The organism is Pseudomonas sp. TZ252, from assembly GCF_056110345.1.
Genome location: NZ_CM148566.1, coordinates 4,570,123 through 4,789,259 on the forward strand (window position 1 = coordinate 4,570,123; position 219,137 = coordinate 4,789,259).

General features: G+C 67.1%; 214 protein-coding genes, 4 tRNA genes and 5 riboswitches (2 of these 223 only partly in view). Of the genes, 126 read left to right on the forward strand and 92 right to left on the reverse strand.

Going from position 1 to position 219,137, the window contains the following annotated elements:
• Window positions 1-270: the 5' end (the start) of a lytic transglycosylase Slt gene (gene slt / locus ACYAF3_RS21175; RefSeq protein WP_003119793.1), read on the reverse strand. 1,659 nt of this gene lie to the left of the window's left edge; 270 of the gene's 1,929 nt are visible here — the first part of the coding sequence; the start codon lies at window positions 268-270; its stop codon lies beyond the left edge, outside the window.
• A gap of 225 nt (window positions 271-495) precedes the next feature.
• Between slt and ACYAF3_RS21180 the strand changes: the two genes are divergently transcribed.
• Both ACYAF3_RS21180 and ACYAF3_RS21185 read left to right on the forward strand, forming a co-directional pair.
• The gene (locus ACYAF3_RS21180) at window positions 496-2,418 is read left to right on the forward strand and encodes an ATP-binding cassette domain-containing protein (protein WP_003091215.1); all 1,923 of its coding nucleotides are present in this window, start codon (window positions 496-498) and stop codon (window positions 2,416-2,418) included.
• 149 nt (window positions 2,419-2,567) lie between these two features.
• Window positions 2,568-3,254, forward strand: coding sequence for a DUF6901 family protein (locus ACYAF3_RS21185; protein WP_003091213.1), 687 nt, complete (start codon window positions 2,568-2,570; stop codon window positions 3,252-3,254).
• A gap of 29 nt (window positions 3,255-3,283) precedes the next feature.
• Here the strand turns inward: ACYAF3_RS21185 and ACYAF3_RS21190 are convergent, their stop codons facing one another.
• A complete protein-coding gene (locus tag ACYAF3_RS21190) occupies window positions 3,284-3,721 on the reverse strand; it encodes a universal stress protein (protein WP_003091210.1) in 438 nt (145 codons plus the stop codon).
• Window positions 3,722-3,928: 207 nt separating this feature from the next.
• Between ACYAF3_RS21190 and ACYAF3_RS21195 the strand changes: the two genes are divergently transcribed.
• Complete coding sequence (locus ACYAF3_RS21195; RefSeq protein ID WP_003119794.1) at window positions 3,929-4,363, forward strand: hypothetical protein; 435 nt, start codon at window positions 3,929-3,931, stop codon at window positions 4,361-4,363.
• Between the two features lie 16 nt (window positions 4,364-4,379).
• Here the strand turns inward: ACYAF3_RS21195 and ACYAF3_RS21200 are convergent, their stop codons facing one another.
• Entirely contained in the window at window positions 4,380-5,198 is an 819-nt protein-coding gene (locus ACYAF3_RS21200) for a hypothetical protein (RefSeq protein WP_003119795.1), read from the reverse strand.
• A 427-nt stretch (window positions 5,199-5,625) separates the two neighbouring features.
• Here ACYAF3_RS21200 and fadB point away from each other — a divergent pair, with 427 nt between their 5' ends.
• From fadB to ACYAF3_RS21230, 6 genes are all read left to right on the forward strand, one after another.
• Entirely contained in the window at window positions 5,626-7,773 is a 2,148-nt protein-coding gene (gene fadB / locus ACYAF3_RS21205; protein WP_003118095.1) for a fatty acid oxidation complex subunit alpha FadB, read from the forward strand.
• Window positions 7,774-7,803: 30 nt separating this feature from the next.
• Window positions 7,804-8,979, forward strand: a complete 1,176-nt coding sequence (fadA, locus tag ACYAF3_RS21210; protein WP_003113978.1) for an acetyl-CoA C-acyltransferase FadA — start codon at window positions 7,804-7,806, stop codon at window positions 8,977-8,979.
• Between the two features lie 193 nt (window positions 8,980-9,172).
• Window positions 9,173-9,436, forward strand: coding sequence for a DUF1653 domain-containing protein (locus ACYAF3_RS21215; protein ID WP_003109484.1), 264 nt, complete (start codon window positions 9,173-9,175; stop codon window positions 9,434-9,436).
• A 90-nt stretch (window positions 9,437-9,526) separates the two neighbouring features.
• Entirely contained in the window at window positions 9,527-12,133 is a 2,607-nt protein-coding gene (topA, locus tag ACYAF3_RS21220; RefSeq protein WP_003091201.1) for a type I DNA topoisomerase, read from the forward strand.
• Window positions 12,134-12,239: 106 nt separating this feature from the next.
• Window positions 12,240-12,758 (forward strand): DUF6586 family protein, encoded by a 519-nt coding sequence (locus ACYAF3_RS21225; protein WP_003113979.1) that lies wholly within the window; start codon window positions 12,240-12,242, stop codon window positions 12,756-12,758.
• Window positions 12,759-12,963: 205 nt separating this feature from the next.
• Complete coding sequence (locus ACYAF3_RS21230; RefSeq protein WP_003109483.1) at window positions 12,964-13,197, forward strand: hypothetical protein; 234 nt, start codon at window positions 12,964-12,966, stop codon at window positions 13,195-13,197.
• A gap of 21 nt (window positions 13,198-13,218) precedes the next feature.
• Here the strand turns inward: ACYAF3_RS21230 and sulA are convergent, their stop codons facing one another.
• Window positions 13,219-13,704 carry an SOS-induced cell division inhibitor SulA gene (sulA, locus tag ACYAF3_RS21235; protein ID WP_003091197.1) on the reverse strand — a complete coding sequence of 162 codons (486 nt, stop codon included), beginning with the start codon at window positions 13,702-13,704 and terminating at the stop codon, window positions 13,219-13,221.
• Between the two features lie 11 nt (window positions 13,705-13,715).
• Window positions 13,716-14,330: a transcriptional repressor LexA gene (gene lexA, locus ACYAF3_RS21240; RefSeq protein ID WP_003091196.1), complete on the reverse strand. Its 615-nt coding sequence runs from the start codon at window positions 14,328-14,330 to the stop codon at window positions 13,716-13,718.
• A gap of 231 nt (window positions 14,331-14,561) precedes the next feature.
• On the opposite strand from lexA, the gene psrA reads away from it, so the two are divergent.
• The 3 genes from psrA (at window position 14,562) to ACYAF3_RS21255 (ending at window position 17,212) form a co-directional block, all read left to right on the forward strand.
• On the forward strand, window positions 14,562-15,263 hold the full coding sequence (gene psrA / locus ACYAF3_RS21245; protein ID WP_003091195.1) for a transcriptional regulator PsrA: 702 nt from the start codon (window positions 14,562-14,564) through the stop codon (window positions 15,261-15,263).
• A gap of 201 nt (window positions 15,264-15,464) precedes the next feature.
• Complete coding sequence (gene nagZ, locus ACYAF3_RS21250; protein WP_003118092.1) at window positions 15,465-16,463, forward strand: beta-N-acetylhexosaminidase; 999 nt, start codon at window positions 15,465-15,467, stop codon at window positions 16,461-16,463.
• Window positions 16,464-16,474: 11 nt separating this feature from the next.
• A complete protein-coding gene (locus tag ACYAF3_RS21255) occupies window positions 16,475-17,212 on the forward strand; it encodes an S-methyl-5'-thioinosine phosphorylase (protein ID WP_003091193.1) in 738 nt (245 codons plus the stop codon).
• A gap of 45 nt (window positions 17,213-17,257) precedes the next feature.
• Here the strand turns inward: ACYAF3_RS21255 and ACYAF3_RS21260 are convergent, their stop codons facing one another.
• Both ACYAF3_RS21260 and mfd read right to left on the reverse strand, forming a co-directional pair.
• A complete protein-coding gene (locus ACYAF3_RS21260; RefSeq protein WP_015649141.1) occupies window positions 17,258-17,887 on the reverse strand; it encodes a CsiV family protein in 630 nt (209 codons plus the stop codon).
• 10 nt (window positions 17,888-17,897) lie between these two features.
• Complete coding sequence (mfd, locus tag ACYAF3_RS21265; protein WP_474727915.1) at window positions 17,898-21,344, reverse strand: transcription-repair coupling factor; 3,447 nt, start codon at window positions 21,342-21,344, stop codon at window positions 17,898-17,900.
• A 139-nt stretch (window positions 21,345-21,483) separates the two neighbouring features.
• On the opposite strand from mfd, the gene ACYAF3_RS21270 reads away from it, so the two are divergent.
• The 11 genes from ACYAF3_RS21270 (at window position 21,484) to sthA (ending at window position 33,381) form a co-directional block, all read left to right on the forward strand.
• Window positions 21,484-22,950 carry a glyceraldehyde-3-phosphate dehydrogenase gene (locus ACYAF3_RS21270; RefSeq protein WP_023115225.1) on the forward strand — a complete coding sequence of 489 codons (1,467 nt, stop codon included), beginning with the start codon at window positions 21,484-21,486 and terminating at the stop codon, window positions 22,948-22,950.
• A gap of 101 nt (window positions 22,951-23,051) precedes the next feature.
• Window positions 23,052-24,461: an amino acid permease gene (locus tag ACYAF3_RS21275; protein ID WP_003113982.1), complete on the forward strand. Its 1,410-nt coding sequence runs from the start codon at window positions 23,052-23,054 to the stop codon at window positions 24,459-24,461.
• 258 nt (window positions 24,462-24,719) lie between these two features.
• Window positions 24,720-26,057, forward strand: coding sequence for a Na(+)-translocating NADH-quinone reductase subunit A (locus ACYAF3_RS21280; RefSeq protein ID WP_003113983.1), 1,338 nt, complete (start codon window positions 24,720-24,722; stop codon window positions 26,055-26,057).
• Between the two features lie 3 nt (window positions 26,058-26,060).
• Entirely contained in the window at window positions 26,061-27,272 is a 1,212-nt protein-coding gene (locus ACYAF3_RS21285; RefSeq protein ID WP_003109478.1) for an NADH:ubiquinone reductase (Na(+)-transporting) subunit B, read from the forward strand.
• A complete protein-coding gene (locus tag ACYAF3_RS21290) occupies window positions 27,265-28,050 on the forward strand; it encodes a Na(+)-translocating NADH-quinone reductase subunit C (protein WP_003105182.1) in 786 nt (261 codons plus the stop codon). Before ACYAF3_RS21285 ends, ACYAF3_RS21290 begins: the two co-directional genes overlap by 8 nt.
• On the forward strand, window positions 28,047-28,721 hold the full coding sequence (gene nqrD, locus ACYAF3_RS21295; RefSeq protein WP_003119802.1) for an NADH:ubiquinone reductase (Na(+)-transporting) subunit D: 675 nt from the start codon (window positions 28,047-28,049) through the stop codon (window positions 28,719-28,721). Before ACYAF3_RS21290 ends, nqrD begins: the two co-directional genes overlap by 4 nt.
• The gene (nqrE, locus tag ACYAF3_RS21300) at window positions 28,721-29,329 is read left to right on the forward strand and encodes an NADH:ubiquinone reductase (Na(+)-transporting) subunit E (RefSeq protein ID WP_003091182.1); all 609 of its coding nucleotides are present in this window, start codon (window positions 28,721-28,723) and stop codon (window positions 29,327-29,329) included. Before nqrD ends, nqrE begins: the two co-directional genes overlap by 1 nt.
• A gap of 10 nt (window positions 29,330-29,339) precedes the next feature.
• Window positions 29,340-30,563: an NADH:ubiquinone reductase (Na(+)-transporting) subunit F gene (nqrF, locus tag ACYAF3_RS21305; RefSeq protein WP_003143659.1), complete on the forward strand. Its 1,224-nt coding sequence runs from the start codon at window positions 29,340-29,342 to the stop codon at window positions 30,561-30,563.
• Window positions 30,556-31,584 (forward strand): FAD:protein FMN transferase, encoded by a 1,029-nt coding sequence (locus ACYAF3_RS21310; RefSeq protein WP_003105187.1) that lies wholly within the window; start codon window positions 30,556-30,558, stop codon window positions 31,582-31,584. Before nqrF ends, ACYAF3_RS21310 begins: the two co-directional genes overlap by 8 nt.
• On the forward strand, window positions 31,581-31,808 hold the full coding sequence (nqrM, locus tag ACYAF3_RS21315; RefSeq protein WP_003091178.1) for a (Na+)-NQR maturation NqrM: 228 nt from the start codon (window positions 31,581-31,583) through the stop codon (window positions 31,806-31,808). The genes ACYAF3_RS21310 and nqrM overlap by 4 nt, the downstream gene beginning before the upstream one ends.
• A 178-nt stretch (window positions 31,809-31,986) precedes the next feature.
• Window positions 31,987-33,381 carry a Si-specific NAD(P)(+) transhydrogenase gene (gene sthA, locus ACYAF3_RS21320; RefSeq protein WP_003091177.1) on the forward strand — a complete coding sequence of 465 codons (1,395 nt, stop codon included), beginning with the start codon at window positions 31,987-31,989 and terminating at the stop codon, window positions 33,379-33,381.
• A gap of 42 nt (window positions 33,382-33,423) precedes the next feature.
• On the opposite strand, the gene ACYAF3_RS21325 is transcribed toward sthA, so the two are convergent.
• From ACYAF3_RS21325 to ACYAF3_RS21335, 3 genes are read right to left on the reverse strand one after another with little or no spacing between them, the layout of a single operon-like run.
• A complete protein-coding gene (locus ACYAF3_RS21325; protein ID WP_003105190.1) occupies window positions 33,424-34,146 on the reverse strand; it encodes a glycerophosphodiester phosphodiesterase in 723 nt (240 codons plus the stop codon).
• On the reverse strand, window positions 34,143-34,451 hold the full coding sequence (locus ACYAF3_RS21330) for a hypothetical protein (RefSeq protein ID WP_031756489.1): 309 nt from the start codon (window positions 34,449-34,451) through the stop codon (window positions 34,143-34,145). Before ACYAF3_RS21330 ends, ACYAF3_RS21325 begins: the two co-directional genes overlap by 4 nt.
• A gap of 26 nt (window positions 34,452-34,477) precedes the next feature.
• Complete coding sequence (locus ACYAF3_RS21335; protein ID WP_003118087.1) at window positions 34,478-35,077, reverse strand: PilZ domain-containing protein; 600 nt, start codon at window positions 35,075-35,077, stop codon at window positions 34,478-34,480.
• A gap of 102 nt (window positions 35,078-35,179) precedes the next feature.
• On the opposite strand from ACYAF3_RS21335, the gene ACYAF3_RS21340 reads away from it, so the two are divergent.
• The 3 genes from ACYAF3_RS21340 (at window position 35,180) to ACYAF3_RS21350 (ending at window position 38,420) form a co-directional block, all read left to right on the forward strand.
• Entirely contained in the window at window positions 35,180-36,430 is a 1,251-nt protein-coding gene (locus tag ACYAF3_RS21340) for a lipoprotein-releasing ABC transporter permease subunit (RefSeq protein WP_003091170.1), read from the forward strand.
• Window positions 36,423-37,106, forward strand: a complete 684-nt coding sequence (gene lolD / locus ACYAF3_RS21345; RefSeq protein WP_003091168.1) for a lipoprotein-releasing ABC transporter ATP-binding protein LolD — start codon at window positions 36,423-36,425, stop codon at window positions 37,104-37,106. The genes ACYAF3_RS21340 and lolD overlap by 8 nt, the downstream gene beginning before the upstream one ends.
• 69 nt (window positions 37,107-37,175) lie before the next feature.
• Entirely contained in the window at window positions 37,176-38,420 is a 1,245-nt protein-coding gene (locus ACYAF3_RS21350) for a lipoprotein-releasing ABC transporter permease subunit (RefSeq protein ID WP_003105198.1), read from the forward strand.
• Between the two features lie 87 nt (window positions 38,421-38,507).
• On the opposite strand, the gene ACYAF3_RS21355 is transcribed toward ACYAF3_RS21350, so the two are convergent.
• On the reverse strand, window positions 38,508-39,041 hold the full coding sequence (locus ACYAF3_RS21355; protein WP_003091165.1) for a DUF2062 domain-containing protein: 534 nt from the start codon (window positions 39,039-39,041) through the stop codon (window positions 38,508-38,510).
• A 130-nt stretch (window positions 39,042-39,171) separates the two neighbouring features.
• Between ACYAF3_RS21355 and ACYAF3_RS21360 the strand changes: the two genes are divergently transcribed.
• From ACYAF3_RS21360 to murB, 8 genes are all read left to right on the forward strand, one after another.
• Window positions 39,172-41,397: a DNA internalization-related competence protein ComEC/Rec2 gene (locus ACYAF3_RS21360; protein ID WP_474726175.1), complete on the forward strand. Its 2,226-nt coding sequence runs from the start codon at window positions 39,172-39,174 to the stop codon at window positions 41,395-41,397.
• A 72-nt stretch (window positions 41,398-41,469) separates the two neighbouring features.
• Window positions 41,470-42,105 carry a MotA/TolQ/ExbB proton channel family protein gene (locus tag ACYAF3_RS21365; RefSeq protein ID WP_003091163.1) on the forward strand — a complete coding sequence of 212 codons (636 nt, stop codon included), beginning with the start codon at window positions 41,470-41,472 and terminating at the stop codon, window positions 42,103-42,105.
• Entirely contained in the window at window positions 42,102-42,542 is a 441-nt protein-coding gene (locus tag ACYAF3_RS21370; RefSeq protein ID WP_003091161.1) for an ExbD/TolR family protein, read from the forward strand. The genes ACYAF3_RS21365 and ACYAF3_RS21370 overlap by 4 nt, the downstream gene beginning before the upstream one ends.
• The gene (lpxK, locus tag ACYAF3_RS21375; RefSeq protein ID WP_003091159.1) at window positions 42,542-43,540 is read left to right on the forward strand and encodes a tetraacyldisaccharide 4'-kinase; all 999 of its coding nucleotides are present in this window, start codon (window positions 42,542-42,544) and stop codon (window positions 43,538-43,540) included. The genes ACYAF3_RS21370 and lpxK overlap by 1 nt, the downstream gene beginning before the upstream one ends.
• A 37-nt stretch (window positions 43,541-43,577) precedes the next feature.
• Window positions 43,578-43,763 (forward strand): Trm112 family protein, encoded by a 186-nt coding sequence (locus tag ACYAF3_RS21380; protein WP_003091157.1) that lies wholly within the window; start codon window positions 43,578-43,580, stop codon window positions 43,761-43,763.
• The gene (gene kdsB, locus ACYAF3_RS21385) at window positions 43,763-44,527 is read left to right on the forward strand and encodes a 3-deoxy-manno-octulosonate cytidylyltransferase (protein WP_016852666.1); all 765 of its coding nucleotides are present in this window, start codon (window positions 43,763-43,765) and stop codon (window positions 44,525-44,527) included. The genes ACYAF3_RS21380 and kdsB overlap by 1 nt, the downstream gene beginning before the upstream one ends.
• Entirely contained in the window at window positions 44,527-44,991 is a 465-nt protein-coding gene (locus ACYAF3_RS21390) for a low molecular weight protein-tyrosine-phosphatase (protein ID WP_003106924.1), read from the forward strand. Before kdsB ends, ACYAF3_RS21390 begins: the two co-directional genes overlap by 1 nt.
• The gene (murB, locus tag ACYAF3_RS21395) at window positions 44,988-46,007 is read left to right on the forward strand and encodes a UDP-N-acetylmuramate dehydrogenase (RefSeq protein WP_003091153.1); all 1,020 of its coding nucleotides are present in this window, start codon (window positions 44,988-44,990) and stop codon (window positions 46,005-46,007) included. Before ACYAF3_RS21390 ends, murB begins: the two co-directional genes overlap by 4 nt.
• Window positions 46,008-46,164: 157 nt before the next feature.
• On the opposite strand, the gene rne is transcribed toward murB, so the two are convergent.
• A complete protein-coding gene (gene rne / locus ACYAF3_RS21400; RefSeq protein ID WP_016852668.1) occupies window positions 46,165-49,338 on the reverse strand; it encodes a ribonuclease E in 3,174 nt (1,057 codons plus the stop codon).
• Between the two features lie 576 nt (window positions 49,339-49,914).
• On the opposite strand from rne, the gene rluC reads away from it, so the two are divergent.
• Genes rluC through sppA form a run of 3 tightly spaced genes read left to right on the forward strand, consistent with a single transcriptional unit; the run spans window position 49,915 to window position 52,529 of the window.
• On the forward strand, window positions 49,915-50,871 hold the full coding sequence (rluC, locus tag ACYAF3_RS21405) for a 23S rRNA pseudouridine(955/2504/2580) synthase RluC (RefSeq protein WP_003104143.1): 957 nt from the start codon (window positions 49,915-49,917) through the stop codon (window positions 50,869-50,871).
• Entirely contained in the window at window positions 50,864-51,556 is a 693-nt protein-coding gene (locus ACYAF3_RS21410; protein WP_003104140.1) for an HAD-IA family hydrolase, read from the forward strand. The genes rluC and ACYAF3_RS21410 overlap by 8 nt, the downstream gene beginning before the upstream one ends.
• Window positions 51,549-52,529, forward strand: coding sequence for a signal peptide peptidase SppA (gene sppA / locus ACYAF3_RS21415; protein WP_003091146.1), 981 nt, complete (start codon window positions 51,549-51,551; stop codon window positions 52,527-52,529). The genes ACYAF3_RS21410 and sppA overlap by 8 nt, the downstream gene beginning before the upstream one ends.
• Window positions 52,530-52,595: 66 nt before the next feature.
• Here the strand turns inward: sppA and ACYAF3_RS21420 are convergent, their stop codons facing one another.
• A complete protein-coding gene (locus ACYAF3_RS21420; RefSeq protein WP_003113992.1) occupies window positions 52,596-53,174 on the reverse strand; it encodes a Maf family protein in 579 nt (192 codons plus the stop codon).
• Between the two features lie 109 nt (window positions 53,175-53,283).
• On the opposite strand from ACYAF3_RS21420, the gene ACYAF3_RS21425 reads away from it, so the two are divergent.
• The 13 genes from ACYAF3_RS21425 to ACYAF3_RS21485 all read left to right on the forward strand — a co-directional run bounded on the left by ACYAF3_RS21425 (window position 53,284) and on the right by ACYAF3_RS21485 (window position 63,336).
• Complete coding sequence (locus ACYAF3_RS21425; RefSeq protein ID WP_128669467.1) at window positions 53,284-53,820, forward strand: YceD family protein; 537 nt, start codon at window positions 53,284-53,286, stop codon at window positions 53,818-53,820.
• 13 nt (window positions 53,821-53,833) lie between these two features.
• The gene (gene rpmF / locus ACYAF3_RS21430) at window positions 53,834-54,016 is read left to right on the forward strand and encodes a 50S ribosomal protein L32 (RefSeq protein WP_003091143.1); all 183 of its coding nucleotides are present in this window, start codon (window positions 53,834-53,836) and stop codon (window positions 54,014-54,016) included.
• Between the two features lie 3 nt (window positions 54,017-54,019).
• Window positions 54,020-55,030: a phosphate acyltransferase PlsX gene (gene plsX / locus ACYAF3_RS21435; protein ID WP_128669469.1), complete on the forward strand. Its 1,011-nt coding sequence runs from the start codon at window positions 54,020-54,022 to the stop codon at window positions 55,028-55,030.
• Window positions 55,031-55,135: 105 nt separating this feature from the next.
• Complete coding sequence (fabD, locus tag ACYAF3_RS21440) at window positions 55,136-56,074, forward strand: ACP S-malonyltransferase (RefSeq protein WP_003091139.1); 939 nt, start codon at window positions 55,136-55,138, stop codon at window positions 56,072-56,074.
• A 22-nt stretch (window positions 56,075-56,096) separates the two neighbouring features.
• Window positions 56,097-56,840 carry a 3-oxoacyl-ACP reductase FabG gene (gene fabG / locus ACYAF3_RS21445; RefSeq protein ID WP_003091137.1) on the forward strand — a complete coding sequence of 248 codons (744 nt, stop codon included), beginning with the start codon at window positions 56,097-56,099 and terminating at the stop codon, window positions 56,838-56,840.
• Window positions 56,841-57,035: 195 nt separating this feature from the next.
• The gene (gene acpP / locus ACYAF3_RS21450; RefSeq protein WP_003091135.1) at window positions 57,036-57,272 is read left to right on the forward strand and encodes an acyl carrier protein; all 237 of its coding nucleotides are present in this window, start codon (window positions 57,036-57,038) and stop codon (window positions 57,270-57,272) included.
• Window positions 57,273-57,400: 128 nt separating this feature from the next.
• Window positions 57,401-58,645 carry a beta-ketoacyl-ACP synthase II gene (gene fabF, locus ACYAF3_RS21455; protein WP_003104132.1) on the forward strand — a complete coding sequence of 415 codons (1,245 nt, stop codon included), beginning with the start codon at window positions 57,401-57,403 and terminating at the stop codon, window positions 58,643-58,645.
• Window positions 58,645-59,460, forward strand: coding sequence for an aminodeoxychorismate lyase (pabC, locus tag ACYAF3_RS21460; RefSeq protein ID WP_003113994.1), 816 nt, complete (start codon window positions 58,645-58,647; stop codon window positions 59,458-59,460). Before fabF ends, pabC begins: the two co-directional genes overlap by 1 nt.
• 5 nt (window positions 59,461-59,465) lie before the next feature.
• Entirely contained in the window at window positions 59,466-60,515 is a 1,050-nt protein-coding gene (mltG, locus tag ACYAF3_RS21465) for an endolytic transglycosylase MltG (protein ID WP_034085912.1), read from the forward strand.
• Between the two features lie 28 nt (window positions 60,516-60,543).
• Entirely contained in the window at window positions 60,544-61,176 is a 633-nt protein-coding gene (tmk, locus tag ACYAF3_RS21470; RefSeq protein WP_003091125.1) for a dTMP kinase, read from the forward strand.
• A complete protein-coding gene (locus ACYAF3_RS21475; RefSeq protein WP_016852671.1) occupies window positions 61,169-62,155 on the forward strand; it encodes a DNA polymerase III subunit delta' in 987 nt (328 codons plus the stop codon). Before tmk ends, ACYAF3_RS21475 begins: the two co-directional genes overlap by 8 nt.
• Window positions 62,156-62,188: 33 nt before the next feature.
• On the forward strand, window positions 62,189-62,545 hold the full coding sequence (locus ACYAF3_RS21480; RefSeq protein WP_003091119.1) for a PilZ domain-containing protein: 357 nt from the start codon (window positions 62,189-62,191) through the stop codon (window positions 62,543-62,545).
• Between the two features lie 14 nt (window positions 62,546-62,559).
• The gene (locus ACYAF3_RS21485; protein WP_003091117.1) at window positions 62,560-63,336 is read left to right on the forward strand and encodes a TatD family hydrolase; all 777 of its coding nucleotides are present in this window, start codon (window positions 62,560-62,562) and stop codon (window positions 63,334-63,336) included.
• 226 nt (window positions 63,337-63,562) lie between these two features.
• On the opposite strand, the gene ACYAF3_RS21490 is transcribed toward ACYAF3_RS21485, so the two are convergent.
• Window positions 63,563-64,696 carry an aminotransferase class V-fold PLP-dependent enzyme gene (locus ACYAF3_RS21490; RefSeq protein ID WP_073658332.1) on the reverse strand — a complete coding sequence of 378 codons (1,134 nt, stop codon included), beginning with the start codon at window positions 64,694-64,696 and terminating at the stop codon, window positions 63,563-63,565.
• Between the two features lie 85 nt (window positions 64,697-64,781).
• Between ACYAF3_RS21490 and ACYAF3_RS21495 the strand changes: the two genes are divergently transcribed.
• From ACYAF3_RS21495 to ACYAF3_RS21510, 4 genes are all read left to right on the forward strand, one after another.
• Window positions 64,782-65,420, forward strand: coding sequence for a TetR/AcrR family transcriptional regulator (locus ACYAF3_RS21495; RefSeq protein WP_003091114.1), 639 nt, complete (start codon window positions 64,782-64,784; stop codon window positions 65,418-65,420).
• Between the two features lie 149 nt (window positions 65,421-65,569).
• The gene (locus ACYAF3_RS21500) at window positions 65,570-66,466 is read left to right on the forward strand and encodes a radical SAM protein (RefSeq protein ID WP_023116994.1); all 897 of its coding nucleotides are present in this window, start codon (window positions 65,570-65,572) and stop codon (window positions 66,464-66,466) included.
• 64 nt (window positions 66,467-66,530) lie between these two features.
• A complete protein-coding gene (locus ACYAF3_RS21505) occupies window positions 66,531-67,163 on the forward strand; it encodes a DUF4823 domain-containing protein (protein WP_003091112.1) in 633 nt (210 codons plus the stop codon).
• Window positions 67,156-67,725 carry a DUF1285 domain-containing protein gene (locus ACYAF3_RS21510; protein WP_003113996.1) on the forward strand — a complete coding sequence of 190 codons (570 nt, stop codon included), beginning with the start codon at window positions 67,156-67,158 and terminating at the stop codon, window positions 67,723-67,725. The genes ACYAF3_RS21505 and ACYAF3_RS21510 overlap by 8 nt, the downstream gene beginning before the upstream one ends.
• Window positions 67,726-67,773: 48 nt before the next feature.
• On the opposite strand, the gene ACYAF3_RS21515 is transcribed toward ACYAF3_RS21510, so the two are convergent.
• Window positions 67,774-69,429 (reverse strand): electron transfer flavoprotein-ubiquinone oxidoreductase, encoded by a 1,656-nt coding sequence (locus tag ACYAF3_RS21515; RefSeq protein ID WP_003102932.1) that lies wholly within the window; start codon window positions 69,427-69,429, stop codon window positions 67,774-67,776.
• A gap of 320 nt (window positions 69,430-69,749) precedes the next feature.
• On the opposite strand from ACYAF3_RS21515, the gene ACYAF3_RS21520 reads away from it, so the two are divergent.
• From ACYAF3_RS21520 to fabV, 3 genes are all read left to right on the forward strand, one after another.
• Window positions 69,750-70,499, forward strand: a complete 750-nt coding sequence (locus tag ACYAF3_RS21520) for an electron transfer flavoprotein subunit beta/FixA family protein (RefSeq protein ID WP_003091107.1) — start codon at window positions 69,750-69,752, stop codon at window positions 70,497-70,499.
• Window positions 70,499-71,428 carry an electron transfer flavoprotein subunit alpha/FixB family protein gene (locus ACYAF3_RS21525; RefSeq protein WP_003091099.1) on the forward strand — a complete coding sequence of 310 codons (930 nt, stop codon included), beginning with the start codon at window positions 70,499-70,501 and terminating at the stop codon, window positions 71,426-71,428. Before ACYAF3_RS21520 ends, ACYAF3_RS21525 begins: the two co-directional genes overlap by 1 nt.
• A 184-nt stretch (window positions 71,429-71,612) precedes the next feature.
• Window positions 71,613-72,809 carry an enoyl-ACP reductase FabV gene (gene fabV / locus ACYAF3_RS21530; protein WP_003102929.1) on the forward strand — a complete coding sequence of 399 codons (1,197 nt, stop codon included), beginning with the start codon at window positions 71,613-71,615 and terminating at the stop codon, window positions 72,807-72,809.
• A 72-nt stretch (window positions 72,810-72,881) separates the two neighbouring features.
• On the opposite strand, the gene ACYAF3_RS21535 is transcribed toward fabV, so the two are convergent.
• The 5 genes from ACYAF3_RS21535 to ACYAF3_RS21555 form a co-directional block, all read right to left on the reverse strand.
• Complete coding sequence (locus ACYAF3_RS21535; protein ID WP_003162180.1) at window positions 72,882-73,829, reverse strand: alpha/beta fold hydrolase; 948 nt, start codon at window positions 73,827-73,829, stop codon at window positions 72,882-72,884.
• Between the two features lie 128 nt (window positions 73,830-73,957).
• The gene (gene cobM, locus ACYAF3_RS21540) at window positions 73,958-74,710 is read right to left on the reverse strand and encodes a precorrin-4 C(11)-methyltransferase (protein WP_003102926.1); all 753 of its coding nucleotides are present in this window, start codon (window positions 74,708-74,710) and stop codon (window positions 73,958-73,960) included.
• Window positions 74,707-75,135: a cobalamin biosynthesis protein gene (locus ACYAF3_RS21545; RefSeq protein WP_016562082.1), complete on the reverse strand. Its 429-nt coding sequence runs from the start codon at window positions 75,133-75,135 to the stop codon at window positions 74,707-74,709. The genes cobM and ACYAF3_RS21545 overlap by 4 nt, the downstream gene beginning before the upstream one ends.
• Window positions 75,136-75,207: 72 nt before the next feature.
• Window positions 75,208-75,909 (reverse strand): CbtA family protein, encoded by a 702-nt coding sequence (locus tag ACYAF3_RS21550; protein ID WP_003162182.1) that lies wholly within the window; start codon window positions 75,907-75,909, stop codon window positions 75,208-75,210.
• A gap of 17 nt (window positions 75,910-75,926) precedes the next feature.
• Complete coding sequence (locus ACYAF3_RS21555) at window positions 75,927-76,109, reverse strand: CbtB domain-containing protein (RefSeq protein WP_003091059.1); 183 nt, start codon at window positions 76,107-76,109, stop codon at window positions 75,927-75,929.
• Window positions 76,110-76,211: 102 nt separating this feature from the next.
• Window positions 76,212-76,361, reverse strand: a riboswitch (cobalamin riboswitch).
• Between the two features lie 58 nt (window positions 76,362-76,419).
• A riboswitch (cobalamin riboswitch) is annotated at window positions 76,420-76,610 on the forward strand.
• A gap of 121 nt (window positions 76,611-76,731) precedes the next feature.
• On the opposite strand from ACYAF3_RS21555, the gene cobW reads away from it, so the two are divergent.
• Together cobW and cobN are read left to right on the forward strand one after the other, a co-directional pair.
• Window positions 76,732-77,784: a cobalamin biosynthesis protein CobW gene (cobW, locus tag ACYAF3_RS21560; protein ID WP_023116991.1), complete on the forward strand. Its 1,053-nt coding sequence runs from the start codon at window positions 76,732-76,734 to the stop codon at window positions 77,782-77,784.
• Between the two features lie 75 nt (window positions 77,785-77,859).
• The gene (gene cobN / locus ACYAF3_RS21565; RefSeq protein WP_023114513.1) at window positions 77,860-81,606 is read left to right on the forward strand and encodes a cobaltochelatase subunit CobN; all 3,747 of its coding nucleotides are present in this window, start codon (window positions 77,860-77,862) and stop codon (window positions 81,604-81,606) included.
• 28 nt (window positions 81,607-81,634) lie between these two features.
• Here cobN and ACYAF3_RS21570 read toward each other — a convergent pair whose 3' ends face one another.
• Complete coding sequence (locus ACYAF3_RS21570; protein WP_105579178.1) at window positions 81,635-82,729, reverse strand: 3-deoxy-7-phosphoheptulonate synthase; 1,095 nt, start codon at window positions 82,727-82,729, stop codon at window positions 81,635-81,637.
• A gap of 570 nt (window positions 82,730-83,299) precedes the next feature.
• On the opposite strand from ACYAF3_RS21570, the gene ACYAF3_RS21575 reads away from it, so the two are divergent.
• The 3 genes from ACYAF3_RS21575 to ACYAF3_RS21585 all read left to right on the forward strand — a co-directional run bounded on the left by ACYAF3_RS21575 (window position 83,300) and on the right by ACYAF3_RS21585 (window position 86,242).
• Entirely contained in the window at window positions 83,300-84,316 is a 1,017-nt protein-coding gene (locus ACYAF3_RS21575; protein WP_023517782.1) for a magnesium chelatase ATPase subunit I, read from the forward strand.
• Window positions 84,317-84,336: 20 nt separating this feature from the next.
• Window positions 84,337-84,981 (forward strand): vWA domain-containing protein, encoded by a 645-nt coding sequence (locus tag ACYAF3_RS21580; protein WP_003119819.1) that lies wholly within the window; start codon window positions 84,337-84,339, stop codon window positions 84,979-84,981.
• 121 nt (window positions 84,982-85,102) lie between these two features.
• Window positions 85,103-86,242: a thiolase family protein gene (locus ACYAF3_RS21585; protein ID WP_003114002.1), complete on the forward strand. Its 1,140-nt coding sequence runs from the start codon at window positions 85,103-85,105 to the stop codon at window positions 86,240-86,242.
• Between the two features lie 86 nt (window positions 86,243-86,328).
• Here the strand turns inward: ACYAF3_RS21585 and paaP are convergent, their stop codons facing one another.
• Window positions 86,329-87,939, reverse strand: a complete 1,611-nt coding sequence (paaP, locus tag ACYAF3_RS21590) for an aminopeptidase PaaP (RefSeq protein WP_003101464.1) — start codon at window positions 87,937-87,939, stop codon at window positions 86,329-86,331.
• A gap of 427 nt (window positions 87,940-88,366) precedes the next feature.
• Between paaP and ACYAF3_RS21595 the strand changes: the two genes are divergently transcribed.
• Window positions 88,367-89,896 carry a nucleobase:cation symporter-2 family protein gene (locus ACYAF3_RS21595; RefSeq protein WP_003162544.1) on the forward strand — a complete coding sequence of 510 codons (1,530 nt, stop codon included), beginning with the start codon at window positions 88,367-88,369 and terminating at the stop codon, window positions 89,894-89,896.
• Window positions 89,897-89,951: 55 nt separating this feature from the next.
• Here the strand turns inward: ACYAF3_RS21595 and ACYAF3_RS21600 are convergent, their stop codons facing one another.
• Together ACYAF3_RS21600 and ACYAF3_RS21605 are read right to left on the reverse strand one after the other, a co-directional pair.
• Window positions 89,952-90,200, reverse strand: a complete 249-nt coding sequence (locus tag ACYAF3_RS21600) for a hypothetical protein (protein ID WP_003091048.1) — start codon at window positions 90,198-90,200, stop codon at window positions 89,952-89,954.
• Between the two features lie 209 nt (window positions 90,201-90,409).
• Entirely contained in the window at window positions 90,410-90,937 is a 528-nt protein-coding gene (locus tag ACYAF3_RS21605) for a cytochrome b (RefSeq protein ID WP_128669471.1), read from the reverse strand.
• 457 nt (window positions 90,938-91,394) lie between these two features.
• Here ACYAF3_RS21605 and ACYAF3_RS21610 point away from each other — a divergent pair, with 457 nt between their 5' ends.
• Window positions 91,395-91,526, forward strand: a complete 132-nt coding sequence (locus ACYAF3_RS21610) for a hypothetical protein (protein ID WP_003091046.1) — start codon at window positions 91,395-91,397, stop codon at window positions 91,524-91,526.
• Window positions 91,527-91,545: 19 nt separating this feature from the next.
• Here ACYAF3_RS21610 and cif read toward each other — a convergent pair whose 3' ends face one another.
• The 3 genes from cif to ACYAF3_RS21625 form a co-directional block, all read right to left on the reverse strand.
• Entirely contained in the window at window positions 91,546-92,505 is a 960-nt protein-coding gene (cif, locus tag ACYAF3_RS21615) for a CFTR inhibitory factor Cif (protein ID WP_003110290.1), read from the reverse strand.
• A gap of 21 nt (window positions 92,506-92,526) precedes the next feature.
• Window positions 92,527-93,705, reverse strand: coding sequence for an MFS transporter (locus ACYAF3_RS21620; protein ID WP_003452451.1), 1,179 nt, complete (start codon window positions 93,703-93,705; stop codon window positions 92,527-92,529).
• Between the two features lie 65 nt (window positions 93,706-93,770).
• Window positions 93,771-94,880, reverse strand: coding sequence for an alkene reductase (locus ACYAF3_RS21625; protein ID WP_003101455.1), 1,110 nt, complete (start codon window positions 94,878-94,880; stop codon window positions 93,771-93,773).
• 125 nt (window positions 94,881-95,005) lie between these two features.
• Here ACYAF3_RS21625 and ACYAF3_RS21630 point away from each other — a divergent pair, with 125 nt between their 5' ends.
• Window positions 95,006-95,596: a TetR/AcrR family transcriptional regulator gene (locus tag ACYAF3_RS21630; RefSeq protein ID WP_003119828.1), complete on the forward strand. Its 591-nt coding sequence runs from the start codon at window positions 95,006-95,008 to the stop codon at window positions 95,594-95,596.
• A 10-nt stretch (window positions 95,597-95,606) separates the two neighbouring features.
• Here ACYAF3_RS21630 and ACYAF3_RS21635 read toward each other — a convergent pair whose 3' ends face one another.
• Window positions 95,607-96,533, reverse strand: coding sequence for a LysR family transcriptional regulator (locus ACYAF3_RS21635; protein ID WP_003101450.1), 927 nt, complete (start codon window positions 96,531-96,533; stop codon window positions 95,607-95,609).
• 65 nt (window positions 96,534-96,598) lie between these two features.
• On the opposite strand from ACYAF3_RS21635, the gene ACYAF3_RS21640 reads away from it, so the two are divergent.
• Together ACYAF3_RS21640 and ACYAF3_RS21645 are read left to right on the forward strand one after the other, a co-directional pair.
• Entirely contained in the window at window positions 96,599-97,213 is a 615-nt protein-coding gene (locus ACYAF3_RS21640) for a LysE family transporter (RefSeq protein ID WP_003114008.1), read from the forward strand.
• A gap of 122 nt (window positions 97,214-97,335) precedes the next feature.
• A complete protein-coding gene (locus tag ACYAF3_RS21645; protein WP_017149163.1) occupies window positions 97,336-98,844 on the forward strand; it encodes a PA2928 family protein in 1,509 nt (502 codons plus the stop codon).
• A gap of 50 nt (window positions 98,845-98,894) precedes the next feature.
• Here ACYAF3_RS21645 and ACYAF3_RS21650 read toward each other — a convergent pair whose 3' ends face one another.
• Window positions 98,895-100,226, reverse strand: a complete 1,332-nt coding sequence (locus ACYAF3_RS21650; RefSeq protein WP_121377801.1) for an esterase/lipase family protein — start codon at window positions 100,224-100,226, stop codon at window positions 98,895-98,897.
• Window positions 100,227-100,355: 129 nt separating this feature from the next.
• Here ACYAF3_RS21650 and ACYAF3_RS21655 point away from each other — a divergent pair, with 129 nt between their 5' ends.
• Window positions 100,356-100,538: a GNAT family N-acetyltransferase gene (locus ACYAF3_RS21655; RefSeq protein ID WP_033962519.1), complete on the forward strand. Its 183-nt coding sequence runs from the start codon at window positions 100,356-100,358 to the stop codon at window positions 100,536-100,538.
• 9 nt (window positions 100,539-100,547) lie between these two features.
• Here the strand turns inward: ACYAF3_RS21655 and ACYAF3_RS21660 are convergent, their stop codons facing one another.
• The 5 genes from ACYAF3_RS21660 to ACYAF3_RS21680 are packed head-to-tail and all read right to left on the reverse strand — an operon-like array spanning window position 100,548 to window position 104,805.
• Complete coding sequence (locus ACYAF3_RS21660) at window positions 100,548-101,315, reverse strand: ABC transporter ATP-binding protein (RefSeq protein ID WP_003091036.1); 768 nt, start codon at window positions 101,313-101,315, stop codon at window positions 100,548-100,550.
• 20 nt (window positions 101,316-101,335) lie between these two features.
• Window positions 101,336-102,049 (reverse strand): ABC transporter permease, encoded by a 714-nt coding sequence (locus ACYAF3_RS21665; protein ID WP_003091035.1) that lies wholly within the window; start codon window positions 102,047-102,049, stop codon window positions 101,336-101,338.
• Window positions 102,046-102,735, reverse strand: a complete 690-nt coding sequence (locus ACYAF3_RS21670) for an ABC transporter permease (RefSeq protein ID WP_003091034.1) — start codon at window positions 102,733-102,735, stop codon at window positions 102,046-102,048. The genes ACYAF3_RS21665 and ACYAF3_RS21670 overlap by 4 nt, the downstream gene beginning before the upstream one ends.
• Window positions 102,736-102,790: 55 nt before the next feature.
• Window positions 102,791-103,576, reverse strand: coding sequence for an ABC transporter substrate-binding protein (locus tag ACYAF3_RS21675; RefSeq protein ID WP_003114013.1), 786 nt, complete (start codon window positions 103,574-103,576; stop codon window positions 102,791-102,793).
• Between the two features lie 59 nt (window positions 103,577-103,635).
• On the reverse strand, window positions 103,636-104,805 hold the full coding sequence (locus ACYAF3_RS21680; protein WP_023088205.1) for a M20 aminoacylase family protein: 1,170 nt from the start codon (window positions 104,803-104,805) through the stop codon (window positions 103,636-103,638).
• 100 nt (window positions 104,806-104,905) lie between these two features.
• On the opposite strand from ACYAF3_RS21680, the gene ACYAF3_RS21685 reads away from it, so the two are divergent.
• Entirely contained in the window at window positions 104,906-105,895 is a 990-nt protein-coding gene (locus ACYAF3_RS21685; RefSeq protein ID WP_003119833.1) for a LysR family transcriptional regulator, read from the forward strand.
• A gap of 84 nt (window positions 105,896-105,979) precedes the next feature.
• Window positions 105,980-107,617 (forward strand): methyl-accepting chemotaxis protein, encoded by a 1,638-nt coding sequence (locus ACYAF3_RS21690; RefSeq protein ID WP_003114016.1) that lies wholly within the window; start codon window positions 105,980-105,982, stop codon window positions 107,615-107,617.
• Window positions 107,618-107,628: 11 nt separating this feature from the next.
• On the opposite strand, the gene ACYAF3_RS21695 is transcribed toward ACYAF3_RS21690, so the two are convergent.
• A complete protein-coding gene (locus tag ACYAF3_RS21695) occupies window positions 107,629-107,886 on the reverse strand; it encodes a hypothetical protein (RefSeq protein ID WP_003101434.1) in 258 nt (85 codons plus the stop codon).
• A 50-nt stretch (window positions 107,887-107,936) separates the two neighbouring features.
• Window positions 107,937-108,710, reverse strand: a complete 774-nt coding sequence (locus tag ACYAF3_RS21700) for an SDR family oxidoreductase (protein WP_003101432.1) — start codon at window positions 108,708-108,710, stop codon at window positions 107,937-107,939.
• Window positions 108,711-108,920: 210 nt separating this feature from the next.
• Between ACYAF3_RS21700 and ACYAF3_RS21705 the strand changes: the two genes are divergently transcribed.
• From ACYAF3_RS21705 to ACYAF3_RS21715, 3 genes are all read left to right on the forward strand, one after another.
• Complete coding sequence (locus ACYAF3_RS21705; protein ID WP_003091026.1) at window positions 108,921-109,757, forward strand: AraC family transcriptional regulator; 837 nt, start codon at window positions 108,921-108,923, stop codon at window positions 109,755-109,757.
• A 50-nt stretch (window positions 109,758-109,807) separates the two neighbouring features.
• Window positions 109,808-110,401, forward strand: a complete 594-nt coding sequence (locus tag ACYAF3_RS21710) for a LysE family translocator (protein ID WP_003114018.1) — start codon at window positions 109,808-109,810, stop codon at window positions 110,399-110,401.
• A gap of 119 nt (window positions 110,402-110,520) precedes the next feature.
• The gene (locus ACYAF3_RS21715) at window positions 110,521-111,387 is read left to right on the forward strand and encodes an MBL fold metallo-hydrolase (RefSeq protein ID WP_003101427.1); all 867 of its coding nucleotides are present in this window, start codon (window positions 110,521-110,523) and stop codon (window positions 111,385-111,387) included.
• Here the strand turns inward: ACYAF3_RS21715 and ACYAF3_RS21720 are convergent, their stop codons facing one another.
• The 4 genes from ACYAF3_RS21720 to ACYAF3_RS21735 are packed head-to-tail and all read right to left on the reverse strand — an operon-like array spanning window position 111,388 to window position 116,366.
• A complete protein-coding gene (locus ACYAF3_RS21720; RefSeq protein ID WP_003101425.1) occupies window positions 111,388-112,419 on the reverse strand; it encodes a FecCD family ABC transporter permease in 1,032 nt (343 codons plus the stop codon).
• On the reverse strand, window positions 112,416-113,387 hold the full coding sequence (locus ACYAF3_RS21725) for an ABC transporter substrate-binding protein (RefSeq protein ID WP_003162552.1): 972 nt from the start codon (window positions 113,385-113,387) through the stop codon (window positions 112,416-112,418). The genes ACYAF3_RS21720 and ACYAF3_RS21725 overlap by 4 nt, the downstream gene beginning before the upstream one ends.
• Window positions 113,384-114,157 (reverse strand): ABC transporter ATP-binding protein, encoded by a 774-nt coding sequence (locus ACYAF3_RS21730; RefSeq protein WP_003101422.1) that lies wholly within the window; start codon window positions 114,155-114,157, stop codon window positions 113,384-113,386. The genes ACYAF3_RS21725 and ACYAF3_RS21730 overlap by 4 nt, the downstream gene beginning before the upstream one ends.
• A gap of 52 nt (window positions 114,158-114,209) precedes the next feature.
• Window positions 114,210-116,366, reverse strand: a complete 2,157-nt coding sequence (locus ACYAF3_RS21735) for a TonB-dependent receptor (RefSeq protein WP_003162554.1) — start codon at window positions 116,364-116,366, stop codon at window positions 114,210-114,212.
• 99 nt (window positions 116,367-116,465) lie between these two features.
• Window positions 116,466-116,670: riboswitch (cobalamin riboswitch) on the reverse strand.
• 157 nt (window positions 116,671-116,827) lie between these two features.
• Window positions 116,828-116,996: riboswitch (yybP-ykoY riboswitch) on the forward strand.
• 6 nt (window positions 116,997-117,002) lie between these two features.
• Between ACYAF3_RS21735 and mntP the strand changes: the two genes are divergently transcribed.
• On the forward strand, window positions 117,003-117,572 hold the full coding sequence (mntP, locus tag ACYAF3_RS21740) for a manganese efflux pump MntP (RefSeq protein WP_003091017.1): 570 nt from the start codon (window positions 117,003-117,005) through the stop codon (window positions 117,570-117,572).
• Between the two features lie 54 nt (window positions 117,573-117,626).
• Here mntP and ACYAF3_RS21745 read toward each other — a convergent pair whose 3' ends face one another.
• The 3 genes from ACYAF3_RS21745 to ACYAF3_RS21755 are packed head-to-tail and all read right to left on the reverse strand — an operon-like array spanning window position 117,627 to window position 120,692.
• Window positions 117,627-118,355, reverse strand: a complete 729-nt coding sequence (locus ACYAF3_RS21745; RefSeq protein WP_003160595.1) for a cobalt-precorrin-6A reductase — start codon at window positions 118,353-118,355, stop codon at window positions 117,627-117,629.
• Window positions 118,352-119,452, reverse strand: a complete 1,101-nt coding sequence (locus tag ACYAF3_RS21750; RefSeq protein WP_003114022.1) for a cobalt-precorrin-5B (C(1))-methyltransferase — start codon at window positions 119,450-119,452, stop codon at window positions 118,352-118,354. Before ACYAF3_RS21750 ends, ACYAF3_RS21745 begins: the two co-directional genes overlap by 4 nt.
• Window positions 119,445-120,692: a bifunctional cobalt-precorrin-7 (C(5))-methyltransferase/cobalt-precorrin-6B (C(15))-methyltransferase gene (locus ACYAF3_RS21755; RefSeq protein WP_046094854.1), complete on the reverse strand. Its 1,248-nt coding sequence runs from the start codon at window positions 120,690-120,692 to the stop codon at window positions 119,445-119,447. The genes ACYAF3_RS21750 and ACYAF3_RS21755 overlap by 8 nt, the downstream gene beginning before the upstream one ends.
• An 85-nt stretch (window positions 120,693-120,777) precedes the next feature.
• Window positions 120,778-121,028: riboswitch (cobalamin riboswitch) on the forward strand.
• Between the two features lie 90 nt (window positions 121,029-121,118).
• On the opposite strand from ACYAF3_RS21755, the gene cobG reads away from it, so the two are divergent.
• The 13 genes from cobG to ACYAF3_RS21820 all read left to right on the forward strand — a co-directional run bounded on the left by cobG (window position 121,119) and on the right by ACYAF3_RS21820 (window position 133,002).
• Window positions 121,119-122,489, forward strand: coding sequence for a precorrin-3B synthase (gene cobG / locus ACYAF3_RS21760; protein ID WP_016253212.1), 1,371 nt, complete (start codon window positions 121,119-121,121; stop codon window positions 122,487-122,489).
• Window positions 122,486-123,112 carry a precorrin-8X methylmutase gene (locus ACYAF3_RS21765; RefSeq protein WP_003117647.1) on the forward strand — a complete coding sequence of 209 codons (627 nt, stop codon included), beginning with the start codon at window positions 122,486-122,488 and terminating at the stop codon, window positions 123,110-123,112. The genes cobG and ACYAF3_RS21765 overlap by 4 nt, the downstream gene beginning before the upstream one ends.
• On the forward strand, window positions 123,109-123,861 hold the full coding sequence (locus tag ACYAF3_RS21770) for a precorrin-2 C(20)-methyltransferase (protein ID WP_003091011.1): 753 nt from the start codon (window positions 123,109-123,111) through the stop codon (window positions 123,859-123,861). The genes ACYAF3_RS21765 and ACYAF3_RS21770 overlap by 4 nt, the downstream gene beginning before the upstream one ends.
• On the forward strand, window positions 123,854-125,533 hold the full coding sequence (cobJ, locus tag ACYAF3_RS21775) for a precorrin-3B C(17)-methyltransferase (RefSeq protein ID WP_003158670.1): 1,680 nt from the start codon (window positions 123,854-123,856) through the stop codon (window positions 125,531-125,533). The genes ACYAF3_RS21770 and cobJ overlap by 8 nt, the downstream gene beginning before the upstream one ends.
• 69 nt (window positions 125,534-125,602) lie before the next feature.
• Window positions 125,603-126,451, forward strand: a complete 849-nt coding sequence (locus ACYAF3_RS21780) for a substrate-binding periplasmic protein (protein WP_003091009.1) — start codon at window positions 125,603-125,605, stop codon at window positions 126,449-126,451.
• Window positions 126,448-126,807: a DUF4398 domain-containing protein gene (locus ACYAF3_RS21785; protein ID WP_003091008.1), complete on the forward strand. Its 360-nt coding sequence runs from the start codon at window positions 126,448-126,450 to the stop codon at window positions 126,805-126,807. The genes ACYAF3_RS21780 and ACYAF3_RS21785 overlap by 4 nt, the downstream gene beginning before the upstream one ends.
• Window positions 126,807-127,616 carry an OmpA family protein gene (locus tag ACYAF3_RS21790; protein ID WP_003091007.1) on the forward strand — a complete coding sequence of 270 codons (810 nt, stop codon included), beginning with the start codon at window positions 126,807-126,809 and terminating at the stop codon, window positions 127,614-127,616. The genes ACYAF3_RS21785 and ACYAF3_RS21790 overlap by 1 nt, the downstream gene beginning before the upstream one ends.
• A gap of 193 nt (window positions 127,617-127,809) precedes the next feature.
• Window positions 127,810-128,448 carry a LuxR C-terminal-related transcriptional regulator gene (locus tag ACYAF3_RS21795; RefSeq protein ID WP_003091005.1) on the forward strand — a complete coding sequence of 213 codons (639 nt, stop codon included), beginning with the start codon at window positions 127,810-127,812 and terminating at the stop codon, window positions 128,446-128,448.
• An 85-nt stretch (window positions 128,449-128,533) separates the two neighbouring features.
• Window positions 128,534-128,902, forward strand: a complete 369-nt coding sequence (locus tag ACYAF3_RS21800) for a hypothetical protein (protein ID WP_003114734.1) — start codon at window positions 128,534-128,536, stop codon at window positions 128,900-128,902.
• A 221-nt stretch (window positions 128,903-129,123) separates the two neighbouring features.
• Entirely contained in the window at window positions 129,124-130,563 is a 1,440-nt protein-coding gene (locus tag ACYAF3_RS21805) for an aminotransferase-like domain-containing protein (protein WP_003091003.1), read from the forward strand.
• Between the two features lie 328 nt (window positions 130,564-130,891).
• A complete protein-coding gene (gene sbrI / locus ACYAF3_RS21810) occupies window positions 130,892-131,476 on the forward strand; it encodes an ECF family RNA polymerase sigma factor SbrI (RefSeq protein ID WP_003119848.1) in 585 nt (194 codons plus the stop codon).
• Window positions 131,473-132,237, forward strand: a complete 765-nt coding sequence (sbrR, locus tag ACYAF3_RS21815) for an anti-sigma factor SbrR (protein ID WP_025271176.1) — start codon at window positions 131,473-131,475, stop codon at window positions 132,235-132,237. Before sbrI ends, sbrR begins: the two co-directional genes overlap by 4 nt.
• Window positions 132,238-132,579: 342 nt before the next feature.
• On the forward strand, window positions 132,580-133,002 hold the full coding sequence (locus ACYAF3_RS21820) for a hypothetical protein (RefSeq protein ID WP_003091000.1): 423 nt from the start codon (window positions 132,580-132,582) through the stop codon (window positions 133,000-133,002).
• A gap of 13 nt (window positions 133,003-133,015) precedes the next feature.
• Here the strand turns inward: ACYAF3_RS21820 and ACYAF3_RS21825 are convergent, their stop codons facing one another.
• The 8 genes from ACYAF3_RS21825 to ACYAF3_RS21860 all read right to left on the reverse strand — a co-directional run bounded on the left by ACYAF3_RS21825 (window position 133,016) and on the right by ACYAF3_RS21860 (window position 144,371).
• The gene (locus ACYAF3_RS21825; RefSeq protein ID WP_003117644.1) at window positions 133,016-134,842 is read right to left on the reverse strand and encodes a long-chain-acyl-CoA synthetase; all 1,827 of its coding nucleotides are present in this window, start codon (window positions 134,840-134,842) and stop codon (window positions 133,016-133,018) included.
• Window positions 134,843-135,003: 161 nt separating this feature from the next.
• The gene (locus tag ACYAF3_RS21830; RefSeq protein ID WP_003101741.1) at window positions 135,004-135,828 is read right to left on the reverse strand and encodes an SDR family oxidoreductase; all 825 of its coding nucleotides are present in this window, start codon (window positions 135,826-135,828) and stop codon (window positions 135,004-135,006) included.
• A 51-nt stretch (window positions 135,829-135,879) separates the two neighbouring features.
• Window positions 135,880-137,865 (reverse strand): geranyl-CoA carboxylase subunit apha, encoded by a 1,986-nt coding sequence (atuF, locus tag ACYAF3_RS21835; RefSeq protein WP_003160590.1) that lies wholly within the window; start codon window positions 137,863-137,865, stop codon window positions 135,880-135,882.
• Between the two features lie 45 nt (window positions 137,866-137,910).
• Window positions 137,911-138,705 (reverse strand): isohexenylglutaconyl-CoA hydratase, encoded by a 795-nt coding sequence (atuE, locus tag ACYAF3_RS21840; RefSeq protein ID WP_003119850.1) that lies wholly within the window; start codon window positions 138,703-138,705, stop codon window positions 137,911-137,913.
• A gap of 20 nt (window positions 138,706-138,725) precedes the next feature.
• Window positions 138,726-139,886 (reverse strand): citronellyl-CoA dehydrogenase, encoded by a 1,161-nt coding sequence (gene atuD / locus ACYAF3_RS21845; protein ID WP_003101733.1) that lies wholly within the window; start codon window positions 139,884-139,886, stop codon window positions 138,726-138,728.
• A 116-nt stretch (window positions 139,887-140,002) separates the two neighbouring features.
• On the reverse strand, window positions 140,003-141,619 hold the full coding sequence (atuC, locus tag ACYAF3_RS21850) for a geranyl-CoA carboxylase subunit beta (RefSeq protein WP_003114738.1): 1,617 nt from the start codon (window positions 141,617-141,619) through the stop codon (window positions 140,003-140,005).
• Window position 141,620: 1 nt separating this feature from the next.
• Window positions 141,621-142,499, reverse strand: a complete 879-nt coding sequence (locus tag ACYAF3_RS21855) for an SDR family oxidoreductase (RefSeq protein ID WP_003090991.1) — start codon at window positions 142,497-142,499, stop codon at window positions 141,621-141,623.
• 69 nt (window positions 142,500-142,568) lie between these two features.
• Window positions 142,569-144,371: an acyclic terpene utilization AtuA family protein gene (locus ACYAF3_RS21860; RefSeq protein WP_003130781.1), complete on the reverse strand. Its 1,803-nt coding sequence runs from the start codon at window positions 144,369-144,371 to the stop codon at window positions 142,569-142,571.
• Window positions 144,372-144,624: 253 nt separating this feature from the next.
• On the opposite strand from ACYAF3_RS21860, the gene atuR reads away from it, so the two are divergent.
• Window positions 144,625-145,248 (forward strand): atu genes transcriptional repressor AtuR, encoded by a 624-nt coding sequence (gene atuR / locus ACYAF3_RS21865; protein WP_003117641.1) that lies wholly within the window; start codon window positions 144,625-144,627, stop codon window positions 145,246-145,248.
• Here atuR and ACYAF3_RS21870 read toward each other — a convergent pair whose 3' ends face one another.
• Together ACYAF3_RS21870 and ACYAF3_RS21875 are read right to left on the reverse strand one after the other, a co-directional pair.
• On the reverse strand, window positions 145,249-146,013 hold the full coding sequence (locus ACYAF3_RS21870; RefSeq protein WP_003090986.1) for a CPBP family intramembrane glutamic endopeptidase: 765 nt from the start codon (window positions 146,011-146,013) through the stop codon (window positions 145,249-145,251).
• 232 nt (window positions 146,014-146,245) lie between these two features.
• Entirely contained in the window at window positions 146,246-146,413 is a 168-nt protein-coding gene (locus tag ACYAF3_RS21875; RefSeq protein WP_003090984.1) for a DUF2897 family protein, read from the reverse strand.
• Window positions 146,414-146,649: 236 nt separating this feature from the next.
• Between ACYAF3_RS21875 and ACYAF3_RS21880 the strand changes: the two genes are divergently transcribed.
• Together ACYAF3_RS21880 and ACYAF3_RS21885 are read left to right on the forward strand one after the other, a co-directional pair.
• Window positions 146,650-147,951, forward strand: a complete 1,302-nt coding sequence (locus ACYAF3_RS21880) for a sensor histidine kinase (protein WP_003160587.1) — start codon at window positions 146,650-146,652, stop codon at window positions 147,949-147,951.
• A gap of 1 nt (window position 147,952) precedes the next feature.
• A complete protein-coding gene (locus ACYAF3_RS21885; protein WP_003090981.1) occupies window positions 147,953-148,864 on the forward strand; it encodes a response regulator in 912 nt (303 codons plus the stop codon).
• An 8-nt stretch (window positions 148,865-148,872) separates the two neighbouring features.
• On the opposite strand, the gene ACYAF3_RS21890 is transcribed toward ACYAF3_RS21885, so the two are convergent.
• Window positions 148,873-149,343 (reverse strand): multidrug/biocide efflux PACE transporter, encoded by a 471-nt coding sequence (locus ACYAF3_RS21890; protein ID WP_003110276.1) that lies wholly within the window; start codon window positions 149,341-149,343, stop codon window positions 148,873-148,875.
• A gap of 91 nt (window positions 149,344-149,434) precedes the next feature.
• Here ACYAF3_RS21890 and ACYAF3_RS21895 point away from each other — a divergent pair, with 91 nt between their 5' ends.
• The gene (locus ACYAF3_RS21895; RefSeq protein WP_003090978.1) at window positions 149,435-150,325 is read left to right on the forward strand and encodes a LysR family transcriptional regulator; all 891 of its coding nucleotides are present in this window, start codon (window positions 149,435-149,437) and stop codon (window positions 150,323-150,325) included.
• 23 nt (window positions 150,326-150,348) lie between these two features.
• On the opposite strand, the gene ACYAF3_RS21900 is transcribed toward ACYAF3_RS21895, so the two are convergent.
• On the reverse strand, window positions 150,349-150,990 hold the full coding sequence (locus tag ACYAF3_RS21900; protein ID WP_017149154.1) for a DUF924 family protein: 642 nt from the start codon (window positions 150,988-150,990) through the stop codon (window positions 150,349-150,351).
• A gap of 45 nt (window positions 150,991-151,035) precedes the next feature.
• Here ACYAF3_RS21900 and ACYAF3_RS21905 point away from each other — a divergent pair, with 45 nt between their 5' ends.
• From ACYAF3_RS21905 to ACYAF3_RS21935, 7 genes are all read left to right on the forward strand, one after another.
• Window positions 151,036-151,929 carry a LysR family transcriptional regulator gene (locus ACYAF3_RS21905; protein ID WP_003101696.1) on the forward strand — a complete coding sequence of 298 codons (894 nt, stop codon included), beginning with the start codon at window positions 151,036-151,038 and terminating at the stop codon, window positions 151,927-151,929.
• 96 nt (window positions 151,930-152,025) lie between these two features.
• A complete protein-coding gene (gene pyrF, locus ACYAF3_RS21910) occupies window positions 152,026-152,724 on the forward strand; it encodes an orotidine-5'-phosphate decarboxylase (protein ID WP_003090975.1) in 699 nt (232 codons plus the stop codon).
• A gap of 248 nt (window positions 152,725-152,972) precedes the next feature.
• Complete coding sequence (locus ACYAF3_RS21915; RefSeq protein ID WP_003090974.1) at window positions 152,973-153,890, forward strand: AAA family ATPase; 918 nt, start codon at window positions 152,973-152,975, stop codon at window positions 153,888-153,890.
• Window positions 153,890-154,843, forward strand: a complete 954-nt coding sequence (locus ACYAF3_RS21920) for a DUF58 domain-containing protein (protein WP_003101693.1) — start codon at window positions 153,890-153,892, stop codon at window positions 154,841-154,843. Before ACYAF3_RS21915 ends, ACYAF3_RS21920 begins: the two co-directional genes overlap by 1 nt.
• Window positions 154,840-156,846, forward strand: a complete 2,007-nt coding sequence (gene tgpA, locus ACYAF3_RS21925; RefSeq protein ID WP_003124442.1) for a protein-glutamine gamma-glutamyltransferase TgpA — start codon at window positions 154,840-154,842, stop codon at window positions 156,844-156,846. Before ACYAF3_RS21920 ends, tgpA begins: the two co-directional genes overlap by 4 nt.
• On the forward strand, window positions 156,843-157,613 hold the full coding sequence (locus tag ACYAF3_RS21930; protein ID WP_003117634.1) for a CHAD domain-containing protein: 771 nt from the start codon (window positions 156,843-156,845) through the stop codon (window positions 157,611-157,613). Before tgpA ends, ACYAF3_RS21930 begins: the two co-directional genes overlap by 4 nt.
• Before the next feature lie 80 nt (window positions 157,614-157,693).
• A complete protein-coding gene (locus ACYAF3_RS21935; protein WP_003090970.1) occupies window positions 157,694-158,491 on the forward strand; it encodes an acyl-CoA thioesterase in 798 nt (265 codons plus the stop codon).
• An 8-nt stretch (window positions 158,492-158,499) separates the two neighbouring features.
• Here the strand turns inward: ACYAF3_RS21935 and ACYAF3_RS21940 are convergent, their stop codons facing one another.
• From ACYAF3_RS21940 to ACYAF3_RS21960, 5 genes are all read right to left on the reverse strand, one after another.
• Complete coding sequence (locus tag ACYAF3_RS21940; protein ID WP_003101679.1) at window positions 158,500-160,077, reverse strand: GGDEF domain-containing protein; 1,578 nt, start codon at window positions 160,075-160,077, stop codon at window positions 158,500-158,502.
• 9 nt (window positions 160,078-160,086) lie between these two features.
• Window positions 160,087-160,575 (reverse strand): putative pterin-binding protein, encoded by a 489-nt coding sequence (locus tag ACYAF3_RS21945; protein WP_023084131.1) that lies wholly within the window; start codon window positions 160,573-160,575, stop codon window positions 160,087-160,089.
• Between the two features lie 86 nt (window positions 160,576-160,661).
• A complete protein-coding gene (locus tag ACYAF3_RS21950) occupies window positions 160,662-161,021 on the reverse strand; it encodes an Mpo1-like protein (RefSeq protein ID WP_003101677.1) in 360 nt (119 codons plus the stop codon).
• A gap of 125 nt (window positions 161,022-161,146) precedes the next feature.
• Window positions 161,147-162,619, reverse strand: coding sequence for a methyl-accepting chemotaxis protein (locus tag ACYAF3_RS21955; RefSeq protein WP_003110283.1), 1,473 nt, complete (start codon window positions 162,617-162,619; stop codon window positions 161,147-161,149).
• Window positions 162,620-162,757: 138 nt separating this feature from the next.
• A complete protein-coding gene (locus ACYAF3_RS21960; protein WP_009876725.1) occupies window positions 162,758-163,561 on the reverse strand; it encodes a TatD family hydrolase in 804 nt (267 codons plus the stop codon).
• Window positions 163,562-163,807: 246 nt separating this feature from the next.
• Here ACYAF3_RS21960 and ACYAF3_RS21965 point away from each other — a divergent pair, with 246 nt between their 5' ends.
• Window positions 163,808-165,238, forward strand: coding sequence for an MltF family protein (locus ACYAF3_RS21965; RefSeq protein ID WP_003114749.1), 1,431 nt, complete (start codon window positions 163,808-163,810; stop codon window positions 165,236-165,238).
• A 98-nt stretch (window positions 165,239-165,336) separates the two neighbouring features.
• Window positions 165,337-165,771, forward strand: coding sequence for a DoxX family protein (locus tag ACYAF3_RS21970; RefSeq protein WP_003090958.1), 435 nt, complete (start codon window positions 165,337-165,339; stop codon window positions 165,769-165,771).
• A 166-nt stretch (window positions 165,772-165,937) separates the two neighbouring features.
• On the opposite strand, the gene ACYAF3_RS21975 is transcribed toward ACYAF3_RS21970, so the two are convergent.
• The 3 genes from ACYAF3_RS21975 to thpR form a co-directional block, all read right to left on the reverse strand.
• Complete coding sequence (locus ACYAF3_RS21975; protein ID WP_003090957.1) at window positions 165,938-166,960, reverse strand: lipase secretion chaperone; 1,023 nt, start codon at window positions 166,958-166,960, stop codon at window positions 165,938-165,940.
• Between the two features lie 49 nt (window positions 166,961-167,009).
• Window positions 167,010-167,945 carry a triacylglycerol lipase gene (lipA, locus tag ACYAF3_RS21980; protein ID WP_003143713.1) on the reverse strand — a complete coding sequence of 312 codons (936 nt, stop codon included), beginning with the start codon at window positions 167,943-167,945 and terminating at the stop codon, window positions 167,010-167,012.
• Between the two features lie 195 nt (window positions 167,946-168,140).
• A complete protein-coding gene (gene thpR, locus ACYAF3_RS21985) occupies window positions 168,141-168,689 on the reverse strand; it encodes an RNA 2',3'-cyclic phosphodiesterase (protein WP_033981137.1) in 549 nt (182 codons plus the stop codon).
• A 176-nt stretch (window positions 168,690-168,865) separates the two neighbouring features.
• Here thpR and ACYAF3_RS21990 point away from each other — a divergent pair, with 176 nt between their 5' ends.
• Window positions 168,866-169,183, forward strand: a complete 318-nt coding sequence (locus tag ACYAF3_RS21990) for a hypothetical protein (protein WP_003104187.1) — start codon at window positions 168,866-168,868, stop codon at window positions 169,181-169,183.
• Between the two features lie 12 nt (window positions 169,184-169,195).
• On the opposite strand, the gene greB is transcribed toward ACYAF3_RS21990, so the two are convergent.
• From greB to ACYAF3_RS22005, 3 genes are read right to left on the reverse strand one after another with little or no spacing between them, the layout of a single operon-like run.
• Window positions 169,196-169,702, reverse strand: coding sequence for a transcription elongation factor GreB (greB, locus tag ACYAF3_RS21995; RefSeq protein WP_003090951.1), 507 nt, complete (start codon window positions 169,700-169,702; stop codon window positions 169,196-169,198).
• A gap of 51 nt (window positions 169,703-169,753) precedes the next feature.
• Window positions 169,754-172,246 carry an ABC transporter permease gene (locus tag ACYAF3_RS22000; RefSeq protein ID WP_003122524.1) on the reverse strand — a complete coding sequence of 831 codons (2,493 nt, stop codon included), beginning with the start codon at window positions 172,244-172,246 and terminating at the stop codon, window positions 169,754-169,756.
• Between the two features lie 8 nt (window positions 172,247-172,254).
• Window positions 172,255-172,938 (reverse strand): ABC transporter ATP-binding protein, encoded by a 684-nt coding sequence (locus ACYAF3_RS22005; RefSeq protein ID WP_003119866.1) that lies wholly within the window; start codon window positions 172,936-172,938, stop codon window positions 172,255-172,257.
• A gap of 10 nt (window positions 172,939-172,948) precedes the next feature.
• Here ACYAF3_RS22005 and tesA point away from each other — a divergent pair, with 10 nt between their 5' ends.
• The 3 genes from tesA (at window position 172,949) to ACYAF3_RS22020 (ending at window position 174,937) form a co-directional block, all read left to right on the forward strand.
• A complete protein-coding gene (gene tesA, locus ACYAF3_RS22010; protein WP_003114753.1) occupies window positions 172,949-173,554 on the forward strand; it encodes an esterase TesA in 606 nt (201 codons plus the stop codon).
• A gap of 55 nt (window positions 173,555-173,609) precedes the next feature.
• On the forward strand, window positions 173,610-173,888 hold the full coding sequence (locus ACYAF3_RS22015; RefSeq protein ID WP_003090947.1) for a hypothetical protein: 279 nt from the start codon (window positions 173,610-173,612) through the stop codon (window positions 173,886-173,888).
• 77 nt (window positions 173,889-173,965) lie between these two features.
• On the forward strand, window positions 173,966-174,937 hold the full coding sequence (locus ACYAF3_RS22020; protein ID WP_003090946.1) for a L,D-transpeptidase family protein: 972 nt from the start codon (window positions 173,966-173,968) through the stop codon (window positions 174,935-174,937).
• Window positions 174,938-175,060: 123 nt separating this feature from the next.
• Here ACYAF3_RS22020 and oprI read toward each other — a convergent pair whose 3' ends face one another.
• Together oprI and ACYAF3_RS22030 are read right to left on the reverse strand one after the other, a co-directional pair.
• A complete protein-coding gene (gene oprI / locus ACYAF3_RS22025) occupies window positions 175,061-175,312 on the reverse strand; it encodes an outer membrane lipoprotei OprI (protein ID WP_003090944.1) in 252 nt (83 codons plus the stop codon).
• A gap of 413 nt (window positions 175,313-175,725) precedes the next feature.
• Window positions 175,726-175,815, reverse strand: a tRNA-Ser gene (locus ACYAF3_RS22030).
• 155 nt (window positions 175,816-175,970) lie between these two features.
• On the opposite strand from ACYAF3_RS22030, the gene earP reads away from it, so the two are divergent.
• Window positions 175,971-177,101, forward strand: coding sequence for an elongation factor P maturation arginine rhamnosyltransferase EarP (gene earP / locus ACYAF3_RS22035; RefSeq protein WP_073658513.1), 1,131 nt, complete (start codon window positions 175,971-175,973; stop codon window positions 177,099-177,101).
• Between the two features lie 42 nt (window positions 177,102-177,143).
• Window positions 177,144-177,710, forward strand: a complete 567-nt coding sequence (gene efp / locus ACYAF3_RS22040; RefSeq protein WP_003090942.1) for an elongation factor P — start codon at window positions 177,144-177,146, stop codon at window positions 177,708-177,710.
• Between the two features lie 87 nt (window positions 177,711-177,797).
• Here efp and ohrR (ACYAF3_RS22045) read toward each other — a convergent pair whose 3' ends face one another.
• The 3 genes from ohrR (ACYAF3_RS22045) to ACYAF3_RS22055 all read right to left on the reverse strand — a co-directional run bounded on the left by ohrR (ACYAF3_RS22045) (window position 177,798) and on the right by ACYAF3_RS22055 (window position 179,868).
• Window positions 177,798-178,226: an organic hydroperoxide resistance protein OhrR gene (gene ohrR, locus ACYAF3_RS22045; protein WP_003104171.1), complete on the reverse strand. Its 429-nt coding sequence runs from the start codon at window positions 178,224-178,226 to the stop codon at window positions 177,798-177,800.
• Window positions 178,227-178,370: 144 nt separating this feature from the next.
• Entirely contained in the window at window positions 178,371-178,826 is a 456-nt protein-coding gene (ohrR, locus tag ACYAF3_RS22050; protein ID WP_003090940.1) for a hydroperoxide stress response transcriptional regulator OhrR, read from the reverse strand.
• A gap of 85 nt (window positions 178,827-178,911) precedes the next feature.
• Complete coding sequence (locus tag ACYAF3_RS22055) at window positions 178,912-179,868, reverse strand: LysR family transcriptional regulator (protein ID WP_003104167.1); 957 nt, start codon at window positions 179,866-179,868, stop codon at window positions 178,912-178,914.
• Window positions 179,869-179,968: 100 nt separating this feature from the next.
• Between ACYAF3_RS22055 and ACYAF3_RS22060 the strand changes: the two genes are divergently transcribed.
• A complete protein-coding gene (locus ACYAF3_RS22060) occupies window positions 179,969-180,718 on the forward strand; it encodes a sulfite exporter TauE/SafE family protein (RefSeq protein WP_003104166.1) in 750 nt (249 codons plus the stop codon).
• Window position 180,719: 1 nt separating this feature from the next.
• On the opposite strand, the gene ACYAF3_RS22065 is transcribed toward ACYAF3_RS22060, so the two are convergent.
• The gene (locus ACYAF3_RS22065) at window positions 180,720-181,574 is read right to left on the reverse strand and encodes a LysR substrate-binding domain-containing protein (protein ID WP_003090936.1); all 855 of its coding nucleotides are present in this window, start codon (window positions 181,572-181,574) and stop codon (window positions 180,720-180,722) included.
• Between the two features lie 96 nt (window positions 181,575-181,670).
• Here ACYAF3_RS22065 and ACYAF3_RS22070 point away from each other — a divergent pair, with 96 nt between their 5' ends.
• On the forward strand, window positions 181,671-181,904 hold the full coding sequence (locus ACYAF3_RS22070; RefSeq protein WP_003104163.1) for a DUF1127 domain-containing protein: 234 nt from the start codon (window positions 181,671-181,673) through the stop codon (window positions 181,902-181,904).
• 82 nt (window positions 181,905-181,986) lie between these two features.
• Complete coding sequence (locus ACYAF3_RS22075; protein ID WP_003110986.1) at window positions 181,987-183,195, forward strand: winged helix-turn-helix domain-containing protein; 1,209 nt, start codon at window positions 181,987-181,989, stop codon at window positions 183,193-183,195.
• A gap of 40 nt (window positions 183,196-183,235) precedes the next feature.
• On the opposite strand, the gene ACYAF3_RS22080 is transcribed toward ACYAF3_RS22075, so the two are convergent.
• On the reverse strand, window positions 183,236-184,582 hold the full coding sequence (locus ACYAF3_RS22080) for a class II 3-deoxy-7-phosphoheptulonate synthase (RefSeq protein WP_003117352.1): 1,347 nt from the start codon (window positions 184,580-184,582) through the stop codon (window positions 183,236-183,238).
• Between the two features lie 175 nt (window positions 184,583-184,757).
• Between ACYAF3_RS22080 and ACYAF3_RS22085 the strand changes: the two genes are divergently transcribed.
• Window positions 184,758-185,507 (forward strand): spermidine synthase, encoded by a 750-nt coding sequence (locus tag ACYAF3_RS22085; protein ID WP_031753328.1) that lies wholly within the window; start codon window positions 184,758-184,760, stop codon window positions 185,505-185,507.
• A 25-nt stretch (window positions 185,508-185,532) separates the two neighbouring features.
• On the opposite strand, the gene ACYAF3_RS22090 is transcribed toward ACYAF3_RS22085, so the two are convergent.
• Window positions 185,533-186,324 (reverse strand): crotonase/enoyl-CoA hydratase family protein, encoded by a 792-nt coding sequence (locus ACYAF3_RS22090; protein ID WP_003104155.1) that lies wholly within the window; start codon window positions 186,322-186,324, stop codon window positions 185,533-185,535.
• Between the two features lie 343 nt (window positions 186,325-186,667).
• On the opposite strand from ACYAF3_RS22090, the gene ACYAF3_RS22095 reads away from it, so the two are divergent.
• Entirely contained in the window at window positions 186,668-188,338 is a 1,671-nt protein-coding gene (locus ACYAF3_RS22095; RefSeq protein ID WP_003114758.1) for a DEAD/DEAH box helicase, read from the forward strand.
• Window positions 188,339-188,704: 366 nt separating this feature from the next.
• On the opposite strand, the gene ACYAF3_RS22100 is transcribed toward ACYAF3_RS22095, so the two are convergent.
• From ACYAF3_RS22100 to ACYAF3_RS22125, 6 genes are all read right to left on the reverse strand, one after another.
• The gene (locus ACYAF3_RS22100) at window positions 188,705-189,475 is read right to left on the reverse strand and encodes a DODA-type extradiol aromatic ring-opening family dioxygenase (RefSeq protein ID WP_003452376.1); all 771 of its coding nucleotides are present in this window, start codon (window positions 189,473-189,475) and stop codon (window positions 188,705-188,707) included.
• A 90-nt stretch (window positions 189,476-189,565) separates the two neighbouring features.
• On the reverse strand, window positions 189,566-190,537 hold the full coding sequence (locus ACYAF3_RS22105) for a LysR family transcriptional regulator (RefSeq protein WP_003106096.1): 972 nt from the start codon (window positions 190,535-190,537) through the stop codon (window positions 189,566-189,568).
• 36 nt (window positions 190,538-190,573) lie between these two features.
• Complete coding sequence (locus tag ACYAF3_RS22110; protein ID WP_003114759.1) at window positions 190,574-192,013, reverse strand: efflux transporter outer membrane subunit; 1,440 nt, start codon at window positions 192,011-192,013, stop codon at window positions 190,574-190,576.
• Window positions 192,010-193,074 (reverse strand): HlyD family secretion protein, encoded by a 1,065-nt coding sequence (locus ACYAF3_RS22115; protein ID WP_003114760.1) that lies wholly within the window; start codon window positions 193,072-193,074, stop codon window positions 192,010-192,012. Before ACYAF3_RS22115 ends, ACYAF3_RS22110 begins: the two co-directional genes overlap by 4 nt.
• Before the next feature lie 11 nt (window positions 193,075-193,085).
• On the reverse strand, window positions 193,086-194,678 hold the full coding sequence (locus tag ACYAF3_RS22120; protein WP_004350691.1) for an MFS transporter: 1,593 nt from the start codon (window positions 194,676-194,678) through the stop codon (window positions 193,086-193,088).
• A gap of 137 nt (window positions 194,679-194,815) precedes the next feature.
• Window positions 194,816-195,775 (reverse strand): LysR family transcriptional regulator, encoded by a 960-nt coding sequence (locus ACYAF3_RS22125; RefSeq protein ID WP_003143729.1) that lies wholly within the window; start codon window positions 195,773-195,775, stop codon window positions 194,816-194,818.
• A gap of 129 nt (window positions 195,776-195,904) precedes the next feature.
• Here ACYAF3_RS22125 and ACYAF3_RS22130 point away from each other — a divergent pair, with 129 nt between their 5' ends.
• The gene (locus tag ACYAF3_RS22130) at window positions 195,905-196,351 is read left to right on the forward strand and encodes a universal stress protein (RefSeq protein WP_003114763.1); all 447 of its coding nucleotides are present in this window, start codon (window positions 195,905-195,907) and stop codon (window positions 196,349-196,351) included.
• A 55-nt stretch (window positions 196,352-196,406) separates the two neighbouring features.
• On the forward strand, window positions 196,407-197,063 hold the full coding sequence (locus ACYAF3_RS22135; RefSeq protein WP_003114764.1) for a thiopurine S-methyltransferase: 657 nt from the start codon (window positions 196,407-196,409) through the stop codon (window positions 197,061-197,063).
• Window positions 197,064-197,094: 31 nt separating this feature from the next.
• Here the strand turns inward: ACYAF3_RS22135 and ACYAF3_RS22140 are convergent, their stop codons facing one another.
• The 4 genes from ACYAF3_RS22140 to ACYAF3_RS22155 all read right to left on the reverse strand — a co-directional run bounded on the left by ACYAF3_RS22140 (window position 197,095) and on the right by ACYAF3_RS22155 (window position 201,087).
• Window positions 197,095-198,222 (reverse strand): M14 family metallopeptidase, encoded by a 1,128-nt coding sequence (locus ACYAF3_RS22140; RefSeq protein WP_003090916.1) that lies wholly within the window; start codon window positions 198,220-198,222, stop codon window positions 197,095-197,097.
• A 140-nt stretch (window positions 198,223-198,362) separates the two neighbouring features.
• Entirely contained in the window at window positions 198,363-199,238 is an 876-nt protein-coding gene (gene htpX, locus ACYAF3_RS22145; protein WP_003090915.1) for a protease HtpX, read from the reverse strand.
• A gap of 133 nt (window positions 199,239-199,371) precedes the next feature.
• Window positions 199,372-199,824 (reverse strand): hypothetical protein, encoded by a 453-nt coding sequence (locus ACYAF3_RS22150; RefSeq protein WP_105579172.1) that lies wholly within the window; start codon window positions 199,822-199,824, stop codon window positions 199,372-199,374.
• 51 nt (window positions 199,825-199,875) lie between these two features.
• Window positions 199,876-201,087 carry a pyridoxal phosphate-dependent aminotransferase gene (locus ACYAF3_RS22155; RefSeq protein WP_033983100.1) on the reverse strand — a complete coding sequence of 404 codons (1,212 nt, stop codon included), beginning with the start codon at window positions 201,085-201,087 and terminating at the stop codon, window positions 199,876-199,878.
• A 184-nt stretch (window positions 201,088-201,271) separates the two neighbouring features.
• On the opposite strand from ACYAF3_RS22155, the gene msrB reads away from it, so the two are divergent.
• The 3 genes from msrB (at window position 201,272) to ospR (ending at window position 202,755) form a co-directional block, all read left to right on the forward strand.
• Window positions 201,272-201,670 carry a peptide-methionine (R)-S-oxide reductase MsrB gene (gene msrB / locus ACYAF3_RS22160; RefSeq protein WP_003090911.1) on the forward strand — a complete coding sequence of 133 codons (399 nt, stop codon included), beginning with the start codon at window positions 201,272-201,274 and terminating at the stop codon, window positions 201,668-201,670.
• A 111-nt stretch (window positions 201,671-201,781) separates the two neighbouring features.
• Window positions 201,782-202,267, forward strand: a complete 486-nt coding sequence (locus tag ACYAF3_RS22165) for a glutathione peroxidase (protein WP_073658514.1) — start codon at window positions 201,782-201,784, stop codon at window positions 202,265-202,267.
• A complete protein-coding gene (gene ospR / locus ACYAF3_RS22170) occupies window positions 202,264-202,755 on the forward strand; it encodes a hydroperoxide stress response transcriptional regulator OspR (RefSeq protein WP_003114767.1) in 492 nt (163 codons plus the stop codon). The genes ACYAF3_RS22165 and ospR overlap by 4 nt, the downstream gene beginning before the upstream one ends.
• 18 nt (window positions 202,756-202,773) lie before the next feature.
• Here ospR and sagS read toward each other — a convergent pair whose 3' ends face one another.
• A complete protein-coding gene (gene sagS, locus ACYAF3_RS22175; RefSeq protein ID WP_003116565.1) occupies window positions 202,774-205,134 on the reverse strand; it encodes a two-component system sensor histidine kinase/response regulator SagS in 2,361 nt (786 codons plus the stop codon).
• 82 nt (window positions 205,135-205,216) lie between these two features.
• Here sagS and ACYAF3_RS22180 point away from each other — a divergent pair, with 82 nt between their 5' ends.
• Together ACYAF3_RS22180 and ACYAF3_RS22185 are read left to right on the forward strand one after the other, a co-directional pair.
• Entirely contained in the window at window positions 205,217-206,107 is an 891-nt protein-coding gene (locus tag ACYAF3_RS22180) for an ATP-binding protein (RefSeq protein WP_003143737.1), read from the forward strand.
• Entirely contained in the window at window positions 206,104-206,586 is a 483-nt protein-coding gene (locus ACYAF3_RS22185) for a GAF domain-containing protein (protein WP_003090905.1), read from the forward strand. The genes ACYAF3_RS22180 and ACYAF3_RS22185 overlap by 4 nt, the downstream gene beginning before the upstream one ends.
• Before the next feature lie 9 nt (window positions 206,587-206,595).
• Here ACYAF3_RS22185 and ACYAF3_RS22190 read toward each other — a convergent pair whose 3' ends face one another.
• Both ACYAF3_RS22190 and ACYAF3_RS22195 read right to left on the reverse strand, forming a co-directional pair.
• Window positions 206,596-207,258 (reverse strand): glutathione S-transferase family protein, encoded by a 663-nt coding sequence (locus ACYAF3_RS22190; protein ID WP_003114770.1) that lies wholly within the window; start codon window positions 207,256-207,258, stop codon window positions 206,596-206,598.
• A 61-nt stretch (window positions 207,259-207,319) separates the two neighbouring features.
• Window positions 207,320-208,093 (reverse strand): hypothetical protein, encoded by a 774-nt coding sequence (locus ACYAF3_RS22195; protein ID WP_003160567.1) that lies wholly within the window; start codon window positions 208,091-208,093, stop codon window positions 207,320-207,322.
• Window positions 208,094-208,310: 217 nt separating this feature from the next.
• On the opposite strand from ACYAF3_RS22195, the gene ACYAF3_RS22200 reads away from it, so the two are divergent.
• From ACYAF3_RS22200 to arr, 4 genes are all read left to right on the forward strand, one after another.
• A tRNA-Glu gene (locus ACYAF3_RS22200) sits at window positions 208,311-208,386 on the forward strand.
• A 2-nt stretch (window positions 208,387-208,388) separates the two neighbouring features.
• Window positions 208,389-208,464 (forward strand) — tRNA-Gly (locus ACYAF3_RS22205).
• Between the two features lie 84 nt (window positions 208,465-208,548).
• A tRNA-Gly gene (locus ACYAF3_RS22210) sits at window positions 208,549-208,624 on the forward strand.
• Between the two features lie 424 nt (window positions 208,625-209,048).
• Entirely contained in the window at window positions 209,049-210,626 is a 1,578-nt protein-coding gene (gene arr / locus ACYAF3_RS22215; protein WP_003143739.1) for an aminoglycoside response regulator cyclic di-GMP phosphodiesterase Arr, read from the forward strand.
• A 66-nt stretch (window positions 210,627-210,692) separates the two neighbouring features.
• On the opposite strand, the gene ACYAF3_RS22220 is transcribed toward arr, so the two are convergent.
• From ACYAF3_RS22220 to ACYAF3_RS22230, 3 genes are all read right to left on the reverse strand, one after another.
• On the reverse strand, window positions 210,693-211,103 hold the full coding sequence (locus ACYAF3_RS22220) for a PA2817 family protein (protein ID WP_003090890.1): 411 nt from the start codon (window positions 211,101-211,103) through the stop codon (window positions 210,693-210,695).
• Between the two features lie 58 nt (window positions 211,104-211,161).
• Window positions 211,162-211,542, reverse strand: a complete 381-nt coding sequence (locus ACYAF3_RS22225; protein ID WP_003119883.1) for a PA2816 family glutamine-rich protein — start codon at window positions 211,540-211,542, stop codon at window positions 211,162-211,164.
• 128 nt (window positions 211,543-211,670) lie between these two features.
• Entirely contained in the window at window positions 211,671-214,118 is a 2,448-nt protein-coding gene (locus ACYAF3_RS22230) for an acyl-CoA dehydrogenase (protein WP_128669478.1), read from the reverse strand.
• A gap of 152 nt (window positions 214,119-214,270) precedes the next feature.
• Here ACYAF3_RS22230 and ACYAF3_RS22235 point away from each other — a divergent pair, with 152 nt between their 5' ends.
• The 4 genes from ACYAF3_RS22235 to ACYAF3_RS22250 all read left to right on the forward strand — a co-directional run bounded on the left by ACYAF3_RS22235 (window position 214,271) and on the right by ACYAF3_RS22250 (window position 217,461).
• Window positions 214,271-214,942 carry a transglutaminase-like domain-containing protein gene (locus ACYAF3_RS22235; RefSeq protein WP_003098789.1) on the forward strand — a complete coding sequence of 224 codons (672 nt, stop codon included), beginning with the start codon at window positions 214,271-214,273 and terminating at the stop codon, window positions 214,940-214,942.
• 114 nt (window positions 214,943-215,056) lie between these two features.
• Window positions 215,057-215,677 (forward strand): glutathione S-transferase family protein, encoded by a 621-nt coding sequence (locus ACYAF3_RS22240; RefSeq protein WP_025271163.1) that lies wholly within the window; start codon window positions 215,057-215,059, stop codon window positions 215,675-215,677.
• A gap of 75 nt (window positions 215,678-215,752) precedes the next feature.
• The gene (locus ACYAF3_RS22245; protein WP_003090885.1) at window positions 215,753-216,685 is read left to right on the forward strand and encodes an ABC transporter ATP-binding protein; all 933 of its coding nucleotides are present in this window, start codon (window positions 215,753-215,755) and stop codon (window positions 216,683-216,685) included.
• Window positions 216,682-217,461 carry an ABC transporter permease gene (locus ACYAF3_RS22250; protein ID WP_003090884.1) on the forward strand — a complete coding sequence of 260 codons (780 nt, stop codon included), beginning with the start codon at window positions 216,682-216,684 and terminating at the stop codon, window positions 217,459-217,461. The genes ACYAF3_RS22245 and ACYAF3_RS22250 overlap by 4 nt, the downstream gene beginning before the upstream one ends.
• Before the next feature lie 49 nt (window positions 217,462-217,510).
• Here ACYAF3_RS22250 and ACYAF3_RS22255 read toward each other — a convergent pair whose 3' ends face one another.
• Both ACYAF3_RS22255 and ACYAF3_RS22260 read right to left on the reverse strand, forming a co-directional pair.
• A complete protein-coding gene (locus tag ACYAF3_RS22255) occupies window positions 217,511-218,842 on the reverse strand; it encodes a sensor histidine kinase (RefSeq protein ID WP_003143740.1) in 1,332 nt (443 codons plus the stop codon).
• On the reverse strand, window positions 218,839-219,137 hold the 3' portion of the coding sequence (locus ACYAF3_RS22260; protein WP_003098784.1) for a heavy metal response regulator transcription factor. Its footprint extends 382 nt past the window's final position; the window shows 299 of its 681 coding nt (coding positions 383-681); its start codon lies off the right edge, out of view — the gene reads right to left on this strand; its stop codon occupies window positions 218,839-218,841. The genes ACYAF3_RS22255 and ACYAF3_RS22260 overlap by 4 nt, the downstream gene beginning before the upstream one ends.

The following is a 219,137-nucleotide window of genomic DNA, read 5'->3' on the forward strand; positions in this document are numbered from 1 at the left end:
GCCGTGTTCGGTGAGGAAGCGCTCGACCTCCTCGTTGCTGGCGGACTTCAGCCGGTGGGTCAGTTCGTCGTAGGCCAGGTAGGGTTCCAGCGGGTAATCGCGCAGGGCGCTGCGCGAGGCCATGTAGGGCGCGCTGTTGCCCTTGGCCAGGGCGGCCTTGGCCTGGTCGTAGAGACGGCGTTGTTCGGTCAGGGAAGCGGCGTGGACCGCGTCGACGGAGGAAATACTGAGCAAAAGGCAGGAAACGAGAGTGAACAGGCGACCGCGCATGACTTATCCGGGCAGGTGATGTCGGGTAACGTCGGCAGGTCCGCAACGGCTGCCTACGGGCGTTTCGACCGCTCGCGGGACTGGCGCGCGACCGCTGTCGCGGGGCGCGCCCGAAGCCGGGCGGATGGCTCGCCTAAGCTTAGCCGTTGCGGCATGGCGGTGAAAGCGCCGTGCCATCCGATGCCTATCCGGCGTAAAATGCGCGCCCTGTTTCCGGAGGCGCCCATGACCCTGCTCAAGTTCACCGATGTATCCCTTGCCTTTGGCACCACTCCCTTGCTGGACAAGGTGTCGTGGCAGATCGGCCGTGGCGAGCGGGTCTGCGTGATCGGACGCAACGGTACCGGCAAGTCCAGCCTGTTCAAGGTGGTCAAGGGCGAACAGCAGGCCGACGACGGCGAAGTCTGGCGCGCACCGGCGCTGAAGATCGGCGAATTGCCCCAGGAACTGCCGCGTGCCGACGAACGGACAGTGTTCGACGTGGTGGCCGAGGGTCTGGCGGAAGTCGGCAAGCTGCTCGCCGAGTACCACCACCTGAGCCTGAACATCCATACCGACGACGACCTGGCGCGCCTCTCGCGGGTCCAGCAGGAACTCGAGGCGCGCGATGGCTGGCGCCTGCAGCAACTGGTGGACAGCACCCTCAGCCGCCTGCAGTTGCCGGCCGACAAGACCCTCGCCGAACTCTCCGGCGGCTGGCGTCGGCGCGTGCTGCTGGCCCAGGCGCTGGTCGCCGAGCCGGACCTGCTGCTGCTCGACGAACCGACCAACCACCTGGACATCGGCGCCATCGCCTGGCTCGAGGAAGCGCTGCTGGGCTTCAACGGCGCGGTGCTGTTCATTACCCACGACCGCGCCTTCCTGCAATCCCTGGCGACCCGCATCCTCGAGCTGGATCGTGGCCACCTGATCGACTGGAACGGCGACTACGCCAGTTTCCTGGTGCACAAGGAACAGCAACTGGCCGCCGAAGAAGCTGCCAACGCATTGTTCGACAAGCGCCTGGCCCAGGAAGAAGTGTGGATCCGCCAGGGCATCAAGGCCCGCCGCACGCGCAACGAAGGGCGGGTTCGGGCACTGAAGGAAATGCGTCGCGAACGCGCCGAGCGCCGCGAGCGCCAGGGCAAGGCCAGCTTCCAGCTGGAAAGCGCGGACAAGTCCGGCAAGCAGGTGATCGTGGTGGAGCACGTCAGCTTCGCCCATCCCGGCGGCCAGCCGCTGGTACGCGACTTCTCCATGGTCCTGCAGCGCGGCGACCGTATCGGCCTGCTCGGCGCCAACGGTACCGGCAAGACCACCTTGCTCAAGCTGCTGCTTGGCGACCTGCAGCCGACCTCGGGCAAGATCGAGGTGGGCACCAAGCTGGAAGTGGCCTACTTCGACCAGTTGCGCCATCAGCTCGAACCCGAGCAGACGGTGATCGACAATATCTCCGAAGGCCGCGAGTTCATCACCATCGACGGCCAGAACCGGCATGTGCTCAGCTATCTCGGCGACTTCCTGTTCAGTCCGCAGCGCGCCCGCACCCCGGTGAAGGCGTTGTCCGGCGGCGAGCGCGCGCGCCTGTTGCTGGCCAAGCTGTTCAGCAAGCCGGCCAACCTGCTGGTGCTCGACGAACCGACCAACGACCTCGACGTGGAAACCCTGGAACTGCTGGAGGAAGTCCTGCTCGGCTTCCAGGGCACCGTGCTGATGGTCAGCCACGATCGGGCCTTCCTCGACAACGTGGTGACCAGCACCCTGGTCTTCGAGGGCGAGGGCAAGGTTCGCGAATTCGTCGGTGGCTACCAGGACTGGCTGCGCCAAGGGGGCACGCCGCGCCTGCTCGGCGTGAGCGAGTCGAAGAGCGGCAAGGCCGAGCTGAATACCGCGCTGGCGCCCGCCGCCGAACCCGCGCCGGCTGCTGCGGCGCCGAGCGAGGCGCCGGCGAAGAAAAAGCTCAGCTACAAGTTGCAGCGCGAGCTGGAGGCTTTGCCCGGGCAGATCGACGCGGTCGAGGCGGAGCTGGCGGGTGTCCAGGAAACCATCGCGCAGCAGGATTTCTATCTGCGCCCGCAGGACGAGCAGCGCGAAACCCTGGCGCGGCTGGACGCGTTGCAGCAGGAACTCGATGCCTTGCTCGAGCGCTGGGCCGAACTGGAAGACTGATCCATCTCGAAAAAGTGAGCTGCATCAATGTGATAGCGGCTCATCTCGATGATCCTTGCGGGCCTTGCCGGCGGTGGGTGCAGTCCCCCGTCGGTCCCTCTGGCTGGCGTCATTGACGGGCCGGCCGTCTCCCGAGAAAGGATCAGTCCATGGCAATCGAGTACCGCATCACGCTGGACGACCAGCATCAGCTCAACTATCGCATCGAGCTGGAGCGGCACTACGACCCGCAGGCGGCTGCCGCAGCGCCGCGCTGGACGCGCCTGGAACACAATCGCTGCAGCAACTGCCCGCTCGATCGCGAACGCTACAGCCATTGTCCGGCGGCGGTCGACCTGCATGGGGTGATCGAGGATTTCCGCAACCTGCCGGCGTTCCGCAAGGCCGGCATCTGCGTGCGCACGCCGGAGCGCGAGTACATCAAGCAGGCGGGCCTGGAGGAAGGACTGCGCGCGCTGATCGGCTTGATCATGGCCAGCAGCGCCTGTCCGCTGCTGGCGCCGCTGAGGCCGATGGCCATGCAGCACCTGCCGTTCGCCAGCAACCAGGAGTTCGTGCTGCGGGTGGTGCCGCTGTACCTGATGCGCCAGTACTTCAACTTCCGCGAGGGGCGGCATGCCGATTGGGAACTGAAAGGGCTGGTGCGGCTGTTCCAGCAGTTGCAACTGGTCAACCAGGCGTTCTGGCAGCGAATCCACGACACCTGTGTCAGCGATTCCAACCTGAAGGCGTTCCTGACCTTCTTCTCGCTGTCGTCGAGCATCAGCTATTCGCTGGAAACCCAGTTGCAGAAGATCCGCCCGCTGGTGATGAGCGCCGAGGAAACGCTCGGCTGAGGCGCAGGCCCCGGCCGAGCGGGGAGAGATCAGGCTTTCTTCAGGTGCACCGCGAGCACGTCGCAGGGCGCGCCGTGCAGCACGTCGTTGGCAGTGGAACCGAGCAGCAGCGCCAGGCCGTGGCGACCGTGGCTGCCGACCACGATCAGGTCGCAGGCCTGTTCCGCGGCGAGGCGGTGGATTTCCTGGCGCGGTTGCCCGTAGACCAGGTGGCGCTGCTCGCTGCCGAGGTCCGGATAGCGTACGGCGAAGGCATCCAGGCGTTCACGGGCCTGGTCGAACTGCTGCTGCTGCAACATCGACAGGTCCATCGGCACGTCCCCACCGAAGGCCATGGCCATGGGCTCGACCACATGCACCACCGAGAGCCGGGCCTGGTTGCTGGTGGCCAGGGCCGCCGCACGCTTCATCACCGGGTCGCATTCGTCGGTCAGGTCGACGGCGACCAGAATGTGTTGATAGGGCATGAACGTCTCCTCCCAGAAGGGGATAGTGTTTTCATTATGGACTTTCGCGCCGCGCGTGGAACCTGTTCCGTTGCGCTGGGCAAAAAGCTGCTCCGCCGTGGTCGCATTCGCCTGTAAACTGCGCCTCCCTTGGCGACTGCGACCGATCCTGCCTGCGCGCGCGGATCGAGGCAAATGCCTTAACCGTTTTTCGAGTGTCCGTTCCTTATGACCACTTGGCTGGTGATCCTGCTGCTGGCTGTCATGCTCAGTCCCCTGGCCTGGCTGATGCCGTCCAACAGGCAGCGCGGCAGGATGGCCCTGCGCCTCGAGGCGCGCCGTCTCGGCCTGGCCATGCAGCTCGCGCGCCAGGATTGGCCGCATTGGCTGGAGAGCGCTCCGCCGACGTCCTGCGCGCAGTTCCACTGCCCGCGCCGACGCGGCCGGGAGGCCTGGTGCTATTGGCAGAATACCCCGGGCCAGTGGCTGAACCAGTGGCGCGAGCCGTGCGCGGACGATGAGTTGCTGGACGCCCTGCGCAGCCTCCCCGGGGATGTCTACAAGGTGGAGGCGACCGCCCAGTTCCTTGCCCTGTATTGGGGCGAGCGCGGCGATAGCGCCGACCTCGGGCGCATCGCCGAGTTTCTCCGCCAGCGCGCCTGAGGCGGCGCGCCGAGGTTCATTGGTTGCGCGCGGCATACAGCGCGGCGACCTTCTCCAGGCCATCGATGATCCGGTCTGCATTCTTGTTGACCAGGAACGGCACGCTGTTCTGGTTGTAGTTGCGCAGGGACTTCTCGATGTAGTGCCACTTGATCGCCACGCTGCGCAGCGCCCTGGCGATCTCCTCGTCGTTCTGCGGCGCCTGCTGCAGCTTCAACAGGTTGACCGAAAAGCGGCTGGCCAGGTCGTCCAGTGGACGCTCCTCGCCGCCGCCGAAGAAGCTGGCGCCCACCGACGCGTTGCGCGAGGCATAGTCCAGAGCAATGTCCTGCATCAGCAGGCTCTGTTCGCGGCTCTGCTCGGTGAGCGTCGGCACCGTGGCGGCGTTTTCCCGTTGCAGGCTGCGATACAACTGGCCGCCGAGGTCCATCAGTTGCTGGTTGCGTCGTGCCAGGTCGGCGACCGGTTGCAGGTCGCTGTAGCCCTTGTTGCGCACCGCGCCGGTCAGCTTGTCGAGGTCTTGCGCATAGTCCCGCCATTGCTCGCGAAGCTGGCCCAGCAGGCGCCGGGATTCGCTGCCGTTCACGCCGTCGAGTCGCTGCAGGCGGGCTTCCGCCGTCTGCGCCGAGCTTTCGATCAGGCTGGCGTAGCGTTGATCGCCTTCCTGGCCGACGTACATGAAGAAGGCGTTCAGGGATTTCTGCGTGGCGAGCCGCATCTGGTGCAGGGCGAGCAGGTCATCGGCGGTCCCTGCCGCGAAGACGGGGAGGCTCAGCAGGCCGAGCAGGGCCAGACAAAGAGTGAACGGACGGCAGATCATGGGTTCCATCTCCATGTGGCCCTGGAGGCCTTCTTGTTGTTCTTTTGTAACGGCCCGTGGCCGATCATGCATGGCGATCTGCGGCGACTCTAGCCTGCCTTTCCGCACCGGGACAAGCGCCCACGGCGCCGATCATCGAACATCTGAATGGTCCGACAGAGGCTGGCTGAATGGCCCTGCGCAGAGGGCCTGGAGGAGGGCAGGTGTTTTCCGGATGGCTGATTGACAATTCCCGGCTTTTGCCGGAATGTGTGCGCACCCAAGTCAAACGGGCGTATGAATCGAGCGTTTGCCTCGCGCAGGCCTCGACAATAGAGACCCGGTTATCGCGTCGGCGGGTGTGCCGAAGGGTTTGGGACTATGCTCGGCGGTTGCCGAAAGGGTCCCGACACGGCGTCCGATGTGTAAGTTCAAGCTTCCATAATAGCGTGGAGATCAGTTGATGATTTACCAAGGTAAAGCCATCACGGTTAAGCCTCTTGAGGGCGGCATCGTCGAGTTGAATTTCGATCTCAAGGGCGAGTCCGTCAACAAGTTCAACCGTCTCACCCTCAGTGAGTTGCGTGCGGCAGTCGATGCGATCAAGGCCGATGCATCGGTCAAGGGCGTGATCGTGACCAGCGGCAAGGACGTGTTCATCGTTGGTGCCGACATCACCGAGTTCGTTGACAACTTCCAGCTGCCCGACGAGGAACTGATGGCGGGCAACCTCGAAGCCAACAAGATCTTCAGCGACTTCGAAGACCTGGACGTACCCACCGTTGCCGCGATCAACGGCATCGCCCTCGGCGGCGGCCTGGAGATGTGCCTGGCCGCGGACTTCCGCGTGATGAGCGCGACCGCCAAGGTCGGCCTGCCGGAAGTCAAGCTGGGCATCTACCCGGGCTTCGGCGGCACCGTCCGCCTGCCGCGCCTGATCGGCTGCGATAACGCCGTCGAGTGGATCGCCTCGGGCAAGGAAAACAAGGCCGAGGACGCCCTGAAGGTCGGCGCCGTCGACGCCGTGGTCGCTCCCGAGCAACTGCAGGCCGCTGCCCTCGACCTGGCCAAGCGCGCCGTCGCCGGCGAGCTGGACCACAAGGCACGGCGCCAGCCGAAGCTGGAAAAGCTGAAGCTGAATGCAATCGAGCAGATGATGGCCTTCGAAACCGCCAAGGGCTTCGTCGCCGGCCAGGCCGGTCCGAACTACCCGGCGCCGGTGGAAGCCATCAAGAGCATCCAGAAGGCCGCCAACTTCGGCCGCGACAAGGCGCTGGAAGTCGAAGCCGCCGGCTTCGTCAAGCTGGCCAAGACCTCGGTCGCGCAGAGTCTGATCGGCCTGTTCCTGAATGACCAGGAACTGAAGAAGAAAGCCAAGAAATACGACGAAGTCGCCAAGGACGTGAAACTGGCCGCCGTGCTCGGCGCCGGCATCATGGGCGGCGGCATCGCCTATCAGTCGGCGCTCAAGGGCACCCCGATCCTGATGAAGGATATCCGCGAAGAGGGTATCCAGATGGGCCTGAACGAGGCCGCCAAGCTGCTCGGCAAGCGCGTCGAGAAGGGTCGCCTGACCCCGGCGAAGATGGCCGAGGCGCTCAATGGCATCCGTCCGACCATGTCCTATGGCGACTTCGGCAACGTCGACATCATCGTCGAAGCCGTCGTCGAGAACCCCAAGGTCAAGCAAGCCGTGCTCGCCGAAGTGGAAGGCGCGGTGAAGGAAGACGCGATCATCGCCTCCAACACCTCGACCATCTCCATCAGCCTGCTGGCCCAGGCGCTGAAGCGTCCGGAAAACTTCTGCGGCATGCATTTCTTCAACCCGGTGCACATGATGCCGCTGGTGGAAGTGATCCGTGGCGAGAAGACCGGTGAAACCGCCATCGCCACCACCGTCGCCTACGCCAAGAAGATGGGCAAGAGCCCGATCGTGGTCAACGATTGCCCCGGCTTCCTGGTCAACCGTGTGCTGTTCCCGTACTTCGGCGGCTTCGCCAAGCTGCTGAGCTTCGGCGTCGACTTCGTGCGCATCGACAAGGTGATGGAGAAGTTCGGCTGGCCCATGGGCCCGGCCTACCTGTCCGACGTGGTCGGCATCGACACCGGCCACCATGGCCGCGACGTCATGGCCGAGGGCTTCCCGGACCGCATGGCGGTCGAGGGCAAGACCGCCGTCGACGTGATGTACGAGGCCAACCGCCTGGGCCAGAAGAACGGCAAGGGCTTCTACGCCTACGAGACCGACAAGCGCGGCAAGCCGAAGAAGGTCACCGATCCGCAGGCCTACGAAGTGCTCAAGCCGATCGTGGTCGAGCAGCGCGAAGTGACCGACGAGGACATCGTCAACTTCATGATGATCCCGCTGTGCCTGGAAACCGTGCGTTGCCTGGAAGACGGCATCGTCGAGACCGCTGCCGAGGCCGATATGGGCCTGATCTACGGCATCGGCTTCCCGCCCTTCCGTGGTGGTGCTCTGCGCTACATCGATTCGATCGGTGTCGCCGAGTTCGTGGCCCTGGCCGACAAGTACGCCGAGCTGGGCGCGCTGTACCACCCGACCGCGAAGCTGCGTGAAATGGCCAAGAACGGTCAGAAATTCTTCGGTTAATCGCGGAACGACTAGAGCGAGAGTGAATTTATGAGCCTGAATCCGAGAGACGTCGTCATTGTCGACTTCGGCCGCACCCCGATGGGTCGTTCCAAGGGTGGCATGCACCGCAACACCCGCGCCGAGACCATGTCGGCGCACCTGATCAGCAAGCTGCTGGAGCGTAACCCGAAGGTCGACCCGGCCGAAGTGGAAGACGTGATCTGGGGCTGCGTCAACCAGACCCTGGAGCAGGGCTGGAACATCGCGCGCATGGCGTCGCTGATGACCCAGATCCCGCACACCAGCGCCGCGCAGACCGTCAGCCGCCTGTGCGGTTCGTCGATGAGCGCGCTGCACACCGCCGCCCAGGCGATCCAGACCGGCAATGGCGATGTATTCGTCATCGGCGGCGTGGAGCACATGGGCCACGTCGGCATGATGCATGGCGTCGACCCGAACCCGCACCTGTCCCTGTACGCCGCCAAGGCCTCGGGCATGATGGGCCTGACTGCGGAAATGCTCGGCAAGATGCACGGTATCAGCCGTGAGGCGCAGGACAAGTTCGGCGCGCGTTCGCACCAACTGGCCTGGAAGGCCACCCAGGAAGGCAAGTTCAAGGACGAGATCATCCCGATGGAAGGGTATGACGAGAACGGTTTCCTGAAAGTCTTCGACTTCGACGAGACCATTCGTCCGGAAACCACCGTCGAGACCCTGGCCGAGTTGAAGCCGGCGTTCAATCCGAAAGGCGGCACCGTGACCGCGGGGACCTCCTCGCAGATCACCGACGGTGCCTCCTGCATGATCGTGATGTCGGCCCAGCGCGCCCAGGACCTGGGCATCCAGCCGATGGCGGTGATCCGCTCCATGGCCGTGGCGGGTGTCGACCCGGCGATCATGGGCTACGGCCCGGTGCCGTCGACCAACAAGGCGCTCAAGCGTGCCGGCCTGACCATCGCCGACATCGATTTCGTCGAACTCAACGAAGCCTTCGCCGCCCAGGCCCTGCCTGTGCTGAAGGACCTCAAGCTGCTCGACAAGATGGACGAGAAGGTCAACCTCCACGGCGGCGCCATCGCCCTGGGTCACCCGTTCGGTTGCTCCGGTGCGCGCATTTCCGGCACCCTGTTGAACGTGATGAAGCAGAACGGCGGTACCCTTGGCGTGTCCACCATGTGCGTGGGCCTGGGACAGGGTATCACCACCGTCTTCGAGCGCATCTAAGCGTTCGTCGAAGGGGAAAGCCGGGGCCTCGTGCCCCGGCTTTCGTTTTTCAGTGTCAGTCGTTTCCGGCTGTATCGAGCGAATGACGCCCCGGGAGCGCGGGTTTGCCTATTGTGCGATCCGTGCCTATACCGGGCTGTTGTATGTCGGCATTGTGCCGTTGTTTTCCGATTTTCGAGACAAGGTAAGGAACATGGACCTGCAGGCTGGGCTCTATCGTCATTACAAGGGACAGAACTACCGGGTCCTGGGTGTCGCGCGGCATTCGGAGACGGAAGAGGCGCTGGTGATCTACCAGGCGCTGTACGGCGAATTCGGTCTCTGGGTGCGTCCGCTGGAGATGTTCACCGAGGCCGTGGAGGTCGATGGCGAGTGGGTGCCGCGCTTCGTCCTGGTGAGTCCCGAGGCCGATCCTCTGGGCTTGCAGAAAGCTCCCGGCGGGGAAGACCGCGCTTGACCTTGGCTCGTTCGCCACTATATATAGCGGTGCCGCGCTAGTCGCTCCCTCCTTTATATTCATCTTTTCGACGCAGGAACCTTCCGATCCATGGGTAAATCGCTGGTCATCGTGGAATCCCCGGCCAAGGCCAAGACCATCAACAAGTACCTGGGCAGCCAGTACGTGGTGAAGTCGAGCATCGGCCACATCCGTGACCTGCCCACCAGTGGTTCGTCGAGTTCCAAGGAGCCGGCGGCCAAGGGCCGCAAGAGCGCCTCCGAGGCGCCGGCGCTGTCACCGAAGGAGAAGGCCAGGCGCCAACTGGTCTCGCGCATGGGGGTCGACCCCGAGCATGGCTGGAAGGCCAAGTACGAGATCCTGCCCGGCAAGGAAAAGGTCATCGACGAGCTACGCCGCCTGGCCAAGGACGCCGACACCGTCTATCTCGCGACCGACTTGGACCGCGAAGGGGAGGCCATCGCCTGGCACCTGCGGGAAGCCATCGGCGGCGACGAAAGCCGCTACAAGCGCGTGGTATTCAACGAAATCACCAAGAAGGCCATCCAGGAGGCCTTCTCCCAGCCCGGCGAGCTCGATATCAACCGGGTGAACGCCCAGCAGGCGCGGCGTTTCCTCGACCGCGTGGTCGGCTACATGGTCTCGCCGCTGCTCTGGCAGAAGATTGCCCGTGGGTTGTCCGCCGGCCGCGTGCAGTCGGTGGCGGTGAAGCTGGTGGTGGAGCGCGAACGCGAGATTCGCGCCTTCGTCCCGGAAGAGTACTGGGAAGTGCATGCCGACCTCGGTACCGCCAAGGGCGCAAACGTGCGCTTCGAGGTTACCCGTGAGAAGGGCGAGGCCTTCAAGCCGCTCAACGAAGCCCAGGCCATGGCGGCCCTGGAAAAGCTCAAGGCCTCGGCCTATAGCGTCGCCAAGCGCGAGGACCGGCCGACCTCCAGCCGACCCTCGGCGCCGTTCATCACTTCCACCCTGCAGCAGGCGGCGAGCAACCGCCTGGGCTTCGGGGTGAAGAAGACCATGATGATGGCCCAGCGTCTCTACGAGGCCGGCTACATCACCTACATGCGTACCGACTCGACCAACCTGTCGGCCGATGCCATTGGCATGGTCCGCGGTTTCATCGAGGACGAGTTCGGCCAGAAGTACCTGCCGGGCAAGGCCAACGTCTACTCGAGCAAGGAGGGCGCCCAGGAAGCGCACGAGGCGATCCGTCCTTCCGACGTCAACCTCAAGCCGACCCAGCTGTCCGGCATGGAGCGTGACGCCGAGCGCCTGTACGACCTGATCTGGCGCCAGTTCGTGGCGTGCCAGATGACCCCGGCCGAATACCTCTCGACCAGCGTGAGCGTCACCGCCGGCGATTTCGAGCTGCGCGCCAAGGGCCGCATCCTCAAGTTCGACGGTTATACCCGGGTACTGCCGCAGCAGAGCAAGCCGGGCGAGGACGACGTCCTGCCGGAAATGAAGGAAGGCGAGAACCTCAAGCTGATCAAGCTCGATCCGAGCCAGCACTTCACCAAGCCGCCGGCGCGCTACTCCGAGGCGAGCCTGGTCAAGGAACTGGAGAAGCGCGGTATCGGCCGCCCCTCGACCTACGCGGCGATCATCTCCACCATCCAGGAGCGCGGCTACGTAACCACCCACAACCGCCGCTTCTATGCGGAGAAGATGGGCGACATCGTCACCGATCGGCTCAACGAGAGCTTCGCCAACCTGATGGACTACGGTTTCACCGCCGGGATGGAGGAGCATCTCGACGACGTGGCCCAGGGCGAGCGCGACTGGAAGCACCTGCTCGACGAGTTCTACGGCGATTTCAAGAAGAAGCTCGAGGTGGCCGAAGTCAGCGAGAAGGGGATGCGCGCCAACCAGCCGACCCTGACCAACATTCCCTGCCGCGAGTGCGGCCGGCCGATGATGATTCGTACCGCCTCCACCGGCGTGTTCCTCGGCTGCTCGGGCTACAGCCTGCCGCCGAAGGAGCGTTGCAAGGCGACCGTCAACCTGATTCCCGGCGACGAGATCGCCGCGGACGACGAGGGCGAGTCCGAGTCGCGGGTGTTGCGTGGCAAGCATCGCTGCCCGATCTGCAGTACCGCGATGGACGCCTACCTGCTGGACGAGAAACACAAGCTGCATATCTGCGGCAACAACCCCGACTGTCCGGGCTACGAGATCGAGGAAGGCCAGTACCGGATCAAGGGCTACGAAGGGCCGAGCCTGGAATGCGACAAGTGTGGCAGCGAGATGCAGTTGAAAACCGGCCGTTTCGGCAAGTTCTTCGGTTGCACCAATCCGACCTGCAAGAACACCCGCAAGCTGCTGAAGAATGGCGAGGCGGCGCCGCCGAAGATGGACGCCATCCGCATGCCTGAATTGAAGTGCGAGAAGGTGGACGATATCTACGTGCTGCGCGACGGCGCTTCGGGCATGTTCCTGGCCGCCAGCCAGTTCCCGAAGAACCGCGAGACCCGCGCGCCGTTGGTGAGCGAGATCATCCCGCACAAGGCCGAGCTGGATCCCAAGTACCATTACCTCTGCGACGCCCCGCAGAAAGACCCGGACGGCCGTCCCGCGGTGATCCGTTTCAGCCGCAAGACCAAGGAGCAATACGTGCAGTCCGAGGTCGATGGCAAGCCCACCGGCTGGCGCGCCTTCTACGATGGCGGCAAGTGGAAGGTCGAAGACAAGCGCTGATGGATGGCGCGCCCGCTTGCATGGGGCGCGCTTATACTGCGCGAAGGCCGGGCGCTGACCTGGCCTGCGCTCCGCATTCCTTCCAGTTTTAATCGGGAGTACCGGCATGGCCCAAGAGCTTTATACCCGCACCAACCAGAAGCTGTATTTCGCCGGGTTGGCTCTGGAGGCCTGGAAGCGAGCCGATGCCGAGCGGGCGATGAATGCCCAGGCGATCATCCAGGGGGAGCGCGAGTCGGCGCTGTTCCACCTTTATGGCGCAGTGCTCGGTGTATGCCATGAGATCGCCGGTTACTACCGTCTGCCGCAGGCTGCCGCTCCTCGCGTGGATGCATTGCTGAATGCCGAAGTGCTGGCGGCCGCGCCCAGCCCCGAGCTAGCTGAACTGGTGGAGTTGGCGTCGCAGCCGGAAACCTGGCTGGGCCAGTTGCTGGGCGCCTACTCCGAGCTGTTCCTGCCGCCGCGACCGACCAAGGCAGCGAAGATCGACCCCAGCACACCGTTGATCGTTGCCGTGAGTATCGACGAAGAAGCCCCCTTGCTTTCTCGCGAAACCCTCGAGGAATGGCGGCAGTCGCTGAAGCAATTGGTCCTGCGTTTTCGCGAGAGCCTGACGGAGCTGTAACGCCGTCGTCATTCGCCGATCAGCGGTAGGACATTTTCCTACCGTTCCACTCGGTTGATTTGCCAGCAAAAAAATTTAGCGGATGCCGTCCGGGCGCTCTGGAACCGCCGTTACAGGCGCGAGAGGGGAACCGGAAGGCGGATGCGGGCTAGGGATGCACTGGATGGGCTGTTACAATGTCGCGTCTTCGTAGAGAGCGTCTGTCATGCCAACATCCTTCCTTGAAATCGTAGAAATGCCCGACGGGCGCATCGTGCTGCGTCGCGCCGATGACGAGGAGGCGTTGGTGACCCTGGAGTTCTCCGGGGACGCGAAGAATTTCCTGCAAGGCCAGCATGTCGAAGTGGCCAAGGCCATGTTCAATGTCGGCGTGCAAATGGCCGGTCGTCTTGCCGAGGGCGAGATGGAACACGACGAAGGCCCCCGCGTCCTGCACTGAACGCTGTCCCCCGCCGTTTTTTCAACCCAGACGAATATTCAGGCTCTGTGCTTGGCCCAGTTGGGCGGCGCGGGACAGTTGCTTGCGCGCCGCCCGGCTCAGCGGTTCCAGCCAACTGACCACGGTGTGGCTGCGGCCCAGGCGCAAGGCCTCGCAACTGAGCGCCAGGGCAGCGGCGTTGTCCTTCGCCTGCAGTAGCAGGATGCGCTCGCGGTTCAGGCCGGCGCGGCGCAGCCATTCATGGGTCAGGCTCGCCGGCGGAGCGATCAGGGTCAGCCAGCGGGCATCCTGTTCCTCGCTGAGCTCGCGGAGAATCGGTGCGAGCAGGGTCAGGCAGTGCCCCGGCAGGCCGCTGAGCGAAAGTTCGCTAAAGGCAGCGGGTTCCTCGATGGAGGCGCTGGAAGGACTGTCGATGACATCGTCGAGCAAGGGTGCGCCGTTGCTGGCCCAGAACGCTTCCTGGAACAGTGGCAACTGGGCGCTGGGCAGCGAGTGGGAGGTCTGCATGGTATCTCCTGTCAGCGCCGGATCACGCCGACGCTCAAGCCTTCGATGATCAGTTCCTGCTCCTTCAGATCGACTTCGATCGGAGCGAACTCAGGGTTTTCCGCCAGCAGCCAGACCTTGCTGCCTTCGCGCTTGAAGCGTTTCACCGTGACCTCCTCGCCGATCCGCGCGACCACCACCTGGCCGTTGCGCGCTTCGCGGGTGACGTGGACGGCCAGCAGGTCGCCGTCGAGGATGCCGATGTCCTTCATGCTCATGCCGCGCACGCGCAACAGGTAGTCGGCGCGAGGATTGAAGAAGGCGGGATTGATACGGCAGGATTCCTCGATGTTCTGTTCGGCGAGGATCGGTGCGCCGGCGGCGACCCGTCCGATCACCGGCAGGCCCTCATCGTCGTTGGCGGCATGCGGTTCGAAGCCGGGAATGCGGATGCCGCGAGAGGCGCCCGGAGTCATTTCGATGGCGCCCTTGCGTGCCAGCGCCTTGAGGTGCTCCTCGGCGGCGTTCGGCGACTTGAAGCCGAGTTCCTGGGCGATTTCCGCCCGGGTCGGCGGAAAGCCGTGGTCTTCCAGGCAGCGCTTGATGAAGGAGAGGATCTCGGCTTGGCGGGGCGTCAGCTTCTGCATGTCGTCGCTCTGTGTTTTTATCCAGTGACTGGGATTATATACAGTGAGCGGGGCGTGGCAATGATTTTCCGCATGACATTTCGTCCTGCGTCACGATGAAGTTGGCCAGTGTCTTGCTTCCGTTTTTCGGGACTTCTCTGTAATTTTCCTGACTGGTGCGTCATCTGCCGCTTGACAAGGGATGTGGCTGAAACGTATGTTTCAAACAAGTGTTTGTCAGGCGGAGAAACCATGGCCCAGTCGGAAACCGTCGAACGCATTCTCGATGCGGCGGAACAGCTGTTCGCGGAAAAAGGCTTCGCCGAAACCTCGTTGCGTCTGATCACCAGCAAGGCCGGGGTCAACCTGGCGGCGGTGAATTATCACTTCGGTTCGAAGAAGGCGCTGATCCAGGCGGTGTTCTCGCGCTTCCTCGGGCCATTCTGCGCCAGCCTGGAAAAGGAGCTGGATCGTCGCCAGGCCAAGCCCGAGGCCCAGCACGCCACCCTGGAGGACCTCCTGCACCTGCTGGTGTCCCAGGCGATGGCGGTGAAGCCGCGCAGCGGCAACGACCTGTCGATCTTCATGCGCTTGCTCGGCCTGGCCTTCAGCCAGAGCCAGGGGCACCTGCGCAAGTACCTGGAGGAGGTCTACGGCAAGGTCTTCCGGCGCTACATGCTGCTGGTCAACGAGGCTGCGCCGAAGCTGCCGCCCATCGAGCTGTTCTGGCGCGTGCACTTCATGCTCGGCGCGGCCGCCTTCAGCATGTCGGGGATCAAGGCCCTGCGGGCGATGGCGGAAACCGATTTCGGCGTGAACACTTCCACCGAGCAGGTGATGCACCTGATGGTGCCGTTCTTCGCTGCCGGCATGCGCGCCGAGAGCGGCATCGACGATCCGCTGCTGGCCGGGGCGCAACTGCGCCCGCGGAACAAGACGCCCGCCAAGGCCTGATCGCAGACGGCGCCCCAGGGCGCCGTTTTCCTTTCTCCTTTCTCTGTGCTCCGGGCGGAACTCCATGCGCCGGGCCGGCTCCATTGGCAGGCGCGCGGTACCGCCCCGGGACTTAAGTCTTTCTGCCGGGTGCAGTACAGTGTGCGCTGTCTGAGGCCCGTGACGGCGGGCTTCGCTGATTTCCAGGCCATAGGACTCTTCATGCAAGGCTCTCTGATGCTCGACATCGGCGGCACCTGGCTGACCGCCGAGGACCGCCAAATCCTGCGCCACCCCGAGGTGGGCGGGCTGATCATCTTCGCTCGCAACATCGAGCATCCTGCCCAGGTTCGCGAACTGTGTGCGGCCATTCGCGCCATCCGTCCCGACCTGTTGCTGGCCGTCGACCAGGAAGGAGGGCGCGTGCAGCGCCTGCGCCAGGGCTTCGTGCGCCTGCCGGCGATGCGCGCGATCGCCGACAACCCCAATGCCGAAGAGCTGGCCGAGCATTGTGGCTGGCTGATGGCGACCGAGGTGCAGGCGGTCGGCCTCGACCTGAGTTTCGCGCCGGTGCTGGATCTCGACCACCAGCGCAGCGCCGTGGTCGGTAGCCGCGCCTTCGAGGGCGACCCGGAGCGTGCCGCGCTGCTTGCCGGTGCTTTCATTCGCGGCATGCATGCCGCCGGGATGGCCGCCACCGGCAAGCATTTTCCCGGTCACGGCTGGGCCGAGGCCGATTCCCATGTGGCGATTCCCGAAGACGCGCGCAGTCTCGAGGAAATCCGGCGCAGCGACCTGGTTCCGTTCGCCCGCCTGGCCGGACAGCTCGACGCGCTGATGCCGGCCCATGTCATCTATCCGCAGGTCGACCCGCAGCCCGCCGGCTTTTCCCGGCGCTGGTTGCAGGAGATCCTGCGCGGCGAGCTGAAGTTCGACGGGGTGATATTCAGCGACGACCTGTCGATGGCCGGCGCCCATGTGGTTGGCGACGCCGCCAGCCGCATCGAGGCCGCCCTGGCCGCGGGCTGCGACATGGGCCTGGTGTGCAACGACCGGGCTTCCGCCGAGCTGGCCCTGGCTGCCCTGCAACGCCTGAAGGTGACCCCGCCGTCGCGTCTGCAACGCATGCGTGGCAAGGGCTACGCGAATACCGACTATCGCCAGCAGCCGCGCTGGCTGGAAGCACTGTCCGCGTTGCGCGCTGCGCAACTGATTGATTGAGGGAGCTGTCGATGAGTGTCTACGCGATTATCGGAGGAACCGGCCTGACCCAGCTGGAAGGGCTGACGCTGAGCGAGTCCCTGCCGATCGAAACGCCGTATGGCGCGCCGTCCGCGCCGCTCCAGCGTGGCCGCTACGCCGGGCGCGAGGTGCTGTTCCTGGCACGTCACGGTCATCCGCACCGCTTCCCGCCGCACCAGGTGAACTACCGGGCCAATCTCTGGGCGCTGAAGCAGGCGGGTGCCGAGGCGGTGATCGCGGTCAACGCGGTGGGTGGCATCCATGCGGCGATGGGAACGGGGCACCTGTGCGTGCCGCACCAGTTGATCGACTACACCTCGGGACGCGAGCACACCTATTTCGCCGGCGATATCGAGCATGTCACCCATATCGACTTCAGCCACCCCTATGACGAGCCGTTGCGCCAGCGCCTGATCGAGGCGTTGCGTGCGTTGGGGCTGGCGCACAGCAGCCATGGGGTCTACGCCTGCACCCAAGGACCGCGCCTGGAAACGGTGGCGGAAATCGCCCGGTTGGAGCGGGACGGCAACGATATCGTCGGCATGACCGGCATGCCCGAGGCGGCACTGGCCCGCGAGCTGGACCTGCCCTACGCCTGCCTGGCGCTGGTGGTCAATCCCGCGGCGGGCAAGTCGGCGGGGATCATCACCATGGCCGAAATCGAACAGGCGTTGCACGATGGCATCGGCAAGGTGCGCGAGGTGTTGGCGCGGGTCCTGGCCGGCTAGGCGGCCATCGCAACGAAAAAAAGGCCGCTATTGCGGCCTTTTTCGCTATTGCGCAGGAGGTGCGGCGTCGAAGCCGCCTTCGACGGGGGGCGCGTCCGCCGGTGCCTGCTGTTCTTCCATTTCCATGGGATTGGGGGCGGCGGGACGGGCGCCGACCGGCACCACCTTGATCAGGATGCCCAGGCTCGGATGGTCGAGATAGGTCAGTTCGCCATTCTTCAGCCGCGTGCCCTGCCTGATGTGCTGGCTGCCGGCGAGGAAACCGTCGTCGCCGAAGCGATTGACCCAGAAATCGGCCTCCATGTCGACGAAGCGCACCTGGCTGAGGGTCAGCGTACCTTCCACCGGGAAATGATGATCCTGTTCCTGGCCTTCGCTGAGGGCGATCTTCGCCGGGGTCTCGCCGATGTCCTGGCGCCAGGCCTTGTGCAGCAGCACGGTGTAGCCGTTGTCCTGGCTGAGCTTGGCGAGCTGGTTGTCGAGCGCGGTGGCGCGCAGGGCGTCGCTGGCCAGCGGCTGTGCGCCGGTGGCCCAGTCGTCCGGGGCCGGCTGGCTGGACGGCACGGCATCGCCGGCCTGGCGGAACACCACCAGTTCCACCTGGTAGGGACCGCCGGCGAATGCCGCGGGGGCGGCCAGTGAGAGCAGCAGGGCAAGGCAACGGAACAAGCGCATAGGCTAATCCTTAGGTGGTTTGCGGTGTCAGGCGCTCGAACAGCGCCTCCAGGGTATTGAAGCGTTCTTCCGGTCGTTCCATGGGCACCTGGAAGCGGAACAGGGTTGCGCCTTCGAACTTGTAGCGGTTCGGTTGGCCCTGGATCAGCTTGATCAATACCAGCGGGTCGACCTGGGTATCGGCGGCAAATTCTATACGACCGCCCTGCGGTCCGGCATCGACCTTGAGTATTCCAAGTTTTTCCGCCTGCAGTTTCAGAAGGGTCAGGCGCATCAGGTTCTTCGCCGGATCGGGCAGGAGCCCGAAGCGGTCGATCATCTCCACCTGCAACTCGCGCAAACCTTCCTCGTCAGGGGCGTTGGCGATGCGCTTGTAGAGGATCAGCCGGGCATGCACGTCGGGCAGGTAATCCTCGGGGATCAGCGCAGGCACCCGCAGGTTGACCTCCGGCCCGCCGCCCAGTGGCTGCTCGAGGTTCGGTTGCTCGCCCTTGCGGATGGCCTTCACCGCCCGTTCGAGCATTTCCATGTAGAGGGTGAAGCCGACCGCCTGGATCTGCCCGCTCTGGCCGTCGCCGAGCAACTCGCCGGCGCCGCGGATCTCCAGGTCGTGGGTGGCGAGGACGAAGCCGGCGCCCAGGTCCTGGGCGTTGGCGATGGCTTCCAGGCGTTTCTCGGCGTCCGGGGTCATCTGACGGCGCGGCGGTGTCAGCAGGTAGGCGTAGGCCTGGTGGTGGCTGCGACCGACGCGGCCGCGCAACTGGTGCAACTGGGCCAGGCCGAACTTGTCGGCGCGCTCGATGAGGATGGTGTTGGCGCTGGGCACGTCGATGCCGGTCTCGATGATGGTCGAGGCCACCAGCACGTTGAAGCGCTTGTGGTAGAAGTCGCTCATCACCTGTTCCAGCTCGCGCTCGTGCATCTGTCCGTGGCCGATGCCGATGCGCGCCTCCGGGACCAGTTCGGCGAGGTCGCGGGCGCACTTCTCGATGGTCTTCACTTCGTTGTGCAGGTAGTACACCTGGCCGCCGCGCAGCAGTTCGCGGAGCAGCGCTTCCTTGATTACCGCGTTCTGCTGCTCCATGACGAAGGTGCGCACCGACAGGCGGCGCGCCGGCGGCGTGGCGATGATGGACAGGTCGCGCATGCCGGAGACGGCCATGTTCAGGGTCCGCGGGATCGGCGTGGCGGTGAGGGTGAGGATGTCCACTTCGCTGCGCAGGGCCTTGAGCTGCTCCTTCTGGCGCACCCCGAAGCGGTGTTCCTCGTCGATCACGACCAACCCCAGGTTGGCGAACTTCACGTCTTCCTGGAGCAGCTTGTGGGTCCCGATGAGGATGTCGATCTTGCCTTCGGCCAGTAGCCGTGCAGCGTTCTCGACTTCCTTGGCGCTCTTGAAGCGGCTCATCACCTCGACGCTCACCGGCCAGTCGGCGAAGCGGTCGCGGAAGCTGTTGTAGTGCTGCTGGGCGAGCAGGGTGGTGGGCACCAGCACCGCCACCTGCTTGCCGCTATGCACGGCGACGAACGCCGCGCGCATCGCCACTTCGGTCTTGCCGAAGCCGACGTCGCCGCAGACCAGGCGGTCCATTGGCCTGGGCGCGAGCATATCGGCGACCACTGCCTCGATGGCGCTTTGCTGGTCCGGCGTCTCCTCGAACGGGAAGCCGGCCGAGAAGGTCGCGTAGTCGGCCTGCGGATCCTTGAACGCGAAGCCTTCGCGGGCGGCGCGGCGGGCGTAGATGTCGAGCAGCTCGGCGGCGACGTCGCGGACCTGCTCGGCGGCCTTGCGCTTGGCCTTCTGCCAGGTTTCCGAGCCGAGCCGGTGCAACGGCGCCAGGGCGTCGTCGGCGCCGGTGTAGCGGGCGATCAGGTGCAGGTTGGCGACCGGCACGTAGAGCTTGGCGTCCTCGGCGTATTGCAGCATGAGGAATTCCGCCTGCTGGTTGTCCACCTCGAGGGTGATCAGGCCCAGGTAGCGGCCGACGCCATGGTCGATGTGCACCACCGGCGCGCCTTCGCGCAGCTCGGTGAGGTTCTTGATCACCGCGTCGCCGCCGTCGCGGGTCTTTTCCCGGCGCCGGCGCTGCATGACGCGCTGGCCGAACAGCGGGCTTTCGGCGACCAGGGCGAGGGCCGGATGGTCCAGCAGCAGGCCCTCGTCCAGCGGCGCGATGCTGATCGCCAGGCGTGCCTGGCTGGCGAGGAAGGCCGGCCAGCCGTCGACTTCCTCGGGGCGCAGCTTCAGTCGGGCCAGCAGCTCCAGCAGGACTTCCCGGCGTCCGGCCGATTCGGCGCAGAACAGTACGCGGCCGGGGAACTCCTCGATGAACCGGCACAGCGCGGCCAGCGGCTCGGCGGCCTTGGCTTCGATCGCCAGGTTCGGCAGCGGCAGGGCCGGGAAGCGCTCGCGCCCGACGCCCGGCTCGACGTCCTCCTGGCTGGCGACCACCCGTGGCCAGTTCTTCAGCCGGGCGAAGCAGTCTTCCACCGGAAGGAACACTTCCGCCGGCGGCAGCAATGGCCGTTCCGGATCGACCCGGCGGTCCTCGTAGCGGCTGCGTACGTCATTCCAGAACTGCTCCGCGGCCTGTTCGATGCCGGGCAGGGAGAACACCTGGGTGTCTTGCGGCAGGTAGTCGAAGAGGGTCGCGGTTTCCTCGAAGAACAGCGGCAGGTAGTACTCGATTCCCGAGGGTGTCAAACCGCTGGCGAGGTCCTGGTAGATCGGGCAGCGCCGGTAGTCGACGTCGAAGCGCTCGCGGAAGCGGCCGCGGAAGCCGGTGACCGCTTCCTTGTTCAGGGGGAATTCGCGTGCCGGCAGCAGGCGGATCGACTCGACCTTGTCGATGGAGCGCTGGGTCTCCGGGTCGAAGGTGCGCAGGGTCTCGATCTCGTCGTCGAACAGGTCGATACGGAAGGGCAACTCGCTGCCCATCGGGAACAGGTCGATCAGCGCGCCGCGGACGGCGAACTCGCCGTGCTCGTAGACCGTGTCGACGCAGCGGTAGCCGGCGCCTTCCAGGCGCAGACGCATCCGCTCGACGTCGAGTTTCTGGCCGACGTCGAGGACCAGGCTGCTGCCGAGCAGGAAGCGGGTCGGCGCCAGGCGGTGCAAGGCGGTGGAGATCGGCACCACCAGCACGCCGTGCTTGAGCTGCGGCAACTGGTAGAGGGCGGCGATGCGCTGGGAAATGATGTCCTGGTGCGGCGAAAAGACGTCGTAGGGCAGGGTTTCCCAATCGGGGAAATGCAATACCGGCAGGTCGGGGGCGAAGAACCGCAGTTCCTGTTCCAGGCGTTCGGCATTCTGGCTGTCGGCGGTCAGCAGCAGGGTGAAGCGCTTGGCGGAACTGGCGGCCTCGGCGACAGCCAGGCTCAGCGCGGCACCGGGGAGGTTGCCCCAGTGTTGCTTGCCGGCGCTGGCCGGCAGGCTGGGAAGACGCAGTACGGACACGGGCAAGCTGGGCTCCGGTCGGGAATTTGACCCGCCGGATTGTAACTTTCCCGACTGCTGGATGTCAGTCTTCCGACTGCTGCAGATTGCCGAGCCTGGCCGGCGCGGTCATAATGTAGCCCCTTTTTTCATCCCCTACATGTGGAAGGTATTGCCCGTGACTCAGAAGCCCGACCAGTGTCTCGGTGAATGGATCGATCGTGAAGCCATCGCGGAAGCCATGATCCCGCTGATTGGCCAGCTCTACCGCAATAACAATGTGGTGACCTCGATCCATGGCCGTGGTCTGATCAACCGCTCGGTGATCGCGATCATGAAGGCGCATCGTTTCGCCCGTCATCGCATGGCTGATGACGCCGAGCTGTCGGTTCACGAGACGTTCCCGATCCTCAAGGCGATGAGCGAGCTCAAGCTGGGCGCCGCTTCCGTCGATCTGGGCAAGATGGTCGCCAAGTTCAAGGCAGAAGGTAACGGCCGCAGCATCGAGGACTTCGTCAAGGCCGAGCTGGCCGAGGTGGTCGGCAAGCAGAACGGCGATGCCCGCGAAGGCACCGACGTCGTGCTCTACGGCTTCGGCCGCATCGGCCGCCTGCTGGCGCGCATCCTGATCGAGAAGACCGGCGGCGGCGACGGCCTGCGCCTGCGCGCGATCGTCGTGCGCAAGGGTGCCGAGAACGACCTGGTCAAGCGGGCCAGCCTGCTGCGTCGGGACTCGGTGCACGGTCCGTTCGACGGCACCATCACCATCGACGAACAAAACAACACGCTGACCGCCAACGGCAACCTGATCCAGGTGATCTACTCCAACGATCCGGCGTCGATCGACTACACCCAGTACGGCATCAAGAACGCCCTGCTGGTCGACAACACCGGCAAGTGGCGCGACGCCGAAGGCCTCGGCCAGCACCTGAAGTGCCCGGGGATCGATCGCGTGGTCCTTACCGCTCCGGGCAAGGGTGCGCTGAAGAACATCGTGCACGGTATCAACCACACCGACATCGGCGCCGACGACAAGATCATCTCGGCCGCCTCCTGCACCACCAACGCCATCGTGCCGGTGCTGAAGGCCGTCAACGACCAGTACGGCATCGTCAACGGTCACGTCGAGACCGTTCACTCGTACACCAACGACCAGAACCTGATCGACAACTTCCACAAGGGCAGTCGTCGTGGCCGCAGCGCGCCGCTGAACATGGTGATCACCGAGACCGGTGCCGCCACCGCCGCGGCCAAGGCCCTGCCGGTGCTGAAAGGCAAGCTGACCGGCAATGCGATCCGTGTGCCGACGCCGAACGTGTCCATGGCGATCCTCAACCTGAACCTGGAAAAGGCCACCACCCGCGAAGAGATCAACGAGTACCTGCGCCAGATGGCCATGCACTCGGACCTGCAGAAGCAGATCGACTTCGTCAGCTCCCAGGAAGTGGTTTCCACCGACTTCGTCGGTTCGCGCCATGCCGGCGTGGTGGACGCCGAGGCGACCATCTGCAACGACAACCGTGTCGTCCTGTACGTGTGGTACGACAACGAGTTCGGCTACAGCTGCCAGGTAGTGCGCGTGATGGAAGACATGGCTGGGGTCAACCCGCCGGCCTTCCCGCGTTGATGCGCAAGGCGTAGAGGAAAACGGGAGCTCTCGGGCTCCCGTTTTTCATTTCTGTGGATAACCAGAACAAGAAACTACTCACTTCGATTTAGGGTTTTTCAATGGATGGTCAACATCTGCACCAGGGCGAGCTGAAGCGTGGCCTGAAGAATCGCCACATCCAGTTGATCGCGCTGGGCGGGGCGATCGGCACCGGGCTGTTCCTCGGCTCGGCGGGCGTCATCAAGACGGCCGGCCCGTCGATGATCCTCGGTTACGCCATTGGCGGCTTCATCGCCTTCCTGATCATGCGCCAGCTCGGCGAGATGATCGTCGAGGAGCCGGTGGCCGGCTCCTTCAGTCACTTCGCACACAAGTACTGGGGCGGATTCGCCGGTTTCCTTTCCGGCTGGAACTACTGGGTGCTGTACATCCTGGTGGGCATGTCGGAGCTGACCGCGGTGGGCAAGTACATCCAGTATTGGTGGCCGGACGTGCCGACCTGGGCGACGGCGGCGGCGTTCTTCGTGCTGATCAACGCGATCAACCTGGCCAACGTGAAAGCCTTCGGCGAGACCGAGTTCTGGTTCGCGATCATCAAGGTAGCGGCGATCGTCGGCATGATCCTGCTCGGTATCTACCTGCTGGTCGGCGGCGGTGGCGGACCGCAAGCCTCGGTGAGCAACCTGTGGGACCGCGGCGGCTTCTTCCCCAACGGTCTCAGCGGCCTGGTGATGACCCTGGCGATCATCATGTTCTCCTTCGGGGGGCTGGAGTTGGTGGGTATCACCGCCGCCGAGGCGTCCGAGCCGCGGAAGGTGATCCCGAAGGCGATCAACCAGGTGATCTACCGGATCCTGATCTTCTATATCGGCGCCCTGGCGGTGCTGCTCTCGCTGTATCCATGGGACCAGTTGGTGGAGACCATCAACGCTTCCGGCGACGACTACAGCGGCAGCCCGTTCGTGCAGATCTTCTCGTTGATCGGCAGCGGCACCGCGGCCAACATCCTCAACTTCGTAGTACTCACCGCGGCATTGTCGGTCTACAACAGCGGCGTCTACTGCAACAGCCGGATGCTCTACGGCCTGGCCGCCCAGGGTGACGCGCCGAAGGTGCTGATGTCGGTGGACCGCCGGGGCGTGCCGGTGCTGTCGATCCTGGTCTCGGCGCTGATCACCTTCCTCTGCGTGATCGTCAACTACGTATTGCCGCACAAGGCGCTGGAGCTGCTGATGTCGCTGGTGGTGGCGGCGCTGGTGATCAACTGGGCGATGATCAGCCTGTCGCACCTGAAGTTCCGCGCGGCGATGAAGCGCCAGGGCGTGGACACCTTCTTCAAGGCGCTCTGGTCGCCGTTCAGCAACTACCTGTGCCTGGCCTTCGTGTTGTTCATCCTTGGCATCATGCTGATGATCCCCGGGATCAACATCTCGGTGTACGCCATTCCATTCTGGCTGCTGCTGATGTGGTTGTGCTACCGGGTCAAGCTGTCGCTGGCGGAAAGGCGCGGGCTCGGCCAGCAGGCCTGAGCCTGCGGGTGGCGCAGGACGGGAGCTTCGGCTCCCGTTTTTCATTTCGCACGGGCATATTTTTCTGTCGTTTTCTGTTACGCGTTTCAAGACCCGGTGTGCGGCTTGGGTGGCTCCCGGGGAGGTGGCTCTTTATAATCCCGTGGTTACCTTGCGGGGCCATTCATCAATCGTGCCAATTCAGTACGTTGCGCGCGATGATGGTCATTTTCTGACTTGGGCCTCGTCTTTTCTGTCCACGACCACTAGGCACTAGACATGATCAAGATAAAACGTGGCCTGGACCTGCCCATCAGCGGCGCCCCCGAACAGCGCATCGAGGCAGCACGCCCGGTACGCAGCGTGGCGTTGATCGGTTTCGACTACCACGGCATGAAGCCGACCATGGCGGTGCAGGTAGGCGACCGGGTGAAGCTGGGGCAGGTGCTGTTCACCGACAAGAAGAATCCCTCCGTCAGCTATACCGCACCCGGCGCCGGTGTGGTCAGTGCCATCCATCGTGGCGAGAAGCGCGTCCTGCAATCGGTGGTCATCGATCTCGACGGCGACGAGCAACTGGAGTTCGCCCGTTATCCCGCTGACAAACTCGCCACGCTGAGCGCCGAGCAGGTCCGCGACAACCTGTTGCAGTCGGGCCTGTGGACCGCGCTGCGGACCCGGCCGTTCAGCAAGGTGCCCGATCCCGAGTCCAGCCCCAGTTCGATTTTCGTCACTGCCATCGATACCCAGCCGCTGGCCGCCGATCCGCAGGTGGTTATCGCGGAGCAGGGCGAGGCCTTCCAGGCCGGGCTGACGGTGCTCGGGCGCCTGGCCCGGGTGTTCCTGTGCAAGGCGGAAGGCGTTTCGCTACCCGGCGAGGCGCTCTCCGGCGTGACCGCGCAAGCATTCTCCGGTCCGCATCCGGCGGGCCTGCCCGGCACCCATATCCACTTCCTTGACCCGGTGGGTGCCGGCAAGAGCGTGTGGAACCTGAACTACCAGGACGTGATCGCCATCGGCAAGCTGTTCACGACCGGGCAATTGTGGACCGAGCGGGTGATCGCCCTGGCCGGTCCGGTGGTGGAAAAGCCGCGTCTGGTGCGCACCCGCTTGGGCGCCAACCTCGACGAACTGGCCGCCGGCCAGTTGCAGCCGGGCAACAACCGGCTGATCTCCGGCTCCGTGCTGGGCGGTCGCACCGCCCATGGCGCCTACGCCTACCTGGGGCGCTACCACCTGCAGTTGTCCTGTCTCAAGGAGGGCGACCAGCGCGAGTTCCTCCACTACCTGCGCGCCGGGGTGGAAAAGCATTCGCTGCTCAACGTGTTCGTCTCCAGGCTGCTCGGCGGCAAGCGCTTCGCCTTCACCACCAGCACCAACGGCAGCCCACGGGCGATGGTGCCGGTAGGTAACTACGAGGCGGTGATGCCGCTGGATATCCTGCCGACTCAATTGCTGCGCTACCTGATCGTCGGCGACACGGAAATGGCCCAGAAGCTCGGCGCCCTGGAACTCGACGAAGAGGACCTGGCGCTGTGCAGCTACGTCTGCGCCGGCAAGTACGAATACGGCCCGATTCTGCGGGACAATCTGGCACGCATCGAGCAGGAGGGCTGAGCCATGGGTTTGCGTAACCTGCTCGACAAGGTCGAGCATCATTTCGAGAAGGGCGGGCGCTACGAGAAGTGGTACCCGCTGTACGAAGCCGTGGACACCTTCCTCTATCGTCCGGGCAGCGTCACCCGCACCACTGCACACGTGCGCGACGGCATCGACCTGAAGCGCATGATGATCATCGTCTGGCTGTGCACCTTCCCGGCGATGTTCTTTGGCATGTACAACGTCGGCCACCAGGCCAACCTGATCTTCGCCCAGAGCCCCGATCTGTTGAGCGCCCAGGATGGCTGGCGCTTCGCCCTGATCGGCGCGCTGGCCGGGTTCGACCCGAACAGCCTGTGGGATTGCCTGGTCCAGGGCGCCGCGTACTTCCTGCCGGTGTACCTGACCACCTTCATCGTCGGCGGTTTCTGGGAGGTGCTGTTCGCCAGCATCCGCCGCCACGAGGTCAACGAAGGCTTCTTCGTCACCTCGGTGCTGTTCGCCCTGACCCTGCCGCCGTCCGTCCCGTTGTGGCAGGTAGCCCTGGGGATCAGCTTCGGCGTGGTGCTGGGCAAGGAAGTGTTCGGCGGCACCGGGAAGAACTTCCTCAATCCGGCACTGGTCGGCCGGGCCTTCCTGTTCTTCGCCTACCCGGCGCAGATGTCCGGCGACGCGGTATGGACCTCGGTGGACGGCTTCGCCGGCGCCACCTCGCTGAGCCTGGCCGCCGCCGGCGGCGTGGACAACATCCTCGGCCACGGCTTGACCTGGATGGATGCCTTCCTCGGCCACATGCAGGGTTCGATGGGCGAGACCAGCACCCTGGCGATCTTCATCGGCGGCGCCGTGCTGCTGCTGACCCGCATCGCCTCCTGGCGCATCGTCGCCGGGGTGATGCTGGGGATGGTCGCCATGAGCTACCTGTTCAACGCCATCGGATCGGCCAGCAACCCGATGTTCGCCATGCCCTGGTATTGGCACCTGGTCACCGGCGGCTTCGCCTTCGGCATGATCTTCATGGCCACCGACCCGGTCTCGGCGTCCATGACCGATACCGGCAAGTGGCTGTTCGGCGCTCTGATCGGAGTGATGGTCATGCTGATCCGGGTGGTCAACCCGGCGTTCCCGGAAGGCATGATGCTGGCGATCCTGTTCGCCAACCTGTTCGCACCGCTGATCGACCATTTCGTCGTTCAGGCCAACATCAAGCGGAGGCTGGCGCGCAATGGCTAATCAAGAATCCACCACCCGCACACTGCTGGTAGCCCTGGTGGTGTGCCTGGTCAGCTCGGTGTTCGTCGCCGGCGCGGCGGTGGCGCTGAAGCCGACCCAGGCGGAAAACCGCCTGCTCGACAAGCAGCGCAGCATCCTCGCCATCGCTGGTCTCGGCGAGCCGGGCATGTCCGGCAAAGAGGTCAAGGCGCTGTTCGACAGTCGCATCACCGCCAAGGTGGTCGATCTGCAGAGCGGCACCTTCAGCGATGCCCAGGACCCGCTCGGCTACGACCCGCTGAAAGCGGCCAAGGACCCGGCGCTGTCGGATGCGCTGCCCGCCGCCGAGGACATCGCCTCGATCAAGCGCCGCGAGCGCTATACCACGGTCTACCTGGTGGAGACCGACGGCAAGCTCGACACCCTGATCCTGCCGGTGCGCGGCTACGGTCTGTGGTCGACCCTCTACGGCTTCCTGGCGCTCAAGGGCGACCTCAACACGGTCGCCGGCTTCGGCTTCTACCAGCATGGCGAGACCCCCGGTCTCGGCGGCGAGGTCGACAATCCGAAATGGAAGGCGCTGTGGGTCGGCAAGACCCTCTACGACGCCCAGGGCGATCTTGCCGTACAGATCATCAAGGGCTCGGTGGACCCGCAATCGGCGAAGGCGACCCACCAGGTCGACGGCCTGGCCGGCGCCACCCTGACCAGCAAGGGTGTCGACAACCTGCTGCATTTCTGGCTCGGCAAGGACGGTTTCGACGCCTTCCTCGCCAATCTGCGCAAAGGGGAGGCGTGATGGCTGCTCAACCCACGATCCGCGAAGTCCTGTTCAATCCGGTCTTCCAGAACAATCCGATCGGCCTGCAGATCCTCGGGATCTGCTCGGCGCTGGCGGTAACCTCGAACCTGAAGACCGCTACCGTCATGGCCATCGCCCTGACCCTGGTGACCGGCTTCTCCAACCTGTTCATCTCGATGATCCGCCGGCAGATTCCCAGCTCGATCCGGATGATCGTGCAGATGGTGATCATCGCCTCGCTGGTGATCGTCGTCGACCAGGTGCTCAAGGCCTATGCCTATAGCCTGAGCAAGCAGCTCTCGGTGTTCGTCGGGCTGATCATCACCAACTGCATCGTGATGGGCCGCGCCGAAGCCTTCGCCATGGCCAACCCGCCGCTCGTGTCGTTCTTCGACGGCATCGGCAACGGTCTCGGCTACAGCGCCATGCTGCTGGTGCTCGGCTTCGTCCGCGAGCTGTTCGGCGCCGGCAAGCTCTACGGCATCAGCGTGTTGCCGACGGTCAACGATGGCGGCTGGTACCAGCCGAACGGCCTGCTCCTGCTGCCGCCTTCGGCGTTCTTCCTGATCGGCCTGATCATCTGGGCCCTGCGGACCTGGAAGAAAGACCAGGTCGAGGCCCCGACCTACAAGATGGCCCCGCAGGTATCCAGCAAGGAGGCTTACTGATGGAGCACTACATCAGCCTGTTCGTGAAGGCCGTGTTCGTCGAGAACATGGCGCTGGCGTTCTTCCTCGGCATGTGTACCTTCATCGCCATCTCGAAGAAGGTGGAGACCGCCATCGGCCTGGGTATCGCGGTGATCGTGGTGCAGACCATCACCGTGCCGGCCAACAACCTGATCTACACCTACCTGCTCAAGGACGGCGCGCTGGCCTGGGCCGGGCTGCCCGAGGTGGACCTGAGCTTCCTCGGCCTGCTCAGCTACATCGGGGTGATCGCCGCCATCGTGCAGATCCTCGAGATGCTCCTCGACAAGTACGTACCCAGCCTCTACAACGCGTTGGGCGTGTTCCTGCCGCTGATCACGGTGAACTGCGCGATCATGGCCGGCTCGCTGTTCATGGTCGAGCGCGACTACAACCTTGCCGAGAGCACGGTGTACGGCGTCGGCTCGGGCTTTTCCTGGGCGCTGGCGATCGCCGCGCTGGCGGGTATCCGCGAGAAGCTCAAGTACAGCGACGTCCCCGAGGGCCTGCAGGGCCTGGGGATTACCTTCATCACCATCGGCCTGATGTCGTTGGGCTTCATGTCGTTCTCCGGCGTGCAGTTGTAAGGAGAGGCCCGTGATCGGATTCGAGATTTTCCTGGCCATCGGCATGTTCACCGCCATCGTCCTGGGCCTGGTGGCGATCATCCTGGTCGCCCGCGCCAAGCTGGTGTCGAGTGGCGACGTGACCATCCAGATCAACGGCGAGCACAGCCTGACCGTGCCGGCCGGCGGCAAGCTGCTGCAAACCCTGGCGGCGAACAACGTGTTCCTGTCTTCCGCCTGCGGCGGCGGCGGCACCTGCGCGCAGTGCAAATGCGTGGTGGTCGAGGGCGGCGGCGAGATGCTGCCCACCGAGGAGTCGCACTTCACCCGGCGCCAGGCGAAGGAAGGCTGGCGCCTGTCGTGCCAGACGCCGGTCAAGCAGGATATGCAGATCCGCGTGCCTGAAGAGGTCTTCGGGGTGAAGAAATGGGAGTGCACGGTGGAGTCCAACCCCAACGTCGCCACCTTCATCAAGGAACTCACCCTGCGCCTGCCGGACGGCGAGAGCGTGGACTTTCGTGCCGGCGGCTACGTGCAGCTGGAATGCCCGCCGCACGTGGTCGAGTACAAGGACTTCGATATCCAGTCGGAATATCGCGGCGACTGGGACAAGTTCAACATGTGGCGCTACGTGTCGAAGGTCGACGAGACGGTGATCCGCGCCTACTCGATGGCCAACTACCCGGAAGAGAAGGGCGTGGTCAAGTTCAACATCCGCATCGCCTCGCCACCGCCAGGCAGCGACCTGCCGCCGGGGCAGATGTCGTCCTGGGTGTTCAACCTCAAGCCGGGCGACAAGGTCACCGTGTACGGGCCGTTCGGCGAGTTCTTCGCCAAGGACACCGAGGCCGAGATGGTCTTCATCGGCGGCGGCGCCGGCATGGCGCCGATGCGTTCGCACATCTTCGACCAGTTGCGCCGGCTCAAGTCGAACCGCAAGATCAGCTTCTGGTACGGCGCGCGCTCGCTGCGCGAGGCCTTCTATACCGAGGAGTACGACCAGCTGCAGGCGGAGAACCCCAACTTCCAGTGGCACCTGGCGCTGTCCGACCCGCAGCCGGAGGACAACTGGACCGGCCTGACCGGTTTCATCCACAACGTGCTGTTCGAGAACTACCTGAAGGACCACCCGGCGCCCGAGGACTGCGAGTTCTACATGTGCGGCCCGCCGATGATGAATGCCGCGGTGATCAAGATGCTCACCGACCTGGGCGTGGAGCGCGAGAATATCCTGCTGGACGATTTCGGTGGCTGAGCGTTTCCGTCCGCTTGCCATGGCCGGACTGGCAGCGCTGGCGCTGGTCCTGGCCGGTTGCGGCGACACCCTGGAAAGCTTCGGCGGCCCGACCATGGGCAGCACCTATTCGATCAAGTACGTGCGCGGCGCCTCGGCGCCCGACGTCCAGACGGCGAAAGCCGCGGTGGAGGCGATCCTCGCCGAGGTCGACCGGCAGATGTCCACCTACCGCGACGATTCCCTGGTCTCGCGTTTCAATGCGCTGCCGGCGCAGTCCTGCATGGAGCTGCCGCCACCGATGCTGGAGTTGCTGCGCTACGGCGGCGAGTTGTCGGAACAGAGCCAGGGCGCCTTCGACATGACCGTCGAGCCGCTGATGAACCTCTGGGGCTTCGGTCCGCAGGCGCGGGTGGAGAAGGTTCCCAGCGCCGAGCAGATCGCCGCGGTGCGCCGTGACGTCGGCCATCGACACCTGCGCATCGACGGCCAGCGCCTGTGCAAGGACGCCGCCGTACAGCTGGACTTCGACAGCATCGCCGCTGGCTATACGGTGGACGCGGTAGGCGAACGCCTGAAGGAGCTTGGCGTGCGCAGCTACCTGGCGGAAATCACCGGCGAGTTGAAAGCCGAAGGGCGCAAGCCGGACGGCACGCCCTGGCGCATCGCTATCGAAGCGCCGCGCGAGGGCCAGCGGGTCGCCCAGCAGGTACTGGCGCTGGACGGCTACGGCGTCTCGACCTCGGGCGATTACCGCAACTATTTCGAAGAGAACGGCCAGCGCTATTCGCACACCTTCGACCCGCGCACCGGCGCGCCGATCGACCATCACCTGGCTTCGGTCACGGTGATCGATCCGTCGACGCGCAACGCCGACGGCCTGTCGACCCTGCTGATGGTGCTCGGTCCGGAGGAGGGCTACCGTTTCGCCGAGAAGCACCGACTGGCGGCGCTGTTCGTCAGTCGCCAGGGCAACGGTTTCGACAGCCGCACCACGCCACGCTACGAGCAACTGTTCGGCAACCAAGGAGAACGTCCATGACCTGGCTACTGGTCTTCGTCATCATGCTGCTGGTGGTCTTCGGCATGTCCATCGGCGTCATCATGGGCCGCAAGCCGATCGCCGGTTCCTGCGGCGGCATCGCCAACCTGGGGATCGAGAAGGAATGCTCGATCTGCGGCGGCGACCGGCAGAAATGCGAGGAAGCCAACCGCGACGAATCTGTAGTGCCCGGAAAACTCGCCTACGACGCGACCAAACGCTAATGTGCGACATTTCGCACAGGGCGTAACATATGCCCGCCTCGAGGTCGGACCGAGCCTTGCCCGGCGAATGCCGTCGTTCGCACCGACCCGATGATCGAATCGATCCGCCGCGCACATGTTGTGCAGCGGCTTTGCCGGAGGCGCCAGTGGGCGCCTCGGCCTGTTCTGAGGAGTACGCATGGCTGTCTACAACTACGACGTGGTGATTTTGGGCACGGGTCCGGCGGGCGAAGGGGCGGCGATGAACGCCTCCAAGTACGGACGCAAGCTGGCGGTAGTCGACAGCCGTCGCGTGGTCGGAGGCAACTGCACGCACCTCGGCACCATTCCTTCCAAGGCCCTGCGCCACTCGGTGAAGCAGATCATCGAGTTCAACACCAACCCGATGTTCCGCCAGATCGGCGAGCCGCGCTGGTTCTCCTTCCCCGACGTGCTGAAGAGCGCCGACCGGGTGATCTCCAAGCAGGTCGCTTCGCGTACCGGCTACTACGCGCGCAATCGCATCGACATGTTCACCGGCACCGCCAGCTTCGTCGACGAACGCACCGTCGAAGTGGTGACGCCGAGCGGCGCGGTGGAGCGCCTGGTCGCCGACCAGTTCGTGATCGCCACCGGCTCGCGCCCGTATCGTCCTTCGGACATCAATTTCAACCACCCGCGGGTCTACGACAGCGACACCATCCTGTCCCTGAGCCACACCCCGCGCCGGCTGATCATCTACGGAGCCGGGGTGATCGGCTGCGAATACGCGTCGATCTTCAGCGGCCTGGGCGTGCTGGTGGACCTGATCGATACGCGCGACCAGTTGCTCAGCTTCCTCGATGACGAGATTTCCGATGCGCTGAGCTACCACCTGCGCAACAACAACGTGCTGATCCGCCACAACGAGGAGTACGAGCGCGTCGAGGGGCTGGACAACGGTGTCATCCTGCACCTGAAGTCGGGCAAGAAGATCAAGGCGGACGCGCTGCTCTGGTGCAACGGCCGGACCGGCAACACCGACAAGCTCGGCCTGGAGAACGTCGGCATCAAGGTCAACAGCCGTGGCCAGATCGAGGTGGACGAGAACTACCGCACTTCGGTGAGCAACATCTTCGCCGCTGGCGACGTGATCGGCTGGCCGAGCCTGGCCAGCGCTGCCTACGACCAGGGCCGCTCGGCCGCCGGCAACATCGTCGAGAGCGACAGCTGGCGCTTCGTCAACGATGTGCCGACCGGCATCTACACCATTCCGGAGATCAGCTCGATCGGCAAGAACGAAAGCGAACTGACCGCGGCGAAGATTCCCTACGAAGTGGGCAAGGCGTTCTTCAAGGGCATGGCCCGGGCGCAGATTTCCAACGAGCCGGTGGGCATGCTGAAGATCCTGTTCCATCGCGAGACCCTGGAGATCCTCGGCGTGCACTGCTTCGGCGACCAGGCTTCGGAAATCGTCCATATCGGTCAGGCGATCATGAACCAGCCGGGCGAGCTGAATACCCTGAAGTACTTCGTCAACACCACCTTCAACTACCCGACCATGGCGGAAGCCTATCGGGTAGCGGCGTTCGACGGCCTCAACCGGCTTTTTTGAAGGACTCCGGCCGGCGGCCTGAGCCGGCCGGAGGGGATGTGCTCAGCGATTCCCGAGGGTGGCGCTGGCCAAACCGGGAAAGTCTGTGATCAGGCTGTCCACGCCGAAGTCGGCGAGCCGGCGCATCAGCGCCGGTTCGTTGACCGTCCACACCGAGACGTGAAGCCCCTGGCGCTGGGCCTTGAGCAGGCGTTCCGGGGTGCATAGGGTCCAGTTCAGGGCGAGCAGGGCACAGCCATAGTGCTGGGCGACCTTCAGCGGGTCGAGCCAGGCGTATTCGGCGACCAGCCCGCGCGACAGCTCTGGGGTCAGTTCGTTGAGGGCCTTGAGCACGGTCCGCGAACCGCTGGTGACGGTGACCTTGTCGCGGTTGCCGAAGCGCTCGGTCAGCTCCCTGATCCGCGTTACCGTCCGCGCCGCGCGTTCGCGCGAGGCGCTCTTCACTTCCAGCTGCCAGTGCTCGAACGGGCACTTCTCGAACAGCTCCTCCAGCCGCGGGATCGGCGTCGGCCGTACCCAGCCGGGGCCGCCCTTGCGCGCGTCGTAGGTGACCAGGGTGGCCGCGTCGTGTTCGGCGACCTTGCCGCGGCGGCCGGTGGTGCGCTTCAGGGTCGGGTCGTGGATCACCATCAGTTCGCCGTCGCGGGACAGGTGCAGGTCCAGTTCGCAACGGTTGACGCCATGCTCCAGGCAGCGCTGGAAGCTGGCCAGGGTGTTTTCCGGCGCTTCGCCCTTGGCGCCGCGATGTCCATAGATGAGAGTCACTTTGGCTCCTTGTTCGAGGGTTGCGCGGGATTCCGCGGCCGATGATGGCGAACGCTGTCGAGCACCCGGCCGCTTTCGAAATATACCGAGAAGTCGCGGTAATCCCAGCGCACGATGGGCGGCTGGCCGACCGCGGGATGTTCCTCGTCGGCCAGGCCGAAGCGTTGCAGCACGGCTTCGCGGCTTTCGCCGTGCGCGGGCAGGGCGACCCGGGTATCGCCCTGGGCGCCCAGCGGAATGCTCAGGGTGTCGGCGAACAGCGGCGGGGCGAGGAGGAGGGAGCACAGCAGTAGCGAACGGAGCATCGGCACATCTCAGGTCGAAGAAGGTTTCAGGTCGAAGAAGGTTGGCCCGGCTCGCCGAGCGGGCCCTGTCCGGCCCGTGCCAGGCGGCGCTGCTGGGCCTGCTTCTGGAGGATATGCCGGGCCAGCAACTGGCGCTGTGCGTCGCTCAACGCTTCGAACTCGGTGCCGATCTCGAATTCGTCGTCGTGTGGCTGGGCGTGGATTACCCGGGCCCGCAGTTCGAGGCCGAACCCCTGCGGCAACAGGACCATGCGCAGGACGAGCAACTGGCCGACCGGCAATGCGCGGTCGTGGCGGAAGCTGACTCCCCCCTCGGACAGGCTGACCTTGCGCGGTTCGCCGATCTCCTTGAGCAGGCTCTGCACCATGACCTGGCCAAGCAGGTCGATGCGCTTGTTCATCACCTTCAGGTAGTTGGCCAGCGTGCGGTCGCGTTCGCTGATGTGGCGCAGAAGGTGCTGCGACTCGTAATCCATCAGGTGGAGGTCGCTGAGCAGGCTGAACAGGGTGGCCCCCGGCCCGCTCTCCAGGCCGTCTTCGACGGCCCCGGCAGGGCGAAATTCCAGTGCGAGGGTATCTTCGATACGGTAGTATTCGCGGCGGTCATCCGCGTCACGAGTGGACATGGCGAACCCACGGCGGCAGTGATGGTCAGAGTGTAAGGCCGCCGGCGATGCCTCGCCACTTCGCCATCCCGACGCATCCATTTTCTGCCAGCTAAGGGCGACATGTTCAGACCCCTGTCCGTTTTCATCGGCACGCGCTATACGCGGGCCAAACGTCGCAGCCATTTCGTCTCCTTCATTTCGCTGACCTCGATGATCGGCCTGGCACTGGGCGTGCTGGTGATGATCGTGGTGCTCTCGGTGATGAACGGCTTCGATCGCGAAATGCGTACCCGCATCCTCGGCATGGTGCCGCAGGCCACCGTCGAGTCGTACCAGCCCATCGATGACTGGCGCGCCCTGGCCGAGAAGGTCAAGGCCCACGAGCATGTCACCGCGGTAGCGCCGTTCACCCAGATGCAGGGCATGCTCAGCGCCAATGGCGCGGTGCAGACGGTGATGGTCGATGCGGTCGATCCGCTGGAAGAGGCCAAGGTCTCGATCATTCCCGATTTCTTCAAGCAGGGCTCGCTGGCGGAACTCAAGGCCGGCGGCTTCGGCATCGTCATCGGCCAACTGGCGGCGCAGAAGCTCGGCGTCGGCATCGGCGACAAGGTCACCCTGATCCTCCCCGAGGTGGCGGTCACCCCGGCCGGGGTATTCCCGCGGATGAAGCGTTTCACCGTGGTCGGCACCTTCCGCGTCGGCGCCGGCGAACTGGATGGCGGCCTGTCGCTGATCCACCTGGAAGACGCCGCGCGCCTGCAGCGCTGGAAGACCAACCAGGTACAGGGGCTGCGCCTGAAGCTCGACGACCTGTTCCAGGCGCCGCGGGTGGCCTGGGAGATCGCCCGGACCCTGACCGACAATGACTTCTACGCCCGCGACTGGACGCGCAGCCACGGCAACCTGTACCAGGCCATCCGCATGGAAAAGACCATGATCGGCCTGTTGCTGCTGCTGATCGTCGCGGTCGCCGCGTTCAACATCATTTCCACCCTGGTGATGGTGGTCACCGACAAGAAGTCGGACATCGCCATCCTTCGTACCCTCGGCGCCACGCCGGGGCAGATCATGGCTACCTTCATGGTCCAGGGCACGGTGATCGGGGTGATCGGCACGCTGGTCGGCGGGGTCCTCGGGGTGGTCGCGGCGCTCAACGTCAGCGCCTGGATTTCCGCCCTGGAAAAGCTGCTGGGCCACCAGTTCCTCGCGTCCGACGTGTACTTCATCGATTACCTGCCGTCGCAACTGATGCTCGACGATGTCGTGCTGGTCTGCGGCGCGGCCCTGGTCCTCAGCTTCTTCGCCACTTTGTATCCAGCCTGGCGTGCGGCGCGCACCCAGCCTGCGGAGGCTTTGCGTTATGAATGACAAGTCGGTGCTGAGTTGCCGCAACCTGAGCAAGAGCTACGACGAGGGGCCGCAATCGGTGCAGGTGCTGTCCGGCGTCGAGTTGAACCTGCTGCCTGGGGAGCGGGTGGCTATCGTCGGCAGCTCCGGTTCGGGCAAGAGCACCTTGCTGAACATGCTCGGCGGCCTGGACACGCCCTCCGCCGGCAGCGTCTGGCTCGCCGGCGAGGAACTCTCGGCGCTGAACGAGACGGCCCGCGGGCTGCTGCGCAACCGCGCGCTGGGCTTCGTCTACCAGTTCCACCACCTGTTGCCGGAGTTCACCGCCCTGGAGAACGTCTGCATGCCGCTGTTGATCGGCCGCACGCCGATCGCGGAAGCCCGCCAGCGGGCGGCCGAGCTGCTGGAGCGGGTCGGGCTGGGTCATCGCCTGTCGCACAAGCCGGCCGAGCTGTCCGGCGGCGAGCGCCAGCGGGTGGCGATCGCCCGCGCGCTGGTCAACCGTCCGCAGCTGGTACTGCTCGACGAGCCCACCGGCAACCTTGACCAGCATACCGCCCAGGGTATCCAGGAGCTGATGCTGGAACTGAGCCGTTCGTTGCAGACCTCGTTCCTGGTGGTAACCCACGATCTCCAGCTGGCCGGGCACATGGATCGCATCCTGCGCCTGGAAGAAGGCCGACTGATCGCCGCGTAGCGGGGCGACGGCGTGCCCGCCGTCCGCTCCCGTCCGGCGAATCCCCCATCGACTCGGTGCATCCGCGACATGTTCAGACCGTTACCGTTCTTCATAGGCCTGCGCTACACCCGCGCCAAACGCCGCAACCACTACATCTCGTTCATCTCGCTGACCTCGATGATCGGCCTGGCGCTGGGCGTGCTGGCGATGATCATCGTGCTCTCGGTGATGAACGGCTTCCAGAAGGAAATGCGCACGCGGATCCTCGGCATGGTGCCGCATGCCACTATCAGCGCGACGCAGCCGCTGGACGACTGGCAGACCGTCGCCAACGCGGCGCTGCGGCACCGCGAGGTGGTCGGCGCGGCGCCGTTCGCCGAACTGCAGGGCATGCTGTCGTACAAGGGCAACATGCTGCCGGTGCTGGTCAACGGCATCGACCCGCAGGAGGAGCGCAAGGTTTCCATCATCGGCGAGCACATCGTCCAGGGCAGCCTGGACGACCTCAAGCCTGGCGAGTTCGGCATCGTCCTCGGCGAGATCACCGCGCGGCGCTTCCATGTCAATGTCGGCGACAAGCTGACCCTGATCGTCCCGGAAGCCACCAGTGCGCCGGGCGGCATCACTCCGCGCATGCAGCGCTTCACCATCGTCGCCCTGTTCAAGGTCGGCGCCGAACTGGACAACTCGCTGGCGCTGATCGACATCGCCGATGCCGGCCAGTTGCTGCGCCTGCAACCGGGCCAGGTGCCGAGCGTGCGCCTGGAACTGAAAGATCTCTACCAGTCGCCGCAGGTCGCCGCCAAGGTGGTCAAGGAGTTGGGGCAGGGCTTCAGGTCCAGCGACTGGACCAGGACCCAGGGCAGCCTGTTCAACGCGATGAAGATGGAAAAGACCATGATCGGCCTGCTCCTGCTGCTGATCATCGCGGTCGCCGCCTTCAACATCATCGCCACCCTGATCATGGTGGTCGCCGACAAGCGCACCGACATCGCGATTCTTCGTACCCTCGGCGCCACGCCGCGGCAGATCATGGCGATCTTCATGGTCCAGGGCACCGTCATCGGCGTGATCGGGACGGTCATCGGCGGGGTGCTCGGGGTGTTCGCGGCGTTGAACATCACCGGGATGATCGACCGCATCGAGCGGCTGGTCGGGCACAAGGTCTTCAGCTCGGACGTGTACTTCATCAACTACCTGCCTTCCGACCTGCAGGTGCTGGACGTGGTGCTGATCTGCAGCGCTGCATTGCTGATGAGCTTCCTCGCCACCCTGTACCCATCCTGGCGCGCGGCGCGGACACAACCGGCCGAGTCGCTGCGCTACGAGTGAGCGAGAAGGCCTGCGCCAGTCCCTGCACGGGGCGGACAAGGCCCACGAAAAAGCCGCCTTCGAGGCGGCTTTTTCATGTCCGGCGGATCACTTCGCGGCGACCCGTTCGCGACGTTGCCGGCAGCGTCGGCTCCAACTGCGCTGCACCCACCAGCGCCAGTAGAGCATCGTCAGCGCGTAGCCGAGGATGGCGGCGATGATGCCGCACACCACCGAACCGAGCAGGAAGGGCTGCCAGAGGCTGGACAGCTCCTGGCTGATCCATTCCCAGGTGAGATGGTCCGGCAGGGTGCGCGGCGGCACCTGCATCAACCAGGCGCCCAGCTTGTAGGTGCAATAGAAGACCGGGGGCATCGTGATCGGATTGGTCAGCCAGACCAATCCGACGGAGATTGGCAGATTGCTCCGAATCCACACCGCCAGACCGGCAGCCAGCAGCATCTGCATCGGCATCGGGATGAAGGCGGCGAACAGCCCGGCGGCCATGGCGCGCGATACCGAGTGGCGATTGAGATGCCAAAGGTTGGGATCGTGCGTCAACTTGCCGAGAAAGCGCAGCGACTTCTGCGAGCGGATGCTTTCCGGATCGGGCATGTAGCGCTTGAACAGGCGACGCGGCATGTGGGCTCTCGGTGGATATAGGCTTGCGTATTATGCCAAGCAAGATGACAGGATTTCGTTGCCCATTGTATGACCCCATGTGACATGTCGGGGAGCGGAGGGCACGCCACGGGGATGGGAGGAACCGTTCATGCGCCTGGGATTGCCAGCCCTCGCCGCGGGGCTGCTGGCCCTGAGCTTCCTGGCGGAATTGCCGTCGGTCGGCTGGCTGCTGGGCATGGCCGCCGCCGGACTGTTGCTGCTGTTCGGCCGGCTGTACTGGCTGGGGTTGTTCCTGCTCGGGTTCGCCTGGGCCTGCGGCTCGGCGCAAGTCGCCCTGGACGGACGCCTGGCCGCCGAGCTGGATGGTCGCACCCTTTGGCTGGAGGGGCGTGTGGTCGATCTGCCGGCGAGCGGCGAGGGCGTCACGCGCTTCCGGCTGGAGGAGGTCCGCGCTGCGCGGGGCGTGCTTCTTCCCGAGCGTCTGCGCCTGAGCTGGCGCGGCGCGCCGCCGCTGATGGGCGGCGAACGCTGGCGCCTGGCGGTGACCCTGAAACGCCCCCGCGGCCTGGTGAACGCGGCGGGTTTCGACTACGAGGCCTGGTTGTTGGCGCAGCGGGTCGGTGCCGTTGGCACGGTGAAGGCGGGCCAGCGCCTGCAGCCGGCCAGCGGCCTGGATGCCTGGCGCGATGCCTGGCGCCAGCGCCTGCTGGCGGTCGACGCACAGGGGCGCGGCGCCGCCCTGGCGGCGCTGGTGCTGGGGGATGGCTCGGGGCTGAGCGCGGCCGAGTGGCGAATGTTCCAGGACACCGGCACCGTGCATCTGATGGTCATCTCCGGTTCGCATATCTCGTTGCTGGCGGGGATGCTCTATGGCCTGGTGGCGGCCTTGCATCGCCTGGGCTGCTGGCCGCGGCGCCTGCCCTGGCTGCCCTGTGCCTGCGCCCTGGGTTTGCTTGGTGCCTGGAGCTACGGGTTGATGGCGGGTTTCGAGGTCCCGGTGCGGCGCGCCTGCCTGATGGTCAGCCTGGCGCTGGTCTGGCGCCTGCGTTTCCGCCACCTGGGCTTGCTGACCCCGCTGCTGGCAACGCTGGTGCTGGTCTTGCTGGTCGAGCCGCTGGCCAGCCTGCAGGCGGGGTTCTGGCTGTCGTTCCTGGCGGTTGCCCTGCTGCTCTGGCTGTTCGCCGGGCGCCTTGGGCGCTGGCGCTGGTGGGCGGCCTGGGGGCGGGCGCAGTGGGGGATGGCGCTGGGGCTGGCGATGCCGCTGCTGGCGCTGGGCCTGCCGTTGAGCCTGAGCGGAGCGCCGGCCAACCTGCTGGCGGTGCCTTGGATCGAACTGCTGGTAGTGCCCCCGGCCCTGGCGGGGAGCCTGCTGCTGTGGGTGCCCGGGCTGGGCGAGGGGCTGCTTCGCGCCGCTGGCGTTTCGCTGGACCTGCTGTTTCGTGCGCTTGGCCTGCTGGCGGGCCTGGCCGAGGCCTGGCAGCCACCCGCCGCAGCGGCCTGGAGCGTAGCGCTGGGCATGCTCGGCGCGCTCTGCTGGCTGGCGCCGGCTGGCTTGCCGTTGCGTGCCCTCGGTGCCGCGTTGCTACTGCCGGCATTGTTGCCGTCATCGCCGCCTGTCGAATGGGGGCGGGCGGAAGTGCGGGTGCTGGACGTCGGCCAGGGGCTGGCCGTGCTGGTGCGTACCCGAGAGCATGTCTTGCTCTATGACAGCGGTGCGCGGCAGGGGGCGTTCGACATGGGCGAGCGGGTGGTGGTGCCGGTGCTGCGCAGCCTGGACCTGCGGCGCCTGGACGGCCTGTTGCTGAGCCATGCCGACAACGACCATGCAGGCGGTGCTCCTACGGTCGCTTCCCGATTCCCGCCGGTTTGGCTGGTCAGCGGCGAACCCGCGCGCCTGCCTTCGCCGTTGTTCGCGGACAGCTGCGACGAGCGGAGCTGGTCCTGGGATGGCGTGGTTTTCGAACAGTGGGCATGGGCACAGGCCGGCGACAGCAACGACCGCTCCTGTGTGCTGAGGGTCGAGGCCGATGGCGAAGTCCTGCTGCTGACCGGGGACATCTCGCGTGCGGCCGAGCATGCCTGGCTGGCGCGACAGGCCGATCCCCGGGTCGACTGGTTGCTGGCGCCGCATCATGGCAGCCGCAGTTCCTCCGGAGTCGCCTTCGTGTTGCGTACGCGGCCTCGCCATGTGCTGGTCTCGCGAGGTTGGCGCAACGCCTTCGGCCATCCCCATGGCGAAGTGATGGAGCGTTACGCGAGGGTCGCCGCGCAGGTCCACGACACGGCACGCGACGGTGCCCTGACGTTTCTCCTCGGAAGCCGTGGCGGCGCACGCCGGGAGCGTGATTCGGCGCACTTCTGGCGGGAAAAATGAGAACCGTGGCGGTCGGCGGAAAAGGGTCGCTGTGCTAGAGTGGCGCCACTTTTTTTTCGGGGATATGCCACTGTGTGGGAACTGGTTCAAGCCGGCGGCTGGATGATGCTGCCGATCATTCTGAGTTCGATCGCCGCCACCGCCATCGTCGCGGAGCGCCTGTGGACGCTGCGCAAGAGCCGCGTCGCGCCGCCCGAGCTGCTCGGCCAGGTGTGGAAGCAGATCAAGGGAAAGCAACTGAGCGCCCAGAAGCTCAAGGACCTGCGCGCCAACTCGCCGCTGGGAGAGATCCTCGCCGCCGGTCTGGCCAACTCCAAGCACGGTCGCGAGATCATGAAGGAGTGCATCGAGGAGGCTGCTTCCGGTGTCATCCACGAGCTGGAGCGCTACCTCAACGCCCTCGGCACCATCGCCGCGATGGCGCCGCTGCTGGGCCTGCTGGGTACGGTGTTCGGCATGATCCAGATCTTCGGCGCCTTCATGGACAACGGCATGGCCAACTCGCCGATGCTCGCCGCGGGCATCTCCAAGGCATTGATCACCACCGCCGCCGGCCTGCTGGTGGCGATTCCGGCGGTGTTCTTCCATCGCTACCTGCTGCGGCGGGTCGACGAACTGGTGATCGCCATGGAGCAGGAGGCCATCAAGCTGGTGGAAGTGGTGCAGGGCGATCGTGAAGTCGACTACGTCGAGGAAGGCAAAGCGTGAAATTCCGCCGCAGACGGGCGGGTGCCGCCCGTGAAGACGTCTTCATCAACCTGGCGTCGCTGATCGACGTGATCTTCGTCCTGCTGCTGTTCTTCGTGGTCAGTACCACCTTCACCCGCCCCGAGCAGCTCAACATCGAGCTGCCATCGGCGGAGAGCGGCGAAACCGCCGGCACCGAGCAGAAGCAACTGGAACTCTCGGTGGATGCCGAGGGGCACTACGCCTTGAACGGGCAGGCGCTGGCCAAGAGCGACCTGGCCACCCTGATGGCGGCGATGCAGCGTGAATCGGCGGGCGACAACAACCTGCCGGTGGTGATCAGCGCCGATGCCAAGTCCACCCACCAGTCGGTGGTCACGGCGATGGACGCAGCGGGCAAGCTGGGCTTCGTCCACCTGCGCATCACCACGGTCGAGAACACGGCGGCCAAGCCCTGATGTCGTTCTCCGAGCGACTGCTCGCCGCCTGGTACCAGGGGCATCCGGCGCTGGCGCTGCTGCGTCCGCTGGAGGCTCTCTATCGTCGGGTGGCGAACGGCCGCCGGGCGGACTTCCTGTCCGGGCGCAAGCCCGCCTACCGGGCACCGCTGCCGGTGCTGGTGGTAGGCAATATCACCGTCGGCGGAACCGGCAAGACGCCGATGATCCTCTGGATGATCGAGCACTGCAGGGCTCGCGGCTTGCGGGTTGGCGTGATCAGCCGCGGCTATGGTGCCCGGCCGCCCACCACGCCGTGGCGGGTGCGGGCCGAGCAGGACGCCGCGGAGGCTGGCGACGAACCGCTGATGATCGTCCGGCGCAGCGGCGTGCCGCTGATGATCGACCCGGATCGTCCGCGCGCCCTGCAGGCGCTGCTCGCCGAAGAGCAGTTGGACCTGGTCCTCTGCGACGATGGCTTGCAGCACTATCGCCTGGCGCGCGATCTGGAACTGGTGCTGATCGATGCCGCGCGCGGTCTCGGCAATGGTCGTTGCCTGCCGGCCGGTCCGTTGCGCGAACCGGCGGAGCGTCTGGAAAGCGTCGACGCGCTGCTTTACAACGGCGCCGACGAGGATCCTGACGGCGGTTACGCATTCCGCTTGCAGCCTACTGCGCTGATCAACCTGCAGAGCGGCGAGCGCCGACCGCTGGAGCATTTTCCCGCGGGCCAGGAGGTCCATGCCCTGGCCGGGATCGGCAATCCGCAGCGTTTCTTCAGGACGCTCGAGGCGCTACACTGGCGGGCGATTCCGCATGCCTTCCCGGATCACGCGACCTACACGGCGGCCGAACTGGCGTTCAGCCCGCCGCTGCCGCTGCTGATGACCGAGAAGGATGCCGTTAAATGCCGGGCTTTCGCAGCGGCCGACTGGTGGTACCTGGCGGTCGATGCGGTGCCTTCCCCAGCATTCGTCGCCTGGTTCGACGCCCGACTCGAGCATCTCCTGGCGCGCTGACCGGCGGCCGTGCCGCCATTGTATGAAGGACTCCGCCATGGACCCGAAACTCCTCGATATCCTTGCCTGCCCGTTGACCAAGGGCCCGCTGGTGCTCAGCGAAGACAAGACCGAACTGATCAGCAAGCAGGCCGGCCTGGCCTATCCGATCCGCGACGGCATCCCGGTGATGCTGGAGAGCGAGGCTCGCTCCCTGAACGTGGACGAGCGGCTGGACAAGTAATGACCAAGGCGTTCACTGTCGTCATTCCCGCCCGCTACGCCTCCACTCGCCTGCCCGGCAAGCCATTGCAGGATATCGCCGGCCAGCCAATGATCCAGCGCGTCTGGAACCAGGCCCGCAAGAGCGCCGCCAGCCGCGTGGTCGTCGCCACCGACGACGAACGCATCCTGGCGGCGTGCCAGGGGTTCGGCGCCGAGGCGCTGCTGACGCGTGCCGAGCACAACTCCGGCACCGATCGCCTGGAGGAAGTCGCTTCCCGGCTCGGCCTGGCCAGCGATGCCATCGTGGTCAACGTCCAGGGCGACGAACCGCTGATCCCCCCGGCGCTCATCGACCAGGTGGCGGCCAACCTGGCGGCGCACCCGGAAGCTGCCATCGCTACCCTGGCCGAGCCGATCCATGAGGTCTCCGCGCTGTTCAATCCGAACGTGGTCAAGGTCGCCACCGACATCGACGGCCTGGCCCTGACTTTCAGTCGTGCGCCCTTGCCCTGGGCTCGCGACGCCTTCGCCCGCGATCGCGACAGCCTGCCGGAGGGCGTGCCCTATCGTCGCCACATCGGCATCTACGCCTATCGCGTGGGTTTCCTTGCCGATTTCGTCGCCTGGGGACCGTGCTGGCTGGAGAACGCCGAAAGCCTTGAGCAATTGCGCGCGCTCTGGCACGGGGTGCGAATCCATGTGGCCGATGCCCGCGAAAACATGCTTCCGGGCGTGGATACGCCGGAAGACCTCGAACGCGTTCGCCGCGTGCTGGGGGGCTGATGCGCGTCCTGTTCGTCTGCCTGGGCAACATCTGCCGGTCGCCCACCGCCGAAGGCGTGTTCCGGCGCAAGGTCGAGGAGGCCGGGCTGGCTTCCCGCATCCATGTCGATTCCGCCGGTACCGCCGGCTGGCATGTCGGCAAGGCGCCCGACCAGCGCACCCGCCTGGCCGCGCAAAGGCGTGGCTACGACCTGTCGGCACTGCGTGGACGCCAGGTCGGCATCGAGGATTTCTCCCGCCATGACCTGATCCTGGCCATGGACCTGTCCAACCTGGCTGACCTCGAGACCCTGCGTGCCGGGCGCGGTGCCGCCGAACTGGATCTGTTCCTGCGTCGCTACGGATCCGAGCGGGACGAAGTGCCCGATCCCTACTATGGCGGCGAAGAAGGCTTCGAGCAGGTCCTCGACCTGATCGAACATGCCTGCGACCGTCTGTTGATCGAAGCCAAGGGGCGACTGTGAGCCTGGAACTGCAAGAGCATTGCTCGCTGAAGCCCTATAACACCTTCGGCATCGACGTGCGCGCCCGCCTGCTGGCCCACGCCCGGGACGAGGCTGATGTGCGCGAGGCCCTGGCCCTGGCTCGGGAGCGTGGATTGCCGCTGCTGGTGATCGGTGGTGGCAGCAACCTGCTGCTGACCCGTGACGTCGAGGCGCTGGTTTTGCGCATGGCCAGCCAGGGGCGGCGAATTGTTTCCGATGCCGCGGATTCGGTGCTGGTCGAGGCGGAGGCGGGCGAGGCCTGGGACCCATTCGTGCAATGGAGCCTGGAACGGGGCCTGGCCGGTCTGGAAAATCTCAGCCTGATTCCCGGCACCGTGGGTGCGGCGCCGATGCAGAACATCGGCGCCTATGGCGTGGAGCTGAAGGACGTCTTCGACAGCCTGACGGCGCTGGATCGCCAGGATGGAACCCTACGTGAGTTCGATCGCCAGGCCTGCCGTTTCGGCTACCGCGACAGCCTGTTCAAGCAGGAGCCGGATCGCTGGCTAATCCTCCGCGTGCGCCTGCGCCTGACGCGGCGGGAGAGGCTGCACCTGGACTACGGGCCGGTACGCCAGCGCCTGGAGGAGGAGGGCATCGCCAGTCCGACGGCCAGGGACGTAAGCCGGGTAATCTGCGCCATTCGCCGGGAGAAGCTGCCCGACCCCGCCGTATTGGGCAATGCCGGCAGCTTCTTCAAGAACCCGCTGGTGGATGCGGCGCAGGCCGAACGCTTGCGTCAGGCCTTCCCGGATCTGGTCGGCTATCCGCAGGCGGACGGTCGGCTGAAGCTGGCTGCAGGCTGGCTCATCGACAAGGGCGGCTGGAAGGGTTTCCGCGATGGCCCGGTGGGGGTACACGCGCAGCAGGCGCTGGTCCTGGTCAACCATGGCGGCGCCACTGGTGCCCAGGTCCGGGCATTGGCCGAGCGTATCCAGGAGGACGTCCGTCGGCGTTTCGGCGTCGAATTGGAGCCTGAACCCAATCTCTACTGAGGGTGCGGCTGGAGAATGAAAAAGGGATGCCGGCGGCATCCCTTTTTCATTGTGCGTGTTCGGCGGCTCTGGTCATGACGGGCGGTATGCCGGAGTGCCGCGGAATGGCGCGCAAAAAAAGGGGATGCCATGGCATCCCCTTTTTTCAGCCTGTCACTCAGGCATGCGGGCGCGAGGTTTCGCTTTCCTCGGCCTTTTTCGCGTGCTCCGTGTCGGCGGCGTCTTCGCCGGAAGCTTCAGGCTCGGCCTGTACCGCTTCCTGGGCTTCGTCCGCCTGGGACGGAACGTCGGCCTGGGTGATTTCTTCAGCCTGGGGTGCAGCAGGTTCCTCCTGGGCCGACGCTTCCTCGCTCGCTACAGCCGGGATCTCCTCGACGGCGGGAGCGGCCTGAGCTGCCGCTTCGGCTGCTGCTGCGGCTTCGCGTGCCAGACGCTCGGCTTCGCGTTGCAGGCGACGTTTTTCCCGTGGGTCGTTGAGGGCACGGCCAGTCGCGTTGGCCGGCACCGCCGCGATGGCCGGGGTCGGCTCCTCGGTGGCTGCGGGCTCGCTAGGGGCTGCTACTTCGACGGGCACCGGAGCGGCAACTTCTTCGGCCGCTTCCGTTGCCGGTTGCACGGCGCTCTCGGCGTCTTCGCGGCTTTCCACGCTTTCGCTGGCGAAGGGAGCTTCTTCAGTGACTTGCGCGACCAGCAGGGTGCTCTGGTCGGCTTCGTCCCGGACCACGCTGACGGTCACCGGCGCTTCGATGTCGGCGGTTTCGCCGGCATTGGCCTCGCTGTCCGCGCCCTGGGTTTCGACGGCTTCGCTGGTCGGTGCGTCGGTTTCATCGCTTGCCGTGGTTTCGCTGGCAGCCTCGCTGGTAGTGGCCGGGGCTTGCTCCACGTTTGCTTCTACGGCTTCGCTGGCGACAGCGATACCGGCAGCAGCGGCGGCTGCGACGGTGTTCAGCGGCGCGGCGGCGTTATCGGTCGCCTCGCTGCCTTCCAGCTCGCCGCTGACCTCGCGCTGGCGTTCGCGGCGGTTGCTGCGACGACGCTGGCCGCGGGAGCGGCGGCGCGGGCGCTCGCCATCGGTATCGTCCTGCTCGTCCTGCTCCAGGCTCTCGTCGTTCGGCAGCGCCTCGGCTTCCAGGGCCGCGGCGTCGCGAGCCTGGCGATCCTCGCGCGGCTGGCGCTCTTCGCGGGCCGGGCGCTCGGCGCGTTCTTCACGGCCTTCGCGGGGTTGGCGCTCTTCGCGAGCCGGGCGTTCGGCGCGCTCTTCGCGGCGGCGTTCGCTGCGTTCCTCGCGACCTTCGCGGCCTTCGCGCGGCTGGCGTTCTTCGCGGGGTGTCCGCTCGGCGCGCTCTTCACGGCCTTCGCGCGGCTGGCGCTCCTCGCGAGCCGGGCGCTCGGCGCGCTCTTCGCGGCGGCGTTCGCTGCGCTCTTCGCGATTCGGGCGTTCGGCGCGCTCTTCGCGCGGTTGACGTTCTGCGCGTTCCTCGCGGGGCTTGCGCTCTTCGTCGCGGCGATTGCCATCGCGGCCATCGCGGCGGCGGTTCTGCTGGCGGCCGTTGCGACGCTCGTCCTGGCGGGTTTGGCGCTCGGCAGCCGGCTTGCTGGTTTCAGCAGGCTTGGCGGCAGGTTGATCCTTGCCTGCGAACAGGCCGACCAGGGACTTCACCAGGCCCTGGAACAGGCTCGGCTCGGGCATCGGCTTGGCCGGCTCGACCGGTGCTTCGGTGTGTTGCGGTGCGGGCTGCTGGGGAGCGACGGTCTTGACTGCTGCTTCCTGGCGGACCAGGGTGCGGGTCGAGCTGACCGGCTGGGCTTCTTCGTGCTCGACGGTGGCCATTTCGTAGCTGGTCTGGCCGGCAACCAGTTCGGGGCTGTCATCGCGCAGACGCTGGACTTCGAAATGCGGGGTTTCCAGATGATCGTCCGGCAGGATGAAGATGCGCGCGCGGGTACGCAGTTCGATCTTGGTGATGGCGTTGCGCTTCTCGTTGAGCAGGAAGGCGGCGACCTGGAAGGGCACGCGGGCGCGGACTTCCGCGGTGCGGTCCTTCAGGGCTTCTTCCTCGATCAGGCGCAGGATGGCCAGCGACAGCGACTCGACATCGCGGATGATGCCCTGGCCGTTGCAGCGCGGGCAGACGATGCCGCTGGTCTCGCCGAGGGACGGACGCAGGCGCTGGCGGGACATTTCCAGCAGGCCGAAGCGCGAGATGCGACCGACCTGGACGCGCGCGCGGTCGGCCTCGAGGGCTTCGCGGACACGCTCTTCCACGGCGCGCTGGTTCTTCGCCGGGGTCATGTCGATGAAGTCGATGACGATCAGGCCGCCGATGTCACGCAGGCGCAGCTGGCGGGCGATTTCCTCGGCCGCTTCCAGGTTGGTCTGCAGGGCGGTTTCCTCGATGTCGCCGCCCTTGGTGGCGCGCGCCGAGTTGATGTCGATGGAAACCAGGGCCTCGGTCGGGTCGATGACGATGGAGCCGCCGGACGGCAGCTTCACTTCACGCTGGAAGGCGGTCTCGATCTGGCTCTCGATCTGGAAGCGATTGAACAGCGGAACGCTGTCCTGGTACAGCTTCACCTTGCTGGCGTACTGCGGCATCACCTGGCGGATGAAGTTCAGGGCTTCTTCCTGGGCGTCGATGCTGTCGATCAGCACTTCGCCGATGTCCTGGCGCAGGTAGTCGCGGATGGCGCGGATGATGACGTTGCTTTCCTGGTAGATCAGGAAGGGCGCGCCACGTTCGCCGGACGCTTCCTTGATCGCGCTCCACAGTTGCAGCAGGTAGTCGAGGTCCCACTGCAGTTCCTCGGTGCTGCGGCCGAGGCCGGCGGTGCGCACGATCAGGCCCATGTCGGCCGGTGCGTTGAGGCCGTTCAGGGCCTCGCGCAGCTCGTTGCGCTCTTCGCCTTCGATACGGCGGGAGATGCCGCCGGCGCGCGGGTTGTTCGGCATCAGCACCAGGTAACGGCCGGCCAGGCTGATGAAGGTGGTCAGGGCGGCGCCCTTGTTGCCGCGCTCTTCCTTCTCGACCTGGACGATGACTTCCTGGCCTTCGCTCAGGACTTCCTTGATGTTGATCCGGCCTTCGGGGGATTTCTTGAAGTATTCGCGGGAGATTTCTTTGAGGGGGAGGAAGCCGTGGCGTTCGGCGCCGAAGTCGACGAAGGCGGCTTCGAGGCTGGGTTCGACGCGAGTGATGCGGCCTTTGTAGATGTTGGCCTTCTTCTGCTCGCGGGCGCCCGACTCGATGTCGAGGTCGAACAGGCGTTGGCCGTCGACCAGTGCAACACGCAACTCCTCGGGTTGAGTCGCGTTGATCAGCATTCTTTTCATGTAGTACCAATGGTTTCCGGGGCTACCGGAAACGGCGATCGGCACACACGACTCTCACGGTCGGTGCTCGGGCGCGTATTCAGGAATGGCGGGCCATTCCCGTGTCCAGCGGCGCTCGGCACTGGGTGCCGGTCCGCGACTACGTCTCCTGCTTCCTGTGTTTCAGAAGCACTTGAGTCAGGAGGAGGAATCGGCTGTCGGAGGCGGACGAAAAATGCGTCTGGATCAAGCTAGAAGCTACGCAGTCCAACAGCCGTACATCTCCACCCTACACATGTTCCTTAAGAATCGGGCGCCGCTCGCAGTATCCGGAGCGGGTTGGCATCTCGCGCTCACCGAAGTGGTCGCGGCTCATGTTTCAAGGCTTTGGTTTCGAGTCGTTAGCGGGTTGGAAATTTTCGTATTTCCGCTGAAACGCCTCTGTAGGACGGCCTGACGTCCGTTCAAAGTGTTTGCAGGCGAGGGGGAAATGCAGGTTGGCAATCATCCGCAGGCCAGGCCGCTTATGGCGGCTTCCCGACTATAGCAGCAATGATTAAGTGCTTCAATTGAATGAAAAATTGTTATGATGTACGGATGACTACTCCCGCCTCTCCGACCACCGGTGTCCAGCTGCTCGATGTGCCGCCGGAACTGGCTGGTCAACGTATCGACAATTTCCTTATCGCCCGTCTCAAGGGTGCGCCCAAGACCCTGATCTATCGCATCCTGCGTAAGGGCGAAGTGCGCGTGAACAAGGGGCGGATCAAGCCCGACTATCGGCTCCAGGCCGGAGACCAAGTGCGCGTGCCGCCGCTGCGCCTGGCCGAGCGTGATGAGCCGGCGCCGCTGGCGCAGGGGCTGCTGGAGCGGATGGAGGCGGCGATCGTCTACGAGGACAAGGCGCTGATCGTGGTCAACAAGCCCGCCGGGATCGCCGTGCATGGCGGCAGCGGCGTGAGCGCCGGGGTCATCGAGGTGTTTCGCCAGTTGCGCCCCGATGCCAAGGATATCGAATTGGTGCATCGTCTCGATCGCGATACCTCCGGCCTGCTGATGATCGCCAAGAAGCGCAGCATGTTGCGTCACCTGCATGAGGCCCTGCGGGGCGAGAAGATCGTCGACAAGCGCTATCACGCCCTGGTCCGTGGCCACTGGCCGGCTGGCAAGAAGAACGTGCGCGCGCCGCTGCTGAAGAACAACCTGCGTTCGGGCGAGCGAATGGTAGAGGTGAACGTCGAGGGCAAGGACGCGCTGACCGAGTTCCGGGTGCTGCGTCGCTTCGGCGATTTCGCCACCCTGGTGGAAGCACGCCCGATCACCGGGCGGACCCACCAGATCCGCGTGCATGCCAAGCACGCCGGGCATGCCATCGCCGGCGACCCGAAGTATGGCGACGAGGATTTCTCCCGCGAGATCCGCGAGCTGGGCGGCAAGCGCCTGTTCCTGCATGCCGCGCAGTTGCGCGTGCCGCTGCCCGACGGGCAGGTGCTGGAGCTGGAGGCGCCGGTGGACGAGATGTGGCAGCGTTCGCTGGAGCGTTTGAATGACTGACTACGCGTTGCTGGTATTCGATTGGGACGGCACCCTGGTCGACTCGATCGCGCGCATCGTCGATTCGATGAAGGCGGCGGCGCGGGAAACCGCTCTGCCGGAGCGGGACGATACCCGGATCAAGGGCATCATCGGCCTCGGCTTGCCCGAGGCGATCGCTTCGCTCTATCCGGAGGTTGGCGATCCTGCTCTGGTCGAGCGTTTCCGGTGTGCCTACAGCGAGCATTACCTGGCGCAGGAAGCGCAGCCGTCGCGGTTGTTCCCCGGCGTGGCCGAAGCCATGGTGCATTTTCGCGAGGCCGGGTTCCGCCTGGCGGTCGCCACCGGCAAGAGTCGGCGCGGCCTGGACCGGGTGCTGGCGGGGCATGGCTGGAGCGATTTCTTCGATATCACCCGCTGCGCCGACGAAACGGCCAGCAAGCCGGACCCGTTGATGCTCCACGAGATCCTGGCGCACTGCCGGGTCGAGCCGGGGCGGGCGCTGATGATCGGTGATTCGCCGTTCGACCTGGAAATGGCGCGACGGGCGGGGATGGATTCGGTTGCGGTGGCCTATGGCGCCCAATCGCTGGAGCAGTTGCGGCCTTATGCGCCGCGGCTGGAAGTTGAGCATTTCACCGAGTTGCGCGCCTGGTTGGGCGGTGCTCGACGTGAGGCGGTTTCAGGAGTGGTTGAGCATGTCTGACGAGTGGAAGTCGGAAACGCCGAAGGCGAATGACGACAAGAGCTGGAAGCTGCTGGAAAAGGCGGTCCTCGCCGGGGTCCAGGAGCAGCGGCGGGCGCGGCGCTGGGGGATATTCTTCAAGTCGCTGACCTTCATCTATCTCTTTGTCGTGCTGCTGGCCTTCAGTCCGTTCGGCAGCCTGGAGAAATCGGCCTCGCGCAGCGGTAGCCACACGGCGCTGATCGAGGTGAAGGGCATGATCGCCGACGATGAGCCGGCCAGTGCCGACAATATCGTCACGGCCCTGCGCGCGGCGTTCAAGGATGAGGGTACCAAGGGGATCGTCCTGCGGATCAACAGTCCGGGCGGCAGTCCGGTGCAGTCGGGCTATATCTATGACGAGATTCGTCGCCTGCGCGGCGAGCACCCGAACGTCAAGGTCTATGCGGTGATCAGCGACCTGGGTGCCTCCGGCGCCTACTACATCGCCAGCGCCGCCGACCAGATCTACGCCGACAAGGCCAGCCTGGTCGGTTCCATCGGCGTGACGGCGGCCAGCTTCGGTTTCGTCGGCACCATGGAGAAGCTCGGTGTCGAGCGGCGCGTCTATACCTCCGGCGAGCACAAGTCGTTCCTCGATCCTTTCCAGCCGCAAAAGCCCGAGGAGACCCAGTTCTGGCAGCAGGTGCTGGATACCACCCACAAGCAGTTCATCGACAGCGTGAAAAAAGGGCGCGGCGACCGGCTCAAGGTCGAGGGGCATCCGGAGCTGTTCTCGGGTCTGGTTTGGTCCGGCGAACAGGCATTGCAGCTGGGTTTGATCGACGGCCTGGGCAATGCCAGCTATGTGGCGCGCGAAGTGGTGAAGGAGAAGAAGATCGAGGACTACACCGTGCAGGAGTCGCCTTTCGATCGCTTCGCCAAGAAGTTCGGTGCCAGTGTGGCGGAGCGCCTCGCGCTGTGGATGGGCTGGCAGGGGCCGGTACTGCGCTGAGGGTGTTTCCCTTCCTTATATAAAGAAGCCCGGCCGAAGCCGGGCTTCTTTATATGGAATGCCGGCTCAGGGGATTTCGACGCCTTCCTCGAGGAGCATGTCGACCAGGCGGATCAGGGGCAGTCCCACCAGGCTGGTGGCGTCCTCTCCTTCGGTGGAGCGGAACAGGCTGACGCCCAGGCCTTCCGCCTTGAAGCTGCCGGCGCAGTCCAGCGGGCGTTCCGCTTCGACGTAGCGGCGGATGCGGCTCTCGTCGAGGTGGCGGAAGTGCACGGTGAACGGCACGCATGCCACCTGGATGCGTCGGCTGGCGCTGTTGAGGAGGGCCAGTCCGGTGAGGAAGGTCACGCTCTTGCCGCTGGCGTCCCGTAGCTGCTGGATGGCGCGTTCGGGGGTGTGCGGCTTGCCGAGGATGTTGCCGTCGAGTACGGCGACCTGGTCGGAGCCGATCACCAGGTGTTGCGGATAGCGTCCGGCCAGCGCTTCGGCCTTGCTGGCGGAAAGGCGGCGCACCAGTTCCTCGGCACTTTCCCCGGCGCGATGGCTTTCGTCGATATCGGGGCTGGCGCTTTCGAAGGGAAGGCGCAGGCGGGTCAGGAGTTCGCGTCGGTAGGGGGAGCTGGAGGCGAGGATCAGGTCGGGCATGAGGTTCTCCATGGCGAGCGGCCGATTTTAACGAAAAGACTCGTCCTTACAGCGGTTTATGGCTAATTTCCTTTGACAGGCGCGGGGGCGTCCCTATAATGGCGCGCTTATGTTGAATGGGCCGATTCCACCTCATGTCGATCCGCGCAAGTTGGTCGACCGCGGCGCCACCCTCGAGGGTGTGTACGCGCTCGCCGATATGCCGCGTGTATGCGAGCAACTGACCAGCGATGCCGGTGAGGTGCGCGTGAAGGTTTCCTTCGAGCGCGACCACCAGAAGCTGGCGGTCATGCATATGCAGCTCGATACCGAGGTGAGCATGGTATGCCAACGCTGCCTGGATGCGGCGGCCATTCCCGTGCATGGCGAATATACCTACGCCATTCTTCGGGAAGGTCAGTCCGCCGACGGTCTGCCGAAGGGGTACGATGCGCTGGAAGTGGGGGAGGAACCCCTGGACCTGCTGGCGCTGGTCGAGGACGAGCTGTTGCTCGCCTTACCCATCGTTCCGGCCCATGACCCCGAAGTATGTCAGCACCCGGCTGGATTCGTCGTCGAAGACGAGCCGGAGTCGAGCGAAGTCGAGGACAAGCGTCCTAATCCGTTCAGCGTACTGGCACAGTTGAAGCGTGACCCAAACGTTTAGGAGTTAATCAATCATGGCTGTTCAGCAGAACAAAAAGTCTCGTTCCGCTCGTGACATGCGTCGTTCCCACGATGCGCTCGAGTCCAATGCTCTGTCCGTGGAAAAGAGCACCGGTGAAGTCCACCTGCGCCACCACGTATCCCCGGACGGCTTCTATCGCGGCCGTAAGGTAGTAGACAAGGGCTCCGACGAGTAATCCTTGTCCGCACCAATCATCGCGATTGATGCAATGGGTGGGGACTTCGGTCCCCACTGCGTTGTTCCGGCCTCTATTGCCTTCCTGGCCGAGAATTCCTCTTCGCAACTGATCCTCGTCGGTCAGCCTGCCCTCCTCGAAGAACTCCTTTCCCGCTATCCGTCGCTCGACCGGCAGCGCCTGCGTGTGCATGCGGCCAGCGAAGTGATAGGTTCAGACGAACGTCCCTCCCAAGCCTTGCGTGGCAAGCCGGACGCTTCCATGCGCGTGGCGCTGGAGCTGGTCCGCGACGGCCGGGCGCACGCGTGCGTCAGCGCCGGCAATACCGGGGCGTTGATGGCGCTGTCGCGGCACCTGCTGAAGACCCTGCCCGGTATCGACCGCCCTGCGATGGTGACGGCGGTTCCGACCGAGAAGGGGCATTGTCATCTGCTCGACCTCGGCGCCAACGTGGATTGCAGTGCCGAGCATCTCTATCAGTTCGCGGTGATGGGCGCGGTGGCGGCAGAGGCCTTGGGCTGCGTCTCGCCCCGGGTCGCCCTGCTCAACGTGGGGACCGAGGAGATCAAGGGCAACCAGCAGGTCAAGCTGGCGGCGAGTCTGTTGCAGAAGGCGCAGGGGTTGAATTTCAGCGGATATATAGAGGGCGATGGCCTGTATCGCGGCGAGGCCGACGTGGTGGTCTGCGACGGTTTCGTCGGCAACATCCTGCTGAAAGCCAGCGAAGGCCTGGCTGCCATGGTGTCGGTGCGGATCGAACAGCGCTTCCGCGATGGACTGGCGGCGAAGCTGGTCGGTGCGCTGGCGTTGCCGCTGCTGCGCCGGCTGCGCGGCGATATCGCTCCGGCACGCTATAACGGCGCCAGTTTCCTCGGATTGCAGGGGATAGTGGTGAAAAGCCATGGGTCTGCCGCCGAGGAGGGTTTCCAGAGCGCCTTGCGTCGCGCGGCACTGGAAGTCCGGGAAAACCTGCCGCAACGATTGCATGGCCGTCTCGAGCATCTGCTGCTCTAATGTGTGACCGGGCGGTCCAGGCAGCCATCCAACACTCAGTTTCCTGCGCCAGTCGCGGCTGGCGCGTTATCTCCGACGAGCAAAAGACCACAAGGGACCTATTCAATGTCTGCATCCCTCGCATTCGTCTTCCCCGGCCAGGGTTCGCAATCCCTCGGCATGCTGGCCGAGCTGGGCGCCCAGCAGGCGCTGGTGCGCGATACCTTCGCCGAGGCCTCTGAGGCGCTCGGTTACGACCTTTGGGCGCTGGTCCAGAATGGTCCTGAAGAGCGCCTGAACCAGACCGACAAGACCCAGCCGGCCATCCTCACGGTTTCGATCGCGCTCTGGCGCCTCTGGCTGGCCGAGGGCGGTGCGCGCCCAGCGTTCGTCGCCGGGCACAGCCTGGGCGAATATTCCGCGCTGGTCGCGGCCGAAAGCCTGGCGTTCGCCGATGCGGTCAAGCTGGTCGAGCGTAGGGGCCAACTGATGCAGCAGGCGGTTCCGGCGGGGCAGGGCGGCATGGCCGCGATCCTTGGCCTGGAAGACGCCGATGTATTGGCGGCCTGTGCCGAGGCGGCCCAGGGCGAGGTGGTCAGCGCGGTCAACTTCAACGCGCCGGGGCAGGTAGTGATCGCCGGTGCCGCGGCTGCCGTTGAGCGTGCCATCGAGGCATGCAAGGCACGCGGCGCCAAGCGCGCGGTGGCGCTGCCAGTCAGCGTGCCGTCGCATTGCGAACTGATGCGTCCGGCCGCCGAGCAGTTCGCCGCCTCGGTCGAAAGCCTGCAGTGGCAGGCGCCGAAGATTGCGCTGGTGCAGAACGTCAGCGCCGCCGTGCCGGCTGATCTCGATACGCTGCGCCGCGACCTGCTGGCACAGCTGTACAGCCCGGTTCGCTGGGTGGAGAGCATCCAGCTGCTGGCGGAAAAGGGCGTCACCGAGCTGGTCGAGTGCGGGCCGGGCAAGGTCCTGGCAGGCCTCAACAGGCGCTGCGCGAAGGGCATCAATACCCATGGCCTGGATGGCGTCGAGGCGTTCGCCGCCACGCGCGCCGCCCTGGCCTGAGAGAGAGAAAGGAGAGAATCCCATGAGTCTGCAAGGTAAGGTCGCATTGGTAACCGGCGCCAGCCGTGGCATCGGCCAGGCGATTGCGCTGGAACTGGGGCGCCTGGGTGCCGTAGTCATCGGCACCGCGACCAGCGCGTCCGGCGCCGAGAAGATCGCCGAAACCCTCAAGGCCAATGGCGTCGAGGGTGCGGGCCTGGTCCTGGACGTTTCCAGCGACGAATCCGTAGCCGCGACCCTGGAGCACATCCAGCAGCATCTCGGCCAACCGCTGATCGTGGTCAATAACGCCGGCATCACCCGCGATAATCTGCTGGTGCGCATGAAAGACGACGAGTGGTTCGATGTGGTCAACACCAACCTGAACAGTCTCTACCGTCTGTCGAAAGCCGTTCTGCGCGGTATGACCAAGGCCCGCTGGGGGCGCATCATCAACATCGGTTCCGTGGTCGGCGCCATGGGCAATGCCGGGCAAACCAACTATGCCGCGGCGAAGGCCGGCCTGGAGGGCTTCACCCGTGCGCTGGCCCGGGAAGTCGGTTCGCGTGCCATTACCGTGAATGCGGTGGCGCCGGGCTTCATCGACACCGACATGACCCGCGAGCTGCCGGAAGCCCAGCGCGAAGCGCTGCTGGGCCAGATTCCGCTGGGTCGCCTGGGGCAGGCGGAAGAGATCGCCAAGGTGGTCGGCTTCCTCGCTTCGGACGGCGCAGCCTATGTGACCGGGGCCACCGTGCCGGTCAATGGTGGGATGTACATGAGCTGAATGTGACGTTACCTTTCTCGGGTCTGTCATAAGCGCTGTCTAGAATTCGTTGCGGAATTGCAGCCGGGTTATTAGATAGAATTATCGAAGTGGCCGTGGGAAGGTGAGGCGTTCAGCTTGAAAAGCAGAAAACCCTTTCTATACACTTACCCGCAGCCCAGCTGCTCGGATTTTCCATAGGAGTGAAAACAAGGTATGAGCACCATCGAAGAACGCGTTAAGAAGATCGTCGCTGAACAACTCGGCGTGAAGGAAGAAGAAGTCACCAACAGCGCTTCCTTCGTCGAAGACCTGGGCGCCGACTCCCTTGACACCGTCGAGCTGGTGATGGCTCTGGAAGAGGAATTCGAGACCGAAATCCCTGACGAGAAAGCTGAAAAGATCACCACCGTTCAGGAAGCCATCGACTACATCGTTGCTCACCAGCAATAAGTAGTCGTCGGATTTTCCGACGTGGAAAAGCCGCACAGCCTGTAAGGGCGTGCGGCTTTTCTTTAGCGCCTTACCTACTCTGGTAGTCTGTCGGCGCAACCCCGTGAAATGAGAAAGAGGAAGTCGTAGTGTCGCGTAGACGCGTCGTCATTACTGGCATGGGCATGCTGTCGCCGCTGGGCCTGGATGTCCCGAGCAGTTGGGAAGGTATTCTCGCCGGTCGCAGCGGGATCGCCCCGATCGAGCATATGGACCTGTCCGCCTATTCCACCCGCTTCGGTGGTTCGGTCAAGGGTTTCAATGTCGAGGAATACCTGTCCGCCAAGGAAGCCCGCAAGCTCGACCTGTTCATCCAGTACGGTCTCGCCGCCAGCTTCCAGGCCGTTCGCGATTCCGGCCTGGAGGTCACCGACGCCAATCGTGAGCGTATCGGCGTATCCATGGGTTCCGGTATCGGCGGCCTGACCAATATCGAGAACAACTGCCGATCCCTGTTCGAGCAGGGGCCGCGGCGCATCTCGCCGTTCTTCGTGCCCGGTTCGATCATCAACATGGTTTCCGGCTTCTTGTCGATCCACCTGGGTCTGCAGGGGCCCAACTACGCCCTCACCACCGCCTGCACCACCGGTACCCACAGCATCGGCATGGCTGCTCGCAACATCGCCTATGGCGAGGCCGACGTGATGGTCGCCGGCGGTTCCGAAATGGCTGCCTGCGGTCTCGGCCTGGGTGGTTTCGGCGCGGCTCGCGCGCTCTCCACTCGCAACGACGAGCCGACCCGTGCCAGCCGTCCGTGGGACCGGGATCGCGACGGCTTCGTCCTGTCCGACGGTTCCGGCGCCCTGGTGCTCGAAGAACTGGAGCACGCCCGTGCCCGCGGCGCGCGGATCTATGCCGAGCTGGTTGGCTTCGGCATGAGCGGCGACGCCTTCCACATGACCGCGCCGCCGGAAGACGGCGCCGGTGCCGCCCGCTGCATGAAGAACGCGCTGCGCGATGCCGGCCTGGATCCTCGCCAGGTCGATTACATCAACGCCCATGGCACCTCCACCCCGGCCGGCGACATCGCCGAGATCGCCGCGGTGAAGAGCGTGTTCGGCGAGCATGCCCATGCGCTGTCGATGAGTTCGACCAAGTCGATGACCGGCCACCTGTTGGGTGCCGCCGGTGCGGTGGAGGCGATCTTCAGCGTGCTGGCCCTGCGCGACCAGGTTGCCCCGCCGACCATCAACCTGGACAACCCGGACGAAGGTTGCGACCTCGACCTGGTGGCCCATGAAGCCAAGCCGCGCAAGATCGACGTGGCCCTGTCGAACTCGTTCGGTTTCGGCGGGACCAACGGCACCCTGGTGTTCCGCAGGTTCGCCGACTGATGCTGGACTGGGTCGACGGCCGGCCCGCCGCCGAGCTGTCCGTGCGCGATCGCGGACTGGCCTATGGCGACGGGCTGTTCGAGACCCTGGCGGTGCGCGCCGGCACGCCGCGTCTCCTGGAGCGCCACCTGGCGCGCCTGGAAGAGGGGTGTCGGCGCCTGGCGATCCCTCTCGACACCGCGGCGTTGCGCCAGGAGTTGCTGGCGTTCTGCGCGGCGCTGGGCGACGGTGTCGCCAAGCTGATCGTCACCCGCGGCGAGGGTTTGCGTGGCTACGCGCCGCCTGCCGAGGCCTCGCCGCGGCGAATCCTCTCCGGATCGCCGCGTCCGGCCTATCCCGAGCGCCACTGGCAGCAAGGCGTGCGCCTGTTCGCTTGCCGCACGCGCCTGGCCGAGCAGCCCCTGCTGGCCGGCCTCAAGCACCTCAATCGCCTGGAGCAGGTCCTCGCCCGTGCCGAGTGGAGCGACGCCGGGCATGCCGAAGGGCTCATGCTGGACGTGCACGAGCGGGTAGTGGAGGGCGTGTTCAGCAACCTGCTGCTGGTTCTCGACGGCACCCTCGTGGCGCCTGACCTGCGGCGCTGCGGCGTCGCTGGAGTGATGCGCGCGGAATTGCTCGAGCGCGCCGAAGGAATCGGCGTCCCGCTGGCGATACGGGATGTTTCCATGGCTGAACTGGCGACGGCCGACGAGGTCTTTCTGTGCAACAGCCAGTTCGGCATCTGGCCGGTCCGGGCATTGGACGAGCACGTCTGGCCGGTCGGCGAGCTGACCCGTAAACTGCAAGACCAACTTCGCGACGACCTGGATTTCTGACTTTGATGCGCAAACTGCTGGTGCTGCTGGAGAGTGGCCTGTTGTTCGTTGGCCTCTGCGTCGGCCTGGCTGCATGGCAGCAGCAGCGGGCGCTGGAGCAGCCCCTGCAATTGACCGAGGAGCGCCTGCTGGACGTTTCCTCGGGCTCCACGCCGGGCGGCATGCTCGCGCGTCTGGAGCAGGAAAAGGTGCTCCATGGCGCGTTCTGGCTGCGCCTCTACTGGCGTTTCAACCTGCCGGGCCAGGCCCTGCACAGCGGCGAATACCGCCTCTTGCCGAGGATGAAGGGCGCCGACCTGCTGGAACTCTGGCGTGAAGGCGAGGTGGTGCAGTACAGCCTGACCCTGGTCGAGGGCTGGAGTTTCCGCCAGGTGCGCGAAGCGCTCGCCAGGCAGGGCAAGCTGGAGCAGACCCTGGCCGGCCTGAGCGACGGCGAGATCATGCAACGCCTCGGCAAGCCCGACGAAGTGGCCGAAGGGCGCTTCTTCCCCGATACCTACCGCTACACCCGTGGCATGCGCGACATCGACATACTGCGCAAGGCCTACCAGCGCATGCAGACCATCCTCGCCAAGGAATGGGATGGCCGCAGCCAGGACCTGCCTTATCGCGACGCCTACCAGGCGCTGATCATGGCCTCGCTGGTGGAAAAGGAAACCGGCGTGCCGGAAGAGCGTTCGCAGATCGCCGGCGTCTTCGTCCGCCGCCTGCAGCGCGGCATGCTGTTGCAGACCGATCCGACGGTGATCTATGGCATGGGCGAGCGCTACAACGGCAAGATCACCCGCGCCGACCTGCGCGAACCGACCCCTTACAATACCTATGTGGTGCCTGGCATGCCGCCGACCCCGATCGCCCTGGCCGGGCGCGAGGCGATTCGCGCCGCGCTGCATCCGGCCGAGGGTGAGACCCTGTATTTCGTGGCGCGCGGCGATGGCAGCCATGTGTTCTCCAGCAGCCTGGACGAACACAACAAGGCGGTCCGCGAGTACCAGTTGAAGCGTCGCTCGGACTATCGCTCCAGCCCCGCGCCCATCACCCCGCCGCCACAATGAGCGGCGCAGCCAAGATAAGGAGTGCCGTGTGACCGGCCTGTTCGTCACCCTGGAGGGCCCGGAAGGGGCCGGCAAGAGCACCAACCGCGACTACCTGGCCGAGCGCCTGCGCGAGCGCGGCATCGAGGTGCAGTTGACCCGCGAGCCTGGCGGCACGCCTCTCGCCGAGCGCATCCGTGAACTGCTGCTGGCGCCCAGCGACGAGCCGATGGCCGCCGATACCGAGCTGTTGCTGATGTTCGCCGCGCGGGCCCAGCATCTCGCCGGGGTCATCCGCCCGGCGCTGGCGCGCGGGGCCGTGGTGCTCTGCGATCGCTTCACCGATGCCACCTATGCCTACCAGGGCGGCGGGCGCGGTTTGCCGGAGGCGCGCATCGCCGCGCTGGAAAGCTTCGTCCAGGGCGACCTGCGGCCCGACCTCACGCTGGTCTTCGACCTGCCGGTGGAAATCGGCCTGGCGCGGGCGGCGGCGCGTGGCCGGCTCGACCGTTTCGAGCAGGAGGACCGACGCTTCTTCGAGGCCGTGCGTCAGACCTACCTGCAGCGCGCCGCGCAGGCCCCGGAGCGTTACCAGGTGCTCGATGCCGGGTTGCCGCTGGCCGAGGTGCAGGCTGGCCTGGATCGGCTGCTGCCGAATCTGCTGGAGCGTCTGAATGGCTGATATCTATCCCTGGCAGCAGGCGCTCTGGAGCCAACTGGGCGGCCGCGCCCAGCACGCCCACGCCTATCTGCTCTACGGTCCCGCCGGGATCGGCAAGCGTGCCCTGGCCGAGCATTGGGCCGCCCAACTGCTCTGCCAGCGGCCTGCCGCCGCTGGCGCATGCGGCGAGTGCAAGGCCTGCCAGTTGCTGGCCGCCGGTACCCATCCGGACTACTTCGTGCTGGAGCCGGAGGAGGCGGAGAAACCGATCCGGGTCGATCAGGTCCGCGACCTGGTTGGCTTCGTGGTGCAGACCGCGCAACTGGGCGGGCGCAAGGTCGTGTTGCTCGAACCCGCCGAGGCGATGAACGTGAACGCCGCCAACGCCCTGTTGAAAAGCCTTGAAGAGCCGTCGGGCGATACCGTGCTGCTGCTGATCAGCCACCAGCCCAGCCGCCTGTTGCCGACCATCAAGAGCCGCTGCGTGCAGCAGGCCTGCCCTTTGCCGGGCGCGGCGGCTAGTCTGGAATGGCTGGCGCGGGCCCTGCCCGACGAGCCGGCCGAGGCCCTGGAGGAACTGTTGGCGCTTTCCGGCGGCTCGCCGCTCACCGCCCAGCGCCTGCACGGCCAGGGCGTGCGCGAGCAGCGCGCGCAGGTGGTCGAGGGGGTGAAGAAGCTGCTCAAGCAGCAGATCGCCGCCAGCCCACTGGCCGAAAGCTGGAACAGCGTGCCGTTGCCATTGCTCTTCGACTGGTTCTGCGACTGGACGCTGGGCATCCTGCGCTACCAGTTGACCCACGACCAGGAGGGGCTGGGGTTGGCCGACATGCGCAAGGTGATCCAGTACCTGGGCGACAAATCCGGGCAGGCCAAGGTGCTGGCCATGCAGGACTGGCTGCTGCAACAGCGGCAGAAAGTGTTGAACAAGGCCAACCTCAACCGTGTCCTGCTTCTCGAAGCCCTGCTGGTGCAGTGGGCAAGCCTGCCCGGGCCGGGCTAGAATCCCGCTGATATTCGACTGGCAGGAACCTGCATGAGTTTGCCACCCAATCTGGGGCCGCGTAACGGCATCCTGTCCTTGACCATCAAGGACAAGTCCGTGCTGTACGCCGCCTACATGCCGTTCATCAGGAACGGCGGGCTGTTCATTCCCACCAACAAGAACTACAAGCTCGGCGACGAAGTCTTCATGCTGCTCAACCTGATGGAAGAGCCGGAGAAGATCCCGGTGGCCGGCAAGGTCGTCTGGATCACCCCGAAGGGCGCCCAGGGCAACCGTGCGGCTGGCATCGGCGTGCAGTTCAACGACGGTGACAACACCGCCCGCAACAAGATCGAAACCTACCTGGCCGGGGCGCTGAAGTCGGACCGGCCGACCCACACGATGTAACGCTAGACAGGATCATGCTGGTCGATTCCCACTGCCACCTCGATCGCCTCGACCTGGCCGCCCATGGCGGCTCGCTCGATGCGGCGCTGGATGCCGCGCGAGCGCGTGGCGTCGGTCAATTCCTCTGCATCGGCGTCAGCGCCGACAATGCCCAGGCGGTGAAGGCCCTGGCCGAGCGCTATGCCGACGTGCACTGTTCGGTGGGCGTACACCCGCTGGACCTGGAGCCCGGAAGCGCGCCAGCGCTGGACTGGCTGCTGGGCGAACTGGCGCATCCGCGGGTGGTGGCGATCGGCGAGACCGGCCTCGACTACCACTACGAACCGGAAGCCGCCGAGTTGCAACAGGAGGCGTTTCGCCTGCACCTGGAAGCCGCGCGGATCACCGCCAAGCCAGTGATCGTGCACACCCGCGAGGCGCGCGCCGACACGCTGGCGCTGCTGCGCGAGGCGGCGTTGCCGCAGGCCGGCGTGCTGCATTGCTTCACCGAGGACTGGGAAATGGCGCGATCGGCGCTGGACCTGGGCTTCTACATTTCCCTGTCCGGCATCGTCACCTTCCGCAATGCCGATGCCCTGCGCGAGGTGGCTCGCCAGGTACCGGCCGACCGGCTGTTGGTGGAGACCGACTCGCCCTACTTGGCGCCGATTCCCCATCGCGGCAAGCCGAACCTGCCGGAATACGTGCGCGATGTCGCCGAATTCCTCGCGACGTTGCGTGGCGTCAGCCTGGAAACCCTGGCGGAGCAGACTACCGCCAATTTCCATCGGCTGTTTCCGTTGGCCCGCTAGGCCGGCGCACGGATAAAAAAAAACCCGGGTTCTGGGGGATGAATCCGGGTCAAGACCATTAGGAGTGGAACAAAGGTACGCATTCCTCGGTACCTTCACTGGCTGGGTACTTGGGGGGAGATACCGCGCGCCAGTACCTTTCAGTATTGGTCATGTTCGTGGGGCGTCCAGACAGGGCTGGCGGTTTTTTAAACAGATTTGGAATACCCTTGCGGTCCTTGAGTACCTAGGTGCCTGCGACCTGGCGCAAGATCGCCAGGGTATCGTCGATCACCGTCGAACTCGTGTAGAAGTGCGGGGAAAAACGGATACCTCCGCCACGCTGGGCGCAAATGACCCGTTCCTGGCGAAGCGTTTCGAAGAGTGTCCGATTGTCCTGGCTGTCCAGGCTGAAGGTCAGGATGCCCGCGCGTCGGCTCGGGTTCCGCGGGCTGTGCAGGCGTACCCCGGGAATTCCCGACAGACCGTCCTGTAGCCACTGGACGCGCTCGGCGATGTCTCTGCCGACCCGCTCCATGCCGACCTCCTCCAACAGCCCCAGGCTGGCCTCCAGGGCCATCGCGCCGAGCATGTTCGGGCTGCCGCATTCGAAGCGCCGGGCGCTGCGCGCCGGCCGCCAGTCGCGACGCTCGTAATCGAGGGCATGTTCCAGCATGTGCCAGCCATATTCGTGCAGCGCCAGGCGCTCGCGCTGCTCGGGATGGCAATAGAAGACGCCCAGCCCTTCGGGGCCGAGCATCCACTTGTGCCCATCGGCCATGGCGAAGGCACAATCGTAGGCCTGTACGTCGAAGGGCAGGGCGCCGAGCTGCTGGATCGCGTCGATGCAGAACAGCACCCCGCGGCGGCGACATCCCGCGCCGATGCGCTCCAGGTCAAGGCGCAGGCCGCTGGCGTACTGCACCGCGCTGATCGACAGCAGGCGGGTGCGCGGGCCGCAGGCGGCGAGCAGGGCGCTCTCGGGATCGTCGCCGGCGAGACCGACCTCGACCACTTCGACGCCGCGCGGGCGCAAGGCTTCCCAGACCACTCTATTGGAGGGGAACTCCTCGTTGCCGATGACGACCTGGTCGCCCTCTCGCCAATCCAGGCCGAAGGCTACGAAGGAAAGCGCCTCGGAGGTGTTCTTGACCAGGGCGAGGTCGCTGCCGGCGCGCGCATTGAGCAGTCGGGCAAGGCGCTCGCGCAGGCGATGTTCTATCTTCAGCCATTCCGGATAGTCGCTGGCGCCGTGGGCGACGTTCTCCCGGGCGAAGGCGCTCACCGCGTCGGCGGCGCGTCTAGGCCAGGGTGCGACCGCTGCGTGGTTGAGGTAGCGCAGACCGTTGGTCTGGTCGAATTCGTCCTGGTAACAATTCATCGTCGGATGTTCCGTGCATTTTCGTGCTGAATAGGCATAATACGCGGCTTCGATTTTTGACTCATTTTGACCTGACAGTCTTTTTATGCAGAAAGAGCCTCGCAAAGTTCGTGAATTTCGTCGCCGTGAACAGGAGATTCTCGATACCGCCCTCAAGCTGTTCCTCGAACAGGGGGAAGACAGCGTAACGGTCGAGATGATCGCGGATGCCGTCGGCATCGGCAAAGGCACGATCTACAAGCACTTCAAGTCCAAGGCGGAGATCTACCTGCGCCTGATGCTGGACTACGAGCGCGATCTCGCCGCCCTGTTCCATTCCGAAGACGTAGCCCGCGACAAGGAAGCCCTGTCGCGTGCCTACTTCGAGTTCCGCATGCGCGATCCGCAGCGCTACCGCCTGTTCGACCGCCTGGAAGAGAAGGTGGTGAAGACCAGCCAGGTGCCGGAGATGGTCGAGGAGCTGCACAAGATCCGCGCCTCCAACTTCGAACGCCTGACCCAGCTGATCAAGGAGCGTATCGCCGACGGCAAGCTGGAGAACGTTCCGCCGTACTTCCATTATTGCGCTGCCTGGGCGTTGGTGCATGGCGCCGTGGCGCTGTACCACTCGCCGTTCTGGCGCGAGGTGCTGGAAGACCAGGAAGGTTTCTTCCACTTCCTGATGGATATCGGCGTGCGCATGGGCAACAAGCGCAAGCGCGAAGGCGACGCTCCCAGCGCCTGATACCTGTGGTGCCGGGACGCAGTCACTGCGCCCCGCGCACTCTTTGCCGGCAGGGATATACTCGTCGCCCATCGATCCGCCGGCGGGACGTCGGCTGCCCATTTCCGGCGAATCCGCCGGTGGCTCCACGTTCGTTCAGGAGTTCTCCGATGAGTGTCCGTGAATTCCCCATCCACTACATCGAACCGGTGTTCCGGCCCCCGAGCGAGGCGCATTCGCTGGTCCTCCCGGTGACCAATGGCTGTTCCTGGAACAAATGCGGCTTTTGCGAGATGTATACCCAGCCGCAAAAGAAATTTCGCGCCCGCGACGAGAACGAGGTACTGGAGGAGATCCGCCGCTGCGGCGAGCGCCTGATCGTCAAGCGGGTGTTTCTCGCCGATGGCGACGCCCTGGTATTGCCGACCCGCCGGCTGCTCGCGGTGCTGCAGGCGATTCGCGAGCACTTGCCGGAGGTGGAGCGGGTATCCAGCTACTGCCTGCCGCGCAACCTGCGCAGGAAGTCGGTCGACGAGTTGCGCGAACTGGCCGACGCCGGGCTGCGAATGGCCTATGTCGGCGCCGAGTCCGGCGACGACGAAGTGCTGGCACGGGTCAACAAGGGCGAGACCTATTCCTCTACCCTGGATGCGCTGGAAAAGCTTGGCGAGGCGGGGATCAGTCGTTCGGTGATGATCCTCAACGGTCTGGGCGGAATGACCCTGAGCGCGCAGCACGCGGACAACTCCGCGCGCCTGATGAACGCCGCCCAGCCGGAGTACCTGTCGACCCTGGTGGTGAGTTTCCCTACCGGCGAGCAGCGTTTCCGTGCTGGCTTCGCCGATTTCGAGGCGCTGGATCGGCGTGCCCTGTTCGTCGAGGTCGAACGCCTGTTGCAGGGATTGGAGCTCGAAGACACGGTATTTCGCAGCGACCACGCTTCCAACTATCTGGTGCTCAAGGGCGAGCTGGGTGCCGACAAGGCGCGCCTGCTGGCCGAGGTCCGCCAGGCCATCGAGCAGCCGCAGCACGCTGCCCTGCGCCAGGAGTGGCAGCGTGGCCTGTGATGGCGCGGAAGCTGCATCGGCTCGTCATTCGCCGGTTTTCCGACGCCGGCAGGGGAGATGACCGATGTTGCACCTGTTCCGTATCGCCCTGGCGATGCTCCTCCTGGGCAGCCTGTCCGCCTGCATGAAGCCCAGCGACCTGGCCGACGGCGCCGACTACTACCTGCGCGACGCCGGGGTGCTCGATCACAGCGCCAGCCAGCGCAGCAACAACCGGCGGATCCAGGCCGACTCCTTCATCTACATCGGCCAGGGCCCGTTCGTGCCGCCGGGCTACCGGTACGCGCGGCCGAACGTGGTGGCCGAGCAGGCCTTCGAAGGTTTCGTCGAGTATTTCCCGCTGGTGCGCCGCGCCAAGGCGCCGCTCGGCCTGGACGACGCGATGCGCGAGGCGCGTGCCGCCGGCGCCCACTACCTGCTGTACTGCCGTTTCGCCCGGGGCGACAACAGGATCGGCAACTGGGAGGAGTGGGAAGACGAAGAGGAACTCGGCCGGGTCGGGCGCGATCGCAGTGTCATCCAGGTCATGCTGATCGAGACCAGCACCCGTTTCCTGGTGGACAGTGCGACCATTCGCAGCCGCGGCGGTTTCCTGACGTTCTACGACGCCACCCCGGAAGACCTGCTGCGTCCGCCGCTGGAGCAATACGCCCAGGAATTGCTGGGCCTGAACAGTCGAGGAACAGGCTATGAGTGATACCGGCAAGGCCAACGACCTGCTGGCGCAGATCCCCAGGGGCGAAAAGAAGGGCCTGCCGCCCGTGCACCTGTGGAATCCGCCGTTCTGCGGCGACATCGACATGCGCATCGCCCGCGACGGTACCTGGTTCTACCTGGGCACGCCGATCGGACGCAAGCCGATGGTGAAGCTGTTCTCCAGCATCATTCGCCGCGACGGCGACGACTATTTCCTGGTGACTCCGGTGGAAAAGGTCGGTATCCGCGTCGACGATGCGCCCTTCGTCGCGGTGACCCTGCAGGTGCAGGGCGAGGGCGGGGCGCAGGTACTGCGCTTCGCCACCAACGTCGAGGACGAGGTCGAGGCGGACGCCGGGCATCCGCTGCGCGTCGAGATCGACCCCCGCAGCCAGGAACCCACGCCCTACCTGCGGGTGCGCGACAACCTCGAGGCGCTGGTGCATCGCAACGTGTTCTACCAGCTGGTCGAGCTGGCGGTGCCGCGCCGGATCGACGGCATCGAATGGCTCGGCGTCTGGAGCCACGGCGAGTTCTTTCCCCTCGGCCCGCAGCCGGACTGACAGGCGCAGCATGAAAAAAGGCTCCCGAGGGAGCCTTTTTCGTTTGCCTTACATGTTGGGGTAGTTCGGCCCGCCGGTACCTTCCGGCGCCACCCAGGTGATGTTCTGCGCCGGGTCCTTGATGTCGCAGGTCTTGCAGTGCACGCAGTTCTGCGCGTTGATCTGGAAGCGCTTGCTGCCGTCGTCGTTGGCCACCACTTCGTACACGCCTGCCGGGCAGTAGCGCTGGGCCGGCTCGTCGTAGAGCGGCAGGTTCTTCTCGATCGGAATGCTCGCATCGGCCAGCTTGAGGTGGATCGGCTGGTCTTCCTCGTGGTTGGTATTGGAGAGGAACACCGAGGACAGCTTGTCGAAGCTGAGCTTGCCGTCCGGCTTCGGGTAGTCGATCTTCGGCGCTTCGCTGGCCTTTTTCAGGCAGGCGTAGTCCGGCTTGTCGTCATGCAGGGTGACGGGGATCTTGCCGCCGAAGATGTTCTGGTCGATGAAGTTGAACGCGCCGCCGCCGATAGCGCCGAACTTGTGGATGGCCGCGCCGAAGTTGCGGCTGCGGAACAGTTCGTCGTACAACCAGCTGGCCTTGAACGCATCGACGTAGCTGGACAGCTCGTCGCCGCCTTCGCGGCCGGCGGCCAGGGCCTCGGCGATCGCGTCGGCGGCGAGCATGCCGGACTTCATCGCGGTGTGGCTGCCCTTGATCTTGGCGAAGTTCAGGGTGCCGAGGTCGCAACCGATCAGCGCGCCGCCGGGGAAGACCATCTTCGGCAGCGAATTCAGGCCGCCCTTGCAGATGGCCCGGGCGCCGTAGGCCACGCGCTTGCCGCCTTCCAGGTACTGCTTGACCACCGGGTGGTGCTTGTAGCGCTGGAACTCGTCGAACGGCGACAGGTGCGGGTTGCTGTAGGACAGGTCGATGATCAGGCCGACGAACACCTGGTTGTTCTCCAGGTGGTAGAGGAACGAGCCGCCGGTATTTTCGTCGTTCAGCGGCCAGCCGGCGGTATGGACCACCAGGCCGGGCTTGTGCTTGGACGGGTCGATGTCCCAGATTTCCTTGATGCCGATACCGTAGTGCTGGGCATCGGCCTCGCTGTCCAGGTTGTATTTCTTGATCAGTTGCTTGCCGATGTGCCCGCGGCAGCCTTCGGCGAACAGGGTGTACTTGGCCCGCAGCTCCATGCCGGGGGTGTAGTAGCCTTCTTTCGGGTTGCCTTCGCGGTCGACGCCGAGGTCGCCGGTGACGATGCCGCGGACCACGCCGTTCTCGTCGATCAGCGCTTCCTGGGCGGCGAAGCCCGGATAGATCTCCACGCCCAGTCCTTCGGCCTGCTGGGCCAGCCAGCGGCAGAGGTTGCCCAGGGAGATGATATAGTTGCCCTCGTTGTGCATGGTCTTGGGCACGAAGAAGTTGGGCACCTTGGTAGCGCTCTCGGCGCTCTTCAGGACGTAGATGTCGTCGCCGGTCACCGGGGTATTGAGCGGCGCGCCGAGTTCCTTCCAGTCGGGGAACAGCTCGTTCAGCGCGCGCGGCTCGAACACCGCGCCGGAGAGGATGTGGGCGCCCACTTCGGAACCCTTCTCGACCACGCAGACGCTGATCTCTTGACCGGCTTCGGCGGCCTTCTGCTTCAGTCGGCATGCGGCGGACAGACCGGCGGGGCCGGCGCCGACGATGACGACGTCGAATTCCATGTATTCGCGTTCCACTATCGATCTCCTACTCAAGGCTCACGGTATCTGTTTATTGGTGGCTGAGATCTTTCCCTGATCAGAGCGGGCGCATTATATATAGCTGCATGGACAGGTCCAATACAAACGTTTGTTTGAATTCTTTGGAAGCCTGATAGAATCGGCATTCGAGGGGGGGAAACCACCCTTTTGCCGTATTGACCGAAAAGGGTGATCCGGTCAAGATACGGGCGGTTTTGCGGTCGCTGTCTAGCAGAGTGTCGGTTTCCGGCCGGCGAGCATCACCGGCCAGGCCTGTCTGGCGACATCCTTATTCACCGGAGAATAACGAGGAATCCATGAAGGTTCTTGTAGCAGTCAAACGAGTGGTCGACTACAACGTCAAGGTCCGCGTCAAGGCGGACAACTCCGGCGTCGACCTCGCCAACGTCAAGATGTCCATGAACCCCTTCTGCGAAATCGCCGTGGAAGAAGCCGTGCGCCTGAAAGAGAAGGGCGTGGCTACCGAGATCGTCGCTGTCTCCGTCGGCCCGACCGCCGCCCAGGAGCAACTGCGCACCGCGCTGGCGCTGGGCGCTGACCGTGCGATCCTGGTGGAGAGCAACGACGAGCTGAACTCCCTGGCCGTGGCCAAGCTGCTCAAGGCCGTGGTCGACAAGGAGCAGCCGCAGCTGGTGATCCTCGGCAAGCAGGCCATCGACAGCGACAACAACCAGACCGGCCAGATGCTCGCCGCGCTGACCGGCTACGCCCAGGGCACCTTCGCCTCCAAGGTCGAGGTCGCTGGCGACAAGGTCAACGTGACCCGCGAGATCGATGGCGGTCTGCAGACCGTCGCGCTGAACCTGCCGGCCATCGTCACCACCGACCTGCGCCTGAACGAGCCGCGCTACGCGTCGCTGCCGAACATCATGAAAGCCAAGAAGAAGCCGCTGGACGTGGTGACCCCGGACGCCCTGGGCGTTTCCACCGCTTCCACCGTGAAGACCCTGAAGGTCGAGGCGCCGGCTGCACGCTCCGCTGGCATCAAGGTCAAGTCCGTGGCTGAACTGGTAGAGAAACTGAAGAACGAGGCGAAGGTAATCTAATGGCTATCCTGGTTATCGCTGAGCACAACAACGCGGCCCTGGCGGCTGCCACCCTGAACACCGTTGCCGCTGCCAAGGCCATTGGCGGCGACATCCACGTGCTGGTCGCCGGACAGAACGTTGCCGCCGTGGCCGAAGCCGCCGCCAAGGTCGAGGGCGTCTCCAAGGTGCTGGTCGCCGACAACGCCGCCTACGCCCACCAACTGCCGGAAAACGTCGCACCGCTGATCGCCGAGCTGGGCAAGAACTACAGCCACGTGCTGGCCCCGGCTACCACCAACGGCAAGAACTTCCTGCCGCGCGTCGCCGCGCTGCTGGACGTCGACCAGATCTCCGAGATCGTCGAAGTGGTCAGCCCCGACACCTTCAAGCGTCCGATCTACGCCGGTAACGCCATCGCTACCGTGCAGTCCTCGGCTGCGGTCAAGGTGATCACCGTGCGTACCACCGGCTTCGACGCCGTCGCCGCCGAAGGCGGTTCGGCTGCCGTCGAGCAGGTTTCCGGCCCGGCCGATGCCGGCAAGTCCGCCTTCGTCGGCGAAGAGCTGGCCAAGTCCGACCGTCCGGAACTGACCGCTGCCAAGATCGTGGTCTCCGGCGGCCGCGGCATGCAGAACGGCGACAACTTCAAGATCCTCTACGCCCTGGCCGACAAGCTGGGTGCCGCAGTCGGCGCTTCCCGCGCCGCGGTCGACGCCGGTTTCGTGCCGAACGACATGCAGGTCGGCCAGACCGGCAAGATCGTCGCCCCGCAGCTGTACATCGCGGTGGGTATCTCCGGTGCCATCCAGCACCTGGCGGGCATGAAGGACTCGAAGGTGATCGTCGCGATCAACAAGGACGAAGAGGCGCCGATCTTCCAGGTCGCCGACTACGGCCTGGTCGCCGACCTGTTCGACGCCGTACCGGAGCTGGAAAAGGCCGTCTGAGCCCGATTCCAAGCCGACAAGACCCGCTCCCCGGAGCGGGTTTTTTTATGTCCGGGCTGCGACGCGTGACCCTTTGGTCACGATTCCTGCCTTCGGTCCGCCCAAGCGGAGGTGTCTCATTTACAATGCGCGACGTCTCTAGCTCCTGAATGTGCTTTTCCGGCATCTAGCAACCGAGGTTTTCATGATCATCAAACCGCGCGTGCGTGGCTTCATCTGCGTCACTACCCATCCGGCAGGCTGCGAGGCCAACGTCAAGCAACAGATCGACTACGTCGAGGCCAAGGGCCCCGTCGTCAACGGACCGAAGAAGGTCCTGGTCATCGGTTCCTCCACCGGCTATGGCCTGGCTGCCCGCATCACCGCCGCGTTCGGTTCCGGCGCCGATACCCTCGGGGTGTTCTTCGAGCGTCCGGGCAGCGAGAGCAAGCCGGGCACCGCCGGCTGGTACAACTCGGCGGCCTTCGAGAAGTTCGCCCACGAGAAAGGCCTGTATGCCCGCAGCATCAATGGCGACGCTTTCTCCGACGAGGTGAAGCGGCTGACCATCGAGACCATCAAGCGCGATCTCGGCAAGGTCGACCTGGTGGTCTACAGCCTGGCCGCGCCGCGCCGTACCCATCCGAAGAGCGGCGAAGTGTTCTCCTCGACCCTCAAGCCGATCGGCAAGTCGGTCAGCTTCCGTGGCCTGGACACCGACAAGGAAGTGATCAAGGACGTGGTCCTGGAGGCGGCCAGCGACCAGGAGGTCGCCGATACCGTTGCGGTGATGGGCGGCGAGGACTGGCAGATGTGGATCGACGCGCTGCTGGAGGCCGACGTGCTGGCCGACGGCGCGAAGACCACCGCGTTCACCTACCTGGGCGAGAAGATCACCCACGACATCTACTGGAACGGTTCCATCGGCGCAGCCAAGAAGGATCTCGACCAGAAGGTCCTCGGTATCCGCGACAAGCTCGCCCCGTTGGGCGGCGACGCGCGCGTCTCGGTGCTCAAGGCGGTGGTGACCCAGGCCAGCTCGGCGATCCCGATGATGCCGCTGTACCTGTCGCTGCTGTTCAAGGTGATGAAGGAGCAGGGTACCCACGAAGGTTGCATCGAGCAGGTCGACGGCCTGTACCGGGAGAGCCTGTACGGCGCCGAGCCGCGCCTCGACGAGGAAGGCCGCCTGCGTGCCGACTACAAGGAACTGCAGCCGGAAGTGCAGTCCCGTGTCGAGGAGCTGTGGGACAAGGTAACCAACGAGAACCTTTACGAATTGACCGACTTCGCTGGCTACAAGAGCGAGTTCCTCAACCTGTTCGGTTTCGAGGTCGCTGGGGTCGACTACGAGCAGGACGTCAACCCGGACGTGCAGATCGCCAACCTGATCCAGGCCTGAGGCCTGGATCCGAGCCGTCCTCGCGACGGCTCCCGCTCCCCCGAACCGGCGCCCAGGCGCCGGTTCGCGTTTTCAGCGACCGGCCACCTGGGCGTTCCGTACGCCGTCGAGGAAGGCCTGGTAGTGCTGCGCGGTTTCCTCCGGGCGTTCGACCATCGGCACGTGTCCGCAGTTTTCCATGATCACCACGCTGGGCCGCTTCAGCAGCGGACGCATCACCTCGATGCTGGAGACGTCCAGCACGCGGTCGCGGTCGCCCCATAGCAGCAGGGTCGGTGCCTCGATCTTCGGCAGTTCCGGCTCCAGCGGGATGTAGCGCTGGCGCAGTTGTTCGAATATCTGCGCGTTGAACGCCGACGCGGCTACCGCGCGCTCGCCGAGGTAGCGCTTGAGCGGCGCCGGCAGCGGCGGTTGCTGGACGAACACGAAGTCGAGCAGCTTCTGGAAGTCTTCCGGCTGGCGCACCACCAGGGGATTCTCGCCGCGCTCCAGGTCCTCGAACAGTTCGCTCTTGCGCGCCGGCATCACCCCGGCGTTGTCGATCAGCGCCAGCGATAGCACCTGTTCCGGATGGCGCGCCGCGTAGAGCGCGGCGATGTGCCCGCCCATGGAGTTGCCGGCCAGGTGCAGGCGGCGCACGCCGATGGCGGCGGCGAAATTGGCGACTCGCTCGGCCTGGGTGCCGACGTCGTAGCTGGCCTGTTGCGGCTTGCTGCTGTCGCCGAAGCCGGGCAGGTCGAGGGCGACCACATGGTAGCGCTCGGTCAGCGGCCGGGCGAAGCGCAGCCAGTTGTCCTTGTCGGCGCCGAAGCCGTGGATCAGCAACAGGGTCGGGTTCTTCTCCGAGCCACCTTCCAGGTAGGCGATCTCCAGGTTGTCGACCTGCACGCTGTGCTCGCTGAGACCGGCGAGACCGCGCTCGACGGTGCGTACGCTGGCGAGGAGGGTAGCCGGGACGAAGTAGAGGATGCCGGCGGCGACCGCCAGCAGCAGAACCAGACCGAGGAGGAATCGTTTCATGGGTGTCCGAAGGCTTCAGGAAAAAAGGGGCCAGCGCTGAACGCTAGCCGTGCCGGCCCGCTGTCGCAAGCCTTGTGACGAGTCTAGGCGTGCTGCCGGTGGTCGGCGCCGAACCTAAGGACGGCGGTTCATTCGCCGGGTCGATAGAGATGTCGATGCTCGGCGCGGTACAGCGAAGAGTCGGCGAAGCCTTCGGCGGCCAGCACCTCGCCGACCAGGATCAGCGCGGTGCGGCGGAAATTCCTGGCGGCGACCTTGGGCAGGATGTCGCCGAGGGTGCCGCGAACCTGTTCCTGGTCGGGCCAACTGGCCCGGTGGATCACCGCGACCGGGCAGTCGGCGCCGTAGTGCGGCAGCAGTTCCTCGACGATCTTCGCCAGGTGGGCGACGCCCAGGTGGATCGCCAGGGTCGCCCGGTGCCGCGCCAGGTCACCCAGGCTCTCGCCTTCCGGCATCTTCGTGCGTGCGGCGTAGCGGGTCAGGATCAGCGTCTGGGACACTTCGGGCAGGGTCAGCTCGCAGCCGAGCAGGGCGGCGCAGGCGGCGGTGGCGGTGACCCCGGGGACGATCTCATAGGGGATGCCGAGTTCGCGCAGGTGGCGGATCTGCTCGCCGATGGCGCCATACAGGGAGGGATCGCCGGAATGCACGCGGGCTACGTCGAGGCCGCGGCGATGGGCTTGCGCGAGTAGCTCGACGATCTGTTCGAGGTCCAGCTCGGCGGTGTTCACCACCTGGCCGGCCTGGTGCCCCTCGAGCAGCGCTTGCGGAACCAGCGAGCCGGCGTAGAGGATCACCGGGCACTGGCGGATCAGGCGCTGCCCCTTGACGGTGATCAGGTCGGGGTCGCCGGGACCGGCGCCGATGAAATAGACGGTCATGGGAGTTCTCGTTCGGTGAGAAGACGTGCCAGGGCGATGCTCGCCCGATCGTCGCTGCGTTTCGCCCCGAGCAGATCGGCGCGACCGCCACCCAGGCGTTCGGCCAGGGCCAGGGCGGCGGCCTCGGCGACGCTGGAGCAGCCGGTTTCGCGCAGCGCGACGGCGGAGGGGCTGAGCAGGCGCGGCTCGTAGTCGTGCAGGACGGCGGGTGCGAGGAAATGCACGGGGCGTTCGAGCAGCGTGGCCAGTTGCCGCAGGCCGGGTTCGTCGCGTTTGCCGTCGATGCTGGTGAGGGCGTCCAGCTCGGCCAGGCTGCGCCCGTATTCGCCCAGCGTTCGCTCCAGCAGCGCGCGCAGATGCTCGGCGCTACAGCCTCGGCGGCAGCCGATGCCGGCGATCAGCAGGCTGGGGATGGGCAGGGGCATGCGCGCACCGGAGGAAATGGAAGGAGAGGCACTATGGACCCGCGACCGGCAAGGGTCGCGGGTGGCAGGCGGTCAGGCGTCGACGCCGCCCCGGTTGCGCCGGAACAGCCAGGCAGCGGCCAGGCCGAGGGCGGCCCAGAACAGCGCATTGCTGACCAGCGAGGCGACCACGAAACGCTGGGCCAGGGCTTCCGGCGCCAGGCTGGCATGGACCTCGGGCTGCGGCGCGCCGAACAGGTGCGGCAGCGCCAGCAGGACGGCGCCGACCAGCTTCAGCGGCCAGTTGCCGCCGAACACCAGCAGGGCCAGGCCCACCGCGGTGGCGGCGGCGGTGGCGATCCACCAGTACTGGCGTTGCACCAGGTCGGCCGCGGCGGTACCCGGCAGCTCCGGCGGCAGGCCCAGCGACGGCGCCAGGCAGAACACCGCGTAGCCGGCCAGGCCCCAGAGCAGGCCCTGCCAGGTCTGGCCCGGCGCGCGCAGGGTGAAGAGGCCGGCGAGCATCAGGGCGAAGCCGACCGCCACCACCAGGTTGCCGCCGGTGGTGGAGAGGGTACGCTGCCAGCCGTCCTCCGGCTCCCAGGCCTCCTCGTCGTGGACATGGGCGGCGACGCCGGGGGTGTGTTCGTGGGGCTGGGCCGCGACCGGCTCGCTCTTCTCGTAGGTCTCCGCCTCGAGGATCAGCGGGGTGACCCAGAGAATCTGCAGCAGGGTCAGCAGCAGGGCGGCGAGCAGGCCGGCGAAGCCGGCGGTCTGGGCGATGCGCTTGATCATTCTGGTTCCCTCGCGACTCAGTGGCAGGGGAAGCCGGAGCTGTGCCGGGTATCGTGGGCGGCGTTGTGTACCGCGTCGATGTGCGAGAAACCGGCGAAATAGACCAGCAGCGCGCCGAGCAGGCCGGCGCCGATGGCCAGGCTCAGTCGCTTCGACAGGGAGGTGGTGGAGCTGGCGTGCGCCAGGGTGCTGCTGGACATGGTGCGTTCCCTCTGGATTGGCATGGGCGTGGCAGAGGAGTACGCACGAGGAACAGGCCCGGACGGCCCGCTTCACGCTTGCGCCCGCCCACCGCGGGTGAATCAAACGAAAGGTTCCAGGCCGGTCTCCGGGCTCGCGCGCGATGCGCTTACCGTTGCGGGGGCAGCGCCGGACTGGCTCGGAGAGCGTCACCGGCTTCCCGTTTCACCTCGTGCGCGCCGGCACGAGACACCTGGGACAACCCGCCTAGGACAGCATGAAGGACCGCCGGGCGTCAACCGGCCCGATTGACCCTGGCCCGCGCACTGCGTAGCCTTGCCGGTTCGAGGTTCCTCGCCGGCGACGGCGGGGCTAAGAGGGAACGCGGTCGATGCCGCGGCTGCCCCCGCAACTGTGAACGGCGATCGTTCCCCAATGCCACTGCGTGACGCGGGAAGGCGGGGAACCGGCGGAGACGCCAGACCGTGAGCCAGGAGACCTGCCTCGTCGATCCCGTGGCGCGATGCCCGGGGACAAGACTTCCATACAACCGGGCGGGGTGATCCGGTGGCGAATCCGTTGCGCGGCCCCTGCGTCCGCGCCACTCGTCCGCATGCCCGCCGAGCTGAACAAGGGCTGCCCATGAAAACCCTGGCGAAACTCCCCGTCACCATCGTCACCGGCTTCCTCGGCGCCGGCAAGACCACCTTGCTCCGGCACATGCTGGACAACGCCGAAGGCCGGCGCATCGCGGTGATCGTCAACGAGTTCGGCGAACTCGGCATCGACGGCGAGATCCTCAAGCAATGTTCCATCGGCTGCAGCGAAGAAGAGGCGCAGGGCCGCGTTTTCGAGCTGGCCAACGGTTGCCTGTGCTGCACCGTGCAGGAAGAGTTCTTCCCGGTGATGCGCGAGCTGGTGGCGCGCCGCGGCGACCTTGACCAGATCCTCATCGAGACCAGCGGCCTGGCCCTGCCCAAGCCGCTGGTGCAGGCTTTCCAGTGGCCGGAAATCCGCAACGCCTGCACGGTCGACGCGGTGATCACCGTGGTCGACAGCCCGGCGGTGGCGGCCGGCACCTTCGCCGCCCATCCCGAGCAGGTGGACCAGCAACGCCGCCAGGACCCCAACCTCGACCATGAATCGCCGCTGCACGAACTGTTCGAGGACCAGTTGGCCAGCGCCGACCTGGTGATCCTGAACAAGGCCGACCAGCTCGACACCGAGGCCCTGGCGCGGGTCCGCGCGGAGATCGCCGGGGAGCTGCCGGCGGCGGTGAAGATCGTCGAGGCGAGCCGGGGCGAGCTGCCGCTCCCGGTCTTGCTGGGACTCAACGCCGAGGCCGAGCTGCACATCGACGGCCGGCCGACCCACCACGACCACGAAGGCCACGAGGACCACGACCACGACGAGTTCGACTCCTTCCACGTCGATCTCCCCGAGGTGGAGGAAGCTGCGCTGCTCGAGGCCCTCGGCGAGCTGGTGGAGCGTCACGACATACTTCGCATCAAGGGTTTCGCCGCCATTCCGGGCAAGCCCATGCGCCTGTTGGTACAGGGCGTCGGCAAGCGCTTCGACAGGCATTTCGACCGCAAGTGGCTGGCCGACGAAGCCCGCAGCACCCGGCTGGTGGTGATCGGCCAGGAGCTGGACCAGGCCGCCATTGCCAACCAGCTGCGCACAGCGCTTGCCTGATCCGTGATCCCCGGCCGGGGCCGGCGATGGCGATTCGCCGGCCCCAGCTTCTTGCGTCCTACCGGTAGAACGTCCATGCACCTGTTGCGCACCCAACCCGGCGGCTTCGTTCCCGACGACGGCATCGCCCACCTGGCCCAGACTCCCGCCGAGCTGGTGATCCTCTGCAGCGGCGATTCGCACCTCGCATTGCTGGCCGAGGCCGCCCGTGCGCTGCCGGACGACTACCCGAGCCTGCGCCTGGCCAACCCCATGCAGTTGCAGAACCACGCCTCGGTGGACCTCTACGTCGAGGAAGTGCTGCGGCACGCGCGGGTGATCCTGCTTTCGCTGCACGGCGGCATCGGCTACTGGCGCTACGGCGTGGAGCAACTGGTGGCGCTGGCCGAGCGCGGCGCGCTGCTGATCCCGGTGCCCGGCGACGACCGCCCCGACCCGGAGCTGAGCGCCCTCGGCAACCTGCCGGCGGAGCAGGCCGAGCGCTTCTGGCAATACTTGCGCCAGGGCGGCCTGGAGAACGCCGGGCAGTTCTACCGCTGCCTGGCCAGCCAGTGCCTCGGCCGCGACTACGCCTGGCGCGAACCGCAGGCGCTGCCGCGGGTGGCGCTGTTCCATCCACGGCATGCCGAGGCGACCCTGGAACACTGGCGTGCCGACTGGCAGGCCGGGCGTCCGGTGGTCGCGTTGCTGTTCTATCGCACCCACCTGCAGGCAGCCAACACCGCCTTCATCGCACGCTTCTGCGAACGCCTCGCGGCGCAGGGGCTCAACCCGTTGCCGATCGCGCTGGCCAGCCTCAAGGAAAGCGCCTGCCTGGCGCAGGTGGAAGACTGGCTGGAGCGCAGCGACGCCGCGCTGATCGTCAATACCACCGGTTTCGCCCAGTCCAATCCGGAGGCGCCCGAGTTGCGTCCGTTCCGTCGCGACGTGCCGGTGTTGCAGGCGATCTGCTCGCTGGACAACCGCCCGCTCTGGCTGGACAACCCGCAAGGCCTGGGGCCGCGCGACCTGGCCATGCACGTGGCGCTGCCGGAGCTGGACGGGCGCATCGTCACCCGGCCGATCAGTTTCAAGGGCCTGGCCTGGCGCAGCGAACGCAGCGAGAGCGACGTGGTCTGCTATCTCGCCGACGACGAGCGCATGGATTTCGTCGCCGAACTGGCGCGGCGCTGGGCCGAGCTGGCGCGCAAGCCAAACGCGGAAAAACGGGTGGCGCTGGTGCTGGCCAACTACCCGACCCGCGATGGCCGGATCGGCAACGGCGTCGGCCTGGACACCCCGGCGGCGGCGCTGAACATCCTTCGTGCCCTGCGCCAGCAGGGCTATCCGGTCGACGGACTGCCCGCCAGCGGAACCGAGCTGATCCGCCAGTTGCTCGGCGGCGTCAGCAACGACCTGGAGCATCTCGACCTACGGCCCTGCGCCCAGAGCCTGGCGCTGGACGACTACCTGGCCTGCTTCGCACGCCTGCCGGAGCGCAATCGCCAGGCGGTGCTGGCGCGCTGGGGCGAGCCGCAACAGGACCCGATGTTCCGCGACGGACGGATGATGGTCGCCGGCCTGCGCTATGGCCTGACCTTCGTCGGCATCCAGCCGGCGCGCGGCTATCAGCTCGATCCGGCGGCGGTCTACCACGATCCCGACCTGGTGCCGCCGCACGGCTACCTGGCGTTCTACTTCTGGCTGCGCCACGCCTACCGCGCCGATGCCCTGCTGCACGTCGGCAAGCACGGTAACCTGGAATGGCTGCCGGGCAAGGGAGTCGGCCTGTCCGCCGAATGCTGGCCGGACGCGTTGCTCGGTCCGCTGCCGAACATCTATCCGTTCATCGTCAACGATCCGGGGGAGGGCGCCCAGGCCAAGCGCCGCACCCAGGCGGTGATCATCGACCACCTGATGCCGCCGCTGACCCGCGCCGAGAGCTACGGCCCGCTGCGCGACCTGGAGCGCCTGGCCGACGAGTTCTACGATGCCTCGCTGCTCGACCCGCGCCGCGCCGAACAGTTGCGCGGCGAGATTCTCGTCCTCCTGCGCGACAACCGTCTCGACCGCGAGATCGGCTTGCAGCTCAGCGACGATCCGGACAGCTGGCTGCCGCAGCTGGACGCCTATCTCTGCGACCTGAAGGAGTCGCAGATCCGCGACGGCCTGCATGTGTTCGGCGAGTCGCCGAGCGGGCGATTGCGCCTGGATACCCTGCTGGCGCTGCTGCGGGTTCCGCGCGGCGATGGCAAGGGCGCCAACGCCGGGTTGCTGAAGAGCCTGGCGGACGACCTTGGCCTGGGCTTCGATCCGCTGGCCTGCGACATGGGCGAGGCCTGGCAGGGCGCGCGGCCGGCCTGCCTGGAAGAGCGGGGCGGGGAGCCCTGGCGTACTCTCGGGGATACCCGCGAACGCCTGGAATTGCTGGCGTTGCACTGGATAGAAAGCTGCCTGGGCGGCGAATCGCCGCCTGCCACCTGGCGTGCCAGCGGCGAGGTGTTGCGCGGCTTGTGCGAACAGGTGGCACCGACCCTGGACGCCTGTGGCGGGGCCGAGATCGACGGGCTGCTGGCAGCCCTCGAAGGGCGCTTCGTACCGGCCGGTCCGAGCGGCGCGCCGAGTCGCGGGCGACTCGACGTGCTGCCCACCGGACGCAACTTCTTCTCGGTGGACGTGCGCAACCTGCCGACCCCGACCGCCTGGCGCATCGGCTTCCAGTCGGCCAACCTGCTGCTCGAGCGTCACCTGCAGGAACATGGCGATCACCTGCGCCAGCTCGGTCTCTCGGTGTGGGGCACGGCGACCATGCGCACCGGCGGCGACGACATCGCCCAGGCCCTGGCCCTGCTCGGCGTGCGACCGGTCTGGCAGGCCGGCAGCCAGCGCGTCGCCGATTTCGAGATACTCCCGGTCTCCCTGCTGGACCGCCCGCGGGTCGACGTGACGCTGCGGGTCTCCGGGTTCTTCCGCGACGCCTTCGCCAACCTGATCCGCCTGTTCGATGCGGCGGTGCAGGCGGTCGCCGAGCTGGACGAGGCGGAGGAGCTGAACCCGCTGGCCGCTCGCGTACGCCTGGAGCGCCAGCGCCTCGAGGCGCAGGGCACGGCGCCGGCGGAGGCGCGCCGGCAGGCCGGCTGGCGGATCTTCGGCGCCAAGCCGGGTGCCTACGGCGCCGGCGTGCAGGGCGCAATCGAAGAGCGGCTGTGGGAGACCCGCGCCGACCTTGCCGAGGTCTACCTGAACTGGGGCGGCTACGCCTACGGTGCCGCCGACGACGGCACGCCGGCGCGGGAACGCTTCGCCCAGCGCCTGGAACGCCTGCAGGCGGTGCTGCACAACCAGGACAACCGCGAGCACGACCTGCTCGATTCCAACGACTACTACCAGTTCCAGGGCGGCATGCTGGCGGCGGTGGAAACCCTGCGCGGCGCGCCGGTGGCCAGTTACCACGGCGACCACAGCCAGCCGGACAACCCGCGCATCCGCACGCTCAAGGAAGAGCTCAACCGGGTGGTGCGGGCGCGGGCGGTGAATCCGAAGTGGATCGCCGGGATGAAGCGCCACGGCTACAAGGGCGCCTTCGAACTGGCGGCGACGGTGGACTACCTGTGCGCCTTCGATGCCACCAGCGAGTTGATCGACGACCACCAGTACGCGCTGCTGGCCGACGCCTACCTGCTCGATGCGGAGACCCGCGAGTTCGTCCGCCAGCACAATCCGCAGGCCCTGCGCGACATGGCCGAGCGCCTGGTGGAGGCGCAGCGGCGCGGGCTCTGGCAGGAGCCGGGGGCCTATCGCGAGGCCCTGGAGAACCTGCTGCTGGACGTCGAAGAGGAATAGCGGAGCGGCATGGCCGCTCGCGCCGCTTTCAGCGCCGCTCGGCGAGCCGCCGGGCGGCGTCGCGGAGAATCCGCTCGGTGCCTTCCCAGCCGAGGCAGCCGTCGGTGATCGAGACGCCGTAGCGCAGTTCGCCGCCGAGCGCCTGGCAACCGTCGAACAGGTGGCTTTCCAGCATTACCCCGACCAGGTCGCTGGCACCGGCCAGGCGCTGGTCCAGCACGCTGGCGAGGACGCCGGGCTGGTTCAGCGGGTTCTTGCTGCTGTTGGCGTGACTGCAATCGACCACCATCCGCGTGGCGATGCCCTGGCTTTCCAGGGCCTGGCGCACGGCCTGCACCTGCTCGGGGCCGTAGTTCGAACCGTGGCGGCCGCCGCGCAGCACCACATGGGTGTCCGGATTGCCGCGGGTCTCGATCAGCGCCGGGTGACCGTGCGGGTCGAGGCCGAAATGGCGGTGGCCGTGGGCCGCCGAACGGATCGCGTCGCAGGCGATGCCGACGCCGCCGTCGGTGCCGTTCTTGAAGCCCACCGGCAGGCCGAGGCCGCTGACCAGCTCGCGGTGGATCTGCGATTCGCTGGTGCGCGCGCCGATCGCCGCCCAGCTCAGCAGGTCGTCGAAGTAGCCGGCGGCCAGCGGTTGCAGGAGTTCGGTGGCCAGCGGCAGGCCGAGGCGCAGCATGTCCAGCATCAGTTGCCGGGACAGCGCCAGGCCGGCGGCCATGTCGTCGCTGCCATCCAGGTGCGGGTCGTAGGCGAGGCCCTTCCAGCCCACCGTGGTGCGTGGCTTTTCCACGTAGGCGCGCATCACCAGGAGCAACTGGCCGTCGAGTTCGTCGCTCAGCGCCGCGAGGCGTTCGGCGTATTCGAGGGCGGAGCGGGGATCGTGGATCGAACAGGGTCCGACTACCACCAGCAGGCGCGGGTCGTCGCCGTCGAGGATGGCGCGGATGGCGTCGCGGCTGGCGGCGACCTGGCTGGCCAGCTCCAGCGGCAACGGCTGGCGGGCCTTGAGTTCGAGCGGGCTGGGCAGGCGTTCCAGGGCGGTACGGGCGGTGGCGCTGGGCAGGGCGACGGCCTGGACGTTCGGCGAAAGGGTGGTCAGTGCGGATACGGATGAGTTCATGGTCTGGCTTCCTGGGCTGGCGGCGGGCGTCCCGCGCGCGTCGTGCCCTATCGAGGTGTTCGGCAATGTCGTGGGTTGGCGAGCGGCTGGCGGCCGTCGCTAAATCGCCAGGTGTTGAGCGGGTAGCCAGTGCGGTAGCGGTATGCGGTCATGATCGATGTCCTGTGCGTTGGTCTGTGGTTGTGGCCTTGTGGGCCGGAAAAACGGGCCGGAAAAACAAAACCCCCGGTCGGGGAGCCGACCGGGGGTTTGCGTGTGCAGGGTAGGCGTCCCGTATACCGTGGGCGCCGTTGGGGTATCAGGCGCCGGAGTGGCTAAACCAATACCCGAAGAAATACGCGGCACGGGGTGCCTGCGGCGCACGCGCGCGCAACGACAAGCCAGGGCGCGAGGCACTGGAATGCAGGTGCGGATGGCGGGTGTGCGGCATGGGTTTCTCCCGTGAACGAGTCCCGAGCTTACTGCAAGCGAGGCGGCCGGTTCAACGACTGTTTCACGGTTCGATACCGGCGCCGCCGGCCTGATAGACTTGGCGGTCCGTATTTCCGTCCGTCCGCCGCAGGAATCCCCATGAGCGCTACCGTGCATTACCCCCTGTCCGCCGTGGTCGCCGCCGACGAACTGAAGCTGGCGCTGTGCCTGGCCGCGGTCGATCCGGCGATCGGCGGGGTACTGATCGAGGGGCCGCGCGGAATGGCCAAGTCGACCCTGGCGCGGGGCGTCGCCGAACTGCTGCCGGCGGGCGAGTTCGTTACCCTGCCGCTGGGCGCCAGCGAGGAGCGCATCGTCGGCAGCCTCGACCTGGACGCCGCCCTCGGCGAAGGTCGCGCGCGGTTTTCCCCGGGCGTGCTGGCCAAGGCCGACGGCGGCGTGCTCTACGTCGACGAAGTTAACCTGCTGCCGGACCACCTGGTGGATTTGTTGCTCGACGTCGCCGCCAGCGGCGTCAACCTGGTCGAGCGCGATGGCATTTCCCACCGGCATCCGGCGCGTTTCGTGCTGATCGGCACGATGAACCCGGAAGAGGGCGAACTGCGCCCGCAACTGCTCGACCGTTTCGGCCTCAACGTGCGTCTCGACACCCAGCCGCCGCCGGCCGAGCGGGCAGAGATCATCCGTCGCCGGCTGGCCTTCGATGCCGACCCGCAGGCCTTCGCCGAACGCTGGGAAGGCCAGCAGGACACCCTGCGCCGCCGTTGCGCCGAGGCGCGCCGGCGGCTGGCGCGGATTCCCCTGGACGATGCGGCGCTGGACAGCATCGCTCGACGCTGCTTCGAGGCGGCTGTCGATGGCCTGCGCGCCGACCTGGTCTGGCTGCGCGCGGCGCGCGCCCATGCGGCCTGGCGCGGCGGCGAGCGGATCGAGGCGGAGGACATCGATGCGGTGGAACATTTCGCCCTGCTGCATCGCCGTCGCCAGTCGAACCCGCCACCATCGGCGGCCAATCCACCGCCACCGCCCGCGGCGGCCCCTGTCGCGCTCCCGGAGCGCACCGGCGACGGCGAAGGGCAGTGGGGCGAATTGCCGGCTCGGCCGGTGGCCATGGGGACCGCCCGCGAGCTGCCGCGCTGGCCAAAAAAGCCCTGAGCATCCGCCCGCGCTCGGTCATGGGTGCGGATGCCAGGAGCAGACCCGGAGCCCTGCGCGGCGGTCTTGGCGGCGCCCTGAGCCAGGGTGCGGAGGGCGCCATCCAATGGTTGCCGACCCTGCTGCGTGGACGTCCCCGACAGCGCCGCGACCTGCTTCGCCAGCCGCGCAGCCGGCGCCCGGGCGAACTCTGGCTGGTGATCGTCGATGCCTCCGCCAGCACCCGCCGGTACGGCGCCCTGGCCCAGGCCAAGGGAGTGTTGGCGACGCTGTTCGAGGAGGCTTATCGGCAGCGCATCCGCCTGGCCGTGCTGCATGCCACCGGGCAGCAGGCGCAATGGCTCTGGCAGGGGCAGAAGGCCTCGCGGGAGTTGCAGGACTGGCTACGCCAGCTGGGCGCCGGCGGCGGTACGCCGCTGCTCGACGCCCTGCACCAGGCCGCTGGCTGGCTGGCGCGCCGACAGCGGCAGAAACCCGCCGAGCATCAGCGTCTGCTGGTGCTTACCGACGGCCGTCTGCGCGACTGGCCGGCGCTGCCGGAGGCTGCCTGCCCGAGCCTGCTGGTCGACCTCGAAAGCGGCCCGTTGCGCCTGGGCAAGGCCGAGCGCCTGGCCCGGGAACTGGGGGCCGAGTATCGGCATATCAGTGAATTGAACGAAGTCTGAGGGCGTTTCGGCGAGTCCTGCGGCTTTTTCGGTCAAATTGTATTTCGACTGTAATTCAATAAATATTATGCGCGTAATATCTTCCTGCGATCCAGCCAATCCATCTCACGGAGATATCCTCATGTCGCCGATTTCAGTCGTTATCGCCGGTTACGCCCGTTCGCCGTTCCACTTCGCCAGGAAAGGCGCGCTGGTCGATATCCGCCCGGATGACTTGGCCGCCGCGGTGCTCAAGGGGCTGGTGGAGAAACTCGATCTCGACCCTGCGCTGCTGGAGGACGTGGTCATGGGCTGCGCCTATCCGGAGGCGGAACAGGGCATGAACATCGCGCGCATCGCCAGTTTCCGTGCCGGCTTCCCGCAGAGCCTCGGCGGTGCGACCCTCAACCGTTTCTGCGGTTCGTCCATGAGCGCCGTCCACTACGCCGCCGGGCAAGTCCTGCTGGGCGCCGGAGAAGCCTTCATCGCCGCCGGGGTAGAGTCGATGACGCGGGTGCCGATGGGCGGCTTCAACCTGTCGCCCAATCCCGCGTTGCTGCAGGACTATCCGGCGGTATACATGAGCATGGGGCAGACCGCCGAGAATGTCGCCGAGCGCTACGCCGTCAGCCGCGTCGAGCAGGAAGAGATGGCCGTACGCTCCCACGCCAAGGCAGTCGCCGCGCGCGAGGCCGGCTTGCTGCGCGAGGAGATCGTCGCCATCGACACCCCCGCCGGCCGGGTCGCCGAGGATGGCTGCATCCGCCCGGGTACCAACCTGGAGAGCCTGGCCCAGTTGAAGCCGGCGTTCGGCGGCAGCGTCACCGCCGCCACCTCGTCGCCGCTCACCGATGGCAGCGCCGCGCTGCTGGTCTGTAGCGAGGACTTCGCGCGCCGCCACGGGCTGGTGATCCTGGCGCGGATCAAGGCGGTGGCGGTGGCCGGTTGTGCGCCGGAGATCATGGGCATGGGGCCGGTGCAGGCGACGCGCAAGGTTCTGCAACGGGCCGGGCTGGGCATCGCCGACATCGACCTGGTGGAGATCAACGAGGCCTTCGCCAGCCAATCCATCGCCTGCATCCGTGAACTGGGGCTGGACATGGACAGGATCAACCTGGATGGCGGCGCCCTGGCCATCGGTCATCCGCTGGGCGCCACCGGCGCGCGGATCACCGGCAAGGCCGCTGCGTTGCTGCGGCGCACCGGCGGGCGCTATGCCATCGCCACCCAGTGCATCGCCGGCGGCCAGGGCGTGGCGACCCTGCTGGAAGCGGTGGAGTGATCGCGCGCCGATGAAAAAAGGCCCGGTGGATGAGCCGGGCCTGGATGGGGAACCTGCGCCGGCGGCCCGGCGCAGGGTAGTCGCGGTTACTTGATGAAGTCGTGACCCCAGCGTTCGATCTGGCTGGCGCTCTTCTGCATCTGCAGCGACCGCGATTGTGCTTTCTGGCCGGCGGCGGCGATCTCGTCGTCGACCACCTTGGTCGACAGCGACAGCCAACTGGTCACGAAGGCCATGGCGTCGCTGTGGATCTCCAGGGCGTCCTGGTTGATGTTGGCGATGCCGTCGCACTTGCTGTGGTAGCACTCGTCGTAGGCCTTGCCGGCGGTGCCGCCGTACTTCTGCGCCTGCTCTTCGGTCTTCAGGCCCTCGGCGCCGGTGAACAGGCCGCCGAAGGCGATGCCGCTGTTGAAGAACTCGGCGTAGTCGGAGCGGAAGTCGATCTCGGTGCCTTCCGATTGCTGGCCGCGCAGGCGGAAGTAGGCTTCGAACAGGCGCTCGATGGCGGCCGAGCCGGGCGGACCCTGGAGGCCGAAGTCGGAACCGTCGCCGTCATAGATGAAGTTGCCGAAGTTCGGCGAGCCGATCATGTCGAAGTTCAGGTAGGCCTTGATCTTCTTCTTCTCTTCCGGGGCGAGGTTCTGCACGTAGTGGGTCGAGCCCACCAGGCCGGCTTCCTCGGCGCCCCACCAGGCGAAGCGCACCTTGTTGACCGGCAGCGCCTTGGCCAGCAGCACGGCCATCTCCAGTTGGGCGGCGCTGCCCGAACCGTTGTCGTTGATACCGGGGCCTTCGAACACCGAGTCGAGGTGCGCGCCGACCATCACCACGTTGTTCGGGTTGCCGCGACGGGTCTCGGCGACCACGTTGTAAGTCTCGGTCTTCTTGCGTACCACGTCGACCACCAGGTGCAACTGCAGGTCCGGGGTCTGCGACCAGGCCACGCCGTTGTCGTAGGTGGCGAAGATCACCGGGATGCCGCCCTCGTAGGACTCGCCCACGGTGACGTTCTCCAGGCCCTTGCGGTCGTCGGTGTTGCCCTGGTTGAAGATGATCACCCCGGCGGCGCCGGCGGCCGCGGCGTTCTCGGCCTTCTGCTCGAAGTTGCAGGTGCCGCGCTGGATCAGCGCGATCGAGCCGGCCGGGAAGTTGGCGAAGTCTTCCGCCTCGCAACCGCTGGTGGAGGTGTTGCCGGCGCCGAGGGACAGGTCCACCGGGACCACCTTGGCGGTGACGTCGCCTGCCTCGGTCTGCGACAGGTAGGTGAAATCCTTCTCCCATTCGTAGGTGACCGGCTGCGGCACGGTGGCGCTCAGGCTACCCGGGCCTTTCGGGTAGTAGGCGGTGAACGGGAAGGGCTGCACGCTGACCTTGTAGCCGGCTTTCTGCAGGGTCTGCTTCACGTAGTCGACGGAGGCCTGGTAGCCCGGCGTGGCGGCGGCGCGGTTGCCGTCGTTGAGACTGGCGATGTCCTCCAGCTTCTGCAGGCGCTTGACCACGTTGCTGGCTTGCAGGCAGCGCGGCAGGCCAAGCGGGGTGCTGACCAGCAACGGCGATTTGCAGATCGACGGGTTGGGTTTGCCGGGCGTCCAGAACTCGGTGAACTGTTGCGCTTCCGAAGGTGCCGCCAGGGATGCGGCGGAAACCGAGAGGGCGAGGGCGCCGAGTGCGTATCTGAGATTGTTCTTGTTGCTCATGAGACTCCGTTCCTTGTGAGGCGATGATCGATAAGCCGTTGATGGCATGGCGCTATTGCCCGAAATGCCGCCTCGGGCACGGCCTGACTGCCAGACTAGGAGCGCTTTCCGGGCTGTCCTGGCGTAATTCCTGAAATGTGAATTTCATCAACTTTTTGTGGAAGAATTGCTGATAGCTCGCTGGCGGGATGGAGGGCGGCTTTCTATCGTTAATGCCCTTCGGCGCGGGCCCATGGCCGTTGGTCGGGGCTGGGAGGATGGTGCAGCAGGAAGGAAACCGTCTGGCGCGCGGATAAGCGCGCGAGCGGAGTGGCTGGCACCAGCGCTGTCACAGATTTGTCGGAAATTTTGTATACATTTGTCTGGATATTTTCGGATCGAATTGTCTACAGTGTGCGCACAACAATAAAAGCGAGAACAGCGCACCATGAAAACGACGTCCTCCGGAACCCCACCCGTTCCACGGCCTGAAGACGAGAACCTCGGTGTCGGCGCCAACATGGCCTACGGCCTGCAACATGTGCTGACCATGTATGGCGGTATCGTCGCGGTCCCCCTGATCCTCGGCCAGGCCGCCGGCCTCGCGCCCGGCGACATCGGCCTGCTGATTGCCGCTTCGCTGTTCGCCGGCGGCCTGGCGACCCTGTTGCAAACCCTCGGCGTGCCGTTCTTCGGCTGTCAGTTGCCGTTGGTCCAGGGGGTGTCCTTCGCTGGCGTGGCGACCATGGTGGCGATCATCGGCAGCGGTGGCAGCGGCGGCATTCCCGCAGTGCTCGGCGCGGTGATGGCGGCCTCGCTGATCGGGTTGCTGATCACGCCGATCTTCTCGCGCATCACCAAATTCTTCCCGCCGCTGGTGACCGGCATCGTCATCACCACCATCGGCCTGACCCTGATGCCGGTCGCCGCGCGCTGGGCGATGGGCGGCAACAGCCACGCGCCGGACTTCGGCAGCATGGCCAACATCGGCCTGGCGGCGATCACCCTGGTCATCGTGCTGCTGCTGAGCAAGCTCGGCAGCGCCTCGATCTCGCGCCTGTCGATCCTCCTGGCGATGGTCATCGGCACCGTCATCGCGGTGTTCCTCGGCATGGCCGACTTCTCCAAGGTCACCGAAGGCCCGCTGGTGGCGTTTCCCACGCCGTTCCACTTCGGCATGCCGACCTTCCAGGTCGCCGCGATCATCTCGATGTGCATCGTGATCATGGTGACCCTGGTGGAAACCTCGGCGGACATCCTCGCGGTAGGCGAGATCATCGACACCAAGGTCGACTCGCGGCGCCTGGGCAACGGCCTGCGCGCGGACATGTTCTCCAGCATGCTGGCGCCGATCTTCGGCTCCTTCACCCAGAGCGCCTTCGCCCAGAACGTCGGCCTGGTGGCGGTGACCGGGATCAAGAGCCGCTACGTGGTCGCCACCGGTGGGTTGTTCCTGGTGATCCTCGGCCTGCTGCCGGTGATGGGCCGGGTGATCGCCGCGGTGCCCACCGCCGTGCTCGGCGGCGCCGGCATCGTGTTGTTCGGCACGGTCGCCGCCAGCGGCATCCGCACCCTGTCGAAGGTGGACTACCGCAACAACATGAACCTGATCATCGTCGCCACTTCGATCGGCTTCGGTATGATCCCGATCGCCGCGCCGACCTTCTACGATCACTTCCCCAGTTGGTTCGCCACCATCTTCCATTCCGGCATCAGTTCCTCGGCGATCATGGCGATCCTGCTCAACCTGGCGTTCAACCACTTCACCGCCGGCAACTCCGACCAGCAGTCGGTGTTCGTCGCCGCCAGCGAGCGGACCCTGCGCTACCAGGACATCGCCGCCCTGCACGAAGGCGACTATTTCCTCGACGGCAAGCTGTACGACGCCCAGGGCAACGAAGTGCCGCTGGCCGGCGACGACAGCCATGGCGCGCCGCCGCGACGGCGCAGCGAAACCGCTGAAGCCGGCAGCGCCTGAGCCGCGCCGCGATGAACGACGGCCCTCCTTGCGAGGGCCGTTTTCGTTGTGCGCTTCAGAACAGCGCCTTGCCGCGGTCCAGGCGCTGGTCCACCAGCCATTTGCCGTGGGCGATGGAGGCGCGCTGGGCGTTTTCCAGGTCGGCGAGGAAGGCGAAGCGCACGGGCAGGGCGATGCGCTTGCTGGTGTGGCCTTCGGGATCGGTGATGTGGCAGCCACCGGCCCAGGGCGTGGGAATGCCCGGATGCTCGACGACGTCGGCGGTGATGGTGTAGCTGCGGTGCTGGCAGTGCAGGCTGGCCATGGCATGCTCCTCTCTGTCGGAGGCCGACCCGGCTACCTGCGCGACGCCTGTGGTTGCCACGGAGGAGCCTCGGGGCGGCGAGGTTTTCCCTGCGTGTCCCTACCTCTATAGCAGATCGTCGCCGGTCCGCCGCGAGAGCCGACGAAGGGCCGCGCTCAGCGGCGCTGGCGACGGCCGAGCATGCGCTCCAGGGTGCCGTCGCGGCGGACTCACTGGTGGTAGCCGGCGGCGAGCGCATGGAGCAGCACCACCGAGGTGCTCAGCCACAGGCCGACCACGCGGTGAACGGCGTCGAAGGGCTTCTCGAACGCCTCCCAGTTCAGGTTCCAGGTTTGCGAAATCCAGGCGAACAGCGCGGTGTCCTTGAGGCTGGGTACCACGAACAGGCCGAAGTCGGTGGGCAGGCGGGTGCCGACGTAGCCGGTGAGCGGCATCACCAGCATCAAGGCATACAGCGACAGGTGCGCGTAGTGCGCCAGGCGGTGCTCCAGCGGCGTCCCGGGGACCGCTGGCAGGCGCGGCCCGCGCAGCCGCGAGACGATCCGAGGGATCAGCAGCAGGCCGACCAGCAGGCCCAGCACCCAGTGCAGGTTGAGTACCGGCAGGCGCTGCGGGTGGTCGTGGCCGAGCACCCAGATGACGAAATAGGCCAGCACGATCGCGCCGATGAAACAGAACGCCATGCTCCAGTGCAGCAGGCGGGTGGACAGGCTGTAGACGGTCGCTGGATGCGTCACGGGAATGCCTCGCAGAGAGTGAAGGCGTGCAATCTATGAAACGTCCGGAGAGCGATCAAACGTATTTATGGATAATCGATAACGGAAAACTTAATCGAAACTTTCAAATGTGACGTTATTGCACCGAAACAGTGCTGCGAGTCGCTTTTTTCCGAAACGGAAGCTACTTGGCGGAATAATTCCGGGTCGGGATCATTGTAAGTTGGTTTTTCCTTCGCCCCGGCGCTCGCGCCACGCCGGCAGAGCCTGGGGCGGGGCGCGGCTGACCCCCAAGCATTATCGGGAAATATATTCCGTTGTCTTTCCGCTGACGTTTTGCCGACAGCAAGCTGACACAGATGTAATTGAACTCGATCGCTTCGTTTCTATAGTCTTCGAACACTTCGCCGTGCACTTTCAAGGACGGCAAGTGCATATCCTGCGTCTTTTCCGCCATGACGATTCTCGAGGTGAGAGCATGAGTAGTGAGCACGATGGCAAGGACCAGGACGACCTGTTCTCCCCGTTGCCTTACCTGCTGGTTTCCGGCGCTGTCGTGCTCATGACCCTGCTGCTGCGCTGCCTGTTCTGCCCGGGCGAGCAGTTCTGATCGCCCGGACCGGGACGACTCAGCGACCGCGGCTGAGGAAGTCGATCACCAGGCGATTCATCGGCGCGGCGCACTCTTCCGGCAGCCAGTGGCCGCAGCCGGGCAGGACATGGCCTTCGACGTCCTCCGCATAGGCTTTCATCTGCTCCAGCTGGAACGTGCCCATGCCGCCGTGGCCGCCGCCGGCGAGGGTCATGGTTGGCATCTGCAGGCGGGTCTTCGCCAGTTCGGCGTTCTGCCGCACGCTCTCGTTCAACGCGCGGTAGTACTCGAACGAGGCGTTCAGGCTGTGCGGCTTGGCGTACGACCTGGCGTACAGATCCAGCAGGCGCTCGCTGAACACCTCGGTGTTGCTGGCATGGGACTTGATGAAGTGCTCGAGGAAGAAGCGTTCCTTGCCGGCGATCAGGGTTTCCGCCAGGCGGTCGTCGGCGGCGAAGAAACTGAAGTGCCAGACCAGCGACTCGCCCTGGGCGGTGAAGGCCGGGAAGCGGTAGATCCGCGCGTCCGGGATCGGCGCTTCCATGTACACCAGGCGGGCGATGTCGGCCTGGTTCTTCACCACCATCGGGTAGGTGTTCCAGATACCGATGTCGTGGGCCACCAGGTCGAACGGGCGATCCGGGCTGAATTGCCGGGCCAGCTTGTGCAGGTAGACGGCGACCTGTTCGCCGCTATAGCCGGTCTTCGGCGGCTCGGACTGGCCGAGGCCGGGCAGGTCCGGCGCGATCACGGTGAAGCGCTTGGCCAGTTCCGGCATCAGTTGGTGCCATTCGTACCAGGTCTGGCCGAAACCGTGCACCAGCATCACCAGCGGCCCCTGGCCGCCTTTCACGTAGTGCAGCTTCACGCCGTCGACTTCCCGGTAGGCGCTTTCGAAGCCATTCGGGACGGGGAATTCCTCGGCGGCGAAGCCGCCCAGGGAGAAGGTCAGGGCGATGCCGGCCAGGAGGCCGCGGCAGAGTCTATCGAGGATCATGGTTGTGCTTCCTTGGTGGGCTCAGTGAGGGATTTGGCCGCCGAGGGACGGCTCGGTGGCAGCTTGGCGTGGCGCCAGCATCAGCAGCAGGGCCACGGCCATCGCCGCCAGGCAGACCAGCGCGCCGACCTCGCCGAGCGGCGCCAGGCCGCTGCCGTCGATCACCCGGCTGCCGGCGAGGGCGCCGATGCCGATCCCGGCGTTGCAGGCGGAGATGTTCAGCGAGGCGGCGAACGCCGGGGCCCGCGGCGCGGACTTCATCACCCGCACCTGGCCGACGATGAACAGTGCTGCCTGGGCCACGCCCCAGATCGCCAGGGTGGCGGCGAGCAGCCAGGCGTTGCCGAGGGTCGGCACCAGGGCGAGCATGCCCAGCGCCATCAGCAGGACGAACAGCAGGGTTGCGCCCAGCGGGCTGCGATCCACCAGGCGCCCGCCGAGCCAGTTGCCGAGCAGGCCTACCGCGCCGAAGCCCATCAGCGTCCAGCCGACCAGCGAACCGCTGAAGCCGGCCAGGCGCTGGAGGATGTCGGCCAGGTAGGTGTAGGGGGTGAACATGCCGGTGAAGACCAGCAGCGACAGCAACAGGTGGCCGAGCACCAGCGGTTGGCGCAACACGCTCGCCTGGCTGCGCAGCGAGATACCCGGCCGTCCGGGAATGCGCGGCAGCCAGGCGGCCAGCAGCAGCGCCTTGGCCAGGGCCAGCGCGGCGAGTGCGGCGAATGCCAGGCGCCAACCCCAGGCGTCGGCGATCAGAGTGCCGATGGGAATGCCAAGCACGGTGGCGGCGACGATGCCGAAGAACACCAGCGCCACGGCGCGCCCTTCGCGCGAGGGGCCGGCCAGGTGCGCGGCGGTTTCGCTGGCCATGGCCCAGAACACCGGGAGCGCCAGGGCCGGGACGAAGCGCGCCACGGCCATCGTCCAGATATCGCCGGCCACGGCGGCCAGCGCATTGGCCGCGGCGAACAGCAGCAGGCAGGCGACGAACAGCCGCTTGCGTTCGACGCCCGCCAGCGCGGCGGTGAGGAACGGACCGAAGGCGGCGACGCTGAAGGCGAACAGGCTGACCAGCAGGCCGGCCTGGGCGACGCTGACCTGGAGGTCTGCGGCAAGTGCCGGGAGCAGGCCGACGATGACGAACTCGGTGGTCAGGATGGTGAAGCCGGCGGCGGCCAGCAGGAGGATCGGCAATAGCACGGCAAGACTCCTCCGCGAGCGCAGCCGTGGCCGCGCCCGGGAACGATGCATGGGAGGGAAGGGAATCAGGCCGTAGCGGACTGGCCGAGGGTCGGGTAATCGGTGTAGCCGGCAGCGTCGCCACCGTAGAACCGCGCCTGGTTGGCCTCGGCCAGCGGCGCGCCGAGACGGATCCGCTCGACCAGGTCGGGGTTGGCGATGAACGGCCGGCCGATCGCCACCGCGTCGGCCAGTCCGGCCTGGAGTATCGCTTCGGCGCGCTCGGCGTCGTAGTTGCCGCAGACGATCAGCGGCGCGCGGAAGCGTTCGCGCAGGCGCTCGCGGAAGCCTTGCGGGTAGGCCGGGCCGCCGCTCCATTCCCACTCGGCCAGGTGCAGGTAGGCGATGCCGCGTCGCTGCAGGGCTTCGGCAAGGTAAAGGGTCATCGCTTCCGGCTCGTCGTCGTGCATGTCGTTGATCGTGCCCCAGGGCGACAGGCGCAGGCCGACGCGCTCGGCACCGACCGCGGCGACCAGCGCGTCGACGATCTCCAGCAGGAACCGCGCGCGGTTCTCCAGGCTACCGCCATAGGCATCGCTGCGCCGGTTGCTGGCGCTGGCGAGGAACTGGTCGATCAGGTAGCCATTGGCGCCATGCAGCTCGACCAGGTCGAAGCCGGCGTCGAGCGCGTTGCGTGCGGCGCGGACGAATTCGTCGCGGACCCGGCGGATGTCTTCCAGGGTCATTTCCCGCGGCGCGTCGGCGGGCGCCATGGACCCGCCGCCCTGGCCATCGGCGATGAACACCTGGGCCTTGGCCTGGATCGGCGAGGGCGCGATCGGCGCCTCGCCGCCGGCCTGCAGCGAGCGATGCGACATGCGCCCGACATGCCAGAGCTGCGCGGCGATCAGTCCGCCGGCGGCGTGCACCGCCTCGGTGACCTGGCGCCAGCCGGCCAGTTGCGCCTCGCTGTAGATACCGGGGGTGTAGGCGTAGCCCTGGCCGAGGCGGGAAATCTGCGTGCCCTCGCTGACGATCAGCCCGGCGCCGGCGCGCTGCGCATAGTAGAGAGCGTTCAGGGCGGTCGGCACGTCGCCCGGCTGTTGCGCCCGGGAGCGGGTCATCGGCGCCATGACGATGCGGTTGCGCAAGGCCAGGTTGCCTACGGCGAGCGGGGAGAGGAGCAGGTTGGACATGGTCTTTTCCTTTCGAAGGCGGCAGGGAGATGGCTTGAATATCTGTATCGGTCGATAAATAATATGGCGATGGCAACGCTCGTCAAGTAAATTTATAGTGATCGATACAAATAATGGAGGTCAGGATGGCAACGCGAGGCAGGCCACGGGCATTCGACAGGGACACCGCCCTGCAGCGAGCCATGGACGTGTTCTGGGTGCGTGGCTACGAAGGCGCTTCGCTGGCGGCCCTGACCGAGGCGATGGAAATCAGGCCGCCCAGCCTGTACGCCGCCTTCGGCAGCAAGGAAGGGCTGTTCCGCGAAGCCCTGGCCCACTATCTCGGCCAGCACGGCCGCTATCGCCGGGATGTCCTCGATGGCGCGCCGAGCGCCCGCGAGGGCGTGGCCGAGCTGCTCCGCGAGACCGTCGCGCGCTTCTGTTCCGACGAGTTCCCGCGCGGTTGCCTGGTGGTGCTCGCGGCGCTGACCGGAACCCCAGAAAGCGAGGCGGTGCGGGACGCGTTGAGCGCCGAGCGCGGCGAGTCGATCCGCCTGTTCCGTGAGCGCATGCGGCGCGGCATCGCTGACGGCGACCTGGCGGCGGACACCGACGTGGAGGAGTTGGCGACCTTCTATGCCACCGTGCTGTTCGGCCTCAGCGTGCAGGCCAAGGACCGGGTGCCTTGCGAGCGCCTGCTGGCGGTGGTCGAACGGGCGCTGCGCGCCTGGCCCTGAGCGGGCCGCATCAGGCCGCCGCGCTGCGGCGCAGCCATTCCAGCAGCAGCGTGGCAGGCTCTCCGGCCTGCAACGGTCGCGGGGTCAGCAGGTGATAGCTGCTGCCGTCGGCGAGGAATCCCAGCGGCGCCGCCAGCAGGCCGGCGGACAGATCGTCGCGCACCAGTTGCCAGGGGCCGATGGCTACGCCGAGTCCGGCGCCGGCCGCCTGCAGGCTCAGGTAGAAGTGCTCGAAGCGCTGCCCTTCGGTCGTCGCTGGCGCCTGTCCGGCGAGACGGGTCCAGGTGTTCCAGGCTTGCGGGCGGGTCGCCGTGTGCAGGCGCGGTGCGACGGCGCGAAGCCCGGGCGGGCCTGCATCGAGGTGGAAATGCCGTTCGACGTCGCTCGCCCGGCAGACCGGGCCGACCTGCTCGTCGAACAGCCAGTGGGCATGGCTGCCGGGCGGCCAGGGGAAGTCGTTGCGGCGGATCGCCAGGTCGATGCCGCGGCCGAAGGCGAACGGCCCGCCGCCGGCGACCAGCTGGATCGACAGTCGTGGCTGTTCCTGCATGAATCCGGCGATCCGCGGGATCAGCCAGCGCATCAGCAAGGTCGGTTCGCAGGACAGCACCAGCGCGGTGGGGCCGGCCTCCGCGCGCAGGGTCTCGCCGGTGCGCTCGATCAGGTCGAGGGCCGGGCCGGTGCCGGCGAGCAGGCGCCTGCCGGCCTCGCTGAGGAAAACCCGCTGGCCGCGGCGTTCGAAGAGCGCACAACCGAGTTCCTCCTCCAGGGTCCGCACGGCGCGGCTGATGGCACCGTGGGTCAGGCACAGGGCCTCGGCGGCACGGGAAAAGTTCTCCAGGCGGGCGGCGGCCTCGAAGCAACGCAGGGCGTTCAGCGAGGGCAGGCGACGGCGCCTGAATGGTGAGTTTTCCTCACCATGATTGTCAGTATTCATCGTTCTCGCTCGGCGCTGGAGACCGGTAGATTGTGTCGTCCATTCTACCTTGGAGCCTTCCAGGCATGACAGAGTTGCTAGCTTTCCTGACCATCACTGTGCTTGCGGTGATCAGCCCCGGCGCCGATTTCGCCATGGTCTCGCGCAACAGCCTGCTGTATTCCCGCCGCGCCGGCCTGCTCACCGCGCTGGGCATCGGCGCGGGGGTGACGGTACATGTCGGCTACAGCATCCTCGGCGTCGGCGTGCTGGTGCGCGAGTCGCTGGCGCTGTTCACCGCGCTGAAGCTGGCGGGCGCCGCCTACCTGGTGTTCCTCGGCCTGCGCATGCTGCTGGCGCGAGAGGACTCGGTGGCGGAGGAGGCGGCGGGCGGCGCCGGGGTTTCGTCCTGGGCGATGTTGCGCAGCGGCTTCCTGACCAATGCGCTCAATCCGAAGACCTGCCTGTTCGTGGTCAGCCTGTTCATGCAGGTGATCGATCCGCATACCGCGTTGCCGGCGCAACTGGGCTACGGGGCCTTCATCGCGCTCGCCCACGTGGCCTGGTTCGGCCTGGTCGCCTGCTTTCTCTCGAGCCCGGCGGTGCGCGGCCGGCTCCTGCGTTTCCGCCGGCGCATCGACCAGTTCTTCGGCGCCCTGCTGGTTGGTTTCGGCGTCCTGCTGGGAGCGAAAAGCCCATGAGCATGGACCACTGATGGCCGCTTGCCGCCTTTGAAGCGAGGCCGGCGGCTCCCTAGAATGCGCCGTTCATGCCGTCGCCAGTTGAGGGACGGTCCCAGGATCGCGGGACGCATGGGAGTTGCATGAAGAAGGGAGCGACGCTTTTCGCCGTCCTCTGGGCGGTACTCGGCCTGGGCCTGCTGGTCGGTTTGCCGGTGGCCATCCATTTCATTCTCGGCCAGTACGACGAGGCCGGGTTCAGCGGGCCGCAACTGGTCTTCGAGGAACAGGGCCATTCCTACCTGGCGTTCACCCTCGACGACTATCGCGCCAACGAAGTGGACAACGGCGTGGTACACGGCAGCAGCCGCAGCTATGCCCAGGTGGTCGACCTGGAGGACGGCAGCCTGCGCTGGAGCATGCGCCTGGATGCCGACAACGAGCGCGGCGACGACTGGGGTTCCGGCGAACTCCTGGGCCAGTCGTCGCGCTACCTGTTCTTCCTGCGCAACGAACTCTACGTACTCGACCGGCGCGACGCCGCCCCTGCGCTGGCGTTCGACGAGCTGGAGCGGCGCACTGGCGGCCTGCCGTTGAAGTCGGCGCCCTGGGGGAAGGACGCCTATCGCTACGACGAAGGCCGGGGCGGATTGCTGATGCTCGCGCTGGACGGCCGCGTCTGGTTCCTCGACGGCGACAGCCTGGCCCTGCGCGAAGCTCCGGAAGTCGATGCCGCGCGGTATTTCCACGGCGACCCGCCGCCGCCGGCGAATGCCGGGATCGACTGGCAGGCGCCGGGCCTGACGCGCCTGCCCGACGGACGCCTGCTGATCCTCGCCAGCGATCACGAGGCCCGAGCGCTGGAGCGTGGCGAGGCGCTGCCGGCAGCGAACCAACGGGCGCGACGCCAGCGCCTGTCACTGGGCACCCTGGATTGGCGGTCGCCGGCGGAGAATCGACTGCGTCCGCTGCTCGACGCGGCCTTCCTGCAGGCTGGCCTGCTGCCCGATCCAGCCGCTGCCGAAGAGCCGCAGCGGCTGCTCGATCGACCGTCCGAGCGGCAGCGTCAGCATCCGTCGCTGCCGTCCGAGCCGCAGCCGCCGGAAGAGTTCGACGAGCGCGTGGAGCGTTTTCCCAGTACCCGTGCGTTCCTTGCGGCGCGTGACGCCTACCGCCAGGAACGGCGACGCTGGATCGCCGCGCACGATGCCTGGCGGGAACGGGTCGCCGACCTGGAGGCGGCGGCGGATGCCGAGTACCGTCGCCGGCGCGACGAGCAGACGCGCGAGGAGGCGTTGTACCGTCGCTATGCATCGGCGCTGCCGGGCGGCGATTCCAGGTTGGCGCGCCGTCCCTGGCGAGTCGACGGCAACTGGCTGGTGCTGCACCGGCGCAGCCTGGCCGAGCGTAGCGAGCTGCTGCTCAGCTCGGTGTCTGGCGACGGCAGCTTGCTCTGGACCCTGGAGCTGCCCATCGAGCGTCCCGAGCGGCTGTTCCGCCTGGATGCCCACAACCTGCTTCTCAGCGGCCGTGGAGAGGAAGGCGGGCGGTTGGTGCGGGTCGATCTGCGCCGGGGCAGCGGCATCGTCCATCGCCTCGGGCGCGGCGGCGCGCCATTGCAGCGGGTCGAGTGGCCCGAAGGCCAACCGTGATCGCCTGCGCCCGGCCTGGGTGGCTGCCCAACGGGGGGGCGGGCGCCGATTCAGGGGTTCCTGAAGACGAATACGCCGCTGTCCACCAGGCGCGTCAGGCGGATGCGCAGCAGCAGGGTGCGGTGGGCGGCGAGGAAGCGCGGCACCTGCGCCAGCGGAATTGCCAGGCCTTCGCTGTCGCCGGGGCCCACCGCGGTATAGCCGACCGGCTGGCGCGGCGGATCGAACGGCGGCTGGGCCGACACGCTGAGCGACAGGGTGTCCACGGCGAAGCCGGCGAGCAGGTCGTCGAGGGAGTCGATCGACAGGTACAGCGAGCGGTAGGCGGGGTTGTCCTCGTAGGGATGGACGTCGGCGATGACCTGCTCGTAGAAGCGCTGTTCGAAACGCCGGTCGCTGTTCAACTTGCGGAAGAACTGGATGAAGTAGTCGCGCACCTCCTGGTCGAGGTCGTCGCAGACGTGGCTGACCAGGTTCAGGTAGCGCGGCGAGCGGCGCTCGATGCCGGGGTCGAGCTGATCGATGCGGCGCTGCCAGGGGAAGCTTGCGCCGCTGCTCCGGTAATCGGCGTCCTCGACCTCCAGCGCGGCGCGGATCAGCTCCAGGGTATGCGGGTTCTTCGGTCCGCGGTCCTTCAGCGCCACGCTGGCGTGGTTCTCGCCGTCGACGATGGCGAAGGCGATCTCGCCGCGCGATTCTTCCAGGCGCCAGCCGGGCCTGGCGCGCTGGCGGACATCCAGTTCGAGGCTCAGGCGGCAGGCGTTGAGGTTCGCCGTGGCGATCCGCACAGTGCCGTCGCTGCCGGCCTCGTTGGCGATGGCTTCGACGCCGCTGTAGCCGACATTGCCCACCAGCACCGTGGCGAGCAGGCGGTCGGCGCCGTACCAGGCCTCGGCGCCGAACAGGTCGCGCTCGGCGAGTTGCCAGGAGTACGGCGAGCCCAGCTCCAGTCCCTTCAGCACCTGGGTGCCGGTCTGCCCGACGAAGCGGTTCCAGCCTTTCAGCACGCGACCGATGAAGGAGCGTCCCTTGTGCGCCAGCGGCGAGCCGAAGTTGGCCGGGGCGAGCATCAGGAAGCGCTTGACCGGCGCGCTGGCGGGGTCGAAGTGGCGGGTCAGCCAGTCGCGCAGCACCAGGGCGCCGGTGCTGTGCACCACCACGTCAACCGTGCGCGGTGCCCGCGACAGTCCCTGGGCGGTCCAGGCGCGATCCAGGGCGGCGGCGAGGTCGGCGTAGGTGACGTCGTCCTGCAGGGAGATCCAGTCGGCGAGGCGGATCTGCGTCGGCGCGCTGCCGAACCAGGCTTCCAGCTGCTCGGCGAGGCGGCGGAACGACTTCGAATCGTCGCTCCAGCCGTGGACGATGACGATCGAACGGGGCATGTCCGGCATCCTCTGGGGCTGATCCGGGCGACTATAGATCATGCGCCGCGGCGACGTGCCCTGACCTGTGAAAACGTCTAGGATGCGGCGGTCGCCCGCGACTGCCGCCGGCGCGGCATCGCCAGCGCGTTGCTGCGGCAGGCGCGGGACGACTGTCTCGGCGACCGCCTGTTCACTTCCTGCAACCGCTCCAACCTGCCGATGCGGCGCCTGCTGGAGCGCGAGGGATTCCAGCCGAGCGGGGTGATCGACAACCTCGACGAAGGTGATCCGGAGCTGGTCTTCGTGCGTTTCCTCGCGCCGTCGCGCTGAGCCCCGGGCTCATTTCAGGTTGCCGGCGAGGAACTGGCGCAGGCGCTCGCTGCGCGGCGCGCCGAACACCTGGTCCGGCGTCCCTTGCTCTTCGATCACGCCCTGGTGGAGGAAGATCACATGGCTGGAAACCTGGCGGGCGAAGGCCATCTCGTGGGTGACCAGGACCATGGTGCGACCTTCCTCGGCCAACTGCTGCATGACTTTCAGCACTTCGCCGACCAGTTCCGGATCGAGCGCCGAGGTCGGTTCGTCGAACAGCATCACCTGCGGCTCCATGGCCAGGGCGCGGGCGATCGCCACGCGCTGTTGCTGGCCGCCGGAGAGTTCGCAGGGATACTGCCGTTCGACCTTCTCCGCCAGGCCGACCTTGGCCAGGTAGTGGCGCGCGCGGGCCACGGCGTCGTCGCGGTTCATTCTCAGGACGTTGACCGGGCACTCGACCACGTTCTCCAGCACCGTCAGGTGGCTCCACAGGTTGAAATGCTGGAAGACCATCGCCAGCCGGCTGCGGATCCTCTGCAACTGCCGGGGATCGGCGGCGCGCAGCTCGCCCAGGGCGCCGGGACGGGTGCGCAGTTCCTCGTCGCCGACGCGGATGCGCCCGGCACAGGGCTTTTCCAGGAAGTTGACGCAGCGCAGGAAGGTGCTCTTGCCCGAGCCGGAGGAGCCGATGATGCTGATCACGTCTCCCTTGCCGGCCCTGAGCGAAACGCCCCTGAGCACCTCATGGCTGCCGTAGCGCTTGTGGATGTCTTCGACCTGCAGGCTGTACATGCGCGTGTCTCCGGGAGAGGTCAGTGGGTTTGCGGTCTGAGGTAGGCCAGCCAGCGCAGCTCGCCACGGCGGAACAGCCAGATCAGCAGGAAGGCGGTGCCGGCGTAGAGCGCGCCGGCGATGCCGAAGGACAGGAACGGCGCATAGGTGGCGGAATTGACGTCGCGGGCCACCTTGAGCAGGTCCGGCACTGTGGCGGTGAACGCCACCGAGGTGGAATGCAGCATCAGGATCACTTCGTTGCTGAAGTACGGCAGTGCCCGGCGCAGCGCCGAGGGCAGGACGATGCGCCGGTAGAGGGTGAAGCCGCCCATGCCGTAGGCGCGCGCCGCTTCCACTTCGCCGTGGGGCGTGTTCCTGATCGCGCCGGCGAAGATTTCCGTCATGTAGGCGCAGGTGTTGAGGACGAAGGCCAGCACCGTGCAGTTGAAGCCGTCGCGGAAGAACGCGTTGAGAAAGTCCTGGGCGCGTATGGCATTCAGGCTGTAGACGCCGGTGTAGAAGAACAGCAACTGGATGTACAGCGGGGTGCCGCGGAACACGTAGGTGTAGAGCCAGACCGGGTAGCGCAGCAGCGGGTTGCCGCAGGTCCGCGCCACCGCCAGCGGGATGGCCAGCAGGAAGCCAAGCGCCACGGCGAGGATCAGCAGCCACAGGGTCATCGCCAGTCCGGTCAGTTGCAGGCCGTCGGTCCACAGGTAGGCCTGCCAGTATTCGTCGAGTACCGCGTTCATGGCAGCGGCCTCCTGACGCCCAGCGAGCTGCGCCGCTCCAGCCACAGCAACGCGGCGTTGGAGATTGCGGTGATGGCCAGGTAGATCAGCCCGCAGACCAGGGTGAAGTGGAAGAACTGCAGGGTGCCCTTGCCGGCGTCCTGGGTGGCCTTGACCAGGTCGCCGAGACCGATGATCGAGACCAGCGCGGTGGACTTGACCAGCACCTGCCAGTTGTTGCCGATGCCCGGCAGGGCGTAGCGCAGCATCTGCGGCAGGAGTACCCGGCGGAACACTCGCCAGCGCCCCATGCCGTAGGCTTGCGCGGCTTCGACCTGGCCGGCCGGGACCGCCTGGAAGGCGCCGCGGAAGGTTTCCGTGAAGTAGGCGCCATAGATGAACGCCAGGGTGACGCAGCCGGCGGCGAACGGGTCGATGTCGACCTGGCCGATGCCGAGGGCGTCGGTGACGCGGTTGAGGAGGATCTGCAGGCTGAAGAACAGCAACAGCATGATGACCAGGTCGGGGACGCTGCGGATCAGCGTCGTATAGCCGCTGGCCAGGGCGCGCAGCGGGCGGTTGGCGGCGAGCTTGGCGCTGGCGCCGAGGAGGCCGATGAGCACGGCGCCGAGCAGGGAGCCCAGCGCCAGTTTCAGGGTCACCAGGGTGCCGGCGAGTATCTGCGGGCCGAAGCCGTCGAGGAACATTTCACTCTCCATTGCTTGTTGTTGTCGGTCGAGGTGAAAAGCGGCCGGACGCCGTTCAGGGCGTGCCGTAGAGGTCGAAATCGAAGTAGCGGGCGTTGATTCGCGCGTAGGTTCCGTTGGCGCGGATCGTCGCCAGCGCCTTGTTCAGGTCCTCGCGCAGCGCCACGTCCTCCTTGCGCAGGCCGATGCCGTCGCCGACCCCGAAGTAGCGAGGGTCGTCCAGCACCGCTCCGGCCAGTTCGAAATCCTTGCCGACCGGCTTGTCGAGGAAGCCGTAGCTGGCCTGCACCGCGCCTTGCAGCGAGGCGTCGAGGCGGCCCATGACGAGGTCGGCGTAGACCTGGTCCTGGTTCTGGTAGGAGACGACCCGCACCCCCTTGGCGGCCCATTCGGCCTTGGCGTAGGCCTCCTGGTTGGAGCCCTGGCCGACCCCCACGCGCTTGCCGCGCAGGCTCTCGGCGTCGGGCAGGAGCGCCGAGCCACGGCGTACCACCAGGCGGCTCGGCGCGTTGGAGACGCGGTCGGTGAAGGCGATGTGCTGTGCGCGTTTCGGCGTGATGGTCATCGACGAGACGATGGCGTCGATCTTGCGCGACAGCAGCGCCGGGATGATGCCGTCCCAGTTGCTTTCGACCCATTCGCAGCGGGCTCGCAGCTCCGCGCAGAGGGCTTCGCCGATCTCGATGCCGAAGCCTGCCAGGCGGCCGTCCGGCTGCTTGTATTCGAGCGGCGGGTAGGTCGGGTCGACGCCCAGGCGCAGGACCTTGCCTGTCCAGTCGGCGGCGCCGGCCGGTGCGGCGAGGAGGAGGGAGAGGGCGATGCTGCCGAGGGTTCTTGTCATTGTGGTTGTCCTCTGTCGATCCGCGCGCGCCAGGCCGCGCGCCCGTTGAAAACCCTGGCTCAGGCCAGGAAGCGCTCGGCCAGTCGCACCCAGTAGCTGGCGCCGACGGCCAGGCAGTCGTCGTTGAAGTCGTAGCCGGGGTTGTGCAACTGGCAGCCGCTCTCGCCCTGGCCATTGCCGATCACCAGGTAACTGCCGGGACAGCGTTCGAGGATGAAGGCGAAATCCTCGCTGGCGGTGAACGGCCGCAGTCCGTCGATCAGGCATTCCTCGCCCAGCCAGTCGCGGGCCACCTCGCGGGCGAACGCGGTCTGCCCGGGATGGTTGACCAGCACCGGATGGCAATACCGGTAGTCGACCTCCGCCCGCGCGCCGAAGCTGGCGGCCTGGCCGCGGGCCAGTTCGCCGATGCGGCGCTCCAGCAGGGCACGGGTTTCCGCGGTCAGGGCCCGGACGCTGAGGATCATTTCGGCGCTGGCCGGGATCACGTTGGAGACCGTCCCGGCATGGATCGCGCCGACGCTGACGATCGCGGTGTCCTGCGGGTCGACGTTGCGCGAGACGATGCTCTGCAAGGCCAGCACGATGGCGGAGCAGACCACCACCGGGTCGACGGTGCGCTGCGGCACCGCGCCGTGGCCGCCGCTGCCGATCACGCGGATGACCACGGTATCGGCCGAGGCCATGAAGGGGCCGGGATGGAAGCCGAGGTGGCCGACGGGGTATCCCGGGACGTTGTGCATGGCGAAGATGGCGTCGCAGGGGAAGCGCTCCAGCAGCCCGTCGTCGAGCATCGCGCGGGCACCGCCGAGGCCCTCTTCGGCAGGCTGGAAGATCAGTTGCAGGGTGCCGCGCCAGCGCGGCGACTCGACCAGGTGCCTGGCCGCGGCGAGGAGCATCGCGGTGTGGCCGTCGTGGCCGCAGGCGTGCATCACGCCGTCCACCTGGCTGGCGTAGGGCAGGCCGGTGGCTTCCTGGATCGGCAGCGCGTCCATGTCGGCGCGCAGGCCCAGCGCTGGGCCCTCGCCGCGGCACAGGGTGCCGACCACGCCGGTGCGACCCACTCCACGGCTGACCTGGTAGCCCCAGGCCTCCAGGCATTCGGCGACCAGCGCGGCGGTTCGCCGTTCCTCGAAACCCAACTCCGGGTGGGCATGGATATGGCGGCGCAAGGTAACCATCTCTTCCCGCAGCGCCGCGATGGCGGGCAGGACGGCAGGCTCGGTCATTCTTCTTGTTCTCCTCAAGGGCTCCGACCGGTGGGCGGCGGGGCGTTGTCGAAGCCGATGGTAGGCAAGCGGGGGACTGGCGGGGAGGCTCGCTTTGGCTATGATGACAACCTTTCGTTGTCACCTCGGTAAGCCCGTGAAACTCCACCAGTTGCAAGCCCTGGTCGCCAGTGCCGACGCCGGCGGCATCCGCGCCGCCGCCCGCGTCCTGGGGATTTCCCAGGCGGCCGTGACCCGCGCGCTGCGCGAACTGGAAACCGAACAGCATCTGCCGCTGTTCGTCCGCACGCCCAGCGGCCTGACCTTCACCGAATACGGCAAGGCGCTGCTGATCCACGCCCGGCTGGTGCTCAAGCAACTGGAGCACGCGCAGGTCGAACTCGACCACCTGCGTGGCCAGGCCAGCGGCCGGCTGTGCATCGGGGTGACGCCTTGGGTGGCGCTGACCTTCCTCTCGGAGGCGGTGCAGGCGTTCCGCGAGCGCATGCCGGAGGTGCGCCTGGAGCTTTTCGAAAGCCTGATGGCGGTGGCCCAGCCATTGCTTCGCGACGGCAGCATGGATTTCGCCATCGGCCCGCTGCACGGCGCCCAGGCGGCCCAGGAATTCGCCTGCGAGAAGCTGCTCGACTACGACACCGCGGTGCTGGTCCGCCAGGGGCATCCGCTGGCGGGTTGCGGCTCGATCCACGAGCTGCTGGAACAGGACTGGGCGTTGAACTACACCGGCGACGGCCACGACGCCCTGATGCGCGAGCTGTTCTGGCGCCACGGTGCCTTGATCGACGAGCGGCGCATCGTCCGCGCGCACTCCGTGGCGATCCTGCAGACCCTGGTGGAGCAGGCCGACATGTGCACCTGGGTGCCGGCGATCATCGGCGCCGCCCCGCCGTTGCTCGGCCGGGTGGTGCCGCTGGCGCTGCGGGAAACCTTCGAGCCACGACGGCTGGGCATCATCACCCGGCGCGGCGGAGCCCTCAGCAATCCGGCGCAATGTTTCGTCGAGTGCCTGCTGCAGGTGATCCGCCGCCACGCCCGCTCGGCGAAGAAGGATGACCGGCGCCTGTTCGAAACCCTGCGCCTGCTAGTCTGATTCCTACTGGCACGGACGTACGGTCGCTCAAGATCGGTCGTGCTGCGACCGATAGCCTGGAAAGCCACGAGCGAGGATGCCGGCATGCTGCAATGGTTCGCTAACCTGTCGTTCCGCAGGAAAATCGCTCTGCCGATCCTCCTGCTGGCGGTGCTTCTGCTGCTGGTGGGCGCGCTCGGCGTGCATGGCATCGCCCAGCTGAACGAATCCAACCAGCGCCTGGGCAAGCGTTTTCTCCCCGGCATCGCCCTGCTGCTCAACGCCGACCGCGATCTCTACCAGGCCTTCGTCGCCGAGCGCAGCCTGCTCGAGGGCCACCTGAGCGCCGAGCAGATCGCCGGCCTGAGGAACGATCACGCGGAAAACCTGCAGCAGGCCCTGGATCGGGTGCGCCAGTACGCGGCGATGCAGCCGGGCGAGGCGGAACTGGCCAAGGTCGCCGAGTTCGAGCGCGGCTATGCCCTCTGGAGCGCGACCTCGGCGCGGGTGCTGAGCCTGGCGGCCAGCGATCCGAGCGCCGCGGCGCAGCTCAGCTACGGTGACAGCGATCGCCAGTTCGGGGCGATGCGCGAGGTGATCAACCAGCTCGACGAGATGGAAGAGGCGGCCGCGGCCGCCGACGGCGAGGCGTCCTCCGCGCTGGGCGAGCGCCACCGCTGGCAGCAGGTGGCGCTGGTGGCGTTCGGCCTGCTGGTGTGCCTGTCGCTGGTGCTGGTGTTCCCCGGCCTGGTGACCCGTCCGTTGCAGCGTCTGCTGCAACGCCTGGAAGAGATCGCCAACGGCGATGGCGACCTGCGCGTGCGCCTGGAGGTCACTTCGCGCGACGAACCCGGCCGCCTCGGCAGCGCCTTCAACGCCTTCCTCGACAAGTTGCAGCCGCTGATCCGCGAGGTCGGCCGGGTCACCGGCGAGGTCGCCGATTCCGCCGGTTCGCTGGCCGGCATGACCGCCGCCAACGATCGTCTGATCAACAGCGAGCACGCATCGGTGGACCAGGTCAGCACCGCCGCGACGCAGATGAGCAGTGCCGTCCATGAGGTGGCGCGCAACGCCCAGAGCGCCGCGCAGGTGGCCGATGACGCCCGCCGGCAGGCGCGCGAGGGCGCCAACGTGGTGGAAGCGACCATCGAGGTGATCCGCCAGTTGGCGCAGGAAGTGGAGAGCAGTTCCGAGAGCATCCAGCAACTGGCCCAGGAAACCGCCAGCATCGACGCGGTGCTGACGGTGATCAAGGGCATCGCCGAACAGACCAACCTGCTCGCCCTCAACGCCGCCATCGAAGCCGCGCGGGCCGGCGAGCAGGGTCGCGGTTTCGCCGTGGTGGCCGACGAGGTGCGGGCGCTGGCGGCGCGCACCCAGGATTCGACCAAGGACATCCAGGCGCGCATCGAGCGCCTCCAGGCCGGGGTGCAGAACGCCGTGCGGGCCATGCAGTCGGGCAGCCTCAAGGCGCGCGACAGCGTCGAGCGCGCCGCCGGGGTCGACGGCGTGCTGGCCGCCACCGGCGACGCGGTGGGGCGGATCAACGACCTCGCCGCGCAGATCGCCTCGGCCTGCGAGGAGCAGAGCCGGGTAATCGACGAAATCGCCCGCAACATCAGCGAGGTGCGCGAGCTTTCCGCCCAGGCGGCGGAACATTCGGAGCAGGGTACCGGGGCCAGCCGCCGGCTGTCCGAGCTGTCCTCGGAACTGGCGCGGCTGGTCGGCCGTTTCCGCGTCTGAAGCGCCGCCGCCTAGCGCGGCGCCAGCCAGATCGCCACGCCGGCCAGTGCCGCCGGGACCAGGAAGACCAGCAGCAGGATCGGCAGTTCTTCGCGCAAGCCGTAGCCGGCGTGCTGGACGCCGACCCACAGGTTGACCAGCGCGACGGCCAGCCAGGTCGGCAGGAACAGGCCGGCAGCGAGCGCCGGCCCGGCATCCCAGAGTTTGCCGAAGAGCAGGAACAGGCCGAGCAGGACGATGCCGCCGGCGATTACCAGGGTCACGTGCATGAAGGGTTTCCGCAGGCAGGCAGCGACCGCCGTGGCGGCCGCTGCGTGGCTCACTTGGTGGAGAAGCCGCCGTTGATGAGGATGGTCTGGCCGGTGATCCACCAGCCTTCGCTGACCAGGTGGCGGATGAACGGCACCACGTCGTCGATGTCGGTCAGGCCGGTTTTGGAGAACGGCGACAAGGCCGCGGCGTTCTTCAGGTAGTCCACCGCATCGGCACCTTCGGCGGGGTAGAAGAAGGGTGTGTCCATGGGGCCCGGGCCGACCGCGGTGACCGAGATGCCGCGCGCGCCGAACTCCTTGGAAGCGGCACGGGTGAAGTGCTCCACCGGCGCCTTGGTGCCGGCATAGGCGGCGTAGTACGGGGTATAGGCGCCAAGCAGGGAGGTCACCAGGGTGCAGATCTTGCCGTTATCGTTGACGTGCTTGCCGGCTTCGCGCAGGAAGAAGAACGCAGACTTGGAATTGACCGCGCTCATCTCGTCGTATTCGGTCTCGCTGATCTCGGTGATGGGTTTCTTCAGCACCTTGCCGACGGTGTTGATGGCGATGTCCGGCTTGCCCACCGCGGCGATGGCGTCGGCGAACAGCTTTTCCATGGCCGCGGCGCTGGTGAGATCGCCCTGCAGCGCTACCGCCTTGGCTCCGGCTGCCTGCAGCGCGGCGACGGTGGCGTCGGCATCGGCCTTGCTCGCGGCGCTGTTGTAGTGGATGGCGATCGCCTTCGCGCCGTGGGCGGCGAGATCACGGGCGATCAGCCCGCCCAGGTTCTTGGCGCCGCCGGTGATGAGGACGGTCTTGCCTTTGATGGAGTGGTCGACCATGGGGTGTTTCTCCTGCGGTGAGTGGAGAACCCAGTCTAGGGAGGGCGGCCTTGCGGAGTAATCGCGGCGGCCTGGATAGATTGTCCAGAAACGCCGATCAATTCCCGCCTCCGGAGGAGCGCAGCCGCCTGCACGAATCTTCTAGAACCCCGGGACGGGCGCGTTATAGTCGCGGCGACGAAACCAACGAATGGGAAGACCTGACGCACGATGGGGAGCCGAGACTGGATCGACCTGGCCCGCGACGCCGAGACCGGGATCGAGACCCTGCGCGCCCATTTCGAGGGCCACGCCTACGATCCGCACTGGCACGACAGCTACCTGATCGGCTACACCGAGATCGGCGTGCAGCAATTCAACTGCCGCCGACGCCGACACGACAGCACCGCCGGCCAGGTATTCCTGGTCGAACCGGGGGAGATCCACGACGGTCGCGCGCCGATCGCCGGCGGCTTCACCTACTCGATGCTGTACCTGCAGCCGGACTGGCTGCGGCGCGAACTGCGGGCGACCTTCGACGATGCGCCCAGCGACCGCGACCCCGGCTTCCACGCCAACCTCACCGAAGACCCGCGCCTGACCCTGGCCATCGCCCAGGCCTTCCGCGTCCTGCATGGCCGCGAGCTGCGACTGCTGCGGCAGACCGCCCTGGAGCTGGTGCTGGAGCGGCTGCGCGTGCACCTCGGCTGGCGCGAGGCGAAGCCATTCGATCCGCGCCTGCCGCTGGTGGCGCAGAAAGCCCGCGACTACCTGCATGCGCACTTCTACCAGGACATCGGCCTGGACGAGCTGGCCAGCGCCTGCGGCACCGACCGCTTCCGCCTGAACCGTGCATTCAAGGCCGCCTACGGCTTGCCACCCTACGCCTACCTGGTCCAGTTGCGCCTGGCCAAGGCGCGGCAGATGCTCGCTGTCGGCGGGCAACCGGCGGACCTCGCCAGCGCTCTCGGTTTCGCCGACCAGAGCCATCTCGGCCGCTGGTTCCGGCGCGCCTACGGGATGACCCCGGCGGCCTACCGCCGGCAGTGCACCCAGCTTCCAGACTGAGGCCCGGCGCGTCGCCAGGATGAAGGCTCCCCCGCCACAGGAGCCCGTCCATGCAATCCCTCGTGCCCTTCCTGCTGTTCGCCGTCGTCGCCTCGATCACCCCCGGACCGACCAACATCCTGGTCCTGAGCAACAGCCAGCGCCACGGCCTGGCCGCCGCCTGGCCGATCGTGCTCGGCGCCTGCGCGGCGGTGGCGGCGCTGATCCTGCTGCTCGGGCTCGGCCTGGGCGAGTTGCTGCGACGCCATCCGCTGCTCCAGCAGGGGCTCGCCTGGCTCGGCGTCGGCTGGCTCAGCTACCTGGCCTGGAGCCTGTTCCGCAGCGCGGGCGGCATCGACGGCGCGGAGCCGCCGCGGCGCCTCGGCGTGCTCGGCGGCGCGGCGTTGCAACTGGTCAATCCCAAGGCCTGGATGATGGCCCTCGCCGCGCTGGCACTGTTCGCCGGGGAAGGCGCCGGACAGGCCGGGCGGATCGGCCTGCTGGCATTGCTGTTCTTCCTGGTTTCGCTGCCGTGCCTGGCCAGTTGGGCCTTGCTCGGCGTCGGCAGCGCGCGGCTGCTGCGCTCGCCGTCGCTGATGAAACGCTTCAACCAAGGCATGGCGCTGTTGTTGCTGGCATCGGCCTGGGCCGCCCTGCTGCTCTGAGGCGGTCCGGTAGCTTCCTGACAAACCTGTGGGTTGGTACGCCGGGCCCGGGTTGGCTATGGTGGGACGATCCGTAGCCATGGCGCGGTCGCCGTCAGCACGCCGCGCAAGGAACCTCCATGTTGAAACCCGACATCACTGCCTTCTTCGACCCGGCCACCTCCACCTACAGCTACGTGGTGCGCGACCCGTCCAGCCGCGCCTGCGCCATCGTCGACCCGGTGCTCGACTACGACCCGGCCGCCGGGCGCACCAGCCATGCCAGCGCCGAACGCCTGATCGCCCATGTTCGCCAGCACGACCTGCAGGTGGAATGGCTGCTGGAGACCCACGTGCACGCCGACCACCTGTCGGCGGCCATCTTCCTGCAGCGCGAACTGGGCGGGTGCCTGGCCATCGGCGCGCGAATCACCCAGGTCCAGGCGAAATTCTCCGGCCTGTTCAACCTCGGCGAGGCGTTCCCGGTGGACGGCCGCCAGTTCGAGCACCTGTTCGAGGACGGCGAGTCGTTCCGCATCGGCGCCCTGGAATGCCGCGCGCTGCATACCCCGGGGCATACCCCGGCGTGCATGACCTACCTGGTCGGCGACAGCGCCTTCGTCGGCGATACCCTGTTCATGCCCGACTACGGCACCGCCCGCTGCGATTTCCCCGGCGGCGACGCGCGCCAGCTGTATCGCTCGATCCAGCGCCTGTTCGCGCTACCCGACGCGACCCGCCTGTTCATGTGCCACGACTACACGGCTCCCGGCCGCGACGAGCACCGCTGCGAAACCAGCGTCGGCGAGCAGCGCCGGCACAACGTGCACGTCCGCGAAGGCGTCGACGAGGAGGCGTTCGTCGCCATGCGCCAGCAGCGCGATGCCACCCTCGGCATGCCGACCCTGATGCTGCCGGCGATCCAGGTCAACATGCGCGGCGGCAACCTGCCGCCGGTGGAAGGCAACGGGGTGCGTTACCTGAAGATCCCGCTGGATCTGTTCTGATCAGCTGCGGCGACGCAGCAGGAGAATGAAGAACAGCCCGCCGATGGCCGCGGTGGCGATGCCGATGGGCAGGTCCTGGGGGGCGATCAGGGTGCGCGCGGCGACATCCATCCAGACCAGGAACAGCGCGCCGAGCAGGGCGCACACCGGCAGCAGTCGGCGGTGCTCGGCACCCACCAGCAGGCGCGCGGCGTGCGGCAGCATGAGACCGACGAAGCCGATGGCGCCGCTCACCGAGACCAGCACGCCGGTCAGCAGCGAGCAGCAGACGAAGACCCACAGGCGTACGCGACGGGCGTCCAGGCCGAGGGTCACGGCGGTCTGTTCGCCGGCCATCAGCGCGTTCAGCGCACGGCCCAGCCCGAGCAGTACCAGCAGGCCGCCGGCCACGCACAGCGCCGGCAGCCAGATCAACGACCAGCGCGCCAGGCCGAGGCCGCCGAGCATCCAGAACAGCACAGAGGAGGCGGCGCGGTGGTCGCCGAGGAACAGCAGCAGGTTGGCCAGCGCCAGGAGCACGAACGACACCGCGACCCCCGCCAGCAACAGCCGGTCGCTGCCCAGGCGGCCGCCGCGACTGGCCACGCCGAGCACCAGCAGCATGCTGCCGAGGGCGCCGAGGAAGGCCGCCAGCGGCAGGGTCAGCAGGCCGATCACCTCGCCGATGTAGAGCACCACCAACACCGCGCCGAGGGTCGCGCCGGAGGTGGCGCCGAGCAGGTGCGGATCGGCCAGCGGATTGCGCGTGACCGCCTGCAGGGCCGCTCCCACCAGCGCCAGGCCGGCGCCGACGCAGGCACCGAGCAGTACCCGTGGGGCGCGGATCAGCCAGACGATGTGCTCCTGGCCGGCGCTCCAGGCACCGGGCTCCGCCGCTACGCCGAACAGGCGCTGGAGGACGATGCGGCCGACCAGGCCGCTGTCCAGTCGCGCCGGACCGAAGCCGAGGGCGACCACGCAGGACAGGCCGAGCAACATGACCAGGCTGCCCAGCAACAGGCAATAGGCGCGAGGGCTGCGGAACAGGGTCATGGACGTGGCGCCCGAGGGTGGAGGCCGGCGACCAGGGTTTCTATCGCCGCGGCGTTGCCGATGCCCGGCGTGGCCTGGTTATAGGGCAGGACGATGAAGCGTCGCTCGCGGATCGCGGTCAGGCTGCGCAGCGCCGGGTTCTCTTCGAGGAAGCGCTGCTTCTGCGCGGCGCTGGTCTCGCCGTAGTCGACGATGACGATGACCTGCGGATCGCGGGCGACCACGCTTTCCCAGTTGACCTGGGTCCAACTGGCCGCCACGTCGTCGGTCACGCTGCGGCCGCCGGCGGCCTCGATCAGCGCCTGCGGCATGCCCAGGCGGCCAGAGGTGAAGGGGCGGTCCTCGCCGCTGTCGTAGAGGAACACCCGCGGCGCCTCGGCGTTCGCCGGGATGCCGGCGCGGGCGCGCTCGATGCGTGCCTGGAGGCTGGCGACCAGGCGCTCGGCGCGCGGTTCGACGTCGAAGATCCGCCCCAGGTTGCGCAGGTCGCGGTACAGCTCGTCGAGGCTGGCGCGGCGCGGCTCGCCGATCTGCGCGCAGGATTCGCTCAGCTCGTAGACCTTCACCCCCAGCGGCTCCAGGCTGGCCGGAGTGAGGTCGCCGCCGACGCGCATGCCGTAGCCCCAACCGGCGAAGAAGAAGTCGGCGTCGACATCGAGCAGGGTTTCCGCCGTGGGGTAGCGCGCCACCAGCTCGGGCAGCGGCTTGAGCGCGGCGATCAATCCGGGATCGGCATTCTTCCACCAGCCGCTGATGCCGGTATAGCCGACCATGCGCGTCTGCAGACCGAGGGCGACCATCATCTCGGTGAGGTTGATGTCGTGGCTGACCGCGCGCGACGGCGCGCGCTCGAACGTCACTTCGCGCTCGCAGCTGCGCACGCTGAGCGGGTAGCGCTCGGCCAGCGCGGCATCGGCGCAGGCGAGCAGGGCGCAGAGCAGCAGGTGGTGCAGGATCGGGTGCTTCATGCTTGGGTAATCCAGGTCAGGCGCGGGTGGTCGGCGAGGGGGTGGCGGTCGACCAGGGCGCGGACGCCGAACACCCGCCACAGCAGGTCGGCGTCGAGCACTTCGGTCGGCGTGCCCTGGGCGACGATGCGGCCGCCGTCGAGCACGTAGAGGCGGTCGCAGAAGGCCGCCGCCAGGTTGAGGTCGTGGAAGCTCGCCAGGGTGCTCAGGCCGAGGCTGCGCAGCAGGCGCAGAAGCTCCAGCTGGTAGCGCGGGTCGAGGTGGTTGGTCGGTTCGTCGAGGATCAGCAGGCGCGGCTCCTGAACCAGCGCGCGAGCCAGCAGGGCGCGCTGCTTCTCGCCACCGGAGAGGCTGGCGAAGGGGCTCGCGGCACGCCCTTCGAGACCGACCTGGAGCAGCGCCTGGCGGACCCGCTGGCGGTCGTCCGCGCCGTGGCCGTCGAACAGGCCCTTGTGCGGCGTGCGGCCCATGGCGACCACGTCCTCGACGGCGAGGCCGAAGTCCTCGGGGAACTCCTGCAACACCACCGCGATACGCCGGGCGGCCCAGCGCGGCGGCTGGCGCCAGAGGTCGTCGCCGTCGAGCACCACCCGGCCGCGCTGCGGTCGCGCATAGCGGAAGGCGCAGCGCAGCAGGCTGGTCTTGCCGCTGCCGTTGGGGCCGATCAGGCCGACGAAACTGCCGGCCGGGACTTCCAGATGCACGCCGCGCAGCAACTCGGTGGAGGCGTCGGGCGACCAGTGCAGGGCATCGAGGTGAAGGGACGACATGGCTACTCGCAGGTCCGGTGGTTCAGCAGAGACGATTGCCGCGGCGCCGGCTTCAGAAACTGAAGTCGGCGGTGACGTTGAACGAGCGTGGCTGGCCCATGATCCATTGCTGGCCGTTGTTGTTGTCAGCCAGGGCGTACTGGCGGTCGAACAGGTTGTACAGCTCAAGGCCGAGGGTCAGGTCCGGCCGTACCCGCCAGCCCAGGTTGGCGTCGACCACCGTGTAGCCGGGCAGGCTGGCCTGGTTGGCGGCGTCGGCGTAGCGCCGGTCGACGTAGCGCAGCCCGGCGCCGACGCGCAGGGTCTCGGCGAAGGACTTGTCCAGCCAGAGGTTGGCGGTGCGCCGTGGCACGTTCCTGGGGCGGTTGCCATTGCGCGAGTAGGTCTGCCCGTCGATCGTTTCGTCGAAGTCGTCGTATTCGGCACGCACCAGCGCGGCGTTCGCCGACAGCCGCCAGTCCTGGGCCAGGTTCAGTTCCAGGCTGGCCTCCAGGCCGTCCGAACTCTGCTGGCCGACCTGCTGCGCGTCGTGCGGCGGCAGCGGGTTGGCGCTGAGCAGCTTCTTCTTGACGATATGGTAGGCGGCCAGGGTCCATTCGCCGCGACCGTCCGGGAACAGCTGCTTGAGGCCGACCTCGGTCTGCTTCGAGTGGGTCAGGTCCATCTGCTGCTGGGTCGCGTTGAGGGTGATCAGGTTGCTCACGCCGTCCTCGCTGGTGGAGTACTGGCCGTACAGCGACAGTTCCGGGGTCAGCGCGAAGACCAGCCCGGCGCGCCAGTTGCCGCCCTGCAGGCTGCGGTCGCTGCGGGTGCCGGCGCGCAGGTCGTCGCGGTCGATATGGTTCTGGTCGCGGCGCACCCCGGTCACCAGCGACAGGCGCTCGTTGAGCTGCAGGCGGTTCTCGGCGAACAGGGCGAAGGTGCGGGTCTGGCTGCGCGAGTGCGGCCGGTAGGGCGAGCGGCTTTCGAAGTAGCCGGGCGCGGGATGCCAGGGGTCGATGTAGTCGCCGCCGACATCGGTATAGGGCGAGTTGTTGCTCAGGCGGAAGCGGATGCGGTTGTACTCGGCGCCGACCAGGGTGCGGCTGTCGAGGCCGAACAGGGCGTGCTGGAAGGCGAAGGTCTGGCGGTCGCCGATCTGCTCCTGCTCGTGGCTGATGCGCAGGTAGTCCCTGCGCAACAGCTCTTCGCGCGGGACGTCCCATTCGTAGGTTTCGGCGTTGCGCCAGTGGCGGCGGGCCTTGATGTAGTACAGCTGGTTGCTCGCGGTGACGTTGTCGGAAAGGCTCCAGTCGCTGGTCAGGCGGGTCCACTGGTCGTTGTAGCGCTGCACGTCGTTGCGCACGTTGTAGTTCTTCTCGCGCAGGCGCTTGTGGTACTTGCCGCCGACCAGCGGGGTGCCGAAGTCGTTCATCGGCTCCTGGTCGCCATAGTCGTGGGCGAGGGTGAAGGCCAGATCGTCGCTGGCCTGCCAGCGCAGCGCCGCGCTGATGCCCAGGTTGCGCGAGTCGCCACGGTCGATCCAGCCGTGGCTCTGCTGCTGGTTCAGGTTGAGCCGGTAGCTGAGGCTGTCGGTCAGCGAGCCGCCGCTGTCCAGGGCCAACTGGCGGTTGTCGTAGGAGCCGTAGCCGAGGCGCAGGTGGTTGCGGATCTCGCCGGCGAAAGGCTTCTTCGGCACCACGTTGATCACCGCGCCGGTGGCGCCTTCGCCGTACAGCACCGAGGCCGGGCCGCGGATCACGTCGATGCGCTCGACCATCCACGGATCGCTGGGGAAGTTCACCGTGCCCATGCCGGTGTACAGGCGCGTGCCGTCGAACAGTTGCATCACCGACGCATGGCCGCTGAAGCCGCGCGCCGAGAGGCCGGTACCGCCATCTCCGGGGGTGCCGATGAAGCTGATGCCGGGACTGCGGGTAACGGCGGCCTGGACGCTGGGGTTGTTGCGTCGGCGAACTTCCTCGCCGCTGATGCTGCTGGTGCTCGCCGGGGTGTCCAGGGCGCTGAGGCCCAGGCGCGAACCGGCACTGACCGGAGTGGCGAGGTCGATGTGGTCGAGTTCGGCGGGATCCTGGCGAACGCTGACCAACTGGCTGGGCAGGGCGAGGGCGGCTTCCTCGGTTTCGGCGAGGGCGGGCGGTACCAGCAGCAGGCTGGTGGAGAGGCCGAGGGCGAAAGGCTCGGTGCGCAAACGGCTGAAGCGGGGCATGGGCGTTCCATCTCATGACCGGGCAGGACGGAACGCGCAGGAAATCGCAGGCGCGACAGCGCCTCGAACAACCGGCTCGCTCCCGCCCACCGCGGGTGTGCCAACAGGGCGTTGCAGGCCGGTCTCCGGGCTTGCGAGGGTCGTGAAATCCTCGCCTTCCCATGCCGGAGCACAGTGGCCTGAAGAGGATTTCGCTCGCTTACCGTTGCGGGGGCAGCGCCGGACTGATCACCGAAGTGACGCACCGGCTTCCCGTTTCACCTCCTGCGCGGCGGCAGGAGGCACCTGGAACGGGCCGGATGGGAACATCCGCACCGTTTCCAGTCAAGCCTTGAACGATCTGGATTGAATAAAATGTTATACTATAACAATTCGCTTGTGCAGTCTTTCTTCGCCGGACCCCACGCCCTGGCGCAGCTTCCCGGGTCATCACATTTTCTTCACGCCGGCCTGCTATGCTGCCGGCCTTCCTTGGGGAGTAGCCTGCCGTCACCCGTTGACGGCGCGCTGGTCAACATTCTTGGCAACCTGCCATGGCCAGCGCATCCAACCGGATTGGTGAGACCAACGACATTCCTGCGCCGAAGCCGGGCCGCGGGGTCATGTCGTTGACTCATGCCCGGCTGGAGTATCCGCGTGAATCCCGTTTCCCTGATCTTCCTCGCCTTCGCCATGTCCACCGATGCCTTCGCCGCGGCCATCGGCAAGGGCTCCAGCCTGGATCGGCCGCGCCTGTCGGAGGCGCTGCGCACCGGGATAATCTTCGGCGTGATCGAGGCCATCACCCCTCTGGTCGGCTGGCTGCTTGGCCAGGCCGCCAGCCAGTTCGTCGCCGACTGGGATCACTGGATCGCCTTCGTCCTGCTGGTGCTGCTCGGCCTGCACATGATCCACAACGGCCTGCGCGCGGATCATGCGACGGAACAGGAAAAGCCCGGCCAGCATTCGTTCTGGATTCTCGCGGTGACGGCGCTGGCCACCAGCATCGACGCGCTGGCGGTGGGCGTCGGCCTGGCCTTCGTCGACGTCAACATCTTCCTCGCCGCCGGTGCCATCGGCCTGGCCACCATGACCATGGTCACCCTCGGCACCATGCTCGGCCGGGCGCTCGGCGCGGTGACCGGCAAGCGCGCGGAGATGGTCGGCGGGGTGGTGCTGATCCTGGTCGGCGCGACCATTCTCTACGAGCATCTCAGCGCGGCGTGAGCGGCGCCGGAGACGGAGGCGGGACAGGTCGCAGCGAGTGGGTGGGCGTTCGCTTCAGGCGCTTTCCCAATCGCGGATCGCCGTCAGCAGCGCCTCGCCGTCGGCGAACTCGCGGTCCGCCGGCGGCAGCGCCGGACGCGCCAGGACCAGCACCGGCAGGCCCATTTCCCGCGCCACCTGGAGCTTCGGCTCGGTGGCCTGGCTACCGCTGTTCTTGCTCACCAGCACGTCGCAGGCGAGGCGCTCGAACAACGCCCGTTCGCCATCCAGGCTGAACGGCCCGCGCGCGCCGATCACCTCGGCGCGCGGCGCGGCCGGCTGGCCTTGCAGGCAGCGCACGGTCCAGTGCTGGTGCGGCGGGACCTGGCCGAGATGCTCCAGCGGTTCGCGGCCGAGGGTGAACAGCGGACGGCGGAAGGGTGCGAGGGCGGCGATCAGCTCGCGCCAGTCGGCTACCTCGCGCCAGTCGTCGCCGGGCCCGGCCTGCCAGCCGGGCCGGCGCAGCGCCCAGCAGGGCACTCCGGCCAGTCGCGCGGCGCGCACGGCGTTCTGGCTGATCCGTGCGGCGTAGGGGTGGGTGGCGTCCACCAGCAGGTCGAAGCCCTGCTCGTCGATGAACGCCGCCAGCCCTTCGGCGCCGCCGTAGCCGCCGACCCGGACCCGGCAGGCCAGGTCGCCGGGCACCTTGCCCAGCCCGGCGAGGCTGTAGAGATGCGCCGGACCGAGCCGGCGGGCGAGGGCCAGGGCCTCACCGATCCCGCCGAGCAGCAACAGGCGCTTCATCGGCGCTCCTCGCAGGCCTGGCCGACCAGGTTGCCCTGGCGGTCGATGGCGAAGACTTCCAGCGCCACCTCGGTGGGCACGATGCCGCGGGCGAAGCGCAGGGCGTGGGCGCAGACCGCATCGCCCAGGGCCACGCCTTCAGCGTGTGCCTGGGCCAGCGCCTGCTGGCTGGTGTTGGCGGCGCGCATGCTGTCCTGTAGCGCGGTGCTGGCACCGAGCGCGGCGGCCCAGCCGGCCAATTGCGGCAGGTCGATGCTGGAATGGCGGCTGTGCAGGTCGAGGTGGCCGCCGGCGAGCTTGCTGATCTTGCCGAAGCCGCCGCACAGGCTGAGCTTTTCCACCGGCGCCCTGCGCAGGTGCTTGAGCACCGCGCCGGCGAAGTCGCCCATCTCGATCAGGGCGATCTCCGGCAGCGCATAGCGCCGGCGCATGGCGTCCTCGCTGGCGTTGCCGGTACAGGCGGCGATGTGACGGACGCCGTTGGCGCGAGCGACATCGATGCCCTGATGGATCGAGGCGATATAGGCCGAGCAGGAGAACGGCCGGACGATGCCGCTGGTGCCGAGGATCGACAGCCCGCCGAGGATGCCCAGGCGCGGGTTCATGGTCTTCAGCGCCAGCTCGGCGCCGCCCTCCACGCCGATGGCGACCTCGAAGCCGCCGGCGTAGCCCCGTTCGGCGGCGAGCTGGGCGAGGTGGCGTTCGATCATCTGTCGCGGCACCGGATTGATCGCCGGCTCGCCGACCGCCAGGGTCAGCCCCGGGCGGGTCACCGTACCGACCCCGGGGCCGGCATGGAAGCGCACGCCAGGCTCGGCGCTCAGGCGCACCCGGGCGAACACCAGGGCGCCATGAGTGACGTCGGGATCGTCGCCGGCATCCTTGAGGGTGCCGGCTTCCGCGCCGTTTTCCCAGGCGCGGCAGAATTCCAGGCGCATCAGCACCTGCTGGCCCTTGGGCAGGACGATCTGCACCGCGTCGCTGATCGTGCCGCCCAGCAGCAGGCGCGCCGCCGCCAGGCTGGTGGCGGTGGCGCAACTGCCGGTGGTGTAGCCGCTGCGCAACGGCGCGGGCTGCTCGGGGGTTTCCTCACGCATCGCGGGGAGGCTTCCTGGCGGCGGGCTTGCGCAATTCCAGCAGGGTGATCGGCAAGGCCTGGCGCCAGGTGTCGAAACCGCCCAGTGGTCGCGCGTGGGCGACGCCGAGGCGGGTGAGGTCGCCACCCAGGCGTTGCTGCCAGTCGAGCAGCACCCGTTCGCTCTGCAGGGTGACCGCGTTGGCGAGCAGGCGGCCGCCGGGCCGCAGGCGCTCCCAGCAGGTTTCCAGCACGCCCTCGGCGGTGACCCCGCCGCCGATGAAGATGGCGTCCGGCTCGGGCAGTTCCAGCAGGGCCTCCGGGGCGCTGCCGGCGACCAGGTGTAGGGTCGGTACGCCGAGGGCGTCGCGGTTGTGGCGGATATGTTCCTGGCGCTCGTCGTTGGCTTCGATGGCGATCGCCCGGCAACTGGGGTGCGCGCGCATCCATTCGATGCCGATGGAGCCGCAACCGGCGCCGACGTCCCAGAGCAGCTCGCCGGGGCAGGGCGCCAGGCGCGCCAGGGTCACGGCGCGGACGTCGCGCTTGGTCAACTGGCCGTCGTGGCGATAGGCCTCGTCGGCCAGGCCCGGGGTCAGCGGCAGGCGCACGGCGCCGGCGCCGGCGCGGCATTCCACCGCCACCAGGTTGAGATCGGCGGCGCGCGGCAGCGACCAGTCGCCGGCGAGGCCGTCGAGACGGCGCTCGAGCGGCCCGCCGAGGTGTTCCAGCACGCTCAGGCGACTGGCGCCGAAGCCACGGGCGTTCAACAGGCGGGCGATGGCGGCCGGGCTGTCGCCGTCGTTGCTGAGGACCAGCAGGCGCCGGCCGTCGTGGACCTGTGCCTGCAGCGCCGCCAGCGGGCGCGCCACCAGCGACAGGCAGGCGACCTCCTGCAGGGCCCAGCCGAGGCGGGCGGCGGCCAGCGAGAGGGAGGAGGGCGCCGGCAGGACCCGCAGTTCGGTCGCCAGCAGTTGCCGGGCGAGACTGGCGCCGACGCCGAACAGCATCGGGTCGCCGCTGGCCAGCACGCAGGTCGGCTGGCCGCGCCGGGCCAGCAATGGTTCCAGGGAGAACGGCGTCGGCCAGGTTTCGCGGGCGGCGCCGATGCACGGCGGCAGCAGTTCCAGCTGGCGCGCCGCGCCGACGATCCGGCTGGCTTGCAGCAGGGCACGCCGGGCCTGCTTGCCGAGGCCGGGATAACCGTCCTCGCCGATGCCCACCAGGGTCAGCCAGGGCGGCGTCGAGTCTGCCGATGACACGGTTCCGATACTCCTGAAATGCGTCTGTGAAGGGCCCGCGACGGCTTCCGGACGGAATGGGTTTTCCCGGCCCCGGGCTGGGCGGCATAATAGCGCGTTCGTCGGTGCCCGGCCCTTTCGCGTTAGCGCGGGGCCAACGAGGGCCGAAGAGGGAACACGGAGCCGCGGTCTTTTCGAAGCCCGGGCCTAGCCGTGGCTGCCCCCGCAACTGTATGCAGCCTGTATTCGCGCCATTCGCCACTGGATTACCGGGAAGGCGGCGCGAAGCGGAGGTTCCTCCCCCGGGTGGAACGCCGGGCTGCGAGCCAGGAGACCTGCCGCCGAAACCAGTCGCGAGTGCCAACATCGGGCGGGGTGTACCGATGCCGTGGTCTGTCCCTGGGGGACAGCGGTGCGGTCGCCGCGACGCCGATTCGAGTAGCGTTTTTGAACGACGACCAGACCCCGGCGCCCCTGCCCGTACCACGTCCGTCGCCCTGTCCCGGCCTGCTGCGTATCGTCCAGGCGCTGGACGGCGGCATCTGCCGCATCAAGCTCGACGCCGGCCGCCTGGACGCCGCCCAGGCACGCGCCGTGGCGGCCGCGGCGCGGGATTGCGCCAGCGGCGTGATCGAGGCGACCAACCGTTCCAACCTGCAATTGCGCGGCGTCCGTCGCGGCGAGGAAGAGCGGCTTGTCCGCCGCCTGCTGGACGCCGGCCTCGGTCCCCGGCATGAGTCCCTGGCCGGCGCCGACGACGTGCGTAACCTGATGCTCAGCCCGGCCGCCGGGCTCGATCCGCACCTGTCGCTGGACGTGCGCCCGCTGGCCGCTCGGCTGTTGCTGCGGCTCCAGGCGGACAGCCGCTACCACGCGCTGTCGGCCAAGTTCGCCATCCAGCTGGACGGCGGCGAAGACCTGGCGATGCTCGAACATCCCCATGACATCTGGCTCTCGCCGATGCCCGCGGCGCCGACCGCGACGCTGGTCTTCGGACTCGCCGGCTGCCCGGCCCGCGACCGCCCCCTGGCGGCGTTGCCGGCGGAGCGGGGCGAGTCCCTGGTGCTGGCGCTGCTCGACCTGTTCCTCGAGCGCGCCCAGCCGCAACAGACGCGAATGCGCCACCTGTTGCAGGAGCTGGCCGGAGAACCCTTGCTGGAGGCCTTGCAGGCGCGCCTGGATTTCCCTCTGCGGCGTGACGAGCGGGTGGCGGCCTGGCGGCGTTCGCCGGGGCGTCCGTGGAGTCATCTCGGCGTCCAGCCGCAACGCCAGCCGGGCCTGGTGATGGTCGGCGCGGCGGCGCCGCTCGGCCGGCTCGACAGCGCTTGCCTGGAAGGCCTGGCCGAGCTGGTCGAACGCCATGGCGACGGCAGCCTGCGCCTGACCCCCTGGCAAGGCGTGCTCCTGCCGAACCTGGCGCACGCCGAGGCCGACCAGGCGCTGCTCGGCCTGCGCGGACTCGGCCTGCTGACCGAGCCCGATGCGCCGTTGGCGCGGCTGATCGCCTGCAGCGGTTCCAGCGCCTGCGCCAGGGGCCTGGCCGACACCAAGGGCGACGCCTTGCGCCTGGCCGAACGCCTCGGCCCGCGCAGCGACCTGCCGCAACTGCACCTGTGCGGCTGCGAACGGTCCTGCGCCGCCGCCCACCGCGCGCCGCTCACCCTGCTGGCGCGCAGCGGCGGGTTCTACGACCTGTACCGGCACGACCCATGCCACCCCGGATTCGGCCAGTTGCTGGCCAGCCGCCTGACTTTCGCCACGGCCGCCGACTACCTGGCGGCCCTGCCTTCCCAGCCCACTTCCGGAAAACCCGCATGATTGACTACATCCGCGATGGCCAGGCGATCTATCGCCAGTCGTTCGCCACCATCCGCGCCGAAGCGAACCTCGCCGGCATCCCGGCCGACCTTGAAAAGCTCGCGGTCAGGGTGATCCACGCCTGCGGCATGGTCGACGTGGTCGACGACCTGCGCTTCTCGCCCGGCGCCGGCGCCGCCGGCCGCGCCGCGCTGACCGCCGGCGCGGCGATCCTCTGCGACGCGCGGATGGTCGCCGAAGGCGTGACCCGCTCGCGGCTGCCCGCCGCCAACCGGGTGATCTGCACCCTCAACGAAGCGGACGTGCCGGCGCTCGCCACGGAACTCGGCAATACCCGCTCGGCGGTGGCCCTGGAGCACTGGCGCGAGCACCTGGAGGGCAGCGTGGTGGTGATCGGCAACGCGCCGACCGCGCTGTTCTACCTGCTGGAAATGCTCGACGCCGGCGCGCCGAAACCGGCGCTGATCCTGGGCTTCCCGGTCGGCTTCGTCGGCGCCGCGGAATCCAAGGAGATGCTCGCCGCCGATAGCCGCGGGGTGCCCTACGTGATCGTCCGCGGTCGCCGTGGCGGCAGCGCCATGGCCGCCGCGGCGGTGAACGCCCTGGCCACGGAGCGCGAATGATGAGTGTCGTGAAGGGCCGCCTGCTGGGCCTGGGCGTCGGGCCCGGCGATCCCGAACTGATCACCCTCAAGGCCCTGCGCCTGCTGCGCGCGGCGCCGGTGGTCGGCTATTTCGTGGCCAAGGGCAAGAAGGGCAACGCCTTCGGCATCATCGAGGCGCACCTGGACCAGGCCCAGGTGCGCCTGCCGCTGGTCTATCCGGTGACCACCGAGAAGCTGGAACCGCCGCTGTGCTACGAGACCATCATCAGCGATTTCTACGACACCGCCGCCGAACAGCTGGCCGCGCACCTGGACGCCGGCCGCGACGTGGCGGTGATCTGCGAGGGCGACCCGTTCTTCTACGGTTCCTACATGTACCTGCACGACCGCCTGGCGACGCGCTACGAAAGCGAAGTGGTGCCTGGCGTCTGCTCGATGCTCGGCGGCGCGGCGGTGCTCGGTGCGCCGCTGGTGTACCGCAACCAGAGCCTCTCGGTGCTCTCCGGAGTGCTGCCCGAGGAGGAGTTGCGCCGGCGCCTGGCGGATGCCGACGCGGCGGTGGTGATGAAGCTCGGCCGCAATTTCGACAAGGTCCGCCGCGTGCTGGTCGAGCTTGGCCTCGAGCGCCGCGCGCTGTACGTCGAGCGGGCGACCATGGCCAACCAGCGGATCGTGCCGTTGGAACGGGTGGAGCCGATGGCCTCGCCGTACTTCTCGCTGATCGTCGTCCCCGGCGACAAGTGGCAGGGAGGGGCCGGCGGTGAGTGACGCCCAGCAGGTTCCGGCCATCGTCATCCTCGGCCAGGGCGCGCTGGATACCGCGCGGCGGGTCCAGGCGCGCTATCCCGGGGCGCTGGTCCACGGGCTCGCCGGGCGGGTCGAGGCCGACCGTTCCTATACGGACTTCGGCGACACCCTGCGCGAACTGTATTGCGCCGACCGCCCGATCGTCGCCCTGTGCGCCGCCGGCATCGTCATTCGCAGCCTGGCGCCGTTGTTGCAACGCAAGGGAGCGGAGCCGCCGGTGCTGGCCCTGGCCGAGGACGGTAGCGCGGTGGTGCCGCTGCTCGGCGGGCTGGCCGGGGTCAACCGGCTGGCGCGGGAAATCGGCGAGGTGCTGGCCGTGGCGCCGGCGATCACCACCAGCGGCGAGCTGCGCTTCGGCACCTGCGTGCTCAACCCGCCCGCCGGTTATGTCCTGGCCGACCTGGAGCAGGGCAAGCGCTTCGTTGCCGATTTGCTCGGTGGCCAGCCGGTGCGCGTCGAGGGTGCCGCCGGCTGGCTCGACGCGGCCCGTTTGCCGCGCGACCCGGCGGCGGCGCTGGCGATTCACGTGACGCCCTCGGCGCGTGCGCCGCGGGCCGAGGAACTGCTGATCCATCCGCGCTGCGTGCTGGCGGCGCTCGAACCTGCCGACGCGGCGGCGGACGCGGTGCGCCAGGCGCTGGTCGATGCCGGCCTGGCCGCGGCGGCGCTCGGCGGCTTGCTGGCCGACAGCGCGCGGATGGCCGATCCGCGCCTGCAGGCCGCCGCCGATGCGCTCGGCGTACCGCTGCGCTTCCTGCCGCAGGCCGATCCCGCTGCGCGCCTGCGCCAGGCCTTGCCCGCCGCCGAGCAGGTCGGCGACCGACTGGCGGTGGCCGCCGCGCCCTTGGCGATGGACCGCATCGGCCAGCGTCGCGGCCGACTCACAGTGATCGGCCTGGGGCCCGGCTGCGCCGAGCTGATGGTGCCTGCGGCGCGGCGGGCACTGGACGAGGCCGAGGACATCCTCGGCTACCAGACCTACGTCGACATGGCCGGACCCTTCCGCGCCGGACAGGTGCTGCATGGCAGCGACAACCGCGAGGAATTGCAGCGCGCCCGGCATGCCTTCGAACTGGCGGCGACGGGCAGGGCGGTGGTGCTGGTATCGTCCGGCGACCCCGGCGTGTTCGCCATGGCCGCCGCGGTGCTGGAAGCCCTGCATGGCGCTGGCGAGCCGGCCTGGGACGCGGTCGAGCTGCGGATCTTCCCTGGCGTCTCGGCGGCCCTGGCCACCGCGGCCAGGGCGGGGGCGCCTCTGGGCCACGATTTCTGCCTGCTGTCGCTGTCCGACAACCTCAAGCCCTGGGAGGTGATCGAGCGGCGCCTGGACCTGGCCGGCGCCGCCGACCTGGCGATGGCTTTCTACAATCCGATCTCGCGGGCGCGGCCCTGGCAACTGGGACGGGCGCTGGAGATCGTCGCCCGCCATCGTTCGCCGCAGACCCTGGTGGTGCTCGGTCGCGACATCGGGCGGCCCGGTGAGCGCCTGCTGCGCACCACCCTGGGCGAGCTGCGTGCGGAGCAGGTGGACATGCGCACCCTGGTGATCATCGGCTCGTCCACTACCCGCAGCTTCCCGCGCGCCGACGGCGAAGCCTGGGTCTACACGCCGCGCTGGTACCCATCGGAATAGCGGGGCGGGAGCGCGCGCGGAAATGTGGCAGACTGCTGCGCGCATCCCTGTACCGCGGAGCCTGAATCCATGTCCTTTCGCTGTTCCCCGTGCCGCCTGGCCGGCATCCTGCTGGCGGCGCTGTTCGTTCCGGGGCTGGCCGCGGCGGCCGGCTCCTGCGAGCGCCTGGTGGCCACCGGCAACCCGGAGTACCCACCCTACCTGTGGCGCGACCCGCAGGATCCGAAGCGCCTGATCGGAGCCAATGCCGACCTGTTGCAGCGCCTGGGCAAGGAGCTCGGCGTGCGCATCGACGTGCTCTACAGCGGCTCCTGGGAGAAGGCCCAGGAAGAGGTGACCAGCGGTCGCGCCGACCTGCTCGCCGGGGCCTACCTGACCCTGGCACGGCTCGGCAGCATGGACTATGTACATCCGCCGTTCCTGATGACCAGCGGGGTGGTCTGGGTGAACAAGGACGCCGCGTTCCCGTTCATCGGCCGCGACGACCTGATCGGGCACAAGGGCAGCGTGCTGGCCGGCAGCAGCCTGGGCGAGGAGTTCGACCGCTTCGCCAAGGCCAGTCTCGACCTGAAGCCGGTGCCGAGCCTGACCCAGGGCTTGCAGGACCTGATGCTCAAGCGCAGCGAGTTCCTCCTCTACCAGGCGTTGCCCGGGCAGGCCCAGGTCGAGGCGCTGGGCATGGCCGACGACCTGGAGGCGCTGGAACCGGTGCTGAGCAGCGAGGGGCTGTACCTGACGCTGTCGCACAACTCCGCCTGCAACGATCCGTGGCTGCGCGGACAACTGGCGAAAAAGATGACAGAATTGTCGGCTGCCGGCGTTCCCGTAACGCTCTTGCAGGACAATCTCGAACGCTGGAAAGCCCAGCAATTGCCGGCTTCCGGCGCCAGTTCGACTACGCAGGAAAGTGACTTGTGAGCATTCGATGGATGATGGCCGCAGGCCTCGCCGCGCTGACCCTGAGCGGTTGTGCGAGCAACGACCCGGCTCCGCTGGAGCAGATGCGCCTGACCGAACAGGCGCTGGAGCAGGCCAAGGCGGTGGGTGCCACCGACGACGTGGCCGAGCTGAAACTGGCCCAGGACAAGTACGCCGCGGCGCAGATCGCGATGACCGCGGAGTCCTACAAGAAGGCGCGCCTGTTGGCCGAGCAGGCCGAGCTGGACGCACGCCTCGCCGAGTCCAAGGTGCTGACGCAGAAGAGCAAGGACCAGCTCGGCGAGCTGGACAAGAGCCTGAAACGTCTGCGCAAGCAACTGGGGGAGACCGACTGATGCCGGGCAAAGCGACTCTCTTCGCCACCCTGCTGGCCTGCGCCGCGCTGGCTGGCTGCGCCGACCACAAGCTCAGCGAACAGTCGCTGGCCAAGGCGCAGAGCGAGTTCGACCAGGTCAAGGAAGATTCCGACGTGCTCCGCGCGGCGCCCAAGGATGTGATCCGCGCCGGCGAATCGCTGGCCCGCGCCGAACGCCTGTCCAGCTACTGGGGCAGCAGCAGCGACGTGATCCAGTATGCCTACCTGAGCCAGCGCTACAGCGAGATCGCTCGCCAGCACGCCTTGCTCAACCTCAACCAGGAGCGCCTGACCCGCCTGCAACTGGAGCGCGAGCGCCTGCAACTGGCCCTGCGCGAAGCCAAGCTGCTCAGCGTGCAGGAGCAGGGCCAGCGCCTGAGCGAGGAGATCGCCAGTCTCAGCACCGAGGAAACCGAGCGTGGCCTGGTGCTCACCCTTGGCGACGTGCTGTTCGACTTCAACCGCGCCGAACTCAAGCCGGCGGCCAACCGCACCGCGCTGAAGCTGGTGCAGTTCCTCCAGCTCAATCCGCGGCGGGTGATCCGCATCGAAGGCTATACCGACAGCGTCGGCGACAGGCAGGCCAACCTCGACCTGTCGCGCGAGCGCGCCCAGGCGGTGGCCGACGTGCTCGCCGATCTCGGCGTGGATCCCGCGCGCATGCAGGTGGTCGGCTACGGCGAAGCCTTCCCGGTCACCGACAACGCCTCCAACCGGGGGCGGGCGCAGAACCGCCGGGTGGAGATCGTCTTCTCCAACGACAAGGGCCAGCTCAGCGCGCCGCGCTGAGTCCCGCGCTGCCGCAGGGAGCCCCGGTACCCCAAAGGGTCCGGGGCTTTTTTCGCCTGGCGAACCGGGTGGCGCCGGATTTCTCTGTCAGACCTTGCGCAAGAGCGGGCTATCATCGGGATCGAACTAGTTCGAGCAGCAATCCGTGCAGCATAAGCACCTTGTATTTCGTTATAACGAGTAGAGAGGCGCAATGAGTTCGAACGAAACCCTGCCGGGGCTGGTGATCGCCGATTCCTTCCCGGTCATGCAGTGGGCGCTGCAGCGCTACCTCAGCGAGGAGTGCGGACGCCAGGTGCTGGCGGTGGTCGGCGATAGCGACAGCCTGGTGGAGCGCCTGGCCGACCTGCCGCCGGAAAGCATCCTGATCACCGAGCTGGGCTTGCCTGGCCAGCGCAGCCGCGACGGTATCCACCTGGTGGAATGGCTGACCCGGCACTGCCCGCAAATGAAGGTGATGGTCTACTCGGTGTTCAGCGCGCCGTTGCTGGCCAAGGCGGTCCTGCGCAGCGGCGCCTCGGCCTACATCAGCAAGCGCAGCCCGCTGGAGACGTTGAAGGCGGCGCTGGAGTGCATGGCGCTCGGACAGACCTTCCTCGACCCCGGCCTGCACCCGCAGCGGCATACCGGCAAGCCGCTGAGCCCCACCGAGGTGGACATCCTCCGGCGCCTGGCGCGTGGCGACACGGTCAGCGAGATCGCCCAGCGGACCATGCGCAGCGTGTCGACCATCAGCACCCACAAGAAGAACGCGATGGTCAAGATAGGCCTCAACAGTGACGCCGAACTGATCGCCCTGGGCGTGATGAACTGGCTCCACGAACTCGCCTGACCGGGTTCGAAACATCTCGACCGCCAGTTGCGGAACAATCCTCGCCAGCCCCCGGGAGCCATCCCGCCGCAGCCGAGGAATCCGCATGATCCGCCAGCCCCGCTTTGCCCGTTTCGTTCTGCCGTTGTTGCTGAGCCTGTGCCAGCCGTCCTTCGCCGCCGAACTCCGCGCGGTTGCCGAAGCACGCCGCCAGGAACTCCTGCTGGAGGACTCGCCGGTGGCGTGCGGCGAGGTGGGCTGCACGGCGCGGGAAAGCCTCAGCCTGGTGGCGTTGCAGGTGCAGGCCCGGGTTCTGGTCACCCGCCTCGGCCGCGATGATTTTTCCCCGGCCGCCCGCCAGCCCGCCGCCGTCCCGGACTACCGCCTGTTCGGCGATCTCGGCCTGGCGCCAAGCCCCTTCGCCTGGCAAGCGTTGACCGGCGAGAGCGCGGCGGCGGACGCGTTGCGTTTCTGACTTTCCCTATGGCCGCTCCCCAGGCGGCTCTTGGCGGACTGTTTCCCGCCCGCACCCGGCCGGTGGCGACCGACCGGGTTTTCTTTTTCTCGCGAACGCGCCGTCTCTGCGACCGACCCGTACAGTTTTGCGACTGTATGCCTGGTTGTCGGCCGAACTGTTCTGGAGCAGTTTCACGAATTGAGCTACTGTTTCGGTTCAATCGCCGAGGAAAACCCGCCATGACCAATCTGCTGCTTTACCAACGCATCGCCCAGCAGTTGGCCGAGGACATTCGCCGTGGCGTCTACCAGCCGGGCGAGCGGGTACCGTCGGTGCGCAAGCTCAGTACCCAGTTGAACGTCAGCCACGCCACCGTGCTGCAGGCCTACGCCACCCTCGAGGACCAGGGACTGATCCGCGCCCGTCCGCAATCCGGCTTCTACGTCCACCGCACCCCGGCGCTGACCGCGCCGACCCCGGATATCGCGCGGGTCGAGCGTCCCGGCCTGGTCACCCGCAGCAGCATCATCAACCAGGTGCTCGCCGAGTCCCGCCGCGAAGGGGTATTCCCGCTCGGCGCGGCGGTGCCGCACGTGGACTACCTGCCGGTGCGCGCCTTGCACCAGCAACTGGCCAAGGTCACCCGCTTCCAGAGCCCACGGGCGTTCAGCTACATGTTCAGCCCCGGTTTCGAGCCGCTGCGGCGGCAGGTGGCGATCCGCATGCGCGACGCCGGCGTGGTGGTCGACCCGTCGCAGGTGACCATCACCCACGGCTGCGTGGATGCGATCCACATGGCCCTGCGGGTGCTGACCCGTCCCGGCGACCTGATCGCCACCGAGTCGCCGAGCTACTACGGCCTGCTGCAACTGGCCGACGTGCTGGGCCTGAAGGTCATCGAGATCCCCAGCGACCCGCGCACCGGGATCAGCCTTGAAGCGCTGCAACTGGCGGCCAACCAGTGGTCGATCAAGGCCTTGGTGCTGACCGCGCGGCTGAGCAATCCCTTCGGCGGGACGATTCCCGAGGATCGCCAGAAGCAACTGCTGAAACTGACCGCCGAACACAACATCGGGGTGGTCGAGGACGACATCTACGGCGAACTGATGTTCGACCAGGGCCAGGCGCGCTCGCTCAAGTCCCACGACCGCGACGGCCGGGTGATCTACTGCTCGAGTTTCTCCAAGACCATCTCGCCCGGCGTACGCATCGGCTGGATCATCGCCGAGCGCTACCAGGAGGAGATCCGTCGCTTGCAGACCTTCACCACCCATTCGGCCTGCACCGTGACCCAGATGGGCGTCGCCGCCTACCTGGAGAACGGCGGCTACGACCGCCACCTGCGCTACATCCGCCAGGAGTACCGGAAGAACATGACCGCCTACCAGTTGGCGGTGCAGCAGTACTTCCCGGAAGGTACGCAGATGACCCGGCCCAAGGGCGGCTTCATCCTCTGGGTCAGCCTGCCGGCCAAGGTCAACACCAAGGAACTCCACGTGCGGGCCCTGGAGCAGGGCATCAGCATCGCCCCGGGGCTGATCTTCAGCAACACCGAGCAGTTCAACAACTGCCTGCGGCTGACCTGCGGGATTCCCTGGAACCGCGAGGCGGAGCGGGCGATCATGACCCTCGGCATGCTTGCCGGGCAGCTTTGCCAGGAAGGCCTTATCGCCGCCTGAGCGCGAGGCGCTCCCCTGGCTGAGGGGCGCCCCGCGACAGTCCGCGAAGAGTTTTCCCGGGGATTAACCCGAATCCACCGACAGCTTCGTCTCAGCGGGTATCTCCGCTGCACGACGAGGTCGTCTCGATGTTTTTCCCGGCTTCCATCCGGACCGGCACTTTCGCCGAACTGTCCGACGCTGGAAAATGTCTACCGATAGCCGCTCCGGCCGCGCTTCTGGCGACGGCCCGCGCGTTTCGTGGCGACGCCGATGCGTGCCGCGAAGGATGTGGCCGATGAGCCTGCTCTCGGTCGCCTTTGACACAGGACAGGAGTCGACCAGCGGCATGCATGCCTCCACCAGCGCCACGACGGCCGCCGGCAGCGACGAAACGCTGCTGGCGCGTTACCGCAAGGGCGACAGCGCGGCCTTCGAGGTGCTCTACCAGCGCCATCGGCAAGGTCTCTACCGTTTTCTCTGCGGCCTGGCCGGACAGACCGAACTGGCCGACGAGATCTACCAGGAAACCTGGCTCAGCCTGATCCGCAGCGAGAGCCAGCCGCAGGGCCGGGCGAGCTTCCGCACCTGGCTCTACCAGATCGCCCGCAACCGCCTGATCGATCATTGGCGCAAGCATGGCCAGCGCCAGCCGTTGCAGGACAGCTACGACGAACAGTTGCACGCGCAACCCGACCAGGGCGCCGGCCCCGAGCAGCAGCTCAGCCTGAGCCGCGACGGCGAGCGCTTGCAGAGCGCGCTGGAGACCCTGCCCGAGGAACAGCGCGAGGTATTCCTGATGCGCGCCCACGGCGAACTGGAACTGGCCGAGATCGCCACGCTCACCCAGTCGCCGCTGGAGACGGTGAAGAGCCGTTTCCGCTACGCGGTGCAGAAGCTGCGCCGGCTGCTGGCCGAGGAGGTGGCGGTATGAACCCACAGAAGCATTCCGCGAGCGTCGCCGAAGAGCAGATGCTGGCGCATTTCCGCGCCCACGCGCCGCAGCAGCCGGCGCCGGCGCTGGACCAGGCGATCCTCGCCGCCGCGCGACGCCAGGCGGCGCATGTCGAACCCGCCCGGTCCTGGTGGCGGCGCTGGCTGGAAGCCTCCCGCAGGCCGCGTTGGCAGGCGGCTTTCGCCAGCCTGCTGGGCGTGGCGCTGGTGCTGGGGCTGGTCAGCCACAACGTGCTGGACGACGCCGAGCGCCAGGCCCGCCCCGAAGTGGCGTTCAGCGATGTGCCCCTGCGCGACGGAGTCGCCGGGGCCGCTGCGGCGAAGCGGGCCATGCGCGCGCCGGCGGCGCCGGCTCCGCTGTCCAGCGAGATGTCGGAGCCCCCGGCCTTGCTGGCCAGCTACGCGTCGTCCGGGGAGGCGCCGCAACTGATGGCCGAGGTCGCGCCGGCGGCTCCGGCTGCCCTGGCCGACCGACCGCCGGCCCAGGCCGCGCAGCAGGCGAAGGTCCAGGCGGCGCTGGCCGGCGACTTCGTCGCCCAGGCCAGGGGCAAGGCGGTTGCGGTGAAGCCGGAGGTGCTCGACGAGGCGCTCGGGGCGGTCCTTGCCCTGCGTGAGCAGGGCAAGACGGAGCAGGCCGCGACCCAGTTGGCCGAGCTGCAGAAACGTTTCCCCGGAGAGAACCTGGTGGAACGACTGGAACGTCTCGCGACGATAGCCGCGAGCGCCAAGAAACGGCCGTGACGACCATGGCCCGCGACGCGGCGGCGTCGCGGGCTGACATCAAGCGGTTATCCGCGCATGACAGGTTAGACATGGGGCGAACAACAGAGAGAGTGCCAGGATGACGATAGTGACCCCTTGCCTTGGTTGCAGTCTGCCGTCAGCATTGCCGCAATTGGCCATACCTGCGTGACTATGAAACGTCTTTGCCGAATTTGCGTCGTTGTTCTTTTCGGTTGCTTCCTGGCGGCCTGCGATGACGGCTCCAAGGCACCGGAAAAGAAAGCCCCGGAAGCACCGCCGCAGGAGCAGCGCGCCCCTGCCAAGCCAGTGAAGCCTGCACGAGCGGAGCCAGCGCCTGCCGTGCCTGCCGCGCCGAAAACAGCTTCGAAGAAGGTCGCGCCAGCCGCGGAGCAGGTTGCCGAACCCAAGCCGCCGGCCAAGCCGAAGCCTGCGGCTGCGCCGCCGAAGCCGGCCAGCAGGCCGGTCGCCAAGGACAAGCCGGCGCCGGCGAAGCGCGCTTCCACCGCTCGTCTCGACCCCGAGGTACGCAAGCCGCTGCCGAGCGCCAAGCTGGACCTGCGCCTGCCGAAGGAACTGGTGCAGAAGATGGCGCCGCCCGGCACGGAAGAGACCCATAAGCCCAAGCCGCTGTTGCCGCCGATGTTCGAGGAAAAGGACGACAGCGACTTCCGCCTCAACGGCCAGTTGCTCTATCGCGACCGCGAACTGGGCGTGTCGCGGCCCCTGGAAGGGGCCGAGTTGCAGTTCGAGTTCCGCCAGTAGGCCGCCACGGTGCTCAGAAGCGGTAGCGCTGCTCCTGCAACGCCTGGTACAGCTCCGCGTCCAGCGGCTGGTAGCCGGCGCTGCCGGGCAACCTGACGAAGAGTTTGTCGCTGACCCGCGCGGGATCGTAGGCGTCGCGCTTGAGGTCGGTCTTCTTGTACTTGAAGGTGCCGGTGGTCTCGACTTCGCGCAGCAGGCGCAGGAACACCGGTGTGGCATAGGCCGGCAACTCGCGGTCGAGGTGCGCGGCGAGAGCGTCGCGGTCCAGTTCGACGCCATCGGCCAGGCGCAGCGCGGCCATCCCGCAGCGGCCGTTGGTGCCGGGAATCTCCACGCCGTAGACCACCGCATCCTCGACCCCGTCGAAGGCGCCGAGGGCGTTTTCCACCTCGGTGGTGGAAACGTTCTCGCCCTTCCAGCGGAAGGTGTCGCCGAGACGGTCGACGAACTGGGTGTGCTTGAAACCGATGTCGCGCATCAGGTCGCCGGTGTTGAACCAGGCGTCGCCCTTCTTGAACACGTCGCGGAGGATCACCGCTTCGCTCTTGGCCGGATCGGTGTAGCCGTCGAACGGCCACTTCGCACTGATCTCGCTGATCAGCAGGCCGACCTCGCCCTTGCCGACCTTCTCCATGAAGCCCTTGGCGTCGCGCACCGGGTGGTCGTTCTCCAGGTCGTAACGGACGATGGCGTAGGTGGCTGGGGAGAAGCCCACCGTATTGTCGAAATTGAATACATTGGTGAAGCCGATGTTGCCTTCGCTGGAAGCGTAGAACTCGGTGATCCGCTGGATCTCGAAGCGTTGCTTGAACTCGGCCCAGATCGACGGGCGCAGGCCGTTGCCGATCATGCAGGTCAGGCTATTGCCGCGTTCCTCGGCGCACGGTGGCTGGTTCAGCAGGTAGCGGCAGAGCTCGCCGATGTAGCCGAAGCAGGTCGCCCGGTAGTGTTGCACGTCCTTCCAGAAACCGCTGGCGGAGAACTTGCGGCGCAGGGCCATGGCCGCGCCGCCGGCGAGCGCCGCGCTCCAGCAGACGGTCACGGCGTTGTTGTGGTAGCAGGGCAGGGTCAGGTAGAGCACGTCGTCGCGGCCCAGGCCCAGGCCGGAATGGCCGAAGCCGCCGTAGGCCTTGATCCACTTGCCGTGGCTCATGATCGAGGCTTTCGGCAGGCCGGTGGTGCCGGAGGTGTAGATGTAGAAGCAGGAGTCCTTGAGCCGCACCCTGCCGGTGTCCTCGAGGTTCTCCGAGGTCTGTCCCTGGGCCAGGCGCATCAGGTTGCGCCAGCCCATCGGCGGCGAGCCGGGATCGCCGAGGGTGTCGCCGTCGTCGACCCAGTAGCAATGGCCGGCGTTGCCGAGCACCTCCTGGCGGACTTCCTCGAACACCTCGCGCAACTCTTCGCCGACCACGAAGTGGCCGGGCTTCACCAGGTTCAGGCTGTGCACCAGGACCTTGCCGCGCTGGGTGGTGTTGACCAGTGCGCCGATGGCGCCGAGCTTGGCCAGGGCGGCGAGGATCGCCAGCAGCTCGACGCGGTTTTCCAGCATCACCGCGACCACGCTGCCGTGGCCTACGCCCTCGGCCTTGAAGGCGCGCGCCAGGCGATTGGCCCAGCCGTTGAACAGGGCGTAGCTGATCCGCCGCTGGCCGTCGAGCACCGCCGGGTTGTCCGGGTACAGGCGTGCCGCGCGCTCCAGCGCCCAGCCCAGGGACAGGCTCTTCTCGCGGTTACGGATCGCGGTGTAGTACAGGCCGCGCAGCATGCGCGGCACGCGGCCGAAGGTGGCAGGCAGGCGGGCAACGAAACGGTTGAAAGTGATCAGGTCGGCGTGGGTCATGGCTCTCGCGCTTGTCGTTGTTGTGCGGGGCGTAGGACGCTCCCGCGACTCTAGACCGCAGCCGCCGCCTCGGCTATGACCGTTGCGCGGTCGCCCCGGGGCACTTCGGCAAATAGCCCGGAAGCCCGCCGCAGAGCGCCGCGCGCCTTTCGTCGGAGACCTCAGTCGAGGAACAGGTCGGGCACCAGCGCGCCACCCTCCGGGTCGTAGCGGTACTGCTCGAAATCGCTCTGGCCGCGCTCGCGCAGCAATTCCTCGTCGACCAGCAGGCGCCCGCTGAGGCTGCGCCCCTCGCTGGTGAGAATGGCGTGCGCGGCGTCGGCCATGATCGCCGGGGTGCGCGCGCGGCGGAAGGCGTCACGGCTGCCCAGCTCGAACTCGATGGCGGCGGTGGCGATCATGGTCTTCGGCCACAGCGCGTTGACGCTGATGGCGTATTTCCCGAACTCCTCGTGCATCCCCAGGGTAAGCATGCTCATGCCGTACTTGGTGACCGTGTAGGGGCCGTGCTGGGCGAACCACCTGCCGGCCAGGTTGATCGGCGGCGACAGGCTGAGGATGTGGCCGTTGGCGCTCCTGCGCAGGTAGGGCAGGGCGGCCTGGCTGCAGACCAGCACCGCGCGGGTGTTGATCTGGTACATCAGGTCGAAGCGCTTGGGCTCCAGCTTCTCCACCCCGACCAGGCGGATCGCCCCGGCGTTGTTGACCAGCGCGTCGATCCCGCCGAAGCGTTCGGCGGCGCGGGCCATGGCCGCCGCCACGGCCTGCTCGTCGCGCACGTCGAGTTGCAGCGGCAGGGCCTGGCCGCCGGCGGCCTCGACCTCGGCGGCGACGCTGAAGATGGTGCCTTCCAGCTTCGGATGCGGCTCGGCGCTCTTCGCCGCGATCACCAGGTTGGCGCCATCGCGCGCGGCGCGCAGGGCTATCTCCCGGCCGATGCCGCGGCTGGCGCCGGTGATGAACAGGGTCTTGCCGTGCAGTGACATGGGCGTCTCCGTTTTCTTGTCGTTGTCGTTGCGGATGAGCGGCGGGGTGTCTCAGGCGTCGGCTTCCACCTCGACCAGCACCTGCCGGTTGCGCACCTGCTCGCCACGGCCGACCTGGACGCGGCGGACCACGCCGTCGACTCCGGCCTTCAGCGGGTGTTCCATCTTCATTGCCTCCAGCACCAGCAGCAGTTGGCCCTTGCCGACCCGTTCGCCCTCGCCGACCAGCACCTCGACGATGGCGCCGTCCATCGGCGCCTTGAGCGTGCCGGAACTGGCGCCGACCTGGGCGCTGGCGCCGGCGTGGGTGACGTCGAGCAGTTCGAGGTTGCCGCCGTGGCCGTATAGCCAGAGGCGCCCGCCGTCCAGGTGGTAGGCGTGGCGGCGGCGAATGCCGTCGAGTTCGGCGCTGGCCCAGCGTCCGTCGCAGTCGAGCAGGCGCACGGCGATCTCGCGTCGCTCCAGGCGCGCCAGCAGTCGCGGCCGGCGACCGCTTTCGAGGACGTCCAGGCCGATCTCCAGGCGCTGTTCGGCGTGCTTCAGGACGATCTTCCACGGTGCCCCGGCGGCGCTGCGCCAGCCGGCCAGGCCGGGCTGGTGCGCACTGGCCTCGGCGCCGGCCTGGTAGAGCAGGGCGGCGGCCAGGGCCAGTTCCTCGGCGCCCGGCTGGCGCGGTTGCAGGCTGGGGTCTTCGGCGAAGCGTTCGCCGATGAAGGCGGTGGTCGCCTCGCCGGCGGCGAAGTCCGGATGCGCCAGGAGGTTGGCGAGGAACCGCTGGTTGCCGTCGACCCCCAGCAGCACGCAGCGCTCCAGCGCGCGGATCAGCTTGCGCCGGGCTTCGTCGCGGGTCGCCCCGTAGGCGATCAGCTTGGCCAGCATCGGGTCGTAGAAGGGCGTCACCGCCTGCCCCTCGACCAGGCCATGGTCGATGCGTACGCCGGGCAGCAGTTCCGGGTCCCAGCGCAGCACCGTGCCGGTCTGCGGCAGGAAGCCGCGACCGGCGTCCTCGGCGTAGAGGCGGACCTCGATGGCATGCCCGCGCAGTTCCACCTGTTCCTGCCGCAGCGGCAGCGGATGGCCCTCGGCGACGCGGATCTGCCAGGCCACCAGGTCCTGGCCGGTGACCAGTTCGGTGACCGGGTGTTCGACCTGCAGGCGGGTATTCATCTCCAGGAAGTAGAAGCGGCCATCTTCGCCGAGAAGAAACTCGACGGTGCCGGCGCCCACGTAGTTGACCGAAGCCGCGGCCTTCACCGCCGCCTCGCCCATGGCGCGACGCAGGTCGGCATCGAGCACCGGGCAGGGAGCTTCCTCGATGACCTTCTGGTGGCGGCGCTGCACCGAGCAGTCGCGTTCGCCGAGGTAGAGCAGGTTGCCGTGGCGGTCGCCGAACACCTGGATCTCCACATGGCGCGGGCGCAGCACGGCCTTCTCCAGGATCAGTTCGGCGCTGCCGAAGGCGCCCAGCGCTTCCGAGCGTGCGGTGCGCAACTGCTCCAGCAGTTGGTCGGGTTCCTCCACCAGGCGCATGCCGCGGCCGCCGCCGCCGGCGCTGGCCTTGATCATCAGTGGGTAGCCGATGCGTTCGGCCTCGCGCCGCAGGGTCGCGTCGTCCTGTTCGGCGCCTTCGTAGCCGGGGATGCACGGCACCCCGGCGGCGAGCATGGCGATCTTCGACAGGCGCTTGCTGCCCATCAGGTGGATGGCTTCCGCATCCGGGCCGATGAAGACGATCCCGGCGGCTTCGCAGGCACGGGCGAACTCGGCGTTCTCGGAGAGGAAGCCGTAGCCGGGGTGGATCGCCTCGGCGCCGCTGCGACGGGCGGCGTCGAGGATCGCCTCGAGGTTCAGGTAGGACTGCGCCACCGCTGCCGGGCCGATGCACACGGCCTCGTCGGCCAGTTGCACATGGCGGGCGTCGGCGTCCGCCTCGCTGTACACGGCGACGCTGCGGTAGCCCAGTTCATGGGCGGTGCGCAGCACCCGGCAGGCGATTTCACCGCGGTTGGCGACGAGGATCTTGTTGAAGCTGGGCATGTCGTTCGGCTCCTGGAGGCTGTTGCCCTGTTTCGCGGTCGTGGCTCACTGGGCCCAGACCGGCTTGCGTTTCTGTACGAAGGCCAGGGTGCCTTCGCTGCCTTCGGCGCCGCCCACCGCTTCGGCGAACTGTCGCGCCGCATCGTCCAGCAGGGCGCCGAGTTCGCCGCTTTCGCTGGCCAGCAGCAGGGCCTTGGTGGCGGCGTTGGCGTTCGGCGCGCAGCGGCGCAGTTGCTCTAGGGTTTCCTCCAGGCGCTGTTCGAGGGCATCGGCGTCGGCCTCGCAGAAATGCACCAGGCCCAGACGCAGCGCCTCGCGGCCGTCGAAGCGGGCGGCGGTGAGGGCCAGGCGGCGGGCCTGGGTCAGGCCGATGCGGCGGACCACGAAAGGCGCGATCTGCGCCGGGAGAATGCCGAGGCTGGTTTCCGGCAGGCCGAACTGCGCATCGGCGGCGGCGATCGCTACGTCCGACACGCAGGCCAGGCCGAAACCGCCGCCGAGCACCGCGCCTTCCACCAGCGCCACCAGCAGTTGCGGGGCGGCCTGGGCTTCCTCCAGCAGGCTGCCGAAGGCGCGGTTCAGCGTGCGGTAGGCTTCCGCCCCGGCGGCGCGGGCACCGGCCATGTCCTTGATGTCGCCGCCGGCGCAGAAGTGCCCGCCGGCGCCGCGCAGCACCAGCGCCCGCACGCTACGGTCGTCGCGCACGGCGGCGAGCACCGCGCGCAGTTCGCCGACCATCGCCAGGCTCATGGCGTTGCGGCTTTGCGGGCGGTTCAGGGTGATCCGCAGGACGCCCTCGACGGGTTCCAGCAGCAGGGTCTCGCAATGCGGCAGGCTCATGCCGGTTTCCTCCTGGAACGTCAGCCTTTCTTCTTGCCCGGCAGGATGCCCATCAACTTGCAGATGATGCCGAGCATGATCTCGTCGGCACCGCCGCCGATGGATACCAGGCGGGTGTCGCGGTAGGCGCGGGAGACCGGGTTGTCCCACATGAAGCCCATGCCGCCCCAGTACTGCAGGCAGGCGTCGCTGACCTCGCGGCCGAGGCGGCCGGCCTTCAGCTTGGCCATGGAAGCCAGGCGCGTCACGTCCCTGCCTTTCACGTACAGCTCGGTGGCCTGGTAGACCAGGGCGCGCAGCGCCTCGACCTCGGTCATCATCTCGGCCATGCGGAAGTGGATGACCTGGTTGTCGATCAGCGGCTGGCCGAAGGTCCTGCGCTCCTTGCAATACTCGATGGTGACGTCGATGCAGTGCTCCAGGCCCTTGATCATGTTGGCCGCGCCGAACAGCCGTTCTTCCTGGAACTGCAGCATCTGCATCATGAAGCCGGCGCCCTCCGCGCCGATGCGGTTGCGCTGCGGTACGCGGACGTTATCGAAGAACACCTGGGCGGTCTCCGAACTGCGCATGCCGAGCTTGTCCAGGTGCGGACTGAGGGTAATGCCCGGGGTCTTCATCGGGACCACGATCAGCGACTTGTTGACGTGCGGCTTGTCGTCGGAGGTATTGGCGAGCAGGCACATGAAGTCGGCCGACGGCGAGTTGGTGATCCACATCTTGCTGCCGTTGATCACATAGTCGTCGCCGTCCTTGCGCGCGGTGGTCTTCAGGCCGGCGACGTCGGAGCCGGCGCCGACCTCGGAGACGCCGATGCAGCCGACCATCTCGCCGGCGATGGCCGGGCGGAGGAACTCCTCGCGCAACTCGTCGGAACCGAAGCGGGCCAGGGCCGGGGTGCACATGTCGGTCTGCACGCCGATGGCCATCGGGATGCCGCCGCAGGTGATGCTGCCGAATTCCTCGGCGGCGACGATCGAGTAGCTGTAGTCCAGGCCCATGCCGCCGAACTTCTCCGGCTTGGAGATGCCCAGCAGGCCGAGTTCGCCGGCCTTGCGGAAGATCTCGTGGATCGGGAAGCGGCCGTCCTTTTCCCACTGGTCGACGTTGGGGTTGATTTCCCGCTCGACGAAGCTGCGAACGGTGCGGCGGAGTTCCTCGTGTTCCTGGGTGAAGATCATGGGTTGTCTTTCCTCCTGGGCATCATTGTTTTCCGGCAGGATCCGCTTGCTCTCTCCCAACCCTCTTCCTTCAGGGAGAGCGGGGAGAGGGGCTGTCGCCGGCTCGCCTGTTTCAGTCAGAACCTCGCGACCCCGAAGCTGTTGCCCTTCAGCGGCCGCGCCTCGGCTTCCGCGCAGATATCCAGCAGGTAGCCGAGCAGCCTGCGGCTGTCGCGCGGGTCGACCAGGCCGTCGTCCCACAGGCTGGCGGTGCCGTAGAGCGCGGTGGACTGGCTGTCGAGCTTCTGCGCGGTGACGGTTTCCAGCATCTCGAGCATCTTCGGATCGGCTTCCTTGCCTTCCTTGGCGTGTTTCTCCTCGGTGACGATGCGCAGCACCTTGCCGGCCTGGGCACCGCCCATCACCGCGGTGCGACTGTTCGGCCAGGCGAAGATGAAGCGCGGGTCGAGGCCGCGTCCGCACATCGCGTAGTTGCCGGCGCCGTAGGAGCCGCCGACCACCAGGGTCAGCTTGGGCACGCGGGCGTTGGCCACCGCCTGGATCATCTTCGAGCCGTGCTTGATCACGCCCTGGCGCTCCGACTCGGTGCCGACCATGAAGCCGGTGGTGTTGTGCAGGAACAGCAGCGGCGTGTTGCTCTGTTCGCAGAGCTGGATGAACTGCGCCGCCTTGGCCGCGCCCTGCGGGGTGATCGGTCCGTTGTTGCCGATCAGGCCGCAGGCGTGGCCCTCGATGCGCAGGTGGCCGCAGACGGTCTGGCCGTCGAACTCGTTCTTGAAGTCGAGGAACTCGGAGCCGTCGGCGATGCGCGCGACGATCTCGCGGACGTCGTAGGGCTTCTTCGGGTCGGCCGGAACCACCCCGAGCAGCTCCTCCACCGGGTACAGCGGTTCACGCCAGGAACGCGCCGGGCGCGCCGGCAGTTGTGCGTTCCACGGCAACATGCCGACGATCTCGCGGGCCAGGCGCACGCCGTCGGCGTCGTTTTCCGCCAGGTATTCCGCGGTGCCGGCGACCTGCGCGTGCAGTTCGGCTCCGCCGAGCTCCTCGTCGCTGGCGATCTCGCCGGTGGCGGCCTTGAGCAACGGCGGCCCGGCGAGGAACATCTTGGCCTTGCCGCGCACCACCACCACGTAGTCCGACAGCCCCGGCTGGTAGGCACCGCCGGCGGTGCTGGAACCATGCACCACGGTGACCTGGGGAATGCCCATGGCGGAGATCCGCGCCTGGTTGGCGAAGCCGCGCGCACCTTCGACGAAGATCTCCGCCGCGTAGTTGAGGTTGGCGCCACCGCTTTCGGTGAGGGTCACCACCGGCAGCTTGTTCTCCATGGCGATCTGCTGCAGGCGCAGGGTCTTCTTCAGCCCGGTCGGGGAGATGGTGCCGCCCTTGATCGCGCTGTTGCTGGCACTGACCAGGCAGCGCACCCCGGCGATGTAACCGATCCCGGCGATGATCCCGCCGCCGGCCTGGGTGCCGTCCTTGTCGTCGTGCAGCTTGTAGCCGGCCAGCGAGGACAGTTCGAGGAACGGCGCGCCCGGGTCGAGCAGCAGCGCCAGGCGTTCGCGCGGCAGCAGCTGGCCGCGTTTCTCGAACTTCGGCCTGGCCTCGGCGGCCTTGTCCAGGACCTTCTGCTCCAACTCGCGGAAGCCGGCCACGGCGGCGAGCATGGCCTCGCGGTTGCGGGCGAAGTCCTCGCCGTTGACGTCGAGTTCCGACTGGATCGCGGGCATGTCAGTCCTCCTGGTCCTTCAGTACGTCGGGCAGGTAGGCGCGGTGGAAGCCGTTGTACGCGCGGCTCTGTCCCGGCTTGCCCTTGAATAGCGGGAAGGCGCGGCTGCCCTGGCTGGCGGCGCCGTCGATGCGGATCGTGTTGCCGCTGACGAAGGCGGCGCCGGGGGAGAGCAGGAAGACGATGGCGGCGGCGACTTCCGACTCGCTGCCGATGCGCTTGAGCGGCACGTGCTCGCGCAGGGTCGGGATCACCGCCTTGAACGCGCCTTCGTAGGTATCCATGCCGCTGGACGCGATCCAGCCCGGCGCCACCGCGTTGACCCGCACGCCGGCATGGCCCCACTCGACGGCGGCGGTCCTGGTGAAATTCTCCATGCCGGAGCGTGCGGCGCCGGAGTGACCCATGCCGGGCATGCCGCCCCACATGTCGGCGAGCATGTTGACGATGCTGCCGCCGGTCTTGCTCATCGACTGGTTGAACACTTCGCGGGCGACCAGGAAGCCGCCGACCAGGTTGGTGCGGAGCACGGTCTCGAAGCCCTTCTGGCTGATCGAGGCGAGGGGCGAGGGATACTGGCCGCCGGCGTTGTTGACGAGGTGATGGATGGTCCCGCGTTCGGCCAGGATATTCGCCACCAGCGTCTTCACCGCTTCCTCCTCGCGGATGTCGCAGGCGTGCCAGCTGACGCTGCCGCCGTCCTCGACGATCTCGCCGGCGGTCTTCTCCAGCTTTTCCGCCTTGCGTCCGACCAGCACCACGTGGGCGCCGAGGGCCGCCAGCTCGTGGGCGGTGCAGCGGCCGATGCCGCTGCCGCCGCCGGTGACGATGATGGTCTGGCCGTCGAACAGGCCAGGTCGGAAGATCGAGTCGTAGCTCATTGTTCTGGTGACTCCGATGAATCCCGTAGAGGGGCAGCGGAACGCCGCATTCGCCGTTCCTGGTTGTGGTTATCTGCCTTGCGTTTCCAGCGCGTCGGCGAGCGCCTGCGGCACCGCCACCGGGAACTCCAGCAACTGCTGGGCAAAGGCCTTGCCCTGCGGGTCGATGCGCAGGCTGGCGACGCCGCCGCCGCCGAGGGCGTTCTCCAGCAGGAAGTTCAGGCTGTGGCTGCCCGGCAGGTACCAGCGGCCGACCCGGCCGGTCTGCGGGTCGAGCACATGCTGCATCCAGTCCACCACGGCGCCTTCCTCCAGCGCCTCGGCGATCCACGGCAGGTACTCCGGGCGCCGCGCCATGACCCCGATGTTGCTGTGGTTGCCTTTGTCGCCGGAGCGCGCCACCGCTAGCTTCACCAGCGGCACGCTGGCGCTGGCGGGCTGCTCCGGGCGTGGCGGCTGGCGCGCCTCGGCCAATCGTGCCGGGTCGAAGGCTTCGAGGACCGGCAGTTCCAGCGGATGGCGCTGGCCGTCGATCTCTACGCTCAACGCGCATTGCGCCTTGTCGATCAGGAAAGAGAACAGGCGGATCACCGGATACACCGTCGGCCGGCCGCCGACGATGCCGGTCAGGCCGGGCGCCATCCCGGTGGCGGCCTGGGCGATCTCGCGGGAGAACAGCACCAGGGCTTCCTTGCGCGGATGCCGGACGGCCAGCTTGACCACCACTTCGCGGCTGTCCTGCCGTCGCCCATGGGGACCATAGGTGGCTTCGCTGCCGAGCAGTTCGACATTGACCTCGCGGTAGGGCTCCCAGCCGCGCTCGGCGAAGATTTCCTCGGTCCTGGCGATGATCGCCTGGCTGACCCGCTCGGCCTTCTTCAGCGCATCGATGCCGGCGATCAGGCAACTGGCGGTGCAGCGGAAACCGTCCGGATAGGTGGCGCTGACCTTGTACCGGTCGGTGGGCGGCAGGCCGCGCGCGCCTTCCACCGCGACCCGGTCGGGTCCGACCTGGCGCAGGCGCACCTCGGTGAAGTCGCAGACCACGTCGGGCAGCAGGTAGGCGCGTGGGTCGCCGATCTCGTAGAGCATCTGTTCGCCGACGCTCAGTTCGCTGACCAGGCCACCGGTGCCGGGCGCCTTGGTCACCACGAAGCGCCCGTCGGCCTCGACCTCGACGATGGGGAAACCGATGTGCTCATAGTCCGGCACCTGCTCCCAGTCGGTGAAATTGCCGCCGGTGCATTGCGCGCCGCATTCGACGATGTGCCCGGCGAGGGCGGCCTGGGCCAGTCGGTCGTAGTCGTCCCAGGCCCAGCCGAACTCGTGCACCAGGGCGGCGCTGACCACCGCGCTGTCGACCACCCGGCCGGTGATCACGATATCCGCGCCCAGGCGCAGGGCCTCGACGATGCCCGGCGCGCCGAGGTAGGCGTTGAGCGAGACGCACATCGGCGGGAAAGGCGCGTCGCTGAACATCTCGCGGATGCCGGCCTTGGCCAGTTCGGCCTGGCGCGCTTGCAGGTTGTCGCCATGGAGCACGGCGATCTTCAGCTGCACCCCGGCCTTCTCGCAGGCCGCGGCGAGGGCGGCGGCACAGGCCTGCGGATTGATCCCGCCAGCGTTGCTGATGACGCGGATCTTCTTCTCGGCGATCTCGCCCAGCAGTGGTGCGAGGACCTCGACGAAGTCGGTGGCGTAGCCGGCGTCCGGCTGTTTCAGGCGGGCGCCGGCCATGATCGACATGGTGATCTCGGCCAGGTAGTCGAACACCAGGTAGTCCAGCGGCGCGCCGCGCACCAGCTGCGCGGCCGCGGTGCAGGTGTCGCCCCAGAAGGCCGAGGCGCAGCCGATGCGTACGGTCTTTTGCATTGTTCTTGACCCGTGACGGCGGAAGTGTGGGGCGACATTACCAAGCAAGCGCTTGGTTGAGAAGAGGGCGGAAACAAATCCCTTCGCGGCTGTTACCCAAGCGCTTGCTCGGTCGTCTTCGCAGGCATACATTTCATGAATGCCGACAAGCACTTGCGGGGCAATCCCGAGGCCGGTCGGCAAATACGGAGCGGCCGGGCGCGCGGATGAGCGGCACCGAGCCGCCGACGATCCGGAAAAGGGGTACTCAGCGTTGGACGATCAGAAAGCCCGGGAAGTGATGCTGGAGCTGGTGGCTACCGGACAGCTCACCGATCCGGAAAGCGCCCGCGGCAAGCTGCTGCAGACCGCCGCCCACCTGTTCCGCAGCAAAGGCTACGAACGCACCACGGTGCGCGACCTGGCCAGCGCGGTGGGCATCCAGTCGGGCAGCATCTTCCATCACTTCAAGAGCAAGGACGAGATCCTGCGCTCGGTGATGGAAGAGACCATCCTCTACAACACCGCGCTGATGCGCGCCGCCCTGGCCGACGCCGAGGACCTGCGCGAGCGGGTGCTGGGACTGATCCGCTGCGAGCTGCAATCGATCATGGGCGGTACCGGCGAGGCGATGGCGGTGCTGGTCTACGAGTGGCGCTCGCTGTCCGCCGAAGGCCAGGCGTACATCCTCGGCCTGCGCGACATCTACGAGCAGATGTGGCTGGACGTGCTGGGGGAGGCGCGGCTGGCCGGCTACTGCCAGGGCGATCCGTTCATCCTGCGGCGCTTCCTCACCGGCGCGCTGTCCTGGACCACCACCTGGTTCCGTCCGGAAGGACCGATGAGTCTCGACCAGCTCGCCGAGGAGGCCCTGGCGCTGGTGATCAAGGACGCCTGATCACTCGGAGATCAGGCGGAACGGGTAGCTCAGCAGGAGGAAGTGCAGGGTGTTGATCGAGGCGTGCAGCAGCACCGCCAGCGACAGCCGCCCGCTGAAGTGCAGGACCATGCCGTAGCCCAGCCCGGCGATCCCGGCCAGTAGCGCATACACCGGGTTCACCAGCAGGTGCAGCGCGGCGTAGGCGAGGGTCGCGACGATGATTCCCGGCCAGGCGCCGAACCAGCGGATCAACTGGCTTTGCAGCAGGCCGCGGAAGAAAGCCTCCTCGGCCAGCGAGACCACCCCGACGTTCAGTACCAGCCACCACCAGAAGGCATCCGGCCACTTCGGCTGCCAGCTCGCGGCATTGGTCATGATCGACAGCAGCGGCACCACGAAGAAGGTCAGGCAGAAGGCCAGCGCGGTGATATCCAGCGACACCAGCGGCTGCTTCGGCCGGCGTAGCCACCAGGCGAGCAGGGTAAGGGCGACCAGGGCCTTGTCCCAGGGCAGCCAGATCATCTGGATCGGCGGGCTGGCGCTGGCAAGGTCCCAGGGGAACAGGCGCAGGGGAATGAAGCCGGGCAGGTAGTGGATGGCGATCAGGGCGCTGGCGGCGAGGCTCACCGGCCACCAGAGCAGGGTCGGCAGCCAGCGCTCGGCGTAGGTCACCCAGATGATGTAGAGCAGGACGATGACCGCCGTCAGCAGCGCGATGTGCCCGGTGAAGAAGCCCCCGAGCAGGAACAGAATGGGTAGAAGCGGTATCAGACGCCCGAGCATGCAGCCTCCCGTTTAAAGGAGGGATTCTAAAGGCATTTCGACCCGCGGATGGGAAAAGCGCAAGGAACGAACCTTCTGCCAGAGGGAAACACACGGGGAACGAACCCCAGGTTGCGCAGGAAAAACCACGCGCGGCCCGCATGACTCCGCCCCGCGAGCCTTCGCCTCGCCGGTTTTTCGCCCGCCGGGGTTTTCCTACGAGACCTAGTGACCCGCCGGCAGGCCAATAGGTTCAGCGGTCCTTCGCCTCCTGCGCGTCCAGCTCGGCGTTGCGTTCATGGATGCGTTTGAGCTGTTCCTCGCTCAACGGCAGCTTCTTCGCCGAGTCGCGCAGCAGCAGGAGTCCGCCGACGATGGAGCCCAGGGCGAGGACGATGATCAACCAGGCGTACCAGGGCATGTTGTTCTCCCTCATCGATATGAATGTTCACCATACGCCGGGTTTGCCTTTCTGTCAGACAACGCTCCGGCGCGAGGCCCTGTGGTTGAGACTCCCGGCGGCGCTCGGAAGTTGCGGGCGGAGAAAGCGCTGAGCCTGGCCGGCGTGATGCCTGTCACATGTTGGCAATCTGACATTGCTTAACTGGCGGGTATCCCTTCATTGCCCCGTCCGGGCCTGCCAGCGAGAGGTTGCCGATGTCTCCGAGCGCGTTGTCCCGTCTGTTGCGCCCGGTGGAACCCCTGACTCCGGCGATGAGCATCAGCGACGTCGCCGACCGCCTGCTGATGCCGGAGCACCGTGCCTTCCTCTCGCTGCCGGTGGTCGACGACGAGCGCCGGGTCCTCGGCCTGGTCAGCCGCTACACCCTCCAGGACATCTTCATGCAGCGTTTCGGCCGCGACCTCTGGGGCCGCCATCCGGTGCGCGACGTCATGAACCGGGCGCCCCTCAGCGTCTCCCTCGGCGCCAGCCTGGAGGAGGCGGCGCAGCAGGTCACCGGTCGCCTGCAGTATCCGATCACCGAGGACTTCGCCCTGGTCGACGAAGAGGGCCGCTACCGTGGCCTGGGCACCGTACTCGACCTGCTGAAGGCCATGGAGGCGCGCATCGCCCAGCGCAACCGGGTGCTGCGCAAAGCGCTGGTGGACCTCAAGGAGTCCCAGGCGCAACTGGTGCAGTCGGAAAAGATGGCTTCGCTCGGGCAGATGGTGGCCGGGGTCGCACACGAGCTGAACACGCCGCTCGGCTACGTCGGCAACAACCTGGCGCTGCTGGAGGAGCTGAGCGATCCCTTGTTGCGCCTGGCCGATGCCCAGGCGGCGCTGGTCGACTGCCTGGGCGACCCGCAGTGCGACGAAGCGCGCCTGGCGCAGGCGCTGCAGGCGGCCGACGCGGTGCGCCGCGAAGCCGCCGTCGAACAGTTGCGCGAGGACCTGCGGCAATTGTTCGTCGATACCCGCTACGGCCTCGGCCAGATCGGCGAGCTGGTTTCCGGGCTCAAGGACTTCGCCCGCCTGGACCGCGCCTTCAGCGAGGAGGTCGACCTTAACGACTGCGTGCGCAACGCCGTGCTGATCGCCCGCACCGCCATCAAGGACAAGGCCGAGATCAGCAGCCAGCTCGGCGAGCTGCCGCTTATCGCCTGCGCGCCGTCGCAGATCAACCAGGTGCTGCTGAACCTGCTGACCAACGCCGCGCAGGCCATGGAGCGTTTCGGCCGCATCCTGCTGAAGAGCTGGGCCGACGAGCGCCAGGTGTTCCTCTCCGTGCAGGACAACGGCAAGGGCATGCCCGCCGAGGTCCTCGGCCGGATCTTCGACCCGTTCTTCACCACCAAGCCGGTGGGGCAGGGCACCGGGCTCGGCCTGTCGATCAGCTACAAGATCATCCAGCAACATGGCGGGACCATCCGCGTGGCCTCCGAACCGGGCCGCGGAACCCGCTTCCTCATCAGCCTGCCGCGAGAGCAGGCCCGCGAACTGAAACGGAGCGCCTGACATGAGCCCATCTCCCGTCCGCATTCTCTTCGTCGATGACGAGGAGCGCATCCTGCGCAGCCTGGCCATGCAGTTCCGCCGCCATTACGAGGTGCTCACCGAGAGCGACCCGCGGCGCGCCCTGGAGCGCCTGAAGACGGAACGGATACAGGTGCTGGTCAGCGACCAGCGCATGCCGCAGATGAGCGGCGCCGAACTGCTGGCGCAGGCTCGCGAGCGCTATCCGGAGACCCTGCGGATTCTCCTCACCGGCTATTCCGACCTCGATGCCGCCGTCGACGCGCTCAACGACGGTGGCATCTTCCGCTACCTGACCAAGCCCTGGAATCCCCAGGAAATGGCCTTCACCCTGCGCCAGGCGGCGGAGATCGCCAGCCGCCAGGGCCTGCCGGCGCCGCCCGCGGCCACGCTGGCGGCGCCGCTGAGCGTGCTGCTGCTCGACGACGACCCGGAAACCCTGGACTGCGTCGGGGCCTTCTGCCATGCCGGCGGGCATCGCCTGCTGCGCGCGCGCAACCTGGCCGAGGCGCTGGTGTGGCTGAACACCGAACCGGTGGAGGTGCTGGTCAGCGACCTGAAGCTGGCCGGGGAGCATACCGCGCCGCTGCTGAAATCCCTGGCCCAGGCCCATCCGCGCCTGCTCAGCCTGGTGGTTACGCCGTTCCGCGACACCCAGGCCCTGCTCGAGCTGATCAACCAGGCGCAGATATTCCGCTACCTGCCCAAGCCGATCCGCAGGGGATTGTTCGAGAAAGGCCTGAAGGCGGCCGCCGAGCAGGCCTTGCTGTGGCGCGGGCGAAGCCTGCCGGAGGTCGACCGGCTGGCCGAGGTGCCGCGCGACGAGCGCGAGAAGGAACGGGTCGGCAGCCTGCTCGGCATGCTCGGCCGCCTGCGCGAGCGGCTGACGGCCTGAACGCCGGCCTAGCCGGCGTCGCAACCGGCGGCCTTGGTCTGGCGGCTTTCCACCAGGCGTGCGCGGAGTACGTCGTAGCTCCAGTTGAAGGCCATGGTGTAGGGCAGGAAGAACAGGATCAGGCCCATGTCGAGGAGGAACGCCTCGACCAGTCCGATCGACAGCCACCAGGCGGCCAGCGGTACCAGCACCACGATCAGCCCCAGCTCGAAGAGCATCGCATGCAGCACCCGGACCTGCAGGGTGCGCTGGAAGCCCATGCGCCGCTGGGCGCGGTCGAAGAGGCTGTTGAAAAGCATGTTCCAGAGCATCGCCACGGTGGAGAACATCAGCGTCAGCGCACCCATGTGCGCCAGGGGCTTGTTCATCACCAGCGACAGCACCGGCGCGGTGAGGAGGACGGCCAGGCCCTCGAAGGCCAGGGCGTGGAAGATCCGCTCCTTGAGAGTCTTGTCGAGGGCGGTGTGGGTGTGGGTCATGGCGAACGCTCCCGGTTCGTCGTTGAAGTCGGGCTGTATTGTCATCGGTCTTTGGGATAGGGTTAAGTTGGATACCATCGGAAAAACCGATATGCATTTGTCGCCCGAATCCCTCGAGGCCTTCGTCCAGGCCGTTTCCCTCGGCTCCTTCAGCGCCGCCGCGCGCAAGCTGGGCAAGAGCCAGTCGACCGTCAGCGAGGCCATTGCCCGGCTGGAGATCGACCTCGGCCTGGAACTCTTCGATCGCAGTGGCCGCCAGCCGCAACTGACCGAGGCCGGACGCACCCTGCTGGGACGGGTCGAGGAGGTCCTCGGCGCATCCGACCGCCTGCGCCGGGTCGCCGCGCTGCTCGCCGGCGGCTCGGAGCCACGGGTGACCCTGGCGCTATCCGACACCTACCATTCGGCGCGCTACGAGGCGCGCCTGGCCGAACTGGACGAGCGTTACCCTGAGCTGGAGTTCGAATGCCTGATCGCCGAGGACCAGGACGTGATCGCCCAGGTCAGCCGCGGCCGCGCCACCCTCGGCCTGCTCGCCGCGCAGCCGCACTACCCGCCGGAGCTGGGCGTGGCGGCGGTCGCCGAGCGTGCCGAGTTCGGTCTGTTCGCCGCCGTCGACCATCCGCTGGCGGGCCTGGAGCGGGTCAGCGAGCGTGACCTTTCCGAATGGCGTCTGCTGCGCCTGAACACCTATAGCGAGACCGGCGCGGCGATCAACGACGGCCTGCCGTCCAGCGGCGGGCGCTGCTGGTCGGCGCCCAACTACCTGTTGCTGCTGGAAATGGCCACCCACGGCTTCGGTTGGGCCGAGCTGCCGCGCTGGCTGGTCAGCGGCTACGCCAACGGACGGCTGAAGGAGTTGCCGGTGTCCGGCTGGCCGCGCAGCCAGGCGGTGGATGTGGTCTGGTCGCGGCAGCGGCCGTTGGGACCGGCGGCCAACTGGTTGCTGGACCGCTTGCTGGATCGCGACCTGCCTATCTAGGGAGGGGCCGGCAGAGCCCCGGTTCAGCCGGCGAAGCCGCCGGCGGCGAGGAAGGCGAGTTCCTCGGCGCTGGACGGGCGACCGAGGATCGGATTGCGATGGGGAAAGCGCCCGAAGCGGCGGATGATCTCGCGATGTTCACGAGCGTGGGCGAGGAAGGGCTGGCCGAGTCCGTGGTTCAGCGCTACCGAGCGATCCTGGTCGGCAAGGTTCTCGGCATGGGCGAACGGCAGGTAGAAGAACAGCCGCAGCGCGTCCCCGACCTGGCGGTCGAGGCCTTGTCCCAGAGCCCGCTCCGCCCAGCGCCGCGCTTGGGCGTCGCTGGCGTACATGCGCGGGGTTCCACGGAAGGCGTTGCGCGGGTACTGGTCGAGCAGCAACAGCAGGCCGAGATGGTCCTCGGCTTCACCGGCAGCCGGGCGCAGCGCGTTGGCGCAGGCAAGCTCGTAGAGGTGGGCGAAGCGCTCGCGGAAGCGCCGGTCGAAATCGGCGTTCCTGGCGAACCAGAGGGTAGGGCCGGCATCGCGCCAGAAACCGACCACTTCCGGCAGCGGGGACGCGCTGGGAGGAGGCAAAAGCGCTGCATGGGGCATCTGCGGATCCAGGAAGTAGAGTAGGGACTCCAGGCTATTGGTCCGGGTTCTTTGGATAAACGTGGGTGGCATGGATAGACTGTCCAGCCATCCCGAATAGAGAGAAGGGGCCTGCCCATGGATCGTCTGGACAGCATGCGCGTGTTCCTGCGCGTTGCCGAAACCGGCAGCTTCACCAAGGCCGCGGATCTGCTGGACATGCCGCGGGCGACGGTCTCGGCGGCGGTCCAGCAGCTCGAAGCGCAACTCGGCAGCCGGCTGTTGCATCGCACCACCCGGCAGGTCCAGCTGACCCACGACGGCAGCGTGGTGCTGGAGCGTTGCCGCCACCTGCTGGAAGACATGGAGGAGCTGGAGAGCCTGTTCCACGACGGCAGCCGCGCCAGCGGCCGGCTCAAGGTCGACGTGCCGAGCCGGGTGGCGCGACTGCTGATCGCCCCGGCGCTGCCGGAATTCTTCCGCCAGCATCCGGACATCGAACTGGAACTGGGCTCCAGCGACCGTTCGGTGGACCTGGTGCAGGAGGGCGTCGACTGCGTCCTGCGGGTCGGCCAGTTGGGCAACAGCAGCCTGGTGGCGCGACGCCTCGGCGAGATGCAACTGATCAATTGCGCCAGTCCCGCCTACCTGGAAGAGCATGGCGAGCCACGGACGCCAGCCGACCTCGACCGGCACTGGGCGGTCAACTATGCTTCGCCCAGCAGCGGCCGGGTGTTGCCCTGGGAGTACCGCGAGGATGGGCGCACCCTGACCCGCGCGTTGCGCAGCCGGGTCACGGTGAACAACGCGGAAAGCTACATCGCCTGCTGCCTGTCCGGATTGGGCCTGATCCAGATCCCTGCCTACGACGTGCGCGAGCACCTCCAACGCGGCGAGCTGCGCGAGGTGCTGCCGCAGTGGCGGGCCGAAGCGATGCCGGCGTACGCCCTGTATCCGCACCGGCGGCATCTGTCGCGGCGGGTCAGGGCATTCGTCGACTGGCTGGAGCAACTGCTCCGCGCCCGCCTCTAGTCCACGACGTTCATCTCCCCGGCGCGTTCCGGGCTACGGCAAACGGCCGGATTCTGCGACAATGCGCGCCGTTTTCGATTCGCCGCGAGAGAGCCCATGTCCGCCTGCCAGTCCCCCATCATCGTCGCCCTGGATTTCCCCACCCGTGAGGCCGCCCTGGCGCTGGCCGATCAGCTGGACCCGAAACTGTGCCGGGTGAAGGTCGGCAAGGAACTCTTCACCAGTTGTGCCGCGGGTATAGTCGAGACCTTGCGCGGCAAGGGCTTCGAGGTGTTCCTCGACCTGAAATTCCACGACATCCCGAACACCACGGCGATGGCGGTGAAGGCCGCCGCCGAGATGGGCGTGTGGATGGTCAACGTGCACTGCTCCGGCGGCCTGCGCATGATGGCCGCCTGCCGCGAGACGCTGGAGGCCTTCAGCGGACCCAGGCCGTTGCTCATCGGCGTGACCGTGCTGACCAGCATGGAGCGCGAGGACCTGGCGGGCATCGGCCTCGACATCGAGCCTCAGGAGCAGGTACTGCGCCTCGCCGCCCTGGCGCAGAAGGCCGGCATGGACGGCCTGGTCTGCTCGGCCCAGGAAGCGCCGGCGCTGAAGGCTGCCCATCCGGGCCTGCAACTGGTCACGCCGGGCATCCGCCCGGCCGGCAGCGCCCAGGACGACCAGCGGCGTATCCTCACCCCGCGCCAGGCCCTGGACGCCGGCTCCGACTACCTGGTGATCGGCCGGCCGATCAGCCAGGCCGCCGACCCGGCCAAGGCGCTGGCGGCGATCGTCGCCGAACTGGGCTGAGGCGGCTTCCCCCACGCCTGCCGTCGGTGACCGTCGCGCGTCGTGTCGAGCCGGACATGGCGCAGGCATCATCCGCACCGGCACCCAGGGGGGCGCCTGTCCCTCCCCAGCGTCTAGGCTTGTAGCGGGCACTCCGGCAAGTACCGGTGGCAACGGTTTCACAGTTTCGTGAGGAAAAATTGCAAGTGCCTTGCCGGCTGGCCCCAGGCCAGTAGGATCGCTGTTTTCCCCGGAAACGCGAGGTCGGGATGCTGAACACCCTGGAAGCCTGCCTGAAGGCGGTCGATGAGATTCTCCTGGGCAAGGACCGCCAGGTGCGCCTGGCCCTGGCCTGCCTGCTGGCCCGTGGGCACCTGTTGATCGAAGACCTGCCGGGGATGGGCAAGACCACCCTCAGCCATGCCCTGGCGCGGGTGCTCGGGCTCAGTTTCCAGCGCATCCAGTTCACCTCGGACCTGCTGCCGGGCGATATCCTCGGTACCTCGGTGTTCGACAAGGACAGCGGGCAATTCGTCTTCCATCCCGGGCCGATCTTCGCCGAACTGGTGCTTGCCGACGAGATCAACCGCGCCACGCCGAAAAGCCAGAGCGCCTTGCTCGAGGCGATGGAAGAAGGCCAGGTGACCATCGAGGGCGCCACCCGGCCCTTGCCGGAACCGTTCTTCGTCATCGCCACGCAGAACCCGGCCAGCCAGGGCGGCACCTTCTCCCTGCCGGAATCGCAGCTGGATCGCTTCCTGATGCGCCTGTCGCTGGGCTACCCCGGACGCGCGGCGGAACGCTCGCTGTTGCTCGGCGAAGCCCGGCGCGATCTGCTGCCGCGCCTGGAACCCTTGCTCGACCACGCGGCGCTGGCCGCTTTCCAGGCCGAAGTGCCGAAGGTCCGCGCCAGCGATGCGCTGGTGGACTACGTGCTGCGCCTGGTCGAAGCGACCCGCACGCAGCCGGCCTTCGCCCTCGGCCTGTCGCCGCGCGGTAGCCTGGCGTTGCTCGCCGCGGCGCGTGCCTGGGCGCTGCTGGCGGGACGCGACTATGTGATTCCGGAAGACGTCCAGGCGGTGTTGCCGGCGGTCGCCGGGCATCGCCTGCGCGACCAGGCGGACCCCACCGGGCACGGTGGCGGCGCGCTGGTGCAATGGCTGCTGCGCGAAGTCCCGGCGCTCTGATGCGCCTGCGCAACTGGCCGCGCTGGCAGCGCTGGCTGAACCGACGGATACCGCCGGCGAGCAGCGTCGAGCTGAACCAGCGCCGCGTATTCATCCTGCCGACCCGCCAGGGCGGCGCTTTCGGCCTGGCGCTGCTGGTGATGCTGCTGGCGGCGATCAACTACCAGAACAGCCTGGCCTACGGGTTGACCTTCCTGCTGCTGTCCCTGGGCGTGGTGACCATCCTCCATACCTATCGCAACCTTGCCGGCCTGCGCCTCACCGCGTTGGGAGCGGACCCGGTGTTCGCCGGCGAGCGCGCCGGTTTCCGGGTGCGCCTGGAAAGCCCGCGGCGGGCGCGCCAGGCCATCGCCGTCGGCTGGCCGGAGCGGCCGCTGGAATACGCCGACCTGGCAGGCGACGCGGCTGCCGAGGTGCTGCTGTTCCACCCGACCGAGCGACGCGGCTGGCTGCGGCCGGGGCGCCTGCGGGTGGAGAGTCGCTTTCCCCTCGGCCTGCTGGTGGCCTGGAGCTGGGTCGACCTGCGCCAGCAGGCGCTGGTCTACCCTCGGCCGCTGGCCGGCGAGCCGTTCCTCGGGCCGGGCGCGGAGGATGCCGAGGACCAGGGGCGCGCGCTGGCGAGCGCGGGCGTCGACGACTACCAGGGACTGCGCGCCTACCAGCCGGGCGACTCGCGGCGGCGCCTGCATTGGAAGGCGTTTTCCCGTGGCCAGGGGCTGCTGGTGAAGGACTTCGCCGCGCTCGGTGGGGAAGACTTGTGGCTGGAATTCGAGCGCCTCGGCGGGGATCTCGAAAGTCGCCTGGGCCGCTTGTGCCATGCAGTCCTGGAACTCTCCGCGCGGCAGCAGCCCTATGGCCTGGCGCTGCCCGGCACACGCCTGCAACCGGCCAGCGGCGAGGCCCAGCGCGAGGCCTGCCTGCGTGCGCTGGCGTTGTTCGGAGCGGCGCGATGAACGCGATTCCGCGGGTCGCGCTGGTCTGGCTGCTGGTGGCGCAGGTACTGGTGATCCTGCCGCACCTGGCCTACCTGCCGCTGTGGATCGCGGCCATGTGGCTCGGTTGCGCGGCCTGGCGGGTGCAGGTCTTCCGCATGCGTGCCGGCTATCCGCGCGCCTGGGTCAAGCTGGCCCTGGCGCTGCTCGCCGGGGCCGGGGTCTGGTTGTCGCGCGGCAGCCTGGTGGGCCTGGACGCGGGGGCGGTGCTGCTGATCGCCGCGTTCATCCTCAAGCTGGTGGAAATGAAGACCCGCCGCGATGCGCTGGTACTGGTGTTCCTCGGTTTCTTCGCAGTGGTGGTGGGCTACCTGTTCGACGACGGTTTCCTCGCCGCGCTGTACAGCCTGCTGCCGGTGACCGCGTTGCTGGCGGCGCTGATCGGCTTGCAGCAGAGCGCTTTCGCCAGCCGGCCCTGGCCGACCCTGCGGCTGGCCGGCGGGCTGTTGCTGCAGGCGCTGCCGCTGATGCTCCTGCTGTTCCTGTTCTTCCCCCGCCTGGGGCCGCTGTGGTCGTTGCCGATGCCCGGCAACAAGGGGGTCACCGGACTCTCGGAGAGCATGGCGCCAGGGGATATCGCCGAGCTTGGGCGCTCCGCCGAACTGGCGTTCCGGGTCCGCTTCGAGGGCGCACCGCCGCCGCGCGAGCAGCTCTACTGGCGCGCCTTGACCATGGAGCGTTTCGACGGACGACGTTGGGCTCAGGCGCCGCAATGGTCGGGCGAGGATGCTCTGCACTGGCAGAAGCGTGGCCCCGAGCTGCGCTACGACGTGATCATGCAGCCCAGTTCGCAGCCCTGGCTGTTCGCCCTCGACGTGGCGCAGACCGACCAGACCGACACGCGCCTGATGAGCGATTTCCACCTGCAGCGGCGGCAGCCGGTCGAGCAACGTCTGTTCTACCGAGCCAGTTCCTGGCCACAGGCGCTGCGCGAGTCCAGCATCGATCCGCGCATGCGCTGGCGCAACCTGCAGTTGCCGATGCACGGCAATCCGCGCGCGCGCGCCCTGGCCGAGCAACTGCGCCAGGCCCATGCGCAACCGCAGGCACTGGTCGCGGCCCTGTTGCAGCGCTTCAACCGCGAGCCTTTCGCCTACACCCTGAAACCGCCAGCGACCGGTGCCGACGGGGTGGACGATTTCCTGTTCGACACGCGCAGCGGCTTCTGCGCGCATTACGCCGGGGCGATGGCTTTCGTCCTGCGCGCCGCGGGCATTCCTGCGCGAGTGGTGGCCGGCTACCAGGGCGGCGAGCTGAATCCGGCGGGCAACTACCTGCTGGTGCATCAGTTCGACGCCCACGCCTGGGTCGAATACTGGCAGCCGGAGCAGGGCTGGCTGAGCGTCGACCCGACCTACCAGGTGGCGCCCGAACGGATCGAACAGGGGCTGGAGCAGGCCCTGGCCGGGGACAGCGAGTACCTCGCCGACGCACCGCTGTCGCCGTTGCGCTACCGTGGCCTGCCCTGGCTCAACGACATGCGTCTGGCCTGGGACAGCCTGAACTATGGCTGGCAACGCTGGGTCCTGGCCTACCAGGGTGAGCAGCAGGGCGCCTTCCTGCAGCGCTGGTTCGGCGGGCTCGATCCGACCCGACTGGGCCTGTTGCTCGGTGCCGCGGCGATATTGTCGGTCGGTCTGCTCGCGCTGTTCCTGCTCAAGCCCTGGCAAGGCCGTGGCGATCTGCGCAGCCGCCAACTGCGCCGCTTCGAACGCCTGCTGGAAATGCATGGCCTGCGCCGTTCCCCCGGCGAAGGGCTACGCTCCTACGGCGAGCGCGCCGCCCGCGTCCTGCCGGCGCAGGCGCCAGCCATCGCGGCCTTCGTCGGCGCGTTCGAAGCGCAACGCTATGGACACGGCGGTGCCGATGATCCAGGGTTGCGTCTGCGCGCATTGCGCCGGGCGCTGCCCTGGCGCCTGGTGCGCGCGCCCACGCGGGATGGCCGGGGAGAGGAGCAGGCATGACGGGGTTCATCGATGAACTGCTGGCCGAGGTGATCGGCCAGCAGGTGGCGTTGATGTCGGCGGTCGCCCGCCTGGAGGCGCGCACGGATGGCGAGGCACTGCACGACCTGCGCATCGCCCTGCGCCGTCTGCGCAGCCTGCTGCGGCCGATCCGCGGAGTCCCCGGCGTCGAGGAGCTGGAGCATGCCGCCGCCGAGGTCGGGCGGCTCAGCGGGCCGATCCGCGACCTGGAGGTGCTGCTGCCGGCGCTCGCCGCCGAAGGGCTGCGGGATGCGCTGGCGGTGCGCCGGCCGGTGCTGGAGTCCGGCTACGTGGCGGTTCTCGCCAGCCAGCCGCTGCACCGCCTGCAGCTTTGCCTGGACGTCTGGCCGGCCCTGTTGCGTACGGCCCAGCGGCATGCCGTGCTGGATGGCCTGCACGGCCGGGTGCGCAAGCGCCTGCGCCGGCAATGGAAGACCCTGCGCGCCGAGCTGGCGGACACCACCTACGAGCACTGGCACCCGCTACGGCTGCGGATCAAGCGCGTGCGCTACGGGCTGGAGGCCTATCCGCACGATTGCAGCATTCCCGGCTCGCTGCTGGCGCCGCTCAAGGCGGCCCAGTCGGCGCTGGGCGATTGGCACGACCTCGAGCAGTGGCTGTTGCGATGCCAGCGCGAGCCGGACCTGGCGCCCGTGCGAGAGGTCTGGACGGCACGCTTCGAACTGGCCCGGGAGCGTGCCGGACGGGCCCTGTCGACATTGCAGCAGGCGCTTGCCGAGCACTGAGGCCGCCGGTATTCCGATCGGCTTTTTCCCAAGGATCGCCTCGCCTAAGATGGGCCCTCGAATCCCCTCGCGAGGCACACATGAATTTTTCCGAATTGATCCAGGCGGTCCGCCGCGACCCTTCCTCGGTGGTAGTACCGGCCAGTTGGGGCCAGGGCCGCGCCACCTTCGGTGGCCTGGTGGTGGCGTTGGCCTACGAGGCCATGCTTGCGGTGGTCGAGGCGGGGCGTCCGTTGCGCTCCATCGGCGTCAGCTTCGTCGGACCGCTGGCCCCCGAGCAGCCGGCGAGCTTCAGCGCCCGGTTGTTGCGCGAGGGCAAGGCGGTGAGCCAGGTACAGGTCGAGGTCCGTCAGGGCGAGCAGGTGGTGACGCTGGTCCAGGCCAGTTTCGGCGTCGCCCGCGCGTCGGCGGTGGCGGTGGAAGCGTTGCCGGCGGCCGGGATGAAGGGCCCCGAAGAGAGCCAGGAGCTGCCCTATATCCGTAACGTGACCCCGGAGTTCACTCGCTACATCGCCATGCGCTGGGCAGTGGGCGGCCTGCCGTTCTCTTCGAACAAGTCGCGCCAGATGGGCGGCTGGATGCGTTTCCGCGACGAACCCGAGGGAGAGCCCATGGAGGTTTCCCACCTGCTGGCGCTGCTCGACTCCTGGCCGCCGGCGCTGTTGCCGCACCTGGGCACCCCGGCGATGGCCAGCTCGCTGACCTGGACCGCCGAGTTCCTCCAGCCGCTGCCGCAGCAGGGCAGCGGCGACTGGTGCCGTTACCTGGCGGAGATCGAGGAGGCGCGCGACGGCTACGGTCACGTGGCGGCGCGGATGTGGAGCGCCGACGGCCAGTTGCTGGCGATCAGCCGGCAGATGGTCACGGTGTTCGGCTGAGGCGCATGTCAGGCGGGCGCGTACTCGGTGCGGTTGCGCCCGCCGCTCTTGGCCTGGTAGAGCGCGCTGTCGGCGCGCACCAGCAGGCTTTCCAGGTCGTCCCCGGCGTCCCTGCGCAGGGCGACGCCGATGCTCACGGTCATCCGCAGCGGTTCGCCGTCGGGATTGCTCACCCGTAGCGCCTCGACGCCGGCGCGCAGCCGTTCGGCGACGTCCAGCGCCTGGTCCAGGCTGACCTCTGGAAGCAGCGCGGCGAATTCCTCGCCGCCCAGGCGACCGAGCAGGTCCACCTCGCGCAGGCCCTGGCGCAGGGTCTCGGCGACACGTTGCAGGGCGCGGTCGCCGGTCAGGTGGCCGTGGCTGTCGTTGATGTTCTTGAAGTGGTCGATGTCCAGCATCAGCGCCACGCAGGGGTGGCGGAAGCGTTCGGCGGCCTTGAGCATGAGTTCCGCCTGGTGCAGGAACGAGTGGCGGTTGTGCAGGCCGGTCAGGGTATCGGTGCTGGCCAGCAGGCGCAGTTCCTGCTCCATGGCCTTGCGCCGGCTGATGTCGTAGCACCAGATCAGGGTCGCCGGCTCGCCGTCGATTTCCAGGTGGCGCGCGCAGATCACCGCCCAGCAAGGCGTTTCCCCGCATAGCTGGGCTTCCCAGCCATCCACCTGGCCGCGCGCCTCCAGGGCGTTCTGCAGGCGGCTGTATTCGCTGGTGCTGGCGAACAGCCGGGGCAGGTTGAAGTCGTCCTGGGCCTGGCAACCCAGGCGCTTGAGCAGGCGTGGGCTGACGTAATGGATGCTGGCGCCGCAGGCGCTGAGCAGGACCACGTCGCTCGGGCTGGCCTCGAGGATGAAATGCAGCAGCGCCTTGCCTTCGCTGAGCTGGCGGGTGCGCTCGCCGACGCGTTTCTCCAGGGTGGCGTTAAGCTCGATCAGATGCCCGGCCAGTTGCTGTGCGCGTTTGAAGTCGGTGACCAGGCGCAGCACCAGCAGGGCACCGCCGGCACCGATCCCGAGCAGCGCCCAGAACAACGCGTAGAACGCCCGGTGCAGGCGCTTGCGGTCGACGTCCAACTGGTTGGTCAGGGCGATGTTGCTGGCAACGACGATCTGGTGGGTCGGTTCGAGCAAGGGCGGAACCTGCTGGACGATCTCCGCGGCCAGGCGGCGCGCGGCGACGGGATCGCCCCAGGGGGCCTGGTTCGACCAGCGATCGCTGAGCTCGATCAGGCGTTGCAGGGTGGCCTGTACCTCCGGACGCGGTTCGGCGAGATGCCTGAACAACGACTGGCGGCGCAGCGGCGCGATCAGGCTGGCGAGGACTTCGAGACGGATCGCCAGGTCGTCGGCTTGGCCTTCGCCGCTCTCGGTGTGCCGCGCGGCGTCCAGCGTGCGATCCAGTTCGGCGCGCAGCGAGTAGGTCTGCCACAGCTCGTTGTGCAGGTTCGGCTGGGCCAGTTGCTGGGCCTGGCGCACCGCCAGCCACAGCGCAGCCCCGGCGATCAGCGCCATGAGCAGCACCAGGCCGAGCAACAGCCCCATGATCTGGCGTTGCCGGCGCAGCTTTGTCGGATCGAGTAGCGGCACAGTCATGTCCGTTACTTACTCAAGAGTGATGGAGCTGACCTGCCAGACGGTACGGTTGTAGTAGACCTGGTTTCTCAACTCAGGATAGCGGGCCATCGGGTAGATGATGAAAAGCGGTCCGCGTTCGCGGATCGCCATGTAGGCGCCGTTGCGGCGATAGGCGAGGATGGGTTGGTAGCTGTCGAGGTCGCTGTACGGGATGATCGCCGAGTAGTCGTTCAGCGCCAGCACGCGCAGGCGCGTGGGCGGCGCCAGGTCCAGGTGGCGCAGCAACAGGCTGAGGCGCACGCCTTGCCAGCGGGCGTTGGCCTCGCCGGGGAGCTGGGCTTCCAGGGTCTCGCTGGGTAGGGCTTCGAGGTCGGACAGGGTCAGCCGTACGGGAGCGTCGCCGGACCGCTGCAGGGTGACGATCGGACGTCCGCCCAGCGGCACGGGCTCCGCGGCCTGGGCAAGAGGCAGCCCCAGGCAACAGAGAAAGACGATTAATTGACGCATTGACGGCATGTTGTCGGTCCACGACAGGATTCCGTCGATTATATCGGCAGCGTCGCGCTAAAACTGAAGGGCTGTGCAAAATCCCGGACGAACTGTCACTTATGCCGTTCGCGCCAAGCCCGCCACCAGGCGCCGCTGAGGACGAAGCGGGGGAAGGTGACGAACTGCTCGACGAGCAGGCGACTGACAGCGTCGCGCCGATCGCTGAATGGCTCGGGTGCCTGTTCCTCCAGCGCGTGTCCCTTGGCCTGGATCGCCAGGCCGGCGCCGATGCCGATGACACCGAGCACCACCTGCAGCAGGTCCAGGCCGAACAGGCCGCCGAGCAGCAGGATCGCAGCGACGATGAACAGCGGCACGGCGATCAGGTGCAGGACCAGGTTGGTCGGGTTGCGGTGGTTGGCGGCATAGCCGCGCCATTGCCAGGCGAGCAGGTTGGGATGACGTTTGCCCATGTTCTCGGTACTCCGTGACGGCGACCCGCGGGGCGGATCGTTGCATGTCGTCGAGTCTAGGCGGGGTGCGGCAGCGCGGCGAATGATTCCTGCCTATCCGGGCGATAGGCAGGTGCGCCGGTGGATCAGAGGCGTAGCTGGCCGATGGCGCGGGTCAGATCGCCCGCCAGGTCGACCAGTTGCTGACTGGTGGCCGCCGACTCGACGGTCTGCTGCACGGTGAGTTCGGTGACGTCGCGGATGCCCACCACCGAACGGGTCATCTCTTCCGCGACCTGGCTCTGCTGTTCCGCGGCGACGGCGATCTGCGTGTTGCTTTCACGCATCTGCGCCACCGCGTTGGCGATCGCCGCCAGCGCCTCGCCGGCGTCGCCGGCCTGGCTGACGCAACCGTCGGCCTTGAGCGAGCTTTCCTGCATGAACTCCACGGCGTCGCGGGTACCCGACTGCAGGGCGAGGATCATCTGGGTGATCTCGTCGGTGGAGTCCTGCACGCGACGGGCGAGGTTGCGCACCTCATCGGCCACCACCGCGAAGCCGCGGCCCATTTCCCCGGCCCGCGCGGCCTCGATGGCGGCGTTGAGGGCAAGCAGGTTGGTCTGTTCGGCGATGCCGTGGATCACGTTGACCACGCCGCTGATCTTCTGGCTGTCCTCGGCCAGCTTCTGGATCATCTCGGCGGTGTCCTGGACGCCCTGGGACAACCCGGCGATCGACGCGCTGACCCGGCTCACCGCCTGCTGGCCGGCGCCGGCCAGGCGGTCGGCTTCCTGCGACTGGTCACGGGTGTCGGCGGCGTGCTGGGCGATATGGAAGACCGTGGTGGACATCTCGTTGATCGCGGTGGCGGTCTGGTCGGTCTCGCTCTGCTGGCCGAGCATGCCCTGGCGTACCTGGCCCATGCTGCGGGCCAGCGCCTGGGCGCCTTCGTCGAGCTTGGTAGCGGCCGCGGCGACGGTGCCGACGATGCGCTGGTAGCCGGCCTGCATGGCGTTGAAGGCACTGGCCATCTGGCCGACTTCGTCGCGTCCCTGCAGCGGTACGCGAGCGGACAGGTCGCCGCTCTTCTCGACGTGCAGCATCACGTCCTTGAGGGTATGCAGGTGGGTGAGGATGAAGCGGATCAGCAGTTGCGAGGCCGCCAGCAGCGCCAGCATCAGCACCAGCACGGCGACGGCGTAGGCGCCGGCACGGTCGGCGAAGACCTGCCACAGGTCGCTGGCCGGGGCGAGCACGGCGAAGCGCTGGCCGGAGCCGGTCTGGCCGACCCAGGCGCCGAGCAGCGGGGTATCGCCCTGGCGCGCGCCGGACAACTCGATCCAACCCTGCCCCTTGCCCAGCGCCTGGGCAGCGGTGCCGCCCAGGCTCGCGGCCTGTTCCAGCGGCAGCAGGTTGCTCCGGGCGGGCAGGGCGCTGCCGGCTGGCCAGCTCTGAACCAGCTCGCCCTCGGCGGCGGCGGCGCGCTGGGCGGAAGCGTTGCGCCCGGCGGCTTCCTGCTGCATGGCGAACAACACCAGCAGCAGGGTGGTGAAGAAGGCCACCGCGTTGACGGCCCAGAACTTATATTTCAGTGGAATGTCGCTGATCCAGGTGCCCATAGGGGGATTTCTTCTTATCGGTAAGCTAATGGCAAGGCGCCATTATCTTGAAAGCTGAGTAAGGGGCAATCGTTGATGCGGGTCAACGAGACCGTTCGTCAGCTTAGCGGCCGATCCGCCGGGAGCTTGAGGGCGATCTCAGTCGATCGTCGGCAGGCCGAAGAACGCCCGCGCCGCGGCGCTGGTGTGAGCGGCCAGGCGCTCTGAGCTCTCGCCGCGATGGCGGGCCACGCAGTCGAGCACCTCGACCAGGTAGGCCGGCTCGTTGCGCCCGTTCTTCGGCTTCGGCCGCAGGCTGCGCGGCAGCAGGTAGGGCGCGTCGCTTTCCAGCATGAGACGGCCGACCGGGATCTCGCCTACCAGATCATGCAGGTGGGTGCCGCGGCGCTCGTCGTTGATCCAGCCGGTGATGCCGATGTGCAGGTCGAGGTCGAGGTAGCCATACAGCGCCCGGCGCTCGCCGGTGAAACAATGTACGACGGCGGCCGGCAGGCGATCGCGGAAGTCGCGCAGGATCGCCAGCAGGCGCTCGCTGGCGTCGCGTTCGTGGAGGAACACCGGACGCTGTAGCTCGACGGCCAGTGCCAGTTGTTCCTCGAGGGCCTTTTCCTGGGCCGGACGGGGAGAGAAGTCGCGATTGAAGTCGAGGCCGCATTCGCCCACCGCGCGTACCCGCGGGTCGTCGAACAGGGCGCGCAGGCCGCGAGCGGTGTCGGCGTTCCAGTGGCTGGCCTCGTGGGGGTGGACGCCGGCGGTGGTAAACAGCCGGCCGCCCTCGTCGAGTTCGCCGCAGAGCTGCAGCGCCTGTTCGCTGTCGGCCAGGCTGGTGCCGGTGATGACCATCTGCACCACCCCGGCGGCGCGCGCGCGGGCGAGCAGTGCTTCACGTTCCGGGGCGAAGCTGGCGTGGGTCAGATTGACGCCGATATCGATGAGTTGCATGGTGCCTTCCTGGAATTCGCAGCGAGGCGGCGCCCCCTCGATCGCGCCGGACCCGCCGGGAGATGGGTGGCAAACCGCTTGTAGAACAATCCGTTATAATCGCAGATCGGGTTCTTCGGCGCCCGGATTATCTACCCAATGCCTCCGTTTGCAGCCGCTGTCGGAGAGGAACTTGCCAAGACTGCCATGCTCTGATTGATCCGGTCCCCCGGAGAGGGACATCGAGCCTGGCCTCTGGAGACCTGGATGACGCGTCTGTTGCTGCTTTCGCTTTGCCTGCTGGTGCTCGCACCCTTGCCGGCGGCTGCGCGCATCACCGGCCAGCCGGACAACTGGCACAGGGAACAGCCGGAGACCCGCGACCTGGCGAGCATCCGCCGCGCTGGCGTGCTCAAGGTGCTGGTCAACCAGAGCCGCAACAGCTCGGGCGAGGTGAAGGGCGAGCCGATCGGCGTCGAGTACCGTCGCCTGCGCGCCTTCGAGCAATACCTCAACAGCCGTTCGCCGTCCGCGCGGAACCTCACCCTCAAGCTCATACCCAAGCCCAAGGACCAGTTGCTTGCCGCCCTGCAGCGTGGCGAAGGCGACCTGGTCGCCCCCGGCGAACTGCTGCCGGCGCACGACGGCCTGCAGGTCAGCCCGAGCGCGCCGGTGCGCGCCGATGTGCCGCTGGTGCTGGTGGCGCGCAAGGGCAACCGGCGCTACACGCGCCTGGAGCAGTTGTCCGGGCGGACCATCCCGCTGCCGGCCGGCAGCGCCGCCGAGGGCGCCATCGAACTGGTCAACCAGCGCCTGGCGCAACGCCGCATGGCACCGATCCGGATCGAAAAGCTGGACGCTTCCCTGGCCGTCGAGGATGTGATGGAAATGGTCCAGGCAGGCATCCTCGGCTTCACCGTGGTCGAGCAGCCCATCGCCGAACGCTGGGCCAAGGTGCTGCCGAAGCTGCGCGTCGACCGCCACCTGGTGCTGGACAATCGCGCCGACATGGCCTGGTACGTGCGCCGCGATGCCAGCACCCTGCGCGCGACCATCGACCGCTTCCTCGCCGACTACCGCGCGCCGGCCGACCAGGACGTGGCTTTCCAGCGCGTCTACCGGCGCGCCTACAAGGTCCGCAACCCCCTCGGCGCGGCGGACCGCAAGCGCCTGGAAGCGGTCCGTCCACTGCTGCAGCGCTACGCGCGGCAGAGCAGCATGGACTGGCTGGCGCTGGCGGCGGTGGCCTACAAGGAGTCGCATCTGAACCCGAAGGCGCGCGGTTCCGGCGGCGCCAGCGGGCTGATGCAGATCACCCCGGCGGCGGCGCGCAGCGTCGGGGTCGGCAATGTGCACGACAAGGACAGCAACGTGCTGGCCGCCAGTCGCTACCTGACCAAGATCCGCAAGCAGTTCTTCTCCAGCAAGCACCTCGACGAACGCGAGCGCCTGGCGTTCACCCTGGCGGCCTACAACATGGGCCCGGAGCGGGTACAGAACCTGCGCACCCAGGCGCGTCGCCGGGGGCTCGATCCGAATCGCTGGTTCTTCCAGGTAGAGCGGGTGGCTGCGGAAGAGATAGGCATGGGTGTGGTGAGTTATGTCAGCAGCGTCAACAAGTACTACCTTGCATATGAACGCGAACGGGTTCGCCTGGAGCCCGGGGTGCGTGCGAAGACGGCGACGGCTCAAAAATAATCTATAAATTCGATATTGATAACGCGTTTTTTACGGTTTTAATATCGAATTATCTTGCCTATAGTGTGCCCATCTTATCCCACACCTGAGGACGCACCATGAATCCACTGATCAAGACCATCCTGTCGACCAACGCCGGTGCCGGCCTGGCCATCCTGCGTATCGTCACCGGTCTTACCCTGATGTCCCACGGTTCGCAAAAGCTCTTCGGCATGTTCGGCGGCGCCGGCCTGAACGGCATGGCGCAGTGGTTCGAATCCATCGGCCTGACCCCTGGCTACCTGCTGGCGACCCTGGCCGGCAGCGCCGAGTTCTTCGGCGGCCTGGCGCTGGTGATCGGCCTGCTGGTGCGTCCGGCGTCGGTGGTGGTGGGCTTCACCATGATCGTGGCGATCTTCAGCGTGCACATCGGCAATGGCTTCTTCATCACCGACAACGGCTATGAATATGCCCTGACCCTGCTGATGATCAGCGTGGCGCTGCTGATCGATGGCGCCGGCAAGTTCTCGCTGGACGGCAAGCTGTCCCGCTGAACCGGGCTGGCGACGAAAAAGGGCGGACACCTTCGGATGGCCGCCCTTTTTCGTTGCGGCGCGCAGCACAGGTTTCCGCCTCGCTGGCCACGCCAGGGCTGCACCCCTGAGGGTAGCGTTATCCGCCGAAGCGCCCTTCGCCGCGTTCTTGGCGTTTCCGTGTCGGTCAGCGCTGCTCGGCCTGGCGCATCTGTTCCAGCGCGCCCAGGCGCAAGCGTTCCTGTTCGCTGAAGCGCTCCTCGGCCAGGCGTTCGACCGCCGCGCGGCGGTCGGCTTCGCTCAGCCCGGTATTGCCTTCAATCCGGCTCTTCTCGGCGAAATAGTCGTCCAGCCGGCCCTTCCAGGCCGAGCGTTGCCGATCGAGTTGCTCCAGGCGGGTGGTGGCTTCGGCGCCCACCAGTTGCTGACGCATCTGGCGGATGGCTTCCGGGCCGGCGCCAGCGGCCTGGAGGGCGGCGGTCTGCTGCTGCAGTTCGCTTTGCAGTTGCGGCAGCACGCTTTCCTGCTGGTCTTCCGGCAGGCTGGCGCGCAGGCGGTCGATGGCGGCGGCCTTTTCCTCGGCGCTGAGCTTGCCGTCCTGGCGGATCGCCAGGCGCTCCAGGGTGAACTGGTTGTAGGTTTCCTCGTCGGCGAAGAACGCCACGTGCGCTTCGTTGCTGAAGATCCGCGCGCGCAGGGCTTTCACCGCGGCTTCCCGCTGGCGCAGGGCGTCGAGGTCGGCCAGGCGCGGCAGGTCGCGTTCGAGCAGCACCAGTTCCTTCTTGTAGTCGATGTATTGCTGCATCAGCGCCAACGCCTGGCCGCGCGCCGGCTCCTGGAGTTCGGCGGCGATGTAGGCGCGCAGGCGGTCCAGGCTTTGCTGCAGGGGCTCTTCGCCGACGGCGCTGAGGAAGTAGTCGAACAGGTTGCGGATGTCGCGGGTGATCAGCAGGTTGCCGCTGGCGTCGACACTGAAACTGCCATCGACGCTGGTGCCCCTGAAGGAGGTTGGCAGCGGCGCGACCTTGGCCGGCATGACCTGGGGGGCCGGCACCGCTTCTCCCGCGGAGGCTGCTGGCGGGGCGCGGTCTGCGCCCGCCTGCGCGCTGGCCGGGGGCGCCGTCTCGGGTGCGGGGGAAGGTTCCAGCCAGACGAACCAGGCCAGGCTGGCGGCGAACGCCAGTGGAATCAGCAGGAGGATTTTCTTCACGCGAGGGGGCTTCCGGGAAAGGGCCGGGGCCGAGGCCCCGGCCGGGGTCCTACAGGCTGGCGTTCTTCAGGCGGTTGGCGTGCTGGCGGTAGACGCTGACCGGGCTGGTCTCGAACAGGCTGGTGAGGCCGAAGACCTGGTTCACCTCGTCCAGGTGGTTCATCCGGTAGTTGTCGCGGATCACCATGCCCAGGTGCGAACTGCAGGTGCCGACCAGGCCGTCGTTGGCGGTGCCGTTCTTGAAGGTCAGCGACGAGGCGCCGAGGAAGGCGTCGCTCGGATCGAGGAAGTTGGTCAGCGGCGAGGAACCGCTCCAGGAGTAATAGCTCACGCCGTTGACCTTGTAGGCGCCCTCGCCGCAGGCCGAGGTGGGGACGCCCTGCGGGTACTTGGCGTTGAAGCGCGCGGCCCCCTCGCTGTTCAGCGACTCCAGCGAGCCCAGTGAATTCTGCGTACCGGTGCTGCCGCTGGAAAGGAAGCTGATCAGCGCGCCGAGGCTGTTGACCAGCCCGGAGAGGATTGCCTCGCCGGCCGAACCCGGTGGGATCTGGCGCAGGAAGTCGGCGGTGTCCGAACCCTTGTGCGGGGCGCCGACGCTGGTGGCGGAAGCGATCAGGTCGGGACGTACGGCGGCGACGTAGCGGATGGTCGGCCCGCCGTGGCTGTGGCCGATCAGGTTGACCTTGGGCTGGCCGCTGAGGGCGACGATTTCCTCCACCTGTTGCAGCAACTGCTCGCCGCGGACTTCCGAGGTGTCCAACTGGCTGACTTCGGTGACGTAGACCTGGGCACCGTCACGGCGCAAGGCGCTGGGAATGCCGAACCAGTAGTCGACCCCGAGGATGTTGTCGAAGCCGAGCATGCCGTGGGCCAGCACGATGGGGTATTTGGTCTGGGTGTAGGTGCTGGCCTGGATCAGAGGGCTGGCAGCGAGAGAGGCGAGGCCGATGGCCAGGCCGAGGGGGAGCAGAGACTTCTTCTTCATGTTGTTCTCATCTCAGGTTGATGGGGCCGAGGGGCGCGTCCTGCCAGCCATCGCCCGAATCCTTCCGGGAGAACCGCTTCGCTGTCCCTTGCGCAGGAACCGTGCCAGCTTCGGCTTTTTTCCTCCAGGCCAGGAAATCCGCGGCTTCCTGGCGGCCGGTCATAACCTGCGTGGCAGAGCGGAAGAGGCGGGTTGTTACGGCGCGAAACGCTCGTTTGAATCTTCCCCGCACAACGCCCAGCGACCGAGTGTGCGGTAGCGCACGCCCGCGGCGTCGTTTTGCGAGCAAAACAGGCTGAAATGGTCGACCTGCCATACGAAGGTTGGGGGTGGCGGGGCGTCCTCCAGCGGCGCGGCATCGCGAGCCAGGGTCAGATGGGCGCTGAAGGGGCGGGTTTCCACGGGCAGCTCCAGTTCGGCAAGGCCGGAGTGCAGGGCGCGGCGCAGGCGCAGGAGGGCGCCGGGCGGTTGGCTGGGGGCCAGCAGCAGGATGCCGTTTCTCCAGCGCAGCAGGCGGTCGAGACACAGGTCGAAGGGCGCGGCCTCGAGGGCCGCGGTCATGTCCAGCAGGGCCTCGAGCCGAGCGGACGGGACCTGCCCGAGGAAGGCCAGGGTCAGGTGCAGGTTCGCCGTCGCCACCTGGCGTCCGGGTAGTGGCCGGCCATCGCGCCACCGGCCGATCCGCTCGGCGAGGGGAGGTGGGCAGGGCAGGGCGAAGAACAGGCGAAGAGAGCGATCGGGCATGGGCGCCTCCGCGTGTTTCTTGACAGTCTCCATGCGGCTTTTCTAGGATGCGCGTGCGCCGATTTAAACAGCAACTTGCGGGGCGCCCGGCAGCAGCCGAAATACCGCTAAAGCGCTGGCTCGGTGTTGCCTCTCACCGCTGTCCAGCGGGACCGAAGAGGCGGAGACATGACGTCATGACCTGTCCCAGCACGCAATTGCGCCTGGCACCCATCACCACCGGCCTGGTCCGGCGGAACCCGAGGATTCTCCTCAGCGGCCCGCACCAGCCGACCCTCGTCCGTTACCTCGAAGGCTGGCCGAAGCGCTGGAACGGTTCGCGTACCTTCCTTATCCAGTTCGCCCAGGACGGCAAGGACCTGGCGCGCTTCCCCAGCGACGCGTTCGACTTCGCCGTGGTCCAGGCCCCCGAGGCGGAAGACCTGGACCTGGTGGTCCGGCAACTGATCCGGGTCGCCCGCCAGGGCCTGATCACCCGCCGCATCCTGCGCTGAGCGCGTGGCCTCTCAGGGCGCCGGCGGATACTCGATCTCGACGACGAACCAGAGCTTTTCCCCGGCCGGGGTGCGCACCAGCACCTCGGCGTCCAGCTCCTTGCCGACCAGTGCGCGGGCGAGCGGCGAGTCGATGCTGATCTGGTTGTTGCGCAGGTCCAGTTCGTCGGGGCCGACGATGCGATAGCGGGCCTGCTCGCCGTCTTCGTCTTCCAGGGTCACCCAGGCGCCGAAGTACACCCGGTTCGGATCCGCCGGCCGCTCGCCGACCACTTTCAGGTTCTCCAGGCGCTTGCGCAGGAAGCGCACGCGACTGTCGATCTCGCGCAGCATCTTCTTGCCGTAGATGTATTCGGCGTTTTCCGAGCGATCGCCGAGGGCGGCGGCTTCGCTGACCGCCTGGGTCACCTGGGGACGGCGCACGTGCCAGAGTTCATGCAGCTCTGCGCGTAACCGCGCGGCGCCCTCCGGAGTGATCAGCGGGGTGCCGGCGGTGCGCGGTGGACGATAGCGACTCATGGTTCGGGTGGTTCCACAAATGAACGGATGAAAGCCTGCCAGTGTATCCGATCAGCCCTCGCGCAGGACCCGCAGCGGGCTGCTGTTGAGGGCGCGACGGGTGCCCAGCAGGCCGGCGCCGCCTACCAGCACGGCGCCCACCAGAGGCAGCGCGAGCAACCAGGGATGCGCTTGCCACGGCAGGTCGAAGACCAGTCGGTAGAGCAGCAGGCTGACCGCCTCGCAGCCGAGCGCCGCGAGCAGGCCGCTGACTGCGCCGAGCAGGGCGAACTCGACCCGCCGGGTACGTTGCAGCAACTCGCGCTCGGCACCCAGCGCGCGCAGCAGGGCACCCTGGCGCACGCGCTCGTCGAGGGTCGCCTGGAGACCGGCGAAGAGCACCACGAAGCCCGCCGCGAGAACGAACACCAGCACGTACTCCACGGCCAGGGTGACCTGGTCGAGGATGCTCCGCAGCTGGCTCAGCAGGGCGTCTACCGGCAGCAGGGTGACGGTGGGGAAGGCGCGGGCCAGTTCGATCAGGTCGCGTTCCTGGCTGGCCGGCAGGTAGAAGCTGGTCAGGTAGGTCACCGGCAGGTCGGTCAGGGTGCCGGGCTGGAAGACCATGAAGAAGTTCGGCTGGAAATTGTCCCACTTCACCTTGCGCAGGCTCTGGACCTGGACCTCGCGATTCTGCCCGGCGACGCTGAAGGTGAGCCGGTCGCCGACCTGGATACGCAGGTTGGCGGCCAGCTTCTCTTCCACCGACACGCCCGGCAGGGCCCCCGGCTGCGGCGCGCTCCACCAGCGTCCGGCGGTGAGCTGGTTGCCGGAGGGCAGTCGCTCCGACCAGGTCAGGCCGAGGTCGCGCTGCAGGGCACGCTCGCTGCGCACGTCTTCGTCGAGCGCCTGGACCGGCTTGCCGTTCACCGCTACCAGGCGCCCGGGAACCATGGGGAACAGCGGCTCGGCGCCGGGGGAGAGCTTTTGCACGCGACGTTCGAAGGCGTCCTTTTCCGTCGGCAGGATGTTCAGGGCGAAATGGTTGGGGGCGTCCGGCGGCAACTGGGCCTGCCAGGTATCCAGCAGTTCGCCGCGAAGCAGGGCGATCAGGGCCATGGCCAGCAGGATCAGGCCGAAGGCCAGGCTCTGTCCGGCGGCGGCCAGCGGGTGCCGCAACAACTGGCCGAGTCCCAGCCGCCATGGCAGGCTGGCACGCGCCAGTGCCCGGCGCAGGCCGTTCAGGCCGAGCAGCAGGAGGGCGCCGAGCACCAGCGTGGCGACCAGGCCGCCGCCGAGCAGGGCGAGGGTCAGCTTCAGGTCGAGACTCAACCGCCACATGATCAGGCCCAGGGCGAGCAGGGCGCAGGCGTAGGCCATCCAGGTGCGCATCGGCACCGGCAGCAGGTCGCTGCGCAGGACCCGCAACGGCGGTACCCGGCCCAGGGCTGCCAGCGGCGGCAGGGCGAAGCCGGCCAGCGCTACCAGGCCGGTGGCGATCCCGGCGAAGGCGGGGAACAGGCCGCCGGCTGGTACGTCCGGCGGCAGCAGCGTGGCGAGCAGGCGGAACAGGCCGAGCTGTGCCAACCAGCCGAGCAGGGCGCCGATGGCGCTGGCGAGCAGGCCCAGCAGCAACAGTTGCAGCGCGTAGAGGAGCAGGGTTTCGCTGCGCGACAGACCGAGGCAGCGCAGCAGCGCGCTGGCGTCGTAGCGCCGTGCTGCGAAACGGGCGGCGGACAGCGCCACGGCGACGCCGGCGAGCAGCACCGCGGCCAGGCTGGCCAGGTTCAGGTAGCGCTCGGCACGGCCGAGGGCATCGCCCACCTGGCGGTTGCCGTCGCGGGCATCCTGCAGGCGCTGGTTGGCGGCGAGGCTGCCCTTGACCTGCTGGCGATAGGCCTGGAGGGCTTCCGGCGGGCCTTCCCACAGATCGCGGTAGCGCACCCGGCTGCCCGGCTGGACCACCCCGGTGGCATCGAGGTCGGCCAGGCTCATCATGGCGCGGGGCGTCAGGCTGTAGAAGTCGCCGGCGCGGTCCGGCTCGTAGGTGAGGATGCGCGCGATGCGCAGCGGCTTGCGGCCGATCTCGATGCTGTCGCCGACCTTCAGGTCGAGGCTGACCAGCAGGCGCGATTCGACCCATACCTCGCCCGCCTGCGGACGACCGCCGGCCTGCTCGGCGGCGAACGGCGCGGCAGCGCTCTTGAGCTGCCCGCGCAGGGGGTAGCGGTCGCCGACCGCCTTGATGCTGCTGAGCTGGATGCCCTGGTCGGTGGCGATCACGCTGGAAAACTCGACGCTGTCGGCGTGGCGCAGGCCCAGACGGGTGCCGCGTTCGATCTGTTCGGCGCTTGCCGGCTGGGTACCGTTGAGCACCAGGTCGGCGCCGAGGAACTCGGCGGCGCGGGCGAGCATGGCGCCGTTCAGGCGGGCGCTGAAATAGCCGATGGCGGTGCTCGAGGCGACCGCGATCAGCAGGGCGAAGAACAGCACGCGCAGCTCGCCGCTGCGCGACTCGCGGAACAATTGGCGACCGGCGAGGCTCAGCAGGCGGGAGAGGGGCACCGGCTTCATCAGGGTTCGACCCGGTCGATCAGGCGTCCGCTTTCCAGACGGATCAGGCGCCGGCAGCGATGCGCCAGACGTTCGTCGTGGGTAACCAGAACCAGGGTGGTACCGCGTTCGCGGTTGAGTTCGAAGAGCAGGTCGCTGATCCGCTCGCCGGTGGCGCTGTCGAGGTTGCCGGTGGGTTCGTCGGCGAACAGCACGTCCGGCTGCGCCGCGAAGGCACGGGCAATGGCGACCCGCTGCTGCTCGCCGCCGGAGAGCTGGCGCGGATAGTGGCCCAGGCGTTGGCCGAGGCCGACTCGCTCAAGCAGTTCTCTGGCGCGCTGGCGAGCGTCGGCGCGGCCTTCCAGTTCCAGGGGCAGCATCACGTTCTCCAGCGCATCGAGGCTGTCGAGCAACTGGAACGACTGGAACACGAAGCCTACATGGGCCGCGCGGACGCGCGCCCGCTGGTCCTCGTCGAGGTCGCCGAGGGCGTGCCCGGCGAGACGGACCTCGCCGCCGCTGGGCTGGTCGAGCCCGGCGAGCAGGCCGAGCAGGGTCGACTTGCCGGAGCCGGAGCTGCCGACGATCGCCAGGCTGTCGCCGCGGGCGAGGTCGAGGGAGAGGTCGTGGAGGATGGTCAACTTGCCTTCCGCGCTACCGACAACCTTGCTAAGGTTCTGCGCGTTGAGAATGCTGGCGCTCATGGAGGTTCCGATGCGTGCATTGCTGTTGAGCGGCTGCCTGGCCCTGGTCCTGCTGACCCAGCAGGCCGCGGCGCAGACGCTGTTGGTCGTGGGCGATAGTATCAGCGCCGCTTTGGGACTGGATACCAGCCAGGGCTGGGTCGCCCTGTTGCAGAAGCGCCTCGCCGACGAAGGTTACGACTACCGGGTGGTGAACGCCTCGATCAGCGGCGACACCTCCGCGGGCGGCCTGGCGCGCCTGCCGGCGCTGCTTGCCGAGGAGAAGCCGGCGCTGGTGGTGATCGAGCTGGGAGGCAACGACGGGCTGCGCGGAATGGCACCGGCGCAATTGCAACAGAATCTTGCCAGCATGGCGCAAAAGGCCCGGGCGGAAGGAGCGAAGGTGCTGCTGCTGGGTATCCAGTTGCCACCGAACTACGGCCCGCGCTACATCGAGGCCTTTTCCAGGGTCTACGGCGCGGTCGCGGCGCAGGAAAAGACCGCCCTGGTGCCGTTTTTCCTCGAAGGGGTCGGCGGGGTCCAGGGGATGATGCAGGCGGATGGCATCCATCCGGCGCTCGCCGCCCAGCCGAGGCTCCTGGAAAATGTCTGGCCGACGCTGAAACCGCTGCTTTGAGACTTCCCCGGGAAACCGCTTTCGGCTAAGGTTGCGCACCCCTCAGGAGCCCCCCATGCCGCGTCCCGCCTGGACCCTCTACGCCTATCAACTGATCGAGCCCGACGATCAGCTGGACCTGTTCGCCTGTCGCGAGGTCCGGGTGCATGTGGTGGCGCGTCAGCTGGAGCTGGATACCCCGGCGGACCGCACGCTTTGCGGCAAGCTGCTGCCGGCCCAGCCGCGCTGGCAGCCGCTGGAACGGGCGCGTCTGCGCGACCGGCTGCTGTGTCCCGATTGCCGGAAACAACTGGAGGCGGAAAAGCGCGGGGAGCGCCTGTCCTGGTTGGTCTGAGCCCTCCCGGTGAAACCTGGCGGGGTGTTACACTGTCTTTCCTACTCCTTCATCGCACTCGCCAAGGATTCTCCGGAATGTTGTCGCGCGTACCCGTTGTCTCACTGTCTTTCGCCGCGCTGCTTTCGGCCGGCTCCGCATCGGCCCTGGAACTGCAGCTCCCGCCTCCGGGCGAGGACGTCGTCGGCCAGGTCCAGGTGATCAAGGCCAAGTACGAGGACACTTTCGCCGACCTCGGCGAGCAGTACAACCTGGGCTACAGCGAAATGGTCGCCGCCAACCCCGGTGTCGATCCCTGGCTGCCGGGCGTCGGCACCGAGGTGATCATCCCTACCCGCTTCGTGCTGCCGCCTGGCCCGCGCGAAGGCGTGGTGATCAACCTGGCCGAATACCGCCTGTACTACTACCCGAAAGGGCAGAACGTGGTGCACACCTATCCGCTGGGCATCGGCCGCGAGGGCTGGGGTTCGCCGATCGCGAACACCCGCATCACCGCCAAGACCAAGGACCCGGCCTGGTATCCGCCGGCCTCGATCCGCGCCGAGCACGCCGCCGATGGCGATCCGCTGCCGACCGTGGTGCCGCCGGGCCCGGACAATCCGCTGGGGCCGTACAAGCTGACCCTGGGCGTGCCGGGCTACCTGATCCATGGTTCGAACAAGAAGTTCGGCATCGGCACCCGCACCAGCCATGGCTGCTTCCGCATGTACAACGCCGACGTGACCCACCTGTTCTCGATGATCAGCGTCGGCACCAGCGTGCGTATCATCAACGAGCCCTACAAGTTCGGCGTGAGCAACGGCAAGGTCTACCTGGAGGCGCATACGCCGCTGAACGACCATGGCGACCCGTCGGTGGTGGACAAGCACACCGCGGTGATCAACACCCTGCTCAAGCGCGACGACCTGGCCAAGCGTATCCAGTTGAACTGGGACGTGGTCCGCGAAGTGGTGGCCTCGGAGGATGGCGTGCCGGTGGAAATCGCCCAGGAATCGGCGCCGGCGATGACCGCGACGGTGGATAGCGATCCTACCCAGCTTACGCCCTGACGGAGAGCGTCGAGGCAGAGGCCCGCGTACCCGCAAGGGACGCGGGTTTTTTCATGCCCGGCGAAACGCAGGCATAAAAAAACCGGCCCCGAGGGACCGGTTTTCAACAGGTCGTGAGACCTATTACTTGCGGCTGGCTTTTTCCAGCATGCGCAGGGCACGCTCGTTAGCCTCGTCAGCGGTCTGCTGAGCTTTCTGAGCAGCGCCCAGAGCTTCGTCAGCCTTGCGATAGGCTTCGTCAGCGCGAGCCTGAGCACGAGCAGCTGCGTCTTCGGTAGCGGTCAGACGAGCTTCGGTTTCTTTGGAGTGGCTGCTGCAACCGGTGGCCAGAACAGCAGCCAGAGCCAGAGCAGAGAATTTCAGAACGTTGTTCATCGTGTTCCCCTTAAGGTGGACATTTCCATAACAGCAATCTCCCCAGCCGGGGAAATTAGCCGGCTACATACTACCCATTACTTGTAGTAAGTAAACTGACCAAGCGCAAGCCGAGCAACTTTTTTTTTAGTCCCCCCGACTTTAGCAGTAGTTGGAGTGTCGTTTGTTCAAAAAATATCCAGCGTGCGGCGCAAGTAAGCAATTTCCCGGACCTTGGCTAGAGTTGCTGCAAGAGGCGGGGGATGAGGGCTGCCGGGTTGTCGAGAATGTTCCGGAGTGGCTGGCGCTTATCGACTTGGCGGGGAGTGGCAAGTAACAACTAAGTTGCCAGCATGTTGCCGGAAATGCCGTAAGTATTGGTGCGGAAATGAAAAAGGCCCGGCTAACTTGATTAGCCGGGCCTTCTTGCGATCTGGCGGTGAGGGAGGGATTCGAACCCTCGATACGGTTTCCCGTATACACACTTTCCAGGCGTGCTCCTTCAACCACTCGGACACCTCACCAGGTTCTCGACAGCGCCGTGTCTGTCGAGGCGCGCAATTTACTCGAACATTTCCCGCTTGGCAAATATTTTTTTAACTTTTTCATCGGCTTAGGTCGTCGGAGGAAAGTCCGCGGGGTGCCTTGGTAGACTGCCGGGCACGAAGAGGAGAGGCGGATGGCGAGCTGGGAGATTTTCTGTAGCGTGGTCGACAACTATGGCGACATCGGCGTCACCTGGCGCCTGGCTCGCCAACTGGCCGCCGAGCACGGTCAGGCCGTGCGCCTGTGGGTGGACGAGCCGCAGGCCTTCGCCCGGATCTGTCCGCGGGCGGACCCGGCGGCGCACGTGCAGTGCCTGGATGGGGTCGAAGTGCGTGCCTGGGGCCGACCGTGGGCACCGGTGGCGGCCGCCGATGTGGTGATAGAGGCCTTCGCCTGCGAACTGCCGGAGGCGCACCGGCAGGCCATGCGCGAGCGCAAGCGGCCGTCCCTGTGGCTGAACCTGGAGTACCTGAGTGCCGAGGAATGGATCGGCAGTTGCCACGCATTGCCGTCGCTGCAGGCGTGCGGGCTTTCCAAGTACTTCTTCTTTCCCGGGTTCCGCGAGCCCAGTGGCGGCCTGTTGCGCGAGGCCGGCCTGCTGGAACGTCGGCGCCGTTTCCAGGCCTCCGTCTCGGCGCAGGATGAGTTTCTCGCCTCCCTCGGCGTGCGGCGGAAGGTTGGCGAGCGACTGATTTCGCTGTTTGCCTACGAAAACCCGGCGCTGCCTGGTTGGCTGGAACAACTGCGCGACGCCCGCCAGCCGAGCCTGCTGCTGGTGCCGGAGGGGCGGGTGCTGGCGGATGTCGCCGATTGGCTGCGGGTGGCTACCCTGGCCGTCGGGGACGTCCACGTGCGCGACGCGTTGCGGGTCCAGGTGCTGCCGTTCATGGCGCAGGACGACTACGATCGCCTGTTGTGGTGCTGCGACCTGAACGCGGTGCGCGGCGAGGATTCCTTCGTTCGCGCGCAGTGGGCGGGACGGCCGCTGCTCTGGCACATCTATAGACAGGAAGAGGAGGCGCACCTGGCGAAGCTCGAGGCATTCCTCGAACTCTATTGCGCCGGCCTGCCCGCCAACCTGGCGGAAAACCTGCGCACCTTCTGGCTGGCGTGGAACGCCGGCGGTGGACTTGCCGGGGCCTGGGAGGGGCTGGAGAGGCAACTGCCCGAGTGGCGTCGGGAAGCGCAGCGCTGGGCCGACGAACAGGGCATGCGTCCGGATCTTGCGGCAAGGCTGGTGCAATTTTACGCAGATTGGCTATGATACGCGGCCTGATTTTTTGTCTTTCATCCATCGGATATTCGTATGAAAACCGCTCAAGAGTTCCGCGCCGGCCAGGTTGCCAACATCAATGGCGCTCCCTGGGTCATCCAGAAGGCCGAGTTCAACAAGTCCGGCCGTAACGCTGCCGTCGTCAAGATGAAGCTGAAGAACCTGCTGACCGGTGCCGGTACCGAGACCGTGTTCAAGGCTGACGACAAGCTGGAGCCGATCATCCTCGATCGCAAGGAAGTGACCTACTCCTACTTCGCCGACCCGCTGTACGTCTTCATGGACAGCGAGTTCAACCAGTACGAGATCGAGAAAGACGATCTGGAAGGCGTGCTGACCTTCATCGAAGACGGCATGACCGACATCTGCGAAGCCGTGTTCTACAACGACAAGGTGATCTCGGTAGAGCTGCCGACCACCATCGTTCGCCAGATCGCCTACACCGAGCCGGCCGTCCGCGGCGACACCTCGGGCAAGGTGATGAAGACCGCGCGCCTGAACAACGGCGCCGAGCTGCAGGTTTCCGCGTTCTGCGAAATCGGCGACTCGATCGAGATCGATACCCGCACCGGCGAGTACAAGTCCCGCGTCAAGGCCTGATCCTTTCGTGCGACGAGAAAAAGCCCGGCATTCGCCGGGCTTTTTCGTTTCCGCTGTCCGCCGCCGCGGCGCGGAGAGTCGGAAGCTTCAGACCGACACGTTCAGGCGTACGTCGATATTGCCGCGGGTAGCGTTGGAGTAGGGGCAGACCTGGTGGGCGGCGGCTACCAGCGCTTCGGCGGCTTCGCGCTCCAGGCCCGGCAGGTTGATGTGCAGTTCGACCTCCAGGCCGAAGCCGCCGGGAATCTGGCCGATGCCGACCTTGCCGGTTATCGAGGCGTCGGCGGGAAGGGTCTGCTTGCGCTGGCCGGCAACGAACTTCAGGGCTCCGATGAAGCAGGCGGAGTAGCCGGCGGCGAACAGTTGTTCCGGGTTGGTGGCCGCGCCGCCCTGGCCGCCCAGTTCGCGCGGAGTGCTGAGTTTCACGTCGAGCACGCCGTCCGAGGATACCGCACGGCCGTCACGGCCTCCGGTGGCGGTTGCGGTTGCGGTGTAGAGAGCCTTGATGGTTTGCATGAGGGTCACCTGTCTGATTTGCACGTTAAGTTCTTGCGCGCTAAGTAAGTGCGTGAAGTGAAATTTATCGTCATGTTATTTTGTGCGCAAGATAAATCGTTGGAAGATTTGGCGATAAAAACCAGACGGGTAGGTATAAGCCCCTCAATCCGGTGCTTGCAGGTTGCCGCGCAGGGCCAGCAGCTCATCCTTTAGGGCGACCAGTTGTGGCAAGTCGAGGCCGGTACTCTCCAGGATGCAGGCGGGAATGCTCTCGGCCTGTCGCTGCAGGGCGCGGCCCTTGTCGGTCAGGCGCAGCAGGACTACCCGCTCGTCTTCGCTGCTGCGAGTGCGGGTAATCAGACCTTCGCCCTCCAGGCGCTTGAGCAGAGGCGTGAGCGATCCCGGGTCGGTAAGCATGCGTGCGCTGATTTCGCCCACGGTCAGGCCGTCGCGTTCCCACAGCACCAGCATGGCGATGTACTGCGGATAGGTGAGGCCGAGCGCTTGCAGCAGGGGCTTGTAGACCTTGGTCATCTGCAGCGAGGTGGAATACAGGGCGAAGCACAGCTGGTTGTCCAGCTTGAGCTGCTCGCAAGGGGTGGTGGGCAGTCGGGACATGGCTGTCTTCCAAGTAAGTAGGGCACTGTGCATGAATTTAGCGTAGTGGCTATTGGCTTTCCAGGTTTCCCGCCGGGTGGTGTCCTCAGCGCTCGCCGAGACGCTGCTGCAGGGCCTGGTCCCAGGGCGGCGGAAAGCCGAAGCGCTCGCGGAGGAAAGCCAGCAGCAGACGGGTTCGCGAACTGGCTTCGCGTTCCAGGCGCAGGGCATAGATGCAGGTGGGCTCGGCGGCGGGCAAGCCGTCGTCGCAGAACAGCGCCTGCAGTTCGCCGCGTAGCAGGTACTCGCTGCACAACCAGGTCGGCAGGTGGGCGATGCCGAGGCCGGCCAGCGCCGCGTCGACCATCGCTTCGGCGTTATTGGTGGCCAGCCGCGCCCGTTTCGGCCGCAGGTGCTGGAGCTTGCCGTCGTGCTGGAAGCGCCAGGCATAGGGTGGCGACAGGTTGTCCCAATCGATGCCGGCATGCTCCGGCAGTTCGCCTGGGGATGCGGGAACGCCGTGTTCGCGCAGGTATTCCGGGCTGGCGCAGACCACCCGCACCATCGGCGCCAGCGAGGTGGCCACCAGGCGGCTGTCGGGTAGCGGGCCGGCGCGCAACACCAGGTCGACCTCGCCGAGATGTTCGCCCTGCAGGTCGATGAAGCTGCCGATCAGGCGCAATTGCACGTCGAGGCCGGGGTTGGCCTTGAGGAAGTCGGCGACCGCCGGGGCCAGGTGGCGGCGGCCGAAGGGCACCGGCGCATCGATACGGATCAGGCCCTGCGGCGCGGTGCTCAGGGACACCGCTTCGGCACGGGCCAGGCGCAGTTCGGTGACGATCCGCCGGGCGCGGTCGGCGAAGGCCAGGCCGGCCGGAGTAGCGCGCACCGCATGGGTGGTGCGCACCAGCAGAGTGCTGCCGACGGCGCGTTCCAGGGCGTCCATCCGGCGCGCCACGGCGGACGGGGTGAGCGGGTGCTTGCGCGCAGCGGCGGAGAAGCTGCCGCCATCGAGGACATCGAGGTAGAGAACGAACTGTTCGCTGAGGGTATCGGGCAACATGCTCATGCCTTTGCGTAATTGGCATAGCCATTGTGCTTTCTTGTGCGTTTCCCATCCAGCCACGCTTGCCTAGCATGGAGGCGTCGAAAGAGGGGCTGACATGCTGGATGTATTTCTCGATTTCCTGCTGGGGATGGTGCTCGGTTGCCTGGGCGGTCTGTTCGGGATAGGCGGCGGCTTGCTGGCGATCCCGGCGCTGGGGGTGATCTTCGGTCTCGACCAGCAACTGGCGCAGGGTACCGCGCTGGTGATGGTGGTACCGAACGTGGTGCTGGCGTTGTGGCGCTACCACCAGCGCAACCGCATCGATCCGCGCCAGGCCGGAGTCCTTGCCCTGACCGGCCTGCTTTGCGCGTTCCTGGCGTCCAGCGTGGCCGCGCGGATCGATGCGGCGCGGATGCGCGAAGCGTTCGTGATCTTCCTCCTGGCGCTGGCCGGCTACATGTTCTGGCGCCTGTTCCGGCGCCCGCCGCAGGGCGGCGCGACGCCGCGCTACGGTTTGCCCTGGATGGGCGTGCTGGGCCTTGGCGCGGGCTCGCTCGGCGGGCTTTTCGGGGTCGGTGGCGGGGTGCTGGCGACACCGGTGCTGACTTCGGTGTTCGGCCTCGCCCAGGTCGTCGCCCAGGGCCTCGCGCTGGCCCTGGCCGCGCCGAGCACGGCGGTGGCGCTGGGGACCTACGCCATGCACGGCCATGTCGACTGGCGGATGGGGATCCCCCTGGCGCTGGGCGGCCTGCTGAGCATTTCCTGGGGCGTGAGGCTGGCCCACGCCTTGCCCGAGCGCAGCCTGCGCATGGCCTTCTGCGCCTTCCTCGCATCGTGCGCGGTGCTCCTGCTGGTGCGCGGTTGAGTCAGAGACGGAAGCCCTCGCCGATGTATTCGGCGAGCTTCTCGGTGACCGGTGACTGGCTGTGCGGGTTGCGCATCAGCATGATGCTGGCCGAGGGCAGGGCGGGCAGGCCCTCGCTCTCGTCGAGGATGCGCAGGTTGCCGGTGAGCAGGCTGCGCAGTTGCACGGTCACGGCGAGGCCGGCGCTGACCACCGCGAACAGCGCCGACAGGCTGGGGCTGCTGTAGGCGATGCGGTAGTCCAGTTCCGCCGCCTCCAGGGCGTTGCAGGCCCAGGCCCGGCAAAAGCAGGTGGTGTTGAACATGGCCAGCGGGATCGGCCGCTGGTCGTGGGGGCAGAAGCCCTCGGCGGCCATCCAGACGAAGGGCTCCTGGCGCAGCAACTGGCCGATCTCGGTGCCCGGCTCGCGGGTGACGATGGACAGGTCGAGGTCGTTGCGCGCCAGCAGGTTGAGCGAGGTGTCGCAATGCACCTCGACCTGCACCAGCGGATAGGCTTCGGCGAAGCGCGACAGGATCGCCGGGAGGAAGCGCATCACGTAGTCGTCCGGGGTGCCGATGCGCACCGAACCGACCATGTGCGGGCGGCGCAGGGTGTTGAACACCTCGCCGTGCAGCTTGAGGATCCGCCGGGCATAGCCGAGCAGCACCTGGCCTTCGGCGGTGAGGCGGGTCTGCCTTCCGTCGCGCTCGAACAGCGAGCGCTGCAGGACGTCCTCCTCGAGCCGCTTCATCTGCATGCTGACCGCCGACTGGGTGCGATTCACCGCCTCCGCGGCGCGGGTGAAACCACCGTGCTCGGCGATGGCGACGAAGGTGCGGAGCAATTCCGTATCAATGCCGGGCTGGTAGCTCATTCATCAATCTCCAAGATGCATTGCATAAAAATGATTCGTTGGATTGATCCTATGCTTGGCGGGACACTGTGCCTATCCCGAACGGAGGGCAAGACGATGAAAGGTCAACAGGATTATTTCGGCAGTCACTTCCACGCTGCATCCCATCCCGCCTCGACCGCTGCGCCGTCGTTGTGGCGTCGCTGGCGGCGCTGGTTGCAGTTGGCCCGCGAGCGCCGGGAACTGCTGAGGATGAGCGACGAAGCGCTGAAGGACCTCGGCCTGAGTCGGGCGGATATCTTCCAGGAGGGCGAGCGGCATTTCTGGGACGACCCGCTGCGTCGGCATTGAGCGAACCGCAGCGGCGCGCCAGGCTGGCACGGCGGCGGAGGCGCGATAGACTCGCAGTCTCCTTCATCGACTGGGGCGCTCCATGAGTCTTTCGCTTTCCCTCGCCGAAGCCCGCCGCCTGGCCCTGGCCGCGCAGGGCTTCGACGGCCGGCGGACGCGCCGCAGCGTGCAGCGGCGGCATCTGCGCGAAATGCTCGCGCGCCTTGGCCTGTTGCAGATCGATTCGGTGAATGCGCTGGTGCGCTCGCACTACCTGCCGCTGTTTTCCCGTCTCGGTCCCTACTCCATGACGCTGCTCGACGAGGCGGCCTGGAGTGTCGGCCGTCACCGCCAGTTGTTCGAATACTGGGGGCACGAGGCCTCGCTGCTGCCGCTGGAACACTACCCGTTGATGCGCTGGCGGATGCGCCAGGCCGCCGACGGCCAGGGCATCTACCAGCAACTGGCACGTTTCGGCCGGGAACAGCAGCCACTGATCCGCCAGGTGTTGCAGGCGGTGCGCGAGCAAGGTGCGCTAGGTGCCGGCAGCCTGAGCACGCGGCAGGAGCGGGCCGGTCCCTGGTGGGACTGGAGCGCGGAAAAGCATGCGCTGGAATGGCTGTTCGCCGCCGGCGAGCTGACGGTGGCCGGACGGCGCGGCTTCGAGCGGCTCTATGACCTGCCGGAGCGAGTGTTTCCCGCGGAATTGCTGGCGCGTCCCGAGCTTTCGGAGGCACAGGCCCAGCGCGAGCTGTTGCGGATGGCGGCGAGCGCCCTGGGCGTGGCCACCGAAAAGGACCTGCGCGACTACTATCGGCTGAGCCCGGCGCAGAGCCGCGCGCGCCTCGCCGAACTGGTGGAGGCTGGCGAGCTGCTGCCGGTCCGGGTCGAGGGCTGGAGCCAGCCGGCCTACTGCCCCGGCGAACCGCAGGTGCCGCGGCGGCTAGGCGCCAGTGCCTTGCTCTCGCCCTTCGACTCGTTGGTCTGGGAGCGGGCGCGGGCCGAGCGCCTGTTCGATTTCCGCTATCGCCTGGAGATCTACACGCCGAAGGAAAAACGCGTGTACGGCTACTACGTGCTGCCATTCCTGTACAACGGCCGTCTGGTCGGCCGCGTCGACCTCCGCGCCGAGCGGGCGCGCGAGCGCCTGGCGGTGCATGCGTTGCATGCCGAGGCGAACGGCATGGACGATGCCGCCCTGCACGAGCTGGCCGAGCAACTGCGCAGCATGGCCGCCTGGCTGGGCCTGGCGACGGTGGCGATCGAGGGGCGCGGGGAGTTGGCGGTACGCTTGCGCGGGGTGCTGCTCTAGCGAGCGCTCCCGCCGGGCGGCGGGAGCGGCCGCGGCGCGCTCAGCGGCGCACCTGCTTCAGGGTTTCGGCGATCAGGAAGGCCAGCTCCAGCGACTGGTCGGCGTTCAGCCGCGGGTCGCAGTGGGTGTGGTAGCGGTCGCTGAGGCCGTCTTCGGTGATCGGTCGCGAACCGCCGATGCACTCGGTGACGTTCTGCCCGGTCATCTCGATGTGGATGCCGCCGGCGTAGCTGCCTTCGGCCTGGTGCACTTCGAAGAACTGGCGGACTTCGGCGAGCACGCGGGCGAAGTCGCGGGTCTTGTAGCCGCTGGAGGCCTTGATGGTATTGCCGTGCATCGGATCGGAACTCCACAGCACCTGGCGGCCCTCGCGCTGGATGGCCTGGATCAGGCGCGGCAGGTGGTCGCCGACCTTGTCGGCACCCATCCGCACGATCAGGTTGAGGCGGCCCGGATCGTTGTCCGGGTTGAGAATATCGATCAGGCGGATCAGCTCTTCGCTGTCCATGCTCGGCCCGACCTTGACCCCGATCGGATTGCCCACGCCGCGCAGCATCTCGACATGAGCGCCGTCGAGCTGGCGGGTGCGGTCGCCGATCCAGAGCATGTGCGCCGAGCAGTCGTACCACTCGCCGGTCAGGCTGTCGCGGCGGGTCAGGGCTTCCTCGTAGTTCAGCAGGAGCGCTTCGTGGGCGGTGAAGAAGCTGGTTTCGCGGAGCTGCGGCGCGCTGTCCAGGCCGCAGGCGCGCATGAAGGCGAGGGTCTCGTCGATGCGGTCGGCGAGTTGCTGGTAGCGCTCGGCCAGCGCCGAGTTGGCGATGAAATCGAGGTTCCAGCGGTGCACCTGGTGCAGGTCGGCGAAGCCGCCCTGGGCGAAGGCGCGCAACAGGTTGAGGCTGGCGGTGGACTGGTGGTAGGCCTGCAACAGGCGCTCCGGGTCCGGCACGCGGCTCTTCTCGTCGAAGCCGATGCCGTTGACGATGTCGCCGCGATAGGCGGGCAGGGTCACGCCGTTCTGCGTTTCGTCGCCGGAGGAGCGCGGCTTGGCGAACTGGCCGGCCATGCGCCCGACCTTCACTACCGGGCAGCCGGCGGCGAAGGTCATTACCACCGCCATCTGCAACAGTACCTTGAAGGTATCGCGGATCTTCGCCGCGGAAAATTCGGCGAAGCTTTCCGCGCAATCCCCGCCCTGGAGCAAGAAGGCGCGTCCGGCGGTGACTTCGGCGAACTGCCGGCGCAGCTCGCGAGCCTCGCCGGCGAAGACCAGCGGCGGGTATCCGGCGAGGGTCTGCTCGACCCTGGCCAGGTGCGCGGCATCGGGGTACTCGGGTTGTTGCTGGATCGGCTTGGCCCTCCAGCTCTCGGGGCTCCAGGACTGGCTCATCTACGACTCTTGGCAATGCTCGGGAAAGCGGATTGCGGCATGGTAGAGCAGCTCGCCGCAGCGCCGCCAGCGATCGTTGCAATAGCGGAAATCCATCGTCGGGCCGGCTTTGCTATGCTGCGGTGCTTTTGCCGGAGCGCCTGGCGATAGCCGGCGAAGCGGCGGGGGGAGGTGAGTGGTGAGCGAAGAATGTCTGCTGGTCGAGGAGCGCGACGAATACGGGGTCATCCGGGTCATCGAGTCCGGCGACTATCGCTTCCTCGAGTTCGGCGACGGTGTCGAGCAGAGCTGCGTGTTCATGCCCGATCCGGCCTGGCTGGAATACGACTACACCCGCGCCATGCTGCTCGGCGGGCTCTGCCATTCGCAACCGCGTCGCGCGTTGTTCCTCGGTTTCGGTGCCGGCAGCCTGACCCAGGCCTGCCTGCGCCACCTGCCGCTGGAGGAGGCCGAGGCCATCGAGCTGCGCCCGGCGATTCCGCGCCTGGCCCGCGAGCATCTGGGGCTGCGCGACGACCCGCGCCTGCGATTGCGCATCGGCGACGCACTGGAGAGCCTGGGCGAATGCGCGGAGGCCGACCTGATCTTCCTCGACCTCTATACCGATACCGGCCCGTCGGCCGCGCACCTGGCCTGGAATTTCCTCGGTGCCTGCCAGGAGCGCCTCGCCGAGGATGGCTGGCTGGTGATCAACCAGTGGAGCGGCACCGATGGCAAGCCGCTGGGCGCGCCGCTGCTGCGCGGGCGCTATCACCATCATTACTGGGAGTGTCCGGTGGCCGAGGGCAACGTGGTGATGCTGGTGCCGGCGAACCTGGCCCTCGAACTCGACCAGGAAGCCCTGCGGACGCGTGCCGCGGCGCTGGAGCCGCAACTCGGCTATTCGTTGCAGGGCTATATCGACAGCCTGCGCCCGGCCCAGTAGCCAGGGCGCGCGGACAAGGGCCCGGCTAGCGTCCTTCGAAGCGTCCCGGGCGGCGTTCCTGGAGAGCGCGCAGGCCTTCCTTGGCGTCCTCGCTGTCGAGCAGGCGCCTGGCGGCTTCCGGCAACGCAGCGGCGGCGACCGCTTCGCCTTCCAGCAGGGCCTGGCGCGCCGAGCCGAGGGTGGCGCGCACGCCCAGCGGCGCCTGGGCCGCGACCCGTTCGGCGAGGGCGATGGCGTGGTCGAGGAGGTCCTCCGGGGCGGTGACTTCCTGCACCAGGCCGAGACGATAGGCTTCGTGGGCGTCGAATTCGTCGCCGGTGAGCAGCCAGCGCATGGCGTTGCCCCAGCCGGCGACCTGGTGCATGCGCAGTGTCGCGCCACCGAACGGGAGGATTCCGCGCTGCACTTCGAGCTGGGCGAAGCGCGCGTTGCTGGCGCAGAGGTTGATGTCGGCCGCCAGCATCAGTTCGATGCCGATGGTGTAGCAGTAGCCTTGCACGGCCACCACCAGCGGCTTGCTTGGACGCCGGCCGCCGAAGGTGCCCCAGGGATCGACGGCGCCTTCGGGGAGTTTCCAGCCCTGGCGGAAGGTCTCGCCGACATTGGCCAGGTCCAGCCCGGCGGTGAAATGCTCGCCGTGGGCGAAGAGCAGGGCACAGCGCAACTGGTCGTCGGCCTCGTATTCGCCGAGCGCGGCGACCAGGTCGTCGAGCATCGGCAGGTCGAAGGCGTTGCGCTTGGCCACGCGGTCGAGGCCGAGCAGCAGCAGGTGGCCGCGCCGTTCGCGGCTGATGCGTCCTGGGAGGGTGTCGTTCATGCGGCGGTTTCCTGGCGGGGGGCGGGCAACGTCGGTATAGACGTCTGGAATCGGGATGTCCATTGTCAGTCTCTCCGATGACGCATGTCGGAAAAAACGCACACAAACGTCAAAATTCCGGTATGATGCGCGCCGGTCAAAACTGACCCCGTTCAGGACCTGCATTTTTCGGAGCGCTGTGCTCTGGCTGTGTATCCGCTCTGCGGATTTCCTTTACGTAATCTTCTAATTCAAAAGCAATCTCGCAAATCCCCGCCCCAGCTGCCTGGGTGGCCGTTTCGGCCGTACAGGGCATGAGCAGCCATGGGTCATGGGTCTTTGCGGATGTATACGAGGCAAACCCATGACTCAGGAAACCGTCGGCTTCGCCGCGCTCGGTATTCACCCCAATGTGCTCGCGGCAATCGTCGCCGTAGGCTACGAAGAGCCTTCGCCTATCCAGGCTCAATCGATTCCGCTGATCCTCGAAGGCCACGACATGATCGGCCAGGCGCAGACCGGTACCGGCAAGACCGCCGCGTTCGCCCTGCCGCTGCTGTCGCGCATCGACCCGAGCCGCCGCGAGCCGCAGATGCTGGTGCTGGTGCCGACCCGCGAGCTGGCCCTGCAGGTCGCCACCGCCTGCGAAACCTATTCCAAGCAATTGCCGGGCGTCGGCGTGGTCGCCGTCTACGGCGGCGCGCCCATGGGGCCGCAGCTGAAGGCCCTGCGCCAGGGCGCACAGATCCTCGTCGCTACCCCCGGCCGCCTGTGCGACCACCTGCGCCGCGACGAGAAGCTGCTGGCCACCGTCCAGCGCCTGGTGCTCGACGAAGCCGACGAGATGCTCAAGCTCGGCTTCATGGACGACCTGGAAGTGATCTTCGAGGCGCTTCCCGAATCGCGCCAGACCGTGCTCTTCTCGGCGACCCTGCCGGCGTCCATCCGTGGCATCGCCGAGCGCCACCTGAAGCAGCCCAAGCACGTCAAGATCGCCGCCAAGACCCAGACCGTGGCGCGCATCGAGCAGGTCCACCTGATGGTCCATGCCGACCAGAAGGCCGGTTCGATCCAGCGTCTGCTGGAAGTCGAGCAGTTCGACGCGCTGATCGCCTTCGTCCGCACCAAGCAGGCCACCCTCGACTACGCCGAATTGCTCGAGCGCCAGGGCTACCGCGCCGCCGCGCTCAACGGCGACATGCCGCAGGCCCAGCGCGAGCGGGTCATCGAGTCGCTGAAGGACGGTTCGCTGGACATCGTCATCGCCACCGACGTTGCCGCCCGGGGCCTGGACGTACCGCGCATCACCCACGTGCTGAACATCGACATGCCGTACGACCCCGAGTCCTACGTGCACCGCATCGGCCGTACCGGCCGTGCCGGCCGGGAAGGGCGCGCGCTGTTGCTGGTGACTCCGCGCGAGCGGCGCATGCTGCAGGTGATCGAGCGGGTCACCGGGCAGAAGGTCGGCGAAGTCCGCCTGCCGGATGCCGAGACCGTGCTGGAGGCCCGCCTGGCGCGCCTGGCCGCGAGCCTGACGCCCTTGCTCGACAGCGCCGTCGAGCAGCGCGGCGCGGTGCGCGACGAGCTGTGCCGTCGCCTCGGCTGCGATGCCGAGACCCTGGCCGCCGCATTGCTGGCACGCCTGACCGCCGGCAAGGCGCTGGACCTGGAGTCGGTGCGCCGCGAACAGCCGCTGACCCCATCGGCACCGCGCGAGCGTGCCGACCGTGGCGAACGCGGCGAGCGTCCGGAGCGCAGCGGCGAGCGTCGTCCGATGGCGCCGCCGAGCGAAGGCCGTGCCCGCTGCCGCACTGCCCTCGGCGCGCGCGACGGGGTTGCGGCGAAGAACCTGCTGGGCGCGATCCTCAACGAGGGCGGCCTGTCCCGCGAGGACATCGGTCGCATCCAGATTCGCGATACCTTCAGCCTGATCGAGCTGCCCGAGGCCAATCTCGAGCGCCTGCTGACCAAGCTCAAGGACACCCGCGTCGCCGGCAAGGCCCTGCGCCTGCGCCGCTATCGCGAGGACTGAGGTCCAGCGCGATGAACAAAAGCCCCGCTTCGGCGGGGCTTTTTCATGGGCTTGATGTTTGCTGGCCAGGCTGTTTTTCGCGCCTGCCCCGGCTTCTCGCTTCGTCACCCCGGGCGAGTCCCTTTGGCAAGCGTCTAAAGGAAACAAAGGACTCGCCCAGCCGCCAGGGCAGGCACCACGTCGTGCATGCCAGACCTGCACATACCGAAGCCCTGATCCGCCGCCTATCCCTGACATCGCGGATCACGCCTATGGCGTTATCCGCACTACAGGACTATATCGCTCGCGATTTCCTGGCTGCCAGCCGAGTCCACCCAGCTTGCGGCGGGAAGCCGATGCTCTCCGCCAGTCCCACGAGAAACCCTGTCAATCGAAGCGATAGATATCCATCCCCAACGAGCCCAGGGTAAAGCCGCTGTGCTCGACGCGCATCCCGCCGCCGCCCGCGCCGCGGGCGAAGAACAGTGGCAGCAGGTGCTCGTCGCTGGGGTGGTTGCGCGCCGCCCAGGGCGCCTGCCGGCGGTAGTCGTGAAGCGCGGCCTGGTCGTCGGCCTGGAGCTTTTCCACCATCCAGTCACGGAACTCCCGCGCCCAGGGCGCGATGGCTTCCGGCCCGGCGCGCCAGTCCAGTTCGCCCAGGTTGTGGGTGATGCTGCCGGAACCGATCAGCAGCACGCCTTCCCCGCGCAGTTGGCGCAGGGCCTGGCCGACGCGGCTCTGCAGGGCCGGACCGAGGCGGCTCGGCAGGGACAGCTGGAGCACCGGGATGTCCGCCTGCGGGTACATCAGGCTCAGCGGCACCCAGGTGCCGTGGTCGAATGGTCGCTGTGGGTCGGCCTGGGCCGGCAGGCCGGCGGCCTGGAGCAGTTCGATCGTCCGCTGCGCCAGCGCCGGCTCGCCTTTGGCCGGGTAGCGCACGGCGTAGAGGGGCGGCGGAAAGCCGTAGAAGTCGTGCCAGATATCCGGCGCCGCGGCGCCGGTTACTCGCAGGTCGTCGCTTTCCCAGTGCGCGGAAACCACCAGGATCGCCTTCGGCCGCGGCAGCTCTGTAGCCAGGCGGCGCAGTTGTACACCGCTGGCGCCCGGTTCGAGGGCGAGCATCGGTGAGCCGTGGGAAATATAGAGAGTCGGTAGCATGATTCACCTCATGACTCGGATGAGCCATGTTCCTCCCTCGATCAATCGAAAACCAGTATATGTTTTTGAGGATACCTATCGATCCAGGCGTTAGGTCGCTGTCTCGCGCGCTACGCCGGTTGGGCTTTCCGCCCAGTAGCGCCGATCGTCGAGGATCGCCCGGTCACGCTCGAACGCCAGGGGCAGGCGTTCCCTGAGGAAGTCCACCCAGGTGCGGATCTTGGCGTCCAGGTAGCGCCGCGAGGAGTACAGCACGAACACCTCGCGGACATGCAGTCGATGGCCCGGCAGTAGCCGCAACAGGCTGCCTTCCTGCAGCGCGCGGGCGGCGACGAAGCCGGGCAGCAGGCAGACGCCGAGCCCGGCCGCGGCGGCGGCGCAGGCGGCCTCGGGAAGGTTGACCTTGAGCGCCTCGTCGAGATCGAGCAGCGTTTCGCCGCGTTCGCCGACGAAGGCCCAGCCCTGCGGGCAGGACGGCGCGGCCACGTTCAGGCAGCGATGCCGCAGCAGGTCCTCCGGCGTGCGTGGCACGCCATGCCGTGCCAGGTATTCCGGCGCGGCACAGACCACGCTGAACACCTGGCCGAGATCGCGGGCGACCAGGGTCGAGTCCGGCAAGGTTCGGCCGAGGGTGATCAGCACGTCCAGGCCTTCCTCGAGCAGGGCCGGGGTGCCCTGGGCCAGCGTGAGGTCGACGGAGACGTCCGGATGGCCGTCCAGGTAGTCCACCAGTAGCGGCATCAGGTGCTCGAGGCCCAGTTCGGTCACCGCGTGGAGGCGCAGGCGACCGCTGGCGTGGGACTGGCTGTCTTCGACGTCCGCCGCGGCGGCGGCGACCGTGCGTAGGATCTGCTTGCAATGCTCGTAGTAGCGCAGACCGCTTTCCGTCACCACGACGCTGCGCGTATTGCGTTGCAGCAGGCGCGCCGAGAGCGCCTGTTCGAGCCCGGCGACCTGGCGCGAAACGGTCGCCGGAGAGGTCCCCAGCGCCTGGGCGGCCTGGGTGAAGCTGCCGTGCTCCACCACGCGGACGAAGGTCCGGATACCTTGCAGCAGGTCCATTTCCAACTCCTTCGCCGGTCCGCGCCCGGCGCCGTCTCAGCCCGACGCCGGGTCGGACGTTGGGCTCCAGCCGCCGCCCAGCGCCTTGTAGAGGTTGACCAGGGTCAGCGACACCGCTTCGTCGCTGGCGACCTGCTGTTCCTGGTTGTCCAGCAGTTGCCGCTGGCTGTCGAGCACGCTGAGGAAGTCCACCGCGCCGGCGCGGTATTGCTCGCGGGCGCTCTGCAGGGCGCGGCGGTTCTGCGCCACGGCTTCGCCGAGGCGCTCCTGGCGGCGCTGGTTGGCGGCGTAGTCGTGCATCGCGTCGTCGACTTCCTGCCAGGCACGCAGCACGGTGCGCTGGTAGTCGATGGCGGCTTCCTGCTGCTGTGCCTCACGTAGCTCCAGGCGTCCGCGCAGGCGTCCGCCTTCGAAGATCGGCAGGCTGAACGCCGGGCCGATGGCGAACTGGCGATGGTCCCAGTCGCCCAGGCTGGACAGTTGCAGGGATTCGAAACCGAAGTTGCCGTTGAGCGTGATGCGCGGATAGAAGTCCGCCTTGGCCACGCCGATGCTGGCGGTAGCGGCGTGCAGGCGCGCTTCGGCACGACGGATGTCGGGGCGGCGCTGGGCCAGTTCGGACGGCAGGCCGACCGGCACGCTGCCCGGCGGACGCGGAATCGCCCGCGCCGGGCCGAGTTCGGCGAGCAGGCTGCCGGGGCTGGCACCGACCAGGTAGCCGAGGGCGTTGACCAGGTGCGCCTGGTTCTTTTCCACCTCGGGCAGGCGTGCCTCCATGCTGGCCACCTGGGCCAGCGCCTGGGCTACCTCGAGGTCGGTGGCGACGCCGTTGGCCAGGCGCGTGCGGGTGAGTTCCAGGCTGCGCCGTGCGGTCTCGAGGTTGTCGCGGATGATCGCCGCACGGTTCTGTTCGCCGCGCAACTGGATATAGTCGCGCGCGGCTTCCGCCAGCACCGAGACCTGCACGTCGCGCAGTTCGTTCTCGCTGGCTTCCACCGTCGCGTCGGCGGCTTCCAGCTCGCGTCGCACGCGGCCCCAGAAGTCCAGCTCCCAGGAGGCGTCGAAGCCGGCCAGGGCGTGGTTGTAGTTGCCTTTGCCGGCCTTGCCGGAGGGATCGAACAGGCCGGCGCTGGTGGTCCGCTGGCGCTGGTAGTTGCCGCTGGCGTCCACCGAGGGCAGGGCGTCACCGCCGAGGCTGCGACGGATCGCGCGGCTCTGCTGCAGGCGCGCCGCGGCGCTGCGCAGGTCGAGGTTGGCACGCTGGACCCGTTGCAGCAGGGCGTTCAATTGCGCGTCGTCGAACAGCGTCCACCATTGGGCTGCGAGCGGCGCGGCGGCGAGGTGGCTGGGGTTGCCGGCAGCGGCCTGGAGCGACCATTCGCCGGGCGCAGGGCGGTCCGGGCGGGTGAAGTCGGGGCCGAGGCTGCAGGCGCCGAGCGCAAGGCTGGCAATAAGCAGGAGCGGAGTGCCTTTCATTGCTGGGCGACCTCGGCGGAGCGGGTGCCGGTCGCGGTGTCGATCCGTGCTTCCACCGACATGCCCACACGCAACTTGCCCGCCATGGCCTGGCGCGGCTCGAGAACGATCTTCACCGGGATCCGCTGGACCACCTTGGTGAAGTTGCCGGTGGCGTTGTCCGGGGCGATCGGCGCGAAGCTCAGGCCGGTGGCCGGTGCGATGCTGTCGACATGGCCGCGCAGAACCTCGCCGGGGAAGGTATCGACGCGGATCTCCACGGCCTGTCCGGGAGAGACGTGGGTCAGTTGGGTTTCCTGGAAATTGCCGACCACGTAGGCCTGCTGCAGTGGCACCACCGCCAGCAGCGCGCTGCCCGGCGTGACATAGGCGCCGACGCGCAGTTGGCGGCGGCCGACCTGGCCGTCGAAGGGCGCGCGGAGTTCGCAGTAGGAGAGGTCCAGGCGGGCCTGGTCGCGTCGCGCCTGCATGCGTTGCAGGTCGCCACGGGCCTGGCCGACGCGGGCTTCGAGGACGCTCACCTGCTTGCGCGTGGCATCCACTGCGGCCTGGCCCTCGGCCAGCCGGGCGCTGGCGGTATCGATCCGCGATTGCGCCTGCTGGGCGTTCTGCAGGCTGCCGGCGCCCTTGCTGGCGAGGGTCTGGTAGCGGCTTTGCTCGTGACGGGCGAAGACCAGCTCGGCCTGCTCGGCGCGGACCTTGGCCCGCGCCTGTTCGATCAGCGCCTGCTGGCGTTGCAGGTTGGCCTCGGCATTGGCCAGGTTGGCCTCGGCACCGAGCACGTCGGCTTCGGCGGCGGCCAGGGCGGTGCGGAAGTCGCGGTCGTCGAGGCGGGCGAGCAACTGGCCGGCCTTGACCGGCTGGTTGTCCTCGACCAGAACGTCCTGGACGAAGCCGGCGACTTTCGGCGCGACCAGGGTGAAATCGGCGTGCACATAGGCGTCGTCGGTGCTCTGCACGACCCGTGGGGCGAGCAGGTGGAACAGCAGGTAGACCAGTAGGGTCAGGACCAGCAGGGCGGCGAGCAGCAGGCTGCCCTTGCGCGAAGTGATGAACGACATACAGCGACCTTTCAGTGTGTGGGAGCGACCGGGCGGGGCGGGTAGGCCCGTTGCGGCAGGATCGGAATCAGGATCAGCAGGGCGCAGGCCAGGCCGGCCATTGCCAGCAGCACGTCGGCGTTGCCCAGCACCTGGGCCTGTTGGCGGGCCTGTTCGGCCAGGTGCTGCCAGTGCGCGCCGGAGTCGGCGCCCGGTTGCAGGCCGGCGATCTGTTGCAGGCGCAGTTCGACGGCCTGGGGCGCATTGCCCAGGTGATCCACCAGGCGGTTGGAGTGGTAGTGCTCGCGGGCGGTGCCGAGGGCGCCGATCACCGCGGTGGCGACTACCCCGGAGAAGCCGCGGACGGTGTTGAACCAGGCCGAGGCGAAGGGTCCCTCGATGGGCGCGATGACGCTGGTGGAGAGCATCAGCAGCGGAATCACCGCCATCGGCTGGCCGACCACCAGTAACAGCATCGGCAGGTAGAAGTCCTCGCGCACCCAGTCCGCCGTCAGTTGGCTGAAGCTCAGACAGGCACCGGCGCACAGGCACAGGCCGCAGGCCAGCACCCAGCGGCAGTCGACCCGCGGGATGTTGCAGAGGGCCGCCACCAGCGGCAGCGCGACGAGCTGCGGAAGGGCCACCAGCAACACCATGGGTACGCTCTGCAGGGGGCGGTAGCCGCGGATCTCGGCGAGGAATTCGGTCGGCACGCCCATGCTCGCGCCGAGCACCACCAGCACGCCGGCCAGGGTGATCAGGGCGAAGGTCAGGTTGCGCCGCTTCAGCAACTGCAGGCGGAAGAACGGCAGCGGGTGGCTCCATTCGTTGACCAGGAACAGCCCCAGCAGGAGGCTGCCGCTGCCCAGCAGCAGGCAGATCAGCGGCGACTCGAACCAGTCCAGGCGTTCGCCTTGCAGCAGACCGATCACCAGGGCGCAGATCGCCGGGAAACCGGTGAGCAGGCCGATGCCGTCGAACTGGCGGAAGCGTTCCAGGCGCACCGGGTCCTGGGGCAGGCCATGGGACACCGCGGCCATCGCCACCAGGCACAGCGGAATGACCTGCCAGAACACCCACTGCCAGCCGACGTATTCGAACCAGAACGCCGCCAGCGGCAGGCCCAGGTTGGGCCCGAAGGTCGCGGTGAGGGCATAGGCGCCCAGGCCATAGAGCTTTATCCCGGGTGGCAGGAAGCGTAGCGCCACGGTCATCAGCATTGGCGGCAGGCAGCCGGCCATCAGCCCTTGCAGGGTGCGCAGGACCAGCAGGCTCTCGAGGTTCGGCGCGAACGGACAGAGCAGGGCCAGCAGGGCGAAGCCGCCGATGGCGAAGAGCGTGAAGCGGCGCAGGGAAAAGGTCACCGAACACCAGGGCGCGAATGCCATGGCGGCGACCTGGGTGGCTTCGTAGAGCACGGTCAGCCAGGTGCCTTCGTCATGGCCAATGGCGAGTGCGCCGCGCACATCGGTCATGGCGATCTCGGTGACATGACCATTGAGACCGGCGGTGAGCGAGGCGAGCAGCACGCCGAGCAGGCCTACCACGATGCGCGTGCCGAAAGGCTGGGCGGCGGGGGCTGCGGTTGGCGTCGGCTGGCCGAGCGGGGTGGCGAGCGAAGTCATCGCGACCTCGCTACGGCGAGGGTGGGGAAACAAGGCATGGGCGGAAACTCTTCTGATTTCCGCCGCAGTCTAGGAGCGTCCCGGTAGTGTGAAAATTGAAATGATCGAAATGAATCAGTGCATTTTGTGCATCTGTTTCAGTTGGAGCCAAGCAGCGGATGGGGATCGCTCTGCACTTCCTCGCAAATCCGCTTGATCGTTTGCCGGAACCAGCGGTGCGCGGGATCGTTGTCGAAGCGTGGATGCCAGGCCTGGACCACCATCACGGTCTTCAACGGCACCGGGATGTCGAACTGGCGCAGGCCCAGGCCCAGTCGGTTGGCCCGCCACAGGGAATGCTCGGCGATCGGCAGCAGCAGGTCGGAGCCGGGCAGGGCGAAGATCGCCGAGTGGAAGGTCGGGCTGATCAGCTTGACGTCGCGCTTCAGGCCGAGTTCTCCCAGGGCCTGGTCCAGCGGTCCATGGTTGAGGCCACGACGCGAGACGGCGATATGCGGAAAAGCGACGAAGCGCTGCGGAGTGATCTCGCCGTCGAAGATCGGGTGCCCCTGGCGGGCCAGGCCGACGAAGCGGGTGGTGAGCAACTGCTGGGTCTTGACCTCGGGTTCCATCCAGGACGAGGCGCCGATATAGAGGTCGATGCGGTTCTGCCGCAGTGCCTCGTCGTCGATGTCCGACTCCTGCACGAAGCGCAGGGTGCAGCGCGGCGCCTCCTCGGCGAAGATCTCCAGCAGGCGTATCGACAGACCGCCGACCAGGGTGTTGTTGGAACGCAGGGTGAAGCAGCGCTCCAGCTTGTCCAGTTGGATGGTCTCGCGAGTGTTGAACAGGTCGCGGGCCTGGTCCACCAGTTGCCGGACCTGCTCCTGCAGTTCCAGGGCACGGGGCGTGGGCACCAGCTTGCGGCCGGCGCGGACCATGATCGGGTCGCCTACCGCCTCGCGGATCCGTGACAGGGTACGGCTCATCGCCGGTGGGCTGAGGTGCATGCGGCGCGCGGCTCCGACCACGCTGCCCTCTTCGAGAAGAACGTTGAGGGCGACCAGGAGATTCAGATCGGGAAGATGCATGGAGTGGAAGTATAAGCACGCTGGCATGCGCAGGGTGCAGTCTTTCGTTCTCCCAGGCGTGCGTTCGCTGCATTGCTGGATTGCGTTCGCGGTGCCTTTACGCGCACCGGTGGCTGCCGAAGAATGCCGGTGCACGCTCTATCCGAGGATTTGCCGATGTTCCATACGCTCCTGGTCGCCATCGACGGCGGCCCGCAGACCCGTCGCATTGCCGAGCTGGCGCGGCAGGCCGCCGCGCCGGGCGCGCGGGTCCACCTGCTGTGCGCGGTGGACGCCGGCTATGCGTTGCCGGGCCGGCCGACGCTGCTCGACTATCCGCCCGCCGCGCACGAGTGCGAAGAGGCCCGGCAGGTGCTCGACGAGGCCCGTGCGCTGCTAGCCGGGTGCGAGCTGGAGGTACGGGCCGAGCTGCGCGCCGGCGACCCGGTGCAGGTGATCCTGGGCGAGGCGCGACGCCTGGGCTGCGAGCTGATCGTCATCGGTCATCGGCACCTGGGGCGGCTGGAGCGCCTGCTCGATCCTTCGGTCGGCGACCGGGTGATCCGCGAGGCGCCGTGTCCGGTGCTGGTGGAAGTGCGCGAGGGAGATGCGCAGGGGAGTTGACCTGCCGGCCGATTGTCGCCACCTTGCGGTTTTTCCCACGAATGCGGAGGACAGGATGCAGGCGGATTTTTGGCACGCCCGCTGGGCGAACAACCAGATCGGCTTCCACCTGGACGAGATCAATCCCTACCTGATGCGCCACCTGTCGCGGCTGCGACTGCAAGCGGGCGAACAGATCCTGGTGCCGTTGTGCGGCAAGACCCTGGACCTGGCCTGGCTGGCCGCCCAGGGACTGGAGGTGCTGGGGGTGGAGCTTTCGGAAAAGGCCGTGAGCGACTTCTTCGAGGAGCACGACCTGCACCCCGAGATCGATCAACTGGATGGTTTCCGCCGCTACCGGGTCGCCGGCATCACCCTGCTGCAGGGTGATTTCTTCGCCTTGCAGGCAGAGCACCTGGCGCAGTGCAGGGCGTTCTACGACCGCGCCGCGCTGATCGCCCTGCCGCCGGAGATGCGCGAGCGCTATGCCGGGCATCTCCAGGCGGTCCTGCCGACGCGCAGCCTCGGCTTGCTGGTCACCATCGACTACCCGCAGGCGGAGATGGCCGGTCCGCCGTTCGCCGTGCCCGACGAGGAGGTGCGTGGCTACTACGCTGGCGGTTGGCGGATCGAGGAACTGGAGCGCGGCGACGTGCTCGGCGTCAACTGGAAATTCCTCGAGCGCGGGGTGTCCTGGCTGGACGAGGCCGTCTACCTGCTGGAGAGAGGCTGAAACGGGGCGCCGCGCGGCGCCCCGTCCATTTTCAGCGGAGTTCGTCGACCAGCACCGCAAGGGTGCTCAGGACGTCCTGGCCGAGCCGCTTGGAGCGGGCGCCGGACCAGCCGGTCCCGGGCTCCGGGTTGTCGTCGTGGTCCTTGAACGGCATCTCGATGGTGAACGCCAGGCAGTCGTAGGTCTGCCCGACGAAGTTGCAGGCCAGCGCCAGGTTGGCCTGGCCCGGCGCACTGCGTGGGTAGCCATGGCGGATCTGGAATTCGCCGCGCGCCATCAGTTCCTCGCGGAAGCGTTGCTCGAGCCGTTCCAGGCGGGGCGTATAGCCCGGGTTGCCCTCGCAGCCGGCGGCGAATACGTGGGGGATTTCCTCGTCGCCGTGGATGTCGAGGAACAGGTCGACGCCATGGCGCTTCATCTCCTGCTGGACGAACCAGACTTCCGGGCTGCGCTCGGCGCTCGGCTCCAGCCAGGCCCGGTTGAGATCCTGGCCGGCGGCGTTGGTGCGCAGGTTGCCGTGGAACGCGCCGTCCGGGTTCATGTTCGGCACCAGGTACAGGTCGGCCTTTTCCAGCAGGCGCTGCATTTCCGTATCATCCGGCCGCTGCAGGCGCTCGATCAGGCCTTCCATGAACCATTCGGCCATGTGTTCGCCGGGATGCTGCTGGGCGATGACCCACAGCTTCAGGTGGCTGTCGGGATGGCGCCTGACCCGCAGCAATTCGATGTCGCGGCCTTGCACGCTGGTGCCGACGGCGAGCCGTTCGACGCCCTCGATGCCGAGCGCACGTTCGACCAGGCGGGCATGCCGTTCGCGGCTGTAGGGCTCGAAGTAGGCGAAGCGGACTTCGCTTTCTTCCGGTTCCAGCTGGAAATGCAGGCCGTCGGCGTCGTATTGCGACGGTACGCGGAACCAGCGTTCGCCATCGTACGAGGCGACTGCCTGGTAGCCGCTCCAGGCATGGCTGTAGGCCGACTGGCCGGCGTTGACCAGGGTGAAGCGGTGCTCGGTGGCGGCAGCCATGCCCTCGACCTTGAAGTGGAACCACTGGAAATGCTGGCTGGCCAGGTCGGGACGGATCGCCAGGCGGATCCGGCGGGGATCGCTGGCATCGATGACCTGGATGTTGCCGCTGTCGAAATCGGCGCGGATCTGCATGGGAACCTCATCGGGCGAAATCACGGACCCGCATGTTCCGGGGCTGGCTCGCGGCTGTCAAAGCGACCATGGATAGGTGGCTTTCCCGGGCATAAAAAAAGGGCGACCGATGGTCGCCCTGTCCCAAGTGTGAAAGCGGATCAGCGTGCGCTGGCGCGCAGCGCTTCGATACGATCTTCCAGCGGCGGGTGGCTCATCAGCAGGCCGGCCAGGCCGTGCTTGAGGCCGCCATTGATGCCGAAGGCGTTCAGGGTGTCGGGCATCTGCACCGGCACGCCCTGTTCCGAACGCAGGCGTTGCAGCGCGGCGATCATCGCGCCGGTGCCGGCCAGGTGGGCGCCGGCGGCGTCGGCGCGGAACTCGCGGCGGCGCGAGAACCACATGACGATGATGCTGGCGAGGATGCCGAGCACCAGTTCGGCGAAGATGGTCGCGACGAAGTAGCCGATGCCCGGGCCGTCCTCGTTCTTCAGGATGGCCTTGTCGACGAAGTTGCCGAAGATCCGCGCGAAGAACATCACGAAGGTGTTCACCACGCCCTGGATCAATGCCAGGGTGACCATGTCGCCGTTGGCGACGTGACCGATCTCGTGGGCGAGGACGGCTTTCACCTCATCGGGCGAGAAACGTTCGAGCAGGCCCTGGCTGACCGCGACCAGCGCGTCGTTCTTGTTCCAGCCGGTGGCGAAGGCGTTGGCCTCGTAGGCGGGGAAGATGCCGACCTCCGGCATCTTGATGCCGGCTTCGCGGGACAGCTCTTCGACGGTTTGCAGCAGCCACTGTTCGTGACGGGTGCGCGGCTGGCTGATGACTTCGGTACCGGTGCTCATCTTCGCCATCCACTTGGAGATGAACAGCGAGACCAGCGAACCGGCGAAACCGAACACGGCGCAGAAGACCAGCAGGCTGCCGTAATTCTGGCCGGTGAAGCGGTCCACCCCGAGCAGTTTCAGGGTGATGCTGGCAATCACCAGGACTGCCAGGTTGGTGGCCAGGAACAACAGGATGCGCATCATGGTGTAAAGCTTCTCCTCACGGCTGAAGGCACGGAGCGCGGTTCGCAGGCCGCCGGGGCGGGCGAACGGGCTCCTGATAATCATGCGGGGTTATATAAGGGGCGGTCCATGGCGATTCAATCGAGGGACTATTTCAAACTGTGTCGCCTTGCGCGCCCAGGTTGCCCTCGAACAGCAGGCGGGTCAGCCCGGCCAGGCGTTCGCCGTCGCCCTGCGCCAGCGCCTGGCGCAACTGGTTGGCCAGGCTGGCCTGTTCGCGGCTCACGCTGGCCGGCGCCTCGGCCAGCGCCGCCGCGGCCCGGGGGACGATACGGGTAAGTCTTAGGAAGGCCTTTTCGCTGAGCACCGCCTGGTCGAGAGCCTCGTAATGAATGGTGTTGGCGAAGCGCAGGTAGCCTTCCTCGGCGAGCCAGAGCAACGCGCCCAGACAACTTTGGTGACGTTTGCTCGGCAGGCCGAACTCGTCCGGCGCCTCGCGGCCGATCAGGTCTTCGACGTAGAGCGCGGTCTTGCGCGGAAACGCCTGGTAGAGAAGCAGGAGGCCGCCAGCGGCGTCCTTGTGGAAGTCGTCGATCTGCAGGTCCATGGATGGGTCGCCGGGCAGGGCGGCGCCAGCGGCGCCGCGGGAGCGGGGGGGTTACTGCTGGTAGCCCTTGAGGAAGCTGCCGATGCGCAGGATCGCCTGCTCCAGGTCGTCGACGCGGGGCAGGGTGACCACCCGGAAATGGTCGGGCCACGGCCAGTTGAAGGCGGTGCCCTGGACGATCAGCAGTTTTTCCGAGAGCAGCAGGTCGAGGACGAACTTTTCGTCGTTGTGGATCGGGCAGACCTTCGGATCGATCCGCGGGAAGGCGTACAGCGCGCCCATCGGCTTCACGCAGCTGACGCCGGGGATGTCGTTGAGCAGTTCCCAGGCGCGGTTGCGCTGCTCCAGCAGGCGCCCCGGCGGCAGGACCAGATCGTTGATGCTCTGGTAGCCGCCCAGGGCGGTCTGGATCGCGTGCTGCGCCGGGACGTTGGCGCACAGGCGCATGTTGGCGAGGATGTCGAGACCTTCGATATAGCTCTGTGCCCGCTGCTTGGGCCCGGAGATCGCCACCCAGCCGGAGCGGAAGCCGGCCACCCGGTAGGATTTGGACAGGCCGTTGAAGGTCAGGCAGAGCACGTCCGGCGCCAGCGAGGCGGTGGAGACGTGGACGGCGCCGTCGTAGAGGATCTTGTCGTAGATCTCGTCGGAGAACAGCACCAGGTTGTGCTGGCGGGCCAGTTCGACCATGCCTTCCAGCACTTCCCTGGAATACACCGCGCCGGTGGGGTTGTTCGGGTTGATGATCACCATCGCCCTGGTATTCGGCGTGATCTTCGCCTTGATGTCTTCCAGGTCCGGCCACCAGTTGGCCTGCTCGTCGCACAGGTAGTGCACCGGCTTGCCGCCGGCGAGGCTGACGGCGGCGGTCCACAGCGGGTAGTCGGGAGCGGGGATCAGCACCTCGTCGCCGTTGTTCAGCAGCGCCTGCATGGACATCACGATCAGTTCCGACACGCCGTTGCCGAGGTAGATGTCCTCGACGCCGACGCCTTCCACCTGCTTCTGCTGGTAATACTGCATCACTGCCTTGCGCGCGCTGAACAGGCCCTTGGAGTCGCTGTAGCCCTGGGCGGTCGGCAGGTTGCGGATGACGTCCTGGAGAATTTCCTCGGGAGCTTCGAAACCGAACGGCGCCGGGTTGCCGATATTCAGCTTGAGGATGCGGTGACCCTCTTCCTCTAGGCGTTTGGCGTGCTTGAGCACCGGCCCGCGAATGTCATAGCAGACGTTGGCGAGCTTGTTCGATTTGCTGACCTGCATGATGTGTCGAATCCCGAAGTGAGCGAACACCGTGGAACAGGCTGCGAAAAGCCCGCTGGATCGCGGCTTGGCAGGCTGTAACGCGGATGACAGACTGGCGTCTATAAGGAGCACGCATGATACGTGCGGCCCGTCCCCCGGAAAAGGGAGCGCCGGGCATTTTTCAGATCGCGAGGTAGAGCCGATGAGCAAGATCGACAAACCCCTGGACTCCTGGCGCGAGGAGTTGACCGAAGAGCAGTTCCACATTTGTCGCCTGGGCGGTACCGAACGCGCCTTCAGTGGCGAATACCACGCCACCAAGACCCCCGGGATCTATCATTGCACCTGCTGCGGCACGGCGTTGTTCGACTCCGACGCCAAGTACGACTCCGGCAGCGGTTGGCCGAGCTATTTCCAGCCGGTGGACGCCGAGGCGGTCCGCGAACTGGACGACTTCAGCCACGGCATGCATCGCATCGAAGTCCGCTGCGGCCGCTGCGATGCCCACCTGGGGCACGTCTTCCCGGATGGCCCCCGGCCCACCGGGTTGCGTTACTGCATCAACTCGGCCTCGCTGAAGCTGGTGCCGCGGGAGAGCTAGAGAGCGACGACCCGTCTTTGGTTCGGGTCGTTTTTCATTCAATCAATTTGTGTGCAATTGAATTGCGAGCTACTTTGTTTCGAGACCCACCCTCAACAAGGAAGACAAGCCATGAGCGATTCGCTGCTGAGCATTCCCTGCACCACCATCAAGGGCGAACAGAAGACCCTGGCCGACTTCGGCGGCAAGGCGCTGCTGGTGGTGAACACCGCCAGCAAATGCGGCTTCACCCCGCAGTACCAGGGGCTGGAGGCCTTGTGGGAAAAATACCGTGAGCGCGGACTGGTGGTGCTCGGGTTCCCCTGCAACCAGTTCGGCAAGCAGGAACCGGGCGACGAGGGCGAGATTTCGCAGTTCTGCGAACTGAACTACGGGGTGAGCTTCCCGCTGTTCAGGAAGATCGAGGTCAACGGCGCCGGCGCCCACCCGTTGTTCGTCAACCTGAAGAAGCGCGCGCCGGGCCTGCTCGGCAGCCAGGGCATCAAGTGGAACTTCACCAAGTTCCTGATCGGCCGCGATGGCCAGGTGGTGAAGCGCTATGCGCCGACCACCAAGCCGGAGGAGCTGAGCTCGGCGATCGAGGCGCTGCTTGAATGAGCACCCGGGGAAAAGTCGCCAGGCCGGATGGCGTCGAAGAATCGCTGCTGCTCGACAACCAGCTGTGTTTCAAGCTGTACGCCGCCTCGCGCGCGGTGATCCGCGGCTATCGGCCGCTGCTCGAACAGATCGGCCTGACCTACCCGCAGTACCTGGTCATGCTGGTGCTCTGGGAGTGGCATGCGAGCCCGCCGGAGCAGCCGACGGTGAAGGCCCTGGGCGACCGCCTGCTGCTCGACTCCGGAACCCTGACGCCCTTGCTCAAGCGTCTCGAACAGCTCGGCCTGGTGGATCGCCGTCGCGCCAGTCACGATGAGCGGGAAGTGCACCTGACGCTGACGGTGCCGGGGATCACCTTGCGCGAACGGGTCATTCCGCTGCGCCAGCAGCTGATCTGCAGCACCGGTTTCGACCTCAACGAGATGTTCGACCTGCACCAGCGCCTGGGCGGATTGCTGTCGCGCTTCCGTCTGGTGGTAGGAGGCTAGCCGTCGTCGCGAGGCCGGCTAGTCGCTCGCGGTGAGCGGGCACCAACGGTCGAGGATGGCTTTCAGTTCGTCGCGGTGGAAAGGCTTGGCCAGGTAGTCGTCCATGCCGGCGGCACGACAACGTTCGCGCTCGTCCGGCAGGGCGTTGGCGGTCAGCGCGATGATCGGCAGGCCGCCCCAGCGTCCGCTGTCGCGGATCTGCCGGGTCGCTTCGTAGCCGTCCATCACTGGCATGTTGCAGTCCATCAGGACCAGGTCGATGGGATGCTCCTCCAGCATCTTCAGGGCATTCAGCCCGTGTTCGGCGATCCATACCTGGCAGCCGAGCTTGTGCAGCAGGCCCTTGGCGACCAACTGGTTGACCGGGTTGTCCTCCACCAGCAGGACCCGGGTGTTGCGCTGTTCTCCCGTGGTGTCCGAGGCGCTCGACGGGGCTATGGCAGTGTGTTCGAGCACGTGTTTCAGGGCCTGGTACAACTGGTTGCGACTCAGCGGCCTGGCCAGTTGGCGCAGCGGCGACAGGCGGCGGGCCAGCTCCGGTTCGAGGAAACTGCCGTAGGCGGTGACCAGCAGGATCGGCGTACCGATGCTCGGACGCAGTCCCATCAGACAGTCCGGGCAATCCGATATCAGTACGTCGAGCGAGTGGCCGAGCAGGCTGTCGTCGGTCTCCAGACGCTTGTACTCCAGGCCCCAGCGCGGCAGCCAGGTTTGCAGCAGCTGCGCCAGCCCGCTGTTGGCCGAGCATTGCGCGATCACCCGGCCGCGCAGCGGCAGCGCCTGCAGCGGAGGGCTGACCGGCGCCAGCGGCAGGCCGACGCTGAACAGGCTGCCCAGGCCGACCGTCGACTCCACCGTCAGCTCGCCCTGCATGGCCTCGCACAGCTTGCGCGTGAGGGCCAGGCCGAGGCCTGTGCCGCCGTATTGGCGGGTGATACCCGCGTCGGCCTGGGTGAACGGTTGGAAGATGCGATCCAGCGCCTCCTGGGCGATGCCGATGCCGGTGTCGCGCACACTGATGCGCACACCCTCGGCGGTGGCTTCCACGCGAACGTCGACCCGCCCCAGGCGGGTGAACTTCAGCGCGTTGGACAGCAGGTTGCTGACGACCTGGCGAATCCGCGTCGGGTCGCCGGAAACCTGGGCGGGCAGGGCGGGGTCGACCAGGCAGGTCAGCTCCACGCCGGCCGCGGCGTTCTGCGAGAGGAGGCTGGCGGTGTCTTCCACCAGGACGCCCAGGTCGAACGGGATCTGTTCCAGGACCAGTTGCCCGGCCTCGAACTTGGAGAGGTCGAGCACGTCGTTGAGCAATTCCACCAGCACCTTGCCGGAGTCGTGGGCGATCGACAGTTGCTGGCGCTGTTCCGGGGTGAGCGGGCCGTCGAGGCTCAGCGAGAGCATGCCGAGCAGGCCGTTCAGCGGCGTGCGGATCTCGTGGCTCATGTTGGCCAGGAAGCTGGCGCGGGCCTGGGCCATATCGAGAGCGGTCTGGCGGGCTTCTTCGAGTTCCTGGTTGGATAGCGTCAGGCGCGCGTTGGCGGCCTTCAGCTCGGCGGTACGGGCGGCGACGATGCTTTCCAGCTCCTCCAGGTACTGGGTCAGGCGGTTCTCCGCCTCCCGGCGCTGTTCGATCTCTACCGAGATGCGCCCGAGCTGGCGGTTGATGACTTCCACCAGCACGCCGATCTCGTCGCGTTCGTGGCCCTTGGGGCAGGGCAGGCGCATGCGTGCCGGCGAGCGTGGATCGTGTCCGCTGAGGGCCTGGATCAGGCTGACCAGGGGCTTGGTCAGCAGGGTATAGAAGAGCACCAGCAGGATCAGCGACAGCAGCAGGCTGCGCACGAAGCCGGAGAGCAGGGTGATGCCGGCGCGACGGAGGAAGTCGTTGCCGAACACGAAGGTGTCGATTTCCAGGTGCAGTACGCCGAGGGCCTCGCCCGGCGCATGGTCGACATGCAACGGGTCCTCGTAGACCCGCTTGTGGCCGAAGAGGAAGTCGCTGAGCGGCCGCAGGCGGCTTTCGGCGGGTTCGCGCGAGGCGCTGGCCAGCGGCAGGCCGGAGGTGTCGATGATTTCCGCGCGGACCACGGCGGGCGAGCGCAGCAGGCCGAGGACCAGCTCCTGGGCCAGCTCCGCATCGATGTTGTAGGCGATTCGCGCGGCGGGGTTGTGGCTGACGTCCAGCAGCGCGCGCACTTCGCGATTGATGGATGCGTCCTGGCTGGCATAATCGACGCCAACCTGAATCAGGCTGAGCAGGGTTCCCAGGATAAAGGCCACCAGCACGGTGAGGCTGGCCTGTTTGAACGACAGGCGATGGGTCAGCGCTATATCCATGGGGGCGGGGATCAGCCTTGGCGAGGTTCTGCCGCCTAGCATAGCCCATCCCGACCGTCTGTCGGGGTTCCTGGGCGCAACCGATGATCGATCCGTGACGTCAGTCCGATCCGAGGAGAACAGAGTGGATTCCCGATTGAGCGATTTTCTTGCCCGCGCCGAAAGCGTGCTCGCGCGCCTGGAGCCGCTGCTGCCGGCCGTACGCGAAGCCGTCGACTGGGAGCGCAGCCTGGCGGCGCGCTGGCACCGCGACGGCCGTAGCGGCTACCTGCAGCCGCTGGAGGTCAGCCTCGACCTGCGCCTGGCCGACCTGCTGGGCGTAGAGCGGCAGCGCGAGCAACTGGAACGCAACACCCGCCAGTTCGTCGCCGGCCAGCCGGCCAACCACGCCTTGCTCTGGGGGGCCCGCGGGACCGGCAAGTCCTCCCTGGTTCGTGCGCTGCTGGCCGAGCTGGCCGGCGCCGGGCTGCGCCTGATCGAGATCGAGCGCGACCACCTGGCCGACCTGCCGCGCGTGGTGGAGCAACTGCAAGGCCTGCCACAGCGCTTCGTGCTGTTCTGCGACGACCTCTCGTTCGATGCCGGGGAAGGCGACTACCGGGTACTCAAGAGCGTGCTCGACGGCTCGCTGGAACAGGCGCCGGAGAATGTGCTGCTCTACGCCACCTCCAACCGCCGGCACCTGGTTTCGGAGAAGCAGAGCGACAACGAGAACTGGAAGATGGTGGACGGCGAGCTGCATCCCAACGAAGCGGTGGAGGACAAGATCGCCTTGTCCGACCGTTTCGGCCTGTGGCTGTCGTTCTATCCCTTCACCCAGGAGCATTTCCTCAGCGTGGTTCGCCACTGGGTGGACGTGCTCGCGGAGAAGGCCGGGCTGGCCTGGAGCTGGAGCGAGGAACTGGAGAAGGAAGCGATCCGCTGGGCGCTTGGCCGCGGCAACCGCAACGGCCGTTGCGCCTATCAGTTCTCCCGCTACTGGGTGGGCAAGCAACTGCTGGAGCGCCAGGCATGATCGATCTGCAGCAATCTGGCGCCGGGCTGGCCGGCTACGCCCTGCTGGCGGCGCAGGCCGAGGCGCTGTTCGCCGACGAGCGCGATTTCATCGCCAACGCCGCGCAGTTCTCCGCCTTTCTCTTCCATGAGCTGGGCGACCTGAACTGGGCCGGCTTCTATCTGAACCGCAACGAGGAGCTGGTCCTGGGACCGTTCCAGGGCAAGGTCGCCTGCGTCCGCATCCCCTTCTCCAAGGGCGTCTGCGGCGCCGCGGCGCGTACCCGGCTGACCCAGCGGGTAGACGACGTCCACGCGTTTCCCGGCCACATCGCCTGCGACAGCGCTTCCAGCAGCGAACTGGTGGTGCCCCTGCTCAAGGACGGCCGCCTGGTCGCTGTGCTCGATCTGGACAGCCCGAGCGTGGGACGCTTCAGCGCCGAGGACCAGGCCGGGATCGAAGGCCTGGTGGAGATATTCCTGCGCCTGACGGACTGCTGAGCGACGCGTTCAGGCTTTCGCTGCGAGCTTGTCGAGGGTCCGTCGTTCCCCCGGCAGCAGCGCTTGCATCGCCGGGCGTTCGAGCATCCGCGCGAAATGCGCGGCGAGGGCCGGCCAGCGTTGCTCGTCCAGGTTTTCGCCGGCGTGACGCAGGTTGACCAACTGGCTGGCGATCGCCAGGTCGGCGAGGGTCAGTCGCTCGCCGACGAAGAAGGCCCGGCCGTCGAGATGGTTTTCCAGGTAATCGAAGTGCGCTGGCAGCTTTTCCTCCAGCGCGCGACGCACGTCGTTCTCCTCGCAGGCCTGGCCCATCGCCGGCTTGAGTATCCGGTTGCGGAAGATCGTCAGCGTGGCCAGGGGAGCGATCTCGTAGTCGGCGTATTTTTCCAGCCAGCGCACCGCTGCGCGGCTGGCGGGGGCGTCGCCCTGGAGATTCGGCGGTTCGGGATAGCGTTCTTCCAGGTACTGGCAGATCACGCTGGAGTCGGCGAGGGCCAGGTCGCCGTCGCGTAACGCCGGGATGCGGCCCAGCGGGCTGATCTCGCGATACCAGGCCGGCTGGCCGAACGGGGCGATCGCTTCCAACTGGTAGTCGAGGCCCTTTTCGGCCAGGAGCAGGCGGACCTTGCGGACGAACGGAGACAGCGGGGCTCCGTAGAGTGTCAGGCTCATAACGATTTCCTCGGTCGATATGAGCCTGGGTTATAGCACGGCTGCCGTGGGCAGGCCGGAATCAGTCGTAGACGTTCTTCTTCTTCCACAGGTCGTCTGCATCGAGGGCCTTCAATCCCTCGTTGAGTTCGCTGGGCTCCTCGCTCGCCGGCTGGCTGTTGTTCAGCACCATCGCGTTGGCGCGGGCCAGCTGCGCTTCCATCTGCTGCAGCTCCGCCTGGTAGCGCGCCAGCTCGGGCTGCTTGCGCAGATACTGGGCGCCGCGTTCGAAGGCCAGGCGCGCCTGGCGCGGTTCGTTCTGCTGCAGGGCCTGCTGGCCGAGATTGCCGAAGAACTCGATATGCAGGCGCACCAGGAGGTGGCGAATCTCCTTGACCCAGATCTGCGCCTCGCTGCGCGGCAGGTGGCCGTCCTGGGTGAAACGGGTGAGCTGGGCATGCAGGGCTTCGAAGAGGAAGCGGACTTCCTTGGCCTTGTCCTCGGTCAGGATCGCCTGGGGCGGATTGCGCACCGGGATCGACTCGCCCTTGGCGACCAGCGCGCGCAACTCTTCTATACGAGCCTTGAGCCCGGCATCGGCTTTCTTCTGCAGCGCCAGTTGCTGCTCGCTGAGGCTGAGCTCGATCTGGCTCATCAACAGCTTCAGCGACGGGCTGACGAACTGGCCGGGAAGGCTCTCGGAAATCTGCGCGCAGCGCCGGACCCGGTCGTTGAGTTCGGCTTTCAGGCGCGCTTTCTCCAGCTTGCTGTTTTCCACCACGTGGTTGATATAGCCAATGGCGATTAGGAGGGCGATCCCGCCGATGATGAGGGCGGTAATGAGGAGTGGCGACACCTTGGGACTCCGCTGTAAGAATTTTCTCAGTCTAATGTCTTGGTGCTACCACTGATAGCAGCAGCTCATTATTTGCACAGAAGTCTTTGATTTAAAAAAATTTTCTCAGAAGGGTTGACGCCTCCCCGGACGCTCCATAAAATGCGCGCCACTTCCAGCGTGAAGCCAAACGCGAAACACTGGAAGCCGGAAAGATCTGTTGTAAGTTCCGGGCCGCGTCCCCTTCGTCTAGTGGCCTAGGACACCGCCCTTTCACGGCGGTAACAGGGGTTCGAGTCCCCTAGGGGACGCCATTGCGGGAATAGCTCAGTTGGTAGAGCACGACCTTGCCAAGGTCGGGGTCGCGAGTTCGAGTCTCGTTTCCCGCTCCAAATTCTACAACCTGGCTTCGGCGGGGTTGGTGAAAGTTAGGCGTCAAAGGTTCGGTTTCGGCCGAACGGGCAACAAGTTGTAACGCGGGAATAGCTCAGTTGGTAGAGCACGACCTTGCCAAGGTCGGGGTCGCGAGTTCGAGTCTCGTTTCCCGCTCCAAACATGATCCAGGTTTCGGCCTGGGTCGAAGAGAAAAGGGCCTTCGGGCCCTTTTTTCGTTTCTGCGCCCCAGGCTGCTCGTCCTGGTCTCCTTTACTTGCCTCGTTCTGCCGTTCAAGCCCCGCTGTCTCGCGGTAGCGAGGACGTCCCGGGTCCCGCGCGCTGGACGCCTTTTCCGTCGCGTTCGGCGGCGGAGGCGGGCGCGGTCGCTCGCCAGGCTTCTGGGGTAAGATTCGTTCCGGGCGCCGGCTGCGTTGCGCCGCAAATAGGTGCAGGCTGGCGCGAGCGAGCCGGCTCTGTCGGGGTGTTCCCGTCGCCGGACGTTGTCGGATTCGTGCTTGTATTTTCAATCTCATACGGACATGACCCTGATCCCGGCAATCCCGGGCGGGCTTCGTGCAACTTGCGCGGGAGCGTGGCACCTATGCAGATCGGCAGGCCGCGGCGGGACAGTCTCTTTCATTTCGGTATCGTGATCGCCGCGCTCGCGGCCGTCCCGTTGCTCATGGCGCCGCTGGTGTACCAGCAGGCCAGGATGCGTGCCGAAGGCGAGGCCGCGGTAACCTCTGTCGCCATTCTTCGCCAGTTGGACACCCTGCTCGGCGTTGTCTCGGACAGCCTGGACAAGAGCCAGGAGGCGGTGGGCAAGCCGTGCCGGGAGGTCCTGGGCCGATTGACCCGGATGACCATGCTGAGCCCGTATTTCCGCTCGCTGGTCCTAGTGGAACGCGAGAACGTCTATTGCTCCTCCCTGCGGGGCGAGTTGCACGATCTGCCGTTGCAGGTGGCCTTCAAGGCTTTGGGCAGCCTGCCGGCCGGGCAGCGCATCACCCCCAGCAACGCGACGCCGCAGGTACCGGAGCGGGCTTCGGTCATCATGTCGCGTGGCGATGAAAACGGATCCGGCGTGCTGGCGATAATCGACGGTCAGTACCTGCTGGATATCCAACAGGCGGCTTCCTACGACGAACGGTTCCAGGTGCAGATGGTCCTGAGACAGTCGCAGCGACAGCTACCCGGCGGCGCGCCCGCCACCGGCGATGGCGTCGCCGTAGCGGCTTCGGCAAGGTTTCCGGTCGAGGTGCGGGTGGCGGTCGCTCCCGCGCTGGCCAGCGCCTATCGTGCCGATGCCTGGCGGCATTACGCCCCCTTCATCCTCCTGGCCGCGTTGCTGGCGGGATATCTGGCGCACCTGTTCTGCCGTCGCCGGCTGTCGCTGGTCGGCGACATGTATCGGGCCATGCGCGCCCGTGAGTTCCACATGGTCTACCAGCCGATCATCCACCTCGATACCGGAGAGTGCCGGGGCGTCGAGGCGTTGGTGCGCTGGCAGCGGCCGGACAGGAGTCAGGTGCGGCCGGACATCTTCATCCCCCTGGCCGAAGACAACGGCATGATCGGCGATCTGACCCGGCACATCTTCGGCCTGGTCGCCGCCGACCTGGCGCAACTGGGCCTGGGGGCGGGCGATCATCTCGGTGTCAATGTCAGTGGCTCGCACTTGGCGAGCCATGGGTTCGTCGACGACGTGCGGCGTTTGCTCGGCGCCATCGGCAGCGAAGGCCCGCAACTGGTCCTGGAAGTCACCGAGCGCGAGGCGCTGCCGCACGATGCGCAGTTGCAGCACAACATCCAGCAACTGCGCGAGCTTGGCGTGCAATGGGCGCTGGACGATTTCGGCACGGGGCAAAGCTCGTTGTCCCACCTGCAGAAGCTGCATGCGGACTTTCTCAAGATCGATCGCTCGTTCGTCAGCAGCGTCGGCAGCGGATCGGTGAATGCCGTGGTGCTGGAGACGATCATCGCGCTGGCGCAGCGCCTGGACCTGGCCATGACCGCCGAAGGCATCGAGACCCGGGAGCAGGAACAGTACTTGTGCGGGCACAGCATCCAGTGGGGGCAGGGCTACCTGTTTTCCCCGCCGCTGAAGGCGGCCGAGCTCTGGGCGTGGCGCAACAGCCGGCGCGGCGCAGAGCGCGAGGCGCGCGTAGCGGCGAGCTAGAGGGGCAGATGAGCGTGCGGCGGAAGCGCAAAGAGTCGCGCCGGCGTGCGTACGGCGCGAGGCGATTCAGTGCCGCGGGCTGTCCTCGGGCAGCGCGAGCAACTGCTTTTCGCGGTTCCAGTCGAACGTTTCGCCGCGCTCTTCGGCTTCGTAGCGGCGCTCGTCGAGGCGCTGGAACAGGTCGATCTCTTCGTCCGGCATGAAGTGCAGGCAATCGCCGCCGAAGAACCACAGCAGGTCGCGAGGTACCAGGTGGGCGATCTGCGGATAGCGGTGGAAGACCTGGGAAATCAGGTCCTGGCCGAGGTATTGGGCGCCTTCCGGGTCGCGCGGCAGTTCGTCCATCAGTTCGTCGAAACGTTCGAGGAACAGCCCGTGGTTTTCTTCCGGCACCTGCTCGGCCTCGCCCAGGGCGCCGAGGATGTTGCGCAGGTGCTGGAGCAGGGCGAGGTGGTGCTCGAGGTAGGAGTTGGCCATGACGGGTCCTCTGGAAAAAAGCTGGGCAGTATAAAGGGTTTCGCGGCGCCGGCCAGTTTCAGCGGATCGCCGGGGACTGGCTCTGGCGCCGGCGGTTTTCCAGTTGCCGGCGTTCGCTGTCGAGGCGCCGCTGGTCCTGCTCCAGGCGCCAGCGCTGCTGGTCCAGTTGCTGCTGGCGGATCAGGTTGTCCTGCATCTGTCGCTGCTGCCGTTGCCGCTGCAGGTTCTGCTGCTGGCGTTGCAGTTGATCCTGCTGCAGTTGCAGGCGTTGTTCGTCGAAGCGCTGGCGCTGTTCCTGGAGCTGGCGTTGGCGCTGTTCGCCGGCGCGCTGCACCGCCTGCTGGTGCGGCTGCACGCCATAGGGCGCAGGCGGTGCGGCCTGCGCCGGGGGCAGGAGGAGAAACGAGGCTGCCAGGCCGGTGGCAAGTAGCTTGAGCATGATGGCCTCCCGTACGTCAGGGATGTGCCCGTCGATTCTAGCCAATCGCCCGGGTTTGGGTGGGTGAAGACGACAAAGGCGCCGGAAGGCGCCTTTGTCGGTTGCGACCGTCGCTTTGCCGCGGAGTGTCAGCGGATCCTGCCGTCGGCCAGTTGCAGTTCCTCCTTGGCGAAGTCGTCGACGTCGATCACCTTGCGCCGTGCCGCTTCGGCCTGGTGCAGGGCCTGCGCCTGCTCGGCGCTCAGCACGCCGGCGGCGGCGCCGGCATCGATCGGGTTCTGCCCCGCTTGCGGCTGGACCCTGCCTTCCTTGATCGCCTTGTGCAGGGTTTTCTCCAGCGCGGCGCTTTCGCGTACCGCGTCGAAGGCGTGGGCGAGGGCACCGACCGGGTCCTGCGGGTCCTTCGGCAGGAACGCGCCGGCGAGGATCGCCTGCAACGCCGGGTCGTCGTCCGGACGGCCGAGGATTTCCGCGATCTCGGCGTCCAGTTCGTCGCCCGGCCCTTTGTGCCGGCGGCCGAACGGCAGTACCAGGACCTTCAGCGCGCAGCCGAAGAAGCGGCTGGGGAAGTTGTACAGCAGGTCCTCCAGCGCCGCCTCGGCCTTGCCGAGGTTTTCCTCCATGGCCCAGCGCAGCAGCGGATGCAGGTAGTCCGGGTTGCCCAGGTCGTGGTAGCGCTTGAGCGCCGCCGAGCCCAGGTAGAGATAGCTGAGGACATCGCCGAGACGCGCGGAGAGGCGTTCCTTGCGCTTCAGTTCGCCGCCCAGCAGCATCATGCTGAAGTCGGCGAGCAGGGCGAAGGACGCCGCCAGGCGGTTCAGCGCGCGGAAGTAGGGACGGCTGATGCGGTCGCCGGGCGCGTTGCCGAGGTGGCCGCAGCTGAGACTGAGGAGGAAGCTGCTGGCGGCGTTGCCGACGGCGAAGCCGATGTGCTTCACCAGCAGCGCGTCGAACTCGCGGGCGGCCTGGTCCTTGTCCTCGCGCTGGGCCAGTTCCATTTCCTTGAGCACGTACGGATGGCAACGGATCGCGCCCTGGCCGAAGATCATCAGGTTGCGCGAGAGGATGTTCGCGCCTTCCACCGTGATGAAGATCGGCGCGCCCTGCCAGGAACGACCCAGGTAGTTGTTCGGGCCCATGATGATGCCCTTGCCGCCATGGATGTCCATGGCATGGGCGATGCACTCGCGGCCGCGCTCGGTGAGGTGGTACTTGAGGATCGCCGAAAGCACCGAGGGCTTCTCGCCGAGGTCCACCGCGTTGGCGGTGAGGATTCGCGCGCTGTCCATCAGCCAGGCGTTGCCGCCGATGCGGGCGAGCGCCTCCTGGATGCCTTCGAAGGCGGCGATCGGCACGTTGAACTGCTCGCGGACCTGGGCGTAGCGACCGCTGACGTAGCTGCTGGCCTTGCCGGCGCTGGTGCCCACCGCCGGCAGCGAGATGGAGCGTCCGACCGACAGACAGTTCATCAGCATCATCCAGCCTTTGCCGATCATTTCCTGCCCGCCGATGATGTACTCCAGCGGCACGAACACGTCCTTGCCGGAGTTCGGACCGTTCATGAAGGCGGCGCCCAGCGGCACGTGGCGGCGGCCGATCTCGACCCCGGGGGTGTCGGTGGGGATCAGCGCCAGGGTGATGCCCAGGTCCTCCTCGTCGCCCAGCAGATGGTCCGGGTCGTGGCACTTGAAGGCCAGGCCGAGGAGGGTGGCCACCGGGCCGAGGGTGATGTAGCGCTTTTCCCAGGTCAGGCGCAGGCCGAGCACCTCGCGACCTTCCCATTCGCCCTTGCAGACGATGCCGACGTCGGTCATGCCGCCGGCATCGGAGCCCGCGTAGGGGCCGGTGAGGGCGAAGCAGGGGATGTCGTCGCCCTTGGCCAGGCTCGGCAGGTAGCGCTGGCGCTGCTCGTCGGTGCCGTAGTGGAGCAGCAGCTCGGCCGGGCCGAGGGAGTTCGGCACCATCACCGTCGAGGCCAGGTCGCCGCTACGGGTGGCGAGCTTCATCACTACCTGCGAGTGGGCGAAGGCGGAGAAGCCCTTGCCGCCGTACTCCTTGGGAATGATCAGGCCGAAGAAGCCGTGCTGCTTGATGAAGGCCCACGCTTCTTCCGGCAGGTCCATGCGCTGGCCGATGTCCCAGTCGCTGACCATGGCGCAGAGTTCTTCGGTCGGGCCGTCGACGAAGGCCTGCTCTTCTTCGGTGAGTTGCGCCTTGGGGTAGTCGAGCAGTTTCTGCCAGTCCGGGCGGCCGCTGAACAATTCGCCATCCCACCACACGGTGCCCGCCTCGATGGCCTCGCGCTCGGTGTCGGACATCGGCGGCAGGACTTTCTGGAACCAGGCGAACAGCGGACCGCTGAGCACGCGCCGGCGCAGGTCGGGCAGGGCGAGGGGAAGCGCCACCGTCAGCCAGAGCAGCCAGAAGACCAGCAGCAGCCAGCCGGGCGCGTGGCTGAACACGCCCATCAGGATCAGGTAGGCGGCGCTGATGCCGAGCGCGGGAGCGGGTGGGGTACGCCGATGGGCGAGGTAAGCGACACCGAGTACCAGTACGACTAACCAGAGCAACAACATGCGGAATCCTCCATGAAGACGCCAGGCGGCGTCTCGAGCTTAGCCCGTTTGCCGCCGTTTGGCGGCAGGGCCGGTCAGCTTGGCCGGTTTGTCACGTTATAGGCGAAAACTTCCCGTTTAGACTGGGACAAATTGCCCGCCGGGAGCCCGCCATGCAGTCCTACCTACAATCCGGCCGCTTCGTGGATAGTGACCACCCGGTGGTGGTGGAGTTCGCGGAAAAATCCCGGGGGAATTCGGCGAAACCGCGTGACCAGGCGGTCGCGCTGTACTACGCGGTACGCGACGGGGTGCGCTACAACCCCTACGTGTTCAGCCGCGATCCGCAGACCCTGAAGGCCAGCCACGCGCTGCAGCAGGGCGAGTCCTATTGCGTGCCCAAGGCCATCCTGCTCGCCGCCTGTGCCCGGCATTGCCGGATTCCGGCGCGGATCGGCCTGGCCGACGTGCGCAACCACCTGGCCACGCCGCGCCTGCTGGAGGCGCTGCGCAGCGAGGTGTTCGCCATGCACGGCTATACCGAGCTGTACCTCGAGGGCCGCTGGGTGAAGGCCACCCCGGCGTTCAACCGTGCCTTGTGCCGCGCCTTCGACGTCGCTCCGCTGGAGTTCGACGGCGTCGCCGACAGCGTCTTCCATCCATTCAACCGCCAGGGCGAGCGCTACATGGAGTACCTGGCCGATCACGGCCAGTTCGCCGACCTGCCGGAGGAACTGTTCTTCTCCCACTTGCAGCAGCACTATCCGCACCTGTTCTCCGGCCGCCCGCTGGCCCTGGACGGCGATTTCCAGGCCGAGGCCGGGCAAGATGAAGGGCGTCGATAGTCACCATCAGCCGGCGCGTCTTCCTTCTTCGGTCCATCCTCGGTAGGGTGCGGCATGTCGTCCGGGCGCTCCGGCGACCCATCCGCCGCATCAACCGAAGAGGGAACGCAGAGTATGTTGACCATCTGGGGCCGGAAGAACTCGAGCAATGTGCGCAAGGCGTTGTGGTGCGCCGAGGAGGCTGGCCTGGAGTACCGGACGGTGGATGCCGGCGGGGCGTTCGGCCTGGTGGATGAGCCGGCGTTCCGCGCGATGAACCCGAACGGTCGGGTGCCGGTGATCGAGGACGACGGCTTCGTCCTCTGGGAGTCCAACGCCATCGTCCGCTACCTGGCCGCCCGCTATGCGCCGGGCGACCTCTATCCGCAGGACCCGGTGCGCCGCGCCGACGCCGACAAGTGGATGGACTGGACCACCTCGACTCTCGCCGGGCCGTTCCGCGACCTGTTCTGGGGAACGCTGCGTACGTCGCCGGAGCAACGCGACGAGGCCCTGATCGCAAAGGCGTTGCAGACCTGCGGCGAGTTGCTGTGGGTGCCGGACCAGACCCTGGCCGGCCAACCCTGGCTGTCCGGCGAACGCTTCGGCATGGGTGACATTCCCCTGGGCTGTTTCATCTACGCCTGGTTCGAGATGCCCATCGAGCGCCCGCCGCTGCCCCACCTCGAGGCCTGGTACCTGCGCTTGCGCGAGCGCCCGGCGTTCCGCACCGCGGTAATGACCGAACTGACCTGAGCCGGCTACTGTTGCATTTTGTTACCCGTAGCCTTATCTAGCTCTTCCTCTTCACCTTCCGACACGGGAAGCCTAATGAGTTCCGCCCTGTCCATCCGTCAATTGACGAAAACCTACGGCAACGGTTTCCAGGCCCTCAAGGGCATCGACCTGGACGTCGCCGAAGGTGATTTCTTCGCCTTGCTCGGCCCCAACGGCGCGGGCAAGTCCACCACCATCGGGATTCTCTCGACCCTGGTGAACAAGACCAGCGGTTCGGTCTCGGTGTTCGGCCACGACCTCGACAAGGACCCGGCCGGCCTCAAGCGTTGCCTTGGCGTGGTGCCGCAGGAGTTCAACTTCAACCAGTTCGAGAAGGTCTTCGACATCGTCGTGACCCAGGCCGGCTACTACGGCATCCCGGCGAAGATCGCCAAGGAGCGCGCCGAGCGCTACCTGACCCAACTGGGCCTGTGGGACAAGCGCAACGAAGCCTCGCGGATGCTCTCCGGCGGCATGAAGCGGCGCCTGATGATCGCCCGCGCACTGGTCCACCAGCCGCGCCTGCTGATCCTCGACGAGCCCACCGCCGGGGTCGACATCGAGCTGCGTCGTTCGATGTGGAGCTTCCTCACCGAACTCAACCAGGAAGGCATCAGCATCATCCTCACCACCCACTACCTGGAAGAGGCGGAGCAGCTCTGCCGCAACATCGCCATCATCGACCACGGCGAGATCGTGCAGAACACCAGCATGCGTGACCTGCTGATGACCCTGCATTCGGAAACCTTCCTGCTCGACCTGAAGAACGTCCAGGCCCTGCCGCCGACTCTCGACGGCTACCCGACGCGGCTGGTGGACGATCACACCCTCGAAGTGCAGGTGGAGAAAAGCCAGGGCATCAACGATCTGTTCGCCCAGTTGGGCGCACAAGGCATCGAGGTACTGAGCCTGCGCAACAAGACCAATCGCCTGGAGGAGCTGTTCGTGTCGCTGGTGGAGAAGAACCTGACGAGGATCGCCCGATGAGTAGCGAGCTGAGCGCCAACCTGGTCGCCCTGAACACTATCGTCTACCGCGAGGTGCGCCGCTTCACCCGGATCTGGCCGCAGACCCTGCTGCCGCCGGCGATCACCATGGTCCTGTACTTCGTGATCTTCGGCAATTTGATCGGCCGCCAGATCGGCGACATGGGCGGCTTCACCTACATGGAATACATCGTGCCCGGCCTGATCATGATGTCGGTGATCACCAACGCCTACGGCAACGTGGTGTCGAGCTTCTTCGGCAGCAAGTTCCAGCGCTCGGTGGAGGAGCTGCTGGTGTCGCCGGTATCGCCGCACACCATCCTCCTCGGCTACACCATCGGCGGTGTGCTGCGCGGCCTGGCGGTGGGGGTGATCGTGACCATGCTGTCGCTGTTCTTCACCAAGCTGCAGGTGCACCACCTGGGCATCACGGTGCTGGTGGTGGTGCTTACCGCGACCATTTTCTCCCTGGGCGGTTTCATCAACGCGGTGTTCGCGCGCAACTTCGACGACATCTCGATCATCCCGACCTTCGTGCTGACGCCGCTGACCTACCTGGGCGGGGTGTTCTACTCGATCAACCTGCTGCCGCCGTTCTGGCAGACCGTGTCGCTGGCCAACCCGATCCTGCACATGGTCAACGCCTTCCGCTACGGCATCCTCGGCGTCTCCGACATTCGCATCGGCGTGGCCATCGGCTTCATGCTGCTGGCCACCGCGGTGCTCTATCTCGGCTGCGTAAGGCTGCTGGTGAGCGGGCGCGGCATGCGCCAATGAAACGCTCGAAGGCATGAAACAGAAGCCCCCGTCATGGGGGCTTCGCGTTTCATCGGCGCGGGCGAGCGAAATCGATGACGAAACGGGTCCAGCCGTCGGCAGACTCGCAGCGGATCTCGCCGCCGTGGGCCTGGACGATGGAGCGGCAGATCGCCAGGCCGAGCCCGGCGTGTTCACCCTGGCCTTCGCGGCGCGCCGGATCGGCACGATAGAACCGGTCGAACAGGCGCGGCAAGCGCTCGGGAGGAATCGCCGGACCCTGGTTCTCCACGCTCAGGCGTCGGTCGCCGAGACGGATACGTATCTCGCCGCCATCGGCGGTGAAGCGCAGGGCGTTGTCCAGCAGGTTGGCCAGCACCCGCCGCAGCATGCCGCGGTCGCCGGGCAGGCTCAGGCTGCCTTCGCGCAGCAGGCGGATGTCGCGGTCTTCCGCCAGCGGCTGGTAGAACTCCAGCAGCGAGTCGACTTCCGCGCCCAGGTCCAGGGCCTGGCGGCTGGGCGCCAGCAGGCCGTGGTCGGCCTTGGCCAGCAACAGCATGTCGTTGACCATCGCGGTGAGCCGTTCCAGCTCCTCGAGGTTGCCGTGCAGGGCCTCGCGATAGTCCTCCAGCGAGCGTGGGCGGGACAATACCACCTGGGTCTGGGTCAGCAGACTGGTGAGCGGGGTGCGCAACTCGTGGGCGATGTCGGCGGAGAACGCCGAGAGGCGCTGGAAGGCTTCTTCCAGGCGCGCCAGCATGGCGTTCAGCTCGCCGGCCAGTCCGCGCAGCTCCTCTGGCATCCGGCTGGCGTCGAGGCGGGTGGTGAGGGAGTTGGCGGAAACCCGCGCGGCGACTTCGCGCATCCGTCGCAGCGGCGCCAGGCTGGCGCCGGTGGCCCAGGCGCCGAGCAGCGCCGTGGCCAGCGCCGACAGGCTCATGGTCAGCCAGATCAACTGGCGCATGCGTTGCAGGAAGTGCTGGTGATGACTGATGTCGAGGATCACTGTGAGTCGCGGCGAAGCGTCGTTGCCGGGCTCCAGCGGGGCGCCGAGTTCGCGGTTGGCGGGCAGGCCGGGATGCGCAGGCTGCGGCAGGCGCTCGAACCAGAGGCTGCCATCCGGGCCGTTCAGGCGCAGGCCGAGGTCGGGATGGCGTGCCAGTTCGCGCAGCAGTTCCGCTTCGCGGCGGCGCATCTGTTGTTCCGAGCCGAGGCCGCGCAGCTCATCGCGAAACACCGCGAGCTTGGCGGACATCGCCATATGGTCGAGCTCGACGAAATGCTCGTCGATGGCCCTGCTGAAGATCAATCCGGCGATCAGCGAGACCGCCGCCGTGCAGGCGGCGAACAGCAGGCTCAGGCGGACGCCGAGGGACATCCGCGAGCCGAACCCGGCGCTCATTCGTCGCGCTCTTCGAGAACGTAGCCCATGCCGCGCACGGTATGGATCAGGCGCTGCGGGTAGTCGTCGTCGACCTTGGCGCGCAGGCGGCGGATGGCCACCTCGATGACGTTGGTATCGCTGTCGAAGTTCATGTCCCAGACCTGCGAGGCGATCAGCGACTTGGGCAGCACCTCGCCGCTGCGCCGCAGCAGCAGTTCGAGCAGGGCGAACTCCTTGGCGGTGAGGTCGATCCGCTTGCCCTGGCGTTGCACCCGGCGGCGCAGCAAATCGAGTTCGAGGTCGGCCAGTTGCA

Bases quoted from the DNA above. Each gene is read 5' to 3' on its own strand.
- ACYAF3_RS22070 (WP_003104163.1), top strand. From the start codon at position 181,671: ATGAAAGGTCAACAGGATTATTTCGGCAGTCACTTCCACGCTGCATCC.
- ACYAF3_RS21725 (WP_003162552.1), bottom strand. From the start codon at position 113,387: ATGAAGCACCCGATCCTGCACCACCTGCTGCTCTGCGCCCTGCTCGCC.
- mltG (WP_034085912.1), top strand. From the start codon at position 59,466: ATGCGCAAACTGCTGGTGCTGCTGGAGAGTGGCCTGTTGTTCGTTGGC.
- greB (WP_003090951.1), bottom strand. From the start codon at position 169,702: ATGAGTCGCTATCGTCCACCGCGCACCGCCGGCACCCCGCTGATCACT.
- cobN (WP_023114513.1), top strand. From the start codon at position 77,860: ATGCACCTGTTGCGCACCCAACCCGGCGGCTTCGTTCCCGACGACGGC.
- ACYAF3_RS21965 (WP_003114749.1), top strand. From the start codon at position 163,808: ATGACGCGTCTGTTGCTGCTTTCGCTTTGCCTGCTGGTGCTCGCACCC.
- ACYAF3_RS22125 (WP_003143729.1), bottom strand. From the start codon at position 195,775: ATGCCAGCGTGCTTATACTTCCACTCCATGCATCTTCCCGATCTGAAT.
- cif (WP_003110290.1), bottom strand. From the start codon at position 92,505: ATGATCCTCGATAGACTCTGCCGCGGCCTCCTGGCCGGCATCGCCCTG.
- ACYAF3_RS21960 (WP_009876725.1), bottom strand. From the start codon at position 163,561: ATGCAACTCATCGATATCGGCGTCAATCTGACCCACGCCAGCTTCGCC.
- ACYAF3_RS21425 (WP_128669467.1), top strand. From the start codon at position 53,284: ATGTTGAATGGGCCGATTCCACCTCATGTCGATCCGCGCAAGTTGGTC.
- sthA (WP_003091177.1), top strand. From the start codon at position 31,987: ATGGCTGTCTACAACTACGACGTGGTGATTTTGGGCACGGGTCCGGCG.
- ACYAF3_RS21780 (WP_003091009.1), top strand. From the start codon at position 125,603: ATGTCCTTTCGCTGTTCCCCGTGCCGCCTGGCCGGCATCCTGCTGGCG.
- ACYAF3_RS21510 (WP_003113996.1), top strand. From the start codon at position 67,156: ATGAGTGATACCGGCAAGGCCAACGACCTGCTGGCGCAGATCCCCAGG.
- ACYAF3_RS21825 (WP_003117644.1), bottom strand. From the start codon at position 134,842: ATGACCCACGCCGACCTGATCACTTTCAACCGTTTCGTTGCCCGCCTG.
- ACYAF3_RS21685 (WP_003119833.1), top strand. From the start codon at position 104,906: ATGATGACAACCTTTCGTTGTCACCTCGGTAAGCCCGTGAAACTCCAC.
- ACYAF3_RS22190 (WP_003114770.1), bottom strand. From the start codon at position 207,258: ATGAGCCTGACACTCTACGGAGCCCCGCTGTCTCCGTTCGTCCGCAAG.
- ACYAF3_RS21880 (WP_003160587.1), top strand. From the start codon at position 146,650: ATGTCTCCGAGCGCGTTGTCCCGTCTGTTGCGCCCGGTGGAACCCCTG.
- ACYAF3_RS22230 (WP_128669478.1), bottom strand. From the start codon at position 214,118: ATGTTGTTGCTCTGGTTAGTCGTACTGGTACTCGGTGTCGCTTACCTC.
- ACYAF3_RS22185 (WP_003090905.1), top strand. From the start codon at position 206,104: ATGATCGATCTGCAGCAATCTGGCGCCGGGCTGGCCGGCTACGCCCTG.
- ACYAF3_RS21545 (WP_016562082.1), bottom strand. From the start codon at position 75,135: ATGCCCCTGCCCATCCCCAGCCTGCTGATCGCCGGCATCGGCTGCCGC.
- ACYAF3_RS22255 (WP_003143740.1), bottom strand. From the start codon at position 218,842: ATGAGCGCCGGGTTCGGCTCGCGGATGTCCCTCGGCGTCCGCCTGAGC.
- ACYAF3_RS22090 (WP_003104155.1), bottom strand. From the start codon at position 186,324: ATGAACGACACCCTCCCAGGACGCATCAGCCGCGAACGGCGCGGCCAC.
- ACYAF3_RS21275 (WP_003113982.1), top strand. From the start codon at position 23,052: ATGGATGGTCAACATCTGCACCAGGGCGAGCTGAAGCGTGGCCTGAAG.
- ACYAF3_RS22250 (WP_003090884.1), top strand. From the start codon at position 216,682: ATGAGTAGCGAGCTGAGCGCCAACCTGGTCGCCCTGAACACTATCGTC.
- ACYAF3_RS22095 (WP_003114758.1), top strand. From the start codon at position 186,668: ATGACTCAGGAAACCGTCGGCTTCGCCGCGCTCGGTATTCACCCCAAT.
- ACYAF3_RS21895 (WP_003090978.1), top strand. From the start codon at position 149,435: ATGCATTTGTCGCCCGAATCCCTCGAGGCCTTCGTCCAGGCCGTTTCC.
- rluC (WP_003104143.1), top strand. From the start codon at position 49,915: ATGACTACTCCCGCCTCTCCGACCACCGGTGTCCAGCTGCTCGATGTG.
- ACYAF3_RS21635 (WP_003101450.1), bottom strand. From the start codon at position 96,533: ATGAATACTGACAATCATGGTGAGGAAAACTCACCATTCAGGCGCCGT.
- ACYAF3_RS21940 (WP_003101679.1), bottom strand. From the start codon at position 160,077: ATGACTGTGCCGCTACTCGATCCGACAAAGCTGCGCCGGCAACGCCAG.
- ohrR (WP_003104171.1), bottom strand. From the start codon at position 178,226: ATGCAAACCATCAAGGCTCTCTACACCGCAACCGCAACCGCCACCGGA.
- ACYAF3_RS21410 (WP_003104140.1), top strand. From the start codon at position 50,864: ATGACTGACTACGCGTTGCTGGTATTCGATTGGGACGGCACCCTGGTC.
- ACYAF3_RS21660 (WP_003091036.1), bottom strand. From the start codon at position 101,315: ATGTACAGCCTGCAGGTCGAAGACATCCACAAGCGCTACGGCAGCCAT.
- lolD (WP_003091168.1), top strand. From the start codon at position 36,423: ATGAATGACAAGTCGGTGCTGAGTTGCCGCAACCTGAGCAAGAGCTAC.
- ACYAF3_RS21190 (WP_003091210.1), bottom strand. From the start codon at position 3,721: ATGCCCTATCAACACATTCTGGTCGCCGTCGACCTGACCGACGAATGC.
- ACYAF3_RS21355 (WP_003091165.1), bottom strand. From the start codon at position 39,041: ATGCCGCGTCGCCTGTTCAAGCGCTACATGCCCGATCCGGAAAGCATC.
- ACYAF3_RS21520 (WP_003091107.1), top strand. From the start codon at position 69,750: ATGAAGGTTCTTGTAGCAGTCAAACGAGTGGTCGACTACAACGTCAAG.
- ACYAF3_RS21490 (WP_073658332.1), bottom strand. From the start codon at position 64,696: ATGAATTGTTACCAGGACGAATTCGACCAGACCAACGGTCTGCGCTAC.
- ACYAF3_RS22100 (WP_003452376.1), bottom strand. From the start codon at position 189,475: ATGCTACCGACTCTCTATATTTCCCACGGCTCACCGATGCTCGCCCTC.
- sbrR (WP_025271176.1), top strand. From the start codon at position 131,473: ATGAACCCACAGAAGCATTCCGCGAGCGTCGCCGAAGAGCAGATGCTG.
- ACYAF3_RS21710 (WP_003114018.1), top strand. From the start codon at position 109,808: ATGCAATCCCTCGTGCCCTTCCTGCTGTTCGCCGTCGTCGCCTCGATC.
- ACYAF3_RS21690 (WP_003114016.1), top strand. From the start codon at position 105,980: ATGCTGCAATGGTTCGCTAACCTGTCGTTCCGCAGGAAAATCGCTCTG.
- ACYAF3_RS21790 (WP_003091007.1), top strand. From the start codon at position 126,807: ATGCCGGGCAAAGCGACTCTCTTCGCCACCCTGCTGGCCTGCGCCGCG.
- ohrR (WP_003090940.1), bottom strand. From the start codon at position 178,826: ATGTCCCGACTGCCCACCACCCCTTGCGAGCAGCTCAAGCTGGACAAC.
- pabC (WP_003113994.1), top strand. From the start codon at position 58,645: ATGCTGGACTGGGTCGACGGCCGGCCCGCCGCCGAGCTGTCCGTGCGC.
- ACYAF3_RS21730 (WP_003101422.1), bottom strand. From the start codon at position 114,157: ATGTCGTCCCTTCACCTCGATGCCCTGCACTGGTCGCCCGACGCCTCC.
- earP (WP_073658513.1), top strand. From the start codon at position 175,971: ATGGCGAGCTGGGAGATTTTCTGTAGCGTGGTCGACAACTATGGCGAC.
- ACYAF3_RS21680 (WP_023088205.1), bottom strand. From the start codon at position 104,805: ATGACCGAGCCTGCCGTCCTGCCCGCCATCGCGGCGCTGCGGGAAGAG.
- ACYAF3_RS22105 (WP_003106096.1), bottom strand. From the start codon at position 190,537: ATGGACCTGCTGCAAGGTATCCGGACCTTCGTCCGCGTGGTGGAGCAC.
- fabV (WP_003102929.1), top strand. From the start codon at position 71,613: ATGATCATCAAACCGCGCGTGCGTGGCTTCATCTGCGTCACTACCCAT.
- ACYAF3_RS21920 (WP_003101693.1), top strand. From the start codon at position 153,890: ATGCGCCTGCGCAACTGGCCGCGCTGGCAGCGCTGGCTGAACCGACGG.
- ACYAF3_RS21270 (WP_023115225.1), top strand. From the start codon at position 21,484: ATGTGGAAGGTATTGCCCGTGACTCAGAAGCCCGACCAGTGTCTCGGT.
- nqrM (WP_003091178.1), top strand. From the start codon at position 31,581: ATGACCTGGCTACTGGTCTTCGTCATCATGCTGCTGGTGGTCTTCGGC.
- cobM (WP_003102926.1), bottom strand. From the start codon at position 74,710: ATGACCGTCTATTTCATCGGCGCCGGTCCCGGCGACCCCGACCTGATC.
- fabG (WP_003091137.1), top strand. From the start codon at position 56,097: ATGAGTCTGCAAGGTAAGGTCGCATTGGTAACCGGCGCCAGCCGTGGC.
- ACYAF3_RS22080 (WP_003117352.1), bottom strand. From the start codon at position 184,582: ATGAGCCAGTCCTGGAGCCCCGAGAGCTGGAGGGCCAAGCCGATCCAG.
- ACYAF3_RS21475 (WP_016852671.1), top strand. From the start codon at position 61,169: ATGGCTGATATCTATCCCTGGCAGCAGGCGCTCTGGAGCCAACTGGGC.
- ACYAF3_RS21230 (WP_003109483.1), top strand. From the start codon at position 12,964: ATGCCAACATCCTTCCTTGAAATCGTAGAAATGCCCGACGGGCGCATC.
- ACYAF3_RS21700 (WP_003101432.1), bottom strand. From the start codon at position 108,710: ATGGTCGACCACTCCATCAAAGGCAAGACCGTCCTCATCACCGGCGGC.
- ACYAF3_RS21335 (WP_003118087.1), bottom strand. From the start codon at position 35,077: ATGTCCACTCGTGACGCGGATGACCGCCGCGAATACTACCGTATCGAA.
- ACYAF3_RS21875 (WP_003090984.1), bottom strand. From the start codon at position 146,413: ATGCCCTGGTACGCCTGGTTGATCATCGTCCTCGCCCTGGGCTCCATC.
- ACYAF3_RS22155 (WP_033983100.1), bottom strand. From the start codon at position 201,087: ATGCAGGTCAGCAAATCGAACAAGCTCGCCAACGTCTGCTATGACATT.
- ACYAF3_RS21595 (WP_003162544.1), top strand. From the start codon at position 88,367: ATGAAAACGACGTCCTCCGGAACCCCACCCGTTCCACGGCCTGAAGAC.
- ACYAF3_RS22115 (WP_003114760.1), bottom strand. From the start codon at position 193,074: ATGTCGTTCATCACTTCGCGCAAGGGCAGCCTGCTGCTCGCCGCCCTG.
- ACYAF3_RS21830 (WP_003101741.1), bottom strand. From the start codon at position 135,828: ATGTCACTGCACGGCAAGACCCTGTTCATCACCGGCGCCAGCCGCGGC.
- htpX (WP_003090915.1), bottom strand. From the start codon at position 199,238: ATGATGCGCATCCTGTTGTTCCTGGCCACCAACCTGGCAGTCCTGGTG.
- thpR (WP_033981137.1), bottom strand. From the start codon at position 168,689: ATGCCCGATCGCTCTCTTCGCCTGTTCTTCGCCCTGCCCTGCCCACCT.
- oprI (WP_003090944.1), bottom strand. From the start codon at position 175,312: ATGAACAACGTTCTGAAATTCTCTGCTCTGGCTCTGGCTGCTGTTCTG.
- ACYAF3_RS21495 (WP_003091114.1), top strand. From the start codon at position 64,782: ATGCAGAAAGAGCCTCGCAAAGTTCGTGAATTTCGTCGCCGTGAACAG.
- ACYAF3_RS22240 (WP_025271163.1), top strand. From the start codon at position 215,057: ATGTTGACCATCTGGGGCCGGAAGAACTCGAGCAATGTGCGCAAGGCG.
- tgpA (WP_003124442.1), top strand. From the start codon at position 154,840: ATGAACGCGATTCCGCGGGTCGCGCTGGTCTGGCTGCTGGTGGCGCAG.
- ACYAF3_RS22135 (WP_003114764.1), top strand. From the start codon at position 196,407: ATGCAGGCGGATTTTTGGCACGCCCGCTGGGCGAACAACCAGATCGGC.
- ACYAF3_RS21650 (WP_121377801.1), bottom strand. From the start codon at position 100,226: ATGCCCCGTTCGATCGTCATCGTCCACGGCTGGAGCGACGATTCGAAG.
- ACYAF3_RS21200 (WP_003119795.1), bottom strand. From the start codon at position 5,198: ATGGAGATGGAACCCATGATCTGCCGTCCGTTCACTCTTTGTCTGGCC.
- ACYAF3_RS21670 (WP_003091034.1), bottom strand. From the start codon at position 102,735: ATGTTCCTCGACGGCTTCGGCCCGCAGATACTCGCCGGCACCCTGGTG.
- ACYAF3_RS21500 (WP_023116994.1), top strand. From the start codon at position 65,570: ATGAGTGTCCGTGAATTCCCCATCCACTACATCGAACCGGTGTTCCGG.
- ACYAF3_RS21945 (WP_023084131.1), bottom strand. From the start codon at position 160,575: ATGCCGTCAATGCGTCAATTAATCGTCTTTCTCTGTTGCCTGGGGCTG.
- ACYAF3_RS22165 (WP_073658514.1), top strand. From the start codon at position 201,782: ATGAGCGATTCGCTGCTGAGCATTCCCTGCACCACCATCAAGGGCGAA.
- ACYAF3_RS21970 (WP_003090958.1), top strand. From the start codon at position 165,337: ATGAATCCACTGATCAAGACCATCCTGTCGACCAACGCCGGTGCCGGC.
- atuD (WP_003101733.1), bottom strand. From the start codon at position 139,886: ATGATCTTCACCCAGGAACACGAGGAACTCCGCCGCACCGTTCGCAGC.
- ACYAF3_RS21915 (WP_003090974.1), top strand. From the start codon at position 152,973: ATGCTGAACACCCTGGAAGCCTGCCTGAAGGCGGTCGATGAGATTCTC.
- ACYAF3_RS21550 (WP_003162182.1), bottom strand. From the start codon at position 75,909: ATGATCAAGCGCATCGCCCAGACCGCCGGCTTCGCCGGCCTGCTCGCC.
- sppA (WP_003091146.1), top strand. From the start codon at position 51,549: ATGTCTGACGAGTGGAAGTCGGAAACGCCGAAGGCGAATGACGACAAG.
- ACYAF3_RS21215 (WP_003109484.1), top strand. From the start codon at position 9,173: ATGGACCTGCAGGCTGGGCTCTATCGTCATTACAAGGGACAGAACTAC.
- ACYAF3_RS21380 (WP_003091157.1), top strand. From the start codon at position 43,578: ATGGACCCGAAACTCCTCGATATCCTTGCCTGCCCGTTGACCAAGGGC.
- lexA (WP_003091196.1), bottom strand. From the start codon at position 14,330: ATGCAGAAGCTGACGCCCCGCCAAGCCGAGATCCTCTCCTTCATCAAG.
- ACYAF3_RS21390 (WP_003106924.1), top strand. From the start codon at position 44,527: ATGCGCGTCCTGTTCGTCTGCCTGGGCAACATCTGCCGGTCGCCCACC.
- atuF (WP_003160590.1), bottom strand. From the start codon at position 137,865: ATGCCCAGCTTCAACAAGATCCTCGTCGCCAACCGCGGTGAAATCGCC.
- tesA (WP_003114753.1), top strand. From the start codon at position 172,949: ATGCGTGCATTGCTGTTGAGCGGCTGCCTGGCCCTGGTCCTGCTGACC.
- ACYAF3_RS22220 (WP_003090890.1), bottom strand. From the start codon at position 211,103: ATGGCCAACTCCTACCTCGAGCACCACCTCGCCCTGCTCCAGCACCTG.
- paaP (WP_003101464.1), bottom strand. From the start codon at position 87,939: ATGAGCAACAAGAACAATCTCAGATACGCACTCGGCGCCCTCGCCCTC.
- ACYAF3_RS21360 (WP_474726175.1), top strand. From the start codon at position 39,172: ATGCGCCTGGGATTGCCAGCCCTCGCCGCGGGGCTGCTGGCCCTGAGC.
- topA (WP_003091201.1), top strand. From the start codon at position 9,527: ATGGGTAAATCGCTGGTCATCGTGGAATCCCCGGCCAAGGCCAAGACC.
- ACYAF3_RS22120 (WP_004350691.1), bottom strand. From the start codon at position 194,678: ATGACTTCGCTCGCCACCCCGCTCGGCCAGCCGACGCCAACCGCAGCC.
- ACYAF3_RS22075 (WP_003110986.1), top strand. From the start codon at position 181,987: ATGAGTCTTTCGCTTTCCCTCGCCGAAGCCCGCCGCCTGGCCCTGGCC.
- ACYAF3_RS21580 (WP_003119819.1), top strand. From the start codon at position 84,337: ATGGGTGCGGATGCCAGGAGCAGACCCGGAGCCCTGCGCGGCGGTCTT.
- ACYAF3_RS21890 (WP_003110276.1), bottom strand. From the start codon at position 149,343: ATGACCCACACCCACACCGCCCTCGACAAGACTCTCAAGGAGCGGATC.
- ACYAF3_RS21290 (WP_003105182.1), top strand. From the start codon at position 27,265: ATGGCTAATCAAGAATCCACCACCCGCACACTGCTGGTAGCCCTGGTG.
- ACYAF3_RS21255 (WP_003091193.1), top strand. From the start codon at position 16,475: ATGAGTGTCTACGCGATTATCGGAGGAACCGGCCTGACCCAGCTGGAA.
- ACYAF3_RS21285 (WP_003109478.1), top strand. From the start codon at position 26,061: ATGGGTTTGCGTAACCTGCTCGACAAGGTCGAGCATCATTTCGAGAAG.
- ACYAF3_RS21745 (WP_003160595.1), bottom strand. From the start codon at position 118,355: ATGAAGCGCCTGTTGCTGCTCGGCGGGATCGGTGAGGCCCTGGCCCTC.
- ACYAF3_RS21535 (WP_003162180.1), bottom strand. From the start codon at position 73,829: ATGAAACGATTCCTCCTCGGTCTGGTTCTGCTGCTGGCGGTCGCCGCC.
- msrB (WP_003090911.1), top strand. From the start codon at position 201,272: ATGAGCAAGATCGACAAACCCCTGGACTCCTGGCGCGAGGAGTTGACC.
- ACYAF3_RS21260 (WP_015649141.1), bottom strand. From the start codon at position 17,887: ATGCGCTTGTTCCGTTGCCTTGCCCTGCTGCTCTCACTGGCCGCCCCC.
- ACYAF3_RS22110 (WP_003114759.1), bottom strand. From the start codon at position 192,013: ATGAAAGGCACTCCGCTCCTGCTTATTGCCAGCCTTGCGCTCGGCGCC.
- lpxK (WP_003091159.1), top strand. From the start codon at position 42,542: ATGTCGTTCTCCGAGCGACTGCTCGCCGCCTGGTACCAGGGGCATCCG.
- ACYAF3_RS21860 (WP_003130781.1), bottom strand. From the start codon at position 144,371: ATGCAAAAGACCGTACGCATCGGCTGCGCCTCGGCCTTCTGGGGCGAC.
- ACYAF3_RS21185 (WP_003091213.1), top strand. From the start codon at position 2,568: ATGGCAATCGAGTACCGCATCACGCTGGACGACCAGCATCAGCTCAAC.
- ACYAF3_RS22245 (WP_003090885.1), top strand. From the start codon at position 215,753: ATGAGTTCCGCCCTGTCCATCCGTCAATTGACGAAAACCTACGGCAAC.
- ACYAF3_RS21770 (WP_003091011.1), top strand. From the start codon at position 123,109: ATGATGAGTGTCGTGAAGGGCCGCCTGCTGGGCCTGGGCGTCGGGCCC.
- sagS (WP_003116565.1), bottom strand. From the start codon at position 205,134: ATGCTAGGCGGCAGAACCTCGCCAAGGCTGATCCCCGCCCCCATGGAT.
- ACYAF3_RS22225 (WP_003119883.1), bottom strand. From the start codon at position 211,542: ATGCTCAAGCTACTTGCCACCGGCCTGGCAGCCTCGTTTCTCCTCCTG.
- ACYAF3_RS21900 (WP_017149154.1), bottom strand. From the start codon at position 150,990: ATGCCACCCACGTTTATCCAAAGAACCCGGACCAATAGCCTGGAGTCC.
- ACYAF3_RS22140 (WP_003090916.1), bottom strand. From the start codon at position 198,222: ATGCAGATCCGCGCCGATTTCGACAGCGGCAACATCCAGGTCATCGAT.
- ACYAF3_RS21695 (WP_003101434.1), bottom strand. From the start codon at position 107,886: ATGCACGTGACCCTGGTAATCGCCGGCGGCATCGTCCTGCTCGGCCTG.
- efp (WP_003090942.1), top strand. From the start codon at position 177,144: ATGAAAACCGCTCAAGAGTTCCGCGCCGGCCAGGTTGCCAACATCAAT.
- rne (WP_016852668.1), bottom strand. From the start codon at position 49,338: ATGAAAAGAATGCTGATCAACGCGACTCAACCCGAGGAGTTGCGTGTT.
- acpP (WP_003091135.1), top strand. From the start codon at position 57,036: ATGAGCACCATCGAAGAACGCGTTAAGAAGATCGTCGCTGAACAACTC.
- ACYAF3_RS21575 (WP_023517782.1), top strand. From the start codon at position 83,300: ATGAGCGCTACCGTGCATTACCCCCTGTCCGCCGTGGTCGCCGCCGAC.
- ACYAF3_RS21720 (WP_003101425.1), bottom strand. From the start codon at position 112,419: ATGACCCTGTTCCGCAGCCCTCGCGCCTATTGCCTGTTGCTGGGCAGC.
- ACYAF3_RS21805 (WP_003091003.1), top strand. From the start codon at position 129,124: ATGACCAATCTGCTGCTTTACCAACGCATCGCCCAGCAGTTGGCCGAG.
- ACYAF3_RS21570 (WP_105579178.1), bottom strand. From the start codon at position 82,729: ATGAACTCATCCGTATCCGCACTGACCACCCTTTCGCCGAACGTCCAG.
- nagZ (WP_003118092.1), top strand. From the start codon at position 15,465: ATGCAAGGCTCTCTGATGCTCGACATCGGCGGCACCTGGCTGACCGCC.
- ACYAF3_RS21480 (WP_003091119.1), top strand. From the start codon at position 62,189: ATGAGTTTGCCACCCAATCTGGGGCCGCGTAACGGCATCCTGTCCTTG.
- ospR (WP_003114767.1), top strand. From the start codon at position 202,264: ATGAGCACCCGGGGAAAAGTCGCCAGGCCGGATGGCGTCGAAGAATCG.
- ACYAF3_RS21505 (WP_003091112.1), top strand. From the start codon at position 66,531: ATGTTGCACCTGTTCCGTATCGCCCTGGCGATGCTCCTCCTGGGCAGC.
- kdsB (WP_016852666.1), top strand. From the start codon at position 43,763: ATGACCAAGGCGTTCACTGTCGTCATTCCCGCCCGCTACGCCTCCACT.
- ACYAF3_RS21330 (WP_031756489.1), bottom strand. From the start codon at position 34,451: ATGCTCCGTTCGCTACTGCTGTGCTCCCTCCTCCTCGCCCCGCCGCTG.
- ACYAF3_RS21225 (WP_003113979.1), top strand. From the start codon at position 12,240: ATGGCCCAAGAGCTTTATACCCGCACCAACCAGAAGCTGTATTTCGCC.
- nqrE (WP_003091182.1), top strand. From the start codon at position 28,721: ATGGAGCACTACATCAGCCTGTTCGTGAAGGCCGTGTTCGTCGAGAAC.
- lipA (WP_003143713.1), bottom strand. From the start codon at position 167,945: ATGAAGAAGAAGTCTCTGCTCCCCCTCGGCCTGGCCATCGGCCTCGCC.
- ACYAF3_RS21665 (WP_003091035.1), bottom strand. From the start codon at position 102,049: ATGAACGCGGTACTCGACGAATACTGGCAGGCCTACCTGTGGACCGAC.
- fabD (WP_003091139.1), top strand. From the start codon at position 55,136: ATGTCTGCATCCCTCGCATTCGTCTTCCCCGGCCAGGGTTCGCAATCC.
- ACYAF3_RS21630 (WP_003119828.1), top strand. From the start codon at position 95,006: ATGGCAACGCGAGGCAGGCCACGGGCATTCGACAGGGACACCGCCCTG.
- ACYAF3_RS21870 (WP_003090986.1), bottom strand. From the start codon at position 146,013: ATGCTCGGGCGTCTGATACCGCTTCTACCCATTCTGTTCCTGCTCGGG.
- ACYAF3_RS21735 (WP_003162554.1), bottom strand. From the start codon at position 116,366: ATGCCCCGCTTCAGCCGTTTGCGCACCGAGCCTTTCGCCCTCGGCCTC.
- ACYAF3_RS21750 (WP_003114022.1), bottom strand. From the start codon at position 119,452: ATGCGTGAGGAAACCCCCGAGCAGCCCGCGCCGTTGCGCAGCGGCTAC.
- ACYAF3_RS22015 (WP_003090947.1), top strand. From the start codon at position 173,610: ATGCCGCGTCCCGCCTGGACCCTCTACGCCTATCAACTGATCGAGCCC.
- cobW (WP_023116991.1), top strand. From the start codon at position 76,732: ATGAAAACCCTGGCGAAACTCCCCGTCACCATCGTCACCGGCTTCCTC.
- ACYAF3_RS21930 (WP_003117634.1), top strand. From the start codon at position 156,843: ATGACGGGGTTCATCGATGAACTGCTGGCCGAGGTGATCGGCCAGCAG.
- sbrI (WP_003119848.1), top strand. From the start codon at position 130,892: ATGCATGCCTCCACCAGCGCCACGACGGCCGCCGGCAGCGACGAAACG.
- ACYAF3_RS21955 (WP_003110283.1), bottom strand. From the start codon at position 162,619: ATGGGCACCTGGATCAGCGACATTCCACTGAAATATAAGTTCTGGGCC.
- rpmF (WP_003091143.1), top strand. From the start codon at position 53,834: ATGGCTGTTCAGCAGAACAAAAAGTCTCGTTCCGCTCGTGACATGCGT.
- ACYAF3_RS21555 (WP_003091059.1), bottom strand. From the start codon at position 76,109: ATGTCCAGCAGCACCCTGGCGCACGCCAGCTCCACCACCTCCCTGTCG.
- ACYAF3_RS21420 (WP_003113992.1), bottom strand. From the start codon at position 53,174: ATGCCCGACCTGATCCTCGCCTCCAGCTCCCCCTACCGACGCGAACTC.
- ACYAF3_RS21610 (WP_003091046.1), top strand. From the start codon at position 91,395: ATGAGTAGTGAGCACGATGGCAAGGACCAGGACGACCTGTTCTCCCCG.
- ACYAF3_RS21885 (WP_003090981.1), top strand. From the start codon at position 147,953: ATGAGCCCATCTCCCGTCCGCATTCTCTTCGTCGATGACGAGGAGCGC.
- ACYAF3_RS22005 (WP_003119866.1), bottom strand. From the start codon at position 172,938: ATGAGCGCCAGCATTCTCAACGCGCAGAACCTTAGCAAGGTTGTCGGT.
- ACYAF3_RS21195 (WP_003119794.1), top strand. From the start codon at position 3,929: ATGACCACTTGGCTGGTGATCCTGCTGCTGGCTGTCATGCTCAGTCCC.
- ACYAF3_RS21585 (WP_003114002.1), top strand. From the start codon at position 85,103: ATGTCGCCGATTTCAGTCGTTATCGCCGGTTACGCCCGTTCGCCGTTC.
- ACYAF3_RS21525 (WP_003091099.1), top strand. From the start codon at position 70,499: ATGGCTATCCTGGTTATCGCTGAGCACAACAACGCGGCCCTGGCGGCT.
- ACYAF3_RS22235 (WP_003098789.1), top strand. From the start codon at position 214,271: ATGCAGTCCTACCTACAATCCGGCCGCTTCGTGGATAGTGACCACCCG.
- ACYAF3_RS21640 (WP_003114008.1), top strand. From the start codon at position 96,599: ATGACAGAGTTGCTAGCTTTCCTGACCATCACTGTGCTTGCGGTGATC.
- ACYAF3_RS21990 (WP_003104187.1), top strand. From the start codon at position 168,866: ATGACCTGTCCCAGCACGCAATTGCGCCTGGCACCCATCACCACCGGC.
- ACYAF3_RS21350 (WP_003105198.1), top strand. From the start codon at position 37,176: ATGTTCAGACCGTTACCGTTCTTCATAGGCCTGCGCTACACCCGCGCC.
- ACYAF3_RS21765 (WP_003117647.1), top strand. From the start codon at position 122,486: ATGATTGACTACATCCGCGATGGCCAGGCGATCTATCGCCAGTCGTTC.
- ACYAF3_RS21950 (WP_003101677.1), bottom strand. From the start codon at position 161,021: ATGGGCAAACGTCATCCCAACCTGCTCGCCTGGCAATGGCGCGGCTAT.
- fadB (WP_003118095.1), top strand. From the start codon at position 5,626: ATGATTTACCAAGGTAAAGCCATCACGGTTAAGCCTCTTGAGGGCGGC.
- pyrF (WP_003090975.1), top strand. From the start codon at position 152,026: ATGTCCGCCTGCCAGTCCCCCATCATCGTCGCCCTGGATTTCCCCACC.
- ACYAF3_RS22020 (WP_003090946.1), top strand. From the start codon at position 173,966: ATGTTGTCGCGCGTACCCGTTGTCTCACTGTCTTTCGCCGCGCTGCTT.
- arr (WP_003143739.1), top strand. From the start codon at position 209,049: ATGCAGATCGGCAGGCCGCGGCGGGACAGTCTCTTTCATTTCGGTATC.
- ACYAF3_RS21705 (WP_003091026.1), top strand. From the start codon at position 108,921: ATGGGGAGCCGAGACTGGATCGACCTGGCCCGCGACGCCGAGACCGGG.
- ACYAF3_RS22055 (WP_003104167.1), bottom strand. From the start codon at position 179,868: ATGTTGCCCGATACCCTCAGCGAACAGTTCGTTCTCTACCTCGATGTC.
- ACYAF3_RS21715 (WP_003101427.1), top strand. From the start codon at position 110,521: ATGTTGAAACCCGACATCACTGCCTTCTTCGACCCGGCCACCTCCACC.
- atuC (WP_003114738.1), bottom strand. From the start codon at position 141,619: ATGCCCGCGATCCAGTCGGAACTCGACGTCAACGGCGAGGACTTCGCC.
- ACYAF3_RS21645 (WP_017149163.1), top strand. From the start codon at position 97,336: ATGAAGAAGGGAGCGACGCTTTTCGCCGTCCTCTGGGCGGTACTCGGC.
- atuE (WP_003119850.1), bottom strand. From the start codon at position 138,705: ATGAGCCTGCCGCATTGCGAGACCCTGCTGCTGGAACCCGTCGAGGGC.
- fadA (WP_003113978.1), top strand. From the start codon at position 7,804: ATGAGCCTGAATCCGAGAGACGTCGTCATTGTCGACTTCGGCCGCACC.
- ACYAF3_RS21485 (WP_003091117.1), top strand. From the start codon at position 62,560: ATGCTGGTCGATTCCCACTGCCACCTCGATCGCCTCGACCTGGCCGCC.
- ACYAF3_RS22065 (WP_003090936.1), bottom strand. From the start codon at position 181,574: ATGAGCTACCAGCCCGGCATTGATACGGAATTGCTCCGCACCTTCGTC.
- ACYAF3_RS21675 (WP_003114013.1), bottom strand. From the start codon at position 103,576: ATGACAAGAACCCTCGGCAGCATCGCCCTCTCCCTCCTCCTCGCCGCA.
- ACYAF3_RS22130 (WP_003114763.1), top strand. From the start codon at position 195,905: ATGTTCCATACGCTCCTGGTCGCCATCGACGGCGGCCCGCAGACCCGT.
- ACYAF3_RS21600 (WP_003091048.1), bottom strand. From the start codon at position 90,200: ATGGCCAGCCTGCACTGCCAGCACCGCAGCTACACCATCACCGCCGAC.
- ACYAF3_RS21625 (WP_003101455.1), bottom strand. From the start codon at position 94,880: ATGTCCAACCTGCTCCTCTCCCCGCTCGCCGTAGGCAACCTGGCCTTG.
- ACYAF3_RS21855 (WP_003090991.1), bottom strand. From the start codon at position 142,499: ATGAGCTACGACTCGATCTTCCGACCTGGCCTGTTCGACGGCCAGACC.
- psrA (WP_003091195.1), top strand. From the start codon at position 14,562: ATGGCCCAGTCGGAAACCGTCGAACGCATTCTCGATGCGGCGGAACAG.
- ACYAF3_RS22060 (WP_003104166.1), top strand. From the start codon at position 179,969: ATGCTGGATGTATTTCTCGATTTCCTGCTGGGGATGGTGCTCGGTTGC.
- ACYAF3_RS21800 (WP_003114734.1), top strand. From the start codon at position 128,534: ATGATCCGCCAGCCCCGCTTTGCCCGTTTCGTTCTGCCGTTGTTGCTG.
- ACYAF3_RS21905 (WP_003101696.1), top strand. From the start codon at position 151,036: ATGGATCGTCTGGACAGCATGCGCGTGTTCCTGCGCGTTGCCGAAACC.
- ACYAF3_RS21795 (WP_003091005.1), top strand. From the start codon at position 127,810: ATGAGTTCGAACGAAACCCTGCCGGGGCTGGTGATCGCCGATTCCTTC.
- ACYAF3_RS22150 (WP_105579172.1), bottom strand. From the start codon at position 199,824: ATGGACCTGCAGATCGACGACTTCCACAAGGACGCCGCTGGCGGCCTC.
- sulA (WP_003091197.1), bottom strand. From the start codon at position 13,704: ATGCAGACCTCCCACTCGCTGCCCAGCGCCCAGTTGCCACTGTTCCAG.
- ACYAF3_RS21180 (WP_003091215.1), top strand. From the start codon at position 496: ATGACCCTGCTCAAGTTCACCGATGTATCCCTTGCCTTTGGCACCACT.
- ACYAF3_RS21935 (WP_003090970.1), top strand. From the start codon at position 157,694: ATGAATTTTTCCGAATTGATCCAGGCGGTCCGCCGCGACCCTTCCTCG.
- ACYAF3_RS21340 (WP_003091170.1), top strand. From the start codon at position 35,180: ATGTTCAGACCCCTGTCCGTTTTCATCGGCACGCGCTATACGCGGGCC.
- ACYAF3_RS21280 (WP_003113983.1), top strand. From the start codon at position 24,720: ATGATCAAGATAAAACGTGGCCTGGACCTGCCCATCAGCGGCGCCCCC.